This window comes from Peribacillus sp. V2I11 (assembly GCF_030817135.1).
Lineage (GTDB): Bacteria > Bacillota > Bacilli > Bacillales > DSM-1321 > Peribacillus > Peribacillus simplex.
Genome location: NZ_JAUSYW010000001.1, coordinates 3,869,630 through 4,100,315, shown reverse-complemented (window position 1 = coordinate 4,100,315; position 230,686 = coordinate 3,869,630). Strand labels below are relative to the sequence as shown.

Annotated in this window: 210 protein-coding genes, 2 tRNA genes, 1 other RNA gene, 4 pseudogenes, 2 riboswitches and 5 other annotated features (2 of these 224 cut by a window edge); of the genes and pseudogenes, 33 read left to right on the top strand and 184 right to left on the bottom strand. The window is 40.7% G+C overall.

Annotation, left to right across the window (positions count from 1 at the left end; all coding sequences use genetic code 11):
• From alaS to cymR, 11 genes are all read right to left on the bottom strand, one after another.
• Positions 1-1,026 carry the start of an alanine--tRNA ligase gene (gene alaS, locus QFZ73_RS19995; protein WP_307269834.1) on the bottom strand. The gene continues 1,611 nt to the left of window position 1, outside the view, so only the first 1,026 of its 2,637 coding nucleotides appear in the window; its start codon is at positions 1,024-1,026; its stop codon lies off the left edge, out of view.
• Positions 1,027-1,336: 310 nt separating this feature from the next.
• Positions 1,337-2,413, bottom strand: coding sequence for an AI-2E family transporter (locus QFZ73_RS19990; protein ID WP_307269831.1), 1,077 nt, complete (start codon positions 2,411-2,413; stop codon positions 1,337-1,339).
• 226 nt (positions 2,414-2,639) lie between these two features.
• On the bottom strand, positions 2,640-2,855 hold the full coding sequence (locus tag QFZ73_RS19985; RefSeq protein WP_207437191.1) for a hypothetical protein: 216 nt from the start codon (positions 2,853-2,855) through the stop codon (positions 2,640-2,642).
• Entirely contained in the window at positions 2,845-3,303 is a 459-nt protein-coding gene (locus tag QFZ73_RS19980) for a PRC-barrel domain-containing protein (RefSeq protein ID WP_063232958.1), read from the bottom strand. The genes QFZ73_RS19985 and QFZ73_RS19980 overlap by 11 nt, the downstream gene beginning before the upstream one ends.
• Positions 3,304-3,448: 145 nt before the next feature.
• The gene (locus QFZ73_RS19975) at positions 3,449-4,222 is read right to left on the bottom strand and encodes a TPM domain-containing protein (RefSeq protein WP_307269825.1); all 774 of its coding nucleotides are present in this window, start codon (positions 4,220-4,222) and stop codon (positions 3,449-3,451) included.
• Entirely contained in the window at positions 4,222-4,788 is a 567-nt protein-coding gene (locus QFZ73_RS19970) for a LemA family protein (protein WP_307269823.1), read from the bottom strand. Before QFZ73_RS19970 ends, QFZ73_RS19975 begins: the two co-directional genes overlap by 1 nt.
• A gap of 93 nt (positions 4,789-4,881) precedes the next feature.
• Positions 4,882-7,281 (bottom strand): SF1B family DNA helicase RecD2, encoded by a 2,400-nt coding sequence (gene recD2 / locus QFZ73_RS19965; protein ID WP_307269821.1) that lies wholly within the window; start codon positions 7,279-7,281, stop codon positions 4,882-4,884.
• A gap of 36 nt (positions 7,282-7,317) precedes the next feature.
• Positions 7,318-7,983 carry a tetratricopeptide repeat protein gene (locus QFZ73_RS19960; RefSeq protein WP_307269818.1) on the bottom strand — a complete coding sequence of 222 codons (666 nt, stop codon included), beginning with the start codon at positions 7,981-7,983 and terminating at the stop codon, positions 7,318-7,320.
• A gap of 122 nt (positions 7,984-8,105) precedes the next feature.
• Complete coding sequence (mnmA, locus tag QFZ73_RS19955; protein WP_251428817.1) at positions 8,106-9,221, bottom strand: tRNA 2-thiouridine(34) synthase MnmA; 1,116 nt, start codon at positions 9,219-9,221, stop codon at positions 8,106-8,108.
• A 29-nt stretch (positions 9,222-9,250) separates the two neighbouring features.
• Positions 9,251-10,396 (bottom strand): cysteine desulfurase family protein, encoded by a 1,146-nt coding sequence (locus QFZ73_RS19950; protein ID WP_307269813.1) that lies wholly within the window; start codon positions 10,394-10,396, stop codon positions 9,251-9,253.
• Between the two features lie 60 nt (positions 10,397-10,456).
• Complete coding sequence (gene cymR / locus QFZ73_RS19945) at positions 10,457-10,876, bottom strand: cysteine metabolism transcriptional regulator CymR (RefSeq protein WP_034308657.1); 420 nt, start codon at positions 10,874-10,876, stop codon at positions 10,457-10,459.
• Positions 10,877-11,232: 356 nt separating this feature from the next.
• Between cymR and QFZ73_RS19940 the strand changes: the two genes are divergently transcribed.
• A complete protein-coding gene (locus QFZ73_RS19940) occupies positions 11,233-12,504 on the top strand; it encodes a replication-associated recombination protein A (protein WP_307272932.1) in 1,272 nt (423 codons plus the stop codon).
• 29 nt (positions 12,505-12,533) lie between these two features.
• Here the strand turns inward: QFZ73_RS19940 and QFZ73_RS19935 are convergent, their stop codons facing one another.
• The 3 genes from QFZ73_RS19935 to QFZ73_RS19925 all read right to left on the bottom strand — a co-directional run bounded on the left by QFZ73_RS19935 (position 12,534) and on the right by QFZ73_RS19925 (position 14,205).
• Positions 12,534-12,710 carry a hypothetical protein gene (locus tag QFZ73_RS19935; RefSeq protein WP_307269810.1) on the bottom strand — a complete coding sequence of 59 codons (177 nt, stop codon included), beginning with the start codon at positions 12,708-12,710 and terminating at the stop codon, positions 12,534-12,536.
• A 519-nt stretch (positions 12,711-13,229) separates the two neighbouring features.
• Complete coding sequence (locus QFZ73_RS19930; RefSeq protein ID WP_307269807.1) at positions 13,230-13,601, bottom strand: hypothetical protein; 372 nt, start codon at positions 13,599-13,601, stop codon at positions 13,230-13,232.
• Between the two features lie 424 nt (positions 13,602-14,025).
• A complete protein-coding gene (locus QFZ73_RS19925) occupies positions 14,026-14,205 on the bottom strand; it encodes a hypothetical protein (protein ID WP_307269804.1) in 180 nt (59 codons plus the stop codon).
• Between the two features lie 229 nt (positions 14,206-14,434).
• Here QFZ73_RS19925 and tagU point away from each other — a divergent pair, with 229 nt between their 5' ends.
• The gene (gene tagU, locus QFZ73_RS19920) at positions 14,435-15,364 is read left to right on the top strand and encodes a polyisoprenyl-teichoic acid--peptidoglycan teichoic acid transferase TagU (RefSeq protein ID WP_307269801.1); all 930 of its coding nucleotides are present in this window, start codon (positions 14,435-14,437) and stop codon (positions 15,362-15,364) included.
• A gap of 459 nt (positions 15,365-15,823) precedes the next feature.
• Here tagU and QFZ73_RS19915 read toward each other — a convergent pair whose 3' ends face one another.
• The 4 genes from QFZ73_RS19915 to QFZ73_RS19900 all read right to left on the bottom strand — a co-directional run bounded on the left by QFZ73_RS19915 (position 15,824) and on the right by QFZ73_RS19900 (position 17,641).
• Positions 15,824-16,282 (bottom strand): hypothetical protein, encoded by a 459-nt coding sequence (locus QFZ73_RS19915; RefSeq protein WP_251428829.1) that lies wholly within the window; start codon positions 16,280-16,282, stop codon positions 15,824-15,826.
• Positions 16,283-16,480: 198 nt separating this feature from the next.
• The gene (locus tag QFZ73_RS19910) at positions 16,481-16,612 is read right to left on the bottom strand and encodes a YwzD family small protein (protein ID WP_307269796.1); all 132 of its coding nucleotides are present in this window, start codon (positions 16,610-16,612) and stop codon (positions 16,481-16,483) included.
• Positions 16,613-16,872: 260 nt separating this feature from the next.
• Positions 16,873-17,010 carry a hypothetical protein gene (locus QFZ73_RS19905; RefSeq protein ID WP_249598458.1) on the bottom strand — a complete coding sequence of 46 codons (138 nt, stop codon included), beginning with the start codon at positions 17,008-17,010 and terminating at the stop codon, positions 16,873-16,875.
• A 526-nt stretch (positions 17,011-17,536) separates the two neighbouring features.
• Positions 17,537-17,641, bottom strand: a complete 105-nt coding sequence (locus tag QFZ73_RS19900; RefSeq protein WP_082162823.1) for an anti-repressor SinI family protein — start codon at positions 17,639-17,641, stop codon at positions 17,537-17,539.
• Between the two features lie 18 nt (positions 17,642-17,659).
• Positions 17,660-17,743, bottom strand: a riboswitch (cyclic di-GMP riboswitch).
• Positions 17,744-18,360: 617 nt separating this feature from the next.
• On the opposite strand from QFZ73_RS19900, the gene purF reads away from it, so the two are divergent.
• On the top strand, positions 18,361-19,731 hold the full coding sequence (gene purF, locus QFZ73_RS19895; protein ID WP_251428832.1) for an amidophosphoribosyltransferase: 1,371 nt from the start codon (positions 18,361-18,363) through the stop codon (positions 19,729-19,731).
• A 1,323-nt stretch (positions 19,732-21,054) separates the two neighbouring features.
• Here the strand turns inward: purF and QFZ73_RS19890 are convergent.
• The 27 genes and pseudogenes from QFZ73_RS19890 to QFZ73_RS19760 form a co-directional block, all read right to left on the bottom strand.
• Positions 21,055-22,854 carry an ABC transporter ATP-binding protein gene (locus QFZ73_RS19890; RefSeq protein ID WP_307269789.1) on the bottom strand — a complete coding sequence of 600 codons (1,800 nt, stop codon included), beginning with the start codon at positions 22,852-22,854 and terminating at the stop codon, positions 21,055-21,057.
• 213 nt (positions 22,855-23,067) lie between these two features.
• Positions 23,068-23,550 (bottom strand): lasso peptide biosynthesis B2 protein, encoded by a 483-nt coding sequence (locus QFZ73_RS19885; protein WP_307269786.1) that lies wholly within the window; start codon positions 23,548-23,550, stop codon positions 23,068-23,070.
• 33 nt (positions 23,551-23,583) lie between these two features.
• Positions 23,584-23,868, bottom strand: a complete 285-nt coding sequence (locus tag QFZ73_RS19880; RefSeq protein ID WP_307269783.1) for a lasso peptide biosynthesis PqqD family chaperone — start codon at positions 23,866-23,868, stop codon at positions 23,584-23,586.
• Positions 23,858-24,799 carry an HPr kinase/phosphorylase gene (locus QFZ73_RS19875; protein ID WP_307269779.1) on the bottom strand — a complete coding sequence of 314 codons (942 nt, stop codon included), beginning with the start codon at positions 24,797-24,799 and terminating at the stop codon, positions 23,858-23,860. The genes QFZ73_RS19880 and QFZ73_RS19875 overlap by 11 nt, the downstream gene beginning before the upstream one ends.
• A gap of 125 nt (positions 24,800-24,924) precedes the next feature.
• Positions 24,925-25,056: a paeninodin family lasso peptide gene (locus QFZ73_RS19870; protein ID WP_251428845.1), complete on the bottom strand. Its 132-nt coding sequence runs from the start codon at positions 25,054-25,056 to the stop codon at positions 24,925-24,927.
• A 15-nt stretch (positions 25,057-25,071) separates the two neighbouring features.
• On the bottom strand, positions 25,072-27,012 hold the full coding sequence (locus tag QFZ73_RS19865) for a lasso peptide isopeptide bond-forming cyclase (RefSeq protein ID WP_307269772.1): 1,941 nt from the start codon (positions 27,010-27,012) through the stop codon (positions 25,072-25,074).
• An 872-nt stretch (positions 27,013-27,884) separates the two neighbouring features.
• Complete coding sequence (locus QFZ73_RS19860) at positions 27,885-29,114, bottom strand: nucleotidyltransferase domain-containing protein (protein WP_307269769.1); 1,230 nt, start codon at positions 29,112-29,114, stop codon at positions 27,885-27,887.
• Positions 29,115-30,042: 928 nt separating this feature from the next.
• Complete coding sequence (locus tag QFZ73_RS19855) at positions 30,043-31,074, bottom strand: GDP-mannose 4,6-dehydratase (protein ID WP_307269766.1); 1,032 nt, start codon at positions 31,072-31,074, stop codon at positions 30,043-30,045.
• Positions 31,049-32,425: a UDP-glucose dehydrogenase family protein gene (locus QFZ73_RS19850; protein ID WP_307269764.1), complete on the bottom strand. Its 1,377-nt coding sequence runs from the start codon at positions 32,423-32,425 to the stop codon at positions 31,049-31,051. Before QFZ73_RS19850 ends, QFZ73_RS19855 begins: the two co-directional genes overlap by 26 nt.
• 563 nt (positions 32,426-32,988) lie before the next feature.
• The gene (locus QFZ73_RS19845) at positions 32,989-34,467 is read right to left on the bottom strand and encodes a lipopolysaccharide biosynthesis protein (RefSeq protein WP_307269760.1); all 1,479 of its coding nucleotides are present in this window, start codon (positions 34,465-34,467) and stop codon (positions 32,989-32,991) included.
• A complete protein-coding gene (locus QFZ73_RS19840) occupies positions 34,464-35,651 on the bottom strand; it encodes an O-antigen ligase family protein (protein ID WP_307269756.1) in 1,188 nt (395 codons plus the stop codon). Before QFZ73_RS19840 ends, QFZ73_RS19845 begins: the two co-directional genes overlap by 4 nt.
• A gap of 6 nt (positions 35,652-35,657) precedes the next feature.
• Positions 35,658-36,737 (bottom strand): glycosyltransferase, encoded by a 1,080-nt coding sequence (locus QFZ73_RS19835; RefSeq protein WP_307269753.1) that lies wholly within the window; start codon positions 36,735-36,737, stop codon positions 35,658-35,660.
• The gene (locus tag QFZ73_RS19830; RefSeq protein WP_307269750.1) at positions 36,734-37,975 is read right to left on the bottom strand and encodes a glycosyltransferase; all 1,242 of its coding nucleotides are present in this window, start codon (positions 37,973-37,975) and stop codon (positions 36,734-36,736) included. The genes QFZ73_RS19835 and QFZ73_RS19830 overlap by 4 nt, the downstream gene beginning before the upstream one ends.
• Positions 37,976-38,823: 848 nt before the next feature.
• A complete protein-coding gene (gene wecB, locus QFZ73_RS19825; RefSeq protein ID WP_307269746.1) occupies positions 38,824-39,948 on the bottom strand; it encodes a non-hydrolyzing UDP-N-acetylglucosamine 2-epimerase in 1,125 nt (374 codons plus the stop codon).
• A 5-nt stretch (positions 39,949-39,953) separates the two neighbouring features.
• Positions 39,954-41,064, bottom strand: a pseudogene (locus tag QFZ73_RS19820) (capsular polysaccharide biosynthesis protein CapF).
• 97 nt (positions 41,065-41,161) lie between these two features.
• Positions 41,162-42,193 (bottom strand): polysaccharide biosynthesis protein, encoded by a 1,032-nt coding sequence (locus QFZ73_RS19815; protein ID WP_307269743.1) that lies wholly within the window; start codon positions 42,191-42,193, stop codon positions 41,162-41,164.
• Entirely contained in the window at positions 42,186-43,430 is a 1,245-nt protein-coding gene (locus QFZ73_RS19810; RefSeq protein ID WP_307269739.1) for a glycosyltransferase family 4 protein, read from the bottom strand. The genes QFZ73_RS19815 and QFZ73_RS19810 overlap by 8 nt, the downstream gene beginning before the upstream one ends.
• Before the next feature lie 26 nt (positions 43,431-43,456).
• Complete coding sequence (locus QFZ73_RS19805; protein WP_307269736.1) at positions 43,457-44,080, bottom strand: sugar transferase; 624 nt, start codon at positions 44,078-44,080, stop codon at positions 43,457-43,459.
• 18 nt (positions 44,081-44,098) lie between these two features.
• Positions 44,099-45,304: an ATP-grasp domain-containing protein gene (locus tag QFZ73_RS19800; RefSeq protein WP_307269733.1), complete on the bottom strand. Its 1,206-nt coding sequence runs from the start codon at positions 45,302-45,304 to the stop codon at positions 44,099-44,101.
• Between the two features lie 34 nt (positions 45,305-45,338).
• Positions 45,339-45,872, bottom strand: coding sequence for a GNAT family N-acetyltransferase (locus tag QFZ73_RS19795; RefSeq protein WP_307269731.1), 534 nt, complete (start codon positions 45,870-45,872; stop codon positions 45,339-45,341).
• A 6-nt stretch (positions 45,873-45,878) separates the two neighbouring features.
• Positions 45,879-47,141: a DegT/DnrJ/EryC1/StrS family aminotransferase gene (locus QFZ73_RS19790; RefSeq protein ID WP_307269728.1), complete on the bottom strand. Its 1,263-nt coding sequence runs from the start codon at positions 47,139-47,141 to the stop codon at positions 45,879-45,881.
• Between the two features lie 125 nt (positions 47,142-47,266).
• Entirely contained in the window at positions 47,267-48,160 is an 894-nt protein-coding gene (gene galU, locus QFZ73_RS19785; RefSeq protein WP_307269726.1) for a UTP--glucose-1-phosphate uridylyltransferase GalU, read from the bottom strand.
• Between the two features lie 22 nt (positions 48,161-48,182).
• A complete protein-coding gene (locus tag QFZ73_RS19780) occupies positions 48,183-50,003 on the bottom strand; it encodes a polysaccharide biosynthesis protein (protein WP_307269723.1) in 1,821 nt (606 codons plus the stop codon).
• Between the two features lie 52 nt (positions 50,004-50,055).
• Positions 50,056-50,205, bottom strand: coding sequence for a hypothetical protein (locus tag QFZ73_RS19775; protein WP_307269720.1), 150 nt, complete (start codon positions 50,203-50,205; stop codon positions 50,056-50,058).
• A 119-nt stretch (positions 50,206-50,324) separates the two neighbouring features.
• Positions 50,325-51,089, bottom strand: coding sequence for a tyrosine-protein phosphatase (locus QFZ73_RS19770; RefSeq protein WP_307269717.1), 765 nt, complete (start codon positions 51,087-51,089; stop codon positions 50,325-50,327).
• Positions 51,090-51,227: 138 nt separating this feature from the next.
• A complete protein-coding gene (locus QFZ73_RS19765; protein ID WP_289325870.1) occupies positions 51,228-51,905 on the bottom strand; it encodes a CpsD/CapB family tyrosine-protein kinase in 678 nt (225 codons plus the stop codon).
• Positions 51,906-51,943: 38 nt separating this feature from the next.
• On the bottom strand, positions 51,944-52,624 hold the full coding sequence (locus tag QFZ73_RS19760; RefSeq protein ID WP_307269711.1) for a YveK family protein: 681 nt from the start codon (positions 52,622-52,624) through the stop codon (positions 51,944-51,946).
• A gap of 473 nt (positions 52,625-53,097) precedes the next feature.
• Between QFZ73_RS19760 and QFZ73_RS19755 the strand changes: the two genes are divergently transcribed.
• Positions 53,098-53,397: a helix-turn-helix domain-containing protein gene (locus tag QFZ73_RS19755; protein WP_307269708.1), complete on the top strand. Its 300-nt coding sequence runs from the start codon at positions 53,098-53,100 to the stop codon at positions 53,395-53,397.
• Between the two features lie 115 nt (positions 53,398-53,512).
• Here QFZ73_RS19755 and QFZ73_RS19750 read toward each other — a convergent pair whose 3' ends face one another.
• Complete coding sequence (locus QFZ73_RS19750) at positions 53,513-54,352, bottom strand: SGNH/GDSL hydrolase family protein (protein WP_307269706.1); 840 nt, start codon at positions 54,350-54,352, stop codon at positions 53,513-53,515.
• 970 nt (positions 54,353-55,322) lie between these two features.
• Here QFZ73_RS19750 and QFZ73_RS19745 point away from each other — a divergent pair.
• A pseudogene (locus QFZ73_RS19745) lies at positions 55,323-56,380 on the top strand (IS3 family transposase).
• Between the two features lie 607 nt (positions 56,381-56,987).
• On the opposite strand, the gene QFZ73_RS19740 reads toward QFZ73_RS19745, so the two are convergent.
• Positions 56,988-59,048, bottom strand: coding sequence for a BppU family phage baseplate upper protein (locus QFZ73_RS19740; RefSeq protein WP_307269703.1), 2,061 nt, complete (start codon positions 59,046-59,048; stop codon positions 56,988-56,990).
• 1,689 nt (positions 59,049-60,737) lie between these two features.
• On the opposite strand from QFZ73_RS19740, the gene QFZ73_RS19735 reads away from it, so the two are divergent.
• The 7 genes from QFZ73_RS19735 to QFZ73_RS19705 all read left to right on the top strand — a co-directional run bounded on the left by QFZ73_RS19735 (position 60,738) and on the right by QFZ73_RS19705 (position 64,684).
• Complete coding sequence (locus tag QFZ73_RS19735; protein ID WP_307269691.1) at positions 60,738-60,929, top strand: hypothetical protein; 192 nt, start codon at positions 60,738-60,740, stop codon at positions 60,927-60,929.
• A 128-nt stretch (positions 60,930-61,057) separates the two neighbouring features.
• Entirely contained in the window at positions 61,058-61,186 is a 129-nt protein-coding gene (locus tag QFZ73_RS19730) for a VOC family protein (protein ID WP_307269700.1), read from the top strand.
• Entirely contained in the window at positions 61,183-61,446 is a 264-nt protein-coding gene (locus QFZ73_RS19725; protein ID WP_307269697.1) for a VOC family protein, read from the top strand. Before QFZ73_RS19730 ends, QFZ73_RS19725 begins: the two co-directional genes overlap by 4 nt.
• 1,063 nt (positions 61,447-62,509) lie before the next feature.
• Positions 62,510-63,688 carry an MFS transporter gene (locus QFZ73_RS19720; protein ID WP_307269694.1) on the top strand — a complete coding sequence of 393 codons (1,179 nt, stop codon included), beginning with the start codon at positions 62,510-62,512 and terminating at the stop codon, positions 63,686-63,688.
• A gap of 207 nt (positions 63,689-63,895) precedes the next feature.
• Positions 63,896-64,087 carry a hypothetical protein gene (locus QFZ73_RS19715; protein ID WP_307269691.1) on the top strand — a complete coding sequence of 64 codons (192 nt, stop codon included), beginning with the start codon at positions 63,896-63,898 and terminating at the stop codon, positions 64,085-64,087.
• A complete protein-coding gene (locus QFZ73_RS19710) occupies positions 64,077-64,349 on the top strand; it encodes a VOC family protein (protein ID WP_307269687.1) in 273 nt (90 codons plus the stop codon). The genes QFZ73_RS19715 and QFZ73_RS19710 overlap by 11 nt, the downstream gene beginning before the upstream one ends.
• Positions 64,346-64,684 (top strand): VOC family protein, encoded by a 339-nt coding sequence (locus QFZ73_RS19705; protein ID WP_307269683.1) that lies wholly within the window; start codon positions 64,346-64,348, stop codon positions 64,682-64,684. Before QFZ73_RS19710 ends, QFZ73_RS19705 begins: the two co-directional genes overlap by 4 nt.
• 44 nt (positions 64,685-64,728) lie before the next feature.
• Here the strand turns inward: QFZ73_RS19705 and QFZ73_RS19700 are convergent, their stop codons facing one another.
• The 13 genes from QFZ73_RS19700 to QFZ73_RS19640 form a co-directional block, all read right to left on the bottom strand.
• Positions 64,729-66,612, bottom strand: coding sequence for a S8 family serine peptidase (locus QFZ73_RS19700; protein ID WP_307269681.1), 1,884 nt, complete (start codon positions 66,610-66,612; stop codon positions 64,729-64,731).
• 406 nt (positions 66,613-67,018) lie between these two features.
• Positions 67,019-67,726, bottom strand: a complete 708-nt coding sequence (locus QFZ73_RS19695) for an ABC transporter ATP-binding protein (protein WP_063232914.1) — start codon at positions 67,724-67,726, stop codon at positions 67,019-67,021.
• Positions 67,726-68,508, bottom strand: coding sequence for an ABC transporter ATP-binding protein (locus tag QFZ73_RS19690; RefSeq protein ID WP_034308746.1), 783 nt, complete (start codon positions 68,506-68,508; stop codon positions 67,726-67,728). The genes QFZ73_RS19695 and QFZ73_RS19690 overlap by 1 nt, the downstream gene beginning before the upstream one ends.
• Positions 68,480-69,445, bottom strand: a complete 966-nt coding sequence (locus QFZ73_RS19685; RefSeq protein WP_251428924.1) for a branched-chain amino acid ABC transporter permease — start codon at positions 69,443-69,445, stop codon at positions 68,480-68,482. Before QFZ73_RS19685 ends, QFZ73_RS19690 begins: the two co-directional genes overlap by 29 nt.
• Before the next feature lie 13 nt (positions 69,446-69,458).
• Positions 69,459-70,337, bottom strand: coding sequence for a branched-chain amino acid ABC transporter permease (locus tag QFZ73_RS19680; protein ID WP_251428927.1), 879 nt, complete (start codon positions 70,335-70,337; stop codon positions 69,459-69,461).
• Between the two features lie 164 nt (positions 70,338-70,501).
• Positions 70,502-71,680: an ABC transporter substrate-binding protein gene (locus tag QFZ73_RS19675; protein ID WP_251428930.1), complete on the bottom strand. Its 1,179-nt coding sequence runs from the start codon at positions 71,678-71,680 to the stop codon at positions 70,502-70,504.
• A 548-nt stretch (positions 71,681-72,228) separates the two neighbouring features.
• Entirely contained in the window at positions 72,229-72,936 is a 708-nt protein-coding gene (locus tag QFZ73_RS19670) for an ABC transporter ATP-binding protein (RefSeq protein WP_144479499.1), read from the bottom strand.
• Positions 72,936-73,715, bottom strand: coding sequence for an ABC transporter ATP-binding protein (locus QFZ73_RS19665; RefSeq protein WP_307269676.1), 780 nt, complete (start codon positions 73,713-73,715; stop codon positions 72,936-72,938). The genes QFZ73_RS19670 and QFZ73_RS19665 overlap by 1 nt, the downstream gene beginning before the upstream one ends.
• Positions 73,690-74,661: a branched-chain amino acid ABC transporter permease gene (locus QFZ73_RS19660; protein WP_307269674.1), complete on the bottom strand. Its 972-nt coding sequence runs from the start codon at positions 74,659-74,661 to the stop codon at positions 73,690-73,692. The genes QFZ73_RS19665 and QFZ73_RS19660 overlap by 26 nt, the downstream gene beginning before the upstream one ends.
• 13 nt (positions 74,662-74,674) lie before the next feature.
• A complete protein-coding gene (locus tag QFZ73_RS19655; protein WP_098369668.1) occupies positions 74,675-75,553 on the bottom strand; it encodes a branched-chain amino acid ABC transporter permease in 879 nt (292 codons plus the stop codon).
• A 76-nt stretch (positions 75,554-75,629) separates the two neighbouring features.
• Positions 75,630-76,817 carry an ABC transporter substrate-binding protein gene (locus tag QFZ73_RS19650; RefSeq protein WP_307269670.1) on the bottom strand — a complete coding sequence of 396 codons (1,188 nt, stop codon included), beginning with the start codon at positions 76,815-76,817 and terminating at the stop codon, positions 75,630-75,632.
• A gap of 186 nt (positions 76,818-77,003) precedes the next feature.
• A complete protein-coding gene (locus QFZ73_RS19645) occupies positions 77,004-77,765 on the bottom strand; it encodes a tRNA threonylcarbamoyladenosine dehydratase (protein ID WP_307269668.1) in 762 nt (253 codons plus the stop codon).
• Between the two features lie 111 nt (positions 77,766-77,876).
• Positions 77,877-78,983, bottom strand: a complete 1,107-nt coding sequence (locus tag QFZ73_RS19640; protein ID WP_307269665.1) for a M20 family metallopeptidase — start codon at positions 78,981-78,983, stop codon at positions 77,877-77,879.
• A gap of 116 nt (positions 78,984-79,099) precedes the next feature.
• Here QFZ73_RS19640 and QFZ73_RS19635 point away from each other — a divergent pair, with 116 nt between their 5' ends.
• A complete protein-coding gene (locus QFZ73_RS19635) occupies positions 79,100-79,255 on the top strand; it encodes a hypothetical protein (RefSeq protein ID WP_307269664.1) in 156 nt (51 codons plus the stop codon).
• Between the two features lie 95 nt (positions 79,256-79,350).
• Here QFZ73_RS19635 and QFZ73_RS19630 read toward each other — a convergent pair whose 3' ends face one another.
• The 5 genes from QFZ73_RS19630 to QFZ73_RS19610 form a co-directional block, all read right to left on the bottom strand.
• Entirely contained in the window at positions 79,351-80,322 is a 972-nt protein-coding gene (locus tag QFZ73_RS19630) for an NERD domain-containing protein (RefSeq protein ID WP_307269662.1), read from the bottom strand.
• Positions 80,323-81,019: 697 nt separating this feature from the next.
• Positions 81,020-81,205: non-coding RNA, 6S RNA (ssrS, locus tag QFZ73_RS19625), on the bottom strand.
• An 86-nt stretch (positions 81,206-81,291) separates the two neighbouring features.
• Positions 81,292-83,061: an aspartate--tRNA ligase gene (aspS, locus tag QFZ73_RS19620; RefSeq protein WP_307269660.1), complete on the bottom strand. Its 1,770-nt coding sequence runs from the start codon at positions 83,059-83,061 to the stop codon at positions 81,292-81,294.
• A 12-nt stretch (positions 83,062-83,073) separates the two neighbouring features.
• Complete coding sequence (gene hisS / locus QFZ73_RS19615; protein ID WP_307269657.1) at positions 83,074-84,345, bottom strand: histidine--tRNA ligase; 1,272 nt, start codon at positions 84,343-84,345, stop codon at positions 83,074-83,076.
• A 97-nt stretch (positions 84,346-84,442) separates the two neighbouring features.
• Positions 84,443-84,679, bottom strand: a binding site (T-box leader).
• A 78-nt stretch (positions 84,680-84,757) separates the two neighbouring features.
• Positions 84,758-84,931, bottom strand: coding sequence for a hypothetical protein (locus tag QFZ73_RS19610; RefSeq protein WP_251428958.1), 174 nt, complete (start codon positions 84,929-84,931; stop codon positions 84,758-84,760).
• Between the two features lie 129 nt (positions 84,932-85,060).
• Here QFZ73_RS19610 and QFZ73_RS19605 point away from each other — a divergent pair, with 129 nt between their 5' ends.
• The gene (locus QFZ73_RS19605) at positions 85,061-86,836 is read left to right on the top strand and encodes an N-acetylmuramoyl-L-alanine amidase family protein (protein WP_307269655.1); all 1,776 of its coding nucleotides are present in this window, start codon (positions 85,061-85,063) and stop codon (positions 86,834-86,836) included.
• 75 nt (positions 86,837-86,911) lie between these two features.
• On the opposite strand, the gene dtd is transcribed toward QFZ73_RS19605, so the two are convergent.
• The 6 genes from dtd to QFZ73_RS19575 all read right to left on the bottom strand — a co-directional run bounded on the left by dtd (position 86,912) and on the right by QFZ73_RS19575 (position 95,674).
• Positions 86,912-87,355 (bottom strand): D-aminoacyl-tRNA deacylase, encoded by a 444-nt coding sequence (gene dtd / locus QFZ73_RS19600; RefSeq protein WP_241593340.1) that lies wholly within the window; start codon positions 87,353-87,355, stop codon positions 86,912-86,914.
• Positions 87,356-87,370: 15 nt separating this feature from the next.
• A complete protein-coding gene (locus tag QFZ73_RS19595) occupies positions 87,371-89,569 on the bottom strand; it encodes a RelA/SpoT family protein (RefSeq protein ID WP_251428964.1) in 2,199 nt (732 codons plus the stop codon).
• Between the two features lie 318 nt (positions 89,570-89,887).
• Complete coding sequence (locus tag QFZ73_RS19590) at positions 89,888-90,400, bottom strand: adenine phosphoribosyltransferase (RefSeq protein WP_061464220.1); 513 nt, start codon at positions 90,398-90,400, stop codon at positions 89,888-89,890.
• Positions 90,391-92,766 (bottom strand): single-stranded-DNA-specific exonuclease RecJ, encoded by a 2,376-nt coding sequence (gene recJ / locus QFZ73_RS19585; RefSeq protein ID WP_307269649.1) that lies wholly within the window; start codon positions 92,764-92,766, stop codon positions 90,391-90,393. The genes QFZ73_RS19590 and recJ overlap by 10 nt, the downstream gene beginning before the upstream one ends.
• Before the next feature lie 144 nt (positions 92,767-92,910).
• On the bottom strand, positions 92,911-95,172 hold the full coding sequence (secDF, locus tag QFZ73_RS19580; RefSeq protein WP_251428970.1) for a protein translocase subunit SecDF: 2,262 nt from the start codon (positions 95,170-95,172) through the stop codon (positions 92,911-92,913).
• Between the two features lie 196 nt (positions 95,173-95,368).
• Positions 95,369-95,674 carry a post-transcriptional regulator gene (locus tag QFZ73_RS19575; RefSeq protein ID WP_063232895.1) on the bottom strand — a complete coding sequence of 102 codons (306 nt, stop codon included), beginning with the start codon at positions 95,672-95,674 and terminating at the stop codon, positions 95,369-95,371.
• Between the two features lie 170 nt (positions 95,675-95,844).
• On the opposite strand from QFZ73_RS19575, the gene spoVB reads away from it, so the two are divergent.
• The gene (gene spoVB / locus QFZ73_RS19570) at positions 95,845-97,407 is read left to right on the top strand and encodes a stage V sporulation protein B (protein WP_251428971.1); all 1,563 of its coding nucleotides are present in this window, start codon (positions 95,845-95,847) and stop codon (positions 97,405-97,407) included.
• Between the two features lie 28 nt (positions 97,408-97,435).
• On the opposite strand, the gene QFZ73_RS19565 is transcribed toward spoVB, so the two are convergent.
• On the bottom strand, positions 97,436-98,116 hold the full coding sequence (locus QFZ73_RS19565) for a DUF421 domain-containing protein (protein WP_307269641.1): 681 nt from the start codon (positions 98,114-98,116) through the stop codon (positions 97,436-97,438).
• A 168-nt stretch (positions 98,117-98,284) separates the two neighbouring features.
• Here QFZ73_RS19565 and QFZ73_RS19560 point away from each other — a divergent pair, with 168 nt between their 5' ends.
• A complete protein-coding gene (locus QFZ73_RS19560; protein ID WP_174524159.1) occupies positions 98,285-98,656 on the top strand; it encodes a TIGR04086 family membrane protein in 372 nt (123 codons plus the stop codon).
• Between the two features lie 45 nt (positions 98,657-98,701).
• On the opposite strand, the gene yajC is transcribed toward QFZ73_RS19560, so the two are convergent.
• The 10 genes from yajC to safA form a co-directional block, all read right to left on the bottom strand.
• Positions 98,702-98,986 carry a preprotein translocase subunit YajC gene (gene yajC / locus QFZ73_RS19555; RefSeq protein ID WP_251428973.1) on the bottom strand — a complete coding sequence of 95 codons (285 nt, stop codon included), beginning with the start codon at positions 98,984-98,986 and terminating at the stop codon, positions 98,702-98,704.
• Positions 98,987-99,028: 42 nt separating this feature from the next.
• Positions 99,029-100,168: a tRNA guanosine(34) transglycosylase Tgt gene (tgt, locus tag QFZ73_RS19550; RefSeq protein ID WP_251428974.1), complete on the bottom strand. Its 1,140-nt coding sequence runs from the start codon at positions 100,166-100,168 to the stop codon at positions 99,029-99,031.
• A gap of 36 nt (positions 100,169-100,204) precedes the next feature.
• Complete coding sequence (queA, locus tag QFZ73_RS19545) at positions 100,205-101,233, bottom strand: tRNA preQ1(34) S-adenosylmethionine ribosyltransferase-isomerase QueA (RefSeq protein ID WP_251428975.1); 1,029 nt, start codon at positions 101,231-101,233, stop codon at positions 100,205-100,207.
• 38 nt (positions 101,234-101,271) lie between these two features.
• A complete protein-coding gene (locus tag QFZ73_RS19540; RefSeq protein ID WP_034308809.1) occupies positions 101,272-101,478 on the bottom strand; it encodes a DUF2905 domain-containing protein in 207 nt (68 codons plus the stop codon).
• Positions 101,475-102,473 carry a Holliday junction branch migration DNA helicase RuvB gene (gene ruvB, locus QFZ73_RS19535; protein WP_307269631.1) on the bottom strand — a complete coding sequence of 333 codons (999 nt, stop codon included), beginning with the start codon at positions 102,471-102,473 and terminating at the stop codon, positions 101,475-101,477. The genes QFZ73_RS19540 and ruvB overlap by 4 nt, the downstream gene beginning before the upstream one ends.
• A gap of 11 nt (positions 102,474-102,484) precedes the next feature.
• Positions 102,485-103,099, bottom strand: a complete 615-nt coding sequence (gene ruvA / locus QFZ73_RS19530) for a Holliday junction branch migration protein RuvA (RefSeq protein ID WP_251428979.1) — start codon at positions 103,097-103,099, stop codon at positions 102,485-102,487.
• A 332-nt stretch (positions 103,100-103,431) separates the two neighbouring features.
• Positions 103,432-103,932, bottom strand: a complete 501-nt coding sequence (locus tag QFZ73_RS19525) for an intercompartmental signaling factor BofC (RefSeq protein ID WP_307269626.1) — start codon at positions 103,930-103,932, stop codon at positions 103,432-103,434.
• Between the two features lie 110 nt (positions 103,933-104,042).
• Entirely contained in the window at positions 104,043-104,642 is a 600-nt protein-coding gene (locus QFZ73_RS19520; protein WP_251428986.1) for a YhcN/YlaJ family sporulation lipoprotein, read from the bottom strand.
• Positions 104,643-104,744: 102 nt separating this feature from the next.
• Positions 104,745-105,707, bottom strand: coding sequence for a phosphotransferase (locus tag QFZ73_RS19515; RefSeq protein WP_251428988.1), 963 nt, complete (start codon positions 105,705-105,707; stop codon positions 104,745-104,747).
• Complete coding sequence (safA, locus tag QFZ73_RS19510; protein WP_307269619.1) at positions 105,682-108,531, bottom strand: SafA/ExsA family spore coat assembly protein; 2,850 nt, start codon at positions 108,529-108,531, stop codon at positions 105,682-105,684. Before safA ends, QFZ73_RS19515 begins: the two co-directional genes overlap by 26 nt.
• Before the next feature lie 371 nt (positions 108,532-108,902).
• Here safA and ypfJ point away from each other — a divergent pair, with 371 nt between their 5' ends.
• Positions 108,903-109,748 (top strand): KPN_02809 family neutral zinc metallopeptidase, encoded by an 846-nt coding sequence (gene ypfJ, locus QFZ73_RS19505; RefSeq protein WP_307269616.1) that lies wholly within the window; start codon positions 108,903-108,905, stop codon positions 109,746-109,748.
• 321 nt (positions 109,749-110,069) lie between these two features.
• Here the strand turns inward: ypfJ and nadA are convergent, their stop codons facing one another.
• Genes nadA through nadB form a run of 3 tightly spaced genes read right to left on the bottom strand, consistent with a single transcriptional unit; the run spans position 110,070 to position 113,588 of the window.
• Positions 110,070-111,176 (bottom strand): quinolinate synthase NadA, encoded by a 1,107-nt coding sequence (gene nadA / locus QFZ73_RS19500; protein WP_251428997.1) that lies wholly within the window; start codon positions 111,174-111,176, stop codon positions 110,070-110,072.
• On the bottom strand, positions 111,173-112,024 hold the full coding sequence (gene nadC / locus QFZ73_RS19495) for a carboxylating nicotinate-nucleotide diphosphorylase (RefSeq protein ID WP_251429000.1): 852 nt from the start codon (positions 112,022-112,024) through the stop codon (positions 111,173-111,175). Before nadC ends, nadA begins: the two co-directional genes overlap by 4 nt.
• Complete coding sequence (gene nadB, locus QFZ73_RS19490) at positions 112,005-113,588, bottom strand: L-aspartate oxidase (protein ID WP_307269610.1); 1,584 nt, start codon at positions 113,586-113,588, stop codon at positions 112,005-112,007. Before nadB ends, nadC begins: the two co-directional genes overlap by 20 nt.
• 103 nt (positions 113,589-113,691) lie before the next feature.
• Between nadB and QFZ73_RS19485 the strand changes: the two genes are divergently transcribed.
• Positions 113,692-114,819, top strand: a complete 1,128-nt coding sequence (locus tag QFZ73_RS19485) for an IscS subfamily cysteine desulfurase (RefSeq protein ID WP_251429006.1) — start codon at positions 113,692-113,694, stop codon at positions 114,817-114,819.
• 49 nt (positions 114,820-114,868) lie between these two features.
• Positions 114,869-115,399 carry a transcription repressor NadR gene (locus tag QFZ73_RS19480; RefSeq protein WP_101222780.1) on the top strand — a complete coding sequence of 177 codons (531 nt, stop codon included), beginning with the start codon at positions 114,869-114,871 and terminating at the stop codon, positions 115,397-115,399.
• A 52-nt stretch (positions 115,400-115,451) separates the two neighbouring features.
• Here the strand turns inward: QFZ73_RS19480 and QFZ73_RS19475 are convergent, their stop codons facing one another.
• The 11 genes from QFZ73_RS19475 to QFZ73_RS19425 all read right to left on the bottom strand — a co-directional run bounded on the left by QFZ73_RS19475 (position 115,452) and on the right by QFZ73_RS19425 (position 124,700).
• Complete coding sequence (locus QFZ73_RS19475; protein ID WP_307269605.1) at positions 115,452-116,150, bottom strand: DUF6944 family repetitive protein; 699 nt, start codon at positions 116,148-116,150, stop codon at positions 115,452-115,454.
• 404 nt (positions 116,151-116,554) lie between these two features.
• The gene (gene pheA, locus QFZ73_RS19470; RefSeq protein WP_251429016.1) at positions 116,555-117,430 is read right to left on the bottom strand and encodes a prephenate dehydratase; all 876 of its coding nucleotides are present in this window, start codon (positions 117,428-117,430) and stop codon (positions 116,555-116,557) included.
• Between the two features lie 130 nt (positions 117,431-117,560).
• Positions 117,561-118,010, bottom strand: a complete 450-nt coding sequence (locus QFZ73_RS19465) for an ACT domain-containing protein (protein ID WP_053347150.1) — start codon at positions 118,008-118,010, stop codon at positions 117,561-117,563.
• A 20-nt stretch (positions 118,011-118,030) separates the two neighbouring features.
• Entirely contained in the window at positions 118,031-119,320 is a 1,290-nt protein-coding gene (obgE, locus tag QFZ73_RS19460) for a GTPase ObgE (protein WP_101222782.1), read from the bottom strand.
• A gap of 48 nt (positions 119,321-119,368) precedes the next feature.
• The gene (locus QFZ73_RS19455) at positions 119,369-119,908 is read right to left on the bottom strand and encodes a Spo0B domain-containing protein (RefSeq protein WP_251429020.1); all 540 of its coding nucleotides are present in this window, start codon (positions 119,906-119,908) and stop codon (positions 119,369-119,371) included.
• A 538-nt stretch (positions 119,909-120,446) separates the two neighbouring features.
• On the bottom strand, positions 120,447-120,737 hold the full coding sequence (gene rpmA / locus QFZ73_RS19450; RefSeq protein ID WP_061143474.1) for a 50S ribosomal protein L27: 291 nt from the start codon (positions 120,735-120,737) through the stop codon (positions 120,447-120,449).
• A 12-nt stretch (positions 120,738-120,749) separates the two neighbouring features.
• On the bottom strand, positions 120,750-121,082 hold the full coding sequence (locus QFZ73_RS19445; RefSeq protein ID WP_307269594.1) for a ribosomal-processing cysteine protease Prp: 333 nt from the start codon (positions 121,080-121,082) through the stop codon (positions 120,750-120,752).
• 13 nt (positions 121,083-121,095) lie between these two features.
• Entirely contained in the window at positions 121,096-121,404 is a 309-nt protein-coding gene (gene rplU, locus QFZ73_RS19440; RefSeq protein ID WP_034308849.1) for a 50S ribosomal protein L21, read from the bottom strand.
• Positions 121,405-121,417: 13 nt separating this feature from the next.
• Positions 121,418-121,501 (bottom strand) — a sequence feature (ribosomal protein L21 leader region).
• A gap of 75 nt (positions 121,502-121,576) precedes the next feature.
• Entirely contained in the window at positions 121,577-123,049 is a 1,473-nt protein-coding gene (locus tag QFZ73_RS19435) for an Rne/Rng family ribonuclease (RefSeq protein WP_307272928.1), read from the bottom strand.
• Positions 123,050-123,091: 42 nt separating this feature from the next.
• Positions 123,092-123,958, bottom strand: a complete 867-nt coding sequence (locus QFZ73_RS19430; RefSeq protein WP_251429022.1) for a M50 family metallopeptidase — start codon at positions 123,956-123,958, stop codon at positions 123,092-123,094.
• The gene (locus tag QFZ73_RS19425) at positions 123,951-124,700 is read right to left on the bottom strand and encodes a M23 family metallopeptidase (RefSeq protein ID WP_251429024.1); all 750 of its coding nucleotides are present in this window, start codon (positions 124,698-124,700) and stop codon (positions 123,951-123,953) included. The genes QFZ73_RS19430 and QFZ73_RS19425 overlap by 8 nt, the downstream gene beginning before the upstream one ends.
• 259 nt (positions 124,701-124,959) lie before the next feature.
• Here QFZ73_RS19425 and QFZ73_RS19420 point away from each other — a divergent pair, with 259 nt between their 5' ends.
• Positions 124,960-125,403 (top strand): S1 domain-containing RNA-binding protein, encoded by a 444-nt coding sequence (locus tag QFZ73_RS19420; RefSeq protein WP_034308861.1) that lies wholly within the window; start codon positions 124,960-124,962, stop codon positions 125,401-125,403.
• A gap of 129 nt (positions 125,404-125,532) precedes the next feature.
• Here the strand turns inward: QFZ73_RS19420 and minD are convergent, their stop codons facing one another.
• From minD to QFZ73_RS19370, 10 genes are all read right to left on the bottom strand, one after another.
• Positions 125,533-126,336: a septum site-determining protein MinD gene (gene minD, locus QFZ73_RS19415; RefSeq protein WP_251429026.1), complete on the bottom strand. Its 804-nt coding sequence runs from the start codon at positions 126,334-126,336 to the stop codon at positions 125,533-125,535.
• Between the two features lie 2 nt (positions 126,337-126,338).
• Positions 126,339-127,022, bottom strand: a complete 684-nt coding sequence (gene minC / locus QFZ73_RS19410; protein WP_251429028.1) for a septum site-determining protein MinC — start codon at positions 127,020-127,022, stop codon at positions 126,339-126,341.
• A gap of 116 nt (positions 127,023-127,138) precedes the next feature.
• Positions 127,139-127,657, bottom strand: coding sequence for a rod shape-determining protein MreD (mreD, locus tag QFZ73_RS19405; protein ID WP_251429030.1), 519 nt, complete (start codon positions 127,655-127,657; stop codon positions 127,139-127,141).
• Entirely contained in the window at positions 127,654-128,526 is an 873-nt protein-coding gene (mreC, locus tag QFZ73_RS19400) for a rod shape-determining protein MreC (protein WP_251429032.1), read from the bottom strand. Before mreC ends, mreD begins: the two co-directional genes overlap by 4 nt.
• 137 nt (positions 128,527-128,663) lie before the next feature.
• Positions 128,664-129,683 (bottom strand): rod shape-determining protein, encoded by a 1,020-nt coding sequence (locus tag QFZ73_RS19395; RefSeq protein ID WP_034308871.1) that lies wholly within the window; start codon positions 129,681-129,683, stop codon positions 128,664-128,666.
• Positions 129,684-129,832: 149 nt separating this feature from the next.
• Positions 129,833-130,507 carry a RadC family protein gene (radC, locus tag QFZ73_RS19390; RefSeq protein WP_307272925.1) on the bottom strand — a complete coding sequence of 225 codons (675 nt, stop codon included), beginning with the start codon at positions 130,505-130,507 and terminating at the stop codon, positions 129,833-129,835.
• A 59-nt stretch (positions 130,508-130,566) separates the two neighbouring features.
• Positions 130,567-131,136 carry a Maf family protein gene (locus tag QFZ73_RS19385; RefSeq protein ID WP_307269581.1) on the bottom strand — a complete coding sequence of 190 codons (570 nt, stop codon included), beginning with the start codon at positions 131,134-131,136 and terminating at the stop codon, positions 130,567-130,569.
• Positions 131,137-131,329: 193 nt separating this feature from the next.
• Positions 131,330-132,298, bottom strand: a complete 969-nt coding sequence (locus tag QFZ73_RS19380) for a hypothetical protein (protein WP_307269577.1) — start codon at positions 132,296-132,298, stop codon at positions 131,330-131,332.
• 307 nt (positions 132,299-132,605) lie between these two features.
• Positions 132,606-133,358: a prepilin peptidase gene (locus QFZ73_RS19375; protein ID WP_307269574.1), complete on the bottom strand. Its 753-nt coding sequence runs from the start codon at positions 133,356-133,358 to the stop codon at positions 132,606-132,608.
• Positions 133,359-133,736: 378 nt separating this feature from the next.
• Positions 133,737-135,026, bottom strand: coding sequence for a bifunctional folylpolyglutamate synthase/dihydrofolate synthase (locus tag QFZ73_RS19370; RefSeq protein WP_307269570.1), 1,290 nt, complete (start codon positions 135,024-135,026; stop codon positions 133,737-133,739).
• Positions 135,027-135,124: 98 nt separating this feature from the next.
• Here QFZ73_RS19370 and QFZ73_RS19365 point away from each other — a divergent pair, with 98 nt between their 5' ends.
• The gene (locus QFZ73_RS19365; protein WP_307269567.1) at positions 135,125-136,066 is read left to right on the top strand and encodes an ATP-grasp domain-containing protein; all 942 of its coding nucleotides are present in this window, start codon (positions 135,125-135,127) and stop codon (positions 136,064-136,066) included.
• Entirely contained in the window at positions 136,035-136,877 is an 843-nt protein-coding gene (locus QFZ73_RS19360; RefSeq protein WP_307269565.1) for an ATP-grasp domain-containing protein, read from the top strand. Before QFZ73_RS19365 ends, QFZ73_RS19360 begins: the two co-directional genes overlap by 32 nt.
• A gap of 73 nt (positions 136,878-136,950) precedes the next feature.
• On the opposite strand, the gene QFZ73_RS19355 is transcribed toward QFZ73_RS19360, so the two are convergent.
• Positions 136,951-139,602 carry a valine--tRNA ligase gene (locus tag QFZ73_RS19355; RefSeq protein WP_251429041.1) on the bottom strand — a complete coding sequence of 884 codons (2,652 nt, stop codon included), beginning with the start codon at positions 139,600-139,602 and terminating at the stop codon, positions 136,951-136,953.
• Between the two features lie 42 nt (positions 139,603-139,644).
• Positions 139,645-139,873, bottom strand: a binding site (T-box leader).
• Between the two features lie 226 nt (positions 139,874-140,099).
• Here QFZ73_RS19355 and QFZ73_RS19350 point away from each other — a divergent pair.
• Entirely contained in the window at positions 140,100-140,294 is a 195-nt protein-coding gene (locus tag QFZ73_RS19350) for a hypothetical protein (RefSeq protein WP_251429042.1), read from the top strand.
• Positions 140,295-140,351: 57 nt separating this feature from the next.
• On the opposite strand, the gene ysxE is transcribed toward QFZ73_RS19350, so the two are convergent.
• The 8 genes from ysxE to hemA form a co-directional block, all read right to left on the bottom strand.
• Positions 140,352-141,422, bottom strand: coding sequence for a spore coat protein YsxE (ysxE, locus tag QFZ73_RS19345; RefSeq protein ID WP_307269559.1), 1,071 nt, complete (start codon positions 141,420-141,422; stop codon positions 140,352-140,354).
• 95 nt (positions 141,423-141,517) lie between these two features.
• The gene (gene spoVID / locus QFZ73_RS19340) at positions 141,518-142,945 is read right to left on the bottom strand and encodes a stage VI sporulation protein D (protein WP_307269556.1); all 1,428 of its coding nucleotides are present in this window, start codon (positions 142,943-142,945) and stop codon (positions 141,518-141,520) included.
• Positions 142,946-143,383: 438 nt separating this feature from the next.
• Positions 143,384-144,673 carry a glutamate-1-semialdehyde 2,1-aminomutase gene (hemL, locus tag QFZ73_RS19335; RefSeq protein ID WP_251429048.1) on the bottom strand — a complete coding sequence of 430 codons (1,290 nt, stop codon included), beginning with the start codon at positions 144,671-144,673 and terminating at the stop codon, positions 143,384-143,386.
• A 42-nt stretch (positions 144,674-144,715) separates the two neighbouring features.
• Positions 144,716-145,708: a porphobilinogen synthase gene (gene hemB, locus QFZ73_RS19330; protein ID WP_307269551.1), complete on the bottom strand. Its 993-nt coding sequence runs from the start codon at positions 145,706-145,708 to the stop codon at positions 144,716-144,718.
• Positions 145,705-146,502, bottom strand: coding sequence for a uroporphyrinogen-III synthase (locus QFZ73_RS19325; RefSeq protein ID WP_307269548.1), 798 nt, complete (start codon positions 146,500-146,502; stop codon positions 145,705-145,707). The genes hemB and QFZ73_RS19325 overlap by 4 nt, the downstream gene beginning before the upstream one ends.
• Positions 146,502-147,434 carry a hydroxymethylbilane synthase gene (gene hemC / locus QFZ73_RS19320; protein ID WP_251429055.1) on the bottom strand — a complete coding sequence of 311 codons (933 nt, stop codon included), beginning with the start codon at positions 147,432-147,434 and terminating at the stop codon, positions 146,502-146,504. Before hemC ends, QFZ73_RS19325 begins: the two co-directional genes overlap by 1 nt.
• Before the next feature lie 9 nt (positions 147,435-147,443).
• Positions 147,444-148,274: a cytochrome C assembly family protein gene (locus QFZ73_RS19315; RefSeq protein WP_251429058.1), complete on the bottom strand. Its 831-nt coding sequence runs from the start codon at positions 148,272-148,274 to the stop codon at positions 147,444-147,446.
• Between the two features lie 10 nt (positions 148,275-148,284).
• Entirely contained in the window at positions 148,285-149,631 is a 1,347-nt protein-coding gene (gene hemA / locus QFZ73_RS19310; RefSeq protein WP_251429061.1) for a glutamyl-tRNA reductase, read from the bottom strand.
• Between the two features lie 253 nt (positions 149,632-149,884).
• On the opposite strand from hemA, the gene QFZ73_RS19305 reads away from it, so the two are divergent.
• Positions 149,885-150,367, top strand: a complete 483-nt coding sequence (locus QFZ73_RS19305; RefSeq protein ID WP_307269541.1) for a LiaI-LiaF-like domain-containing protein — start codon at positions 149,885-149,887, stop codon at positions 150,365-150,367.
• Positions 150,368-150,443: 76 nt separating this feature from the next.
• On the opposite strand, the gene yihA is transcribed toward QFZ73_RS19305, so the two are convergent.
• The 25 genes and pseudogenes from yihA to QFZ73_RS19180 all read right to left on the bottom strand — a co-directional run bounded on the left by yihA (position 150,444) and on the right by QFZ73_RS19180 (position 178,293).
• Positions 150,444-151,025, bottom strand: a complete 582-nt coding sequence (gene yihA / locus QFZ73_RS19300) for a ribosome biogenesis GTP-binding protein YihA/YsxC (protein WP_063232814.1) — start codon at positions 151,023-151,025, stop codon at positions 150,444-150,446.
• Entirely contained in the window at positions 151,022-153,343 is a 2,322-nt protein-coding gene (gene lon, locus QFZ73_RS19295) for an endopeptidase La (RefSeq protein WP_251429067.1), read from the bottom strand. Before lon ends, yihA begins: the two co-directional genes overlap by 4 nt.
• A gap of 254 nt (positions 153,344-153,597) precedes the next feature.
• The gene (gene lonB, locus QFZ73_RS19290) at positions 153,598-155,268 is read right to left on the bottom strand and encodes an ATP-dependent protease LonB (protein WP_307269535.1); all 1,671 of its coding nucleotides are present in this window, start codon (positions 155,266-155,268) and stop codon (positions 153,598-153,600) included.
• Positions 155,269-155,451: 183 nt separating this feature from the next.
• Positions 155,452-156,720: an ATP-dependent protease ATP-binding subunit ClpX gene (gene clpX / locus QFZ73_RS19285; RefSeq protein WP_134782382.1), complete on the bottom strand. Its 1,269-nt coding sequence runs from the start codon at positions 156,718-156,720 to the stop codon at positions 155,452-155,454.
• Between the two features lie 429 nt (positions 156,721-157,149).
• Positions 157,150-158,442, bottom strand: a complete 1,293-nt coding sequence (tig, locus tag QFZ73_RS19280) for a trigger factor (RefSeq protein WP_251437641.1) — start codon at positions 158,440-158,442, stop codon at positions 157,150-157,152.
• 186 nt (positions 158,443-158,628) lie between these two features.
• Complete coding sequence (locus QFZ73_RS19275) at positions 158,629-159,663, bottom strand: tetratricopeptide repeat protein (RefSeq protein ID WP_251437607.1); 1,035 nt, start codon at positions 159,661-159,663, stop codon at positions 158,629-158,631.
• A gap of 166 nt (positions 159,664-159,829) precedes the next feature.
• The gene (leuD, locus tag QFZ73_RS19270) at positions 159,830-160,429 is read right to left on the bottom strand and encodes a 3-isopropylmalate dehydratase small subunit (protein WP_307269525.1); all 600 of its coding nucleotides are present in this window, start codon (positions 160,427-160,429) and stop codon (positions 159,830-159,832) included.
• Positions 160,430-160,457: 28 nt separating this feature from the next.
• Positions 160,458-161,867 carry a 3-isopropylmalate dehydratase large subunit gene (gene leuC / locus QFZ73_RS19265; protein WP_251437610.1) on the bottom strand — a complete coding sequence of 470 codons (1,410 nt, stop codon included), beginning with the start codon at positions 161,865-161,867 and terminating at the stop codon, positions 160,458-160,460.
• A 70-nt stretch (positions 161,868-161,937) separates the two neighbouring features.
• Positions 161,938-163,050, bottom strand: coding sequence for a 3-isopropylmalate dehydrogenase (gene leuB, locus QFZ73_RS19260; protein ID WP_251437612.1), 1,113 nt, complete (start codon positions 163,048-163,050; stop codon positions 161,938-161,940).
• A 15-nt stretch (positions 163,051-163,065) separates the two neighbouring features.
• Positions 163,066-164,601 carry a 2-isopropylmalate synthase gene (locus QFZ73_RS19255; protein WP_251437614.1) on the bottom strand — a complete coding sequence of 512 codons (1,536 nt, stop codon included), beginning with the start codon at positions 164,599-164,601 and terminating at the stop codon, positions 163,066-163,068.
• Entirely contained in the window at positions 164,588-165,616 is a 1,029-nt protein-coding gene (gene ilvC / locus QFZ73_RS19250; protein WP_063232805.1) for a ketol-acid reductoisomerase, read from the bottom strand. The genes QFZ73_RS19255 and ilvC overlap by 14 nt, the downstream gene beginning before the upstream one ends.
• Positions 165,617-165,716: 100 nt before the next feature.
• The gene (gene ilvN / locus QFZ73_RS19245; RefSeq protein ID WP_101222819.1) at positions 165,717-166,229 is read right to left on the bottom strand and encodes an acetolactate synthase small subunit; all 513 of its coding nucleotides are present in this window, start codon (positions 166,227-166,229) and stop codon (positions 165,717-165,719) included.
• Positions 166,230-166,232: 3 nt separating this feature from the next.
• Positions 166,233-167,948, bottom strand: coding sequence for an acetolactate synthase large subunit (gene ilvB, locus QFZ73_RS19240; protein ID WP_251437615.1), 1,716 nt, complete (start codon positions 167,946-167,948; stop codon positions 166,233-166,235).
• A gap of 115 nt (positions 167,949-168,063) precedes the next feature.
• Positions 168,064-168,322 (bottom strand) — a binding site (T-box leader).
• Between the two features lie 320 nt (positions 168,323-168,642).
• Positions 168,643-169,146 carry a M15 family metallopeptidase gene (locus QFZ73_RS19235; RefSeq protein WP_307269516.1) on the bottom strand — a complete coding sequence of 168 codons (504 nt, stop codon included), beginning with the start codon at positions 169,144-169,146 and terminating at the stop codon, positions 168,643-168,645.
• A gap of 156 nt (positions 169,147-169,302) precedes the next feature.
• A complete protein-coding gene (locus QFZ73_RS19230) occupies positions 169,303-169,578 on the bottom strand; it encodes a GNAT family N-acetyltransferase (RefSeq protein WP_251437617.1) in 276 nt (91 codons plus the stop codon).
• A 451-nt stretch (positions 169,579-170,029) separates the two neighbouring features.
• Positions 170,030-170,389 carry a YidH family protein gene (locus tag QFZ73_RS19225; RefSeq protein WP_251437618.1) on the bottom strand — a complete coding sequence of 120 codons (360 nt, stop codon included), beginning with the start codon at positions 170,387-170,389 and terminating at the stop codon, positions 170,030-170,032.
• Positions 170,390-170,429: 40 nt separating this feature from the next.
• Entirely contained in the window at positions 170,430-170,603 is a 174-nt protein-coding gene (locus QFZ73_RS19220) for a hypothetical protein (RefSeq protein WP_251437619.1), read from the bottom strand.
• Positions 170,604-170,773: 170 nt separating this feature from the next.
• Positions 170,774-171,130, bottom strand: a complete 357-nt coding sequence (locus QFZ73_RS19215) for a GIY-YIG nuclease family protein (protein WP_251437621.1) — start codon at positions 171,128-171,130, stop codon at positions 170,774-170,776.
• 18 nt (positions 171,131-171,148) lie between these two features.
• The gene (locus QFZ73_RS19210) at positions 171,149-171,904 is read right to left on the bottom strand and encodes a DUF2087 domain-containing protein (protein ID WP_307269506.1); all 756 of its coding nucleotides are present in this window, start codon (positions 171,902-171,904) and stop codon (positions 171,149-171,151) included.
• Between the two features lie 831 nt (positions 171,905-172,735).
• The gene (locus tag QFZ73_RS19205) at positions 172,736-172,936 is read right to left on the bottom strand and encodes a hypothetical protein (protein ID WP_063232797.1); all 201 of its coding nucleotides are present in this window, start codon (positions 172,934-172,936) and stop codon (positions 172,736-172,738) included.
• Between the two features lie 197 nt (positions 172,937-173,133).
• Positions 173,134-173,207 (bottom strand) — tRNA-Arg (locus QFZ73_RS19200).
• A 584-nt stretch (positions 173,208-173,791) separates the two neighbouring features.
• Entirely contained in the window at positions 173,792-174,865 is a 1,074-nt protein-coding gene (locus QFZ73_RS19195) for a PDDEXK family nuclease (protein WP_307269501.1), read from the bottom strand.
• A gap of 707 nt (positions 174,866-175,572) precedes the next feature.
• Positions 175,573-176,973: a reverse transcriptase domain-containing protein gene (locus tag QFZ73_RS19190; RefSeq protein WP_307269498.1), complete on the bottom strand. Its 1,401-nt coding sequence runs from the start codon at positions 176,971-176,973 to the stop codon at positions 175,573-175,575.
• Positions 176,974-177,340: 367 nt separating this feature from the next.
• Positions 177,341-177,543, bottom strand: a pseudogene (locus tag QFZ73_RS19185) (recombinase family protein); the annotation flags it as partial.
• 69 nt (positions 177,544-177,612) lie between these two features.
• A complete protein-coding gene (locus QFZ73_RS19180) occupies positions 177,613-178,293 on the bottom strand; it encodes a hypothetical protein (protein WP_307269492.1) in 681 nt (226 codons plus the stop codon).
• 592 nt (positions 178,294-178,885) lie between these two features.
• On the opposite strand from QFZ73_RS19180, the gene QFZ73_RS19175 reads away from it, so the two are divergent.
• The gene (locus tag QFZ73_RS19175; protein WP_307269488.1) at positions 178,886-179,110 is read left to right on the top strand and encodes an AbrB/MazE/SpoVT family DNA-binding domain-containing protein; all 225 of its coding nucleotides are present in this window, start codon (positions 178,886-178,888) and stop codon (positions 179,108-179,110) included.
• A 393-nt stretch (positions 179,111-179,503) separates the two neighbouring features.
• Here QFZ73_RS19175 and QFZ73_RS19170 read toward each other — a convergent pair whose 3' ends face one another.
• On the bottom strand, positions 179,504-180,067 hold the full coding sequence (locus tag QFZ73_RS19170) for a recombinase family protein (protein WP_307269485.1): 564 nt from the start codon (positions 180,065-180,067) through the stop codon (positions 179,504-179,506).
• A 697-nt stretch (positions 180,068-180,764) separates the two neighbouring features.
• Here QFZ73_RS19170 and QFZ73_RS19165 point away from each other — a divergent pair.
• Together QFZ73_RS19165 and QFZ73_RS19160 are read left to right on the top strand one after the other, a co-directional pair.
• Positions 180,765-181,751, top strand: a complete 987-nt coding sequence (locus tag QFZ73_RS19165) for a DUF4747 family protein (RefSeq protein ID WP_176474810.1) — start codon at positions 180,765-180,767, stop codon at positions 181,749-181,751.
• A 10-nt stretch (positions 181,752-181,761) separates the two neighbouring features.
• The gene (locus QFZ73_RS19160; RefSeq protein WP_307269480.1) at positions 181,762-182,544 is read left to right on the top strand and encodes a hypothetical protein; all 783 of its coding nucleotides are present in this window, start codon (positions 181,762-181,764) and stop codon (positions 182,542-182,544) included.
• Positions 182,545-183,011: 467 nt separating this feature from the next.
• Here QFZ73_RS19160 and QFZ73_RS19155 read toward each other — a convergent pair whose 3' ends face one another.
• Together QFZ73_RS19155 and QFZ73_RS19150 are read right to left on the bottom strand one after the other, a co-directional pair.
• Positions 183,012-183,620: a GNAT family N-acetyltransferase gene (locus QFZ73_RS19155; protein ID WP_141236062.1), complete on the bottom strand. Its 609-nt coding sequence runs from the start codon at positions 183,618-183,620 to the stop codon at positions 183,012-183,014.
• On the bottom strand, positions 183,562-183,900 hold the full coding sequence (locus tag QFZ73_RS19150; protein WP_095390729.1) for a hypothetical protein: 339 nt from the start codon (positions 183,898-183,900) through the stop codon (positions 183,562-183,564). Before QFZ73_RS19150 ends, QFZ73_RS19155 begins: the two co-directional genes overlap by 59 nt.
• 528 nt (positions 183,901-184,428) lie before the next feature.
• On the opposite strand from QFZ73_RS19150, the gene QFZ73_RS19145 reads away from it, so the two are divergent.
• Complete coding sequence (locus QFZ73_RS19145; protein WP_307269470.1) at positions 184,429-185,883, top strand: HNH endonuclease; 1,455 nt, start codon at positions 184,429-184,431, stop codon at positions 185,881-185,883.
• A gap of 231 nt (positions 185,884-186,114) precedes the next feature.
• Here the strand turns inward: QFZ73_RS19145 and QFZ73_RS19140 are convergent, their stop codons facing one another.
• The 3 genes and pseudogenes from QFZ73_RS19140 to QFZ73_RS28980 form a co-directional block, all read right to left on the bottom strand.
• Complete coding sequence (locus QFZ73_RS19140) at positions 186,115-187,278, bottom strand: hypothetical protein (RefSeq protein ID WP_307269467.1); 1,164 nt, start codon at positions 187,276-187,278, stop codon at positions 186,115-186,117.
• An 804-nt stretch (positions 187,279-188,082) separates the two neighbouring features.
• Complete coding sequence (locus tag QFZ73_RS19135) at positions 188,083-189,264, bottom strand: hypothetical protein (protein ID WP_307269463.1); 1,182 nt, start codon at positions 189,262-189,264, stop codon at positions 188,083-188,085.
• 787 nt (positions 189,265-190,051) lie between these two features.
• Positions 190,052-190,138, bottom strand: a pseudogene (locus tag QFZ73_RS28980) (tyrosine-type recombinase/integrase); the annotation flags it as partial.
• A 101-nt stretch (positions 190,139-190,239) separates the two neighbouring features.
• On the opposite strand from QFZ73_RS28980, the gene QFZ73_RS19130 reads away from it, so the two are divergent.
• The gene (locus QFZ73_RS19130) at positions 190,240-190,638 is read left to right on the top strand and encodes a 3'-5' exonuclease (protein ID WP_307269461.1); all 399 of its coding nucleotides are present in this window, start codon (positions 190,240-190,242) and stop codon (positions 190,636-190,638) included.
• Between the two features lie 42 nt (positions 190,639-190,680).
• Positions 190,681-190,803 (top strand): hypothetical protein, encoded by a 123-nt coding sequence (locus QFZ73_RS19125; RefSeq protein ID WP_307269459.1) that lies wholly within the window; start codon positions 190,681-190,683, stop codon positions 190,801-190,803.
• Between the two features lie 889 nt (positions 190,804-191,692).
• On the opposite strand, the gene QFZ73_RS19120 is transcribed toward QFZ73_RS19125, so the two are convergent.
• The 18 genes from QFZ73_RS19120 to QFZ73_RS19035 form a co-directional block, all read right to left on the bottom strand.
• Complete coding sequence (locus tag QFZ73_RS19120) at positions 191,693-192,700, bottom strand: tyrosine-type recombinase/integrase (protein ID WP_307269456.1); 1,008 nt, start codon at positions 192,698-192,700, stop codon at positions 191,693-191,695.
• A 132-nt stretch (positions 192,701-192,832) separates the two neighbouring features.
• Positions 192,833-192,906, bottom strand: a tRNA-Arg gene (locus QFZ73_RS19115).
• A gap of 174 nt (positions 192,907-193,080) precedes the next feature.
• Positions 193,081-193,593: a metallophosphoesterase gene (locus QFZ73_RS19110; protein ID WP_307269454.1), complete on the bottom strand. Its 513-nt coding sequence runs from the start codon at positions 193,591-193,593 to the stop codon at positions 193,081-193,083.
• A gap of 2 nt (positions 193,594-193,595) precedes the next feature.
• Positions 193,596-194,207 carry an XTP/dITP diphosphatase gene (locus QFZ73_RS19105; protein ID WP_251437627.1) on the bottom strand — a complete coding sequence of 204 codons (612 nt, stop codon included), beginning with the start codon at positions 194,205-194,207 and terminating at the stop codon, positions 193,596-193,598.
• Between the two features lie 49 nt (positions 194,208-194,256).
• Positions 194,257-194,388, bottom strand: a complete 132-nt coding sequence (locus QFZ73_RS19100) for a hypothetical protein (protein WP_285847443.1) — start codon at positions 194,386-194,388, stop codon at positions 194,257-194,259.
• A gap of 35 nt (positions 194,389-194,423) precedes the next feature.
• Complete coding sequence (locus QFZ73_RS19095) at positions 194,424-195,545, bottom strand: Ger(x)C family spore germination protein (protein WP_307269449.1); 1,122 nt, start codon at positions 195,543-195,545, stop codon at positions 194,424-194,426.
• A complete protein-coding gene (locus tag QFZ73_RS19090; RefSeq protein ID WP_307269446.1) occupies positions 195,542-197,017 on the bottom strand; it encodes a spore germination protein in 1,476 nt (491 codons plus the stop codon). The genes QFZ73_RS19095 and QFZ73_RS19090 overlap by 4 nt, the downstream gene beginning before the upstream one ends.
• Entirely contained in the window at positions 197,014-198,096 is a 1,083-nt protein-coding gene (locus tag QFZ73_RS19085; RefSeq protein WP_307269444.1) for a GerAB/ArcD/ProY family transporter, read from the bottom strand. The genes QFZ73_RS19090 and QFZ73_RS19085 overlap by 4 nt, the downstream gene beginning before the upstream one ends.
• 212 nt (positions 198,097-198,308) lie before the next feature.
• Positions 198,309-199,388 carry a GerMN domain-containing protein gene (locus QFZ73_RS19080; protein WP_251437635.1) on the bottom strand — a complete coding sequence of 360 codons (1,080 nt, stop codon included), beginning with the start codon at positions 199,386-199,388 and terminating at the stop codon, positions 198,309-198,311.
• Between the two features lie 77 nt (positions 199,389-199,465).
• Positions 199,466-199,627, bottom strand: coding sequence for a dihydrofolate reductase family protein (locus QFZ73_RS19075; RefSeq protein ID WP_251437636.1), 162 nt, complete (start codon positions 199,625-199,627; stop codon positions 199,466-199,468).
• Entirely contained in the window at positions 199,627-199,971 is a 345-nt protein-coding gene (locus tag QFZ73_RS19070; RefSeq protein ID WP_307269438.1) for a dihydrofolate reductase family protein, read from the bottom strand. Before QFZ73_RS19070 ends, QFZ73_RS19075 begins: the two co-directional genes overlap by 1 nt.
• Positions 199,972-200,010: 39 nt before the next feature.
• Positions 200,011-200,814 carry a glutamate racemase gene (racE, locus tag QFZ73_RS19065; RefSeq protein ID WP_307269436.1) on the bottom strand — a complete coding sequence of 268 codons (804 nt, stop codon included), beginning with the start codon at positions 200,812-200,814 and terminating at the stop codon, positions 200,011-200,013.
• A gap of 10 nt (positions 200,815-200,824) precedes the next feature.
• The gene (locus tag QFZ73_RS19060; RefSeq protein ID WP_251437639.1) at positions 200,825-201,268 is read right to left on the bottom strand and encodes a MarR family winged helix-turn-helix transcriptional regulator; all 444 of its coding nucleotides are present in this window, start codon (positions 201,266-201,268) and stop codon (positions 200,825-200,827) included.
• Positions 201,269-201,490: 222 nt separating this feature from the next.
• A complete protein-coding gene (locus tag QFZ73_RS19055) occupies positions 201,491-201,715 on the bottom strand; it encodes a helix-turn-helix domain-containing protein (RefSeq protein WP_028392149.1) in 225 nt (74 codons plus the stop codon).
• Positions 201,716-201,837: 122 nt separating this feature from the next.
• Entirely contained in the window at positions 201,838-202,302 is a 465-nt protein-coding gene (locus QFZ73_RS19050; RefSeq protein ID WP_251437640.1) for an acyl-CoA thioesterase, read from the bottom strand.
• Between the two features lie 262 nt (positions 202,303-202,564).
• Positions 202,565-203,338, bottom strand: coding sequence for a succinate dehydrogenase iron-sulfur subunit (gene sdhB / locus QFZ73_RS19045; RefSeq protein WP_048689018.1), 774 nt, complete (start codon positions 203,336-203,338; stop codon positions 202,565-202,567).
• A gap of 17 nt (positions 203,339-203,355) precedes the next feature.
• Positions 203,356-205,107: a succinate dehydrogenase flavoprotein subunit gene (sdhA, locus tag QFZ73_RS19040; RefSeq protein WP_307272919.1), complete on the bottom strand. Its 1,752-nt coding sequence runs from the start codon at positions 205,105-205,107 to the stop codon at positions 203,356-203,358.
• Positions 205,108-205,177: 70 nt separating this feature from the next.
• Positions 205,178-205,786 (bottom strand): succinate dehydrogenase cytochrome b558 subunit, encoded by a 609-nt coding sequence (locus QFZ73_RS19035; RefSeq protein ID WP_251429127.1) that lies wholly within the window; start codon positions 205,784-205,786, stop codon positions 205,178-205,180.
• Positions 205,787-206,171: 385 nt separating this feature from the next.
• Here QFZ73_RS19035 and QFZ73_RS19030 point away from each other — a divergent pair, with 385 nt between their 5' ends.
• Positions 206,172-206,642, top strand: a complete 471-nt coding sequence (locus tag QFZ73_RS19030; protein ID WP_307269425.1) for a YslB family protein — start codon at positions 206,172-206,174, stop codon at positions 206,640-206,642.
• A gap of 63 nt (positions 206,643-206,705) precedes the next feature.
• Here QFZ73_RS19030 and QFZ73_RS19025 read toward each other — a convergent pair whose 3' ends face one another.
• From QFZ73_RS19025 to zapA, 14 genes are all read right to left on the bottom strand, one after another.
• Positions 206,706-207,938, bottom strand: coding sequence for an aspartate kinase (locus tag QFZ73_RS19025; protein ID WP_251429134.1), 1,233 nt, complete (start codon positions 207,936-207,938; stop codon positions 206,706-206,708).
• A gap of 88 nt (positions 207,939-208,026) precedes the next feature.
• Positions 208,027-208,203: riboswitch (Lysine riboswitch) on the bottom strand.
• 61 nt (positions 208,204-208,264) lie between these two features.
• Complete coding sequence (gene uvrC, locus QFZ73_RS19020) at positions 208,265-210,037, bottom strand: excinuclease ABC subunit UvrC (protein WP_307269422.1); 1,773 nt, start codon at positions 210,035-210,037, stop codon at positions 208,265-208,267.
• A 107-nt stretch (positions 210,038-210,144) separates the two neighbouring features.
• Positions 210,145-210,459 carry a thioredoxin gene (gene trxA / locus QFZ73_RS19015; protein WP_034308995.1) on the bottom strand — a complete coding sequence of 105 codons (315 nt, stop codon included), beginning with the start codon at positions 210,457-210,459 and terminating at the stop codon, positions 210,145-210,147.
• 206 nt (positions 210,460-210,665) lie between these two features.
• Entirely contained in the window at positions 210,666-211,643 is a 978-nt protein-coding gene (locus tag QFZ73_RS19010) for an electron transfer flavoprotein subunit alpha/FixB family protein (RefSeq protein ID WP_098370029.1), read from the bottom strand.
• Between the two features lie 69 nt (positions 211,644-211,712).
• A complete protein-coding gene (locus QFZ73_RS19005; RefSeq protein WP_063232775.1) occupies positions 211,713-212,486 on the bottom strand; it encodes an electron transfer flavoprotein subunit beta/FixA family protein in 774 nt (257 codons plus the stop codon).
• Between the two features lie 122 nt (positions 212,487-212,608).
• Positions 212,609-213,382, bottom strand: a complete 774-nt coding sequence (locus QFZ73_RS19000; protein ID WP_307269415.1) for an enoyl-CoA hydratase — start codon at positions 213,380-213,382, stop codon at positions 212,609-212,611.
• A 125-nt stretch (positions 213,383-213,507) separates the two neighbouring features.
• Positions 213,508-214,095 carry a fatty acid metabolism transcriptional regulator FadR gene (locus QFZ73_RS18995; protein WP_144480474.1) on the bottom strand — a complete coding sequence of 196 codons (588 nt, stop codon included), beginning with the start codon at positions 214,093-214,095 and terminating at the stop codon, positions 213,508-213,510.
• Between the two features lie 200 nt (positions 214,096-214,295).
• Complete coding sequence (locus QFZ73_RS18990) at positions 214,296-215,993, bottom strand: long-chain-fatty-acid--CoA ligase (RefSeq protein WP_251429143.1); 1,698 nt, start codon at positions 215,991-215,993, stop codon at positions 214,296-214,298.
• A gap of 256 nt (positions 215,994-216,249) precedes the next feature.
• Complete coding sequence (locus QFZ73_RS18985) at positions 216,250-217,008, bottom strand: GNAT family N-acetyltransferase (protein ID WP_251429146.1); 759 nt, start codon at positions 217,006-217,008, stop codon at positions 216,250-216,252.
• Positions 217,009-217,226: 218 nt separating this feature from the next.
• The gene (locus QFZ73_RS18980; protein ID WP_251429148.1) at positions 217,227-217,634 is read right to left on the bottom strand and encodes a DUF350 domain-containing protein; all 408 of its coding nucleotides are present in this window, start codon (positions 217,632-217,634) and stop codon (positions 217,227-217,229) included.
• A gap of 65 nt (positions 217,635-217,699) precedes the next feature.
• Entirely contained in the window at positions 217,700-220,054 is a 2,355-nt protein-coding gene (locus QFZ73_RS18975) for an endonuclease MutS2 (RefSeq protein WP_307269405.1), read from the bottom strand.
• A gap of 35 nt (positions 220,055-220,089) precedes the next feature.
• Entirely contained in the window at positions 220,090-221,808 is a 1,719-nt protein-coding gene (gene polX / locus QFZ73_RS18970) for a DNA polymerase/3'-5' exonuclease PolX (RefSeq protein WP_307269402.1), read from the bottom strand.
• Between the two features lie 210 nt (positions 221,809-222,018).
• A complete protein-coding gene (locus QFZ73_RS18965) occupies positions 222,019-222,564 on the bottom strand; it encodes a CvpA family protein (RefSeq protein WP_144480482.1) in 546 nt (181 codons plus the stop codon).
• A gap of 4 nt (positions 222,565-222,568) precedes the next feature.
• Positions 222,569-222,829 carry a cell division protein ZapA gene (gene zapA, locus QFZ73_RS18960; protein ID WP_230301753.1) on the bottom strand — a complete coding sequence of 87 codons (261 nt, stop codon included), beginning with the start codon at positions 222,827-222,829 and terminating at the stop codon, positions 222,569-222,571.
• Positions 222,830-223,001: 172 nt separating this feature from the next.
• Between zapA and rnhC the strand changes: the two genes are divergently transcribed.
• Positions 223,002-223,961, top strand: coding sequence for a ribonuclease HIII (gene rnhC / locus QFZ73_RS18955; RefSeq protein WP_307269391.1), 960 nt, complete (start codon positions 223,002-223,004; stop codon positions 223,959-223,961).
• Positions 223,962-224,104: 143 nt separating this feature from the next.
• Here the strand turns inward: rnhC and QFZ73_RS28975 are convergent, their stop codons facing one another.
• The 4 genes from QFZ73_RS28975 to QFZ73_RS18940 all read right to left on the bottom strand — a co-directional run bounded on the left by QFZ73_RS28975 (position 224,105) and on the right by QFZ73_RS18940 (position 228,996).
• Positions 224,105-224,377 carry an alanine-zipper protein gene (locus QFZ73_RS28975; RefSeq protein WP_373459017.1) on the bottom strand — a complete coding sequence of 91 codons (273 nt, stop codon included), beginning with the start codon at positions 224,375-224,377 and terminating at the stop codon, positions 224,105-224,107.
• A gap of 32 nt (positions 224,378-224,409) precedes the next feature.
• Positions 224,410-226,824, bottom strand: coding sequence for a phenylalanine--tRNA ligase subunit beta (gene pheT / locus QFZ73_RS18950; RefSeq protein ID WP_307269388.1), 2,415 nt, complete (start codon positions 226,822-226,824; stop codon positions 224,410-224,412).
• A gap of 28 nt (positions 226,825-226,852) precedes the next feature.
• Entirely contained in the window at positions 226,853-227,893 is a 1,041-nt protein-coding gene (gene pheS / locus QFZ73_RS18945; protein ID WP_098370018.1) for a phenylalanine--tRNA ligase subunit alpha, read from the bottom strand.
• A gap of 58 nt (positions 227,894-227,951) precedes the next feature.
• Positions 227,952-228,193, bottom strand: a binding site (T-box leader).
• Between the two features lie 44 nt (positions 228,194-228,237).
• Positions 228,238-228,996, bottom strand: a complete 759-nt coding sequence (locus QFZ73_RS18940; RefSeq protein ID WP_307269382.1) for a TrmH family RNA methyltransferase — start codon at positions 228,994-228,996, stop codon at positions 228,238-228,240.
• Between the two features lie 122 nt (positions 228,997-229,118).
• On the opposite strand from QFZ73_RS18940, the gene sspI reads away from it, so the two are divergent.
• Complete coding sequence (sspI, locus tag QFZ73_RS18935) at positions 229,119-229,328, top strand: small acid-soluble spore protein SspI (RefSeq protein ID WP_061464325.1); 210 nt, start codon at positions 229,119-229,121, stop codon at positions 229,326-229,328.
• Positions 229,329-229,344: 16 nt separating this feature from the next.
• On the opposite strand, the gene QFZ73_RS18930 is transcribed toward sspI, so the two are convergent.
• A complete protein-coding gene (locus QFZ73_RS18930) occupies positions 229,345-229,728 on the bottom strand; it encodes a general stress protein (protein ID WP_307269373.1) in 384 nt (127 codons plus the stop codon).
• 349 nt (positions 229,729-230,077) lie between these two features.
• Positions 230,078-230,686 carry the 3' portion of a YflT domain-containing protein gene (locus tag QFZ73_RS18925; RefSeq protein WP_307269370.1) on the bottom strand. 210 nt of this gene lie beyond the right edge of the window, so 609 of the gene's 819 nt are visible here — the last part of the coding sequence; the start codon falls outside the window, past its right edge; the stop codon is at positions 230,078-230,080.

The window sequence follows — 230,686 nt, the reverse complement described above, 5'->3', positions numbered from 1 at the left end:
TTCAGGGTAGAAGTCTTTCATGATTTCACCGACGACCGTCACAAGCTCGAACATGAATGGTCGATTGATGTTGATTTGCTTAGCATATCTAACCGCTCTGCGGAGTAAACGGCGCAATACATAACCGCGGCCTTCGTTGGATGGAAGAGCCCCGTCACCTACTGCAAAGGCTACCGTACGAATATGGTCGGCAATGACCTTGAATGCAACATCTTTTTCTGAATCAACACCATACTTCACATCGGAAATCTCTTCGACTGCCCGGATGATCGGCATGAATAAATCCGTATCATAGTTCGTCGCCACATCTTGAACGACGGAAGCCATACGTTCAAGGCCCATGCCTGTATCGATATTTTTCTTTGGAAGCGGTGTGTAAGAACCGTCAGGATTATGGTTGAATTGGGAAAACACAAGATTCCAGACTTCCAGATGCCGTTCATTTTCCCCGCCTGGATATAGTTCCGGATCACTCGGATCATCGCCATATGCTGGTCCGCGGTCATAGAAAATCTCTGTATTCGGGCCGCTTGGACCCTCACCGATATCCCAGAAGTTTTCTTCCAGGCGAATGATCCTTTCAGCAGGAACACCGATTTTCTTATTCCAGAGTTCGAATGCTTCATCATCTTCAGGATGGATCGTCACAGCCAATTTCTCTTTGTCGAACCCAATCCATTTTTCATCCGTCAAAAATTCCCATGCCCATGTAATGGCTTCTTCTTTGAAATATTCACCAATGGAGAAGTTTCCGAGCATTTCGAAAAACGTATGATGACGTGCCGTTTTCCCCACGTTTTCAATATCGTTTGTACGGATGGCCTTTTGAGCATTTGTAATCCTTGGATTTTCAGGAATCACACGTCCATCAAAATATTTCTTTAACGTCGCCACCCCGGAATTGATCCATAGCAATGATGGATCTTCATGAGGAACCAATGACGCACTTGGTTCGATGTTATGGCCTTTTTCACTAAAAAAATCTAAATACATTTGGCGGATTTCAGCACCAGTTAAATACTTCATATATATATCCTCCTTTTGAAATTATGTAATTTTGAGCACACAAAAAACCCCCATCCCAAAAACAGGGACGAGAGTTGACTCGCGGTACCACCCTGATTATGGACGCAGGAATTCATCCCAGGCCCATCACCTTCATAAAAGCCTTAACGCGGCATGACGGCAGGTATTAGCTGCTCTCAGGACTAGCTTTCTGCTGCTCTTCACCTGGCGGTCCCTTTCAGCCTGGGGGACCCCTCTCTTTTAGATGGACTTCAGCATACTTCATCCTTCAACGAATTATCTTATGTAATGGATTATATTCACAAGACTTTTATTTGTCAATAAGGGGCGGCTTCTTTCTAAAGTGAACGCGGGCATGAAGTACAAAAACTTTCAACACAGCCAAGATGGGGATCGAAAGGACCATGCCCGTGATACCGCCTATTTCACCTCCGGTCAATAATGCGAGCATGATGAAAAGCGGATGCATATGGAGGCTTTTTCCGACTATGAGCGGCGACAGGATATTTCCCTCAAGAAATTGAAGGACAAGAACGATTACGGCGATGATCAACACCATTTTAACTGACATTGTCGCGGCGATGATCACAGCTGGAATGGCTCCAATAATCGGTCCGAAATACGGAATGACATTCGTTATTCCGATTATCGCCCCCAATAGAAGCGGATATTGCATCCCGACTATCCAGAAGAGCAATGAGGAAATCAAACCGATCACGACACAGACGATGATTTGCCCGCGGATATAGCCGCCAAGCGACGCATCCACATCACGAACGAATGCCCGTCCCTGCTTGCGCAAATTCTTCGGGGTCATATACCATGCCATTTTTTTTAAAACAGTGAAATCTTTCAGGATATAAAAAGCAATGAATGGAATCAACGCAATCAGGACGATGAAATCAAGCATCTTCATAGCATACTCCATCGCCTTTTCAGGTATACGCTTCAGCCAGCCTTCGAAAAGGGTGACACCTTCTTCGAATCTTTCATGGATTCCGAACGGCCAGGCCGCCGTCTGATGGTTGAGTTTATCAATCCTGCCCCGGTACTGTTCAACCAATTCCGGTACGCTTTCCGACAGCTCGCGAACCTGGCTGACCATCACTGGAATACCTTTATACACAGCAAAGCCAACCCCTCCGAAAAACAGCAAATAGATGATCGTAATCGAAAGCCAGCGACGCATCCCTTTCTCATTTAAATATTCCACTACAGGGTGCAGCAAGTAACTGATGAACGCACCAATCAAAAAAGGCAGCAGCACTGTCACGCATACAGTAACGGCAGGTCCCCACATGGGCTTAAGTTTCATAAAAATATAGATAACGAAAAATAAGAGCAATAAAAAACCCAGGCGATAAAACCACTTTAGACGAATACTCACTATAAACACCTCCCGCACATTTATTCTTCGAAAGGCGGAAGGTTTTCATACATAAAAAAGAGTGCCCTCATTATCAGGACACCCATTCCCGCTATAATAACGACTTTAATCTTTTGCGTATTTTCTTCATGTTCCGCTTGATCATCTTCGAGTTCATCAAGTCCGAACCCATATTCATTAGAGTATTCCGTGAACGTCTAGCCATTGCAAACACCTCTTCCGTTATTTACATACTGAAGCGGCGGTCATTTTCCTCAAACAAATCGTCCAATGAGCTTAAACTTCCATCTTCCTCGACTTGGTGCGTATTAATGAACCCTTCGGATAAGGTCATTTCAATAAAGCAATTCCAACAATAATATTGATTCACGCCAATCTTCCCAACATCTTTACTGCGGCAATTCGGACATTTAATTTCCAAAATGGACACCTCACTGTTCATAAACTGAAACAATGATGGTATCCTTCCCTAATGCAGGCGGCTGTTTTGATTCTATCACTGTCGACTCCGAGAAAAACCCATCCGTTGTTTCATACGCTATAATCGTGCCCATTTTTTCCTTGAAATATACATCCTGCAGTAAACCCAGTTCTTCGCCCATTTCTGAAAAAAGCATGCGTCCCAATAATTCGTCCTTCGATAGGCATATGGAATCCGCAGGCACTTTCCTTAAACTTGAATCCTGTTGCATGATGACGATCCCATCTGGACCGAATGAAGAAATATCGTCAAGTTTCAAATGGAAAGCTCTTTTGAACAATGCTTGCTGATGAACGACCAAGCCTGTTACCTGACCCATTTCAGAAATTGATAAATCGTGGACCGTGCCGACTCTTTCTCCTTTGATTGTAAAAACCGGCATCCCTTTCAATAATGAAAACGTCCGCAAGGTCATCCCGCCTTTCCGAACATTTTTATTATCTCTTTACTGCTGAAAATAGATGTGCTGAAAGGTTTTCCATTGTTGCTCGATCTTCCGGAAATACAGGGATCAGGCAAAAAAAAGACCGGTTTCCCGGTCTGATCCACCTGCTTTACCATCCCCTGCTGGCACCTCCGCCGCCGGAACTTCCTCCGCCGCCGCCCCGTGGACCGCCGCTGCCGCCTCCACGGCCACCGCCGCCTCCGCGACTGATGATTATCAAAAGGATATTGATTAACATTTGAAGGAAAAACCCTTTAAAGAACTTGGCATCGAGGATGAATACGATGATGACTACGATGATAATGAGGAAAATCTGTAAACCAGATGGCTGAAAGGTTTCAGACTCAGGCTGAACGGAGAGATCTTGATAAAACTCGTCACCCAGGTTGTATTCTTTCGTGACATCGTTATATACGGCCTTATAGGTTTCCGTCAGGGCAACACCATATTTACCCTCTTTCAGCGCAGGGATAGCCACACTGTCCAAAATCTGTCCAGATTTTATATCGGTAATGGCCCCTTCCAAACCGTAGCCCACTTCAATACGGATTTTCTGTTCTTGCATGGCCAGAACAATGAGGACTCCATTGTTCAGCTCCGCATCACCAAGCTTGAATGATCTTAAGGCCTCGACCGAGTATTCCTCGATCTCGGATCCTTCCATCGAATCAACCGTCAAAACGGAAATTTGTGCTTTTGTGGCATCATCCAATCGTTTCCCAAGTTCGATGAGTTCGGATTTTTCCTGATCATCCAGGACTCCGGCGAAGTCCTGAACATATATATCCCCAACTGGTTCAGGGATGTTAGGTTGTGCTGCGACCACGTTTGCTAAACTGCACGTGAGAATGAAGAATAGCGCAAACACAGCGAGTCTTTTCATTATTTATCGCTCCCGAAATCAACCTTTGGCGTTTCTTTTTCTTGATCGGTCACTTCAAAGTATGGTTTGGCATCGAAACCGAACGCTCCTGCCATCATATTCTTCGGAAATCGTTTAATCATTTTATTATAGTTGGTAACTTCATCATTATAGTCTTTTCGAGCTACCGTCAGCCGATTTTCCGTTCCTTCCAAACTATCCATGAGACCCTTAAAGTTGTCATTGGCCTTTAAATCCGGATAGTTCTCGACAACCACCAAAAGACGGCTCAAGGCCCCACTCAATTCTTGATCGGCTTCAATCGCATTTTCAGTCGAATTGGCACCGGCCAGCTTTGAGCGTGCATCACTCACCGCTTTAATGGCTTCCGTTTCATGCGAAGCATAACCCTTCACCGTTTCGACAAGATTCGGTATCAAATCCGCTCTTCGTTTTAATTGGTTATCCACCTGTGACCATTTATTGTCGACGTCTTCATTGGCACTTACAAGGCCGTTGTACGAAGATGCCCCATAAATGACCAGTAAAACGACAACGACCATTCCTATTATCCAACTTTTTTTCATCATATCCCCCCTACTCTTTCACGTTTAAGTTATATCCTATATTAGTTCCACCAAAACCTTGAATTTTAAACAAAATCCATCAAAAAGAACCTGCTACATAAAATCATATGGCGTGACATTCTCCATCCCGATCATCGGGTCAGCATGCATGAGGATATCAAGATAACTTGATTTCTGATGTACCTCTCCCTCCGGCATTTCTTCTTCACTCAAAATCTCCCGCAGCTTTTCACGCAAAGTCGTTTTCCGGCGCATCTCATCATTTCGCTCGATCCCTAGACGGAATGCATCTTCTTCACCACAAAGGATCAAGAAATTTTTACTTCGGGTAATCGCCGTATACAATAAATTACGGCGGAGCATCCGATAATAACTTTTCACTACAGGTAAAATGACAATGGGGAATTCGCTTCCCTGCGACTTATGGATGGAGCAGCAATATGCATGTGTAATCTGGTTCAAGTCCTGTTTCGTGTAAGTCACTTCGATGCCTTCGAACGATATGATCACTTTATCGACATGATCGGTATTTTCTTTAGCGAACAATATGGATACGATTTCACCCATATCGCCATTAAAGACACCCTCCTCTGGCTGGTTCACCAGCTGAAGAACCTTATCTCCCGTTCTATATATCACGTCTCCGAATTTAATTTCACGCCGCTTTTCCTCTGCATTGCTATTGAACACTTCCTGAAGCATTTTATTCAGTGCATCAATCCCTGCAGGACCTCTATACATGGGAGCCAGCACCTGTATATCCTTGGCCGTGAACCCCTTTGTCCTGGCATTGGCAACCACTTTCTCGATTACTTGGGGGATTTGACCTGTTTGGCAGCGAATGAACGATCGATCTTCCTGCTGCTTCGTGACATCATCCGGAAGCCTTCCTTTTTTGATTTCATGGGCCAATTCAATGATCGATGAACCATCAGCTTGACGATAAATATGTTCCAGACTGACAGTCGGTACACAATTCGATGCAAGCAAATCCTTTAAAACCTGACCAGGGCCAACAGATGGCAGCTGGTCTTCATCCCCAACCAATATCACTTGGACATTTTCCGGCAGAGCTTTAAACAATTGATGGGCCAGCCACGTATCCACCATGGAAACCTCATCGATGATTACGATTCGGCCATCCAGCTGATTATCCTCATCATGGGAAAAGCCTTCACTCCCGTTCCACCCAAGCAAACGGTGGATCGTAACAGCCGGGAGCCCAGTCGACTCGGCCATGCGTTTCGCTGCACGGCCAGTAGGAGCCGCAAGTACGAATGGAAATGGATCGCTTCCTTCTTTTTTATAATCGTTAATGTCCATGGATACACCATGCAGCTCTGCATATAGCTCAACGATGCCTTTGATGACTGTCGTCTTACCGGTTCCCGGTCCGCCCGTCAAGATTAACATGGGTGATTGCAGGGCTGTTTGGATCGCTTCCTTTTGGGCCGGGGCATAGGAAACATCCAGCCGCTCTTCCAGCTCCCCAAGTGCCAGCAAGAACTCCGATTCCGGGAACTGGTCCTCATACTCGGTTTGAGCAAGCAGCCGCTTGATGTTCATTACGATTCCTTTTTCCGAATAGAATAGCGAAGGCGGATAAATTCGTTGATCCTCGACAACTATTTTCCCCTCTTGAGTCAATTCGATTATTTCCGAGGAAATGTTCGTGAACTCAATGCGATCCCGTTTATTTTCCTCCAGCAGCCGTTTGACCGCTTCCAATAGCTGCTCGGCTTCTATGTAGATATTCCCGTCCTGGAGGCATTGTGATTCAAGCGTATACAAGCACGCAGCCTTGATTCGGTCGGGATGGCTGCCGGAAATGCCCAGCTGATGCCCGAGTTCATCCGCCCGTCCAAAACCAATCCCTTCAATATCCTCTACGAGCTTATACGGATTTCCCTGAACCACCGTGATCGTATCCTGTTTATACATTTGATATATCTTCATCGACAGCTGCGGACCGAAGCCATATTGATTCAGGGCGATCATCACCTGCTCCAGACCTTGATGCTCGACCAATGTATCATAGAGGCCCTTTGCCTTTTCCCCGGATAGCTTCGGGATATCATCAAGTAGCGAAGGCTGAGCCAGAATTTTTGAAATGGCCTTTTCACCCAGTGTCTCAACAATGCTTTCGGCTGTTTTTTTCCCTATGCCCTTAAAAAGGTCACCTGATAAATAACTGACGATGCCTTCCTTGGATTGAGGCAGATCCTTGCGAAAATGCTCTACATGATATTGAAGGCCAAAACGCGGATGTTCTTTCATGGCCCCATAAAAAATATAGATCTCATCCTCATGCATCCTTGGAAAATACCCTGTTACGACCGCTTCCTTCTCTTCATAATTCAGATTCGTTTCATGCACGCGAATTCTTACAACCGAGTACATATTTTCTTCATTATGAAAGATCGTCACTAAATGACTTCCTTTCATGAACATTTTCTCTTCTGAAAACAAATCCAACGAATCTTGCTGGCTCAACGCTTCTCCCCACCTTTCCATGCATATGCCGTTTATTTACTCAGCATTCATTTCTTCCAACAGTTTCTTACCATGCGCAGCAAGCATATGGTCAGGCTGTGCTTCCAAAGCCTTATCAAAATAAACCATCGCTGCTTTTGCATCCTCACGATGGCCTGCAAACGCAACGCCTAAATTATAATAAGCATCGGCATGGCCCGGATCCCGCTCCACAACCAAATTCAGTTGATTGATCAATTCATCATATAATTCCGCATTAGCAAGACATAGCGCATATTGGAATCTCGCATCAACGTCCTCAGGGCTCAGCTCCACCGTTCTCTGTAAATAAGGCATCGCCAATTTCGGTTGATCCAACGCCATCAATGTCAATCCAAGCATGAAGAAAGCATCGCTGTTATCCAGTCCCAAACGGATTGCCTTTTCAAACATATCCTTTGCTTCGATTAGTTTAGAATCGGATTCATAATATAAGTTTCCTAATGAATAGTAAGCCGCTGCTGCATTTTCATCCAGCTCGATCGCCTTTTTGTAAAACTTGACCGCTTTATCCGTTTCACCCACGGCAGTCAATACATTCCCAAAGTTTATGTAGGCAACAGGCTCATTCGGATTTTCCTCGATCGCCTCATTAAAAACTTTCGCCGCTTCTTCGTATTTCCCTTGCTGCATAAATTCAATTCCTTGTTGATTCTTATCCATATCCATTCACACTCCATTTTTATATTAAAAAGTATAGCATAAGCCAGTGGTCGAATTCAGGCGGTACACCCGCAATCCAAAAGAAGTCCCCAACCGCAAACACAGCTGGGGACATGCTTATTTTACCCTACGTAAGTCAGTTTTTCACCTTTTTTAAATACTTCATCAATCGTACCGCCGCCAAGGCACACTTCACCATCATAGAATACGACTGCTTGTCCTGGTGTGATCGCGCGGACTGGCCCGTCAAAGATGACTTCGACATCACCATTTTCCAAGACCTTCACCTTAACACCGCTATCCTCTTGACGGTACCTGAACTTTGCCGTACATGCAAATTCACCAGCCGGTATATGTTCCGCTACCCAGCTGACATTCACTGCACGAAGGGAATTGGAATACAGCACATCATTATCGAAGCCTTGACACACGTATAAAACATTACGTTTCAAGTCTTTTCCCGCAACAAACCAAGGTTCGCCGCTGCCGCCAATCCCTAGACCGTGACGCTGACCGATGGTGTAATACATCAATCCGTCATGCTTGCCCATTACCTTGCCATCCATCGTGACCATATCACCGGGCTGAGCTGGGAGGTAATTGCTTAAAAACTCTTTGAAATTGCGTTCACCGATAAAACAGATCCCTGTAGAATCTTTTTTCGTTGCCGTGGCAAGACCCGCTTCTTTCGCAATTTCACGGACTTCCTTCTTATCAATGTGTCCAAGCGGAAACATGACTTTTTCCAACTGTTCTTGAGTAAGCTGGTTCAGGAAGTACGTTTGATCTTTATTATTATCGACACCGCGAAGCATTTTGTATTCGCCATCCCGGTATTCAACCTGTGCGTAATGACCTGTAGCCACATAATCGGCACCAAGGCTTACGGCATGTTCAAGAAATGCCTTGAACTTGATTTCCTTATTGCACATTACATCCGGATTCGGGGTACGGCCCGCTTTATACTCATCCAAGAAATAAGTGAAAACTTTATCCCAATACTGCTTTTCGAAATTGACCGCATAATAAGGGATGCCGATTTGATTACAAACGGCAATTACATCATTGTAATCTTCCGTTGCCGTACAGACTCCGTTTTCATCTGTATCATCCCAGTTCTTCATGAAAATCCCGACCACATCATAGCCTTGATTCTTCAATAGCAGGGCTGACACAGAAGAATCCACGCCTCCTGACATACCCACGACGACGCGGGTGTCCTGTGGTGCTTTTCTCATTCTGTCACCTCATTTATTTAAAGCAGGAATTATCTTCCCACTAATCTATTAACGATTTTAACGGTGGTTTCGGCCGCCTGCCTTACTTCCTCTTCCGTGTTGTTCAGACCGAAGCTGAAACGAATCGAATTCTTCGTCCGCTCCGAATCTTTCCCGAACATCGCCACAAGCACATGCGACGGATCGATTGACCCAGCAGTACAAGCGGATCCGCTCGATACCGCAACACCTACCAAGTCCATATTAACGAGCATCGATTCCACATTCGTACCCGGAAAACTGACATTCAGCAAATGCGGTAGTGACTGTTCCATAGATCCGTTAATTTCATATTGTACATCCGCCTCATCGAAGACGGCAAGCAATACGTCTTTAAATCGCTTGTATTGCTCCCTTTTCTTTTCCATCGTGCTTTGTGCAATTAAAACAGCTTCTGAAAAACCGGCAATTGCCGGCACGCTCTCCGTACCTGCACGGCGTTTGCGTTCTTGTTCCCCGCCATATAAATGCGGATTCAGCTTCAAGCCTTCACGAATATAAAGAAAGCCGATTCCCTTGGGGCCGTTGATTTTATGCGCGGATACACTCAGCAAATCCACACCCAGCTCACGGACGTCGATGGAGACCAAACCATATGCCTGAACCGCATCCGTATGGAAAATGGCTTGATGCCCCTTGATCAGCTGTCCGATTTCAGCAATCGGCTGGATCGAACCAACCTCATTATTGCCGAACATGACCGAAACCAAAATCGTGTCGTCCCGCAATGCCGCCTTTAAATCGGCAATTGAAATAAGCCCCGCTTCATTCACAGGTAAATATGTGACCTCAAAGCCAGACTTCTCAAGGTATTGGCATGTATGCAAAACCGCATGATGCTCAATCTCCGTCGTAATGATGTGCTTCCCTTGTTCTTTATAAGCATTCGCAATACCAATGATCGCCGTATTATCAGCCTCGGTTCCACCGCTCGTGAAAATGATTTCATTCCGCCCCGCACCGATGCTCGCTGCAATGCTCGAACGCGCCTCATCCAAAACATGGCGCGCCTCCCGCCCGAAAGCATGAATGCTCGACGGATTCCCGAAGTCATGGTTCATGACTGTCATCATCCTATCGATCACATTCGGATGCATCGGTGAAGTCGCAGCATGATCTAAATATATTCTGTCCACTTTTTTGTCGCCTCCATTAAAAAACGCAAGCGCCTACATAATAGGCGCATTGCTAATCACTTAAATATAGTACATATAAGAATCGATTTCACCCGTATCCTTGTAGCTCGCCAAATCCATAAGCGTCGTATTATCCAAAACATCCTTCACAGCATCGCGAATCCGGATCCAAAGCTGGCGCTTCACCGGCTCCTCATCCTCAATTCCTTCAACAGGGGTAATCGGCCCTTCCAATACACGAATGACATCACCCGAAGTAATCTCCTGAGGATCTTTAGACAGGACATACCCGCCATACGCACCGCGGACACTCTTCACCAACCCAGCATTACGAAGCGGCGCAATCAACTGCTCCAAATAATGCTCCGACAGATTATGCGTCTGGGCAATCGACTTCAAACTCTTCGGGCCTTCTCCATAATGTTTAGCAAGCTCGATCATGATCGTCAAACCATAACGGCCTTTAGTAGATATCTTCATACATATACACCTCAAATTATTTATCCGTTTCTAAATTCTTTTGAAATTATAGCATATTCCCTCCGGAAATGCATTCACCCGCCCTTCATTTGTCAAATTATCCTAATTGGAAAGGTAGGAAAAATGAAAATGAAGAATGGAATGCAACTGATTAGATGACGAATTTTTACGGGTGTGGGTGGATTATTAGGTTAGTACGGTCGATTTTTCGCGTTGGACGGGCGGATAATCAACCTTACAGCACAAATTACATCCCCAAACGGACCCCCATCATACGAATTCGCCTTCTTTTACAGCATAATCAGCGCATTTCCCCCATCAGTTGTGATACCTTATATAAAAAGGAGAGGTGCGCAATGAATATAAAACCGCTTGCTTTCCGGATGCGGCCTCGATCGATTGATGAGATCATCGGGCAGGAGCATCTGGTCGGTGAAGGGAAAATTATCGCAAGGATGGTGAAAGCCAAACAGCTTTCATCCATGATCCTGTATGGTCCGCCGGGAATTGGCAAGACATCGATTGCAAGTGCGATTGCCGGGAGCACGAAGTTTGCTTTCCGGACGCTGAACGCGGTGACCAATAATAAAAAGGATATGGAAATCGTGGCAGCCGAGGCGAAGATGTCCGGGAAAGTGATTCTGCTGCTTGATGAGGTTCATCGACTAGATAAGGCGAAGCAGGATTTCCTATTGCCTTATCTTGAAAACGGGATGATCACCTTGATCGGTGCAACGACCAGCAATCCCTACCATGCAATCAATCCGGCCATCCGGAGCAGGTGCCAGATTTTCGAGCTCAAATCATTGGAAACCAATGATATAACCAAAGCTCTGGAACGGGCACTTCATGATGAAGACCGGGGGCTTGGTGCGTATAAATCGGATGTCAGCTTCGATGCCCTTACCCATTTCGCGACTGCTTCGAACGGGGATGTCCGCAGTGCCCTTAACGCTCTTGAACTCGCCGTCATTTCCACCGAACCCGATGAGTCCGGAACGATTCATATAGATCTGCAAATTGCCGAGGAATGCATGCAGAAAAAAAGCTTCTCGCATGACAAGGATGGAGATGCCCATTATGATGTTCTGTCCGCTTTCCAAAAATCAATTCGCGGCAGTGATGTGAATGCAGCCCTTCATTATTTGGGGCGCTTGGTCGAAGCCGGCGATCTTGTCAGCATTGCCCGACGCATGGTGGTCATTGCCTACGAAGACATAGGTCTTGCCAATCCGCAGGCTGGTCCCAGGGCACTCGCTGCAGTCGAAGCCGCTGAACGGCTCGGTTTTCCTGAAGCCCGGATTCCACTTGCCAACTCGGTGATCGAGTTATGCCTTTCACCTAAATCGAACACGGCCATTGTCGCAATCGATGCAGCGCTTTCCGACATTCGCAGCGGCCATAGTGGAGATGTACCGGATCACCTTAAGGATGCCCATTACAAAGGGGCCACCGAACTTGGACGCGGCATCGGCTACCTTTATCCGCATGACTACGAGAATGGCTGGGTGAAACAGCAATACTTACCGGACAAACTGCGCAGCAAAAAATATTACAAACCGAAAAAGAGCGGGAAATTTGAACAAGCCCTTGCCTCGGTCTATGAAAATATCGAGAAAAAGAAATAACTCCGGATCACTTCTGACCCGGAGTTTCTTTAATGTGGAAAATGAAAACTTTTAACATGCCTCATATTGACAAAAATCGAATCCCCTTGAGCATTCATCAACCGTACTGCTCCTTCCAATATTCGCGGATGCATAGCTAAAAAGAGCATGACCAGCTTATTGGTTTGTATACGGGAAAAGTGTACAGCTACATTCCATTTCGGCACATTAAAGATATCTCCTTTCCGAACTGAATTTCCAAACTTACTTCTATTAATATATATGAATGTTTCCAGAGAGTCCTAGTTCAATATACTGACCAATATATTTAGATATCATTTGGTGACCGCCATTCTGTAAAAAACAACTTAAATCCCACCAGTAAGCCATTGTGTCCAAAGAAATCCACAGGGAGTATGTACAACCGTCAGCCAAACGCTCCGGCTAGGCCTTTCTTCGTTAGAAACCCGAAAGCTTAGGCTAAAATCCCTTTGATCGCCTTGCTTGGACAATTTCCCCCGGAAATCAGTCCGTAATCTGTTAGGGTTTCATCAAGGGCAGAAATAACATTTCAATAGATTCTAGCTCGATAACTTTTACAGCATTTACATGTAGATTATTGCAGACTGCATTCCGCATACTTTTAGCTGAAGAAAAATTAGAGGATATGTCAATTACGGATGCTCTCGGCATGTCCACTTTTCATAAGAAGGCACAACAACTTTTTAGTTGCTGTACCTGTATGGTCAGTCTCCTTCTTTATAAATACCCTTCGATGCTTTAATCATATTATCCAGCCACATTTTCTTAAATACATTCACACGACGAGGACTGCCATTCTCTTCACCCTCAGTTGAATCCTCAGTTTCTTCTGCAGTCCCGGAAAAGATTGCATTTGAATTCCCTTCATCCGAAGAGCTTTCCGTTGAGCTGCTTTCATCTGATGAGCTTTCTGTTGAGCTGCTTTCATCTGATGAGCTTTCCGTTGAGCTGCTTTCATCTGATGAGCTTTCCGTTGAGCTGCCTTCGTACGATGAGCTTTCCGTTGAGCTACTTTCGGTTGATGAGCTTTCCGTTGAACTACTTTCGTACGGTGAACTTTCCGTTGAATATTCCATTTACTCTTTAGCCTCCAATATTTATTTATTCTTTAGGGATATCCGTTGAGCTGCTCTCGTACGATGACCTTTCCGTTGAATATTCCATTTATTCTTTAGCCTCCAATATTTATTATTCTTTAGGGATATCCGTACTGCATATATATGCGCCTTCTTTCTAATAGGGACTTTGCTTATCACCCATTTTAAAGTAAAACCTCATTCACTTGGAAATATTTAGAAAACCTATTTCACCTGGCCAAATTCATTAGATTCAAAGGCTTTTCTCCTTGCAAACAAAAAAATAACCTCGGAATCATTTCCGAAGCTACTTTATTATTTTTCCTATTAGCTATGATGTCCCATTAGCAACCGACCACCGATTTCCCACTACTTTCACATAGGTCCCCGACATTTTCCTTGGAGATGATCTCGCCATCCTTAATCAGCATGACTTCATCTCGATTTCATAAGTAGCCATGATAACCATTTGCAATTCAAAATTGATATAAGACGGCAAGCTCCGTACGATCCACTCCCGGACCATAACGTCCAAGCCTGCGGCAATGCTGGCTGTAAATTCATGATTACCCATGTACACATATAAAAAATCTGCAACTTCCAAATATCCGGATGCTAAACACTAGGCCAAATTACACAGCCAATAACCAGAGAAGTGTGGATTTTCCGATCAGTCACTCCTTCCGCATTAAACCTTTAAATGAAGAATTGTTCTAATTAAATTACACCAAAATATGCCAAAGGTATTATAAAATAACATAATATACTATTCTTTTATATTGAAATTAAATATAATAGATGAAGTGGTTACAAAAAGAGGAAGGAAGTAAAATATGAGACATGAAAAAAAGAAGAAAAAGAAACGGACATGGCTGAAGGTAGTCGGGATAATTGTCCTACTTTTTATATTGGCAGGCGGAGCCTTTGCCTACTCCGTATGGAATTCACTGACAAAAACCGTTGACACGATGCATACACCAATAGACCGTACCACGGATAAACGAACGAAAGATCTTGCACTATCAGATCAGGAGCCCTTCTCGATGCTCATGCTCGGTGTCGATGAACGTGATGGTGACAAAGGCCGTTCGGATACAATGATCGTCCTGACAGTCAATCCACAAAAGAAATCGGTCAAAATGCTAAGCATTCCGCGTGATACACGGACCGAGATCATCGGTCATGGTACACAGGATAAAATCAACCATGCATTTGCCTTCGGCGGCGCGAAAATGTCCATGGATACCATTGAAAACTTCCTTGATATCCCAATCGACTATTATATGAAGATCAATATGGAAGGCTTTAAGGATATCGTCGACGCAGTCGGCGGAGTGACCGTGCAAAACGATTTGGACTTCACATCGGATGGCATTCATTTTGCAAAAGGTACGCATACCCTTAACGGGAAAGAAGCCCTTGCCTATTCAAGAATGAGACATGATGATCCGAGTGGTGATTTCGGCCGTCAATCCAGACAGCGTGCCATCATCGAAGCAGTCATCAAGGAAGGCGCAAGTCTTTCCTCTCTGACGAAATACGATGAAGTCTTCGATGCACTCGGTAATAATATCCAGACGAATTTGACGTTTGATGACATGATGGACATCCAAAAGAACTACAGGGACGCAAGCAAAAGCATTACCCAATCGTCCATAAATGGCAACGGAACGAAAATCGACGGAATCTACTATTATATTGTGTCGGATGAAGAAAAAGAAAAGGTCCAATCCGAATTAAAAGAACAATTATCCATCAAATAAGAAAAAATGAAAGAGCTGTCCGGACCCGCATCCTGACAGCCTTTTCATTTTCCCCGTCCAATATTCTGACAAAAAACGAACACCAATTGTAGAGATTTGTTGGAATTTTTGTTGTTTATTAGGCATAAAAAGACGGTATAATCTAATATGAGCTGACAAATCCATCTTCCCCTTGCCCCTGTAAATCACTTGACACTATTATTCTTTGGACCCGGAATTCCATCAACCACCATTCATCAACTATAATAAATAATCCTAAACAAAAGGAGTGGATTTAAATGAAAATCAAAGCAGGCAGCTGGGCTATGCTAAGCACACAGGACAAAATGTTTATTTTGAAAGCCATCAGTGATCGTTCAAGAATGAAATATGTTTCATGAGAAGTAAATCTATTCGGCATTATATGAGAGCATCACCTCTCCCTTTTCTACGAACTTGGGCCTGAAAAAGGAGAGGAATCTATTCAAACCGATAATCCCATAACAAACGCCATTCGCCCTTTTCTTTGACGACATAGCAATTTTGTTCCAATGTAAACACCCCAAAGCGAGAATTGAAGACCTGTGTAACTGGAATTTCATAGGCCGTTTTATGCAGCCTTCCAACCTTATCCAGCCTCCAGTTCTTCACTTTCTTAGAACGGCCTACATCATACTGAAAAGTCTCCACATCCATATGCTGTAAAAATACATGCGACCGATTTTGCACATAATCCGCACGATTCGGAAACCGCTGCTTCATTTCAGAACTTAACAAATCCCAGGACTTCCCGAACTCCGCCTCACTTTCATATTCATAAAAATCTTCAACCACACTTTTTGAACCGCTCGGAAAAAGAAGAATGATACAAGCTCCTGCAGCGAACACCAAAAGAATAGCCCTCAATACCCCTATTGGAATCTTACTTTGTCTCCTCACCCTCATCACCCTCACAGGTTATCATTATTTATATATATAAGGGAAAACCATAAAAAAGAAGCATGTTGTTAGACATGCTCCTTAAGTAATGTATCTGATATGATTTCTTGGATTCATTGACGCCTTCTCCATCGATACCAGAAAAGGAGATGAGCATTGCCCATGAAACGGGCAAAATGGGGCATATGTATCTACGGATCATATTCTTTCAGGTTGTTCAATGATCCCGCTTAATTTCTCCTTAATATCCTCCATAAGTTCATTCACAGTAACATCTTGTCCAGACTCACCCTTGGCAAAAGTGTCTTTTAAAATATCAAAAAAATCCATTAGAAATTTCCACTCCACTATATAATTGAGCCACCATTTCATACTGTTGTCCTAATCCTTTTTTTAAAAATAAGGAATATAGCTCATTTATTTGATAATCCCATAAATAGTAGGAATTGGCAAGCGGAAACTACTATATTATCAGAAAATTACTAAAAATTAACATTCCCTTAATATTCAAGGGAAGGAATACTACCAGTCAATATGTATGGATAAAAAACAAAAAAGGACCAATTCCTCAGCCCCTTCGATACCCCATATTATGATTTTCCCATAAAATAAGTCATTAATGAAATTAAAACTAATGTAATGGTAATATAGGTTCCAATAAAAATTTTCTTGCTTCTTTGTTTCTTTTCATAAACTTCCTCGAACGTAATGAATTTGTTTTTTGTCATCAAATAGTCTCCTTATGCTTTGATGGCAGCTATCTGACATCGCCTTAAGCGAAGTCCCTTTGCTTGATCTCCATAGTGTAGTATCGGCACACAACTAAAAAATATTTAAGTATTATTAACTATTTCTTTATAGGTTATAGTTCTTAAATCTGCAGAAAGTTACGACTAAAGCATTAGGTTCATTAACTGAATTCTATGATCATCATGATTAATCCTGCCTAGATATCATTTTAATAATCTGAAATTATTAAGCGCTTAGTTTATAAAATTCATGATTATTTTTATCCAACCGAAAAATGACAGCCATAACGGTACACTGAATAAAGTTCCCCATATTAATCCCTTTATAAAAGCCTTAAGTCCATCCATAATAAAATCCCTCTCAATTAGGTTGTATTTTTATTGTCCCCAGGTTCTTTATTCCAGATACCTTTTACGGTCATTTCCAATAATGAAAATAAAAAAAAGAAGACTGTATAACAGCCTTCCCTAACGTAATATTTATCCCCTGATTTGCTTTTCCAGTTCATTTTCCCTTGATGAACTCCCGCACATCTTCAATAGATAATCCTAGATTTTTAGCCTCTAAAATTAGATAAACCCATTCTTCCCGTTCATTGTTAGCTTCCATGATAAATCCCACCCAACTTGTGGTAACACAGCCGTCTTAGCATTTAGCCTTAGACCTGTAATTTTGCGTCCCTACTTTTCAATAGGTTTGCCTTTCTCAAGAATATTTCACATTAATTACTAACCAAGATTAATAAATCTCTTGAATCCATGTTAAATAAACCATCATGCCCTCAAAGAATTTACCCTTAATTAAAACTATATTAATGTTAATTATACTTAAAAACGTAAAAATAGCTCTTAATACTATTCGTTTTTTTCTGTCATTTTTCTACATCATTCATCAAAAAGTGACATCACCATGCAAAAACACTGTTATAGTGCGCTTTCTTTACAACTCAATTATTAAAAATAGATTTATAATAGCATATATAAGCTTGAATTTGCTATTCCACAAAAATAATAAGTGTGCTAAGTGATTCAGTTTTAATTTATTTTCCCTAAGAAAAAAAGCCAGCATGCCAACCATAATATGGATGTAACCTGACTTTTCGTGAACTCTAGTAACTATTTAATTCAAAATATTCCGTTATATCCAAAAGTCTTTTATACCAAGATATTCACTCAATAATGCTAAGCAATTATCCCTGTTCCATAGAACTGTTTTATGGCTGCAACTTGTTTAATCCCATATCCATTTACCGATTAGTAAATAAGAAGGATAGAAATTCACCTTTTGCCAAAAATAACAAAAAGGATATCAACGGGAGGAAGAGAAAAATGGATTCAGAAATGCAGGAGAAATGCGGGGTATTTGGAGTGTTTAATCACCCCAAAGCAGCCGAATTAACTTATTACGGACTTCATGCACTTCAACACCGTGGTCAGGAGAGTGCAGGAATTGTGGCTAGTGATGGGAAATCATTCAGGAATCACAGGGGAATGGGCTTAGTTACCCAAGTATTTTCACGGGACATCCTTGATGGATTAAGCGGAAATATGGCCATTGGTCATGTACGATATTCAACTTCTGGTGAAAGTTTACTGCAAAACGCACAACCCCTCGTTTTTAAATATAGTGAGGGGGACCTGGCTGTTGCTCATAATGGCAACCTCGTAAATGCAAGGATAGAACGGGATGTGTTACAACAGCAGGGAAGCATATTTCAAACAACGACCGATACTGAAATTATCGCTCACTTAATAGCTCGTTCAAGTAAAAAGCATTTCGCGGAAAGCGCACCTGATATGCTTAAACGTATCGACGGTTCATTTGCCTTGATTATAATGACTGAAAAGCAAATGCTAATTGCCCTGGACCGTCATGGGTTACGTCCGCTTAGCCTTGGAAAAATTGGTGAATCAATCATCGCTTCCTCAGAAACATGCGCTCTAAATGCGGTTGATGCTAAGTTCTGGCGGGATGTTGAACCGGGTGAATGGCTTCTTATAGATGAAAATGGAATTCAAACTGGAAGATTTGCAGAAAAAGGTAAGGTTTCCCTTTGTTCCTTTGAGTTTGTCTATTTTGCCCGTCCGGATAGCGTTATTCAAGGAAGAAGTGTCTTAACAATCCGGAAGGAATTAGGTAAAATTCTGTCAAAAGAACATCCGACACAAGCTGATGTTGTCGTTGCAGTTCCTGAATCAAGCGTTCCTGCCGCCATTGGTTTTTCCCAACAATCAGGAATTCCATATGAAATGGGGATTATTAAAAACCCTTATGCTGGTCGTTCATTTATTGAGCCCACCCAAGAATTGCGCGACTTAGCTGTTCGACTGAAATTAAGCGCCGTGCAAGAAATTTTGGAAGGAAAAAGGGTGGTATTAGTCGATGACTCGATTGTTAGAGGAACCACAAGCAAGCGCATTGTCCAATTGATTCGGCAAGCAGGGGCCAAGGAAGTCCATGTAAGAATTAGTTCACCCATGGTTAAAAACCCTTGTTTTTATGGAGTGGACATGCCAACTAAGGAAGAACTATTTGCCAACAAACACGAACACGAACGAGCTATGGGACAGGTTATCGGGGCAGATTCCTTAGCCTTTTTAAGCACCGATGGGTTATTAGAGGCAGTAGATGTGGATCTTGCAGAAACTAGCAGTCGCTGTATAGCCTGTTTTAGCGGTGCATACCCAACTAGTATTTGAAGTGATACAGCTTAAGCAGGATTAAAATGGCAGGCACCACACAATAACAACTGTCTTTGTGTGATGCCTGCCATTTTCCTACTATTAAACCTTGGATTTTTCACTGTTTTCTAATTGCTCGGGCAAGTACAAGACGCTGTCTTTCTGCTCCTGACAGTCGAAGTCCTCGATCACCAATTATTGTATAATCCGAGTCTTTAATTTCTTAACTTATATAATTCATTATAATTTTGATCCAACCGAAAAATGACAACCACAATGGTAAACTGAATAATGTTCCCCACTATATGATTTTTTATTGTGACCTTGTTCTTGTTTTAAAACACCAATTAATTCCATTTTAATAAAAGGAATTGAAACAGTTTGTGGTTGATTAGTAAACAGTTCATAAAAAAAGAAGGCTGAAACAGACTTCCCCATGTACACATATTCTTATATTTCCCATTGATATGATGACTTTTCAAGTTCTGTTCTCTCCTAATGAAGTCACGAACGATAATCCTGAATTTTTTCCCTTTATACATACCATTCTTTTACTCTGTAACTATCACCTCATACAAAATACCTTTCCTTTAATGATGTGAAGTCTGTATTTTTATGACAGGTGATTTCACCGATTTTCTTCATACCCATATGTCCCTGTAGACACCTTTTATCATAATGTTACTTCGCTTACACATATCATGATGGATCTTTAAAACCACGCAAACTAAGGAGCCTAAAACTTTTTTATTTTAGGCTCTCAAAAAACAAACTAATGACTTTTATTCAACACGCTAGATGCTATGCTAAAGTGGTTCTCCTAACACTTTGGAGGTACATTTAGGTTAATACTCATTATATCAAAACATATTACTTTAACCTTCTTCGATGTTGGTTAAAAACCTTTATGAAAATACTATTATCATCGGATTTAAAAAACTTAACTCCAACTAACTTTAAGGGTGTCCATATTTCTTTCATTTGGTATAAAGGCATTTTAAAAAAATTCATCCTTTCTTAATTAACCCAGTCAATAGAGCAACCGCTCTCTAGATATGAATCATAGCTTTGAATAGTTTCTCTTTCTCTAATTTTCTTTAATAATACCCAATATTTGATTGATTAATCCACAAAATAGCATTGTAATGTCATATAACCCTGATGTTAGACCTATTCATAAGAAATAAGCTTGTTCATAACATTCAACGGACCTTTCATTCTTTATTACAATTAAAAATGCTGGATAAACCATTTATTTATTGTAATGTAATTAATCTCATTTTCATATAGTATCTACTCAATGTTAAAAGAAAGTTCAGCAAATCGGCTTTAATTAGAGAATCACACACTTGATTCCATTTGGATACCTAGTAAATTACTAAACATCCCTCTTTTTTCACTCGCTAGTTGGTTATATTCACCGACCTGAATGATTTCTCCCTGATCCATGACCAACACTTGATCGGCATTGCGAATCGTCGATAATCGATGAGCTATGACGATGATCGTCATTTTTCCCTTTAATCTTTCAATAGCGGATTGAATCTTCGCTTCGTTCTCTGTATCCAATGCACTCGTCGCTTCATCCAAAACGAGGATGGCCGGTTTGCGTAAAATCGCTCTGGCTAACACTAGACGCTGCCTTTCTCCTCCTGATAGTCGCACTCCTCGATCGCCGATGAGTGTATCCAAACCCTGTGGAAGCTTATTGACAAAGTCAGCAGCTGCAGCGAACTCCAAAGACTCCCATATGGACTCATCACTTGCCTCAGGGTCAATGATCAGCAGATTTTCCCGTATGGTTGCATTAAAGAGAAATGGATCTTGCGGGATATAACTTATGGACCTCCGCAGCGATAACAAGCGGTCATTGGTAAGGGGAATATCATCCATTCTGACTTCGCCCCTATTAGGATGATTCAACCCCATTAATATATCTATTAAGGTGCTTTTTCCGGCACCCGATCGGCCGACAATAGCCGTCATGCGGTTAGAGGGGATTTGTATGCTTATATTTTTAAGGGCATAAGTGCTTTCATTTTGATCATAACTAAAATAAACATTACGGCAATCTAACCCTCTTTTAATTTCAATGGGCATGATATTTTTATAATCGGATTCATATAACTCTCTTGCTTCTCTACATTCGTTTTGTAAATCCGACAAGGCTTTAAAAGATGGAAGCGTAGATCCTATTTGCTCTAAATTGGATTGAATGCTAGTGAACCTTGGCCATAACCTTGAAAAAATGACCATGATCAGCATTAATTGTGCTGGCTGGGCCATGAACATCTTTATCGAAAAAAACACAAAAATGGCAATTAAGACTGAAGATACAATTTTGAAGATCATCTGGGACGTCGTATTTAAAGTCGTTAACTTGATTCTATTTTTTTCCATTCTCTCACTTAAAGAAAGAAACCAATTCAAATGAGATTCCTCTAGTGAATTACTTTTGATATCTTTCATTCCGTTAAGGTGATCAGTCATACCCGCTAAATAGGTTTGTGTTAGCTGAAAGGTTTCCTTTCCAATAGACTGAGACTTTTTCACGAATTTTCGGGACGAAAAAATAAGAATGATCCCAAAGGCTATTATAAAACTCGTCATTGGAACAGATAAATAAAAAGCTATTCCGATTTGAATGAAAGTAAATATAAGGGAAGATATAAACTGTAAAAATAAATTAATACCTGCACTTACATTGAAGGTTTCATTGGTCATGATGTTGATAATATCGGTTTTCCTCTTTTTTAAGTAAAATCCCCAATTGACCTGCAGCAGACTGCCATACGCCTCATCCCTTAACTTTCTAACAAAACCTTGTTGGATTTTAACTCCCAAGATTGTTTGATTCCGCTTAAATACACTTTGTCCAACCATTAATATCACATAAACACCAAGTATTAATGAAAGACTGAGCGTTTCCGGAATTCCTGTGAATAAACCATTAACCCAGCTTAAGAAAGGAACGTCATCCGTTTTTATATCCATTACACCGGTCAATCCAATCAATGGAATCAATAAGAAAATTCCTACGCCTTCTAAAAAGCCTATTATTATCATACAAATAAGATTGATATATAATATTTTCCCCGAATAATCATGTATTTGTTTCGTAAAAAGTAAAAGATGCTTCATAACCATATCCTCCATTTGCAGGCCATATTTGATCATTTTCCTCCATGTTACTGGTGATGAAGCGCGAAAATGGAAGGAAAGGTTTTGGGTATCACTTTTCTAAAATTATTATTCAATGAAGATATAAAAGAGTATATGTGGGGTTGGTGATGCGTGGACTCCTGGATGAATCTTTGAGGGTTTATTTGGTTACAATAGTATGTTTTAAGATTGTTAACTAGATTCTTGTTCTTTCAGGCCCTTAATTACGTTCTCTTTAGAGAACTTAGAAACAACAGTGAACCTATCCATCACTTCAGCTCCCGTTATATAAAAAGGTCCACTGCGCAACCAAGCATGTGCAATGAGCCCTCCATTCTCATCTTTGGCTGTACCTAAATAAAGAGTGCTATCAATCTTTCGCTTTTCCAGCATCTTCATAGCCGCCATTGCCTTTACAAGACACTGGCTTTCCCATATGGTGTAGCGGCTCATGATTTTTATAGCCCGCGATACATTTGCTAAAATCTCTTTATCAGCTGCATTCAATTCGTATGATGACTCTTTCATCTGTTCACCAAGTGTTGGGGCAACTTTTGAAAAGGAAATGCTTTTAAGATAACGGGCCCTGCCTAAATGTAAAAAGGCTTCGATATATAGCAGCTTTGTCTTGAAATTTAAACGAAGAAAAGTCTGAGCTTTCTTTACGATATTCATTGTTTTAGCCTCCTAGACTAAAGATTCATGATACTAGGAATGGATGCTAACTAAGCCTTGTTCTAGCAATTGACTTAAAAAGTCAGTGACATGTGTCTGACAATCGGTTTGATCGACATTGTATTGAGACTGTAATATTGCAACTAACTCTTGAATCGTGATGGGCTCCTTCATTAACTCCCATATTTCCCCGCCCAGTTCACCTAAATTATAATATTTACCGTTAGAAACGCTTAACATCACTTTTTCCCCATCCATGTCACTTACTATGTTACCTGGACTTTGGCTATATTTCGTATCAAGTTGATTAATAATCATGAACTCTTTCCTCCCTTTTTAATACGTTTAAAATTATTTCCAATAAGTCCGGCGCGGTGAACCGATTCGTTGGCCTACGTAATTGGAAAAACTCGATTTTCTTAATCATTTTGGCAGAAGTATTAAAATGCCAGTCCATCAATCCAGATCTTTGGATAAAAAAATTACGGTATGTATGATGATACAATTTATAAAATCTTTGAAGAGATTGTATAGGCTTAATATCTATCTCGTCATTTTCTCCCTTGATCAATTCAAATACACCAGCAAGCGGGAGTTGTTCGGTAATAAACTGATCTTGGACCGGAACAGCGAATTTATCTTCTCTAACAATGAGTGGCTGATAGTTATTTGAATCCATTTCAAAATGATTTAAGCTTTCCATCCATAATTTTTGTTGTGGATATGAAGGTGTTACAATTGGTATATTTTCATTATTTAGCGTTACGGGTATGACATCATCACTCATGAGCTTATAGCCCCTTTTTAAAAAAGCTGAAGCAAGAGTGGATTTCCCTGCACCAGAATCACCAACGATGGCATATGCCTTTCCATCTATGGCTACCGCACTTCCGTGTATAGGAAGGATTTTTCTTTGCATCAAAATGGCACCCATGCATGTTCCGAGGATATAAAGACGAATCTCATCCTCTTGTGCCGCATCAATTGGACAAAATTCTATTCTATTTCCGCTTTGAATCAAGAAAATGGCCGTCTTGGAAACATGGAACATGATCCAGTCTTTCTTAATGACAAAATCATCATCAGGAACTGAATGCTCAGACCATAATGTATGGAGATCCGCTTTTTCGATAATGATTTCCGTTTTATCATCCTCTACATTAATAGGAAGCAATTCGGGCAAAGCTATATCACTTGTAACGGTTAAACCATACGCTTCATATACAGTCTTTGTTTTGATACCGAACATAATAAATACCCCCGCACATAAATAACGTCTCTTAATTAGACTAGCTTAATGTATAAGTCATACCCCTATTAACTGGATAAATAGGGGCTTAGGGGAATCCTAACAGACTTGGTAGCGTAAAAAAATCAACTGAAAGTTATGTCACCTTTAGGTGTATGTGATGGGAAAGCAGCATCTGTATATTCCCCTTCAGTTCCAAGCATTGTTTGATTGACATCAAGAATTTCCAATTCAGGTTTTTTCCATTCCTTTTTCATAGTATTCACCTCCTTTTAATTGAATCGTTTTAAAAATCGATACACGATTAAACTCCGCATTAGGAATTTATGGTCAGGATTTGTAGCAAGTTCTGGTCCAGTTCCTTTTTTAACCGTTACTAAGGCATTCTTTATCGCTTGACCATCCAGGAATTCCAAAGCTTTATCATCCGTGCTCAGCTGCTCAATGTCCTCTATGAATTCACTCCATTTAGGAAGCATACGGTGAATCCAATCTGCTCCTTGCACACCCCTGTACCGTTGGTTTAGCCGTACCTTATCGGGCAAGAAATTCACTGTAGCATTTCTAATCAGGGCACGATCCATCCCATTCTGTACATATTGACTTTCCGGAAGTGATAAACAAAAGCGAATAACACGGATATCATTCGTCGGATCTCGCTTCCACAACTTATATCTTAATGAGAGCTTTGTGGAAAGCGTATTCCCTGCATTCCATTGAAAGATATCTTCAAAGTGCTTTTTTCTTTCATTAAAAATATCAGAATTCGAATACCAGCCTGTTTCATCCATGCCGAATTCCTTAAATCTGTCATATACGCCTATTCCATCTGCAAAACTTGGATTGATTAAGGAAGGAATTTTATATGGAGCGCCTTCCGGAAAGATCCGATCAATGATAGGAAAGCCGATTCTAGCAATAGCTTTCACCTTTCGTAACCTAGAACCGCCAACATTTCTCCTATAATGGTCCAACTCTTGATAAAGCCGAACCCACTTTAATCTTTTTAATAGGAGTGAGTAATACTCTAAGGGGAATCCCCAGGAAATTGAAAAGTTCCCTCTATCTCCATTAAGCAAAACACCTATGTCGTCCTCATTCGCTTTTTCAAACATCCCTTTCAACCAGAAAGAATTTTCAAAAAACTTATATGGCATCTCCATGATGTCGAGGAAGTCTTCCATTTCAGAATAGGAGTCTTTCCCCTTAAAGTCACAATAATGATCAATAATGCCACCAACATGACCTACCGTAGATTTGATGAAGGGCCGCTCATCCGCCAAAAAATATCTAGGAGTAAAATCTTTAAAATCTTCGGGAGGAATATAACTATATGTATGCAGTGCATTGCTTTCCCGCTGCAATTGATTCACCGCAAAGCCAACAACAGCCCCGGAATCCAATCCACCACTCAACTGGGCGCCAACCTTCCGATGTGTCCTTAATCTGGATGTTACAGCTTCCTGAAAGACACTTTGGAATGCTTCTATGTAATCTTCATTAGATTTAAGTTTTAACTTATCCCCTTGAGTTAAATAGGAATATCTTTTTAAAGACACACTATTATTCTCTATTGTTAAACTATGGGATGGTGGTATCTGATTTATGGTTGTATACGGCGTTAATGATGAATCAACCGCATCAATCATTCCCGATACGGCCAAATACTCAGCAAGCCACTGCTCATTCAACTTTTTTTCAATAAAAGGTAATGATAAAAGTGGATCCATAGTCGTGCAAAAGGCAAATTTCTGATAGTTTTGGTGATAATAAAGGGTTCTGCTTCCTGAAAAATCCCTTGCCCCAAACAACTTCCGTTTCTTTTCGTCCCAAATGACAAAAACAAAATCCCCTACTAAGTATTTGGGTGCATCCTCACCCCACTTATAGTAGGAAAGTAGAATCAGTTCACTATCCTTCATGCCCTTTTGATCGGATGGCCTAACCTGTAACCTTTGGAATAACTCATCACGATTATCAATAATAGCATCAGCAGAAATGGTACATTGCCTTTCAAAATCATAAAGCGGGAGCTGCTCTCCAACAGATTCAGGCGTGATCCATTGAGCATGACAACCTAGAAAAATCTTTTCTGAATTCCACATTTGGATTGAATCAGCAGGGTACTTTTGTAAAGCCGTCATCAAATTATGGCATTGTTGAAGATTTATAGGTTCTTCATTAAAATGATAAATTCCGGCTATAGCACTCATGTTTTCCCCCTGGTTGTTTTGTTATGTAAGATTGTGAATACTAATCTTTGCAAATCCAATATATATATGCACAATTTAGGGAGACTATTAAAATTTTAGCTTTCTCCTGAGTTGATTCATTACTTTGATGAAAATACTTCTATCATCAGACTTAAAAAATTTCACCCCAACTAATTTTAAAGGAGTCCATATTTCTTTCATTTGTAATAGAGGCATTTATATTCAACCTTTCTTAATAAACCATGTATTATCTGTATCTTCCTTTAAAAGATTCCATTTTTATATCCACGATTTAAAAAAACTAAAGAATCAAATATTAACACTAGTTACTTTTATACTTATTAATTGTTTTTGTATTCATATTTCCCCTGATTCGTCCTTTTTAAGAAATACATCTGTCATTTTATCTGTTTTTACGAACATTTTGTTCTTTATAGCGAATTACATAAGCTAAAATTACCATCTATTTAAGCCTATGTCAATAATATTTTTCCATATTCAATCTATAAATGTACGTAATAAGTAGGACTAACACTTTCTAACTTAATAAGGATTTTCCGGTCCTATTCCGAATAATATTCTCATAATAATTGATGAGTATACCTATAAACCAAAAGGAAACCGGTGTTGATAGCATTAATCTACTATTCCAACTTTCAAACACTACTACATCATATTTTTGAAATCCCTCTTTTTTCTCAAACACTTTTTTTATGATCATGCATTAATTAGGACAAAATTTTATAATAACCTTATCCCCCCCAAACCTCAGCCAACAGCAGCCCGTATAAATGTCTAGAAAAAATAACCCCATAATGCTAGAAAGCAGAATTCTTACCTTTTTGCCATCTACCACTATCGAGTTATCTTAATCAGGACTTCCTTGTTTTTCTCCAGAATATTAAAAAGGGACGCAACGGAAAATATAAAAAATAAAGGGATTTAGGTAACCTCAAGGTTTTTACATCCCCAGAGGTTGGATTTAATAATTTTAAAATAAAAATCAGTTTGTGAATATTAGTCTTTACAGAATATTGATAAAGGTTAACAATGAACGACTTCTTGAGACTCGACTTTATTGAAAACGGGTGATGCTTATTGTAATTAGCTAAAGCTTCTTTTGACGACTGGTTAATATACATATGACCCATTTCAACAAAATAAAATCCGGCCAATTTTGCTAGTTTTCTTGAACGTTTTTCTTTTGTTAACGGTAAAATCTCATCATGAATTGGAGTTTCAAATAGTTGAGCAGATAATATAAGTGCTTGTCCTATTAAGTAAGAGTGTTGGTATTTTTTTAGTAATGGGTAATCTCCTTTTGTAATATTTCTTTTTCTAATGATTTGATCAATATCTGCTAACCACCGAAGACGAAACCACCCATGTTTGGCACCATGAGTAACAAGATATAAAAACAAATCATCCTCTCCAAAGAGATAAACGGGATAACTTGTGAGTAAACTAATCCTTTTCCGATTCCAAAATTCTTCAAAGCTTGGCTCTTTTGCAGGGGGACGATAGAGTCTCCAATGAATTTCAATCTGGATTTTCTTTTGAGAATGATAGTATGATACGTGGTGACTACCCCATTTCCTTATTGTTAAAATGGGTGAAACTCCCTCTTTTTCATATCCACAATTAAATAAAAGTTCTTCAGCTTTTTTTAAATCAGTTATAGGAATTAGAATATCTAAATCTTTGGAAGTTCTTAGGGAAATATCCCCATAAATATCAGCAGCAATTGCCGGACCTTTCAAAAACAGAAGACGAATATTATTTTCATTAAATAATTTACTTACACGTTCCATTTCCCCACTTAAGTGAAGCATTTGAAACGTATTTTCTTTGTACTCTTGATACAAGGTTTGAATAACATATAAAGGAATTAACTCTACATCTATCTTATTTAACTTTGAATAAACTAGTGGATATATTCGATGGTGCATTGCCAACTGCAAGAATAACTCCCAATCAATATCTATAAAATATTTATTATTTATTTGCTCTGTACCTTCTTTATTTTCCATATTAATAATTTGAAGTAATAACCTTAATTCCTTTGGCATATAAGACAGGTCAATATTTTGAATTTCCCCCATAACCCCATCCTCCTTAGTTGTACCATCTTAAACATAGTATCTAAAAAAACTGCTGCATAGCTTATATAAAGAACAACTTATTCTTTGTTTTTAAGATTGTCAAGAAATCCCTTGGCACAAAAAATAATCTGTCCTATATAATAGAGAATAATGAAAACAATGAATTATCAAAAAATAAAATCGGTATTAGAGTTAGTGGTTTCCCAGTTAAGGATAGGATTTGAAGCGTTAGAGTTTCAATGAGTTGAATAATTTACTAATAGTGTATAAAGCAATTTTGAATGGACGATATATATACTTTTTTTAAAGATATAGATATAATAACCTATTTGGTCAATGGATAAAGTACACTGATTTTAGGGTATGACTAGAGATTTACAGCAAATTATTAAGCTTCAGGGTTCTGTACAAAAATAAAAAAAAAGAAATTTCTAAATGAATTATAACTTCACTCTGCAATGATTATCGCCCTTCTTCAAAACCCATTTAGCGAATTCAATGAGGGAAGTTTATATAATCTAAACAGCTATAAAGATTTTCTAAACTGTTTTTTTCCATTTTAAAACATATTATACACTTTTAGAATTATTATTGCACTAATAAATTAGGTAAATAGTAATGTTTTTGATAATCTAAATTTGCATCACTTTTAAGTGGTTTGATCATAGAATTCTCCTGTATGGCTTCAGATTCTCTCAAAACAAGAGTGTTTTAAAAATATCCCCTTTCTACAGTAAAAATACCTTACTTCACAATTAACAACGAACACTCATATCCAGTTAAACAAGGCTTCATAGCCAAATTCAAAAAAGACAAAGAGCTTTTAAAGACTCTCTGTCTCTATTAATCTTTATTGAAATTTTTAGTGTTGATAGGCATCATAAATTCAAAAATGTTTTCATCACCATTTAGCTGGTTTATGTTGTTGTTACTTTTTATTATAGTATTCCACATACCAATTTACGAACATTTGCAAACCCTCTTCTATCGAAGTTTCCGGCTTAAATCCGACAGCCTTCTGCAGCAAATCAGTAGATGCATACGTGGCAGGTACATCTCCAGGTTTGATTGGTTCGAAAACCTTATTAAATTCAACCTCTTTACCTAATGCATTACTTAAACATTTCTCCAAAGTTTCAATGAAAACCATCAACTTTTCAGGATTATTGTTTCCAATGTTAAATACTTTGTGAGGAACAGTATTTTCTTCAACTGAAGGATTGGAAAGAAGACGTTCTATTCCCTCGACAATATCGTCAATGAAGGTGAAGTCTCTATATAAGTCATTTTCAAAATCACCATTATTAAAGATCTTAATTGGTTCTCCAGCAAAATACTTATCAGTAAATCCAAAGTAGGCCATATCCGGTCGTCCCATAGGTCCATAAACCGTAAAGAAACGGAGTCCAGTTGCAGGAATCTTATATAGATGACTGTAAGTATGGGCCATCAATTCATTGGATTTCTTAGTCGATGCATAAAGTGATACAGGATTGTCCACATAATCCGTTTCTTCAAATGGAACCTTTTTGTTAGCTCCATAAACTGAACTCGATGATGCGTATACAAGATGATCCACAGGATTATGCCTGCAGGCTTCAAGAATATTGTAAAAACCGATGATATTACTTTGAATGTACACATCTGGATTTTCTATCGAGTATCGTACTCCTGCTTGGGCAGCAAGATTTACTACAATATTAGGTTTATACTCTTCAAAGATATTGGAGATCATCGCTTTGTCAGAGATATCACCTTTGATAAAGGTAAACTTCTCAAAGTGCTCCAGTTTTTCCAAACGATCATATTTAAGCTTCACATCATAGTAATCATTTATATTATCAACACCGATTACATTACAGCCCTGTTCTAATAACTTCCTTGATAAGAAAAATCCGATGAAGCCTGCTGCTCCAGTGATTAGATATATTTTACTAAGATCTAGGGATTTGTAATTCAACGTGCTTCGACTCCTTTATGCCTTTTCTAGTAGCAGGTTTTCTACCAATCGAGTGATACTCAACCCCTGTTTCCTGCATCTCTTCAACACTATAGATATTTCTTCCGTCATATACTAAAGGAGTCCTCATCAACGTTTTATATGTTTTAGGCGTTAATGCTTTCACTTCTCCCCATTCAGTAAAAATAAAACAGACATTTGCACTTTCTAAGGCATGTTCTATATTCGCAACATACGTGATACTGCCTTTGCCATTCTTACCTTCTGGATACACTTTAGCAAAATTCTCTGCTCCAACAGGATCAAAAGCATAGATATCAGCACCCTGCTCTAATAATAAAGGCACATTTTCGAGAGATGCAGCTTCTCTTAAATCGTCAGTACCAGGCTTAAAAGTTAATCCTAATACAGCTACCTTAAGACCATTAAAAGTAATTAGTCTTTTACTAGCTTTTTTATATAGCATCGTCTTTTGGTCCTTATTAACATCGATTGCAGCTTTAACGGTTTTAATCTCGTAACCGTTTTGTCTTGCCAGATACTCCAAAGCTTTAGTATCCTTTGGAAAACATGAACCACCATAACCAATACCCGCATTTAAAAACTTGCTTCCAATACGGTTATCGAAGCTCATACCTCTTGCTACATCCTGAACATCCGCGCCAACTAGTTCACAAAGATTGGCGATATCATTCATATAAGAGATTTTAAGGGCCAGAAAATCATTGGAGGCATACTTGATCATTTCTGCGGATCTTCTATTGACTGAAACAACAGGTAAATGAAACGGCTCATAGATATTCTGCATGAGTTCTTCAGCCCATTTACTTTCCGTTCCGATAATGATCCGTTCGGCATGCAGTGTATCATGCACAGCAGAACCTTGTGCCAAGAATTCCGGGTTCGATACAACCTCCACTTTTACATCATTAACTAAAAAGTCTTGGATAAACTGCTCGACTTTATCATTCGTTCCAACCGGGACCGTTGATTTCACAACTACTAAACAGTCATTTTCCACCGATTCAGCAATTTGCCTTGCAACGGTTGCAATATAAGAAAGATTGGCAGAACCATCTGATTGCTCTGGAGTACCGACACCGATAAAGATCGCATCAGCATCCTTATAGGCTGATTTATAATCAGTTGTATAATCAATCCTTCCAGCAGCATAATTCTTCTGCATTAAGTCTTCTAAATCAGCCTCATAAATAGGCGAAATCCCTGACTTCATTACGCTTACTTTATTTTCATCTATATCAACACAGGTTACTTGATGACCAACTTCGGCAAAACATACACCTGCCACTAAGCCCACGTAGCCTGTTCCTGCTACTGCTATTTTATACATATTCACGCTTCCTTTATTTTGTTATTTGTAAAAATGAATCACTATAGTTATTGTTCTACTTCCTATCTTGTATTTGGCAATCAACTCAAGCATTAAGGTTATGTTTATCCCAAAATTCAAAAAATGCCGAATCATTATCCCTTAAAAGAATACAAACTGGGGCACTTAATATACAAGTGAAGATTTTCAAAATCAATTAAAAAAAGTATGGAATGAATATGTCATTTATTTCGTAATGGTTGCACTTATGATAATGCTTGTATTGAAACAGCTAACTTAAAAAAGAATAAGTTTCCAAAAATGTTATTTGAACTTTAAAACAGCAAAAATAGCTGTCTTTCAATATTTTGAAAACAGATACAATCGCGAGCCAATACACGAAGTAATTATTTATTTAACACCAGATAAAGTAGAAAGGTTCTGCAAAGCGGATTGACTTAACCTTTAGTGTCCAATAAAATTGACATAACTCCAATAACATGGACTCCTTCAAATTTTATTCTTTATGTCTTATTTTTATTATTTTTCAACTTAAAATCGAACTTACAAATAAAAAAAATGTCTCAATCTATATCTTTTTCAGTAGAAGAAGCTTTTTTTTTGTTATATTTCAATATTAAAACAAGTTCATTCCGAACATCACGGAACAATCCAATCACTCCGAAATATAACACTATACATACTAAAATAGAAATTATGTTCCATAAAAATCCATCGTAAAATCGCTGTAATACAATTGCAACGAAAGCCATAATTATTGAAGCTACTATACATGGCATTACATTTCTTATCATTTTCCATGGAGAAATTTTAAAGACATAATAAATAATTAAAAAGTGTACGAGGAATCCTTCGATACGGATTAATGACCTTGAATAAATTAATGTAGTAAAACTATAGTTTGCACTAATGTATATTACTGGAATTAAAACAATTAATTGCAGAATTTGGGCCCAAAAAGAGACTTTAGGTCTTCCCTTACTGATATAAACAATTCCACAGTAAGTTGAAAAGGGAATTGCAATTGCACTTATTAATCCCCATATACCAACAAACAAACTTGCCTCTTCCCATTGCCCCCCCAACAAAATACTAGTTATGAAGTCACTATAAATAAACATTCCTACCCCAAGCGGAAACACAAATACCCCAACTAACCGTTGGAACTTAAAAAACATCCTTTGATATTCTTGTTCATCATCTTGTAACCGCGATAATGTAGCAAGCAATATTGGTACTGTTGCACTTGTTATGAGAGCAATTATTGAGTTTACCGTATTCATTGAGGTTTTATATAAACCTAAGTAATACGAGTTTAAAAGGGTCCCAATAATAAAAACATCTCCCCACGATATAAGCCATACAGTAATGGATTCTAATAAAGACCATATACTAAAAGAAATCATGCTTTTCAGTATTGATAATCTATAGAAAGCTTTCGGTTTCCATTTTGATTTTAAAGTCAAAATAACAGCATTTGTTAAGTTTCCACATAAAGTACCAATAATAAGTGCCCAGTAACTATTCCATAACAATGTTAATGGTATGGTAACAACAAATGGAACGCATATACTTATCATTCTTGTTAGAAAAAGGGGTTTATAGTCAAAACTGCGTCGATACAAAGCCATTTGTATACTCGAAAAGGAAGTTAATGGCAATGAAATACAAGAAATAATTATAACAGCTTCTAATCCCGGACTTCCAATAAGATTAGTAAGGGGGGTAGCAAATATTACGATAATCATCCAAATAAAAATTGATAATAATAAATTGGTCCAAAAAGCAACAGCAGTATGATCATACAATGCCTTTTCTGTTTTAAATTTATGCTGTATTAAATACTTCTGAAACCCTGCGTCTGTAAACATATCGGCGAAACTAACAATCATGGTAACAGTAGCTACAACACCAAAAGCTTCTGGTACTAATAACCTTGCAAGAATAATATTACTAACCGGCATTACCAATTTAGCAAGAATTTCTGTAATCGTTGACCATTTAGTAGCATTACCAATTTTTTTGTATAAACTATTTCTCATTTAATATCTTCAAACTCCTTTCTTCTTTTTATAGAAGCGCAAGAAGCTGCCAATGTGAGAAACATCATCGGAATTTTATACAAATAAGTTACTTGATACCATTCTATAACTAGTAATGCTAGAATGCTTGAAACAAAGTAAATAAATAATTCTTTAGGTATTGCTATTTTTCTCAATTTGATTAAAGGGTATATATATATTGAATAATAAACTATAAAACCAATTATACCTAGTGATGTTAATATTTCGATAAAGTTATTGTGTGCGTAATTACCAAGTTCCCTTGCAACTCCCCCAAGTCCAACACCAAAAATATTATTTGAAAATAATTGGAAACCACCTAGAATAAGACTACTTCGAATTGCATCCGAATTGGCATAAAGTGAAGCTTTATTACCTGATCCAAATATATCAATTTTATGTCCAATGTAAAAATACAACACTTCAATGTTTATTACACATATATAAATTGCTACGACTACAATAGTTGCCCAAATAAATTTCCTTTTACTCTTAAAAAACGTTTGAAGTAAGAATACTATTAAGCAATATATCAAGACCTTTCTACTACCCGTAAATATCATTGCCGTAAAAATTAGGCTGATAATTAATAGAAAAATAAGCTGTTTATAGAAACTTCTATTTTCTTTATATAGGTAGTAGATTCCACCACTAAAGGCAATACAAAGATTCAAAGCAGTAATATTAACATTTCCACCACTAATATCTGCTCCAATTCTTAGGTTAGATGCATATTTCAAATCATATTCAATCCCACTTAATGAAAAGTATTCAAAAAAAACAAAGACTGAAGTTACTAATCCTCCAATCAACATGAACAAAATAGTTTTATTGATTTTTTCTTCAGAAGTCAAATACTGTGTTAAAAAAGCAAGTTTTATTATGTTTCCAGTATAGATATAAAGTTCAGAACTAATCGTGCCTGAAGAAGATGAAGCTACCATCTCAATAACTAGTGCTATAATCAAAAGTCCCATCTGTAAAATCAAAAAAGTATTGGATACTATTCTCCTTCGAATTATTACAACAAAAATGGTAGCCAGTATGAATGTAATTTGAACCATAGAAAAAATCAGTGAATATGTTTGATTTTCAAATGAAAACATAGATACTATATAAAGCATTACAATAAAATCATATAAACTTAGACTTTTATTTTTCATTCATTTTCATCCTTTTATGTTAGAAAAATAGGCTAACCATTTCTCAACAATATCATCCATATTTAAAAACTGATTTATTTTATTGGCTTCTTTTCCAAGTCGATCTCGTAAACCATCATTATTAGCAAGTAATACAACTGCCTCTTGAAACGCTTTATAATCATTCCTAGCAACAAGTATTCCGTTTTCCATATTATTAATAAGAGCTTTTGCTCCACCGCCTCCACAATCTGTTGATATACACGGTAAGCCCACAGACATTGCTTCAATAAGGGCATTAGGCATACCTTCAAAAGTTGATGTGAGCACAAAAATCTCTGCCTCTTTCAATGTTTTAATAACATCGTTCGTTGATCCGCAAAGAAAGATCCGATTATCCATGTTTAAATCATAAATCAATGATTGATACTTTTCTTTATCTGGTCCGTTCCCATATATATATAAATCGTATTCCAAAATTTCATTAGCAATAGACGAAAATGATTTAATAAGCATAGTTTGATTCTTTTGGTAATCTTCTAATCTTGCTATAGTAATAATTTTCCCTCTTGCATCATTTCTTTTTGAACATTTTACTTCTTTAATTGGTTCAATAACTGGATTTGGTATAACGGTACTATTTTTTTGTATAGATTTAGAAAAATAGCTCTTTATTTTTTCTGTCTGGAAAACATAACCGTTTGCAAAATTATATAAAACTTCCCTCTTTATCTTTCCAAAACTACTTATAGGATCATATTGAGGGTCATTTCTTTCACATAAAACCAACGGTATCTTGTTAAATAACATAGCAGTAACACTATTAATGTTGCATACATATCCAAAAGAAATAACTAAATCAGGAGCAATACTCCTAACATTTTTTCTTATTAACCTGAGCCTATTGAACACACGAGTTACCCTATTACCTTTTGAATAGGCTCCATAAAGATAAATACCTTTTTGATATTCTCGTTTTCCTGACTTTTCCTGCAATAAAATGATGTGTATTTCATGTCCTTGCTTCGCCATTCTACTAACCAAAGCAGATAAGACCTTCTCCGCACCACTAAACGACATAGAGCCTATAACAAAGCAGATTCTCATACCTTCTCAACTCCATTAAGCATTTGTATTATCTTTGCAGCTTGCTCTCTTTGATTTTTATAAGTTAATACAAACTCTTTAGCTCGAAAACCTTTCTTGTCTAATTCATCTTTCGACTTAGATAATACTTCATTGAGTGTTTTATAAAAACCATCATCATCTACTTTAATTGGAAAAAAATAATCACTGTATTCACTTGGCATTCCATCTAACTTATACCCAACCATCGGGACACCAGAAGATAGATATTCCATTATTTTTGACGGGAAACTATACTTCGTATATTCTTCATTATTAGGTCTCGGGTTAACCAATATTGTAGATGATTTTTGTAATTTTAATACTTCTTCCCGCGGTAATAGTCCCTTAAATATAATTCGACTATCTTTTTTACCCGCCTCAATAACATCATATTCAGCTTCGCCTGACCCACAAATAATTAATCTATAATTCTCGTTTGATAGCCTTCCAAAAGCATTTAATAACTCAATGATACCGTATTTCTTTGCTAATCCACCGCTATATAAAACTGTTTTTATTCCTTTTTCCTTTGATATACTTTCAACGTGTTTAAAAACATCTGTAGCGATTCCCTCAATAACAACAGTTGGTTTACTGATATTTAAATTTAAAGCATCACGCATATATTTCGTCAAAAGAACATAGCTGTCAATATAATTCATATCTTTTGAAATTTGTTTAATCTCTAGTTTTTTTAAACTATCATACAGCTTATTTCTTTTACTAGATAAATTCATATATTGAGGCAAATCAGGCACTATTAAACATGTTATTATGTTATTATTTATTTTTTTTGCATAGTTTAATAGATATGTAAAAGTCGGAGTCATTGCATACGCTATAATGACCTTTTTTTTATCCGTCTCTTTTTCCGCCCATTTTTTTACGTAAGGCTTTAATGTTAAGAACCTACTAAAATTCTTTATTCCTGTTAGATTTAAAAAACCAACATTAATATCTTCATTAGCACCTTGTGTATGCGAAAAGGGATAAGTATCTATACATAATTTTTTATACCGCTTTGGAAAAGAACCTATATATAAAGAGTTTAAAATCTTTATTGGTTTATTTAGATTAGCATCTAAACCTAATGCTATTCCCCATTGCAGATTGTTTGCAGCATTTTGTATACTTCCTCTTGAATAATTTAAAATGTCATTTTCTTTTTCTTTAGGAAACAACCCCCCTAAAAAAAGAACGTCTAGATTCTTATCCAACCTATTTTCCCCCAAATATCCGTATTAATTTATACAATAATATTATTCAAGTTACTATTACTGATACATTTGGTAAATTTGAAACTTAATTTAATAGTAAAACACATACAACCAAGGCACTTCTGCCCATTATAGTAATATTGTGCGAACTGTTTTATTAAATAAAAGTGCCTTCAATACCCTTTTATAATTTTTTAAACCACGTACCTAATAAAAAAACACCTCAATACATCTACCCATACAATGAATATCTTCAAAGAAAATTGCACTTTGTTAAAATAAAAAGAACTTAAATGGCAGCCAGAACTGAAGTAGTTGAATAGCCAAATCGTCTAAATAAACAAGGACAAGTTTGGCTATTCAAAAAGTACCAACTAGAGCTGTCGCTTTATTACGAATGGAGGTTAAAAGCAGATCCTAATTCAATGGCGTATATCTTTAACACAATTACGTATCGTCGAAGATATAAGTATTGGTAGAGTTAATTCAATTTAGGTCGTGTCAACGAAAGTAGTTAGGTACCATCTATCTGACAAATCTTAAGTCTGTTGGGTGTTGCGCCAATTACTCACAAATTTAAATACTCAAAAACTGTGGCTATTTAAATAATAATGGACATCTCTAAAGAAAATCGACTTATCTCTTTTTGTATCTTAACTATATTTTTACATCCCAGCCAATATAGATACGTAAGTGGTCTATTAACATTCCTTAGATTGTTTACCTATTCCCTACTGCAAGAATTTTCGTAGCAAATTGTATACTTTCTCCTTGACTTCATAACATTCTTCCTTTGTCTAAAGAAAAATACCTCTTAAAAAATAAGAATACACTATATATATCCAAATTTATTTACTCCAAACAACCCTATTTACATAATCCGTATAGGACAAAATTATTCTAAGCACCTTATCTGATACATTGGGCATGCTATAATCTCCAACATGCCTTAATGTGCTTTTTTCTTGTGTTTCTAATATTTCCAACCCTTGTAAGATTCTTTCATTCTTTAAACCTACCATCATAACCGATGCTTCTTCCATTGCTTCAGGTCTCTCATGAGCTTGTCTTATATTCAGTGCTTTAAATCCAAGAATAGAAGATTCCTCACTAATTGTTCCGCTATCACTTAGAACAGCTTTTGCCTTTATTTGAAGTTTGACATAATCGTTAAATCCTAAAGGTTTCATCGTTATAACTAAAGGGTTAAACTTAATCCCTTTTGCATTAATCATATTTCTAGTTCTAGGATGGGTACTTACAATTACAGGCATATTGTATTTTTCTGCAACGGCATTTAAACTATCTACTAAATTCAAGAAATTTGTTTCTGAATTAATATTTTCTTCCCTATGAGCTGACACTAGAAAATAATTTCCCTCATCAAGCTTTAATCGCTCTAATACATCTGATTCTTCAATGTCACCTTTTCTTGAATTGAGGACTTCAAACATTGGACTTCCAGTTTTTATTATTCTATCTGCAGGTAGTCCCTCCCTTAACAAATATTCTCTTGCAATGTCACTATAAGTTAAATTAATATCAGCTGTATGATCTACAATTTTTCTATTAGTTTCTTCTGGTACTCTTTGATCAAAGCATCTGTTGCCTGCTTCCATATGGAATATTGGAATATGTCTTCTCTTAGCTGCAATAGCACATAAGCAGCTATTAGTATCACCAAGTACCAAAATTGCATCTGGTTTTACTTCTTCCATAATAGGATCAATTCTAATCAAAATATTCCCAATAGTTTCTACTGCAGTTCCATTTGCAGCATCTAGGAAATAATCAGGTTTTTTTAAATTAAAATCTTTAAAAAACACTTCATTTAATTCATAATCATAATTTTGCCCTGTATGAACAAGTATATGTTCTACAGCATTTGACTCTTCCAATTTATTAATAACAGCAGATAACCTTATAATCTCAGGCCTAGTGCCAACGACTGTCATGACTTTTAATCTCTTCATTAAAATTATACCTCCACGAAATAAGTATCTGGTTTTTCTGGATCAAAACATTCATTAACCCACATTACGGTTACTAGATCACTTTCTCCCACATTTACAATGGAATGTGTATACCCAGTAGGTATATCTACAACTTGTAATTTTTCACCGCTTACTCTATATTCAATAATTTCATCAGAATCTATCTTTCTAAATCTAATAAGTCCTTCTCCACTTACTACTAAAAACTTTTCATTTTTAGTATGATGCCAATGGTTACCTTTGGTAATGCCGGGTTTTGATACATTGACTGACACTTGCCCTCTTTCAGGAGTTCTAATAAACTCTGTAAAAGAACCTCTGTTATCACAATTCATTTTTAAATCATAGGAAAAGTTGTCTTCTGGTAAAAAGCTTAAATATGTACTGTAAAGCTTCTTTGTTAGGGCATCTTCCATATTAGGAATGCTTAACTCTACTCTACTTTCTTTAAAGCTTTTTATACGTTCAGCTAAATCCCCTAATTTAATAGTATGTGTTGTTTTCACAAAGCAATATTGATCCTTTTTAGTCGGATTTCCTTCTAAAGCGTTTATAAACTCTTCTAGAATATCATCAATATAACAGAGCATTAATTCTGCATCTCGATTGTTTATTTGAATATCTATATTTCTAGAGATATTATAACAATATGTTGCTACAACCGTATTGTAGTTAGGTTTACTCCACTTTCCAAATACATTAGAAAGTCTATATACAAATGCTTCTGCTCCTGTTTGATGACTATATTCAAACAGTACGTCTTCACCGGCTTTTTTACTTTTACCATATGGATTATCTTTTTCTGCCTGTATTGACGAGGTAATAAGGACAGGTGACTTATTATTATGTTTTTTTAATAGTTCTAGTAATTCAAGCGTAAAATGGAAGTTACCTTCCATAAATTCTTTTTCATCATCAGGACGGTTTACTCCCGCCAAATGAAAAATAAAATCACATTCTTTTGTATAAGTTTCTAATAATAATTGCTCTGTTTCCCTGGTAACCTTAAGAATATTTTTATATCCTTTATTTTTTAATTCTGCAATTAAATTTTTTTCCAATAAACCCATTTGCGCCTGTAACGAGTATATTCACTATATTAACCAACCTTTCTACTTACTAAAGAAGGAAATATTACCGATGAAGCAAATGCCTGAATACTGTTATTTGAACTAATTACTTCAATTAATTATTATTTTGAAGAAAGTACCTTCATATTCTTTAATTCATTTTGAACATACTCTAATTCAAGTAGTTTTTCTTTTATCTGTTCAATATTTAAGATTTGGGTATTATGAGAGTTATATTCATCTTCTGTGGATAGCTTTTTATCACCCTCTGCAAAATATTTATCATAATTCAAATCTCTTTTATCTGCTGGAACCCGGAAGAAACCACCTAAGTCCTCTGCAACTACATACTCTTCTCTTGTTAAAAGTGTTTCGTATAATTTTTCTCCGTGTCTTGTACCAATAACCTTAATTTCATTATCTGCCTTAAATAATTCTTTAATGGCTTGAGCTAAATCTCCAATGTAACTTGCAGGTGCTTTTTGTACCATAATGTCCCCAGCTACTGCATTTTGGAACGCAAATATAACTAGCTCAACTGCTTCTTCAAGACTCATGAGATACCTAGTCATATTAGGGTCGGTAATTGTAAGTGGCTGACCACTTTTGATTTGTTCAATAAATAACGGGATGACAGATCCACGCGAGGCCATTACATTACCATACCTAGTTCCACAAATAAGTGTTCTTTCTGGATCGACAGTTTTTGCTTTAGCAACAAAAACTTTTTCCATCATGGCTTTTGAAATCCCCATGGCATTAATTGGATAGGCTGCTTTATCAGTCGAAAGACAAATTACCTTTTTGACTTCATAATCTATAGCTGCTGTCAACACATTATCTGTCCCTAAAATATTAGTTTTTACAGCTTCTAGTGGAAAAAATTCACAAGAAGGAACTTGTTTAAGAGCAGCAGCATGAAAAACATAATCTACTCCGTGCATTGCATTTTTTACACTTGCAAGATCTCTAACGTCACCAATATAAAACTTCAATTTTTCATTTCTATATAACTTACGCATATCATCTTGCTTTTTTTCGTCCCGTGAAAAGATTCGAATTTCTTTAATATCACTATCCAAGAACCTCTCCATAACTGCATTTCCAAATGAACCAGTTCCACCGGTAATTAATAGTACTTTGTCTTTAAACATTAATATCTCCTCCAACATTTCTAATTATATTACTATATTTCCGTGTACCAATTTCTCTTGTTAAATTATTAATAATAAAATCTCGGCCATTTTTACCCATAAAATCACATAAATCTCTCTCATTAAATAATTTTAATATAGCTTTCTTTAAATCTTCAACGTCACCCGCACTAGTAAATATCCCAACATCATTTTCTTCAATAATATGTTGCAAATCGGTATTTTTATCAAAATTAGCAACAACCGCAGTAGCTGCTGACATTATACTCCATGTTTTACTAGGCATTGCACTTTTTCCTAAACCCTTTTTACATGAAACAATTGATACATCTCCGAGACTATATACATAAGAAACTAACGAATAAGGAAGCAAAGGGTAAAATCTAATATTTTTCAATCCCATTGAATTAGCCATATCTTTATAATAATTTTCCTGTTTACCACCACCAAAGAAAATAAATTTAATATCTTCATTATCGAGTAACTCTTGGGCAGCTTTTAATATTACTTCAATGTTTTGCGCATGTCCTAAATTCCCGGCATAAACAACATAAAATTTATTTCTACTAAGGTTTAACTTGTCGAATAGGATATTATCCTTTCTTTCTATTGGGACAACAGCATTTTCGTCAACCCAATTATAAATAACTTCAATTTTTTCTTCTGGCACGCCTTTAGCCTTTAAATTCTGTTTGAAGTCTTCCGATATAACTATTATTTTATCAGCATTTTTATAAGTGTAATTTTCAATCACACGACCAATTTTCCAAAAAAGTGAATTTCTTTTAGCTAAACCTGTGCTTTCGAGAGAATCAGGAAAAATGTCTTGTAAGGAATAGACTAGTGGTACTCTTTTGATTTTTTTGATGATAGTTGCAACCACACCCATAGTAGGAGGCGTGCTTCCGACATGTATTACATCAATACCATTAGAAAATATACCCTTATAAAGATAGATTACATTAGAAATTAAATATCTTATAACCCTTAAAACAGTGGAGTGGTACTCTTTGAACAAAGAAAAACGATAAATTTTTATCTTACCATCATATAGTTCTTCAATTTTCCTTTGTTTATATTCTTCACGTACCTCGTCTGAAATTCCACGCGTCGGCATAGGTACATACAACTCTACAACAAACCCATAATCTGCCAAATCCTCAATTAAATTCGTTGTTAAATATAAACTTGCTGCTTTTTCCGGTTCATAATAAGCTTTAAATGTCAATACTTTCATATATTCTCTTCCCAGCAGTTATAATTTTATTTTTGTTTTTCTTTCAACATTTTTATTTGAGCTGGACTAGTATATATTCCATCACGTCTTATCACGGTAACTATTGTCTTGAAAAAAATCTTTATATCCAAAACGAAACTAATATTATTTGCATACCAAGCATCCTTTAGTCGTTTTTCTCTATTAGTTAACCCGTTTCGATAATAAGCTTGTGTATAACCTGTAATACCCGGTCTTACTTTCATCTTATCAATTTCATCTTCTTGATATGTGTCAAGTACACTTGCTAAACTAGCTCGTGGTCCAATTATACTCATCTCACCTTTAAGCACATTCAATATTTGAGGCGTTTCATCAATACTAGTTTCCCTAATTAACTTTCCAATTTTCGTTACTCTTGAGTCATCTTTTGAGTTATAAGTACTACCATCCGGATTAAGCAAAGTTGGTGCATTGGTTCTCATTGAACGAAATTTATACATTTTGTAAGTTTTGCTATCTTTCCCAATACGGTCAGCTTTATAAAATATCGGTCCCCTATCTTCAATCTTTATTAACAAGCCAAAAACACAACATAGTATCAGAAATACTGGAAAACCAATAATACAAATTAAAATATCCAGAATTCTTTTGAAAAAATTGTTATACATTACTTCACTCCTAAATGCTTAAATAGACTGCATCCAATTATCTCTAATGATACCAATATCAATTAGTTTCTTAGCCTCTTCAGCCTGTCTAACAGCTACTCGTATGTCGTTTGATACTGAAACCACATACCCATATCCATCTAAATTATTCTGGTATTCTCTAATCACACTTCCTACTTTCAGTTGGTGGTAAATCTCCACATGGCAATTCTTACCAATTTCATCAAAATTTGGCAAATTCATTACTTTTCCCGGCTCCAATGCCAGAAGTCTAGTTACCACACTTCCACCTAGACTTTGAGTTTTTAACTCAATTGAATCACCTACAGCTACACGAATTAGACTTCCTATATAATCAATACCAGTTCCAATTGGAATGATATGTGAACCTATTAAATTCCCACCCATTCTAGCTCCTACATCAACAATACAAACACGGTTATCCTTCGTAACTAAAACATCCATGTTCACTGCACCGAAATTTATACCTAAAGCATTAATAGCATTTCTTACTACTTCCTTTACCTTTTCTTCAATTCCTAATTGACTCGGTATGCTATGCCCTAACTCTGCATAGTTAGGTGGGTTAGTCATATATTTCCCCATAACCCCAAGCACATGAACCTCATTGTTATAAACAATAGATTCCACTCCATATTCTTTTCCTTCAATAAAATCTTCTATTAATGCCTTCCCAATTAAAGAAGCTTTTATTGCTTCTTCACAGGCACTTTCTAATTCTAAAGCTGAATTTACCCTCTTTGCAGCTTTACTCCCTGAACCATCACATGGTTTTACCATTACAGGGAAATGAATTCCTGCGCTTATATCATCAAGTGCTTCTATATTACTAACCTCATAATATTGAGCTACATCATCCACTTTGTTTTCAAACAAAGTTCGTCGTACCATATATTTATTTTTTACAATCTTGGCTACTTCGTAATCAAGCCCCGGTAATTTCATTTTCTGTGCAATATATGCTGTTGAAAGGACACCATAATCCGTGGCAGCAGTTAATACACCATCGATATTCTTAGATATTGCATACTTTAAACAAGTTTCTTGATCAACAATATCAATTTCTTCAAACTCATGAGCATAATTAAATCCGATTGAGTTTGGATTTTTATCTATTGTAATGGTGTAATATCCCATCTCTTTCGCTTTTCTAATAACAAAAGCTTGTAAAAAACCAGCACCGATTATAAGAATTTTCTTCAATGCAATCAATCCTCTTCTTATACTGACTATTAAATCATACTTTCCTAAGTTGTTTTTCCATTAAATATACTGAAAAATGTCTTGTTGGCTTAGATCCAGTAATAATAAACCCTCTTTTTTTATAAAACTGAATGGCATGCTTACTCTTGTCATAAACATCCAAACTAATTTTTGACACACCTTTATCACGGCAGTATTCTTCAATGTAATCCATACTCATTTTCCCTATTCCTTTACCTGCAACATTAGGAATTGTAGCAAATTTATTAATAATTACTTCATATACTTCATTTGTATTACTGTAATTACTGTTAAGTAAGGTTTTCGAGAAATCGCTAATAAATTCTAATTGGAATGTATGCACGTATATGTTTGTTTCTATGTCTTTAACTAAAAATACATCTCTTTCTTCACAATTTTTTTGAATAGCATTTATCGGGTAAGGAGTTCTCCAGTGAACTAATCCTTGTTCCTTATACATATGCTCTCCACTAATCTTGATTATGTCGTATATCTTAGATACCTTTTTATCTTCATTTGACGAAACTTGTTCAAAAGTCAATTCCATCCTAATTTATCCCTTCTCCAATATAGTTAATATATTGATAGGCTCACACTTTCCTTTTTCTTCTAAAATCCCCTTCAAACTTTCAATCACATACTCCACATCCTCATCACTCAATAAAGTATGTAGAGGCAATGTAATCTCATTCTTATACATATCAAAGGCATTGGGATAATCCTTAATATCAAATCCTAAATTTTTATAAGCAGTAAACATAGGTAATGGCTTATAGTGGACATTACATGCAACACCCGCCTCAGCCATTTTTACGATTAATTCATTTCTCTCAACTTCTCCTATACCAGATATCCGCACTAGATATAGATGACCTGAAGAAGCAAAGTCCTCGCCATAATGTTCCAAGCTTTGAATACCTAATGGCAAAAGTGCTTTATCATACATCTCAATAATCTCTTTACGTCTTTTCATCAGTCCTTCATATCTATTTAACTGTATCAAACCGAACCCAGCCATAATATCGGTCATATTGCACTTGTAAGCGGGATATACAATGTCATATTCCCATGCGCCTTTTTGTGTTTTCGAAAATGCATCTTTAGATTGACCATGAAGACTATAAAGCATAAATTGCTTATAAAGCCACTCATCATCTAATCCAAGTTTATTGCTCCAAACAACAGCACCACCTTCAGCAGTTGTTAAATTCTTTACTGCATGGAAAGAGTAGCAAGTAAAATCAGCAACTTGGCCACATTTCATTCCATTCCTCTCAGCTCCAAAAGCATGGGCAGCATCAGTCAGTACAATTACTCTGTTAAATAACCCTTGAAGTTCATTATTTGCCTTAAACAATTCTTTTTTACTCTCAACTATTTTGTATATGGAATCGTAATCACACATCTTGCCCGCTATATCAACAGGAATAATTGCTTTTGTGTTCTCAGTAATCGCATTAGCAAGTTTTGAATAATCCATTTCAAAGGAATCTGGCGCTGTATCAACCAGCACAATTTTTGCTCCAACATGATCTATAATAGAAGCAGATGCAGTATAAGTATATGCAGAGGTAATGACCTCATCTCCAGGGCCAATTCCTAAAATACGAAGAGTAAGCTCCATAGCTGCTGTTGCGGAATTTAAACAAACAGCTTTATTTGTCCCAACATATTCAGCTATTCTTTTTTCAAACTCTTTTGTTCTAGGTCCAGTTGTAATCCAACCAGACTTCATTGCTTTTATAACTTCTTCAATCTCGGCATCAGTAATATCTGGTGGAGAAAAAGGTATGTTTCTTACTTGTATATCAACCACTTTGGTTTCCTCGCTTTTTTTCAAGTTTAGGTTTTATTATTTGAAATTATTATTTGGATTTTTCTTAATTAGCCCAACCAGGAAGGTAAAAAAACAATACTGAGTCAAAATGACTTATTATATTCCTATGCATTAATCTTTTCTGATGAAATATCCTTAACCGTTTGTATTAAATACTCTACTAAATCATCCTTGATTTCTTCATTCTGCAGGGCAAACTCTAACGTTGTTTTCACAAACCCTAACTTCTCCCCAACATCATATCGTTTTCCTTTAAAATCATAAGCAAAAACTTGCTGGATCTGGTTTAACTGTTGAATCGCATCAGTTAACTGAATTTCCCCACCGGCTCCTGCCTCCTGCTTATCAAGAAACCTGAAAATTTCAGGAGTAAGAATATAGCGTCCCATTATTGCTAAATTGGAAGGGGCAGTTCCTAAAGCTGGTTTTTCTACAAAGTTTTCAACTTGATAAAGTCGTCCATCTTGAAAAGCTGGATCTATTATCCCATAGCGATTTGTTTCTTCCTTAGGTACAGTTTGAACTCCGATAATTGAATTGTTAGTTTCCTCAAACTGATTAATTAACTGCTTTAAGCAAGGAGTTTCACTCTGGACAATATCATCACCTAAAAGTACTGCAAATGGCTCGTCCCCAATGAATTTACGTGCACACCATACAGCGTGACCTAACCCTTTTGGTTCCTTCTGTCTAATGTAATGGATATTAGCAAGGTTAGTGGAATATTGTACCTTATTGAGCAACTCTACTTTTCCTTTTTCAAAAAGATTTTGTTCAAGCTCTGGAGCGTAATCAAAATGATCCTCAATTGCACGTTTACCTTTTCCAGTTACTATTATTATATCTTCTATTCCTGATGCAACGGCTTCCTCAACTATGTACTGAATAGTAGGTTTATCAACAATTGGCAGCATCTCTTTTGGCATAGCTTTTGTAGCTGGCAAAAACCGAGTCCCCAAACCAGCAGCAGGAATGATTGCTTTTGTGATTTTCTTCACTTATTAGTCCTCCTACTTATGGCTATTTCATTACCGAGAAAGCATTGTTCTTTCTTCGATTTGCTAAATTTATAACGAATTCTTTAAGTTCGGTAATGGAAAAATCGTCATAAGAGTTTAAAAGATACTGTATTTCCTCTTCTTGTTCCAATACCGCTTTTCCTATAAAAATTTTAGGGAACACAGCTTCACTATGAATCTCTTTCTCCCCTAGTAGCTCTTCATACATTTTCTCACCAGGACGGATTCCTGAAAATTCAATTCCAATTTCGTCAATGGAATATCCTGATAACTGGATAAGGTTTGACGCTAATTCCACTATCTTAACTGGTTCACCCATATCAAGAACAAAGATTTCTCCACCTCTAGCCAAAGAACTTGCCTGAATGACTAATCTGGATGCTTCAGGAATAGTCATAAAATACCTGGTCATGTCTGGATGTGTCACCGTTACTGGTCCACCTGCCTGTATTTGCTTTTTAAATAAGGGTATGACACTCCCTCTGCTGCCTAAAACATTTCCGAAACGAACGGCAACAAACTTTGTTGTGTTATTTTTAGCTAACTGTTGGATGATCATTTCAGCAATCCGCTTGGTCGATCCCATTACATTTGTTGGATTAACGGCCTTATCAGAAGAAATCATTACAAATGCACCTACACCAAAAGTATCGGCAGCTTCTGCAACATTCTTTGTTCCAAAAACGTTATTCTTAACTGCTTCACGAGGATTGTATTCCATTAGTGGAACATGTTTGTGTGCAGCCGCATGGTAAACAACATCAGGTCGGTAGGTTTCCATCACTTCAAAAATTCTATCTCGATCTTGAATATCTGCGATGACAGGGATGATTTCAATTTGATTTGCATATAGCTTTTTCAGTTCCATGTCAATTTGATAAATGCTATTTTCTCCATGTCCTAGAAGAATAAGTTTACCAGGGGAGAATCTGCATATTTGACGGCAAATCTCTGAACCAATTGAGCCCCCAGCCCCAGTAACCAGGATCGTCTTGCCCGTTACATATTCAGAAATACTGGTTATATCCAATTCAACAGGTTCTCTTCCTAAAAGATCTTCCACTTCCACTTCTTTAAACTGATTAACGGCTACTTTACCTAACATAATATCTTCAAGCATCGGCATAATTTGTGTTTTTGCATTCGTTTTCACACATTCATCAAAAATGACCTTCAATTCTTTTTTACTTAATGAAGGAATCGCAATGACAATATTATCTATATGATATCTTTCAACCATTTCAGGGATATGTGTAGAATTACCCACAACGGGTATACCTAAAATGTCCAACTTATCTTTTTTCGGATCATCATCTATGAATGCAACTGGTTTAAGTTCCGTATCATGATTATTAAGAAGTTGACGTACAACCATGGTTCCAGCAGATCCCGCCCCGATTACTAATGTGTTTCTGGTTTCCTTTTGGTTATTTATCAATCGGTCACGCAGCATTCTCCACGAAAAACGGGAACCGCCAATAAGGATTACATGCATCATCCACGTCAATGCCATGGCTCGTACATAAACATCTTGAAAAACCATTAACTGAATGGCGATAACAGTAATTACCGATAGGCTTACTGCTTTTACAATGGACAGTAACTCTCCAATACTTGCATACTCCCAGGCCTTCTTATACAGTTTATAAATAGAAGCAAAAAAATGATGGCTAATTAACAGAGTGACTGATGTAACTAAAAGCGTTGGTAATTTAAATATTTCCAAATAGGGATACAAAAATAAATAACTTACATAAATGGCCGATAATACTATTAATGAGTCTAATAGGGCTAGAAGTGTTAATCGTTTTCGGTAGGCCAACCACATTTCCCCCTTTAATAAATTATTATGGATGCTCACTTTTAAATGACTCTCATAGTTTTCCTTCTTTTGTTTCTTTTCTTTTCTTGATAGACTTTATGATGCTCGTCTCTAATTGATTTAATAAGACTAAGGAAGCGTCTTGTTGTATGTAACGCAGTGCTTTCTTTATAGATTTCGGATAATCATCAAAGCTTTTCAAACGAATCTATCTCCTTATTTAATTCCTTTAACACTGAATTCCATATGACCCCCAAAAAACTTTAAACAATAACGAATATTATTTACAATTATGTAAGCGTTTCTTGATTAACTATAATTCTAAAAGATTCCTAAGATTTTCTTTTTAAACGGTGCAGGTTTTACAATAGAAGGACTTTGTCCCTTTATAAGCTTTTCAGCATTTTCTTTGAAATAAAATGCACGTTCGATTCCATATGTTTTTGTAATGGTTTCATAAGCCTCTTGTAAAGTAAATCCCCTAGAGTTCATATTATGGGCATCAGTTGCAATAAAATGAGCCAAATTATGTTCAATAATTTTTTTTGAAAATGACTTAATATTTTTACCAAAGAGACCGATAATACTGCCAGAGGTAAGTTGAGTTAACGCGCCCTCCTGAACCAATTCAAATAAAAGTTTATGATTTTCGATCAATTCCTTATTTCTTTCCGGATGTACGATAATCGGTGTGATTCCTTTCAGCAGCAGCTCATAAATCACTTCTTGTGTATATGTAGGAACCCTTCCAGATGGGAGCTCTAGCAGTAAATATGTACCATTATCGTCTAACGTTAGGATTTCTCCCTTTTCAAGTGAAGTAAATATGTCCCGGTGAATTCTTACTTCTTGTCCGAGATGAATCGTAAGAGGAATATAGTTTTGTTGTAAACTCTCATTTAACCTCACTACGCGGTCAAATATGTCAATCTTAACATTTACATATTTCTCATTTAAGTGATGTGGCGTGGCAAATAAATGGGTGATTCCTGCTTCTACCGCCTTCTTTGCCATATGCAAGCTTTCCTTCATGTCCGCAGATCCATCATCAACTCCTGGGAGAATGTGACAATGTATGTCGATCAAATTTCATACACTTCCTTTATAAAATAAATAGGAAAAAAGACCTAACTTATCGAAATAGGAATTAATACCCTGACTAATAGTAGCATATAAAACTGCCATTAAACAGGGTGTTATTTTGTCGAAAATTGTTTAATTTCGTTAAGATTGATAGTAATAATAATTGCTGTTATCCGTTTCAACGCCATTCAAAACGACTCCAAGCAAGGATGTATTAGCTTTCACTAAAAGCTCCTTTGCTTTCACTGCACTTTGTTTGTTTGTCTTGCCGCTCGCCACTACCATTATCACGCCATCACATTTATTGGAAACAATCTGGGAATCCGGCACTACCAGAACTGGCGGTGTATCAAAAATGATATAATCATACATTCCTTTTAGTTCATCAATCGCAGTTTCTATCGCTTTGGAATTTAATAACTCTGAAGGATTAGGTGGTATCGGCCCACTTGTTAAAATGTCTAAATTTGAAACGTTTGAATTCAAGATAGTTTTTCTTAAGTCCATTTTCTTTGTCAATACGCTAGTAAGTCCATGTATATTACTAAGGTTAAAAGCATAATGAACCGATGGTTTCCTTAAGTCCGCATCCACAAGTAATACTTTTTTCTCTTCTTGAGCAAGCACAATCGCTAGGTTGGCAGCTGTAGTCGATTTCCCATCATTAGGCTCCGATGAAGTAACCACAATCGTTTTGATTTCTTTATCTACTGAAGAGAATTGTATGTTTGTCCTAATTAATCGATATTGTTCAGTAATAGGCGATTTAGGATTAGTCTGCGCAATTAAATTCACTTGTTTTTCATCTTTACTTCTCAAAAATCCCACTTCCTTTCTTATTGTCACTGAATGGTTCTTTATTTATGTTGCGATATTTTTTGAATAGATCCAAGTAATGGCAAGTCAAGGAGTCTCTCTATATCATCCTCGTCCTTAATCGTATTGTCCAAATACTCTAGTAGGAATGCCAAGCCTATTCCAGCCATCAATCCCACCACAACTGCAATAGCAATATTCAATAATGGATTAGGTTTTACAGGAGTAGGATTTTCCTTTATTTCTGCCTTAGCAAGTATGCTAACATTGTCGACTTTCATAATATCTTTGATTTCCTTTTGAAAAATTGAAGAAACCGTGTTGGCAATCTCTACTGCCTTGGCCGGATTTCTATCTTGAACCGTTAATGAGAAGACTTGCGAATTTTCTTGACTGTTAATCGTAATTTTTTGACTAAGTTGATCTACGCTTTGGTCTAGTTCAAGCTCATCAATGACCTTCTCCAAAATGGCAGGGCTTTTTATAATCACACTGTATGTATTGATCATGTCGATATTAGATCGGATTTGTGTAGAGTCCAATTGGTTTTCCGATTGTTTCTGATTAACCAGAATCTGTGTTGAAGATTGGTAAACGGGTGTTAATAAGAAATAAGAAATTGATCCACTAATCAACGCGGCAATTAATGTCAGCAGCATGATTAGCTTCCAACGCTTCTTTAATGTTTTAAAAATATCTTTAATACTAATAGTTTCTTCCATTTTATCCTCCTGATATGTTAAAAATGACCTATTGTATTATACCATAATATTACCTATATTTATGTATTTTCAAGGAAATTTACATGAAACTTACAAACTACCTTTCAAATGCCAAAGTAATTTTACAAAAAAGAAAATGGCAATTCAAAGGAAAAAATTTCTATTTTTTTAAATATTGCATTAATCACATATATATCACGCATTTCCCAGAATATTTTTGACTTAAATTTTATTAAACCTAAGTATACTTTAAATCCAAATTTTTCTTAGTTGATTTATCAGTTTTAATAAAATTTCTTGAATTAGACCTAACTAAATGCCTATCAAAACAGGAAAATCCGTTTATACATATAATTGTGTCAAGTATTTTAGTGCCTAGTTATCATTAAAAAGGGAGAAAAAAATGTGTAAACTGAAAGTAATAGTTTAAAAATCATTTATAACTTTCATTTTAATGGTTAGGTGTGGTCAAAATGATAGGTTACCGAGTTAAGTCGCTTAGGGAAGAAAGGAAAATGTCAATTAGTGAACTCTCCGCAAAATCCGGTGTTGCCAAGTCCTATATAAGCTCACTGGAAAGAAACCTTCAAACAAACCCTACTATTTTAGTTTTGGAAAAAATCGCCAGAATCCTATGTATTAAGGTCGATGCTCTGTTGAATGAACAAGCAGACAAGGGCATGGATGAAGAGTGGATGGAAATCATGCAGGTTGTTATGGGGTCAGGAATATCGAAAGAGGAAATGCGCGAATTTATTCAAGATAGAAAGTGATGTCTTTAAGGATTGAGAAACTATGATACGGCTTTCTTTCGGAGTTTAAGGTGCAAAGCTTAAAATTATAAAAGGGGGAAAAGTGGATATAGCCACTTTTCCCCCTTTACATATACTACTTTAACTTAAAATATTCCTGCATCACCTCGAACCATATGTAATGCCCTTGATCATTGGGATGGATATTATCATTCGTCAGTATATCAGCCAATCTCATATTCTTTTTCCTTAGCTTCTTCTCTATTTCTTCTTTGCTATTTATATAAGTCCATGTATTCGTTTTGATGACCTGCTCGGAAGCGTGAATATAATCCAAATAATTCAACCCTAAACTATTCTCCGTTTTACCATTTGCAACTGGGTTTGGCGAAAGTATTAGAATTTTTGCATTCGGCAGCTCTTTTTGTAACATTGTCATGATGCTTTCCAAATCTTTTTTCGTCTGTTCCAAGCTTAATGATTGATAATGATTATTTATCAGCGAATTTTCAAAAATAATTAGATCGGGATCATCTTGTATGACCTCTTCGATTTTCTTACCTTCCAGCAAATCCTCTGTTGAATACCCCTCATGTCCATGATTAATGAAACGTAGTATTTCTAACTCATCACGATCAGCGCGAAGACTCTTCTCGAGGCGTCCTGCCCAACTATTGGAAGAATTACTTGCACCGGTTCCTGAAGTACCATTACTTCCCACTAAGGATACAATAACCCTATCTTGCGTTAGCGACTTATAATGCAGGTAATCTATTAGTGGCTGCTGTTTATTATTTTCCGGTTTTAAACTTTGTATCAATGCTTCCCTTTCCTCTTTTTCTTTTTCTTTTTCTTTTTCTTCAGCTTCTCTAGCCTCTATCCCTGCTGCCTGGCTTATGTTTTTCCAATGCAGATGGCCAAAAATCAATACTGCTAAGCAAATTCCAGCGATAATGATTAAACCATATTTCTTCATCTTTACCTCCCATATTTGAACTTTAATGACTGACATGGAAGTCTTATAGAATAGGTAAACTCTATTTGAGTACCGCTACCTAAAATCTATTTCACTTTTTTTCAGCTATTTTTCTCTCATTAATTATAACCATCAATTTTTCAGCGATAAAGAATCTTCTTCCAATTTATTTCGACATCACTCGACATATATAACACCAAATTTCATGTATCTTCTTACTATTTACGCTTAAAAAAATCCAGCATTTCTGCTGGATAATCCAAAGTACCAATCACTTAACCAAATGCAATACTTCTAGAAGTCTACCATCTGAATTATAGTTAAGAGTGACCGTCTAAGCAAAAAAACTCTCCATATTTAGAAAAATTTGGATAAAATTATCTAGTTGTTCAGAATTTAGTTTAACTTTCATAGGTTTCTTCCTACTATTTAGAGAATCTTCTTCCTTCTCCATTAAAGTCTCTGTAAAACTCCCCATAATTAACTCCTTTATTCCCTCATTTCCCCAATATAATATACCTTTTATAACGGTAAATAAAAGGTAATTAAATTTCTTAATAATGATATGATCCCTAACAACTCTCCCAGATACCCTACATTTTTCTTTTCTATAATTACTAATATTACCAATGACCTTTGTACTACGCGGTAAAAATATTTTACAACTAAGTTTGTTTCAAGCAAAGGTAGCTCCACTCTACAGAAGGTTTCAGCTCTAAATCTCGTTAAGATAAAATATAACATTTTTATTAATCTTCACAATTTTATTTTGTATTTCTGAATATAAAGTGACCTCCATCCTAGTTTTTTGTTTCTATTATAATTTTACGGACTAACTATTATTCAATACTACTTAGATTCATAGTCACTCACTAATTCGTAATTCTATTTTTGGAACGGCTACACTTATCTAGACAGAAAATTTAAGGTCAAGTAGACTACAAATACTACTAGTTTAGGAGATTCTACAATGACTAAAAAAGAGCGAAGAACATTTACTGATGAGTTTAAAAGCCAAATGGTACAGCTGTATGTGAATGGTAAACCAAGAAGGGATATTATTCGTGAGTATGAACTGACGCCCTCCTCTCTGGATAAGTGGATTTCTCAACACAAAACCTCCGGTTCTTTCAAAGAAGCAGATAACCGAACACCAGAAGAAACAGAACTAGTAAAGCTTCTTAAGGAACTGAAACAGTTACAGATGGAGAACGATATTTTAAAGCAAGCTGCGCTGATACTAGGACGAAAGTAAATGTAATCCGGAATAACCAGCACAAATACTCGATATCAGCAAGGTGTGAAGTCCTTCAATTGCCAAGAAGCACCTATTATTATGAAGTAAAAGAAAGGTCATCAGTAGATGAAGTAAACTCCGATATCATCGAAACCTTTCAGAACAGCCGGCAAAACTATGGTACGCGAAAGACTAAAGTGGAATTAAAAAAGCGTGGATTAGTTGTCTCAAGGCGACGGATTGGGCGGACTATAAAAGAACAGGGCCTCGTCTCTACCTACACAGTAGCTCAAATTAAGCCACATTCAAAAACTTAAAATGAGTCTAAACAGGTTAACGAATTGGACCGTGGGTTTAATCAGGAAAAAGAGTTGCACGCAATTGTAAGCGACTTGACGTACGTAAGGGTAAATCAAAAATGGTGTTACGTATGTGTATTTGTTGATCTCTTTAATCGGGAAATTATCGGCTATAGCGTCGGGCCAAAAAAAGATGCTTTACTGGTCTACCGGGCATTTTCATCGATTAAGGTAGACCTGAGTAAGATTCAGCTATTTCATACGGACCGAGGAAGCGAATTTAAGAATAAGCTAATAGATGATGCTTTAGAGACATTTAACATTCAACGTTCGCTAAGCATGAAGGGCTGCCCGTACGACAATGCCGTAGCTGAAGCTACGTTCAAAATCATCAAAACGGAGTTCGTTAAGGGTCGTCATTTCGAAACGCTAATCGATCTAACAAGAGAACTACAGGACTATATTCATTGGTTTAATCATATTCGTATTTAAGTCCGATTGAGTATAAACTTGAACACCTTAAGAAAGTTGTCTAGTTAAGTGTTGACAATCCATTTCTTATAGATTATCCTCTAAAACTATAGTTAAGCGAGAATGATAATTATTATTATTATTATTAATAGGGAATAACTATTATGGGCGTACCCTTATTAAAATAAAATAAGAACTTCGGGTTGCTAATATAATTTGGTCGGGTGATTTTATACGCTGGGACAACCTTATCGATCTTTTTTAAAAAATTCCTTAGCGCTGTTTGTCCTTGTTATTGTCATAAAGATAACAAAATCACTAATAATAAAAATAAGTTAACACCTAGATTCCCATAATTTAATTCTATTCTAGGTATTAAGACTTTTTGTGCCCAAATAATTCTTTTACCTAGTTGTGTAATGAGATATAACAACAAAAAGTGCGGCTATTCCTCCTTAATGAGTCTAATTCTTCCAAACTCCCTATAGTCTTCATCAGTAATATAGTATTCTAGAATACAAATTCATTTATATTACTGTGAGTATTTAGGAAAATCTATGTTTTTACAATAAAAATTAGAATAATTTTCTATTAGCCAGTGACTACATGCCTATCCTTCTGTTAAAAACTATAATTTTGTCGCGACTATATTACCGTCATTATCTACGCCAATCCGGTACTTATTTAAGCCATCAGGTGTTTTCACAATAATACCTTTTCCTGTAGAAAGAACAATGTCACCATAAACGTCTCCACCTGTTTTTGCTAGATAATAATTGCCCATTCTACCTCTGCTGTATAGAAATATACTTCCAATGGAGATTTCTCTATTAGGGTTAAGTGTAGAGTTGATTAAACCATCGTATAGAGTGAATTTTAGTTTACCTATACCCCTTCCGTGTGAAGAAGTAAAAACAGAGATATTGTTTTTAAAATTATCTGTAACATCCCTAGAGGTAATATAGCTACCTGCGATAGTTGTTGCGTACTCTATTTTCACCCCGCGAGCATGTTTCCCACTTCTAAATGTAATACCAAACTGAGGAACATAATCAATTACCGAGTCAAAAATTATTTCAATAACTATTGGAGAAGCGCTTGTGGTGTTTGCAAGTGTGAGACCGTCACCTTTAAATAAGGAGTCCACGCTTCCACTTATAATGGATGAAGCTCCTAAGCGCAGATTAACTGTGCCGATTTTATCCATAAAGTTCAGGACATTAGAGTAAGATCCGTAAAAGTCAGCCCAGTTATCATTTAGGTAATTACCATTATTGTCATATATATATCCACCAGTTACCTGAGGAATACTGTTTTTATACCCAATGAGTATATTATCTGCTCCTAAATCTAGCACATGTTGCTGTACTATGTTGGGGGTCAGTTGTTTACCTACGATAAAATTACTTTTGGATTCAGGTGACAAGTATATGATTCTTTGCAGATCTTTAGCATCCCAAATCATACCTATAAAAGTATTCTCCCTACCTCCACAATAAATAGCTTCTTCCCCTAGTTTCGTACACTGGTGGGAGAAAATGAAACGGTTACCACTACCTGTATTGTAAATGCCCCTTGTACAGTTTTGAGTAAATACGTTGTCAAAGAAAATACCATTAGCCCACCCATCAGTAGAATTATCCTCATTTCCAATAACCTTTACACCTACAGCACAGTTCATAATCGTTGTATTGTAGCAAGAAAAATTCGAGATATTGTACCCAACCTTCGCTTCTAATAATATACCTGTAGCAGTAAGAGTGCTTGCGTCGCCCCTTATAAAAACATCCCTAATATAATGCATATAAGCAGTGGAATTCCATTGAGTATAATCATTGTCCTTTAAAACGATGCCCACTCCCGTATAGCTGGTAGGAAGCATGAGTTTTAGTTTCTCAATAGAAGCATAGGGTTTTATAAAAATGAAATCACTAGTTAAGCTAGATATAAAAAACCTAGTGGCACTTTTCCCGATCAATCTATTTGAAGCAGTAACCGTTATCGTATTATTAAAATAGTAGTCTTTGCTCAAAAACAAAATATCTGTTTTCGTATTAGTTGCTAAATAGGTATTTAATAATGTAGTGTTCTGACTTGCCTTTGAGCTATCATTTGCTATGAGGCCTATTTTCTTTGCACTAATTACTATGTCGTCTATATCTTCTTTTGTCGCTAGATCCGCCAACTGTAAGGCTTGGCCCTCCAAAGCATATCTTGCTTGAGCATCAATTCCTTTTCCGTTATCCCTTAAATCAACGACAATACCTTCAACGTCCGTAATAGTTTGGTTATTGGTTTGAAATTCATTAGTACTTTCTAATACTCCTACCTCGAGAATCCCTTTGTTAACCGTATATGAAAACTTCCCCGTAACAGATATCTTATCTGCTGAATAATAAATCATTACTTCAACAAGATAAAGCCCTGGGACGCTATATGCTTGCTTCTCCAAGATAATTTCACATTTTCCGTTTCCTCCATCAAGAATTGTGCAATCTTGACATACCGTTTTTTCATCCGGCTTTTTAATCGCTAAACGAACAGTAGAGTCTGTTAAATAGACAGGTTCCCCTAATTGGGTGACGGATATAGAAAATTTAATAGTCTGTAAATCATTAGTGTTTATAGTGATTGCCTGATTCCTGACTTCTTTTGTTGTATCCACCGTGATATCAAAGTTCTTAAACATTCCGTACCTCCTTTTTAATAAGCTTGTTTAGGGCTTCTAATTGTGCGACTTTTTTATTCTATTTCAGCGATTCCACTTGTTAATGATTCCGTTATTGTTATTGTTAAATATCTACTATTACGACAGTCCTGAGTAGTTTTAACTAAATAACCCAGCATTTTATATACATTTATCACTTTATTGTTCTGGAATCCAATTGTTTCCTAGTTTGAAAATAAGATTAATCCACGAACAGATTAATCAAAAATTTGACCAAAGAGTTCGATGACTTCTGAGCCATGATATTCAGCATTAGAGCTTTCGTCGTCATAACAACGTAGGTAAGTAAGTGGGGTTCCGAAATCAGCGTAATAAAGTCGGTTATCTCCCCCTGAATACTTAGCCTTAAAATAGACATCTTCCATACGGTAAGAAAAACTTGGGTATTTGATCGTCCAAACCGCGTTCCGATATATTGTCTTCGCGATTCAGATACCCACCTGTTTTTTTGTATAATCAATTGGGTAATTTCGGAAATAAGGTTGTTCTCTCGGATTTCAACACCTTCAAGTAAGATATATCGCAATGTACCCACTTTTGTTACATCAACCACGACATCTGAACCGGTTATCAACGTTGAGATTGTCTGCCCAGCATCCGTTGAAATTTCTAATCATGCAGAGTTAAAAAGTACAAGATGATTAGGGTTAACTTTACTTACAGGGACCGTCATATTCTAGTACATACCAATTCTTGTACAAAATTCAAAAATCTCCACTATCCTTGTATCGCCCTTTAACTTGAACTAACCAATAAGATGATTGTTTCTCCTTAATCTGGATGATTCTAGTTATAACCGGATGCCAAAGGTCTGAGAGTGTTAAGTTAATCTCATTTTTAAAGTGCTATCAACTGCTACTCCGACACTACCTATTATATTCTCAGCAATAGTAAAACGTTCATACGATTAGCTCTTTAAGCGCAGTGAGACAATCAAAATCGTGGCTTTTTTATTGTCAGGACTAAAAATTAGAGCAAACAATACCTGTACCAAAAGAGACACAAAAAACTGTTTAATAAAAAATGCCACCCATTTATTGAGGTATGAGGTAGTTTTTTACTTTCTCTACAGAATATGGTTTTGGTTCTTATGCATGTTATAAAATAAGCTCAATACCAACGATACGCTGATAGTTCATTTCTGAAATCTAATGACCTTTCCAAATTAACAGATAACATTTGTAGAGAACAATTTGAAGAAATTACATGAAAAAGTTATGGGATAACGCTATTATGAAACCCTTTTTAAGGAATGTTTAAATGAATGTAATGTGAATTTTAAAGAAAATAAGCTTACCATAAACTTAAAACTGGTTGAATTAAATTTTGCAGGCAGACAAATTACCTTGTAGTTTATTAAAAAGGTAAAATTAGGCCGTTTTATCATGCAATAAATAGAGAGAGTTAAATTAGAGAGTAAGAATCCAAAATAACAGGAAAAAGCATAGATCAAAATGTACGGAAATGAAAAATTAAATAAGTAACCACCATTCATAAAATGTCTTTAAAGGAACTATGTATATATCAGTTTAATTTTTTTAACCCCACGTAAACTATGTAATGGTTTTATTTGTTTTAAGTAATGTTATTGTAATCCCTGTTTCCTTCACACTTTTTCGTTATATGATAGAAAAAAAAGGAGTTTTGGGAATGATTATTCTGCAGTATATTGGAAAAGTTTTTTCATTCATGCATAAGGATATACCGGAAACTCATGTTAAATGCCATGTTTGTGCAGGTACAGGTGCCTACGATATTTATACAGATTGTCTTACCTGTAATGCAAAAGGATTAATCAGTAAAGTTGAGTATACTAGGAGGCTTGAAGAGGGTGAAATTTAAAGAATTTCATGAAGTCGATATATGTAATCAAAGAAGCAGTATTGACTATTGCTTCTTTTTTTTGTTCCAAAATCGGTACCGTTTGTCCCTCACCGTAAAAGGGTATTTTATTATCAGGGGTGATACATATGACAGCAATTACTCATGTTGGTTTGGCTGTACCTGATTTGGATGCGGCGATTAAGTGGTATGAGCAGGTGTTGGGATTCAGGTTATTGGTTCGTTTGATGCAAGTATGGAGAATGAACATAATATGACGAATGATCTTCTTGGTGATACTGTTAAAAAGATGCGTGATGCTCATTTGATGGCGGATAATTCAGTGGGGATTGAGCTTTTTGAGTTTTTAGAGTCGAGAATGCCTAAAGGTGTGAGTCGCGGTTATGAGGGCTTTTTTCATATTTGCTTGATAGCGGATGATATAAGCGGAAAAAGGCGAAGCGATATATGGAATACCTGGGAGTCGGTTGCATTTATGAAATTGACTTTACCGGCCTTTTGTTTTTCATCATCGTAACAGTTTGCTTACCTGAGCTATTGAACTTTGCTTTGCCGAACGCGGTGTTACCATTTTGACAATAACGGCAGATCCTGATTCCGCTTTGTCATTTACTTTTGTCTTATTGTCACCGCCTCCATTTCCTGTCGGTTTCACAGGCGCTGTTCTATCTTCTATGTCATTCGACTTTGATACGCACTAAATCCCATTAAGATTATTTAAGTTCAAAAAATCCAGCATTTCTGCTGGATACTCCAAATTAGCAATCACTTAACCAAATTCAATACTTCTAGAAGTCTGCCATCTGAATTATAGTTAAAAGTAATCGTCTTATCATCATTAATGTGATAGCTTAAACCAAAAAACTCCCCTTCATCAGCGAATTTTTGTATAAAATCCATCAAGTTGTTCGGAATTTAGTTTAACAACCATAGGTTTCTTCCTACTATGTAGAGAATCTTCTACCCTCTCCATTACAGTCTCTGTAAATCCACCCATAATTAACTCCTTTAATCTCTCATTTCCCAAATATAATATACCTTATAAATGGTAAATAAAAGGTCCTTAATCAAAATTTCATATTAATGATACGCTTTCTTAACAACTCTCCTAAATATCCGACAGCTTTACCATAATCCCCTAGTGGATTAATTAATTTCCATTGGAACAGCACGGTTGTTTCATGCTAGGTTACTTCCACTCTACAGAAGGGTTCTGTAGAGACAGGAACATGATCTAATGGCAGTTAGATGATAAAATCCGCTATCAGACCCTGTGTCTTATGTTTTCTCATTCACTAAAAGGTTCACCTAAGATTCCACTTTTAACACTTCCTTATGTTCAGTCACTCTTTAAAAATTTCCTTTTCGTATTTTCAAAGAGACCATTTCTATGAGGAGAGGCATTCTTATGAGACAGCAGCCTTCTCCATGGCTATCTCAGATTACTAAAGAAATTATATGGGCTAACTATTAGTCAATATTACTCAGATTTATTGTGATCACTTTTTTTTATGGATTGTTCTCTATAACTTTAGTAAAATGAGAATGATAATTACTATCAATTAAGGAGAATGACTATTATGGGTGTACCCTTGTTAAAAGAAGAACTTCCGGTTGCTAATAAAATCTGGACGCGTGATTTTATAATGATTTTCTTGGCTAATTTCTTTGTTTTTTTATCCTTTCAGATGACTTCCCCGACCCTTCCGCTTTTTGTAAAAGAGCTTGGCGGAAATGAACGGTATATTGGGTTAGTTGCTGGCATGTTTTTATTTTCCGCCCTGATTGTCCGCCCCTTTGCTGGGCAGGCCTTGGAAACAAAAGGCAGACGTTTTGTTTTCCTGTTCGGTCTAGCCATATTGGCTGTAGCGATTGGTTCGTTTGGATTTATGATGAGTATTTTCCTTCTTTGCGCTATCAGGATTGTGCAAGGGATTGGCTGGGGATATGCGACCACGGCATCAGGTACGATTGCCTCCGACCTTATCCCAGCCAAGCGTCGGGGTGAGGGAATGGGATACTTCACTTTATCGGGTAATTTGGCGATGGCTTTTGGTCCTTCATTTGGGCTTTTCTTAGCGGATGTTTTAACCTTTCAACATTTGTTTTTATTTTGCGGAGTATTATGCCTGGCAGCTTGGATTATGGCTTCAACAATTACTTATAAAAAAGTGGAACATGCTTCTGCCCCAGTTAAAACTAATAGGTTTGACATTTATGAAAAAAGCGCTGTTGCTCCGTCCGTTCTTGTTTTTTTCATTACGGTAACTTTTGGCGGGACTGCTACCTTCTTACCTCTTTATACAATCGAAAAAGGTCTGACAGGTATTCAAGGATACTTTTTTCTTTACGCTTTAGCTCTTATTTTCACACGTATGTTCGCTGGAAAGATCTATGATCAAAAAGGGCATCAAGCTGTCTTCATTCCATCTACTCTTTTTATCGTAGGGGCGATGCTGTTGCTAGCCTGGATGCCAAGTAACATGATTCTGTATATGGCAGCTATTTTTTATGGGATTGGATTCGGTGCTGTCCAACCGGCTCTTCAAGCGTGGTCTCTTGAACACGCTGCCCGAAATCGAAAAGGCATGGCCAATGCCACTTTCTATTCCTTCTTTGATCTTGGAATCGGTTTCGGTGCCATCCTCTTCGGTCAAATTGGCTATCTGTTTGGGTATATAAGCATTTACATAATGGCAGCAGTCTCTGTGGGGATTTCAATAGTGGCTTACCTTTGGATTTTGCGAAAAATGAAGTAATTACATATTAAAGGACATCTTTGTGGATGTTCTTTTTTTCTTAAAACAGAAGTGATTTTGTAGAACAGTTTATCGCATTTGCATCAGTACATTTTTTAACCCCATGTAAAGTATGTAATGGTTTTATTTGTTTTAAGTAATGTTATTGTATTTCCTGTTTCCTTCCTTCTTTTTCGTTGTATGATAGAAAAAAAAGGAGTTTTGGGAATGATTATTCTGCAGTATATTGGAAAAGTTTTTTCATTCATGCATAAGGATATACCGGAAACTCATGTTAAATGCCATGTTTGTGCAGGTACAGGTGCTTACGATATTTATACAGATTGTCTTACCTGTAATGCAAAGGGATTAATCAGTAAAGTTGAGTATACTAGGAGGCTTGAAGAGGGTGAGATTTAAAGAATTTCATGAGGTCGATATATGTAAACCAGAAGCAATATTGGCTATTGCTTCTTTTTTTTGTCCAAAACGGTGCCGTTTGCCCCTAACATTAATAGGGTATTTTATTATCAGGGGGGATACATATGAAGCAATTACTCATTTTGGTTTGGCTGTACCTGATTTGGATGCGGCGATTAAGTGGTATGAGCAGGTGTTGGAATTCAGATTATTGGCGGGTCCCTATTCATTTGATGCAAGTGAGGGAATGAGCATAATATGACGAATGATCTTCTTCGTGATACTGTTAAAAAGATGCGTGATGCTCATTTGATGGCGGATAATGGAGTGGGGATTGAGCTTTTTGAGTTTGAGGAGCCAAGGATGCCTAAAGGTGAGAGTCGCGGTTATGAGGGCTTTTTTCATATTTGCTTAATATCGGATGATATTGAAAGGCTTGATGATGATATTACTGCTTTTGGCGGAAAAAGGCGTAGCGATATATGGAATACACGGGTGAATAAGCCCTATTATTTAATTTATTGCGAAGATCCTTTCGGCAATATCATAGAGCTTTACAGCCGAAGCACGGAATGGATGTATGGAAATAGAGATTGATACAAGGACAGCCCCCGAATTGAGTATCGGGGGCTCTTCTTATATCACTTTTTAACTGTGACTTTTCTTGATTCACTTACGTTTTTCGCTTTGTCTTTGGCAAAGGTATATAGATTCTTCCCGGCTTTTTGCTTGGGGATTTTAACCGAGAATGTGCCTTTGGTGGTTGCTGTGGCAGAGCCGATCACTTTTCCTGATGCTTTGATGGATACTGTGGAGTTGGCTTCTGCTTTGCCGGTTACTTTTGTCGTTTTTGTGGTTACGGTGTTGACCGTCGGTTTACTTGGTGCTGTTTTGTCTGCGACGGTCACGGTTTTGATCGAGCTTATATTTCCTGCTTTATCGGTTGCTGTAACGGATAGGACTTTTCCGGCTTTTTGTTTTTTTGACATCGTTACGGTGAAATTCCCTGCGCTGTTGGAATTTGCTTTGCCGAGAACCGTACTGCCGGTTTTGACGGTAACGGAAGAGCCCGCTTCCGCTTTGCCGGTTACTTTTACGCTATTGTCACCTACCGTATTTACGGACGGTCTTGCAGGAGCCGTTTTATCTGCCACTTTAAATGAAACGGGTATACTTTTATTTCCCGAGTTATCGATGAGCCTAGTAGAAATGGTCGTGCCGGCAGTTTGTTTTGCGATAGTCGCTGTAAACGTTTTTTCGCCGTTGATCTTCACTGTGGCGAGTTGTTTTTTAACGGTATAAATGGAGACGGTCCCCGTATTGAAATCGGCCGGGATTTTCCCATTGATCTTGGTGTCCTTATCGGATATCGCGGTCACGGCCGGTTTGGTCAGCGTCTTCATCTCCAGTGCTTTTTTGGCATTGACCCTACCGTTACCATAGTATATGTCTTTCCCTTTTGTACCTAGGTCCACGGCTGAATCATAGAGGCGGTATTCGACCTCCTTTTTGTTAAGTTTTGGCTCATTGGACCAAATCAGTGCCGCTACACCCGACACCATCGGCGTGGCCATCGATGTTCCGCTCATCCAGCCGTATTTACCATATGGCAAGGTTGATAGGATATCATCACCAGGGGCTGCAATATCGACTGTTGAATGGTAGTTGGAATAACTGGGACGCTTGTCCCTTGAGTCAGTGGCAGCAACGGAAATGACGTGGCTGAATGCCGCTGGGTACACACGCTGTACATTTTTCCCCATATCCCCTTCATTCCCGGCAGCCGCGACGATCAGTACGCCTTTTTTATAGGCTTCCTGGACGGCCTTGTTCAAGGCTTCCGAATAACTGGTGTCTCCTAAACTCATATTGATGATGTTTGCCTTTTGCTGAACGGCATAATGGATCGCCTCAATGATATCGGCCGTATCGGCATACTCCCCATCAAAGACGTTGATCGGCAGTAGTTTAACATTCGGAGCAACACCCGTTCCGCCTATGCCGTTGTTCGCAGAACCGGCAATGATGCCGGCGATATGCGTTCCGTGCGCCCCTTTTGGGATGATATGCTTCCGATTGCGTATCGTATCATAGGCATTGACGATTTTCCCTTTTAAATCTTCGTGGTTGCGATCGATGCCGTCGTCAATGATGGCCACGATCAATTCCTTCGATCCCATTGATTTTGTCCACGCTGCACTCGTACCAAGCTTTTTATGATGCCACTGGTCTATGTAGGCTGGATCGTTCGGGCTTTCCATCTTCTTGAAAAGATAGTTTGGTTCTGCATATTCCACATTCTTCCGTTCTTCAAGTTCCTCGATCAGGTTGTCGGTCGTTTCCCCTTTAGGAACCTTCACCTTTTCTATCAACTCGTTGATCGGCTCATCGTTCGACTCTTTATACTTGACGATGACACCATCAGATTGCGGTGTAGCTTCTGCAGAAGCAGAATCCTGCTGGTAGATTGGCAGAATCATAAACAGCAATAATACCGGCATAAAAACCTGAATAAGCTTGTGCATACAATCACTCCAAAAAATATGATTAAGAATAGCTATCGATGAGTTTTGATCATGAACCCATTCTACTATTATCCTTAACTAGATTGTATACCGTGTTATTTGGTTTTACTAACCTTTTTATCTAGTAAAATTAACTTTCTTACAAAACAAAAAAACTGCGATAAAGCGCTCTCAGTTTGTCGACAATTTTAAAACAAAGTTGATTGGAACAAAAGGCGCGAGACTCCTGCGGGAAAAGCGAGTCCAAGGGAGACCCCGCAGGCGCAAGCCGAGGAGGCTCCCGGACCGCCCGCGGAAAGCGAGTGCCTGGAGTGGAAATCAACGTTCGAATTTTACAAACAAAAAAACTGCAGGCAAACTCGCTTTTCCTCGAGTTTGTCTGCAGTCTGAAACGCTTTAAAGAGGTTTAATGTCCCCCTAAATAGGCATTTTTGATTTCTTCGCTTGCGGTCAGTTCCTCTGATTTGCCTGATAGGACGATTCGGCCGGTTTCGACAACATAGGCTCTGTCCGCGATGGATAGTGCTAAGTTGGCATTTTGTTCGACCAGCAGGATCGTTGTACCCGTTTTGTTGATTTCTTCGATGATATGAAAGATTTGCTTCACCAATAATGGAGCAAGTCCCATGGATGGCTCGTCTAATAACAGAAGCCGTGGCTTGGCCATGAGTGCCCTGCCCATTGCGAGCATTTGCTGTTCCCCGCCGGAAAGGGTTCCGGATTGCTGTTTCAGGCGCTCTAGCAAACGCGGGAATAATTCATAGACTTTCTCCATATCCTGCTTGATGCCTGCCTTATCCTTACGTAAATAAGCACCAAGCTGAAGGTTTTCTTCAACGGTCATGTTAGCAAAGACCCGCCGGCCTTCAGGGACATGGGAAATGCCCATTTTCACGATGGATTGTGCTGCCTTTCCGCCGATGGATTGCCCTTCGTATATGATTTTCCCTTGTTTTGGTTTTAAAAGGCCTGAAATGGTCTTCAGCATCGTGCTTTTCCCGGCTCCGTTCGCCCCGATCAGGGTTACGATTTCGCCTTCGTTAATAGAAAGCGAGATCCCTTTCAAGGCTTGAATGTTTCCGTAGTAGACGTTGATGTCCTCGATTTTTAACATTATGAAACCTCCTCGCCCAGATAGGCCTCGATGACTTTTGGATTGTTACGGATTTCCTCAGGCTTTCCTTGAGCGATCAATTGTCCGTGATCGAGTACGTATATGCGTTCGCAAACACCCATGACGAGCGGCATATCATGTTCTATCAATAATACGGTCAAGTCAAATTTCTCACGGATGAGGGCAATCAGGTTCATGAGCTCGTGCGTTTCCTGAGGGTTCATCCCCGCAGCCGGTTCATCCAGCAAAAGCAGTTTCGGGTTGGCTGCAAGTGCACGGGCGATTTCCAAACGTCTTTGTTTACCATAGGGCAGGTTCTTCGCCTTTTCATCCTTATATTGATCAAGGTTGAAGATCTTCAGGAACTCAATCGCCTTTTCATCCATTTCCTTTTCGCCTTTAAAATGGATCGGCATGCGGAAGATCGAACTTAAAATGCCATGCTTCGAAAGCGAATGATAGGCAACTTTTACATTATCGATCACGGATAGTTCACTGAACAAGCGAATGTTCTGGAATGTCCGGCTGATCCCTTTTTGCGTGATTTTATATGGAGGCAGTTTTCTTAAGTTCTCACCTTCCAAAGAAATCGTGCCCTCCGTCGGGACGTAAACTCCTGTCAGCAAGTTAAAGAAAGTTGTTTTTCCAGCTCCGTTCGGCCCGATCAAGCCAATTAGTTCTCCTGGATATAATTCGACGTTAACATCAGAAACGGCTTTAAGCCCTCCGAACTGGATGCCGACCGAATCGACTTTAAGCAGCGGTGTTTTTATTTTTTTCATGGCTGCTTCCTCCTTTACGTTTGAACATGGATGTTATTTCCTTTGTTCCCATTAAACCTTGCGGACGGTAGAGCATCATCACGATAAGCACAAGGCTGTAGATGATCATTCGTGTTTCCGGATAATCCTGCAGGAAAGTCGTGACGACCGTCAATAATATCGCGGCCAATACGGCACCGGAGAGACTTCCAAGACCGCCAAGTACGACTAGGATCAAAATATCGAATGATTTCAGGAATCCGAAGTTCGATGGCTGGATGATATAGAAGTTATGAGCGTAAAGCCCTCCAGCAATACCGGCAAAAAAAGCACCGATCGCAAACGCGACAACTTTGTAATAGGTCGTATTGATTCCCATCGAATCGGCAGCCGTCTCGTCCTCGCGGATCGATATGCAGGCCCTGCCATGGGTCGAGCTAGTAAAGTTTCGGATGACGATGATCGTAACGATGACGGAAGCGAATACCCACGGCCAAGTGGTCAAATGGGAAACCTGCATGCCGCTCGCCCCGCCGACATAATCGATATTCAAAAGCATGATCCGGACGATTTCCCCAAAACCCAGGGTCGCAATCGCCAGGTAGTCACCTTTTAAGCGCAAGCTTGGAATTCCGATGATCAATCCTGCCACCGCTGACGCCAAACCGCCAACTATCAATGCCGCATAAAATGGCATTTCCAGCTTCATCGTCATGACGGCTGAAGCATAGGCACCGACTGCCAGGAATCCGGCATGTCCGATCGAGAACTGCCCGGTTATCCCGATGATCAAGTGCAGACTCGCTGCCAGAATGATATTGATCCCGATGAACATGAGCGTATTTTGATAAAAAGGATTTAGCGATCCGCCGCCGATTAACACTTGAACTACGGCGAAAAAGATCAATGATAGTGAAATCGAGAGCCAAAAACCTTTTGCTCGCTTAATTGTAGTCATTGCTTTGTCTCCCCTATACTTTTTCTTTTTTGTTTTTACCGAATAAGCCTTGTGGCATGAAAATCAAGATAAGAATCAGTACGACGAAGGCTACAGCATCACGCCATAATGAGTAACCGGCGGCACTGACCAAAGCTTCGATGACACCTAGCAATAGTCCGCCGACCATCGCGCCCGGTATGATCCCGATCCCTCCAAGTACGGCGGCAACGAATGCCTTCAATCCCGGAAGCACACCCATGAGCGGCTCGATCTTAATATAATAAATACCGAAAATGACGCCCGCTGCCCCAGCCAAAGCGGAACCGATTGCAAAGGTGGCAGAAATCGTGTTATCGACATTTATCCCCATCAGCTTGGCTGCATCCGCGTCGAAGGAAACGGCACGCATCGCTTTTCCTATTTTTGATTTATGAACGATGATTTGAAGGATGATCATCAGGACTACAGCCACTCCAAAAATCAAAACCGATTGACTATTGATGGAAACTCCAAAAATATTGAACTTGTCTGTCGGCAATACATCATTCGGATAAGCTTCCGGCTGTGCACCGCGGACGTAGATGAATCCGTATTCGATCAAAAGGGAAACACCGATGGCAGTGATAAGTGCCGCAATACGTGTTGCGTTACGCAATGGCTTGTACGCGATACGCTCAATCAATACCCCAAACAGCGCACAGACCGTCATCGAGATTAATAGGGCGGGCAAGAATGACAGATCCAGAACCGTTATCGAGTAAAAACCAACGAATGAGCCGACCATGAATACATCGCCATGTGCGAAGTTTATCAATTTGACAATCCCGTAAACCATCGTATATCCGAGAGCGATAAGGGCATAAATACTTCCTAGTGAAACCCCGTTTATTAACTGTTGTATCAATTCCATGTTCGACTCTCCTTGAAAATCTAAATTTTATAAGTGATAAGTCCAGGCCCTTTGCATTCCTCTTAGGGGATGTTCAGCGAGCTGGTATGCTTGAAAAATGAGAATTCGCCAGCACCTTCTTATTAATGAAGGGCCGGCGAAAGGGTTGGAGTTGTTCTCCGAAATTAAGGATTGATTTTTGTGTTGAATACTTGTTTTCCTTCTTTAAATTCAAGGATCGTAGCAGATTTGATTGGATTATGTTTTTCATCCAATGTGAATGTACCCGTTACAAGCTCAAGGTCAGCCGTTTTTTCCAGCGCTTCCTTGATTTTTTCTGAATCCGCTGAACCGGCACGTTTAATCGCGTCTGCAAGGAAGTATCCTGTGTCATATCCTAGAGCGTTAAATGCATCCGGGGATTTATCTTTGTACTTCGCTTTAAATGCTGACACAAAATTCTGAATTTTCTCATCAGGGTCACCTGAAGAATAATGGTTCGTGATGAACGTGTTATTTAGAGCTTTTGCACCGGCAATTTCAATTAGCTTAGGAGAATCCCAGCCGTCGCCGCCCATGAATGGAACGTCAAGTCCAGTTTCGCGTGCCTGCTTCACGATCAGACCAGCTTCCTCATAGTAACCAGGAAGGAAAATGAAATCAGGTTTTGCCGATTTCAAACGAGTCAATGTGGAACGGAAATCAGTATCCTTCGCAATGTAAGCTTCCTCAGCCACGATCTTTCCGCCATTTTTTTCGAATTGTTCTTTAAAGGCTGCGGCTAACCCTTTTGAATAATCACTTGCGCTGTCAATATAGATGGCTGCACTTTTCGCTTTGATTTCTTTAGTGGCGAAATTCGCAGCTACCGTCCCTTGGAACGGATCGATGAAGCTTGTCCTGAAAATGTAATCGTTCAATTTATCCTTGCTGAAAGTGATTTCAGGGCTTGTACCAGATGGTGAGATGACCGGCACTTTATTATCTTGGGCAATCTGTACTTGTGCAATCGAGTTCGTGCTTGTCGCTGCGCCTACGATCGCTGCAACCTGATCTTGTGATGTCAGCTTGATCGCTCCGCTTGTCGCTTCGGACGCTTCAGATTTATTATCGACTTTAATTAGTTTGATTTTTTTACCGTCAATGCCTTCTTTATTGATTTCTGCAGTCGCAAGCTCCAGGCCTTCTGCAATCGATTGTCCATATGAAGCGACACCGCCTGATAATTCAAGGTTGACACCGATCTTGATCGTATCTCCATCTCCGCTTGATTTTTCAGATGAACCAGAGCCGGAACAACCCGCTAGCACTCCTGCAGCAAGTGTTAGAGAAAGGAATGCACTTGCTAATTTTTTCTTTTTCATAAATAATCCCCCCATTTTGTAATCAAGCTCTGATGCATGAATATTTATTCATGATGCTTCAGAAAAAAATTGATTAGATGAAATGTTTCAAATTAAATTAATATTTCGAAAAATAGTTTACCGCATAATTTTCATTCCGTCTATACAATAATTACGAGAAGATTTTGCTAAATAGGATATTTTTCACAGGGAGCACTGCATCATTTTTATCTTTATATATTTTAAATATTGAGAAAATAGGCATTATAATCAGAAAAAACTGATAATGGAATTATATTGATATTGCAAATTCCTTATTTACTGAACAAAAAATTTTATTCATTCTCTTATTTTTTTCATCCTATTACTTACATTTTTACCAAAATACAAGTATAACGATAGGGAATTAAACCCAGTTTTTTCACGCTTTTTTAGCCTTAATTCCTATATCAAAATTGAATAATACTATATTGGATGTATAAAATCATGCATGAAGCTCCTGATCTCTTTTATCTTCCTGTATATTTTGCATATCCCCATATCAAATAAAAAAACCGCCAAACGGCGGTTCAGTGGCCTCCTAAATAAGCCATTTTAATTTCTTCACTCGATGTTAGTTCCTCGGCATTGCCCGACAGGACGATTCGGCCCGTTTCAACTACATAGGCCCGGTCTGCAATGGATAAAGCGAGGTTTGCGTTTTGCTCGACCAAAAGGATTGTTGTGCCGGACTCACTGATTTCCTGGATGATGTTGAATATTTGCTTCACCAGAAGCGGTGCAAGGCCCATCGAAGGTTCATCGAGCAGTAATAAACGTGGTTTCGCCATTAAAGCCCGGCCCATTGCAAGCATCTGCTGTTCACCGCCGGATAGGGTGCCGGCCTGCTGTTTGATTCTCTCCAGCAGCCTCGGAAATAACTCATGGACCTTTTCCATATCTTTATTGATGCCCTCTTTGTCTTTTCGCAAATAAGCCCCCAGTTCCAGGTTTTCGGCAACCGTCATGTTGGCGAAGACACGCCGCCCTTCAGGTACATGGGAGATGCCCATTTTCACGATGGACTGTGCAGCTTTTCCTCCAATCGGATCTCCTTCGAACAGGACTTTTCCTTGCTTTGGTTTTAACAGACCGGAAATCGTTTTGAGCAGTGTGCTTTTTCCCGCTCCGTTCGCCCCGATCAAAGTCACGATCTCCCCTTCGTTTATCTCCATGGAAACCCCTTTTAACGCTTGGATATTGCCATAATAAACATTGATGTCCTCTATTTTCAGCATCAGGAAACCTCCTCCCCTAGATATGCCTCGATAACCTTTGGATCGTTGCGGATTTCTTCCGGCTTTCCGTGAGCGATAAGCTGTCCATGATCAAGGACATAAATCCTTTCGCATACCCCCATGACCAGTGACATATCATGTTCGATGAGCAAAACGGTAAGGTTGAATTCCCTCCGGATAAAAGCGATGAGGTTCATCAATTCTTTCGTTTCATGCGGGTTCATCCCGGCTGCGGGTTCGTCAAGTAAAAGAAGTTTCGGATTGGCGGCAAGGGCACGGGCGATTTCCAGCCGCCTTTGCTGTCCGTATGGAAGATTCTTCGCTTTTTCATCCTTAAAATGGTCAAGATTGAAAATCCTCAAGAATTCCAGCGCCTTTTCATCCATTTCCTTTTCCCCGGAAAAATGTCCCGGCACCCGGAATATGGAGCTTGCAATTCCATGCTTGGCAAGCGAGTGGTAAGCAACCTTCACGTTATCGATCACGGATAACTCACTGAAGAGGCGAATATTTTGAAAGGTCCTCGAGATCCCTTTTCGGGTAATTTTATAAGGCGGCTGCTTATTTAGATTTTCCCCGTTCAAGGCAATCGTTCCTTCTGTAGGGACATACACACCCGTCAATAAATTGAAGAAGGTCGTTTTCCCAGCTCCGTTCGGTCCGATCAGGCCGACAAGTTCCCCTGGAAATAATTCCACGTTCACATCGGACACCGCTTTCAATCCGCCAAAACGGATACCCACGGAATCTACTTTAAGCAACGGTATTGTGGCTTCCATCCTTTGGGCCCCCTTTCGTTTTTTTATTTGTGAACAATGATGTGATTTCTCTTGTGCCCATTAAACCCTGTGGGCGGAAGATCATCATCAAGATCAGGACAAGACTGTAGATGATCATCCTCGTTTCCGGATAATCCTGAAGGAATGTCGTCACGATCGTCAGTAAAATGGCAGCCAAAACCGAACCTGAAAGACTTCCAAGACCGCCAAGTACGACGAAAATCAGTATATCGAAGGATTTCAGGAAACCGAAATTCGATGGCTGGATAATATAAAAATTATGGGCATAAAGCGATCCGGCAATTCCGGCAAAAAAAGCTCCGATGACAAAAGCCGCCACTTTATAATAGGTCGTATTGATTCCCATCGCATCAGCCGCCGTTTCATCTTCCCTTACGGATATGCATGCACGTCCGTGAGTTGAATTGGTGAAATTCCTGATGACTAATACCGTTATCATGACACAGGCAAAAACCCATGGCCAAGTAGTCAGGTGGGATACCTGCATCCCGCTTGCCCCGCCTACATAATCAATATTCAAAAGGACGATCCGGACAATTTCCCCAAATCCAAGGGTGGCTATCGCCAGGTAGTCCCCCTTCAGGCGCAAGCTGGGTATCCCGATCACCATACCCGCAACAGCGGCTATTACGCCCCCAGCCAATACAGCCATGATGAAAGGAAGTTCCAGCTTCATTGTCATGACTGCTGAAGCATAGGCACCGACCGCTAAAAAACCTGCATGCCCGATCGAGAACTGCCCGGTTATTCCAATGATTAAATGAAGGCTCGTCGCCAGCATGATATTGATGCCGATGAACATGAGCGTGTTGATATAAAATGGATTGAGCATACCGTTTGAAATGGTGTACTGCATGATTCCGAAAAAAATAAGTGCGAGCACGATCGAGAGCCAAAAACCCTTTGAATTCTTTAAAGTAGTCATCGCCATGTCTCCCCTATACTTTTTCTCTTTTATTTTTACCGAACAGTCCCTGCGGCAAGAAAATCAAAATCAAGATAAGTACGACGAAAGCCACACCATCGCGCCATAATGAGTAACCGGCTGCACTGACCAAAGCCTCGATCACTCCAAGCAGAAGTCCGCCGACCATCGCTCCCGGAATGATGCCGATGCCGCCCAGGACGGCTGCAACAAATGCTTTAAGGCCAGGAAGGACACCCATCAACGGCTCGATTTTAATATAGTAGATTCCAAAAATGACACCAGCCGCCCCTGCCAGGGCCGAACCTATGGCGAATGTAGCTGAAATCGTATTATTCACATTGATTCCCATCAGCTTAGCGGCTTCGGAATCGAATGAAACGGCACGCATCGCTTTGCCGATTTTGGTTTTATGGACAACGAATTGCAGGATGATCATTAAAATGATGGATACAGATAAGATCAATATCGATTGACTGCTGATGGAAACTCCCAATATATCGAGTTTATCCATCGGAAGGACATTATTTGGATAGGCTTCCGGCTGGGCACCCCGGATGTAAATCAGCCCATTTTCTATCAGGAGGGAAACACCGATGGCCGTTATCAAGGCCGCAATCCGTGTTGCATTACGAAGGGGTTTATAAGCAATCCGTTCAATTAAAACGCCAAAGATGGCACATGTGACCATCGAAATCAATAAAGCCGGTATGAAGGATAAGTCCATGACGGTAATGGCGTAAAACCCTACAAATGAACCGACCATGAATACGTCGCCATGGGCGAAGTTTATGAGCTTGACGATTCCATATACCATCGTATAACCAAGCGCGATCAAAGCATAAATGCTTCCGAGTGAAATGCCATTTACCAATTGCTGAATCAGTTCCATATTGCACTCTCCCCGTTAAGGTGTTTTTTAAGTGAATATAGAATAGGGGGGACTTGCCCCCTATCCACGTAAGGTATTATGGATTGATTTTTGTCTTGAATGTTTGTTTGCCATCCACATATTCCAAGATGGTCGCCGATTTGATCGGATCATGATTTTCATCAAGGTTCAGCGTTCCGGAAACTAGTTTAAGATCTTTGACATCTTCCAACGCTTGTCTGATTTTTTCGGGGGAAGCATCTCCAGATCTCTTGATGGCATCAGCCAGGTAGTACCCAGTGTCATAGCCAAGTGCGGCAAAGGCATCCGGTGTTTTATCGTATTCCTTTTCGAAGGCTGCAACGAAATCCTGGATTTTTGCATCTTCATCTTCCGGTGAATAGTGATTCGTGATATAAGTATTTTTTAAAGCCTCCGCTCCGGCAATTTCAACGACCTTCGGGGAATCCCAGCCGTCCCCACCCATGAATGGAAGGTCTATGCCGTCTTCACGCGCCTGTTTTAAGATCAATCCGACTTCTTCATAATAACCAGGAAGGAATACGAACTCTGGTTTTGCGGATTTGATACGTGTCAATGTAGAGCGGAAATCAGTATCTTTCGTTACATAAGCTTCTTCCGCCACGATTTTACCGCCCTTGGCAGTGAACGCTTCTTTAAAAGCTGCGGCCAATCCTTTAGAATAATCACTTGCGCTATCCACATAGATCGCAGCCGTCTTCGCCCCTATTTCGTCAGATGCGAAATTGGCAGCCACCGTACCTTGGAATGGATCGATGAAGCAAGTTCTGAACACATAATCATTTAATTTTCCAGCTTTGTTGGTGATGTCGGGATTTGTTGCAGTTGGTGTGAGTAGAGGAACTTGATTATCCTGTGCGACCTGAACCTGCGCCAATGTATTCGTGCTTGTCGCAGATCCGACTACAGCCACAACTTTGTCCTGGCTGACTAACTTGATCGAACCGCTTGTAGCTTCGGCTGCATCTGATTTATTATCAACCTTGACAATTTCCAGTTTTTTACCATCGATGCCTTCTTTATTAATTTCATCGATGGCCAGTTTCAAACCATCGGCAGCCGATTGGCCGAATGATGCCGTACCTCCGGACAATTCAAGGTTGGCCCCAATTTTAATCGTGTCACCCGATTTTGATGAGCCCCCGCCTGAACTGCTAGTTTTCGAGTCGCCGCTACAACCTGCCAGCGCCCCTGCAACCAATGAAAGTGATAGAAACACTCCTGCTAGCTTTTTCTTCTTCATTTGAAACCCCCTTGTTTTGTATGTACTTTTAAACAAATAGAATATCAGAATAAAAATAATATTCTGAAAACAGTGTATCTCATTCTTTCGACCCCGTCTATATGATATGGATAAAAAAGTTATTAAAAGGAATATCTTCTATTTGACAAAAAAAAACTGACCCTTTATAGAGTCAGTTACTTTTTATCAATCGTTCACACGGCGAACTTCAATGTCTTTTAAAATATCATTGATCACCCAGCTTGCTGCAATTAAGCCAGCTACGGACGGTACGAAAGCATTCGAAGACGGAGGCATTTGGGCTTTGCGGATTTTAGCCTCATCATTGCCGACTTCTTTTCTGACATCCTCACGAATGACAATAGGGCTCTCGTCGGAGAAAACAACGGGAATTCCCTTTGTTATGCCCTCTTTACGCAATCTAGTACGAATGACCTTGGCAAGCGGATCGGTATGCGTTTTGGAGATATCGGCAATTTGAAAACGTGTCGGGTCCATCTTATTAGCGGCCCCCATGCTTGAAATCACCTTGATATTCCGTTTCAGGCATTCCTTCATCACATGAATCTTATAAATGACCGTATCTGATGCATCAATTACATAGTCCAGGCCATAACTGAAGAATTCCTCAAACGTCTCTTCTGTATAGAACATTTTAAGAGCGATCACTTCGCAGTCGGGATTGATGTCCTGAATGCGATTTTTCATCAATTCCGCTTTCGGTTGACCGACCGTTGATAATAGAGCATGGATCTGCCTGTTTACATTTGTGATGTCGACATCGTCTTTATCCACAAGAATAATACGGCCTATTCCCGTACGTGCCAATGCCTCGGCTGAAAAAGAACCAACGCCTCCCACACCCAGGACAGCAACGGTCGTGTTTTTCAGAATATCGATTCCTTCCTTGCCAATTGCCAATTCATTTCGTGAAAACTGATGCAGCATATATATTCAACTCCAATAAATTCTGTTCTTATTTAGCTTCCCAATTAACAATATATCATAAACATCATTTATGACAAGCGAAATATGAGCAGTCTAATCGGAATTAGTGTGCTAGGTCATTTTTGATAATTTTTGAATGACGGTTGCCAAAAGGAGAGTCCTTTCCGCCAGGCTTGGTATTTCCAAATACTCCTCTTCACTATGTGCATTCCCTCCAATGGGCCCGAGTCCATCCACTGTCGCGATTCCCAAATCAGAAGTGATGGAAGCATCCGAACCCCCACCCGTGGCCGTATCCGTGATTTCGATGCCGATTTCCTTCCCAGCCTGACGGATCGTCTCTAAAAGCAAGTTCGTTTTCTCATTCTTTTCCATGGGAGACCGGTCCATTTTCCCGCTTAATGTCGTTTTCGTCCCTGGAATATATGTTTCAGCACAGATTTTTTTCAGTTGCTTGAGGATGATGCCTTCCTGCTTTTTTTCCGAAATCCGCACATCCACAAAAGCAGCCGCATGGGAAGCGATCATATTGACAGCGGAACCTCCTTCAATAATACCGACATTAACGCTGATTCCTGTCTTTTGATCATTCAATCGGTGTAAGGCGATGATCTTATGGGCCAATTCTTCAATTGCACTTCGTCCCTTTTCCGGTTCGATCCCTGAATGGGCGGCCACCCCGACGATATCCACTTTAAACTGACCGCAGCCCCTTCTTGCCGTGACAAGCGAACCGTCCGTCCTTGCCGGTTCAAGAATTAACGCGAACTTCTTATTGGCCGCTTTTTCCGATATGAGTGAAGCGGAGGACGGAGACCCGATCTCCTCATCACTATTAAGGATGATTTGTATATGCTTATAGCCTGTCTGCCCCGTCTGTTTCAAGCAAAGGATCGCATAAAAAAGCTCCACCAAACTAGCCTTCATATCCGCTACACCAGGACCGTATGCCCGATTTCCCTTCACTTTAAAAGGACGTTTTTGCGCTGTCCCTTCTGGAAAAACCGTATCCATATGGGCGACGACCAGAATATGCGGCTGAAGCGCCTCACGATGCTGGATGACCAGCTGATTGCCATAATTCTGCTGCTCAACGGTATTTACAATAAAATCCAGGCTTTCAAATTTCGTTTTTAAAATCGAACCAATTTCATCAATACCCTTTTTCGTATGAGAACCACTATCTATATTCACTAGCCGCTCCACTAATTGAAGCATTTCCATCCTCTTTGCATACAATAAATCTTTCAAAGCCCTCACTACTTTCTATCCTTGGCTGACTATTGCTCAACCTTACTATAATTTACGAATCTATAATGCGGAATGTTACTTAAATGGGGATATTTGAAGATAGTTTTACTCGTGCGTTTGCACCATTTACTCGTGAATTTGCGCCTTTTACTCGTGAATTTGCGCCGTTTACTCGTGAGTTTATGCAGTTTACTCGTGAGTTTGTGCCGTTTACTCGTGAATTCACTATTTACTCGTGAATTTGGCTCATTTACTCGTGAATTTACGCCTTTTACTCGTGAGTTTGCGCCATTTACTCGTGAGTTTCCGCCTTTTACTCGTGAATTCACAATATTTACCCGTGAATTAATCCATCAAGTCTATAAGCTCTATTTTTAAATTGCCCCGAATAAGGCAATTCCATTGCAGATAGCATCCGTTGCATGATATCAATTGAATCTATTTGTAAGAAGAGCCTTGCTTGTTTATTTGTTATATTGGGTTTTATGAGGAGAGAGAAATCACGAAGAGTTTGAATGTGGGCATCTTTGGAAGTGTAAGAACATTGACCGCATGACCATTTGCCCCAGTGATATTGCATATGGAGAGTAGAGCATTCAGGACATTGAACACTTTTAAGCAGATCTTGCTCATCGATTTGATACAATTCCAGTATATCAGGATTATACGGAGTGTTTTTTTGCAGAATCGTGTTCGAAAGTCTATTGCTTTGCCTTTGGGTTAATTGCTCAGAAGGATACTTTTCTTCAAGGGTGAGAATTTTGGAGATCAGGGTTTCTTTTCCCGTTATTTTATTAAAAATGGGGGTAAAACCTGGGGTAGTCCTGATGATGGTATTCGAGTTTGCATTGGCAATGAGTGTTTCAATCGGCAGCGAGGGGAATTTGTTAAAAGTAAGCCACTCATTTAATCGTGTTTTTTGCACCTCTACCTGGATTAGCGGATCTAGATATGCCTGTTCCTGGCCATCTTTTGTCCGAATCAATTGGGGATAGTTGCGGTCAAAATAGAGCATTCCCGCAAAGTTTTTCACTTCAATGATGATACAGTAATTCCGGGTGATTATTAGGAAATCCATTTGAAAATAACGGCTCCCTTTATAGCTTAACCTCAAATCATGTAACACTCGATATTCCTTTGGAAGATCCTTCAACTCTTTTCCGATACTCCGCTCCCCATTAAATCCAGTACGGATTTTCCGGAAATCGTTCCTTATTCTTTCCTGTTTTGGATGATTTGCTGATAGCCTCCTGCTTAATGCCTCCAGTTTAAGCATTTTCATAGGCCTTTCACACGGTTTTAGCATCCATACATCAACTCCTTCTCCTTTAGCTTCTTTGTTAATGCCCTTTTTTCCTGCTAGGATCTGAAATCAGACGTTTTACCGTGAGTTTGCTCTGTTTTATTCTTGAGATTTGTAGCTAACTCGTGAGTTTGCGTTTTACTCGTGAATTTCCGCAGTTTACTCGTGAGTTTCCGCCATTTACTCGTGAATTTGCACCATTTACTCGTGAATTCTCGCCTTTTACTCGTGAATTTGCAGTTTACTCGTGAGATTCCGCCATTTACTCGTGAATTTATGCAGTTTACTCGTGAATTTGCACCATTTACTCGTGAGTTCTCGCCTTTTACTCGTGAATTTGCGTTTTACTCGTGAGTTTGGCTCGTTTACTCGTGAGTTTCCGCCTTCTACTCGTGAATTCACTATTTACTCGTGAATTTATGCAGTTTACTCGTGAATTTGCACCATTTACTCGTGAGTTCTCGCCTTTTACTCGTGGATTTGCAGTTTACTCGTGAATTCACTATTTACTCGTGAATTTGCACCATTTACTCGTGAGTTCTCGCCATTTACTCGTGAATTCACTATTTACTCGTGAATTTGCACCATTTACTCGTGAATTCACTATTTACTCGTGAGTTTCCGCCATTTACTCGTAAGTTCACTATTTTCACGCACAAAAAAACCCATGTTATTTAACATGAGTTGCTTTGTAAGGTGTAAGAGTCCCAATTGTGCCGTTTACGCCTTTGTTTTGAACCCGCTCTCCGCAGGTGGGTGCTCGGTTCCTCGCGTTTGTAAGTCCTCTTCGAGGGAGGCTTTTACGCGGCCAAGAAACTAGTGCTCCCGGTAACTATAAGTGTTCGGTCAAAACTTATAGGTTAAAGAACGAACACATCAGGACTCTTACTTATTGAAGATATCATATCATAATGCTTTACTCTGTTTCAAGAGAAAGCACCTAGGTATATTTTCATATTTTTCCCAAATGAATTATTTTTTAAGTGCAGCAAGCCTTAGGTTAAGTTCGGCCAATTGCTTGTCACTTACAGTACTCGGTGCGTCAACGAGCAGGTCGCTTGCGCTTGCTGTTTTCGGGAACGCGATGGTGTCGCGAAGGTTCGTGCGGCCTGCAAGCAGCATGACCATGCGGTCCAGTCCAAGGGCGATTCCGCCGTGTGGAGGCGTTCCGTATTCGAATGCATCCATTAGGAAGCCGAATTGTTCTTTTGCTTCTTCTTCGGAGAATCCAAGTACTTTGAACATTTTTTCCTGAACGTCGCGTTCGAATATCCGCAGTGATCCACCGCCAAGTTCGTAGCCGTTCAAGACAAGGTCATATGCTTGGGCACGGACGCTTGCTGGGTCTGATTCCAATTTGTCCATGTCTTCACGGAATGGCATTGTGAAAGGATGATGTGCTGCATAGTAGCGTCCTTCTTCTTCGTCATATTCAAGTAATGGCCAGTCCGTCACCCATAGGAAGTTGAATTTGCTTTGATCGATCAAGCCTCTTTCTTTACCAAGCTTGTTGCGAAGTGCTCCAAGTGCATCAGCGACTATGCCTTTCTTATCCGCCACGAATAAGATTAGATCGCCTACTTCAGCTTCCAATACAGATACTAATTGTTCTTGGTCTTCTGCGAAGAATTTGGCGATCGGCCCTTTTACGCCGTCTTCTTCAACTTTCAGCCATGCAAGGCCTTTTGCACCGTAAATCGCTGCAAATTCAGCCAATCCATCAATATCTTTACGGGAATAATCCGCATTTCCGTCCTTAACGACGATCGCCTTAACTTGTCCGCCGTTTGCAACAGCGCCGGTGAACACTTTGAAATCACTGTCTTTGACGATTTCGGAAACGTCTTTAAGTTCCATTCCGAAGCGTGTATCCGGTTTGTCGGAACCGTAACGGCTCATTGCTTCATTGTATGTCATTCTAGGGAATGGAAGTGCTACGTCCAGTCCTTTAACGTCTTTCATCACTTTAGCCATCATGTTTTCTGCGGTGTTAATGATATCTTCTTGGCTCATGAAGCTTGTTTCGATATCGATTTGCGTGAATTCAGGCTGTCTGTCAGCACGTAAGTCTTCATCACGGAAACAGCGGGCAATTTGATAATAACGTTCGAAACCGGATACCATCAATAGCTGCTTGAAGATTTGCGGCGACTGCGGAAGTGCATAGAACTCCCCTTCGTGTACACGGCTAGGCACTAAATAATCACGTGCTCCTTCAGGTGTACTTTTTGTTAAGATAGGTGTTTCGATATCAAGGAAGCCTTCACCATCCAAGTAATCACGGATCGATTTTGTTGTTTGGTTACGCATTTTCAACGTTTCGAACATCGCTGGACGACGCAGGTCCAAATAACGATATTTCAAGCGGATGTCTTCTGATACATCCGTTCTTTCATCAATGATGAAAGGAGGGGTTTTAGCTTCGTTTAAAATTGTGACGCTTTCGGCTTGAACTTCGACGGTCCCTGTTGTTACGTTCGGATTGAAGTTGGCTTCATCACGTTTGATGACTGTCCCTTGGATATCAAGGACGTATTCATTACGGATTTTTTCGGCTGTTGCCAGCGCGTCCGCCGAAATGTCCGGATTGAAAACGACTTGGACGACTCCGCTTCTGTCACGTAGGTCGATGAAGATGACCCCGCCCAAATCCCGGCGTTTTTGTACCCATCCTTTTAATGTTACTTTTTCACCAATAGCTGCTTCTGTCACTTCACCATTGAAGTATGTTCTGCCAAACATGGTATTTCCCCCTTAAGCCTGTAGCTTTTTGAATTGTTCAACGAATGTAGCAAGTTCCATTTGGACTTGTTCACCGGTTTCCATGAACTTCACATTGATTTTATTATTTGCCAATTCATCATCCCCGAGTGTCGCCACATATCTTGCTTCGAGACGGTCGGCTGATTTGAATTGTGCTTTCACTTTACGGTCTTGATAGTCTTTTTCGACGGTAAAACCGGCAATCCGCAATTGATGGGCAAGTTTGACGGTATAATCCTTGGCTGTTTCGCCTAATGAGACAAGATAGCAGTCAATTCCCTTTTTGATCGGAAGCTCGATGTTTTCTGCTTGGAGGGCAGCGATCAGGCGTTCAATGCTAAGTGCAAAGCCGATTCCGGGCGTTTCCGGTCCGCCAAGTTCTTCAGCCAGCCCGTTATAACGGCCGCCTCCGCAAAGGGTGGTGATGGCGCCAAAGCCTTCTGCATCACTCATGATTTCAAAGGCGGTATGATTATAATAATCCAAGCCCCGCACTAGGGTCGGATCTTCGACGAAATCGATTTCCAAATCGGTTAAGTGCTGTTTCACCTTTTCGAAATAAATGCGGGATTCATCATTTAAATATTCAATGATGGACGGAGCCGTGTTCATCAATTCGTGATCGTGATCCTTTTTGCAATCCAGGATACGCAAAGGATTTTTTTCCAGACGGTTTTGACAATCGCCGCAAAACTCGCCGATGCGGGGTTCGAAATGTTTGATTAACGCATTGCGATGCGCTGTCCGGCTTTCCTTATCACCAAGGCTGTTGATCACAAGTTTCAGCTTTTTCAAACCAAGTTCCTTGTACAGGTTCATCGCAAGTGACAGAACCTCTGCATCGATTCCGGGATCCTTACTTCCTAAAGCTTCGATGCCGAATTGAACGAACTGGCGGAACCGACCTGCTTGCGGACGTTCGTAACGGAACATCGGCCCGATATAATAAAGCTTGACCGGTTGATTGGCCCACCCGAACATTTTGTTCTCGATATATGACCGTACAACCGATGCAGTGCCTTCCGGACGAAGGGTTAAGTTCCTTTCGCCGCGATCTTGAAATGTATACATCTCTTTTTGAACGATATCGGTTGTATCCCCTACGCCACGTAAAAATAATTCCGTGTGCTCAAAAATCGGAGTGCGGATTTCCTTATATTGGTAACGGTGACAAATCTCACGCGCTGTGTTTTCGATATACTGCCAAATTTCCGTTTGGCCAGGCAGTAAATCCTGGGTACCTCTAGGAATCTGAATAGACATGTATGTTTCCTCCTTTAAAGCAAGGCGCCCTTTCTGATACGGCGCTATACTGATTTTTTCCAAACAAAAAACTCCCGCCCCTTGTAACTTATATGTTACAAGGGACGAGAGTTTGGATATCCCGTGGTGCCACCCTAGTTGAAGCACAAAAAAAGTGCCCCCGCTCAAAAACAGTTAACGCCTGTTTTACGTCCATCTCCTATTAAGTAAATCCGTTCGGAGTGAAGCCTACGGAGGGTTCTTTCATTAAGTCATCATGTGGAATGCTTTCAGCCTCGGCATTTCCTCTCTTTTCATGTGTTTCTTAATTACTCTTCTCCATCATTGGTTATTGCAGTAATAAGTCTGATACTTTATAATCATACGGACGTTAACATCAAATGTCAAGGCAGACTGAGGATTTTGTCGCATTTTATTGGTTCAAATGTTTTTTCAGATTTTTGATCGTACGGACATTGACTCCGAATTCGGATGCCATTTCAACAAGGTTTGCGCTTTGTTCCTTTTGGATGAAATCGTGAAAATCGACACCCAATACCTGATTGCCTCCGCTTAAGCTCGTTTGATCTTTTTCGCTGAATTTCATGTGGTTTCCCTCCTAGAGTTATATAAACTTTATTCTTTCCTAAAAACCAATGTTTTTTGCACAGGGAAAGAGGGAAATTTTCATTGAACGAGAATACATACATATAGACATAAAAGGGAGAGACAACTTATGAAGAAGAAATCGGGTTTATTCGGCCTGACACTAATGCTGATATTATCAGCGATTTTCCCCGTCAATCACGCTTTTGGAAAAGATGAAGGGGAAAATATCGTGACGACCCAAGTGGTCAATGTCCGTGAAGGTGCAGGTCTCAGTTTCCCAATCGTAAAAAAACTTTCAAAAGGGGAATCATATCCCATTCTGAATGAAAATGGCGACTGGATCGAAATCCGGATTGGCGCCGGCAAAACGGGATGGGTTGCCAATTGGTTAGTGGAGAGACAAACGGGGTCCGATACCAATCAGGTCAAAAAGGAATCCGGACAAGGCATGATAACAGGCAGCTCGGTCCGCGTCCGTACAGGTCCCGGCACTACATTTCAAACGGTTGGGTCCTTGAGTAAAGGAACGGCTGTTGACATCATTGAAAAGAATGAAAATTGGATAAAGGTCAAAATGGCGGATATCGAAGGCTGGGTCTCTTCTGACTACCTTAATCTTCCCGCTGCATCTGAAAATGCATCGAAGAAAGATTCCACTAAGGAAAAAGAAACGGATCGATCCGTAAAAACCGGAGTTACTTTGGTGGACCGGCTCAATGTCCGTTCGGAACCATCGACAAGCAGTGCCACGCTCGGAAAGCTGAATAAAAATACGTCAGTGACCGTTTACAGGGTTGAAAATGAATGGGCTGAAATTGATTTCCAAGGAGTCCGCGGTTGGGTAGCTGAAACTTACATACAAGTAAGCGAAGATAAAGATAAAGATGATATGAAAAATGATCCGGCAGGCGCCACTGCAAGGGTGACCGCTACGGGTTTAAATGTCAGGAAAGAAGCCTCTCTCTCAAGCAAGGTCATCGGTTCGGTGAACAAGGATGAGACTTACGCCGTGCTGCAAACAAAGGGAAATATGACACAGATAAAGCTCTCTGGTTCAAAAAAGGGCTGGGTCGTGAGCTGGTACCTGGAAAAAGAGAATGTTAAACAAGCGGCGAAGGTAAAAAAGGTTGATGTAAAGGGAAACAAGATTACCATCATTCATGATGGTACGATCCTTAGAAGTGAGCCTGATGGCAACTCGGAGATTGTAGAGCAGGCCAATGCAGGTGAAACGTTCTCTGCTTCAGGCATGGAAGGCGACTGGTATTCCATTAAACTAAAGAGCGGAAAAACAGCTTATGTGGCCGGATGGATCGTGACGATCGAAGGGAATTCCGAGCAGATCCAACGACCAGGCGTTGAGAAATACTTAAAGGATAAAACCATTGTGATCGATCCCGGCCATGGCGGCAGGGATAGCGGTACGATCGGCGTCGGTGGAACACTTGAGAAAAACCTGACGATGCGGACGGCAGAATTGCTGCGGGACAAACTTCAGGCGGCAGGAGCTAAAGTGATCCTGACCAGAAGCGGAAATACCTATGTTCCACTCCCTTCCCGGGTCAGCACTTCACATATACATAACGCGGATGCTTTCATCAGCCTCCATTATGATAGCACCAAGGACCAGATCACCAGCGGGATAACCACATACTACTATCATGACTACCAGCGTGCATTGGCGGCTACACTGGCCAATTCGCTCGGTTCCACCATGCAGGTGCCCAATCGCGGATCACGATACGGGAATTTTCATGTTACCCGTGAAAATAAACGGGTAGCTACACTTATTGAACTAGGTTATTTAAGTAATCCAGTGGAAGAATTAACGTTAACATCGAATGAGTATCAAGAAAAAATCACATCGGCCATCTATAATGGATTGGCGCGGTATTTTAAATAAGAAGGAGGAAAGCCAGCTTCGGGATCGAAGCTGGCTTTTCTCTTTACCCAAACAAAAATGGCCTGCCGCAGCAGGTCATTTTTTGCTTTCGAGTATTAATGTAACGGGACCGTCATTAGTAAGCTGAACATCCATCATGGCACCAAATTGACCTGTTTCCGTATGGACGCCTTTCTTGCGGAGTTCCTCGTTAAATGCTTCATATATTTCATTCGCCTCTTCAGGACGGGCGGCGTCCATGAAGTTCGGTCGACGGCCTTTACGGCTATCGCCGTATAAGGTGAATTGTGAAACTGATAAAATCGAACCTCCTACATCCAATAGTGAGTGGTTCATCTTTTCATTTTCATCTTCAAATATTCTGAGATTGACAATCTTATCGGCCAAATAGGCGGCGTCATCGATGGTATCCCCATGGGTGACACCAACCAACAGGACGAGGCCGCTGTCGATTTGCCCGATTATTTGGTCTGCGACAACTACTTTTGCCGCTTTGGAACGCTGTAAAACAACACGCATCGCAATAAAAACTCCTTAGTTCATGATCCTTCTGACGGAATAAACATCTGAAATTTGTTTTATACGGTCGACGACCTTTTGTAAATGGGCAATGTTATGAATATAAATCGACATGTGGATGGTCGCCACTTTATTCCTGTCGGATTTACCCGAGACCGCTGAAATGTTGGTCTTGGTTTCATTGACGGCTTGCAGCACTTCGTTTAATAAGCCGCGACGGTCATAGCCGCTTATTTCAATTTCAACGATGTATTCCTTGCGTTCGTTAATCGTACTTTCCCATTCAACAGGTACAAGGCGATGATCCGCATCCCCGCTATCCAGGTTCGGGCAGTCTTGTCTATGAACTGAAACTCCCCGGCCTTTGGTTATATAACCGACGATTTCGTCCCCTGGTACTGGGTTGCAACAGCGTGATAAACGGATAAGCAGGTTATCAATCCCCGGTACCTGTACACCCGAGTCACGTTTTTTCGATGTATTGGAGAAGGTTTTCAGATCGGCTACAGCTTCAGAAATATCCGCTTCTTGCTCGACCATTTTCTGCTTACGCCATTTTTCGGTAAGGCGGTTAGCTACCTGAAGGGCCGTTATTCCGTTATATCCGACTGCTGCATACATATCCTCTTCATTCAGGAAGTTGAATTTATCTGCAACACGCCTGATATTCTCGGCAGTCAGGATTTCCTTCAGGTCGAACTCCATATCCTTGATTTCCTTTTCAACAAGCTCTTTGCCTTTTTCGATATTTTCTTCCCGGCGCTGTTTCTTGAAAAATTGGCGGATCTTATTTTTCGCCTGAGACGTTTGCGTTAGTTTAAGCCAATCCTGACTTGGACCATATGAATGCTTCGAAGTTAAGATTTCTATGATGTCGCCAGTTTTCAGTTTATAATCCAGCGGTACCATTTTCCCGTTAACTTTGGCACCAATCGTCTTGTTCCCGATTTCCGAATGAATCCGGTAAGCGAAATCAATCGGATTGGATCCTGATGGCAGTTCGATGACATCGCCTTTTGGTGTGAAAATGAATACCATATCAGAAAAAAGATCTATTTTAAGGGATTCCATGAATTCCTCTGCATTGGTCGCATCATCCTGGAATTCAAGAATTTCCCGGAACCAAGTCAATTTTTCTTCAAGTGAAGGCTGTTCACCGACATCTTTTCCCTCTTTATAAGCCCAGTGCGCGGCAACCCCGAACTCGGCAATGCGATGCATATCGGAAGTACGGATCTGCACTTCCAGCGGATCGCCTTTCGGTCCGATCACCGTCGTATGGAGCGATTGATACATATTCGGCTTCGGCATCGCGATATAGTCTTTGAATCGGCCAGGCATCGGCTTCCAGCATGTATGGATGATCCCTAAAACGGCATAGCAATCCTTTATGCTATTGACGACGATCCGAACTGCAAGCAAATCATAAATTTCGCTGAACTGCTTATTCTGCAAAGCCATTTTGCGATAAATGCTGTATATATGTTTCGGTCTGCCGGAAAGGTCAGCCTTAATGTTGACTTCCTCAACGTTTTTACGCACTTCATCAATGACTTCTTCCAGATACTGTTCACGTTCTGCACGCTTTTTCTTCATCAGGTTGACGATTCGGTAATATTGCTGAGGATTCAGATACCTTAGTGCAGTATCCTCAAGTTCCCATTTAATCGTGCTGATACCAAGACGATGAGCAAGCGGTGCAAAGATTTCCAACGTCTCGTTCGATATCCTTCTCTGCTTTTCCTGCGGCAGATGCTTCAAGGTCCGCATATTATGCAGTCTGTCCGCAAGCTTGATCAAGATGACCCGTATATCCTGAGCCATCGCCACGAACATTTTCCTGTGGTTTTCCGCCTGTTGCTCCTGCTGTGATTTATACTTGATTTTCCCTAACTTGGTCACGCCATCCACAAGCATGGCGACTTCAGGACTGAAATTTTCTTCAATATCCTTCAGAGTGATCTCCGTGTCTTCAACAACATCATGTAAAAAACCTGCCGCAATGGTTGCAGGGTCCATTTCAAGATCAGCCAGAATGCCCGCCACTTGAATCGGATGAATAATATACGGCTCTCCCGATTTACGAAATTGTTCTCGGTGAGCATACTCTGCATACTTAAACGCTCTATGAATAAATTCAGCTTCTTCCGGCTGAAGATATAAGCTGGCCCGTTCTACAACCTGCTCGGCAGTCAATATTTGATCATTAGCCATTTAATCACCTTAACCCCACTTTAACCGCCACCGGATATCATCCGGATTGAGTATGATTGGTAGCACTTCCCTTTATTCTGCAAAACGTGACAATTTTTGCGAAAAAAAATAAATCCGCTTAAACGGATACAAGTGCAAATAAACTTATTAGCAGAAAAACTCTTTATTATTACTATTATCGAAAAAAAAGACAAGGATGTAAAGAGTTAAACGTTTATTTTATTAAGAATAGTGCATTTTTTCACTGGAAATTCGACAAAATCCAGCTAAAACGAGTAAAACAGAAAGAGAGCACCCCGGTCAGAGTGCTCTCCTTTATTAAAAGCTCATTAATGTCAAGACATCATAGCCGTCCAATTTATCTTTACCATCCAAGTCAGTCAATTCAATAAGGAATGCAATCCCGGCTACAATTCCGCCAAGCTGTTCGACCAATTTGATCGTCGCTTCGATTGTTCCCCCGGTAGCAAGCAAATCATCCGTAATCAGGATACGCTGTCCCGGTTTAATGGCATCTTTATGGATGGTCAATACATCCTTGCCATATTCTAATCCATATTCTACTTTTATCGTTTCACGTGGAAGTTTTCCTTCTTTTCTCACTGGCGCAAAGCCCACTTCCAATGAGTATGCGACTGGACATCCGATAATGAATCCGCGTGCTTCCGGCCCGACCACCAAGTCGATATTTTTATCGCGAGCGTACTCGACGATTTGATCTGTTGCGTATTTATAGGCTGCGCCGTTATCCATTAATGTTGTAATATCTTTGAAGACAATACCCGGTTTTGGCCAGTCTTGCACAATTGTTACATATTGCTTTAAATCCATTGCTTTGTTTCCTCCTCAAGGTCTATTGCCTCATGAACTAAATAATGATTGAACCAATCGAATAATTGCTGATAGGAAGAATAAACAAGCTCTTGTTCAAGCTCAAATTGCTCTTTCTTTCTTGTATACGATCCAGATTCACTGAGATCGCGTTTTTTCGCATTGGTTGTGAGCATAATTAACCCATTCTCTATTGTAACAAAATCAAGCTCAAAAAACACCTTAGAAATGAAATCCACGGTATCTCTTGACCAGCCGCGATATTTGGCCAGGTCATCACCATATCTTTTCACGTCGAGCGGACCCTTTTTGGCAAGGAAGGCATAAAACCATTTAAAATGATCCCTTGTTGGCATCGTACTTAAGAAATGATCCTGTTCATGGGAAAGGTGAGCGTAGATGCGCGAAGGGTTCTTATTGGCAATCACCCGTTTCAAATATTCCCTGGACGGCGGCATGTCCATAAATACCAAATGACCTTCGAAGCAGTCGAGCTGCCCTGCATCCCGTTCATTCTTGATATGAACGAGATCTGGATGGTTTTGCAAAAATGGATATCTGCCATAAATACCTTCCGAGAAAATGACGATCTTCCGGTTTTGTACAGGAATGTCGGCAAGCCACTTCTCTGCCTGGCCCTTGCCGCGGTAATCGAATAACTGCCAATGGTTTACCGAGACATCCTGGACAAAGATCTGGGGCTTTTTCATATTATTCCACTCATTGATGGAAAGCTCACCAATAACCGAGACTTCAGCGTGCGGAGCTATTTCATCGACAAAATGACCGAGACCGAAGCCCACACCGTCAAGTTTGTGATTTTCACCATCTTCCAGCTGGACCTTCAAGTGATTTTGGTTGGCACCAATTTTGCGGACACTTGAAAGCTGGACAGAATCTATCAAAATCTTCGGCTTAGGATTCGTAACCCCAAATGGCGCCAGCAAGCTCATTTCCTGAATCGTTTGAATGGAAACTTCAGCTAAAGTCGTTGCTCCGTCCAAGTTTGTAATGGGTTTAAAGTCCTCTTCGTTCAGTTGTTCCTTCGCAATCAAGTTCATGCGGTCCCTAAGCTCCTGAACATCTTCAATTTTCAATGTCATTCCAGCAGCCATCGGATGTCCACCGAAATGAGGCAGCATTTCACGGCAGGCGGAAAGACTTTGAAAAAGATCGAAACCGGCGATGCTCCGAGCAGAACCTTTAGCTAATCCCTTTTCCTGGTCATAGCTCAATACAATCGTGGGCCGGTAAAAGCGTTCAACAAGTTTAGAGGCCACAATCCCCACAACTCCGGCGTTCCAGCCTTCCCTGCCGATGATGAGCACGCCATTGGACTCTGGCGGGAAGTTTTCCTCGACTTCAGCAATCGCCTCTTCAGCCATAGCTGCAACCATTTCCTGCCGCTCTTTATTGATATCATTGATTTCATTGGCAAGTTCCATCGCTTCTTCCAGGCTTGCGGACATCAATAAATCCACAGCGGGATCGGCATCGCCAAGGCGCCCGACAGCATTGATCCGCGGTGCCATCGCAAAGCCGATCGATTCTTCATTCAATGCTTCCTGCTGAACATTCGCCACTTTCATTAAGGCAACAAGTCCCGGGCGGCGAGTCAAACGTAACTGCTCGATGCCTTTCGCAGCAATGACGCGGTTTTCCCCTTGTAAAGGCACTAAATCCGCTATCGTGCCGATTGCCGCTATTTCAAGCAAATCCTCAGGCAATTCCCCAAGCAAGGCGTGTGCCAGCTTAAAGGCGACCCCTACTCCGGCAAGTTCTTTAAATGGATAGGAACTGTCCTCGAGTTTAGGATGGATGATTGCCAATGCCTCAGGCAGTTCCGGTCCCGGTTCATGGTGGTCGGTCAAAATATAATCCATGCCAAGCTCGCCGGCAAGTTTCGCTTCATCGACTGCAGAAATTCCGGTATCGACGGTTATTAATACCTTCACCCCTTGCTCAGCTGCAAGGCGGAATGCCATTGGATTCGGTCCATACCCCTCTGTAAACCGATTCGGGATATAAAAATCCACATCGGCCCCCAATCTCGTCAGCGCCGTCATCATCACTGTGGTCGATGTCACGCCATCCGCGTCATAATCACCGAATATACGTATTTTTTCTCCATTTTGAATGGCTTCTCTTATTCTATATACTGCTTTATCCATATCTTTCAATAAAAATGGATCATGAAAAGTTTGATTTTTTACAAATAAAAATGATCGGGCACTTTCAATCGTATCCAGGCCTCGATTCACAAGCAATGCTGCAACCAAAGGTGTGATGTGGAGCTCTTCAGCTAGTGCAGCAACTTTGTTTTCATCGGCAGTTCGCAGGTTCCACCGGGTTTTTGGCTTTAACATTAATTCACCCCTCAACTTACTCATTATACAAAACGGCAATAACGGTTTCAATTTATTTTAAACTCAAAAATGGCTGTAATCCCCAATTCAACAAGTTAGTCTCACAAAAAGAAGGCTGGCACCATGCCAGCCCCCTCTCTCCTATTAAACTTGTCCTTCAAGACTTTGTTTCTTTTCTTTTGCGGTATTCAGCGGACCTTTCTTCTTCAATTCCCTGATTTTCAAATCAAGCCAGAATTGGGAAGCGATCAATAGCGATGAATACACGCCGCATATTAAACCGATAAACAGGGCAATGGAGAAGTTGCGGATAGCTTCACTGCCGAAGATCATCAACGCGATAACCGTAATGAGAACGGTCAGAACCGTGTTAATGGATCTCGTCAAAGTTTGCCTGATACTGATGTTCACAATGTTCTCAAGTTCTTCGACGGTTTTGATTTTACGGCTGAAGCGTAGGTTTTCACGAATGCGGTCAAAGGTTACGATCGTATCATTGATCGAATAACCGACGATCGTCAGAACCGCTGCAATGAAGGTGATATCCACTTCGAGCCGGAGTAAGCTAAAAATCGTGATGATGAAGAATGCATCATGTATAAGCGCGACCACGGCAGGGACAGCCATTCGCCATTCAAATCGTATCGATACATACAAAATGATTCCGATTGATGCAATCGCTAACGCAAACATGGCATTTTTCGCAAGTTCTTTTCCGACTGTCGGCGAAACGGTGCTGACATTCGGTTCTGCTCCGTAATCTTCCTTGAAATGGTCCTTCAATTCAGCGATTTCCTGTTTATCGAGGACACCGACTGTCCGAACGACAGCATTTTTATTGTCTTTTCCAGCGAGCCTGACATCCTTGATATCATCAGCGTCGATACCGACCTTGTCCATTTCGGTTTTGACTTGCTGAGTCGTCAAGACATCTTTGGACGCAATCTCGATTCTGGTGCCGCTCGTGAAATCAATCCCAAGATTCAATCTGAAGACGAGCAGGAAAATGATCCCGATAATGGTGACACCGATTGAAATGCCATAAAAGACTTTCCGATGTTTGACGAAATCGATTTTATCAAAGCGTGTTGGCAATGACATTAAATCAATTTTCTCGGATAAATCGTGAATGTATTTCTTCTTCACGCCAAACCATGTTGTACGTTTGTCCAGGAACCCGCTATTCACCCACAGGCTCATGAAAAGACGTGTACCATAGACCGCTGTTATGAAACTCATTAAAATCGAAATGATCAAAGTGGTGGCAAACCCTTTAACCGAGCTAGTTCCATAATAGAACAGAACGGCCGCAGCCAGCAAGGTCGTTAAGTTCGCATCCGTAATTGTAGAAAGTGAATTTTTCGTACCTTCTTTATAAGCCGCTTTAACAGATCTGCCGAGTTTCAATTCATCCCTGATTCGCTCGTAGGTTATGATATTGGCGTCGACAGCCATCCCGACCCCGAGTACCAATGCCGCGATACCAGGCAGCGTAAGGACCGCATTCATCCAATCAAACACTAATAGCGTCAAGAAAATGTATATGCTTAAAGTGACGACTGCAATGAATCCCGGGAAGCGGTAATACACAAGCATGAAGATGAAAACAAGTGCAATTCCGATGATTCCCGCAAAAATAGTATCATTCAATGCACCTGCACCGAACTGGGCACCTACTGAAGTGGAATACTTTTCTTTCAAATCCACAGGCAGGGCACCTGCATTCAGAAGGGCTGCAAGCTCTTTCGCTTCTTCCACCGTGAATTGACCGGTAATATACACTTTCTTCGTATTGAAAACTTCACTGACAGCTGGAGCTGAAATCATATTGTCCTGTGAAGCTGTATCCTTAATGGAATCTTTTCCTTCTTCGAAATCCAGCCAGATTGCAAGGACATTAGTCGGACTTTCCATCGAGGAAATTTTTTGGGTGATATCCTTAAATTTATTCACATCTTTCAATGTGACTTCGACAACCGGTTTATTATCTTGGAACGTTTGTTTCGCGCCGCCTTCTTTCAGGTCGGCACCGGTCATCATTTCCTTATCGTTATAATCACGGAAGGATAATTTAGCTTGTGTCGAAAGGATTTCCCGAGCGTTGTTTTGGTCTTTGACTCCAGCCAATTGAACGCGGATCCGGTCTTTCCCTTCGATTTGAATGTTAGGTTCGCTAACGCCCAAAACATTGACACGCCGCTCAAGCGAGCTTACTGTAGCCCGTAAAACATCCGGGGTGATCTTTTCCCCAGACAGCGGTTTTACTTCATACAACACTTCAAAACCGCCTTGAAGATCAAGACCCAGCTTGATATCCTTTAGGATTCCTTTTGAAGTCGTCCCCATCGCTGCGAAAATCAATAGTGCGATTAGAAAAAACGCAACGATCCTGCTTCTTTTTACCATTATGTAGTAGGCCCCTTTCTATAATACGCCTGTTCCTGAAGTTAAAAAAACTGTCATTTTTAGTTTATATGATTACTGCATACCCTTTTCTTCTTGAGAAAAAAGACACAGCTTCCCATGCTTTTTCCAAAAAAAGCATAACCATATCTATTATGAGTGATATACAAACAGCTGTCAATTTTAGTATATCTTTGCGTTATTCTTTCAAAAGTTCCTTCAGTTCCTCTTCAGAAAGCGGCTCAAATAGGTTTGGTGATTTATAAGCTTCGACCATTTGGAAGGTCATGAACTGGTTGCTCGAAAATGTCACGATATCTGCGACAAGTTCATGAAGGTGAATGTTTTCCTGCGGACGCTTCCATTTATTTTTGGTTAAGGTTCCCCATATGTCTTCCTCTGTTACGGCATTCAATCCGATCATTTGAAATTCCTCACGCTTGCTCTTCAAAAATGGACGTACCTTTAGATAATACCTTTGATAGGGATGATTCTTTTTTACCATCACTTTGCCTCCAGTAAAAATGATTCTCAAATGAATGCGCATTTTCTTAGAAGGATTTCGATCATTTGTAAGAACGCAAACAAACACTTTTGTCATGCTTTGTCCAAGTACAAGCATATAGATAATTGTATAGCATAACCGCTTTTTTGAGAAGGCAGGGAGGGAGTTCAATGTCCAAATTTTTAAAAGGGACGCTGATTTTATTAATCGCAAGCCTGATTACAAGGGTTCTTGGTTTCATTAACCGCATTGTCATCGCCCGCTTCATCGGCGAAGAAGGCGTTGGTTTATATATGATGGCTTTACCGACCCTCTTTCTTGTCGTGAACATAACCCAGTTAGGCCTGCCAATCGCCATTTCGAAATACGTGGCTGAGGCCAATGCAAGAGGTGATGAGCGGAAAATCAAGAAAATCCTTGTCGTCTCTTTGGCATGCACCTTTACTCTATCGATGATTTTCACTCCTGCCATGCTGCTTTTCGCACCGGTTCTCTCAGAATACCTATTCACTGACGAACGGACGAAATGGCCTCTAATGGCGATTGCCCCTATCGTACCGATCATCGCCATTTCATCCGTACTGCGAGGTTATTTCCAAGGCAAGCAAAATATGAAGCCCTTCGCTTTCTCACAAGTTATTGAACAGGTGGCCCGAATCACTTTCATAGCCGTCCTGACGAAGGCCTTTTTGCCATATGGAATCGAATATGCTGCAGCCGGGGCGATGTTCGCATCGATTATCGGTGAGCTTGTATCTCTCATCTACTTATTGACCAGCTTTAAATTAAAGAAACATTTTAAGTTCAGAAAGGGTTTCTTCAAGAATGTCAAATCTGGAAAAGGAACGTTCACCGAATTGATGGGGATTGCCCTTCCTTCCACCGGAAGCAGGATGATTGGATCGATTTCGTGGTTTTTCGAACCGATAGTGGTCGCCCAGAGTTTGGCACTTGCCGGAGTCACCGCGGCCGCAGCCACAAGTCAATACGGGGAGTTAACAGGGTATGCCCTGCCTTTACTCATGCTTCCTTCCTTCGTTACATCATCATTGGCGACGGCACTTGTCCCGGCAGTGAGTGAAGCCCGTACGACCGGAAACTTTTTACTCGTTGAACACAGGCTTCAGCAGGCCCTGAAAATCACCTTTATCACAGGCTGTTTAGCTATCGTCATTCTGTTCATCTTTGCCGAACCGATTTTACAAGTCATGTATGGCTCTTCGCATGCTGCTGTTTTCATTAAATTCCTGGCACCTTTTTTCATCCTTTATTACTTTCAATACCCGCTGCAATCCATGCTGCAAGCTCTGGATCTTGCAAAGGCCGCAATGTTCAACAGCCTGGCTGGGAACATCCTTAAAATCGGTGTGATCTGGCTGCTGGCGTCAAAGGAGAGTTTCGGAATCATGGGAGCCGCAATCGGGATAGCTGTCGGTACGATGCTCGTTACCTTCCTGCATTTTTCAACCGTACTGAAGGTTGTCCCTTTCACGCTTCATTTTCGCAGCTATATGTCAGCTTTGGTCCTTGCTTTAATTTCCGGATGGGGCGGTTATTATCTTTATCAATTCCCGCTCTCCTCACAGCCTCTTGGCACAAGGCTTTTGCTTTCCGTGACGGTCGTTATCCTGCTGTTCACCTTTTTCCTGCTCATGACCGGCAGCATAAAAAAGGCGGACCTGATCAGGATTCCTGTAGTGGGCGGCTTTTTATCAAAATTCGCTTGGAAATAAAATGAACCGAAGCATTAAAAGGCTTCGGTCATTTCTTCATTTCATTTTTATCAATGTAAAATTGGCCATCTATGTACCCGCAAATTGATATCTCTTGAACCTTCGATTCTCCATGTTCTTTTAACTGATTCAGAAGCCAAAAATGGTTTTTCCCAATTTTATCAAGATTTTCTTCCTGTATCGCTCCGTCGACAATTAGCGGAAATGGCACCTGACTTTCAGACCTTTCTTCGTCACATTTTTTAATCACCGAGAGCCTTCCTGAAGTTTCAAGGATGGCAAATTGAACTTCGTTAATATCAATAATTCCTTGTTCACGAAGCTGGGTCAATAAGTCATCAAAATTATATCGTTGTCTGCGCATCGCTTTTTCATCTATTTTCCCCTGATTAATGATGATCTGCGGCTTTCCGTCCATGAAATAGCGAAATTTGACACTTTTCAATGAGGCAAATGCCAATGTAATTTGGAGGATCGCGAGGACAAACATTGGGATTGTCTGTCGGATAAACGGTCTTTCCAAATCTTCAAAGGATAGCACAGCAATGTCCCCTATCATGATGGATACCACTAAATCAAGAACGCTCAGTTCCCCAACTTCCCGCTTACCCATCATTCGAAAAAGGAACCAGATGACTAGATAGATTACCGTCGTTCGAAAAATAATCCCTAGATAGATATCCACTTCAATAACACTTCCTTCATCCATAGCATGGCTTTGAAAATGAAAAATTACTCTATATTCTTTATCAAATTTTATAGAACTTTTTAAACCAGGTCTAAAGGTTCCAATTGAAGAATATGCTTGTACAAACACATAAACAGGCTATACGTATCAGCCTTTTAAAAAGGAGGAATACCCATCGAAACCAAAAAAATGAGTGTCGCCGTAATTTATGGCGTTGGCTCCATCTTTGCCATAGCGATGATTGCTAGTTTAATCGTTTCCATCCTTCTTCGTTTTACTTCACTGACGGAATCATCCCTGACATACGTGATCATGATCGTGTCCTTTTTATCGCTGTTCATTGGTGGATTCATTTCAGGAGGCAAGGGGAAAAAGCAAGGACTATTCTTGGGCGGAAGCACTGGGCTGCTTTATCTGTTGGTCGTGTTCCTCTTTCAATATTTAGGTCACGATGCACTTTTCACGATCAAGCAATGGATATACTATGGCTGTTTTGTGATTACGGCCATGATGGGTGGCGTACTTGGGGTCAACATGAGTTCCGACTCCCGCACCGATTAAAAAACACAGCAAAAAACCGGGCACATGGCCCGGTTTTCGTTTGTCTTATAGAGATGCTTCCTTATTCGGTGCGCTTTCCGTAATTTCACGGATTGCTGAACGGTCAAAAGTTAGTTTTGTACCGTCTGGTGATTTAATGACGATCTGCAGTTCATCGATTGCATCGATTGTTCCGTGCATGCCGCCGATAGTAGCAACTTTATCACCTTTTTTCAAACTGCTTTGCATGCTTTGCGTAGCCTTTTGGCGTTTTTGCTGAGGGCGGATCAATAAGAAATAGAACAATACGAACATTAAAATCAACGGAAGTATTTGTGTCAAAGAACCCATTTTGTATATTCACTCCTTTCGTTCATTAAAATATTTATGGAATTAGAAGTTTCTCGCATTTGGTTCATTGAAACCATACTGCTCAAAAAACTCTTCCCTAAAGTCACCAAGACGATCTTCTCGAATAGCTTGTCTGACCTGTTCCATCAAGTTTAACAGAAAATGAAGATTATGGTAAGTAGTAAGACGAATCCCAAAGGTTTCTTCACATTTAATCAAATGGCGGATATATGCCCTGCTATAATTCTTGCAAACATGGCAATCGCAATTTTCATCGATTGGACCGAAATCGCGTGCATACTTCGCATTTTTCACAACCAGCCGCCCATTGCTCGTCATGAGCGTACCATTACGCGCAATTCGCGTCGGCAGTACACAGTCAAACATATCGACACCGCGGAGTGCACCGTCGATCAATGAGTCCGGTGAACCGACTCCCATCAGGTAACGCGGTTTGTCAGTTGGCAGAAGCGGACTTGTAAACTCAAGGACCCGGTTCATGATATCCTTCGGTTCCCCTACGGATAGTCCTCCAATAGCATAACCCGGGAAGTCAAGGGAGACAAGGTCTTTTGCACTTTGTTTGCGAAGATTTTCAAACTCCCCGCCTTGAACGATCCCGAACAGCCCTTGGTCATTTGGACGCTCATGTGCATTCAAACAGCGTTCCGCCCAGCGCGATGTCCGTTCAACCGACTTCTTCATATACTCTTCAGTCGCCGGAAATGGCGGACATTCATCAAATGCCATCATAATATCGGAGCCAAGCGCATTTTGTATTTCCATCGCTTTTTCCGGAGATAAAAATAATTTATCGCCATTCAGATGGTTCCTGAAATGTACGCCCTCTTCTTCAATTTTGCGGAACTCGCTTAAACTGAAGACTTGAAAGCCGCCTGAGTCGGTCAAAATCGCACGATCCCAGTTCATGAACTTATGCAATCCGCCAGCTTCCTTGATGATTTCATGCCCCGGACGCAGCCATAGGTGGTACGTATTGCTCAGGATGATGCCTGCCCCCATTTGTTTCAAATCTTCCGGGGACATCGTTTTGACAGTAGCCATCGTTCCAACCGGCATAAATGCCGGCGTTTCAAAAGAACCATGCGGCGTATGGACCCGGCCTAGCCGTGCCCCTGTCTGTTTACATGTTTTGATTAACTCATATCGTATTGCAGTCAACGCAATAACTCCCTTCAAGAGCTTCTCACTCTTATATTACTTAATTAACATTGCATCTCCAAAACTAAAGAACCTGTATTTTTCTTCCACTGCCGTTTCATAGGCATGAAGGACATTCTCCCTGCCTGCAAGTGCAGAAATAAGCATGATTAAAGTCGATTTAGGCAAATGGAAGTTCGTTATCATCGCATCGATCCCTTTGAACTCATATCCAGGATAAATGAAGATGCTCGTCCAGCCATTCTCTTCCTTGAAAACCCCATCATTGCGGGACGCAATCGTTTCCAATGTCCTTGTGGACGTAGTCCCGACCGTAATGATTTTCCCGCCTTTTTCTTTCACATCATTCAGTAATCTGGCTGTGCCTTCCGTCATTTGATAAAATTCCGAATGCATTTCGTGGCTGTCAATATCGTCGACACTTACAGGACGGAATGTACCAAGCCCAACATGCAGCGTGATGAAAGCAATGTGGACACCCATCCCTTTAAGTTTCTCGAGCAAATCCTCCGTAAAATGCAGGCCAGCGGTAGGTGCCGCTGCAGATCCCCGTTCACGCGCATAAACCGTTTGATAGCGGTCCTGGTCGTCGAGTTGTTCCTTGATATATGGAGGTAATGGCATTTCGCCAAGCTTCTCTAGTATTTCATAAAATATGCCTTCATATTTAAATTCAAGAATCCGGCCGCCATGCTCGAGTTCACCTGTACAGACGGCACTCAGCTTACCATCGCCAAAAACGATTGTCGAGCCTTCTTTAATCCGTTTGGCCGGCTTCACAAGCGTTTCCCATACATCTTCATGCTCTTGCTTAAGCAGCAATACTTCGATTTTTGCACCCGTTCCTTCTTTACTGCCGTATAGTCGGGCCGGAAGCACCTTCGTATCATTCAACACCAGGCAATCTCCCGGTTTGATATATTCCGTGATATGGCTGAATACATCATGCTGGAGCTTACCGGTTTCTTTGTCCAGCACCATCAACCTACTTGCTTCCCTATCCTCCAAAGGAACTTGGGCAATCAGTTCCTCCGGTAAATGAAAATCAAACATATCCAATTTCATCTGTTCCACTTCCTTACGTGTCTATCAAGCTGTACTCATTATTTAAAACGGCCGATCAAATAAAAAATCGCGGACAACACAACACTGACGATGATTGATGTAACGATAGGAAAGTAAAACGTCGTATTCCCCTTTTTCAGAAAAATATCTCCCGGCAGCCTGCCGAGATGGATATATTTCATCGCAAAACCAATCACGAATATAATCACACCCAGAATCATGACCATTTTTGGTATATTCATCATTCAGGCACCTCCATGCCGAAATGCTCATAAACAAGCTGTGTTGCCATCCGGCCTCTTGGGGTCCGCTGAAGAAAACCGACTTGTAACAGATACGGTTCATACACATCTTCGATCGTATGTGCCTCTTCGCCAATCGTTGCAGCAATCGTTTCCAGACCCACGGGCCCGCCACGGAATTTTTCAATGATCCCTTTAAGTAATTTATGGTCAATATGATCGAGTCCTAAACGGTCGACCTGCATTAATTCAAGCGCATAATCGGCAAGTTCGGCCGTTATCGTTCCATCACCGCGTACCTGGGCGAAATCCCTGACCCTCCGTAAAAGCCGATTAGCAATTCTTGGGGTGCCCCTTGACCTTCTTGCAAGCTCTGCCGCTGCTTGATCATCCATTTCCGTATCCATGATTCTTGCTGTACGGATGATGATATCGGTCAAATGGTTTTCCGTATAATATTCAAGACGGCTCAAGACGCCAAAACGGTCCCTGAGCGGTGCAGACAGCGAGCCTGCACGTGTCGTGGCACCTACGAGCGTGAACGGCGGCAAGTCGATCCTGATCGAACGGGCTTCCGGTCCCTTACCGACTACAATATCCAGACAGAAGTCCTCCATAGCCGGATATAGCACTTCTTCAACGACACGAGGAAGACGGTGAATCTCATCAATGAACAATACATCACCTGGTTCAAGTGCACTCAAAATGGCCGCCAGATCTCCCGGCCGCTCAATGGCGGGACCGGAAGTCGTGCGGATATTCACACCCATTTCATTGGCGATGATGACGGCAAGCGTCGTTTTCCCAAGACCAGGCGGTCCATATAGAAGTACATGATCGAGCGTTTCTTCACGCATCCTTGCCGCTTCGATGTATACACTCAAATTCGCTTTCACTTTATCCTGTCCGATATATTGCTTTAAGTTTTGCGGCCGCAGGCTTTGTTCAAAGGACAGTTCGTTCAAATCGGCTTCCTGATTGAATATTCTCTCCTCCATTGCGCCACTCCTTATCTTAACATCATTTGCAATGCTTTCTTAATATATTGCTCGGTCGTCATATCTTCAGCCTGCAATTTCTTCGCAACCTTTTGGACTTCCTTTTCAGAATAACCAAGAGCCTTCAAGGCAAGAATGGCTTCATCCAATTCCTCCGTATAACCATTTGGACTGAGTGCAGCCGTGACGCCTTCGTTAAACAAGCTTGGAAACGCATCCGGAATAATGTTCTCAAGTTTCCCTTTTAAATCGAGAATCATCTGCCGTGCCGTTTTCTTTCCGACTCCCGGGAATTTCACCAAAAACGATTCATCTTCATTTTCGATTGCCTGCACCACCTGATCAACCTGGCCTGATGCCAATATGGCTAGAGCACCCTTCGGCCCGATTCCGGTTACATTCAATAATTTTGTGAATAATGCCTTTTCTTGACGGGTCTGAAATCCGTATAATGCGGCCATATCCTCACGAACATAATGATACAAGAAAACTTGGATTTCTTTCTGGTATTGAGCGGAAAAAATAAAAGGATTCGGCGTCATCACTTGATATCCGATCCCCCCATTTTCCACAACTATGTATTCAGGCCCAATATAATCGACCTTGCCTTTTATATAATCATACAAATTAATTCTCTCCCTGATTTTGCTGTACCTCTCATTTTATCATAAAAAGGGGGTGTTGTTCATTAAAAGTTATTTCATGATCGGCAAAGTCTCAGGGCTTCCGGGTGTTACTATCATCCTTAAAACAAAAGTTGATTGAAACGGAAGGCGCGAGACTCCTGCGGCAAATACGCGTCCAAGGGAGACCCGTAAAAGCGCCGAGGGCGGACCGCCCGCGGAAAGCGAGTGCCTGCAGTGGAAATCAACGGTCAAATTGTAAATACTAAAAAAACTGTAGACAAACTCCATTATCGAGTTTGTCTACAGTCTGAAGGATGAGATATCATCCCATCCTAGTTTACCGAATATGGCTCATATTCTTTAATAAGCTGTTTATATTGGTCTTTATTCATGATCGGAATCCCTTTTTGCAGTTCCTCCTGTTTGTATGCTTCAAGTTTACCAACGTCTATTTGGTAGAAAGTATGAATGATCTTGGCGTGCTCAGGCCTTCCGATAAAAATGGATAACGTACCATCTTCCCTCATCCCAAGGTAACCATTGGCTTTTAAAAGCGGAGATATGTCATTTTCAATTTTCTTCATGACAATCCGCTCTTCATTTTGATCGACTACTTTCCATCCTTCATATTTTGACCAAAAGTCCTCCATCGACCAAATCGTTTCTGTCAATTTCTCTTCACTTAACTCGCCATCCAGATACATACGCTGAAGAATGACCTTCCTTTCTATTGAAGCATTTTCCTTTTGAACGGTTTCTTCGGCAAAAACGGTTAAGCAAAATGGCAATATGAAAAGTGTCATGAAAAATTGGATTCTAAGTTGATTAATCAATATACTCACCTCTTAAGGCGTTTACTTTTTATGTAGTTTGACCCCAAATAAGGATTATTAACCAGGAAAAAATCAAAAAGAGCTGACTCCTTACCGGGTCAGCCCACTAATTATTTCAAGTGATTTTCGTGAATGTTAAGGTTATCGAACATATCATTGGCATCCAAAATGACCAATTCCCTCGTATCGCCATCCCGAAGATTGTTATCAAGTGTCATCGTCCTGAAATAGACACCTTCATCGGTGGTGACATATAGGGTACGGCCATTGGTAAGCGGTCCGATTTCCTTCTTGATTCTTTCTTTAACATCTTTTGCTTGGCTGTAGTCATCAAGCAGCAAGGCTACCAGCATTTCGTCTTTCATGATGATTGTCCTGGCATCGATAACCGGCTCGACTGTATTGGCGGCACCATTGACTTTGTCGGCTAAAGCGCCTTCATAAGAATTATAATAAGATGATCGTGCCTTAAGCGGTTTACTTTCATGTCCATGGTAGTTACGGTCACTCTTACTGTACGAACCATCTTTATCGTATAGACCTTGCACCATATTCTCATAATTGATGTTGCGTACCAATGCATCTTTTCCATGGTACCCTGTATCATTCGTGATATTTTCATTTTCCGCTGTATCATTATTAGCACATCCAACCAAACTGACGGCGGCCAATACCGTACAAAGCGGCTTTGCCCATTTTATTTTCTGCACCAATAACCCTCCCATTGCAATAGAATGAGCTATATTCCGCTCATAAATAGCATGGGTGTCGAACGGAAAATGTACTCTGTAAGATACGGCCAAAAGCCCGTTTTAATTCCTATTAAGGGAAGAAATCCTTTTCGCCAATTTTTCATTCATCTCCATCCGCTCCGAAAAACCTTCCACGGACATTCTCCAGACCGAATGCAGCTGGGAAGAACTTTTATTAAGACGATTCCATTCACGGAAAATATCGGTAGGATAAGTTAAAGCATATAAAAAGGCCAGGTCTGACTGATACCTTTGCAATTGCGGCAATTCCCACAGCTCGGTGGCCGCATCTTCCAAATGATGCGAAATTCGATTTGCATACTGTAAATAATCAATGCACCTCGGTGCATTTGCCATTAAGTCAAAATCGATTAAAGTCAAAGTGCCGTCCGCTCTCCGCAAGAAATTATGGTGGGCACAATCACCATGAATGATGACCTTCTTTTCCTTATTCCATAAAGACTCATTTTTATCAAACCCCTCTAGCGACCATTCACCCCATCTAATCCATTCCTTGATAATATCTTCGGAAACATATTGGCGAACATAAGAAAAGTTCTTTTTAAATAGTGATAAGCGTTCTTTCCACTTTTTTGATTGATTGAACGCAGGCGCGTTAATGGAGAGTTGTTCCGACACATCATGGAAGCTTTCCAGTAACTGAATGCCCTCTAGGCGGTCCTTATGATTGGAAAATCTAAATTTTTTCTTATTCGGCGGAAAATAGTCCATACTGCCATACCATTTCCCTTTAAATTGAAAGGGCATTAAATTCTGATGAATATAATACGTTTGATGAAATCCCTTTTGTTTTAACAAAGAAGTCAATTCTCTTTGCCGATCCCATTTTTCAAAACTGTCGAATCCTTTAAGGATCATTGGATGACCCTTTTCAAAAGTTATTAAATAGACACTGCTTTGAATATGGTGGACTTTCTTAGGCTTACGATTTAAATAAGAGAGGAGACGAGTGTTAAAAACACTGTCTCCTTGATAATTAGTAGTCATCGCTTTCATCTGCATATGTCGGTATCCCAAATGTTTCAGGCGCACGTACGCCCCCGAATTGGCCTGGCTGGCCTCCCATTTGTCCTGGTAACATAGCTTCCGGCTGACCACCAATCTGTCCCAGCATCATGCCCGGCTGACCACCAATCTGTCCCGGCATCATGCCCCGCTGACCACCAAACTGTTCCGGCATCATGCCCGGCTGACTTCCGTTTTGACCGCCCATCATGCCTAGAGGACCTCCTATTTGACTCTCCTTTATGCCTGGTAGGCCTCCGTTTTGACCGCCCATCATCATGCCTGGAGGACCTCCGTTTTGACCGCCCATCATCATACCTGGAGGACCTCCGTTTTGGCTGCCCATCATCATACCTGGAGGACCCCCGTTTTGGCTGCCCATCATCATACCTGGCTGGCCTCCGTTTTGGCCGCCCATCATCATACCTGGAGGACCTCCGTTTTGGCCGCCCATCATCATACCTGGAGGACCTCCGTTTTGGCTGCCCATCATCATGCCTGGAGGACCCCCGCTTTGGCTGCCCATCATACCTGGCTGGCCTCCGTTTTGACCGCCCATCATACCTGGAGGACCTCCGTTTTGACCGCCCATCATCATGCCTGGCTGGCCTCCGTTTTGGCTGCCCATCATCATACCTGGAGGACCCCCGTTTTGGCTGCCCATCATCATACCTGGCTGGCCTCCGTTCTGGCCGCCCATCATCATACCTGGCTGGCCTCCGTTTTGACCGCCCATCATACCTGGAGGACCTCCGTTTTGGCTGCCCATCATCATGCCTGGAGGACCCCCGTTTTGGCTGCCCATCACCATGCCTGGAGGACCCCCGTTTTGGCTGCCCATCATCATGCCTGGCTGGCCTCCGTTTTGGCCGCCCATCATACCTGGCTGGCCTCCGTTCTGACCGCCCATCATACCTGGCTGACCCTCGTTTTGGCCGCCCATCATCATGCCTGGAGGACCTCCGTTTTGGCTGCCCATCATCATGCCTGGCTGGCCTCCGTTCTGACCGCCCATCATACCTGGCTGGCCTCCGTTCTGACCGCCCATCATACCTGGCTGACCCTCGTTTTGGCCGCCCATCATCATGCCTGGAGGACCTCCGTTTTGACCGCCCATCATCATGCCCGGCTGGCCTCCGTTTTGACCGCCCATCATCATACCTGGCTGGCCTCCATTTTGACCGCCCATCATCATACCTGGAGGACCCCCGTCTTGGCTGCCCATCATCATACCTGGAGGACCCCCGTTTTGGCTGCCCATCATCATGCCCGGCTGGCCTCCGTTTTGGCCGCCCATCATCATGCCCGGCTGGCCTCCGTTTTGGCCGCCCATCATCATGCCAGGTAGGTCTCCGTTTTGGCCGCCCATCATCATACCTGGCTGGCCTCCGTTTTGACCGCCCATCATCATACCTGGCTGGCCTCCGTTTTGACCGCCCATCATCATACCTGGCTGGCCTCCGTTTTGACCGCCCATCATCATGAATCCATCATATGATTCTACGGACTCTTCTTCATATTGATATTGCATCTCTTTACCCATCTGAGACTCTTTAGGTGAAATCCCTGGGTATGAGGCCTGTTGTTGCTGCTGTGATTGTACGGGTTGATATTGGTTATAATCTGGATGGTGATGTGCATTGGAATCCATTTCTTGGTTTCCTTGATACTGCCCCTTCACTTCCGGCCCATATGTTCCAAGTAATCCCTTATTACAGCCGCAATCTTCTTCTTCTTCACCGGCAGCCTGGTTATACTGCTGAGGGAAGTTATAGTTATTGTTATTGTATGAAGATGGTGATTCGTCTGATGACTCATAATCTTGTGGCATATATGAACCTGCCACTTGAGCTTGTTGATTCATCCCTCCATAATAATGGTGCGGAACCGGTGCGGAGGATTGATATGGATAATGTTGCTGGCTTGGTGTATTCATGCTCGCCCCTTGGACGAATCCTTGATCCATCATTTGCATGTCAGGAGATTCTCCCCAAACACCGGAGCTCTCTTCCATCATTTGATAACCATGTGTTTCCGGAGCCGCCTGATACCCTTGAGCGCCTTGATATGGAGCTTGCATGTGCATATGCGCCCACGGTGGCGGCTGAATACAATAACCGCTTCCGGGTAAAATTGGCGTTACTGGAATACAATCATCCACCGGCTCAATATCTTCCTGAGCTGGCTGTACAGCTGGCTTTTTCTTCTTCTTTTTAGTGACTGCAGGCTCTTCTTTTTTCTTTGGTAAAGGTGGTGGTGCAGGAGGCTTTTGCACACTCATATTGGTCATGTTGACCATATAATAATTATTGATATCGATTTCCGGTATCACTGGCATGGGCACGGGCACTTCTTTTGGAACGATTATTTGCTTTTCTTTAATGATTGGCTTCGGCTGAACGATCTGCTGCTCCTTCTTAGGCTGTTGAACGATCTGTTGCTCTTTGACTGGTTGCTGAACCATTGGTTTTTCTTTTACCGGCTGTTGAAATTTCGGCTGTTCTTTTACCGGCTGTTGAAATTTCGGCTGTTCTTTAATGGCTGGTTTTTGCATAACTTGCTGCTCTTTCATAGGTGCAGGCTGAGCCTGGTACGGTTGAATTTGGGATTCTTTCATTCCCGGCTGAATATTCACGTTTGGTTTACCCGTTTCTTTTATTACAGCTCCGGATGTCCCTGGTATTTTAATTTTCATTCCGGGCATCATCATGTCCGGGTTGCTCAATTGCGTGTTAACTTTTTTAAGTTCTTCAAAACTGACGCCGTATTTTTTGGCGAGTTTCCAAAGTGTATCGCCTTTTTGGACTATATGAATTTTCACGCTGTTAACCCCTCCTGTGCATATGTCCATATATTCTATGAAGCAGTGGGTGAATTGCTATTATTTTTATCATGAAAACTTATGCGTGAAAAATGACTTTTATGATTGGATCAATGATTTAGGAAAATGGAAAGTACTTTTTTGGAGAGGAAATAAATGATTTGACATCTCCCTAATAAGGAAATCCATCATAACTAAAACCCTTGCATTCACCCTAAGAAAAAGAAGCAATGGTTTTTAGGTTAGGAAGCCATCATGTATGACGCTTCTTTCATGCTCCTGTCTAAACCCAGGGAAATCCGGGTATAAGAAAGAAAATGACCTAAGGCTTTGTCTTCAGGTACTTATCTTATATCCTGGGAGGAATAATGATGAAATGGAAAGGTAGACAGGGCAGCTCGAACGTCGAGGACAAAAGAGGCATAAGCGGTAAAGGCATGGCCGGAATCGGCGGAGGGGCCGGATTGGTAATCGTATTGATCGTGATGCTCCTTGGCGGTAATCCAAGCGAATTGCTAGGCAGCTTGAATTCTACTGAATCTAACAATGGCAGCACTTATGTCGAAACTGATGAAGAGAAGGAACTTGCGCAGTTCGTATCTGTCGTCCTTGCAGAAACGGAGCAGGTCTGGACAGAAGAATTCCGTAAAAATGGCCTGGAATATAAGGAACCGACCCTTGTCCTGTACTCAGGTAGTGTCGAATCGGCTTGTGGAATGGCAGCTTCTTCGGTAGGGCCATTTTATTGTCCGGGTGACATGAAACTATATATTGATCTCAGCTTTTATCAAGAGTTGAAGCAAGAATTCCAGGCACCCGGGGATTTCGCCATGGCCTATGTCATTGCCCACGAAGTCGGACATCACGTTCAGACACTTTTAGGGACAACGGAAAAGGAAATGCCCGATCGTTCAAAGGTCAGCGAGACCGAATATAATAGATACTCTGTCCGTCTTGAATTACAGGCCGATTATTTGGCTGGAGTTTGGGCACATCATGTCCAAGGAGAGAATTTGCTTGAAGAAGGCGATCTTGAGGAGGCCTTGAATGCAGCAAGTGCTGTGGGAGATGACCGTATCCAAGAAAAGGCACAGGGGTACGTGGTGCCAGACAGCTTCACGCACGGTACATCCGAACAGAGGAAACGGTGGTTCAATAAAGGGTTTAAATCCGGTGATATGAATGAAGGCAATACTTTTAAGGCGAATAACCTTTAAAAGTTCTTACCTGTTTCGATTACATAAGAAAAAGGGGGTCTTGCCCCCTCTTTCAGACCGTAGACAAATTCGAAGAAAAGCGAGTTTGCTTGCAGTTTTCCATTTTAAAAGTTCCAGTTGATTTCAGCTATATAAAACCGTAAAAATATATGAGGGTAATTAGGTCTTGTTTTAAAATCATGGAAATAATCCCCTTGATGAAATCATGAAAGGGATTTGGGATGAGACCATTCCATTCCCCGTTAGATCGACAAACTCAAAGGGGGGCTTCCCCCCTTTTTTTGTATGATCCAAAGTCTTTTTAAGATGGAAAGCACTGACTCAAACGCGTTCCAGCATTCTGTTTAAAGCTAGGATGGCATTATCCGCAATGCTCTTCTCCACTTTTATCGGATTGATGATTATACCTTCTTCAATGGATTCAAGCGCCCACAGCAGGTGAGGCAGATCAATCCTGTTCATTGTAAGACATGGACACATATTCGGATTTAACGAGATGATGTTCTTGTCAGGATTATTGGCGATAAGTCGCTTGACAAGGTTCATTTCCGTGCCGATTGCCCAAGAACTACCCGGTTCGGCTCTTTCGATCATATTTATGATGTACGATGTCGAACCCGCATAATCTGACAGGGCGACCACCTCACGGCGACATTCGGGATGAACGATGATATTCATTTCAGGCTGCTCCGCTCTAAGCGTTTCAATATTCGCCGTAGTGAAATTTTCATGGACTGAACAATGTCCTTTCCAAAGAAGTACTTTCAGATCTTCGAGTTCCCCTTCATAGATCAATTCATCCTTATGCGGATCCCAGACAGCCATTTCATTCAATGGGATTCCAAGGTCAAAGGCTGTATTCCTCCCAAGATGCTGATCGGGAAGAAAAAGGATCCTTTCTTTTTGCGAGAGGGCCCACGAGACCATCCCTTGTGCATTCGAAGAAGTCACCGTCGCCCCGCCATTTTTCCCTACAAAAGCTTTGATGGCCGCAGTCGAATTAACATAAGTTAGCGGAAGGATCGTATCGCCAAATAAATCCTGAAGCTTTGTCCACGCCCGTTCCGTTTGTTCAATATCCGCCATATCTGCCATTGAACAGCCTGCACGCATGTCAGGAAGGATAACCGTTTGCCCTTCTTCCGTCAGAATATCGGCTGTTTCAGCCATGAAATGCACCCCACAAAACACGATATAATCCGCTTCGCGATTTTGTGCGGAAAGCTGGGCCAATTGAAGTGAATCCCCCGTTGAATCCGAAAATTGAATGACTTCCTCCCGTTGATAATGATGACCTGGGATATAAAGACGGTTCCCCAGTCGTTTCTTAATGCCATGGACCCGATTCTCCATCTCTTCCTTTGTCATCGTTTTATACTTTTCAGGCAATGAATTTCCTGCTGTTTTAGCCATCTCCAATATGTTCATTTCAATATCCCCTCCTGTTCTTTGACCTTTGCGCTAATATCAAGTGCCCTGACACTGTGCGTCAAGCTGCCCAACGAAATATAATCTACCCCTGTTTCCCGATATGAGGCTAGATTTCCTAAATGGATCCCTCCAGAAGCTTCAGTGATGATGTGGGCGGGAACCAATTTGATCAGTTGCTTGATTTCTTCGGGGCTCCGGTTATCGAACATGATGATATCTGCACCGGCTTCCACTGCTTCAAGCACCTGCTGTGGTGATTCCGTTTCCACTTCCACTTTAGTGGTATGTCCCAGTTTGGATTTTACCGTTTGAACCGCTTTCGTTATGGACCCAGCGAAAGAAATGTGGTTGTCCTTTATCATGACTGCATCATACAGACCATATCGGTGATTGAATGCCCCGCCGGAACGGACCGCATATTTTTCAAGCATCCGCAGGCCTGGTGTGGTTTTCCTCGTATCACAAGCTCTCGTCTTCGTCCCCGCTAAAATCATGGCAGCTTTATGAGCCTGTGTCGCAATGCCGGACATACGCTGCACTAAATTCAAAACGACCCGTTCCCCTTTTAAAAGGGAGGCCATATCGCCGGTCATTTTTGCAAGCTGCTGTCCTTCTGCAAAAACTTCGCCATCTTGAACAAAAAGGAAAACCTCGATTTGCTCATCCAACAATGCAAATCCCGTCTTGATGACGTCCCCTCCGCTAAAGACCCCGCCTTCTTTTGCGATGAATGTCAAAGTTCCTTGTTCACCTTGATCAAAAATCGTATCACTCGTTACATCGCATTCCCCTATATCTTCCATTAAAAATTGTTGCAGCATCTGCTTAAGCTTCAATATATTCATATAGTCGTCTCCCTTTCACTCGGTTTTTCACATCCGTGCAAGCAAGGATAACCGAATTTTCAAGCCATTGGGTGTCATCTTCGCTTGGATGGTCACTTCGGAAATGACCGCCCCTGCTTTCCGTTCTGGTCAATGCGGATTCGGCAATCAGCCACGCCACGATTATGGCATTTATTTTCGTTATTTCTTGTATCGATAATGTAGTTACTTCCATATGGAGCAATTTTTCGATATTAAATGTCTCAAGATAATCCTTCAGTCGAGTTAAACCACTTTCATTTCGAACGATTCCCGCTTCGTTCATTAATTTTTCCTGCAATGTCATGAGTTCAGGTAAAAAGGAAAATTGACTGGAACTCTTGAACTGCTCTTTTTCTTCCGGTATCGACCGTGCCGGCACTTTAGCAAGGAAACGGCCAAGCGTATTTCCAAAAACCAGCCCTTCGAGAAGGGAGTTGCTTGCCAATCTGTTTGCACCATGTACACCCGTGCATGCCACTTCACCAACTGCATACAAAGAAGGGACAGAGGTTTGCCCCGATTCATCCACTTCAATCCCTCCCATTAGAAAATGGTTTCCAGGCGCAACGGGGATTTTTCCCAATTGAAGGTCCAGCCCGCTTTTTTCACATAATGAGCTCACTGTCGGAAAACGATTTTTAAAATCCTTAATCATCGAAATATCCAAAAATACCTTTTCACCGCGCTGCAAATAAGAATAAATCGTCTGTGCGACAATATGCCTTGGTGCTAGATCTTTCAAGCTATGGACATCCTCCATGATCGGCCTTCCCATTTCCGTCACTAATCTCGCACCATCCCCGCGAACCGCTTCTGAGACCAGCCCTTTCGCTTTGCCATTTACAAAAAGCAGGGTCGGATGGAACTGTATGAATTCCATGTCACGAACTTTTGCACCGGCCTTGAATGCAAGTGCGATCCCGTCACCTGAAACCGTTTGTGAATTTGAAGTGAAATGGTATAGGGAACCACAGCCGCCTGTTGCCAAAACCGTCTGTTCAGCATGATAGGTAACAAGTTTTCCTGCCTTATCAAGCGTGTTGACGCCTATGCAGGAATCATCTTTCCCGATGATCAGCTCCACTGCAGCAACATTCTCCATCACAGTAATCGATGATTTTTTCAAGCACCCTATAAGATGTTCCATGATGTACTTTCCTGTAGCATCCCCGTGACTATGGAGGATTCTTCGTTCACTGTGAGCGCCCTCCATACCAAGTAATAGAGTTCCGTCATGATCATGGTCAAATCGCATACCCGATTCAATAAGTTCAGCTATAACGGAAGGTGCCTCTTCGACGAGTTTTTCCACTGCCTTCAAATTGTTATATCGCTGTCCAGCCGTCAGAGTATCTTTTTTATGTAAAGATACTCTGTCACGATCAGATATTGCAGCAGCAATGCCGCCCTGAGCTAAATAAGAATTACTATGACGGATATTTGATTTTGTGATGAGTATCACATGCTTATGTTCACTTGCTTCCAATGCCGTTTTCAAGGCAGCAATCCCGCTGCCTATCACGATGATTTCCGCTTTTACCATTATTTCATTCCTCCTGTTTGTGACAGGTGTCTTGACAACTATATTTACATATTATTAAACTATTATCAAGAGTTTTTTAAGTTTAAAGGATGGAAGTGATTTCTTGATTTATTTGGATTACGCCGCTACAACTCCGATTGATGAGGAGGCTCTCGACGTATTCAGCCAAGCATCCCGGAAGTTTTTCGGGAATGCGAGCAGTTTGCATGATATTGGCTCTGAAGCGGCACGTTTATTGGATATGTCACGGCAGCAACTAGCAGAAATGCTGAACATAAAAAAGGAAGGAATCATCTTTACGAGCGGCGGATCAGAAAGCAACATGCTTGCCATAGAAACATTCATCGCTTCGAAACCATCCTGGCAGAACCACTTGATTGTAAGCCGAACCGAACATGCATCACTTGCCAATTTCGTGGCAAAGCTTGAACAAGAAGGATTTGAGGTTACTTATTTACGGCATTTGGAAGATGGCCGGGTTGATATTGAACATCTGAAGGAATGTATGTCGGAGAAAACATGCTTGGTCATTGTCCAACATGTGAATTCGGAAATCGGGGTCATTCAACCCATTGAGCAAATAAGTGATATCGTTCGAAAACACCAGGCTTTTTTTCATGTGGATTGTGTCCAATCATTTGCTAAATTACCGCTTGGGAAAATAGCTGCCTCATGTGACGGACTATCCGTTTCCAGTCATAAAGTTTATGGTCCAAAAGGGACTGGGGCCGTCATTTTCCCGGCCATCCATCAGTTGAAGCCTTCGGTACCGAATATCACTCATGAATATGGTTACCGACCAGGAACAGTGGACGTACCCGGAATAGCTTCCTTCGTAACCGCTGCTAAGAAATTGGGGGATATCATGGAAGATGAACGAAAACGGATTTCCACCCTTAGGATGCAATTGATCCAGCGGCTAACGGAAAGGAAAATCGATTTTCAAATCATCGAAGCAAAAAACGAGCAATTGCCTCACATTCTGGCGCTGACCTTCGCTGGATTGCAAGGACAGTACATCATGCTGGAATTAAACCAGAAAGGATTCGCTGTTTCGACGGGAAGCGCCTGTCAAATCGGTAAACAGGATCCTTCAAAAACGATGATGGCCATTGGGAAAAGCGAAGATGAAGCTCATCAATTCGTCCGCTTTTCCTTTGGCAAAAACACGACGGCCGACGACATTCACAAGTTGGCAGACTGCATCGAAGGAATAGCGGCCATTCGATAAAACCCTCCATTCTGTGTTAGAATGTTTGTAATTAAAGAGGTGAATGTTTATGGAAAGAAAGAAATTACTCGGGGAAGAAAGACGGACGAAACTCTTACATTTATTGCAAACAAGCGCGGAGCCAGTAACAGGCAGCGAGCTTTCGCAGATAACGAATGTAAGCCGGCAGGTTATCGTTGGTGACATAACACTCCTGAAAGCGCGGAATGAACCTATCATTGCCACCAGCCAAGGCTATCTGTACTTACAAACGGGGAGCACTCAAAAGCCGGAAAGGATCATTGCTTGCCAACACGATCCTTCCCGGACCCAAGAAGAGCTATATTTACTCGTGGATATCGGCATCACGGTGAAGGATGTCAAAATCGAGCACCCCGTATACGGCGACCTAACTGCTTCCATCATGGTCAGCAGCCGTAAAGAAGTCCAGCAATTCCTTTCAAGGGTGACGGCTACGAACGCATCTTTTTTATCGGAACTAACGAGCGGCATCCATCTCCATACACTGAGCGCATCATCTGAAGAACTTCTCGATGAAGCGGAGTGTGCTTTGAGGGATGCCGGCATTTTAGTCGATTGAATTAATGAAAAATCCTCAAAAGCCATATCTTTTGAGGATTTTTTTATTGGCCTTATGCCCAATCATCATTGGGATTGCTACCATTTGAGCTGTCATCCCCGGAGTTTTCTTCGTTACTTCTCAACTGCCCTATAAGACTGATGACGGAGCCGACTGCCTGAATCCAGCCTCCCATCACTTGAATCAATTCAGCATCAGATGGCTTTTCTTCCAAATCAGGATATTGATATTTTTGCAGTTCCTGCTCCTCCTTATCTTGTTCTTCTTGCTCTTGATCCTTTTCTTGGTCTTTATCTTGAACACTACTTTTAAGTTCGGCAATTCCGCCTATCGCTTGCATCGAATTCCCAATCGCCTGCAACAAATTTCCCGTAACATTGAAGGCCTGCTCCGGTTCATCCGGATTTTCGTATGCCCCCGCCAAAGCGGTACCTCCGCCCAACGCTTGAATCAGATTGCCTTTAATGATCAATTCCTGTTTGGTTACTTCATCGAAATCAATGACTAATCCTAAGATGACCGTCGAATTCCCGATCGCCTGTAATACATTACCGAATTTATCCAGTGACCAGGTTTCTTCTGCATCCGCCAATAGGGCATTTCCTGTTGCTTGAAGTTCATTTCCAATCAAATCCAACTTTTCACGAAATTCTTCGTCCAAGACTTTGGATGGTGTACCCGCAACAGCAGAAATGACAGTTCCTATCGCTTGAGTCCAAGAACCGAAAGTTTCTTTGAATTGATTATCCATCTCTGCTGACCACCACCCTCTCTCTGCATTTTTGATTAAAAAAAGGTGCATCCACTGATTTAGTCATCAACTATGTATTCCTGTTCCTATTTCCACAGGTGGCCTACCGGGATTTACTTATTGTATTTGCGTTCATTACAATCGGTGTTTGTTTTTCATCCAGAATCATAGGCTCTTTTTATAATGAAAAACTTTCGCCCATCATCCTCAAAATTAAAAAATGAATGCCTTCCTTCCTGCCCTTTACCTGCCTATTTCTATATTCATAAAATGACAGCCAAAACGTTTTAGGAACTAGCACACAAGGTAAATATAAACCATCACAAAAAAATGCCCCGGAAATACTCCCGGGGCACCCTTCTTATTCATTGTATACAACTCAGCCGAAGTTCAAAAATGATAACTCATCGTTGCGGTACTCCAGTTTGGACTTTAAAGCATGAATAGCTTCCCATGATCGAAACCGTACATCCTAAGGCCTCAAGCTCAGAGATCGCTCCTGGGATGAGAACATCGTCAAGGGACATTTCAATGTCGATGATGAAAAAGTAATTGCCTAATCCTGTTTTCATGGGTCTTGATTCAATCTTGGAAAGATTAAGTTTCCTCCAGGAAAACGCGGAAAGGACTTGGTGCAGCTGCCCTGAGTGGTCGGCAGGCAGCTGAATCATCAAGGTCGTTTTCTTGTCCCCTTCAACGGTCAAATGCCCTTCATAGTCGACTTCACTGTTGGATACGACGATAAACTTGGTGTGATTATGTTCGTAATCGTGAATATTTTGTTTTACAATCGTCAAACCGTACTCCTCTGCAGCCATATCATTTGCAATCGCAGCAATATTGATATCGGGATTCTCCATCACCATCTTCGCAGCGGCTGCAGTGGAAGTGACATACTCATAAGGAATGCCCCTTAGCTCAGTATGTAGAAATTTGCGGCATTGAGCGATGGCATGGGAATGCGAATAAACCATGTCAGGTTTGAAACCAGGATATGCATGATCCGGATGCACCATATAATGCTGTTGGATTGGAATCGTCACTTCGCCTTTCATCGGTAATGTGACTTCATGAACTAAGTAATCCATCGTTATATTTACCGAACCCTCCAAAGCATTCTCGATCGGCACGAGCGCGTGGTTCACTTCCCCGTCCCGAACAGCATCAAGGCAGTCCGGAATCGTGTTCATCGGTATTTTTATATCATTAGGAAATAGTCGCGATACAGCTAAATCCGTGAACGTTGCTTTTGGTCCAAGAAATGCAATTTTTGATGTCATATTATAAACTCCTTTTCACGGAAAATCTACTGTTTATGTTATGCCATTTTCTGATTTTTTACAATAGTTAATCGTTAATTTCCTCTTACAAATGAAAACAGCCTGTACATATGAAATGTACAGGCTGTTTTCATGCGCCGTTACCAATGATTTCGACTTTTTCGACGAACTCCATTTTACGCAGTTTAGTAAGCAGATCATTAATATCCATCGTCATCCCACCCGTATTCAAGGATAGGGTGACATTTGCACGTCCCTGCAAAGGAATCGTTTGGTGGATGGTCATGATGTTGCATCCGGATGAGGCGACGAGCCGTAAGAGCTCCGATAGAGTACCAGAACGATCTTCGAGATAGAAGAACAGTGTAATCAGCTTTTCCTTTACAACTGTATGAAACGGAAAAACCGTATCACGGTATTTGTAAAAAGCACTCCTGCTTAGGTCCACTCGCTGTACCGCTTCCCAAACTGATTCTGCTTTTCCCCGTTCAATCATTTCTTTTGCATCCAGCGTTTTTTTCATCGCTTCGGGAAGGACATCCTCTCGAACGAGGAAAAACTTCTGATCGGCCTTATTCAAACTCCGTACGCCTCCTTCAATCAATCAACAAATTCAAATTCATATTCAAGGATACGGACGATATCGCCATTTGTCGCACCTTTTTGGCGAAGGCCTTCGTCGACTCCGAATGAACGAAGCTGTCTGGCGAAACGACGTATTGACTCTTCACGGGTGAAGTCAGTCATTTTGAATAGACGCTCGATCTTGAATCCTGATACGGCAAAGCTGCCATCGGGTTCGCGTTCAATGTTAAATTCATCAGACTGTGATGTATGTTTATACAGAACCCGGTGGATTCCAGTATTCTCTTCTTCATGTTCAAGAGGGAACTCAGGCGTCTCTTCGATTTTATCGGCAATTGCATAAAGAAGCTCACGGATCCCTTCACGCGTCACGGCAGAAATAGGGAAGACAGGATAGTCTTCTTCCAGCTTTTCTTTGAATGCCGCTAAGTTATCTTCTGAGTCCGGCATATCCATTTTACTTGCTACAATGATTTGCGGACGTTCAGTCAAGCGCAGGTTATACTCTTCCAACTCTTTATTGATTGTTTGATAGTCTTCATATGGATCCCGGCCTTCAAGACCCGACATATCGATTACATGGACGATTACCCTCGTTCTTTCAATATGGCGCAGGAATTGATGTCCAAGGCCCACACCTTCAGAAGCGCCTTCGATCAGACCAGGTAAATCGGCCATGACGAAGCTGCGGTGATCTTCCGTTTCCACCATTCCCAGGTTCGGTACGATCGTTGTAAAATGGTATTCGGCAATTTTAGGCCTTGCTGCGGATACGACAGAAAGCAACGTGGATTTCCCTACACTCGGGAAACCAACCAAACCGACATCAGCCAATAGTTTCAATTCCATGACTATATCGCGTTCTTGGCCCGGTTCGCCGTTCTCCGCGATTTCAGGTGCAGGATTGGCAGGTGTGGCAAAACGGGAATTTCCCCGGCCTCCGCGGCCACCTTTGGCGATAATGGCGCGTTGCCCGTGCTCAACTAAATCAGCAATGACTTCCTTCGTTTTATCATCAATGACAACCGTGCCAGGTGGAACCTTGATGACCATATCCTTTGCGGCCGCACCATGCATGTTTTTGGACATGCCATGTTCTCCACGAGGTGCCTTAAAGTGACGTTGATAACGGAAATCCATTAATGTACGCAAGCCCTCTTCCACTTCAAAAACGACATTGGCCCCATTACCGCCATCTCCGCCGGCAGGTCCGCCTTTAGGTATGAATTTCTCACGACGATAAGCAACTATCCCGTTACCACCGTCTCCGCCTTTTACATAGACTTTCGTTTGATCGACAAACATGCTATCACTTCCTTGTTTTCTGCAAGTCATTTCTTGCTGTATACTTCTCTAAAAGTTAATATCCATCTTAAAAAATATTTCATCCTCATTACTTTCAAGAATTTCAATTGATTGCTCGGCCGTTAATGAACTTTCCAAAAACTCGATCACTGGGGATTGATCAATGAACCTGCCTTGCATATGAAATGAACAGTGCATATCGCTCACTTCTTTTTTACACATGGAAACAGCCAGTATATTTTCAAAAAACGGGTCCAGATTCTTATCCAGAATTTTGAAGAAATCGTTTGTCCAGCGATACATCAGCCTGTCCATTTCAGTTGAGCCTTCAAAAACATCAATGATTTCATATTCGCAATAAAATGATCCATTATTCCAATTCGACGTCAACAACATCTCGGTGAACTTAGGTAAATTCAAACTGGAGAGGCGTGCTTCATTCTGGGTTTCAACAATGATTTCATCAATGATGCCCTTGACACGATCGATCCTGTTCAACTCCAGATTGCCTTTGATGATTTGAATTTTATTCAGCCAGTCATGCCTGGTTTGACGCAGAGTTTCAATAGTCGTCCAATTTTTATCCATTATTAACACCTTCAATTATGATAAAGAAACTTTTTTTCAGCTCTATCATGTTGAATACTTCCATTTGTACAGTATATCAAAAAAATAACAAACAGGAAATGAAGCTCGATTCACATGCCTTCACATGAAAGCCCCCGTCCAAAAAATACAGCCGCACACCCTGAGTTCTTTGGACGATGGTAGAGCCATTTGAACTAAAAAAGAGAATGGGCCTTATTTATGCACCAATTGGAGATATTATAGTTGATTGGAGTGTCTATTTGGTTTAACCAAATCGGATGGATGAGTAATCTTGGATTTCCCCCCTGAAAGTTTAAGAAAGCCCGCCGATTGGCGAGCCTTTTGTAAGTCAGAGGTTGTTTTCCTTATACTAATGACTAAAGTCTCCTGCAAACTGCCGGTTTGTTCCTATAGTATAAATAAAGGGCCGGACCCCTTCACCACTATATAGCATACCATTATTAAAAATGACGCGGTATATAGTGTCTTGTAGAAGGAATCAGACCCTTTTGAGTCAGCCTCTGTTCAAAGATGCCAATTATGCTTCTTGTGCAACTGGATATACGCTTACTTTTTTACGGTCACGTCCGAAACGTTCGAATTTAACAACACCGTCTACTTTAGCGTATAGAGTATCGTCTCCACCACGGCCTACGTTCTCACCTGGATAGATTTTTGTTCCGCGTTGACGGTAAAGGATAGAACCACCAGATACGAATTGACCATCTGCACGTTTAGCGCCAAGACGCTTGGAGATTGAGTCACGTCCGTTCTTTGTAGAACCTACTCCTTTTTTCGAAGCGAAGAACTGAAGATTTAATCTTAACATTTGTTCCACCTCCTATTGGTTGAGGATAATTTTCATGTATTTACCATAATCACGTTCGATGGTTTGCAGCGATATGAGCATGCCGTTCAAAAGCAGCTGAACCTTCTCTTCCGATTCCGGCGAAAGATTCCCCGGAATGACGCAGCGAAGATAGCCGCCTTCTCTCCCTTGCTCAATCTCAGGCTCTACGTCCGTTAAGGACATGATCGCATTGACTGCCCCAAAGGAAATAGCCGATACTCCTGCACAAACGATATCAGAACCTTTTTTAGCAAAATTAGCATGTCCGCTTAAGGTGAACGAAGCGATCCGTTCCTGCGGAGCATCAAATACAACTTTAATCATCTAGAATCAGCCCTTACGCGTTGATTGCTTCGATAACAACTTTAGTGTATGGTTGACGATGACCTTGTTTTTTACGATTGTTCTTTTTCGCTTTGTATTTGAAAACAGTGATTTTCTTTTGCTTACCTTGTTTTTCGACAGTACCTGTTACAGTAGCGCCTTCAACTAGTGGAGCACCGACTTTCACGTCTTCGCCACCTACGAATAAAACTTTGTCAAATGTAACAGTTTCGCCTGCTTCTGCGTTTAATTTTTCAATGTAAACCGCTTCGCCAGCTGCTACTTTAATTTGTTTACCGCCAGTTTCGATAATTGCGTACATACTTGCACCTCCTTAAATGTCTCAGACTCGCCAATCACAGGCGTTTTACCAAAAAGGCAAAAGCTTAAAACCCGTTGTTGAGCGGTTGTAGCACGGGTGCTACAAACATAACATTAAAATCCTAACATGAAACAGGAAAGGCTGTCAATATATTTATAAGAATTCCCGCTCTTCACCCGAAAGCCCGCCCGATTTCCTGAATGCTCCCGAAGCGCTTGATGGAATAGGCATTCCTCGAACCTGGGATAAAAGATAGGAATATCTTTTTAGCGATCAATTCCTCCAGTGTCGGCCGATATGATTCCTTTTCACCCAGCAGCACGTCCGCCACCGCTTCACTGACCTCCACCCAGACCGCTTCTTCATCCGTCTTCCTGTGTTCCAGCAGTTCCCGTTCCAACCGGAAGGCCACCGTTTCCGGGCTCTCGATTTTACCGCTTCCACTGCACACGGGGCAAGACACCGACATCATTTCACTTAAAGACGGGGAGGTTCGCTTTCTCGTCATTTGTAAAATGCCCAATTCCGTAAAGCCGATGACCTGGATTCGCTTTTCATCATTCACCGCTTCCTTTTTGACGATTTCGATGATTTCCTGCTTATGCCGTGAATTCTCCATATTTATGAAATCTATCAAGATGATTCCGCTGATATTCCTCAATCTCAGTTGACGGGCGACCTCTTTCGCCGCAGCCTGATTAACGGCAAACAATGTTGCTTCCTTCGCCACCTTGCCCGTGAACTTACCTGAATTGACATCGATTACGGTGAAAGCTTCCGTTTCTTCAAAAATTAAATATCCGCCATTCTCAAGCCAAACGATTTTCTTGGCCATTTTCTCAACTTGCGCTTCCACATTCCATTCGGAAAAAATATTCTTGGTACCCGATACATGGGATATTTCCCACTCCTTACGGTTTTCCTGTATCCACTTTTTCAACTCCCGATAGGCCTCGAAGTCATCGATGGCAAGTTCCCCGGTCACCGTTCCCGACATTTCGGAAATGATCATGTCAAGGTATGCGTCCCTCTCATAGAGAATGGACGGCGCCTTGAGGGACGCAGCCTTACCTTCAAGCCCTTTAAAGAGCTCCCGCAATCCAGTTAACCTGTCAAGGAAGACCGATTCACTTTCGTTCTCCATCGAGGTGCGGACAATCAATCCCTCATCAGGATTTTTATACTGCAAGGCCGTTTCCCGCCATTGCTTCTGAAGATCTTCGTTTTTGAATTTCTTTGAAACACCAACATAATCTATTCCATGTATGTATACGAGGGAATCTGTTGAAAACTCGATCAACCCAGTCAATTTAGCTCCTTTGGTGCCCGTTTCATCCCGAGTCACCTGAACTAGCAGCTTTTCTCCCTGACGGACAAATTGACCAATGGATGCTTTCCCTACACTTTTTTTTGTCAGCTGGAAAGAGGGAATCTCGTCACGGTGTAAAAAACCATTCTTCTCTGCACCATAATCTATGAAGACGGCATCCATTCCCGGTAACACCTTCGTCACCTTCCCAAGATAAATATTACCGACCGTACTGCGCTTTTGAGGCGGCATGATTTCAAGTTTACGTAAAACACCATTCTCAAGTACGGCCACTCTTTTTTCGCGTGAAGCTAGGTTCGCGATCATTTTTTTCATCAAAAAAAATCCTCTCCTCAATTTGAAGAAAGGATAACATATTTAATAAGAATATAATAGGTCGCCGATTTTCCCGTTTGTCATTTTCTCTGAAAAATAAGCATGAAGGATTTCCGTTTCATCCAAAGAGCCGCTCTCTTTCCCGTTTTTCATGATGATGACGGGGTGTTTACAACCGCGTTGAAACAGTTCCAGCACCTTATAAATCGGTTCTTGTGAATCCACCGAGATCGGCTTCAGTTTCGCCAAATCATTCGTATGCCCGTAATGGCGCTGCAAAAGAAAGCGGATGAACGCATAATACCTCTGCCGCCATTCCATGACGAGTGAGAGACTTATGAAAAAGATGATGAGCCAGATGTTCAAATTGAGCGGATCCAGAATGAGCCAGGTCAAAAAAGCCAGGACAGCGAATACTGCTGAAAAGTGAAGTGTATGTTTCTGCGCTTCCAGAAAGGTGCAGTATAGGGATACACCGATGAATAGCAGCCGGCCCCCGTCCAAGGGCCAAATTGGCAGCAGATTAAAAATCAGCAGCATAAGATTCATATACAAAAAGGGCTGATACAGCTCATATGGGATAATAGTAAAGAAATAGAGCAAAAAAGCTGCACCAATGAGCCAAACATGTTGAAGCGGACCGGCAAGCACCACCGCCAAATCCTCTTTCAAACTCTTATTTCCATATTCCTCAGTCTCGACAGCCCCACCAAAAGGAAGCAGCTGGATCGACTTTATCCGCCATTTGAAGTGCTGAGCACAGACCGCATGCCCCATCTCATGAATGAAGACGATGAGCAACAGCATCATCACTTCAACGAAATGGGCAGTGAGGATGGCGATGCCAATTACAAACCACAATGTCGGGTGCACCCTGATTTTAAACAGTAATTTCCCATATTCACTCAAAGGAAATCACCTTTTTAGGATCGACGAAAGCATCATTTTCTTTTATCGCCAAATAAAATCTGCCCTTGGATCCATCTTCACTTAGTGTAACCTGTCCGACTTCATTGCCCTTTTTAACGAACTCATACAATTTCACATCAATTCCTTCCAGCTGCCCATACCAAGATTCACTTTTGTTGGCATGCTGAATGACGACAGTCTTTCCAATCCCCTCCTTTTCACCGGCAAAAATGACTACCCCTTCATTGACGGCCTCGACCTTTGAGCCTTTGCTCGTTTCCAATATGATACCCTCACCGTTCGTCTCGAAGGTTTGGGTAATCTTCGCAGAAGCTGGCATTGCATATTCTTCATTCGAATCAACAGATTCCTTATCGGCTTCATTCGGTAAAAAAGCGATCGGTTTACCAAACGCACTTTCATACCAGTTGGAAATTGAAGCGAACTGAAATTCCTTGTTCATGTTCTCCGTGACAAAACTTCTGGCAGGGTCCAGCCGCACAGAAGGGTGTTTGAACATCACAGCGATAATCAGGAACAGGCATACACTGGCAAGGATTTTAAAGAAAAAATATTCTTTCTTGAAGAGCGGATGATCTTTCTCGGAATACCCGTTATATGAATCAATCCCATATGGTTCCTCATTGTTGATCTCCGTCCAACTACTGCTTCCTGCCGGTTTATCATTAAACTTACGTCTCTTGGCGATACGATTGCGGATATCTTTCCTGCGATCATCCATTCCAGATTTCCCCCCTGCTCATGTCAAAGCGCTATATTACAAAGTATGAGCAACTTGTCCAGACTATGACGGAGAAAATATTTTCTTTCTACACATCCCAGAAAAAAATTTTTCCCAATGAAAAATCACCCGGAAACTTATGAATTTCCAAGGAGATTCGGGCATCGATTCAGAAAATCGAATAATTGAGATTGATATTGTTCCCCTAAATTTGTTATAATAAAGTGGTTTTAACATTACTGAGGGGGAACATTTTTTTATGTCAATCGAAATAGGCAGCAAAGTACAAGGTAAAGTAACAGGTATCACTAATTTTGGAGCATTCGTAGAATTACCAGGAGGCTCAACAGGTCTTGTGCATATCAGTGAGGTAGCAGATAGCTATGTAAAAGACGTTAATGACCATCTTAAAGTAGGCGACCAAATTGAAGTAAAAGTGATTAGTGAGAAAGACGGAAAAACTGCCTTGTCCATCAAAAAGGCTATAGATAGACCCGAAGGGCAAACCTCTTCTTATACCAAACGCCCACCACGCCAAGGGGATAGCCGTTCTAAAGATTTTCGTTCAAAAGGTAACTTCCAACCAAAGGAAAATTTCGAAGATAAAATGGTTCGCTTTTTAAAGACTAGTGAAGAAAATTTATCGACTCTTAAACGCAGCACTGAATCAAAACGCGGCGGCAGAGGCGGAAGACGCGGATAACCCGCTGGATTTTAGCATATTGAACAGGCAAGCCAGATATGGCTTGCCTTTTTTATTTACATGAAGTTCCGTGCAGCAAAAAAAGCGAGGGCATCGAATGCTCCCCGCTTCTTGATATGGAATATAGATTTACCGCACGCTAAAGAATTTTTTCAATTTGGACATGAAGCCCTTTGGTTCGCTGCCAATTGGAGTCAAGGGCACAGATTCACCAAGGATCCTTCTGGCAATGTTCCGATAGGCAAGCGAAACTCTATTGTCCGGATTATAGGCAATGGGTTCCTTTTTATTCGCTGCCACTATGACTTGGTCATCATCAGGAATGACGCCGATCAAATCAATCTTAAGAAAATCGGCAACTCCATCGATATCCATTTCTTCATCCTCATGAAGCAAATGGCCGCGTATTCGGTTGATGATCAATTGAGGCGGTTCAATATGCTCCTCTTTTTCAAGCAGGCCAATAATACGGTCAGCATCCCTTACAGCCGGTCTCTCTGCAGTCGTAACGATGATCGCCTTGTCTGCCCCAGCTATGGCATTCCTGAAGCCCTGTTCAATGCCTGCAGGGCAATCAATGATGACATAATCATAGTCAGGCTTCATATCGCTTATGAGTTTCCTCATCTGCTCTTCATTCACGACTGATTTATCACTATTTTGCGGAGCTGGAAGCAGATAAAGCAAATCTTCGAAATGTTTATCTTTAATAAGCGCTTGATGTATCTTACAGCGCCCTTCGACCACATCGACCAAATCATAGATGATGCGATTCTCCAATCCCATGATCACATCCAAATTCCGAAGACCAATATCCGTATCAATCAAGCAAACCTTTTTGCCTAGAAGAGCTAAAGATGTTCCTAAATTGGCGGAGGTGGTCGTTTTCCCGACACCACCCTTACCGGATGTTATAACTATTGCCTCTCCCACGATTAGAGACCCCCTTCTAATCTATTTAAATTAGGTCTATATTTCTTTAAGACTTGCAGTTTTTCTATAATGATATTTTCGTCTTCATCCATGAAGGCACATTCCAAGTCATGTCCCCATTTCGTATATTGGTCAGGAGATAAATTCACTTGTCCGGCAATGCGCAGCTGGGCGGGCTTCATGACGGAGGCAGCTATAATGGCTTCATTATTCCCTTTATATCCGGCATGGGCTATTCCCTTGAGCTGTCCCATGATATATATGTTGCCACCCGCACGAACCGTTCCGTCGGGATTGACATCCCCAATTAGAAGTAAGTCTCCGGGAACTTCAAAAACCTGTCCCGACCTTATCACCTTGGTCACGGTCGTCACTTGGTTCTCATCTTTCCATCGTTTCGCTTCATCCTTCGTCAGGACATTCGAAATCATCTCATCTACGAAAAGCTTCTTCTTTTTATGGATGACCTCTTTAATCTTTTCTTCTTGTTGTTCATCAAGATAGCGGTTCCCTGTATGTACTTTTACGGAAATGGACGGGTCATTTTCTTGAAACTGATAGTTTGCCGAAAGCTTCACTTCTAACTCTTTCAATAATTCGGAAAATGAGCAAGAATCATCGAGATGAAGCATGAACCCGTCTTTTGTTCCCTTAATCATGACATTTTGCTGAATTCTTTTATTCATGACGTTTGTTTCACCTCAATGAAATATAATTCGACATAGGAAAACAAATTTCCTTTTTCTACGTACACGGAAAAGAGAAAATACATTTCCCACCTGCTACTTAAGACACAGGAACGTTATTCCGTTTCACCTTGCAAATCAAGCTTTTCAATCATTCTCTTTAAAGGATAGCAGCTGATAATAATGAATGCGAGATTCAATAATAATGTCGGAATCAATCTCCGTTCCGCAAATTCGCCAAATCCCATATCTGCAAATGAGAGGATGATATTCATCTGAAAGATGACAATCTCTAAAATTGCCGTGAATAAAAGCGCAGTAAGGCAGGCAATCAATATATTATTTTGCATGATTTTCATGCTTTTCGATATCAGATAGGCAAGAAAAGGCAGCAGGAACATGTAAATCCCAAGGATTTCCGTATATACAACATCATAAGTCAACCCAAGAATCGCCCCGTAAAGCATACCCATTTTCCTGGACCCGTACATGGTCAGGAAAAAAACGAAAATCATCATGAAATGGGGCACGAGGATTTTATCGGCCCCGAATGCATCGCCAGCGAACATCTGGGCGAAGATGCTTTCAAAAACAAAAAAAACCAAGGCTATAAAAGAAAGGATGAAATATCTCACTCAGATTCATCCTCCCCTTCACTTTCTTTCGGTGCACCGTCCACTTCGCGCTGAACGACCATAACATTATTAATATCGTAAAAATCCGTCGAAGGTTCAATATATGCGGTCTGGTTCAATCCATATTGATCCACTTTGACATCGACAACTTTCCCGATCAGCAGACCTTTCGGAAAGATCCCTCCATAACCGGATGTGATGACCAATGAATTTTTCTTGATCTTTTTATCATATGGAATCCGTTTCATCAGCAAAAGGTTCTTCTTATCATCGAATCCTTCAATCAAGCCATACGCTTTATCATCACCTTGAACGATGGCAGAGACACGGTTGGCTTTATCGATCGAACTTAAAAGTTGAACCGAGGCCGTGAAATCCGTCGCTGATTTCACCTTACCGACTAACCCATTGGACGTGATGACAGCCATGTTTTTTTCTACCCCATTACGCTTCCCTTTATTAATCGTCAGCATTTCATGCCAGCGGTCGGGATTGCGTCCAATGACCGTCGCCTGAGTGGGCGAATACTTCCGCAGGTCATCTTCTTTTTTGAGGTTATCGCGAAGTTCTTCATTTTCTTCCTTTAAATCCTGGACTTGGGTTTTCAATAATACATATTCATCCAAGCGGGCTTTCAATTTTTTGTTTTCATCGTATGTATGTTGAAGGTCTTTTAAGCCCCCTACAAAACCTGTTATACCCGATACTGGCTTATTAAACACATTTCCGACCCAGCCTGTCGTATCTTTCAGGAATTGCTCCGGCCAAGTCAACTCTTCTCTCTCCCTTAATGAAAAACCGATCAATGCCACGAGAACGATAATACTAACGAGCAAGAGAAGGAGCTTTTTATTAAAAAACTGTGGCATGGTGATTACACCTCTATCTAAAAATTTACTCTATGGTCTTAAAATTACACTATGGATTTAATTAAACGGCAAAACATAAGAAAAACCGGCTCAAAATTGCACCTTTTGTTGAGCCGGCCCTATTTGAGAAGTGATGCTTATCGCGAATCTCTTGATTTAGTCTTGAATAAATGAATGTGGTCCAGCGCTTTTCCCGTTCCGATTGCAACACAATCCAGTGGATTTTCAGCGATGATCACCGGCATTTGCGTTTCTTCACTGATGACTTTATCCAAATTGCGCAGCAAAGCACCCCCGCCTGTCAGCACAATGCCTCTGTCCATGATGTCAGCAGCTAATTCAGGTGGTGTTTTCTCTAAAGTGTTTTTCACGGAATCCACAATTGCAGAAACTGTGTCGCTTAATGCTTTGGATATTTCCTCAGCTGTAATTTCGATCGTTTTCGGTAATCCAGTCAATAGGTCACGGCCGCGAATTTCCATGTTTTCTACGCCTTCCGTGTCTCCAGCAGAACCAATTTCCATTTTGATCGCTTCAGCAGTACGCTCACCGATCATCAAATTGTAGTTCTTACGGATGTAAACGATAATGGCATCATCCATTTCGTCACCGGCAATGCGGATCGATTGGCTTGTAACGATTCCGCCAAGGGAAATGATTGCCACTTCCGTCGTTCCTCCGCCGATATCAACGACCATGCTGCCTGTAGGCTCCCAAACAGGAAGGTCCGCACCGATCGCTGCTGCAAACGGTTCTTCGATAGGATATGCGTCACGGGCTCCAGCTTGTCTAGCTGCATCGATGACTGCACGCTGCTCAACTGCCGTAATTCCAGAAGGCACACAAATCATGACATATGGCTTGTTGCCGAATACGCCCTTCTTTTGAGCTTCCTTCATATAGTACTTCATCATGGTAGCCGTCGTTTCATAATCGGCTATAACTCCATCCTTCATCGGGCGAAGGGCAACCACGTTACCAGGTGTACGGCCGATCATGTTTTTCGCATCGTTTCCGACTGCAACGATTTGCTTTGTATCTGTTTGCACAGCTACAACCGATGGTTCACGTACTGCGATACCTTTTCCTTTCACATAGACAAGCGTATTCGCCGTTCCTAAATCAATCCCTATATCTCTAGCGCCAATTCCAAACATTATGGTATCTCCCTTTCGTAAACAAAAATGCCTTTTTTATAAGTTCAAATAATAATTTGTCGTTTTTTGACAATAAGAGTTTTGAAAAAGTTTCCTCTTTTAAAAATCATAAACAATATTATATCGTATCGTCAAAAATTTTGATAGTGTCATAAATAACCTTTTTCCTTCAAACTAACATATTTATGCTCCCCGATGATGATATGGTCCAATACTTCAATCCCGATTATTTTACCACATTCGACTAACCTTTTCGTCACTTCAATATCTTCTCTGCTGGGAGAGGGGTCTCCGGAGGGGTGGTTATGAAGACAGATGATAGAGGCGGCGGACCTTTTGAAAGCCTCTTTAAAGACCTCGCGCGGATGCACGATCGAGGCATTGAGGCTGCCGATGAATACCGTAGTTTTTTGAAGCACTTGATTTTTCGTATTTAAATAGAGACAGACGAAATGTTCCTGTGATAAAAACCGCATTTCTTCCATGCAATAATTGGCTCCATCTTCAGGAGATCGAATCACATAACGGTCTTGATCATTCAAATTGCTGATTCTCCTGCCAAGTTCGACAGAGGCCAGGATTTGAATCGCTTTTGCTTCACCAATCCCTTTAATCATGGTCAGTTCTTCCACAGAGGCTTCTTTTAACAGGCGCAGGCCCTTGAAGGAATTGATGAGCCTGCTGGATAGTTGCAGGACTGATTCTTCCCTAGATCCCGTCCTCAATAGCAGAGCGAGCAATTCCTGATTGGAGAGACTTTGCGGTCCGTCTTGCAGAAACCTTTCGCGCGGCCTCTCTTCTTTCGGGTAATCCCGTATTAACATTTTTTCGCTCAAAAGATCAACCCTTCCTTAGAAAAGGGAAGATGCCAGAGGAAATCAGATTATCCTAACTCTACCTGCATCGCTTTAAGTTCCCGGGCCAGTCTTGAGACCGGAAGCCCGACGACTGAGAAATAGTCCCCTTTGATTTGTTCGACAAGAAGAGATCCGTATCCTTGAATCCCATAGCCGCCAGCTTTGTCAAAAGGTTCCCCGCTATCCAGATAACGTTCGATTTCAGCTTCTGGCAGCTCCCAAAATGTCACTTCCGTTTTTTCTGCGAATACTCTGCGATGCCTGCCGAATAGGATGGAGACACCTGTGTATACTTCATGTGTCCGTCCTGATAACATTTCCAGCATTCTTTTTCCATCCGCCCGGCTTGTCGGCTTACCCAATATCTCACCATCAAGGACAACAACGGTATCCGAGCCGATTACCCAGCTTTCCTGAAATTTTGCTGCGATGGCTTCCGCTTTACGGGAGGCCAGTTCTTTCACCGCTGCATCAGGACACATGTTTTCATCAATACTTTCATCGACATTGGAATTCATGCATTCAAAGGGGATTTGAAGAAATTGTAGAAGTTCTTTACGACGTGGTGATGAAGAAGCTAAAATCAATGGCTGCATAATATAAAAGTCACCTTTCTTTACATAGGGAGATACATATCTATCCTATCAAATTATGGTGCAATCCACAATTATTGATTACTAGGAATCGACAAATGCCTGTAAGTATTTCCCGGAAAATAAAAAAGGTGTCACAGATGGTTTCATATTGGGGAGCTTGTCCCATTAGGCAGCCCCCCTTTTTTCTCTCTAATTAACTCGATATATTTTGGAAATTCAATAAAAAATCAAGAAGACTTTCTTGAGCCTGGAATAGCTTTTCTTCATTTTTGGAAGTCTCATAATCGTCAATCGACTTTGCGGCAGCAGTCAGGTCATCGTTCATATTCGAAAACTCCGGCGATAATTTCCCCGCCTTCAGTTCATCCATGTTTATTTTCAGGGTTTCTTCGTTTACCGTCCCTTCCTTTCCACGAAGCTTTGTTGCGGATGATTCTGCCAACGAAGCATATACTGCCTTCATCTTCTCGAGGGTTTTCTCATCCTCTTGGCTTGTCCCAGAAGCTTCAAAATCGATTTCCTTCCAGTATACGTCCACATCATAGGACTTTAAGAACAAGGCCAGCTCCTTACTTGCAGCTAGACTCTCTGCCGATCCCAAGAATAGATAATAGCTGTCTTCCAATTTGAAAATTTCAGCAGGAACCTGCTTTTCAATGATTTTCTTTTGTATTTGCCTTGCCGCATCCTCGCTGCTGAATACTCCTCCCTGTACAAGGAATGTCTTCAGCTGGTTTCCTGGTTCAGTCACTGCCGCTTTTTTATCCTCAACAGTGGCTTCCGTTGGAATCGAGGTCTCGACCGAAGATACTTCGGCTTTTTCCTTTGTTATCGTTTTAACGGCGATCAAGCCAAGAATCGACCCAAAAAAAACAGCACAAATGACAGCGATCATGAATGTCTTGATCGGTCTTTTATCCAAACTTTTCAGCGAACTGGTACCAAAACTGATGAGCTTAGGCATTTTCTTCTTTGGCGGTGTGGGAACCAATACGATTTTGTTTTCGTTTGAATCCTCAGGGAGTATCCATTCGAAACTCTCATCTGTTTGTTCCTGCTCCTTACTCGCCGCCTCTTGACTTTCAATCTTTTTATCGGCAAATACTTTTTCTTCCCCATTTATTTTAATCGTTACACCTTTGCTTTGTTCCGGCTTGCCCAATTTTTTTCCTCCCCTCCAGATCATTTTTTTCATCCTAACATAGAGGTAAAAAAAAATAACAAGACTTTTGTCGTCTTGCCATTAATAGGTTTCGTCAAATTTCCCTATTCATATATGGGTAGCCAAAAGGGAATTCCAGCTACTGGTACTTCTGCTTCATGAACCATTCAATATCGCCTCTCACCAATTACATGCATTCCTCTTTCATGTCATCTTCTCTTCCGGCCAATTGGGGATGGTTCCCTCCTGCGCTATTGTTCAGGTGAATTTTGACAAATTCCTTTTGGATCAGGATGATCCTTTAAGCTCATCTTAAAAAAGTTACATACCAATGTAAAAGGGAATCGCCCCAAAAATAAGCAGTCAATGTCCCAAAAACGATATACGGTCCAAAAGGAATAAGGGTTTTCTTTTTTAGGAATCCGGTCAGCAGCCCGATGATGCCAAGGAATGCCCCATAAAAGCACGCAAAAAGAAACGATAACAGCACCATCTTCATTCCCAGTACAAAGCCAATCACTGCAAATAGCTTGATATCACCGCCGCCCATGCCACCCTCACTCACGACAGCGATTAATAATAGCAGGCTAAAGCCAACCGCTGCCCCGAAAATTGAATCCCACCAGGGCGACAGGGGAAATGAGACTCTTAGAACGATAAAAATCACCGTAAAGAAAAGCAGGATTTTATCTGGTATGAGCATATAGGCGACATCTGTCACGAAGATGATCATAAATAATGAAATCAATGTCCAGCCAATCAAGAGTTCGTTCGACCAGCCAAGGAATATGGGAGCAGAGGCAAACAAAACACCGGTCAGCATTTCCACTACCGGATAAAGGGGGGAAATCCTTGTTTTACAGCCCCGGCATTTTCCATCTTGCAACATATAAGAAATAACGGGTATCAACTCGAAGAATGTCAATGTACGCCCGCAAGAAGGGCAGGCGGAGCGGCGATTCGCAAATGAATGATTGGCTGGAACACTTAAACCGACAACGTTAAAGAATGAGCCTAAAATTAAGCCCAAGACGAAGAGATAGATATGGATAACCATCATTTATACAAAGTGCATGAGGATTCGATTGCCCTTCTTTGAAACCCTAATATAAAAGTCCCTTCCGCTATGTAATGAACACTTGGGTTCTTCATGATCATTCATTCCTCCCGTCTTTTCATTAAGTAGATCCTACTATTCATCCGTCATATAGAATCAATATATAAACATATTTTAACAAATATACTTGGTGATTTGTTATCAATCTCTCTTTTAGAGTTTTTCTTTTCAAGAGACTCTGTTAACAAGAGAAAAGGACCTTGAAAAGATCCTTTTTCAGGTTACTCATTAAGTTGATCATTCACTGGTTCTCTCTGCATAATAGAAGGAAAGATAATCGATCCACAAGTAAGGCACATCCCTCACCACCCTAGAAAAACGTCAAACATTTCCCCTGGTCAGGAATTCCCTCACAAGTGAAAGGAAATGAAGGGACCCTGTGATGACAAGAATCTCTTGTTCCCCCGTTTTCCTTCTGCCTTCCGTTATCGCCGCCTGCCAATCCTTGTTTATACTTTTATTTGGATGACTGCATTTTTCATATAGCGTTTTCGCATCCGCCGCCCGTTCATGCTCGAATTCGGTAATGATGATTTCCATCGCTTCCGTTTCCAGTCCATGAAGCATCTCCGAATAATTTTTATCTTTAAATGAACTGAATACGAATCGGTACTTATAGTCGGGGTAATGCACTTTTAGCGTTTCCTTCAGCACGTCGATGCCGGCAGGATTATGGGCACCATCAATGATCACCAACGGCTCATCCGATATTTTTTCAAAGCGGCCATCCCATTTCGCTTCCCCTATTCCTTTAAGTATGTTTTTTTCATCGATATTTTCCATACCTAGTGTGACAGCAGCAATGGCCAGTGCCGCATTCTCCATTTGATGACGGCCTAACATCCGCATTTCCACATTTTTGATGGATCTGTCGGCAAGCGAAAATGAGAAACTTTGCCCCCGTTCACTTTGCTTTATATTGCCTACATGAAAGTCTTTACCTAATTGGTAATACGGTACGCCTAATGATGATGCTTTTTCTTCAATTACTTTTGATGGTTCCCCGGCTTTGACTCCGCTGATGATCGGCGCCCCGCTTTTAATGATGCCCGCCTTCTCAAAAGCAATTTCCCCAAGCGTGTTACCCAGGATGTTCGTATGTTCCAAAGAAATCGAGGTAATGATCGAAAGAAACGGCTGGATGACATTCGTTGTATCAAGCCTGCCCCCCAAACCGGTTTCCATCAAAACCAAATCCACTTCCTTTTTGCTAAAATAAGAAAATGCCATCGCAGTCAAAATTTCGAACTGAGTGGGACCATTCCCCTTACTATCCATCTCTTGGATGATCGGCCAAAGCTTCCGGAAGACAGCGATAAAATCCTTATCACTGATTTCATCCTCATTTATCTTCAGCTGTTCATTCATCCGTATTAAATAAGGCGAAGTGAAGGACGCGACCCGAATCCCTTGGGCAAGTAAGATTTCTTTAATATATTGCAGTGTTGAACCCTTCCCGTTGGATCCCGCAATGTGAATATACTTTAGCGCCTTGTGCGGGTCACCTAATTCAGTTAACAATGCTTCCATCCGTGATAGGCCAAAATTCATGCCCAATTGAACTTGGCGCCGTTCAAAAAAATGATTGATTTCTTTCATGGTTGTTACCATTATCGTTGAGCCTCCCCTTTCTTTATACCGCTCTTATGCGTTAAGATTATTTTATCAATATATGAACGATTAACCTAGATGAAAGGTAGTGTTTTACCATGAAACCTTCAGATTTCCACTGTTGGATTGTCGTTAACGGCTATTTACAGCATGATAAGTTTTCCAGTTTAGCTTTATTCATTAAAGAGGCGGCCGAAAGGAAAGATATCATGGCAACCCTTATCCGTAATTCAGATCTCATTCCCATAATCGAAAAAGGAGTGCCACTTCTTAAAGGAGCCTTTGATAAGCTGCCTGATTTTGTTCTGTTCATGGATAAAGACATTCATTTGGCACGCCATTTGGAATTGCTCGGCATCCCCGTATATAACAGCAGTACAGCGATCGATATTTGCGACAGCAAAGCAAAAACACATCAAGCATTAACCGGGCATGGCATACCGATGCCGAAAACCTTATTTCCCCCTTTTACGTACGAAGGGATTGAAAGGGTCAATATGGATGCTTTTATACACATCGGCAATGAACTTGGGTATCCTCTTATCGTTAAGGAAGCATACGGTTCTTTTGGGGAACAAGTATATTTAATCCAAACAGAGGATGAATTACTAAAGACGATCCGTAACCTTGGCCACAAACCATTTATCATCCAGGAATTCATCGAGCACAGTAAAGGTCGGGATATTCGTGTGAATGTCGTGGGCAATCAAGTCATAGCAGCGATGCAACGCCATTCCGAACAAGACTTCCGAGCTAATATGACTGCCGGGGGGCAGGCTGAACCATATATACCCACCAGTGAAGAAGCACAACTTGCCATCCGATGTGCGCAAATTCTCGGTGCCGACTTCGCTGGCGTCGATTTGTTGTTCGGTGAAGAAGGTCCGCTTTTGTGCGAAGTGAATTCGAATTCGCATTTACTGAATATTTATGAATGTACAGGCATCAACATCGCTGATAGCATGTTCGATTATATTTTGAAAGAATTAGGAAAAGGAAGTGCATCTGATGAAAAAACTAGCAGGCTGGTTGATTTATAACCGTGAGGATGCCCTGAAAAATAAGGGATACATAGATTGGATGCTTGACGAAGCCAGTAAGCTTGATCTTGATTTACACTTTCACTTTCGGGAAGACCTTAGAATCGGTCATCATTTCAACGAGTTGTACGTGGAACATGGGACGCAGCCAATTTCATTGCCGGACTTTGCTATCGTCCGGACAATTGACCCTTTTTTCACAAAGCAACTGGAGCAATTGGGGATTGCTTGCTTTAACTCCTCCTTCGTATCGGAAATCGCGAATGACAAAGCAAAGACGCATCAATATTTGTCCTCACTGGGGATTCCAATGGCCGATACGGTATATTGTAACGGAAGGCCGAGTGCCGATGACATGGAGTTCCCATTCATTGCTAAAGAAACTCGTGGCCGCGGCGGGAAACAAGTATATCTAATCGAGCATGCCGAAGATCTTGCCGATCTGAATGATGGAAATTGGATAGTCCAAAAACCTGGCTTATTCGGAAGGGATATCCGCGTCTTTGTGGTTGGTAAAAAAGTGAAGGCTGCTGTACTTAGGGAGTCCGCTTCCAGTTTCAAGGCTAATTATACGCTGGGCGGATCGGCTTCTCTATATGAGCTGACTGCATCCGAATTAGCCCTTGTTGAAAGAGTAATGGGGTCGTTTGATTTTGGCCTGGTCGGTATCGATTTCATATTTGCCGAAGATGGCAGCCTCATGCTCAACGAAATCGAGGATGTCGTCGGCAGCCGGACATTAAGTGCACTAAGTGATATGAATATCGTATGGGAGTACCTTGCATTCATAAAAGAAAGAATATCTTCCTAACTTAATATTTTTCTTAAATAGCGTTTAAACACAAAAAGGATGAACCGGCATAAAGCTGGTTCATCCTTTTGTTTTACAGTTGTTTCAGTTCGCTGATCCTGTGGATTACAGAGTCGCGTTTTTCGCTATAGTCTTTTTCCTTGGCACGCTCTTCTTCGATGACGCTTGCCGGCGCCTTTTTAACGAAGCCCTCGTTGCCTAATTTTTTCTGTACGCGCTCTACTTCTTTATTAAGTTTGTCGAGTTCTTTTTCAAGACGTTTCACTTCTTCGTCAATATTGATCAGTCCTGTAAGCGGAAGGATTAATTCTACGCCAGTTACGACAGCTGTCATGGCTTGAGCAGGTTCTTCGACTTCGATTCCGATCGTCAATTGTTCAGGATTACAGAAACGCTCGATATAGCTGCTGTTTTTCTGTAATGTCCCTAAGATTGACTCATCTTTCGCTTTTAAAATCAAATTGATTTTTTTGCTTAGCGGTGTGTTCACCTCAGCACGGATATTACGGACGGAGCGGATGATTTCAACAAGCAGCTTCATTTCCTCGGCTGCAGCTGTATCTGTCAACCCTTCATTCACTTCCGGCCAAGCGGCAACAGTGATGGACTCACCTTGATGCGGTAGGTTCTGCCAGATTTCTTCGGTAATGAAAGGCATGAACGGGTGTAATAATCTCATCGTGTTATCCAGTACATAGGCCAAGATCGAGCGCGTCGTTTTCTTAGCTGCTTCGTCTTCGCCATATAGCGGAAGCTTCGCCATTTCAATATACCAGTCACAGAAATCATCCCAAATGAAGTTGTAAAGCACACGGCCAACTTCACCAAACTCATAACGGTCCGCAAGTCTGGTTACGTTGGAAATCGTTTCATTCAAACGCGTCAAGATCCATTTATCGGCTACAGACTTCTCACCGCTTAAATCGATTTCGTCATAAGTCATGCCATTCATGTTCATCAAAGCAAAACGGGAGGCGTTCCAAATCTTATTGGAGAAGTTCCAAACCGCTTCCACTTTTTCCGTACTATAACGAAGGTCCTGGCCTGGCGAGCTGCCCGTAGATAAGAAGTAACGCAGGGAATCGGCACCGTATTGATCGATGACATCCATCGGATCGACACCATTGCCAAGCGATTTACTCATCTTGCGCCCCTGTTCGTCACGAACCAGGCCATGGATCAGCACATTTTCAAATGGTCGTTCACCTGTGAACTCAAGAGCTTGGAAAATCATCCGCGATACCCAGAAGAAAATGATATCATAACCTGTTACAAGTGCCCCGGTTGGATAGTAACGTTGGAAATCGACACTGTCCTTGTCAGGCCAGCCCATAGTCGAGAACGGCCATAATGCCGAGCTGAACCATGTATCCAGAACATCTGTATCTTGTTCCCAGTTTTCAGCGTCCGCAGGCTCTTCGTGACCTACATACACTTCACCTGTTTCTTTATGGTACCAGGCTGGAATGCGGTGACCCCACCAAAGCTGACGGGAAATGCACCAGTCGCGAATATTTTCCATCCAATGCAGGTACGTTTTTTCGAAACGGTCCGGTACGAAATGAACCTTTTCCTCATCGGTTCCTTTTTGAAGCTCAACGGATGCATCAGCCAGCGGCTGCATCTTAACGAACCATTGAGTCGAAAGATATGGTTCAACAACAGCACCGCTTCTCTCTGAATGGCCAACTGAGTGAAGGTGATCTTCGATTTTGAAGAGTACTCCTTCTTCCTGAAGGTCCTTGACGATTTGTTTACGGCATTCAAAACGGTCCATGCCTTCATATTTACCGGCCTTTTCATTCATCGAGCCATCTTCATGCATGACAAGGATGCGCTCCAAATCGTGACGGTTCCCGATTTCGAAGTCATTCGGATCATGAGCAGGAGTAATTTTGACCGCGCCTGAACCGAATTCCATATCGACATAATCATCACCGACAATCGGGATTTCCCGGCCTGTAATTGGCAAGCGGACCATTTTGCCGATCAAGTGTTTATAACGGTCATCTTCAGGGTGTACAGCAACAGCAGTATCGCCAAGCATCGTTTCTGGACGGGTGGTGGCAATTTCAATTTCACCTGATCCGTCAACCAACGGATATTTCATATGGTAAAATGCGCCCTGCACATCTTTGTAAATAACCTCGATATCGGATAACGCCGTTTTCGTTGATGGATCCCAGTTGATGATGTATTCGCCGCGATAAATCAAGCCCTTGTTATAAAGCGAAACGAACACTTCGCGTACAGCTTTTGAAAGCCCTTCATCAAGAGTGAAGCGTTCACGTGTATAATCAAGTCCAAGACCCAGCTTTGACCATTGTTCACGGATATGGCTCGCATATTCCTCTTTCCATTTCCATGTCTCTTCTACGAATTTTTCACGTCCAAGGTCATAACGGCTCACGCCTTCCGCACGAAGTTTCTGTTCTACTTTCGCTTGAGTGGCGATACCGGCATGGTCCATGCCTGGTAACCATAAAACATCATAGCCTTGCATCCTTTTCATGCGTGTCAATATATCTTGAAGTGTCGTATCCCAAGCGTGGCCAAGATGAAGCTTACCTGTCACGTTAGGCGGCGGGATGACAATCGTATATGGTTCTTTTTTATCGTCACCCGTCGTTTCGAAAAACTTTCCATCAAGCCACCATTTGTAGCGGCCTTTCTCTATCGTCTGCGGATCATATTTAGTCGGCATAGAAATTTGGTTCTCTTCCATATCATTTCCTCCTTTTTGGGCATAAAAAAACTTCCATCATCACAAAAGGACGAAGGAAGTTGTTCGCGGTGCCACCTTTTTTCCGAAAAAGAAAAAAATCTCTTTCGGCTCTCAAATCGGATAACGGCTCTTCACCGGCCTTCGCTACTAAGATGTTCACGGAGACTGCTCGCGGACGACTTCGGATGCTGCTGCCTGGAAACCTCGCACCAATTTGGTTTCCTCTCTGAAAAGTGCACTTCATCTTACTATTTCCGGTCTTTGCATTGATTTATATTCATATGTAAAATCATTGAAAGCATATAGTATATAGTACAAAAAATATGGGGCTCCAGTCAATCATCTTTTCGCTTACTTTCCCAGGAACCATCCCATTTCATACATTCAAGGTCATTTTCTTTATTTTATCCACCTAGAACAATGAATGTGACGGCTTTTTCACCTTTTCCACTACCCACCCATAGAATATAAGAAGTCCTGTAAAGGAAGGTATTAATATGAAAAAGCGAAGATATTCTCCCTACACTTTACCGCCTTGGATGAAGAAATTCCGCGGGGTCTGCCAGCAGTTCATCGTACCCTTTATCGTATTCCAAGGAATTCGTACGCTGATTTTCCCGACTTTCTTCGATATGCTCCTGTTAATCGCATTTATTTTCCTGGCCATGTCTTTATATTTCGAATGGATTTAATTATTCCCTTACAGCCAAAAAAATATACATGACTGGAGATGATCCAATCATGTATATTTAGCTTGGGGGTGATTGTTCTTCTTTGGCAGCCTCGGCAGCCGCCTTTTTCTGCTGTTCGATTTCTTCGATTTTCATCACCATATATTCAATATTTTTCAGCAGCCAAAATTGCCGCTGCAGTTGAGTGACATTATCAAGCTCTGAACGATGGCCCCTGCCATCGGAATAACCCTTCACTAATTCCAATGCTGATCCAGGGAATGCCAGATAACTTTGCATGAGCAGCAATTCATCTTCTTTCAACGGAAAATAACGAAAATAGTTATAGAGCCAGTCAACGCAGTCATCGCATTGGACAGGATAGGTCCTGGCCGATTTAACGAGAAATGGCAGTAAATCGAAATGCGGCGGTGCCGTATTCGAATTCTCAAAATTGATGAAGTAGCCATATCCCCGCTCATCATAAACGAAATGCTTCAAAGAAAACTTTCCGTGCGTGACCACGGTTCGAACCTTTTCACTTTCCTTCGTCTTTTCATACCAAGTTTCAAACTTCTTGATCGAGTATTTCAGCGCCTGTGAAATATCATTGTAGAAAGAACAAACCGTCAGTTCGAATGGAGACATATACCACTTCTTTTCACAGCTGACAATATACTCATCCATAAATTCCTTCTCGTTATTCCAGGCATCAAGCGTCCGCTCATAATGGGCTTCCCGTTCCTCAATATCCACTTGTATTTCCTTAACGGAAAGTGTATGCATCCGAGCAAGCTCCCTGAACATTTGCTTATGTTTTTCATCACGCTCCCCGTCCCTTTCATCATTGAGCCAGGGCATCAGGTAATACAAACGTCCATTATGAAGAACGGTGTAACGCTGATCCATCGTTTGATAAATCGGAACGATCCGATTATAGCCGCGATGGTACAGTTTTTGAACATTTTTGATAAAATCCATGCCGTTCTGCGGTAGCATGGATTTCAGGGCAAATGTACCGCGATCACTGTATACTTTTTTTACACGCCCGAAGTCCTCAATATATTGTACATACATGGCATATTCCTTCAATACGGTCTCTGTGTCCTGATCCCGATTCGCAGGCTGTTGATTCTCGTTTTCCCTCACGAGACTCACTCACTTTCTCTAAAAAAACTAAACAATCCAATTCCCCTAGCACCTAAAAAACAGGAGCAGACCATATGCTCTGCTCTCTGTCCTGGTCAATTCTTATATGCAACCGCCTTCGGTATATAGATGACTTGCCCTTCATGGACGTTCTGATTCGATTCCAATTCATTGCTGAAAAGTATCGATTGAACCGTAACATCATATCGTTGAGCAAGGTCATCAAGCGTTTCCCCTTGCTGAACAATGCAAACCTTCATCCTTACCAGTTCTTCTTCTTGTTTCCGTCCGAATAAATCCATGATCGAAGTCTGCTTTTCATCATGATCGGCCGTTTCTTTATCATCACGTTCCGCGGCTTGTTTCCTGCCTTTAAAATTCTTACCCTCCTTCTTACCCTCCTTAGCCGGAGGCGCAGGTCTTTCCCTCTTTTTGAATAGATCGCTTATGGACGAATTGGATTCCTCTTCCTGCTCCACCTTCACATTCTCATTAAGGATAGGACCCGCTGTGACTTCAGCTTCTTCCTGCCAGTTGACATCCTCGGTTTCTAAATTTGAAACTGGGCTATTTTGATGATTGGTTGCATGACTTGGCACTTCTACTACTTCTTCTCTCAATGTCACTTTAGGAATCTCCATCTTCTCCATGGAATCCTGCCTGCTTGGTTCTTCCTCCAGTATCGCCTCACCCATGGAAGGTACCTTTTCCGTGGAGTCAGGCGGATCACCCATTACTTCTTCCTCTACAGCTTCAGCTTCTTCCTGTCTATGCACTTCCGTTTCCCACTCCTCCTCTTCAGGATATGGTGAAACGGGAATTTCAAAAACTGGGGCATTATGCTGATCGCTTAAATAAATCGGTTCCTCTTCTTCTTCTTCTTCTTCGTTTGCTTCAGAAACTCGTTTTGCCTCTGCAGAAAAAGGCGTGTATAACTCTTCTTCCTCCTCATCACGGAAAACAGGCTGAAAATCCGGGATTGGCGGCACTGCAGCTGCATAAGGAATATATGACTCATTTTCCCCATCCGTTTCTTCCTGTTCCTCTGTTTCCCCAACTTCCTGCTCAGTATCGAACCGTTCTTCCACATATGAATCATTATAGATTCCGGTTATCAAAAGGTCCGCCTGCAATTTCAAACAGTTATGCTCCGGCAGGGCATAATCAAAGCTTTGAATCGAGACATCGACCTCATCCAATGAGGCAATCCGATTATTGGGAATCGTTATATCAACCGGAAAACGGTGTGTGAACTCATTAAGTCCATTGGGATGCCTCTCGACCTTTTGAACCGCTTTTGGCAAAAAGGTCTGCGAAAACTCCTCATCTTCACCATTTTGCGAATCTTTGTATTCACCGCTTAAATCTAACGAGCCTCGTATAAAAACATATTGATCACTTTCTTGAATCGACACATTTGGATCAAGGGAAATGGAATATAGCTCAGCCACTTCCTGTCCCTTCTGGAACCAAACGGATTCCTCTAAAGAAAATCGTAAATACGATTCATTTTCTTGCGACAAGACAACTCCTCCTTTCAGCTTCAGGAAACGGTACCTATACCAATATCAATCTATGAGGGAAGGAAGCTGATTATTCCTTAATTTCATTTGCAACACTCCAGACCTTATATTTCCTGAACCTTTTAATAAGAAGGAGAGTAAATTCTTTCAGGCTAAAATTAATGCTGGATTGTATCAATCGGCCTGAAAAATTCGGCATGATACCATTTATTTGGCCTACTGTCTTATTAATTCGACCTAGCTCCATATTAATTCGCCATACCTCCATTTATTTCTATCTACCGCCATATTAATTCGGCCTTCACCGTTTGATTCGGTTCTTCCACGTACTGGTTGAATTCAAAAAAACTGGCTACCTTTCTCCAAAAATTTTGGAAAAATGGTAGCCAGTTCAAATTTATTATTATCGAATATAGCAGTAGTTCTTGAAGCCTTGCATCATTTTTTTAATTTTGCAAAAGCCTGTTCTGCCGCTGCAATGGTCTTTTCGATATCTTCATCACTATGTACAGTGGAAAGGAATAAACCTTCGAACTGCGATGGCGGCAAGTAGATGCCTTGATTCGCCATTTCCCTATAGTAAGAAGCAAAAAACTCTAAATCGGATGTTTTTGCTGTTTCATAGTTTACGACTTCTTCATTGGTAAAGAAAAGTCCAATCATGGAACCGGCACGGTTGAATGTATGGGGAACTCCGTACTTTTCCGCTGCTTCTCCTATTCCTTTTTCGAGCATATCCCCTTTTCGGGTGAACTCATCATAAGATTCTGGAGTCAATTGGCTCAGCGTTTCAAGGCCGGCCGTCATGGCAAGAGGGTTACCAGACAATGTTCCCGCTTGATAGATTGTCCCACTCGGAGCAATTTGTTCCATGAATTCGCGCTTGCCTCCGAATGCCCCGACAGGCAAGCCGCCGCCAATTACTTTCCCAAGGCAAGTCAGGTCCGGTACGATGCCAAAATAGCCTTGTGCACAATTATAGCCGACACGGAACCCTGTCATAACTTCGTCAAAGATCAAAAGCGCTCCGTATTGGGTCGTCACTTCACGTAAGCCTTCGAGGAAACCAGGTTGCGGCGGAACCACGCCCATGTTCCCTGCAACAGGTTCTACGATGATACAGGCGATGTCTTCGCCAAATTGTTCAAACGCATATTTGGTTGCAGCAAGATCATTATATGCTACGGTAATCGTATTTTTCGCAATGCCTTCCGGTACTCCCGGGCTATCCGGTAAACCTAATGTTGCAACGCCGGAACCCGCTTTGATTAGCAATGAATCGCCATGGCCATGATAGGAACCTTCGAATTTCAGGATTTTATCACGGCCTGTAATGCCTCGTGCCAGCCTTAGTGCACTCATCGTCGCCTCGGTTCCTGAAGATACCATCCGGATCATCTCAATCGAAGGCACCCGTTCAATGACCAGCTTAGCCAGTTCATTCTCAATCAGCGTAGAGGTACCAAAGCTTGTACCTGATTCCGCTACCTTTTTCAAAGATTCCACGACACGGTCATTCGTGTGACCCAGGATTAGCGGTCCCCATGAAAGAACATAGTCGATATATTCATTTCCATCGATATCATACATTTTTGAGCCTTTTCCGCGCTCCATGAAAATGGGATCCATGTCCACAGATTTGAATGCACGTACTGGGCTGTTCACGCCGCCTGGCATCAAATTTTTTGCTTCGGCAAACGCTTTTTTCGATTTTTCATATGACCGCATGATTCAATCCCCTTTTTCCATAACAGGTTATATTTTTTATCATCATTGATTATCTTCGTTTATCCAGCGTGCAACCTCTTTTGAAAAATACGTAATGATCAAGTCGGAACCTGCGCGTTTCAAGCCTGTCAGCATTTCCATCACTATCGCTTTTTCATCAATCCAGCCATTTTGGGCAGCCGCCTTTACCATTGAATATTCACCGCTGACATTATAGGAAACAACCGGAAGATTAAAGTTATTCTTAACGTCCCTGATGATGTCCATGTAGGAAAGGGCTGGTTTCACGATTAGGAAGTCCGCACCTTCAGCAACATCGGATTCAGCTTCACGAAACGCTTCAAGGCGATTGGCGGGATCCATTTGGTAAGTTTTCCTGTCGCCAAATTGTGGCGCACCATTCGCAGCATCACGGAATGGGCCGTAAAAAGCCGAAGCATATTTCACCGCATAGGACATGATCGGAATATCTTCATAACCCGCTTCATCCAGACCTGCACGGATGGCCGCAACGAAACCGTCCATCATATTGGAAGGGGCAATGATATCGGCACCGGCCTCTGCCTGGCTGATTGCCGTTTTGGCAAGAAGGTCAAGAGAGGCGTCATTGAGGATTCTTTCCCCTTCAACGACCCCGCAATGGCCATGGCTTGTATACTCACAAAGGCAGGTATCCGCAATGACAATGACTTCAGGATATTGTTTTTTAATAAAACGGGTAGCCTCTTGCACAAGTCCGTTGTGATGAAATGCCCCTGTGCCCTGTTCGTCTTTATCATGACCAAAGGGAACACCGAATAAAATGACTGACTTAATGCCCAGACTCACGACTTCATCCATTTCGGCACCCAGATTATCCATGGATAACTGATAGATGCCTGGCATAGAGTTGATTTCATTTTTCACATTTTCCCCGTCGATGACGAAGATCGGATAGATCAAATCCTCTTTATGCAATTGTGTTTCACGGACTAAAGCCCTCATGCCAGCACTTGCACGCAAGCGACGGTGGCGATTGAATGGAATGTTTTTCATTTTAAAGTTCCTCCCTTTTTACTTCTTTTCAAAATAAAGCGTATTAACTCCGAAACCATGGCATCCGTCGTATAAACATCTGGACAGACATCGACGGATAGCCCATGTTTTTCAGCCGTTTTAGCGGCAATCGGCCCGATGCATGCGATGATGATCCGGTCTATGTATGTATCCAATTCATGACGTTTCATGATCTGTAAAAAATGATTGACCGTCGATGAACTCGTAAAGGTTATGATGTCGATATCATGGTTCTTTATAAGCTGCACCATTTTTTTTTCACTGCTTCTTGGAAGCGCGGTATGATAGATAATCACTTCATCACAGGATGAACCAGCTTCATTGATAGCCTCCGCAATAACCGCCCTCGCGAGATTTCCTTTTGCCAGCAACACGCGGGACCCCGGATCAAGCAGGGTATTGAACTCCGCAACGAACCCTTCGGCAACAAACTGAGCTGGAACGAAATCCGCCTTATATCCATGGCGTTTCAGGGCCGCTTCTGTTTTGGAGCCGATTACGGCTATTTTCGGAAGCTTTAAAGGCTGTTTACCAAGAAGCTTAAAGAAGAAATCCACCCCATTTTGACTGGTCAGAATGATCCAGTCATATGTAAGCAACTCATCCAACCGCTGTTTTACATCTTCCATATGATCAGGAAGAGTGAACTCAAGCAATGGCACAAGAAGCGGCGTTCCGCCATTTTTCTCGATCGACTCTTTTAAACCATCTGCCTGTCCTTTCCCTCTGGTGATTAAAACCTGATAACCCTTAAGAGGTTGAACGGGATTCATTACTGATCAAGCTCTTCTTTTACGCGATCGATCAATTCTTTACCGCCCATTTCGCTAATCTGTTTGGCGGCAGCATGCCCGACCGCTTCGGGATCAGCTCCCTCAACCATTTCTTTATAAATCACCTTTCCATCCGGGGCAGCGACCAAAGCCGTCAAGGAAACGGATCCATTATCCTTCGCCACCGCAAATCCGGCAATCGGCACCTGGCATCCGCCTTCCATTTTATCCAAAAAGGCACGTTCCGCTTCAACTGTTCTTTTCGTTTTTTCACAGGTCAATTTCGCAAGTTCCGCCAACAGATCTTTGTCTTCTTCACGGCATTCAATGGAAAGTGCTCCCTGTCCAACTGCGGGAATGCAAATATCTTCATCTAAAAATTCCGTTACGATTTCCTTCTCCCATCCCATTCTTGATAGTCCGGCCGCTGCTAAAATGATAGCATCATAATCTTCCGTTTTCAGCTTATTCAGACGGGTATCGATATTACCGCGAATCCATTTAATTTCAAGGTCCGGCCTTCTAGCCAAAATTTGAGCACCACGGCGCAAGCTGCTTGTACCTATGATGGAACCGGACTTCAGTTCGGAAAGGGTTTCATGGTTCTTTGAAATCAAGGCATCCCGATGGTCCTCCCTCGGTGGTATGCAGCCAATCGTCAAGCCTTGAGGCAGCACTGCAGGCATATCTTTCATACTATGTACTGCCATATCAATTTCTTTATCCAGCATCGCCTGTTCGATTTCTTTAACGAATAAGCCCTTTCCGCCTACCTTGGAAAGTGTTACATCAAGGATTTGGTCACCCTTTGTGACAATTTCCTTGACCTCGAACTCGTAAGGGACCCCAAGTTCTTTAAGTTGATCGATTACCCAGTTCGTTTGGGTGATCGCTAATTTACTACGTCTAGAACCGACAATTATTTTTCTCATAGTTTCCTCCTATGTATTCCAAAAGTGGAATGTTGAAAGGCTTCCGAAAAGGAAAAAGTTAATTAACACAATCATGAAAGATCCAATATTCAGAAAGGCTAGCGTCCTTCCATACATCTGTTTCCGAATTTTCAAGTATAAAAACACACTGTATCCGACAAGCAAAATGAATGAGCCGATGATCTTCATGTCCAGCCAGGAAACCCCGGGCACTTTTATATAAGCCCATTGAATCCCCAGGATGAGGGAGACCACTAATAATGGTACGCCTATTACTGCAAGGACATAAGACATATGCTCAAGCTTTGTTAAATCGCCGAGTCGAAGGAGGCGTTTTCCCCACTTCTTCCGTTTCAATAAATCATATTGAATTAAGTATAAAAGTGAAAAAACGAAAGAAAGCGTGAATGCCCCATAAGATAGGATGGCAAAAGTGATATGTATGAGCAATAACTCTGAAACCAGGCGCTGTGCAAGCACTTGGGATTCTATTTGAACAGGTGCAAATGTATGGATGGCCATGACCATGAAACCTAATACATTCGTAAAAAAGACCGTAAAATCGACTCTTAGCAATCGGTTAATGATTAAAGATAACGATATGAGGACCCATGCATAAAAATATAAGCCTTCAAAAATCGTCAATACCGGGAACCTTCCCGTTTTCAACACATACAGAAACAAAAAAATTGTTTGCAGTACCCAAACAATAGAAAGCAACCAGAAGGCGACCCTGTTCGCCTTCTGGTTATTATTAAGGAAATCAATAAAATATAAAAGCATACTGATGGCATACAACAACACAGTGGCTTCATGCAATCTTGTCATTAGTAATTCCATATCTACCTCATTACTGGACAGGAACTGGATTCAATAGGGATGACTTGGAGCTGTTCCGTTCTTTTTCATCCGCAACCAGCTGGCCTTCAATCAATTCCTCTAAATGGAAGATTTTCACGAAATTATTTAATTGCTCTTTAGCATTCGGTTCATCTGCCAGCTCTTTTGCATAAAGAATCGGATCTTTCAGCATTTGGTTGATGATGCTTTTCGTATGCTTGTTCAGAACTTTTTTGTCACGTTCGCTTAAATGCGGAAGCTTTCTTTCGATGCTTTCCATCGTTTCCTTTTGTATCGATAGGGATTTTTCCCGTAAGGAAGAAATGACGGGAACCACACCAAGCAAATTAATCCATTGATTGAAGTCCACAATTTCAGATTCGATCATCAATTCTATTTTCCCGGCAGCTTTTTTACGTTCTTCGATATTGGCTTGCACGATCCCTTCAAGATCGTCAATGTCATACAAGAAGACATTTTCCAGCTCTGCCAAAGTTGGATCGAGGTCACGCGGCACTGCGATATCGACCATGAAAATAGGACGGCCTTTACGAAGCTTATTGACGAATGACATCATTTCTTTTGTTACAAGAAGATCTTTTGATCCCGTGGAAGTAATCAGGATATCAGCTTCCACTAAAGCGCATTGCAGCTCTTGAAGCTGTTTCGCCGTACCATTGAATCTCTCAGCCAGGTCGACCGCTTTCTGAAAGGTGCGGTTAATGACTGTAATGCTGTCAGCTCCATTGCTATGCAGATTTTGAATGGCTAGCTCACCCATCTTACCGGCCCCAAGAATCAAGACATTCTTGCCGTTCAGGCCTCCAAAGATTTTTTTTGCAAGCTCGACTGCCGCATAGCTGACGGAAACGGCATTGGTATTGATTTCGGTTTCCGAATGAGCTTTTTTAGCTAATGTAAGGGCTTGCTTGAAGAGATGGTTAAAAACGGTACCGATCGTATCTTCCTTCTGCCCTAACAGATAGCTTGAACGTACTTGTCCCAAAATCTGAGTTTCTCCCAGTATCATGGAATTCAAGCCGCAGGTAACTGAAAATAAATGCTCGACAGCCCCATCGCCTTCATAAATGAATAGATATTTAGAAAATTCTTCTTTATCGATATTAAACCATTCCGAAAGAAATTCCTTTATATAATACCTGCTTGTATGAAGCTGGTCACCGACCGCATATATTTCCGTTCTGTTACATGTTGAAATAATAATATTTTCCAAGATGCTTTTTTTATTTTTAAGAGCTTTCATCGCCTCGGCAAGTTCGGCTTCGTTAAACGATAGTTTTTCCCGAATTTCTACAGGGGCAGTTTTGTAATTTATACCAACCGCTAGAATATGCATCCTTTTGTTTTGCACCCCCAAAATTTTTCATGTAAATTTATTATACCATGTACTAAAATGGTTTCACGCAAATAATATGAACAGTTTATGAAAACGTATGCTACCATGAAAAGACAGCCAAAACGCCTGAATGGATACAAAAGGTGCCTGAGCGGGATTTCTAAGTTACATACATATTTCGACATTGTGTACAAAAGTACCATATCAAAAATGGCAAAAAACTTCAAGTAATCGAATTGCATAGGAGGATAAAATGAAAACGCAGCGTATTTTCCCAGGAATCGTTTTAATCGGTTTCGGACTCTATTTTTTTCTTGAACGTTCCCAAATCGAAATCTTTCCAGGCTTTTTCAGCTGGCCCACTTTATTATGTATAGTTGGTGCCGCCTTCCTGATTCAGGCATATAGCGGTAATGAATATGAGTCCATCCTGCCAGGCGTCATCTTACTGGGGTTCGGGGCTCATTTCCACATCGTCGAGAATCTGGATATTTGGCCGGATAATATAGGTATCTTTATTTTAATCATATCCCTTGGATTTATTCTCCGGGCACGTAAAACAAATTCTGGAATGTTTCACGGAATGGTCATACTCATCATCTCGATCCTTTTCTTGTTCTATGATAAAATCACAACGTCTTTCGGGATCGTTGAAACAAGCACAGCGAACATCGAAAGGTTTTGGCCATTTGCCTTGATGGCAATCGGCATTTATTTTTTGGTTCAAAAAAAATGAAAATTGCCCCATTCGCCAATGTTTTACGAATCACATAATGAAAAAGGGTATTCCAGATGCGGAATACCCTTTTCTTTTACATATATTTCTTAAGGACGCCCCATGCTTGTTCCTTACCTTCGCCTGTTTCACCAGAGAATAGAAGCAATTCATCTTCTTTTTCCATATTTAACGTTTGGCGTGTGATTTTCAAATGTTTCTGCCATTTGCCTTTTGGAATTTTATCCGCTTTGGTGGCAATAACGATCCGTGGCAGATCATAATGCTTCAGGAATTCATACATTGCGATGTCATCCTTTGTCGGCGGATGACGCAAGTCGACGATCAGAAGCGCAGCGCGGAGCTGGTCACGGGAAGTGAAGTACGTTTCGATCATTCTTCCCCAGGCATCGCGCTCCGTCTTAGATACTTTTGCATAACCATAACCCGGTACATCCACAAAATGGAGTGCTTCATTTATGATATAAAAATTCAAGGTCTGCGTCTTACCCGGTTTAGAGGATGTACGCGCCAAGTTTTTTCGATTGATCATTTTGTTGATGAAACTGGATTTCCCAACGTTGGAACGGCCTGCCAAGGCAAATTCCGGTATTGGAGTATTGGGATATTGTTCAGGCTTCACAGCACTGATGACAATATCTGAACTCGTCACTTTCATTCGTTCACACCTACCAATGCATGCTCAAGGACTTCATCGACGTGTGAAACTGGAACAAATGTTAATGCTTTACGGACACTTTCCGGGATATCATCAATATCCTTTTCGTTATTTTGCGGGATGATGATTTTCGTAAGTCCTGCGCGATGGGCCGCTAAAGATTTTTCTTTAAGCCCGCCGATCGGAAGGACCCGTCCGCGTAATGTAATTTCGCCTGTCATGCCTACCTCTTTTCTGATCGGCCTATTTGTAAGGGCCGATATTAACGCTGTTGCAATCGTGATGCCTGCGGAAGGGCCATCTTTTGGGACCGCACCTTCGGGGACATGAATATGAATATCATATTTTTCATGGAAGTTCGCATCAATCTGAAGTTTCTCGGTTTTTGAACGGACATAACTGAAAGCAGCCTGGGCTGACTCTTTCATTACATCGCCAAGCTTTCCTGTCAGGAGCAGCTTGCCTTTACCTGGTGATAAGGAAACCTCGATTTGCAGCGTATCGCCGCCTACCGACGTGTATGCTAAACCATTAGCTACTCCGACTTGGTTCTCGACTTCCGCCTGTCCATAATGGAACATGGTTTTCCCTAAAAACTCCTCGACATTCTTTTCGGATATGACGACCCGCTTTTTATCTCCGGACACGATGATTTTTGCAGTCTTCCGACAGATGCTTGCAAGCTGTCGCTCCAGACTCCGAACACCGGCTTCCCGAGTATAGTAACGGATGATTTTGGTTAGAGCTTCCTCACGGATTTGCAGTTGTGTCTTCAATAGACCATGGTTTTCCAGCTGTCTAGGCAGCAAGTGATCCTTGGCTATATGAAGTTTCTCTATCTCAGTATAACCTGCAATCGAAATGATTTCCATACGATCACGAAGCGGACCGGGAATCGATCCCAAATTATTCGCCGTCGCCACGAACATGACCTTGGAAAGATTGTAGGTTTCTTCAATATAATGATCACTGAAATTATGATTTTGCTCTGGATCGAGCACCTCCAGCATCGCTGCAGATGGATCTCCCCTAAAGTCATTGGACATCTTATCCACTTCGTCCAGTAAAAAGACTGGATTGATCGTTCCGGCTTTTTTCATGCCTTGAATGATCCGTCCCGGCATCGCCCCTACATATGTGCGGCGATGTCCGCGGATTTCTGATTCATCGCGCACCCCACCTAAAGATATACGGACGAAATTCCTATTCAGGGATGATGCGATCGATTTAGCCAAGCTGGTTTTCCCGACCCCTGGTGGTCCCACCAAGCAAAGGATCGGTCCCTTCAATGAATTTGTCAATTGCTGAACGGCCAAATACTCAAGCACCCGTTCCTTCACCTTTTCCAATCCATGATGATCCCGGTTCAGGATTTTTTCGGCTTTATGAATATTCAAGTCATCTTTGGTCGCTTTGGTCCAAGGAAGCGAAATCAACCATTCGATATAATTGCGGATGACAGAACTCTCGGCCGAGCTGGAAGGAACTTTTTCATAACGGTCCAATTCCTTTAACGCCGTTTCTTTGATGTGCTCAGGCATATCCGCTTCTTCTATCTTTTCGTTAAGTACCTCAATTTCCCCTGTTTTTCCTTCTTTATCGCCCAATTCCTTTTGGATCGCTTTCATTTGTTCTCGTAAATAATATTCCTTTTGAGTCCGTTCCATCGAACGCTTAACACGCTGGCCGATCTTTTTCTCGAGAAAAAGAACTTCTTTCTCGTTATTGATGATCTCGATTACACGGCTTAAACGCTCTTTCATATCAATGGTCTCAAGCACTTCTTGCTTCTCCTTCAATTTCAAAGGCAAATGGGAAGCGATTATATCCGCTAATCGCCCAGGCTCTTCAATATCCGAAGTGGACGAAAACGTTTCACCGGTTATTTTCTTGGACATTTTTATGTATTGTTCAAAATAATCCAGTAGGGTACGCATTAATGCTTGATGTTCAGCATCCTTTTCATCACTGTCTTCATATATTTTAATCTTGGCACCATAATGTGTCTCATAATCGTAAAATTCAATGACCTCTGCGCGGTTCAACCCTTCCACCAACACCCGGATTGTACCATTCGGAAGCTTCAACATCTGTTTTACCTTTGTTAAAGTTCCCATTGTAAATAAATCTTCTTCACCTGGTTCGTCCAACGAAACATCTTGTTGTGTCGTCAAAAATATAAGATGGTCTTCCACCATTGCTTTCTCAAGGGCTTGTACCGATTTATCTCGGCCTACATCTAAATGAAGCACCATCGTTGGATATACAAGCAGTCCTCTAAGCGGCAGGAGGGGGACGATGATTTCTTTATCAGTCATTTCCTGACACCTCCATCTAATTAGTATCGTCGTTGTAAACTATTTACCCATGTTCTCAACCTTTTAACAATTCTATCCTATTTATATAGAAGTGTCTATTCGTTTACCTTAACACGTTTCGACTGCTATTATTATCTCCAATATTAGATAAAAAAGCACGTCTGAATGCGTGTTTATTTTTACTTTAGATTTATCGGGAACGCCAATATGCTCCTTAAAATGCCCCGGTTCTATTTTTAGCCGGGGCAATTCCTTTATACACTTTCTTTTTTTGATAGGTCCAAGGTTGTGAGGATTTGTTCCGACATCAATTCTTTTTTCAGTGCCTGATCCAGCACTTCTTTCACATTCGAAACGGGAATGATTTCTATATCCTTGATTTCAGATAGAAGCGGCTGCATGTTTTCGGCTGGGATGATCACTTTCCTTGCCCCGGCAAGTTTAGCCGCCTTGATTTTCGGAATGACACCGCCGATCGGTTTAACGCCGCCATGAATGCTTATTTCTCCAGTCATCGCGACGGTGTGATCAACAGGGATTTTATATATGGCCGAGTATATGCCTGTGGCCATTGCAATTCCTGCAGAAGGGCCATCTACTGGACTTCCGCCTGGAAAGTTCACATGGATATCGAATTGACCGGCAGGCACTCCCATCGACCGTAAAACCGTAATGACATTTTCAATCGAACCTTTTGCCATGCTCTTGCGGCGAACCGATTTGCCACCCCCGCCGCCGATACTTTCTTCTTCAACGATGCCGGTAATGTTTATCGAACCTTTTTCATCAGGGGCGGCCATGACCGTAACCTCGATTTCCAGTAATGCCCCGCTGTTGGGACCATAGACTGCAAGACCGTTGACTAGGCCTATTTTAGAATTCGATTCTATTTTCCTGTCCATTCTTTGGGTCAGCTGGCTGCTATGGGCCATCCAATCTATATCTTCTTCTCTGATAAAAGTCCTGTTTTCATTAATGGATATTCCAGCAAGAGTCTGAATCAAGTTGACAGCTTCCCTGCCATTTCGGGCATAATCCGAAATCGACTGCAAGCCTTTTTCACTGATGGTGATCCCCACTTTATCTGAGGCATTCTTAGCGACGGTGATTATTTCTTCCCGGTCAAGTTCACGGAAAAACACTTCTATGCATCTTGAGCGTATCGCAGGCGCGATTTCATTTGGCGTTCTAGTCGTGGCTCCAATCAATCGAAAGTCAGCCGGTAGTCCATTTTTGAAAATATCATGGATGTGAGTGGGAATATTTTGATTTTCCTCTTGATAATAAGCACTTTCCAGAAAGACCTTACGATCCTCCAATACCTTTAACAGTTTATTCATCTGTATTGGATGAAGCTCCCCTATTTCATCTATGAACAGTACGCCTCCATGAGCATTGCTGACTGCACCCTGCTTTGGCTGCGGAATGCCAGCCTGTCCCATTGCCCCTGCTCCTTGGTAGATTGGATCGTGCACAGAACCAATGAGCGGATCGGCAATCCCTCGTTCATCGAACCTGGCTGTGGTGGCGTCCAATTCAACGAAAACGGCCGAGTTCTTAAAGGGGGACTTGCCATTTTTCTTCGCCTCTTCCAAAACAAGTCTGGCCGCTGCCGTTTTCCCTACCCCTGGAGGTCCGTAAATTATCACATGCTGGGGATTCGGCCCACATAAAGCAGCTTTTAAAGATTTAATCCCATCTTCTTGACCAATGATTTCATTAAATGTGCTTGGTCTAACCTTTTCTGCCAATGGCTCCGTCAACGAAATCGATCTCATCTTCCGTAATTGGTCCATCTCCTTACGTGAATCACGGTCAATGGAAACTTTTTGTGTTCGCTGGCCTTTCAGTAAGTTCAAAAAATACAATCCAATAATAATCCCAAAAAACAGCTGGATAAACAACGCCAATCCTGTCCAATTCATCGTATTCCCTCCTGCACTCTCCTAGTTTGTCATTTCTGTTAGTATCTCCTTTGGAAGGGCGAAATTATCCAAGAAATTCGTGTTGAAAATTTTGGCGTTTTTATCCTAAATAACAACAATTTTAAAAAAAGACAAAGAAAAAGACTGCCAAGATGAACTGGCAGTCTCGCTTTTCCTTATAAATCAAGCAGATGTTTTCTTTTCTTGTCCTTTGATGGTAGTACCGTCTTTAAGGACAAGCTTTGGAGATTCATTTTTCGAAATCGTGCTGCCTGTGATTACACATTTTGCAACATCATCACGTGAAGGCAGATCGAACATCACTTCAAGAATGATGCCTTCGATGATGGATCGCAGACCACGTGCACCAGTTTTACGTTCAATTGCCTTTTTAGCAATTTCACTTAGCGCTTCCTGTTCGAATTCCAATTCCACATCGTCAAGTTCAAGCAATTTTTGATATTGTTTAACAAGGGCATTTTTCGGCTTTGTAAGGATTTCAATCAAAGCAGCTTCATCCAATTGCTCAAGAGTCGCAATTACCGGAAGACGTCCGATGAATTCCGGAATTAATCCGAAACGAAGCAAGTCTTCAGGAAGGACTTTGGAAAGCAATTCTTTTTCTGCAATATCATCCTTTTTCACGTCAGAGCCAAAGCCAATGACTTTTTGACCAAGACGGCGTTTGATGATCGGTTCGATTCCATCAAAGGCACCGCCGCAGATGAACAAAATATTGGTCGTATCGATTTGGATGAATTCCTGATGTGGATGTTTACGTCCACCCTGAGGCGGAACGCTTGCAACCGTTCCTTCAAGAATTTTCAATAAAGCTTGTTGCACACCTTCACCAGACACGTCACGTGTAATAGAAGGGTTTTCCGATTTACGGGCAACTTTATCGATTTCATCAATATAAATGATGCCTTTTTCCGCTTTTTCCACATCATAATCAGCTGCTTGGATCAATTTTAGAAGGATGTTTTCGACATCTTCCCCAACATATCCAGCTTCCGTCAATGAAGTGGCATCAGCAATGGCAAAAGGAACATTCAGTAATCGCGCCAATGTTTGCGCAAGAAGGGTTTTCCCGCTTCCCGTCGGTCCGATTAGGGCGATGTTACTTTTAGAAAGCTCCACATCGTCGACTTTGCTATTGGAATTGATACGTTTATAATGGTTGTAAACAGCGACAGCCAAAGATTTCTTTGCCTGTTCTTGTCCAATCACATATTCGTCAAGAATTTCACGGATTTCCATAGGTTTAGGAACATCTCTGAATTCCACTTCTTCATCAGTGCCCAGCTCTTCTTCGACGATCTCCGTACAAAGTTCTATACACTCGTCACAAATATAGACACCTGGACCAGCAACCAGTTTACGGACTTGTTCTTGTGTTTTACCGCAAAAAGAACATTTTAACTGTCCTTTTTCATCATTAAATTTAAACATGTACGTTCACCCCTTTAAATACTCTTCCAACTCTATTACATAGCGGTACCCAATCGTAATGAAAAAAACTAGGCACACATCTACTTAAACATTCCAAAATCCCTAGTATGTTTTGCATTTTATCATGTTCTTGGAAGTTTAGTAACAAAAATGCTCACGGTCCGAGTTGTTAAATAAGTACAATAATCAACCAATATGTATTTGCCCTTTACCAGCATGCCCAAAACTTTGGATTTTTAAAAGCAGGATTTGCTGTATAAATATGTATATGCGGTATTAGAACTAATCTACACCGAAATCAAAAAAAAATCAATCAGGAAATAACCGATATTTGAAATTTACCTAATTCTCAATATGTATAAAACAAGGCACGATTACTCGCGCCTTGTTTTTTTAAAGGAAATATTTAAATCTACTTATTTATAAAAATTATTTTGCGTCAACTGTTTTGCTGTTTTCTACCAAGAAGTCAATTGCTTTCTTAATTTTAAGATCGCCTTTGATTCCTTCTAAGTTTCCAAGAGCTTGTTTGATCGCGTCAACTTCCATATTGTACATAGTAGCCATTTGTGCAAGTTCAGCTTCTACATCTTCGTCAGTCGCTTCAAGTTTTTCAACTTCAGCGATCGCTTCAAGAGTTAGGCTCGTACGAACTTGTCCTTCAGCTTCTTCTTTCATTTGCGCTTTTAAAGCTTCTTCGTCTTGACCTGAGAATTGGTAGTAAAGTTCCAAATTAAGTCCTTGAGATTGAATGCGTTGAGAGAACTCATTCATCATGCGGTCAACTTCGTTTGAAATCATTGCTTCAGGAACATCCATTTCTGCACCTTCAACAGCTTTACCAATTACAGTGTTTTGAATGAAGTTTTCTTCTTCATGTTTTTTGTCATGCTCTAATTTATGTTTTGTTTTTTCTTTAAGTTCAGCCAAAGTTTCCACTTCGTCGTCGACATCTTTCGCGAACTCATCATCCAACTCAGGAAGTTGTTTTGTTTTGATTTCGTGAATTTTCACTTTGAATACTGCTGGTTTACCTGCAAGTTCAGCAGCATGGTATTCTTCAGGGAATGTAACTTCGATATCTTTTTCAGCGCCAGTTTCAAGACCGACAAGTTGCTCTTCAAATCCTGGAATGAAAGAGTTTGAACCGATTTCCAATGAATGGTTTTCTGAAGCTCCGCCTTCGAATGCTTCACCATCAACGAATCCTTCAAAGTCAAGAACGACTGTATCGCCTTCAGCAACTTGCCCTTCTTCTTTAACGACAAGCTCAGCTTGACGCTCTTGCAAAGTTTTCAATTCTTTTTCAACATCTTCGTCAGTTACTTCAGTATTGAATTTTTCAACTTCAACACCTTTGTAATCTCCCAATTTAACTTCAGGCTTAACTGTTACAGTTGCAGTGAAGATCAGGTTTTCGCCTTTTTCCATTTTCTCGATGTCGATTTCTGGACGGTCTACAGGCTGAATTCCAGCTTCTTCGACAGCATTTGCATAAGCATCCGGAAGAATGATATCAAGCGCATCTTGGTAAAGCGATTCTACGCCGAATTTTTTTTCGAACATTTGACGTGGCATTTTACCTTTACGGAAGCCAGGTACATTTACTTGTTTAACTACTTTTTTGAAAGCTGCATCTAAACCTTCGTTTACTTTTGCAGCGTCAACTTCAATTGTTAGTACGCCTTGATTACCTTCTTGTTTTTCCCATTTTACAGACATGTGTTTCCCTCCAAAAAATCTATATACTTCAATAATAAGCATTGGATGAATATGCTTTGCAAGTGTTAACAAGTCATCCTTCAAATATACCCAAAAAAAATATTGGGGAAATCGTCAAAATTAGACGATTATACATTACAACCACTACATTATACCACAGGTTTAATCTGTTACAACAGCTATAGCTTAAATAATGGGATAAGAAATTTCTTCAATTTCTTTTATATAGGAAAGAATATCAGTCACGCTTTCCACATCTGCCTGGTAAAGTTCGGCTAAGTCCCTATCGAAAACTTCCCCGGTCATGTATTCTTCCGCCAAGGCATGGTAGGCAGCTGCCCATGCAGGCAAGCTTTCAGGTCCGGGTTCAAAAGGAAACAATAAAAAAGAATGGCGTTCAATCAAACTATGGACCATTTCAAATAAGCTCGGGTTATCCTGACTGATTTCCTCTTCGGTCAGCCCGGTTACCTTCTTATAGAAGTCCGTCTCCTTCAAACTTTTCAATTCCCTTGGTATGACCGACTTCGATTGATCGAATTTCCTCAGAGTCAATTCCCCGTCATATTCCTGGTCGATAAGGATGTTAAGGAGCATCGTTTTAAAGAAAGGGTGTCCCTCATCTTTTTGTAGAAATTGTTCGATTTGAGGGATAAATGGTCGAATATTGATATTCGTAAGTTTTGAAATGACCAAAAGCATTTCATTATCCGTTTTCCCTTCAAAAAGTTCATCCTCCTGCAATTCCTCTGAGAGCTGCTGATTTTGCCTTTCCTTCTCCTCTTTTTTATCCTCAAGGGCCCTTTTACTGAACTGAAGCATCTTTTCGAAATGTTCCTCTTTATCAAAGGGAATTTGGCTTTCTTCAAATAGCAGTTCGATCGTCGTGACCATTTCCTGATGCTCGCCTAATTGCAGGAGTACCATCAAATAAATATTGATCAGTTGAAAATAGTCGCCGATGCCTTTATTCAGCATCTCTATACACAACTCTTTTGACTCCTCATAATACTCAAGTTCGACTAGTGAGACCACTAGCCCCATGCAAACTTCATCATTTTCGGGCTCATACTCCCTGGCTTGGCTGAAAAGCTGTGCAGCCGCTTTAAAGTTTCTGTTTCCAAGCTCATCCAGTCCTTTTACAATCAGCCTTTCACCGAGATTTGGAAAGGCGATTATCTTGGTTTCTCCGGCCTTCTTTTGGTTTTTCTCATCATCCATCCTATTTTCCGCCTCACCGTTCGCTTTTTGAGAAACAGTTTAGCATGTAATAGCAGGAAACACAAAAATTTAAATAGGCGGATGAACGCCTTTCCTTCTTTCACCCATAAAAAAAATCCCGCATCCTTTCAAATAAAAAAGGAGAACGGGAAATGACCTTCTTCTATTAAATATTCGATACAGCCTTTTTTTGAGATTCATAGGCAGAAATCTCTTTATCATATTGAAGCGTTATCGAAATTTCATCCCAGCCTTTGATGAGCATTTCCTTCCAATACGGATGAATTTCAAAGTTTGTTTCAAACCCTTGACCATCTTTCAATGTCTGATTGGGAAGGTCGATCGTCAACTCATAATCAGGTGCCGACACTCTATCCATTAAATAGTTTACTTCAGTCTGGGTTAAAGCGATGGGGACCATGCCATTTTTCATGCAATTACTTTTAAAGATATCAGCATAAGACGGAGCGATGATGATATCGAATCCGTAGTCTTTCAATGACCAGGGAGCATGCTCACGCGAAGAACCGCAGCCAAAATTTTCACCTGCTATTAAAATGGACGTGTTTTGATTATGTGGCTGATTCAATTCAAAATCAGGACGTTTCTTTCCATTTTCATCAAAACGCCAGTTATAGAATAAAAATTCACCAAATCCACTTCGCTCAATCCGTTTTAAAAATTGCTTTGGAATGATCTGGTCCGTATCCACGTTTTTACGGTCAAGTGCCGCCGCTCTTCCTTTATATATAGTAATGGGTTCCATTTTCTGCACCTCCGGTTAATTCGTATTCTTAATGGACTTGTTCAGTACTTTTCAAATTCCTAATATCGACAAATTTCCCATGAATGGCGGCCGCGGCAGCCATAGCCGGACTAACCAGGTGTGTTCTTGCTCCAGCTCCTTGCCTGCCTTCAAAGTTCCGATTACTTGTGGAGGCACAATGCTCACCGGCCGGAACCACATCAGGGTTCATGCTCAGGCACATGCTGCAACCCGATTCGCGCCATTCGAAGCCCGCAGATTTGAAAATCTCATCCAACCCTTCATCTTCCGCTTGCCTTTTGACGCTTTGTGAACCGGGAACGACCATCGCCCGAACCCCTTTTTGAACAGTTTGACCTTCGATCATTTCTGCGGCTTGCCGTAAGTCCTCAATGCGTGAATTAGTACACGATCCTATGAATACATGCTGTACGGGAATTTCCGTGATCGGCATGCCTTCCTCAAGACCCATATACTCAATGGCTCGATTCAGCTCCTTAGGATCCATGATATCTTCTGCGAAGGTAGGTACTTTTCCATCCACTCCACTAGCCATTCCAGGATTTGTCCCCCAGCTGACCATTGGTGAAATCAGACTGCCGTCAAGAATGATTTCTTGGTCATATACAGCATCCTCATCACTGGAAAGCGACTTCCAGTCCTGAACACATCGATCGAACTCTTCTCCTTTCGGCAAATATTTACGACCTTTCAAATAAGAGAACGTTGTTTCATCGGGAGCTACCAGCCCCGCTCTTGCCCCGCCTTCGATCGACATATTGCAAACCGTCATTCTCTCTTCCATTGACATATCCCGGAAAACTTCCCCACAATACTCAATGATATGTCCCGTACCGAAATCGACGCCGAATTTAGAAATCACATATAAAATGACATCTTTCGCCATCACGCCATGACCAAGCTTGCCATTAACCTCAAGCTTCAATGTTTTGGGTTTTGTTTGCCATAGGGTTTGTGTGGCCAAAACATGCTCGACCTCACTCGTACCGATTCCAAACGCAATCGAGCCAAACGCACCATGTGTGGAAGTATGACTGTCTCCGCAGACAATCGTCATCCCTGGCTGTGTAAGCCCTAATTCCGGCCCGATAACGTGAACGATACCTTGTTCCGGGCTGTCTAAATCAGCAAGGCGGATACCGAACTCCTTACAGTTTTGCTCAAGCGCCTCTAATTGTTTCCTAGCAATATCATCCTCGATGAAATAGCGATTAACGGTTGGCACATTATGATCCATTGTCGCGAAAGTACGGTCGGGTCTCCTGACTTTGCGTCCTTTTAATCTCAATCCTTCAAATGCTTGCGGAGAGGTCACTTCATGAATATATTGAAGGTCTATATAAATCAAATCCGGTTTATTCTCCTCTTCATTTACAATATGACGATCCCATATTTTCTCTATTATCGACTTTCCCATCTTTATCCCACCTCGATCAATCTTGTATTTTTTTAAAAAACACGGCCTAATGTTAGGCCGTGAAAGAAGTTTATGCGTAAGCTCCCATGATGTTGGAAATGGCTTCCTGGTCTAAAAGACTTGCTTTTATTTCTGCAATCATCTCTGAAGTAGACGTAATATTTGGTTGGCCATTGGCGATATCGCCTGTTCTCAAGCCATATTCAAGGACCGTTTCCACCGCCTGCTCAACGGCTTGCGCCTCATCTTCCAAACCAAAGGATAGACGCAGCATGGAAGCTGCTGATAAAATCGTCCCAATCGGATTAGCCAGGTTTTTGCCCGCAATATCCGGGGCAGAGCCATGAATCGGTTCATATAGATTAGGCCCTTTTGTTGATATGGAGGCGGAAGGAAGCATTCCAAGCGAGCCAGTCAATACCGACGCTTCATCGCTTAAAATATCACCGAACATATTCTCCGTCACGATAATATCAAATTGTTTCGGGTTTTTGATCAATTGCATGGCTGCATTATCAACAAGCATATGTTCAAGAATTACATCCGGATAGTCCTTGGCAATTTCTTCAGCCGTCTCACGCCACATCCTGCTGGATTCAAGAACATTCGCTTTATCCACGGATGTTACTTTTTTCTTGCGATCCGATGCTAATGCAAAAGCAAGTTCAATGATGCGCTTCATTTCGCTTTTCTGATAGAAAAGTGTATCGACGACCGCCTCTTTCCCTTCTCTTTCAACGCGCTCACTTGGCTTTCCGAAATAAAGGCCGCCAGTTAGTTCCCTGACAATCACGAAATCCACATCTTCAATGAATTCCTTTTTAAGAGGAGAAGATTCCGACAAACTGGAATAATAGCTGATTGGACGGATGTTAGCATAAAGATTCAAATCTTTTCGGATTTTCAACAAACCTCGTTCCGGTCTTAGGTGCGCAGGCTGATCATCCCACTTAGGTCCTCCAACGGCCCCTAATAATACCGCATCGCTGTTTTTACAAATCTCCACTGTTTCATCCGGCAGGGGCGAACCTGTGTTATCGATGGCCCCGCCTCCAATCTCACCATATTGAAATTCAAAATCGTGTCCATATCTTTGGGCAACGGCTTCGAGGATTTCTACAGCGCCTCTTGTTACTTCTTTCCCGATGCCATCTCCTTGAAGCACCGCAATATTCCTTTTCATCGAAATCTCCCCTTCCTATAGTAATACTGCTTTTTCTTCCAGTTCCTTCATGATGATCACACGGTTCACAGCATTCAAATATGCTTTGGCGGATGCTTCCAAGACGTCCTGATCAAGACCGCGGCCGCTGGTTTCCACACCGTTATAATTAATTTTCACAAAGACCTGGGCAAGGGCATCCATTCCGCCACCTACCGATTGAATTCGATAATCCAGTAAGTTGATCTCGCTGCCCAAACATCTTTCAAGCGTGTTATATAGGGCTTCAACACTACCTGCACCTGTTGCCGCTTCCTGAATCTCTTCATTATCGCCTTTTTTCAGTGTAACCGTCGCGGTCGCCGTTTGATGTGTACCGTGGGAAATCTGTAACGAAATCATTTCATAAAAACTGATATCCGTCGCTTTCTCTTCAAGCACCAGCGCAACGATATCTTCATCAGTCATGGTCTTTTTATTATCTGCCAATTCCTTGAATTGGACGAATAATGAGTTCATTTCCTCATCCGTTACCGTAAAATTCAACTCTTGTAATCTTTCTTTGAAAGCATGCCGTCCTGAATGTTTCCCTAAAACGAGTGAATTGGACGAAACCCCGACGAGTTCAGGTGATATGATTTCGTATGTCGTTTTTTCTTTTAACACGCCATCCTGGTGAATGCCAGATTCATGTGCGTATGCATTGGCACCAATTATGGCTTTATTAGCAGGAACTTGCATTCCAGTAAGGCGGCTGACCAAATCACTGGTCCTTTTAATTTCATTCAATACAAGATCCGTTCCCGCTTGATAGAAATCTTTACGGATGTAGAGAGCCATAGCCACTTCTTCAAGCGCCACATTTCCGGCACGTTCACCAATTCCGTTGATTGTGCCTTCGACTTGCGTAGCCCCGCCTTCGATGGCAGCCAATGAATTGGCCGTTGCCATTCCAAGATCGTCATGGCAATGTGCAGATAAACTGACTTTATCAATAGAAGGAACATGTTCACGAAGGTATCTGAAAATGTTTCCGTATTCGATTGGAGCTGCATACCCTACTGTATCAGGAATATTAATGACCTTGGCACCAGCTTGAATGACCGCTTCAACGATTTCTGCCAAGTAGTCAAGCTCTGTACGGCTTGCATCTTCTGCAGACCATTGTACGATCGGAAAACGCGCTGCCCCGTACTTGACCATTTCAACCGACTTTTCAATCACTTGCTGCTTCGACATTTTCAACTTATATTCACGATGAATGGGCGAAGTGGCGATGAACGTATGCAATCTTGGTTCTGCGCCGCCCCTTAATGAATCCCAAGCTGCATCAATATCTCCTTTTACAGCACGCGCCAGCCCTGTGACAGAGCTGTTTTTAATTTTGCGCGCGATTTCCTGTACGGAGTTGAAATCCCCTTTGGAAGCTGCCGGAAAACCGGCTTCGATAATATCAACACCCAATCTTTCAAGCTGATAAGCAATTTCAAGTTTTTCGGTAAAATTCAAATTTACACCGGCTGATTGCTCCCCATCTCGAAGTGTAGTTTCAAATATATTAATTTTTCGCAACGGCTACCACTTCTTTCTCTTTTTGTTGAGGTTTTACGAATGGCATCATTTTTCTTAATTCACGGCCAACCACTTCGATTTGATGTTGGTTTTCACGATTATTGATAGCATTGAAGACTGGACGATTCGCTTGGTTCTCCAAGATCCATCCTTTTGCGAACTCACCGTCTTGGATGTCTTTCAAGATCGCTTTCATGGCCTCTTTCGTAGTTTCCGTCACAACGCGTGGTCCCGAAACGAAATCTCCCCATTGAGCTGTGTCAGAAATGGAATAGCGCATGTTTTCCATACCGCCTTCATACATAAGGTCGATGATTAATTTAAGTTCATGTAAACACTCGAAATATGCTACTTCCGGTTGATATCCAGCTTCTGTCAAGGTTTCGAATCCAGCTTTCACAAGGGCAGTCAATCCGCCGCAAAGTACGGCCTGCTCTCCAAATAGATCCGTTTCCGTTTCTTCCTGGAAAGTAGTTTCCAAACCGCCAGCTCTTAAAGAACCGATTCCCCGAGCGTACGCAAGGGCCAATTCTCTTGCTTCACCCGTAACATTTTGATGGATGGCGAACAATGCCGGCACCCCTGCACCTTGTTCATATGTACGGCGAACAAGATGTCCCGGACCTTTTGGAGCGACTAATAATACATCTACGTCTGCCGGAGGAACGATTTGATTGAAATGGACGTTGAATCCGTGTGCGAACATTAACGCTTGGCCTGCACGCAATACCGGTTTGATTTCTTCTTGGTATACTTTCGGCTGAGTTTCATCCGGTAATAGGTTCATGATCACGTCTGCCTGTTCAGCGGCTTCTTTCACTGTGTAAACATTAAAGCCGTCTTCCACCGCTTTATCGAAGGATTTACCTTTCCTGATTCCGATGATTACATCTACACCGCTGTCACGTAGGTTTTGTGCGTGTGCGTGTCCTTGTGAACCATATCCGATGACCGCTACCTTTTTATTGTTGAAAAAATTCTCGTTTGCTTCTGCGTTATAATATACTTTTGCCATAATAATTACATCTCCCTTTTCATCATTGTTTTGGTTTTTTGTTTTGGTTTTTTGTTTTGGTTTTTTGTTTTGGTTTTTTGTTTTGGTTTTTTGTTTTGTTTTATACGATTGTCGCACTCTTAGCGTGTGCAATTTGCATTCCACGCGGGATGGCGGCTGTCCCTGTCCTTGCCAATTCCTTGATGCCATATGGCTTGATCAGTTCAATGAAGGCTTCGATTTTATCCGATTCCCCTGTGATTTGAACTGTCAGGCTATCTTTACTGACATCAATAACTGAAGCTCGGAAGGGTTCGATGACTGAATAAATCTCGGCTCGGGTCTGTGTGGTCACCAATATTTTAATGAGTGCAAGTTCCCTCGCCACAATCGATTGATTCGTAATATCATATACTTTCAAAACATCGATCTGCTTATTCAATTGCTTGGTGATCTGTTCAATGACAGCTTCGTCATCAACATCGACCACAAAGGTCATCCTTGAAATGCCATCCTGTTCGGAAGGTCCGACAGTCATGCCTTCAATGTTATAATTTCTTTTCGTGAACAGGTTCGTAATCCGATTCAGGACGCCTGGCCGGTTGTTCACGGTGAGGCTAAGAATTCCCTTCATTGATTAAACTCCTTCCATTTCATCAAGCCCTTTTCCTTGTGCTACCATCGGAAAGACATTTTCGTTTTGTTTTACCCGGAAATCAATCAACACCGGACCATCAGTCTTTAACGCTACATCCAGGCAGTTGCTCGCTTCTTCCTCCGTCGTCACTTTGTATCCCGGAATTCCATATGCATCGGCCAATTTCACGAAATCCGGATGCGATTGAAAAATGCTGTGTGAGAAACGTTTATCATGAAAGAGTTCCTGCCACTGCCTTACCATCCCTAGTGCCCCGTTGTTGACGATGATGATTTTGATTGGCAGATTCATTTCGGCAATGACTGAAAGTTCCTGCAGGCACATCTGGAATCCACCATCCCCCGATATGGAAAGCACCGTCGCTTTCGGATTCGCCAGTTGCGCTCCGAGAGCCGAAGGTAAGCCAAAGCCCATCGTCCCCAATCCACCGGAAGTGACCCAAGAATTCGGTTTGTTCAACGGATAGTATTGCGCTGCCCACATTTGATGCTGTCCGACATCCGTCGTAACAATGGCCTCCCCATTCGTTTTTTCATGAAGCATCTGGATGACCCGCTGAGGTTTCAGTACGCCTTCTTCATGTGTATAACGCAATGGGAACTCTTCATTCCATGCAGTCAGCTGTGTTGTCCATTCATCAATTTCAGGTTTCTTGCCATTTTGCGCAATCAACTCCGCCAGTGCTTCCCTGGCACTTCCAACGACCGGAATTTTTGTCGGCACATTTTTACCGATTTCCGCTGGATCAATATCGATATGGGCCACCGTTGCATGCGGTGCGAATTTCGCTAGATTCCCAGTCAATCGATCATCGAACCTGGCACCGATATTGATTAATAGATCACATTTCGATAACGCCATGTTTGCTGCATAGCAGCCATGCATACCACCCATTCCGATAAAGAGAGGATGTTCCGCCGGAAAGCCGCCAAGACCCAATAAAGTATGGACGACGGGAATGCCTTGCTGCTCGACATATTCCTTTAATAGATGGGAGGCCTTTGCATGCAGGACACCCGCCCCTGCAAGGATGACCGGTCTTTTCGCCCCGCTTACGGCTTCAACAAGCTTTCTGATCTGTAAGTAATTCGGCTTGGTCGTCGGCTGATAGCCAGGGAGATCCATTTCTGGCTCCTTATCCGGCGATACACCTTCTATAATGGCCATATCCTTAGGTATATCGATTAATACTGGACCGGGCCGGCCGCTGGAAGCGATATAAAAAGCTTCTTTTATAATGCGCGGAAGGTCTTCCGGCTTCCTTACCTGATAGTTATGTTTTGTGATCGGGGTAGTAATCCCCAGTACATCAGCTTCCTGGAAAGCATCCGAACCAATTACACTGGTAGCTACCTGACCCGAAATTACCACAAGCGGTAAAGAGTCAATCATCGCATCGGCCAAACCGGTGACAATGTTCGTTGCCCCTGGACCGGATGTGACTATGACCACCCCCGGCTTGCCGGTAATCCTGGCGTATCCTTCCGCTGCATGAATCGCACCTTGTTCGTGCCTTGTCAATATATGAAAAAGTTCTGAACTGTAAAGCTTGTCATAAATCGGCAATACAGAACCACCCGGATAACCAAAGATGACTTCAACATTTTCCTTTTTCAATGCATCCAGCAGAAATTCGGCACCGCTATAATGTGTCTTTCCACTTTTCCGATCAGCAACAACTGACTTTTGTGTCATTTCGTAAAAACCTCCTTCGCTTTTCCATTAAATGTTTTCTTAACATTCAGAATTTTCAGCTTTTTACGCATACAAAAAAGCCTTTTCACCCCAAATGTACTTGCACTCGGCAAGTTAAAGGGGTGAAAAGGCTTGATGAGCCACTCCACGGTACCACCCTTTTTCGCATGAAACTCCATGCGCACTTTGAATAGCCTACACTATTCTCTGTTTTGGTAACGGGTACTGGTACGCACCCGTTCAGCCCTACTAGTCTGACGTTCAAGCTGAAACTCCAAGGTGAGTTCATCTTTCGGGACAATACCGGCTCTCAGCTACCCGGCTCTCTGTGACTGCCTTTTTAAAAGACTACTTATCCTCTTCAATGCTTTTCGCATTATTCATATTTTTCGAAACGCTTATGTTTGATGTCTTGTATTTGTGATTATCTTACGTGTATTTCAGGTAGTAGTCAACAGGTTTTTTTAAATTTTTTGATAATTCTAAATTGAAAGATTTGTTGTATACGCTTACATACCTATCATGACCACATTCTATAAAAAAAGTTTTTTCAATTTTTAATTTTTAAAAACGTCAGATTTCCCATTAAAATCATTAAAGTGATAACAAACTTCTCCACTGAAGAAAAATCCTCGCGCTACCCACATGATGCCAGTCACTAGTAATGGTTTTCTCAAATAACGGATCATCCATTTTACCTTTCAGCTTCATTTTCACTGTTCACTGACGCCACTCTTGATACAAGATTCGGCCTCAATCCCTTTTGAAGATCTCTCGTGGTTAAACCGCCTGTCATTCCAAGATGCGGAAAATCACGGAACAATTCAAAATCCCCTCCCCAAACAAATCCCAGGGATTTTGCTATGGCTGCTACCCTCGTCCACTTTTCGCCCTCTGTCCACAATGCCCGCTTGCCGTCATCACTAACAATGACAAAATCTGCAGCAAGTCCATAGTTATGCAAGGATTGGCCCCCTCTGGCATAAGTCACGATTGGCTTTGATTTATTCGTTCTGCCTCGTTCATACAATTCATTTTGTTCTGGGAAACTTCGATAACCAGCCGTTATTTGAACAAATATCCCCGCTTCATAAGCTAATTTAACCACTTCGAGTATCGACTCGTTCACGACCGGGTTCATACCGCTTCCCATATTCTCCTTTGCGCGATTCAATAGGGTTTGTAATTTGATGGCCATCCTAGCACCTCCCCTATATTAAATGCGAACAACACTGTAGGCGGAAAGGCGTTTAATATTATTTTCTTGGAGAATTGAAGGGGTGAAGATTATCTAAAAAATGACAAAGGGCTGAACACAGGTGATATTAATCATCCCCTGATCCAGCCCTCTGGTTCATTTAGCCAATACATCCTCGTATTCTGCATTTTTTTCAAATTGTTTTTGAACGAACGAACATACCGGAACAATTTTCAGTTTTTCTTCCCTTGCGAACCCTATTACCTTTTCAACAAGGGCATTTCCTACCTTTTGCCCGCGTAGCTCGTCAGAAACAACGGTATGATCGACCGTGATTTCATCATCACCTGATTTAAAGAATGTGATTTCCGCTAGTTTCTCACCAGATTCTTCAACAAAAAAAGAACTTTCACCTTTTTTGATATCCACCATCCTGATGACCTCCTTTTAGTTCCTCTTTATCATATCTCACAAAATGGAAATTAAACAAATATTTAAAACGTGATTGAAATTGAATGAAGGAAAGTACTTCCAAAAGTTTTTTAAGCTAGAATTACCCATGTTAAGTTTACTTACAAACTGAAGAAGGCTGATGAAAAATTTTTAAAGGAAGGCGAAAGAAAAACTTTTCGATCTTTTCCTAGCCGCTGATATACCCTTCCGGTAAAGCCTAAGTTTCACTAATGCTGACGTGGACAATACTGAATGAAATGTTTTAAAAGGTTTTCATTACTCTTTCATAACCAAAATGAAATTCAGTGTTTTTCAAGCTTTCGTTTTTTGATTGAATTTAATTAATGGGAGAAATCTTTCCGTAACGATGTTAGAATAAGTATATTATAGTAGAAACTAAAAAAACTGCCCTATATTGGTTAGGACAGTTTTAAACTTTTATGAAAACAAAATATAAAATGATCATCGATAATAATATGACCATGAAAACAGCGATTAGAATGACGTGCGCACTTGAGGGCTGGAACGTCCCTTCATTGATTTGCCGCTTCTTCTGAAGAAAACCTAACGTCGCCAGCACTGTAATCACAAGGCCCAACACACACGTAAACATCCCCAGCACGATACTGATCAAGTCAATCCGGGCATCCCGATGCACACCAATCGTAAAATGCAGGCTTGTCGCAAGAAAACCAACCCCCACTATCGCAATCACCGTTCTTATCCACGCTAAGAAGGTGCGTTCATTAGCCAGATGCTGCTGGGCATATTTCAATTGGTTTTTCTCCATGATATCACCTTAATCGAACGTTTTTGATCAACCTCTAGAATCATCTTTTCAGGAGCGAAAAGGCCCTGGACATAGACCCGATGAACATTAGCCCAGCACCGCCAAGCAATAAATATATACATAGTGTTTTATCAATAACATTCAAAGGATAAAGCAAGGCCCCCAGCGCAATGATTGCTCCTATCCCCGTTATGGCCCATCCTATTTTTTTCATTTGCAACTCCCAAAATTAATTATTTATTGAAGGTCCTCCACGGGTCCCCCCTATTTTACAAACAGGTCCCTCATTACTAGCTTAAACCATTTAAAAACTAACAACAAGTCCGATCCCTGAGTAAATCCGGAGCTGGGAATCTCGGAGAATCTCTAAAGGCTACGTACAAGTCAGTTGGTTCTCATTCTATTGTATCCCCGTTCTTCATATGGCTGTATTTTTTCCATCCACTCTTCTTCAAGTTTTTTCAATTCCCGTTTAACATCAAAAAATCCTGTTTCTTTCGGCTTCAATACCTCCAGTACCTCAAAAGAAAAAGCATCTTTTCCATATTGGTTCCACTCACCTTGCAGCACTTTATTGGTGTTTGTTCCCATTTCCAATTCAAATTGTTTCCCCTTCAACGTCTTTAAATTCCTGGTGCTTCCGATAAAGACTTTATTATTTACCGTATTTTTGATTTGGTAAACACCTGCTTCAACTTTCGTTTCTTTATATAATTGCTTCAATTCTTTTTTACGATCCATCTTCCTCGCCTCCAGTCATCATTTCTTCAGCCAATATTGGCTCCCATCAGGCTTTCTATCCAAGAATCCATATTCTATTAAATATCTTCTCAAAAGAACATGATCATGATAAACGGCACCCAATATTTGATTGATTTCTTTTTCTTCGTATTTCCGCTCATTTTCAAAACGGTTCATAATTTCTTGGAGAATGATCAGCCTTTGTTTTTCCTTTGGCGGGAAAGACTTTAAAGCATCCTGACTGCCTTTAGGGAAGTATTTTTTCAATACAGTCACCTTTTCATCCTCGGTAACGTTATAACGATCATCGACCATCCTTGCTTTTTGATGAAGCGGGATAAATGCCGGCGCATGTTCATCTTTATCTTTCAAAAGTTCCATCAGGGCTAAAAACAACTTAGCCTGACGCTCTTTCTCTTTCAACACAAAGCGATGGTTCCGAATGGTGGAAGGACTGCCAATTCCCATTTCCTCCTGAACTTCAGCATCATTCTTCCCTTGGTAAAAAAGGCGAAGAAGGCGATTTTGATGGTCCGTGAGACCTGTAAGTTTTTTATCGAGATCAATCAAGTATTCAAAAACAGAGCGGTGTGCATGTTCAATATGAATTCGCATATATCTCTTCGCTTCATAAAGAACCCCATCTTTCTGGTATACTATCCCCTTTTCAATTGCATTTCCGCACAACAAACAAACATATTGATTCTCACCTTCGATATACCCTTGTTTAAGCTCATCCTGAGATGCACTCCAAAACATTTCAGCGTTCTTCATAAAACAAACACTTCCCTATAAAGTCTATAATATACTAAACATAATATTAATTTGTTTGTGATATGTCAATGTTTTTTCTGATTTATTTACAACTCCCGCAAAGTATCCAAAAATGAGCTTGATAGCCAGAGGGGCTTCATATCATGCGATATAGTATATTGAATAACAAGCTTAATTTCCCATGTCGAAATATAGCCTTCTTTGTATAATTATCATCTCTCAATAATTTGCTAAATAAGCGTGAAAAAGCTTTAAAGGAGGATATTGAAAGATGAAAACGATGCGATTGTTCCTTCAATCCATAACACCGATTTACACAAGGCATTACATCATTTATCTGAACAATACGAGGTATCACTGCCAGAATAACGCGATACGATCGAAATACTTATACAAAACAAATCAAGCGCGATGATGCAACTTAGTGAAGATGATGATAAAAGTCCACCCGTCGAAGATTTGAAGACTGCAATAATCAAAAACCCTGAAATCATTTAAAAAAATCTCCAAACATTAAATAGAATTTGATATAGAAAAAAGGCATCCGATTATGGATGCCTGAATTTGTAGACAAAAGGAGTTCTACCTAAATTTTAAACAATATTGATCGGAACGGAAGGTGCGAGACTCCTGAGGGAAAAGCGCGTCCTAGGGAGACTCCGCAGGCGCAAAGAGCGCCGAGGAGACTCCCGGACCGCCCTCGGAAAGCGAGTACCTGGAAGCAACGTTCGAGTTTTATAAACCCTCAAAAAAACAGCAGGCATCCAATCATGGATGCCTTTTTTCTTTGGGGCATACTAATATAAATCCTTCGTTAGGGCCCATTAAGTATTAGCTAGGCACAAACTTAAGTATTCCTTCCAGATAAACACCTTGTTCTTTTCGTGTGCATTCCCTCAACTTGATTCTTCCTTCTTTTTCTAACTCCTTGGCCAATTGGACCACTTCAGTTCCATCTTCGGATATTTCGACTGAGAAGAAATTACCCCGAGTGGAAGTTTGAATGAACTTGAATAATCTATCTTTATTCATTTAAACATCTCCTTATTTATAACAAGTTCGACATAAAAGGTCATCCACCTGCGATAAATATCAAATAAAAAACTTCTTATCGTCATATGAAGATTAATGGTTAAAAAGATGCAAATCGAAATTACCCTCGTTAACTTAAACAGCTTAAATAAGTAAAAAAGCCAAAACCTTAGAAGGTTTTGGCTTTTTTTAGTTAGTGTCCCAGGAGAGATTCGAACTCCCGACCGACGCCTTAGAAGGGCGTTGCTCTATCCAGCTGAGCTACTGAGACATATCGCTGTTTTTCTTCAGTTCAGTATAACGGTCACTTTTCGAACTTAGACCGTAATCGTGATTTTTATTATAACTTAGTATAATACTCATTACAATACTAGTAATATTATATTTTGAGGTGGGTTAGAATTACGACTAACAAATACTCAAACCTTTTGGCAAGCATTCCTATGAAACACCTATATAGGCTCAATGACATCATTGTTAGCCTGGCTAGTATATTACATCATTCAAGTATTAATCCAATACAATGACACTCGCACTCCTACTTTAGAAACAACTTTCTCTATTGATACAATAAAAAAACATCCACTATTTAGATGGATGCCTTCTTACAATTATTTAGCTTGTTCTGTAGCAATTCTTTTAAAATTTCAATAGCATATTCTTCACTTGGGTCATTTGTTCCAAGTTCTCCTTGGAAAGCTTTAGACAAAATAGATGGTTCAAGAAGTTCTAACTTCGATGTTATCTTAACAAATCCACTGCACGGGACAAAAAAGGTGAAGAACGTGTCTCTCGTGATGACTTAACATTTGAGCCATCAAATAAACAGTTAAATTTCACCAACTACCATTTATTTCAAGAATGACGAACTTTGGCTTTTAAGAACTGTTGATACTTCACAAAAGTGTTTGTATACTGACTGACACATTCATCAAAGGACTGATGCTCAGAGAAGGTCAACTTAGCAACTAACTTATAAAGATCTGTGTTTTTTGAGCCTCTAATTAATTCCACTTCGCATCCTAATAACACTCTTAATTCTTCAAGGTGATTTGAAGCAATGGATCGAATTAAGTCTGTTCCTTCTTTTTTATAAGACTCAATAAATACGGAGGCTGTTCGGTCTTTCTTATAAACAAAAACAAACTTCCAAGGAATGTTCAAAAACTGATGTCCGACAAAGTAATCTCTTTTGCCACCATAGCGAGCCGTATATTCCGTTTTCGTATTTACGAAGTTTGAAATTTCCTGCAAAAAGGTTGATACATCTTGATCTATGCTAATTTTTCGTTCTTTAGCTGTAGTCTTCTTATTAATATAATAGTCCTCAAGCTTATATGGTGGAATAATTTGATTTGTGTCTAAGATGATCTGATCCTCCAACTTATAAGGTTTAATCGTTACACATTTTATATCAATGCTATTCTCATACAACCATGTGCAAACGGAAAGAATTCTCTTATCAATATCTTTTCCAACTATGATAATCCGTTGGCTGTTGTTAAGGATATTGTTTAATTCCTCTTCGATCTCCACTTCTAAAAATTCCATCAGTTCATCCTTAGCATTAGTTACTGCAGAATTCACCTTTACATATTCTTCGTAAGTCTCCAGAATATCATTTGGACTTAGTCTTGCACAATATGAAGCATATTTCAGAGCTTGGAAGTCGACATTGCTACCCGTTGCGTCTCTTTTCACTTCAATGATCACTAAATTACCTTCTTTATCGATCGCTAGAAGGTCTAGCCGTTCATTCACTTCAAATTTATCGTATTCATGGGCAATAATCAGTAAGTCTTCGCCTAATACATCTGGGCTTTTACGTATCCACTCTTCGATGTGTTGCCGCTCTTTCAAATCATTTTCGGAGAAAGTAGTTTCTTGGATTTCTTCTAATCTATTGTTGACTGCATCTAATCTATACACTCCTGTTTTCCTCCTATTGCTTAGTTGACATAAAGGTTATCATTGATTGTATTTATGAATGTATCAATTAGATCACCAAATTCTCGATGTAATAACTTATATCTACCTTAGCTACGAAACGGTTATTCGGTACAATCGCAGCTTCATTAATGTTGTATGAAGGTAATGAAATGCATTTTTCTCCGCTGTCTCTCCCAAGTTAGCAAGTACATCTCATTCCCTCGAAAAAATGAAAAGTTTCTATTCATCCATTTTCTGAAAGATCTTATATGTCCATTATACTATATACATACAAAAATCAAGGAATGTAAAGGGGGACTATCTTTTCCAACAAAATCATATAACCAAATAATTTTTGTTTTTGAAAAAGTTATTAAAGAAATTATTCCAAGCAAAAAACAGTCACTATTCTCAGGACTGTTTTGGCTAGTGCTTATTTCAATAAATAAAATCGATATTTCATTAAGCAAGTAAAGGAGCGTTCTAACAATAGGTATTGGATTTTGGAGTCAATATAAGTGCGGGTTTCTCGGGGATAACAATTATCTGTAATGTGTGGATTAATCCTATAGCTTTGTATCATAGAAGGTGGGTGCATAATATGGAAATATCCCCCACCTCTTGAATCGTCCATCCAATTCTAAGGATTTTCTCATATTTCGAAAAGTGTTAAATTACTCGAGTATTAGACATTTCTTTAAACGCTACTACCCTTTACGTAACTTACCTTGAATTTTACTCCAGTGCTTTCTCACCTGATTTTTAATTAAAACCCGAACTGGTAGTTCAATCATTTTCTCATGCGCTTCTTGGGCATACGATATGAAATTACCATATCCTTTATAATCATAGCCTAGATGAGTATAAAGCTTATATAACTTCCATCGGTAAGTTTTAATCCCCCTATCTTTGGTCCTTTTTCTAGATATCATTGCCTTTCTATATGCACGGCTATAGTATTTAAATACACTCTTCTCACGAATTTTTATCGTCTCACCATCTAATAAGAAACCAAGATAATCAATTTTGTCGAGCTTATTTTCCAGTGTCTTTATTCGTCCATTTTCATAGATGCGTATCTCGGTTTTCTCTTCTTGTACCTTTAAATCATCGTATTCTTTTATTATCTCATATACTTCGTCTACCAAGGCATTAACATTCGTTTTGTTGTCTTTTGCCAAAGGAATAACAATAATTAGGTCGTCACAGTATCTTCTATATAAAGCACTCTTACTTTCAGCCCATTTCTTTAGGCTCGAATCAAATTTAATAAGATGAACATTGGAACAAACAGCACTCATACCTGACCCTTGAGGAATTCCATAATTATCCTCATGCGTCTCAATACGGTATTTTTTGAACTCTCTAAACTCAGTAGGATTCATAATTCGTTTTAGAGTTCCTTGCTTTTTCAACTTCTTCAATTGCTTTTCCCCATATTTACTAATTAAGTATTCATCTATTGCTGCCTTATCGATGTAACTGAAATTAGTAATACTCTTAAACACTTTATAAAAATCCAAAGGTAACTTATCAACACCTAATACTGTTTTAATATTCTCTTTCAAAACCTTATGATTAATAGTATCGAAAAACTTTGTGAAATCTAGTGCTATAATTACAGCATTATCCTGTTGAAGGATAAACTTGAACACTTCTTTTGCAAAGTCGATATTATTTTCACCTGACTTATTATTCCTATATGCGATAGCAATTTCATCAATACCCTTCTGTTTTGCATATTCATTGTAGGCATCATTTAATCGCTCACCATAGTACTTGTATATATAACTATCTAAATGCGAAGCATAGTATATCATTCTTTCCTTAGGCTTTTTAAACTTGAAGAACTTCTGATCTTTACATAATCTCAGATCTTTTGAAGTGACATCTGGCTTTACCGTATACTTATTTAACTTAATCTTATAATGAATGAATGGCAAAAAAGCATGTCCCGCAACCCAGTTTTGATCCTGAATTTTTTGGTAAACATGCTCCATTTTTATTCTTTTATCAAAATGAAGATATCCTTTAGAGCGGTATCTCTTCATGTCTATTTGTGAAGAGCTGGGGAGATTATGTAATCGTAGCCTATTACTCTGATCCATCAGAAAACCTCCCTAGCATACACTTTCTCGCCTGAAAGATAATAAGGAGTTTAGGGTACTAGTATAATAATACCTTTCGCATCATAATCACCTGACAGTAAGGCTAACTTGTTTCCACTTATACGGTACAATCTAATTAAACAAATGATTGTCTATTTGATTGTGGAAGGATTGGATATTATGCTCATTGACTTACTGATCGACGTCTTGGCGACTCTAGTCGTAAAGCTAATTCTTAACATTGCCGAAGTTGACAATGCCAAACCTTCTCCTCTTATCACCAGTTAGATAAGACAATTAGATTATACCAAAATACTCCAATTAATTCAATTCAAAACTTTTAATATATTCAAAATTACACCTGAATCTAAGTTATAAGTTTATCTTGTTGCTCATTCTTCCTGCGAATGAACGTCTTTTAGTAATGACTGTCATTGCTTCTACTTCTTTGTATGTATGAGTCTCAAGCCATTTCAAGGCATGTTCTACCTGTTGCTTGGAGTGATTTCTTGGTCTACCTTCACGAAAGTCATCCCGCAGTTTAGCAAGTGCCTTGCCCTCCTGAGATAATAGCACCAGAACACTGTCTCATTAACTGCTCACCGCTTTCATCGTAGAGACATCACCCCAATGAGACTTTCAAAGCGTTTTAGGGGCGTCTGTCTCCATTTCTGTTTTCGCATAATCAACTAACATTGTCGATAACTCAATTTCATTTTCACTATAGTGTAAACTGCATTGTTTAAGCTTTTCATTCGTTTCTCTTACAATGAGTCTGACAATCCTGTTTATTAAATCCACCTCTTGAATTTGGAAATTTTCTAACTTCTCCGATTCAATCGTTTCGTCTGTATAGAATTTATGTACATATCTATAAGCTACTGCTAGCTTTAACAATTCCTGTGAAGCAAAAATACCCTTATCAATAATCATGTTTGATAGCTGTTCTTTATTGAATTCTGTTATAACATCAGAAAAATTAATTGTTTCTCTTTTTATTTGACCTCCAACTAAACCTAAAACAGTTTTTGTCTTGGTTTTTGCTACTTCAATAAAAGGAAACTCATCATATGGTTTATCATCAAAATGCTCAAATCTTCTTAAAAATTCCGATTGAGCCACGATCGCATATGATGGAATATAAAGCTCTTTTAATTGTTCAAACGAATAATCACGTTTAAAGGTCTTTACGCTACCAAACCAATCGAGCTTATTTTTCAAGTAATGAAATAATACATTAGCAAAGAAAGTTATAATGCCAGTTGCAAGAGCAGTGATAATCGCCATATAAATCAATTGTTCAAAACTTAGTTTTGCCATACTTCATCTCCAATTCTCTTTCATTACTTATTCTCCATTGATTAGTTTTTTCCTTTTTTCCTTTCGTGTGGATGCACCTACCTAGCACCCCTTCTGAAAACAGCACCTGTGATGAAGTGGTAATCACGCCCCCCTACACACACGCCTGTTATAGCTTCCTAATAGATTGCAAATATGAATATGAATTAGTTGCGATTCGACTCAGAACCGCAAAAATGACATTCCAAGCTAATTTAGATTCTATAAAAAGGAAAATCTATATGGACTGTCCTCTGTTGCATGGTTATAATTACTTCATCAAATTGAATTGAATGTTTTACCAATGTAACCTCTTTTATCGCACTGTTCAGCTGTTCTATGCTCTCCAGCCTCTATTCCATTTCCTGTATAGATAATTCGATAATGCATTTTCATGTGATTTACCTACCTTTGGGCGCTTGATATCACCAATCAACCTATACCGCTTGGATAGGGTATTAGGCATTAACACGCTTTCTTTGATCCGCTATCTCAATACGCCCTGTATATTCGTGCATTAACACAAGAGAGTAACCAACAACAATGTTATAATCCCAGTAGGTGGTGATTTTAATTGGAGAGAAAGATTGTGAAAGTAGGAAATTCATTGGGTGTAATTATTCCTGCTACATACCTTGAAGAGTTAGGTGTTACATACAAGGACACAGTAGACATGGAGTTTAACCACGATTTGCAGACACTGTTCATTAGAAACCAGAAAACGACACCTAATAACAACTACCTTGAGCAAGTGGTTAAGGGTATCGTTGATAAATACCTTAAGGAAAAAGGTTTATGAAAGAGAGTGAACGCATCTCTTTTTTAATCTGTCTCAACTTCTTAATATAACCTAATTACTACTTCTTCAATAATTATCGATACATACTTGAATTCACATTAACCGAACTATTTTTAGCTGTGATTGCCAATTCAGTTCCTGCTTTTCGCACTGCAATTTTTAATAGTAAATGTTGCCTTTGCAGAGCAATGAAATTGATAAATAAAAGTAAGAATAAAAGCCTCCTATTAAACTGGAGGCTTTTCAATACAATAGTATCTACTCGAATCGGGTCAATTCGTGACGTGTGGATACACCTACTATTGTACCTATCCTATAGATGCGGGGCTTATAACGTGGGAAATACCCTCCCCTACCCATAAAAAAGAAAGAGACTCCTTTCTGGACGTCCCTTTAAATAGTCACCTGTTGATGCTCTTTAATTAATTTGTCTAGTGTTGGTCTTGATACACCTAATTCCTTTGCAAGCTGAGACTTCGATAGTTCTCGAATGATATATCTTTGATATTGCTTGTCGAAGTCTTGAATCGATACTTCTTTTCGTCCTTTGTACTTTCCTGCTGCTTTAGCTATAGCAATACCTTCACGTTGTCTTTCAAGCATATTTTCACGTTCAAAATCATTAATTGCACTAATCATCTTTAACATCAATCTACCAGTTGCGGTCGAGGTATCAATATTCTCTTTAATGGATACTAATTGAACTCCTTTTGATTCTAATAGTTCAACTAGTTCTAACAAGTCTTTTGTAGATCGTGCTAATCTTGAAAAGTCTGCAACGTAGATTGTATCTCCTTCTCTTGCAAAATCTAACATCTCTTGTAGCTTAGGTCTATCTATATTCTTAGCTGAAACCTTTTCTTGATACACCTTATCTATGTTGTACTGCTTCATTGCTTGTACTTGTCTTGCTTCGTTCTGTTCAACTGTTGATACTCTAATATATGCTATGTTCAAGTTCATCGTTCCTCCATATGTATCCGATGAATCAAAGATAGCACACTGTAAAAATAGATTCAATGACTTATTTTACATTTTGTAAATTAAATCTAATTAATACTCTAAATTTACAATATTGTAATGCTTATTGATTGTAAACTTAAGGCACGCTCTAGATTAACATACTACTTTGAAAACAACATTAAAAAGTAGTGATACTATTCCTTTGAGTCACCTATTAGGATACATCTCTGTTTTCGATTATCCTTATCGAACTACATTAGTTTATAACTAAATGTATTAACACTTTTCTACAGTAAATCGTACCCAGTATATGAGTCGTGTCGGAAATATATCGAATGCTTGTTTGTGGATGTGCGTGGTTTTGTATCGCACCAACATGCATAAGAATCCCCCACCTAAGGCTTACGTAATGCCCATAGATTTAATCTAATGAAAAGTTTTATTGGGAAGAGGTAAGGGAAACAGTAAAAATGACATCACGTGCAAATCTCAGCGTTCAGGGGTTTATAGAGGATTGGTGTATAACAATATTCAGATCATTAGTGATGTACCTAGGCAGAGATTTCAACACCTTCGAAATCTTGTATCTTTTTGTTATTCTTAATGAAAATTGTTTGAATTCGAATTAATTTAAACCCTTTTATGGTAAGATTTTACTAAAATGAATCTTATAAGTGAAAAGGAGAAACGAATGGCTATCCTTTATTATTCCAAGGTTAACGTAAATTCAAATATATTTAGTGTTTATGAAGGGGATATATCAATTCCAGAAATTATGGATACCATATACAAAACTTTGGACGATAAAAAAGAGTATAAAGTAACGGATTTTCGTGAATTTTACGAAAAGGAAAGAGGAGAAACGAGGTCTGTTGAACTCACAGAAATCTATAATTTTTCCGAACTTAATAAGAGTCAAGGAAAAGGTAAGAAATTCATTACAGGGAAGTTAGTAAGACGTTATCCAGTTTTCAGTGAAAAGTTTGATGAAAAGGCAAGAGTATCCATACCAGTTGTTCATCAAGACAATTCAATAAGTACATCTTTTTATTTTGACTTAGAGTCTGAAATTATCTGTTTTTTCGTTCGAAATAAGTTTGGTTATAAACAATTCAATGATGCTTTTCAAAACTTGCTAGATACACACATAGAAAGTGTTGGATTTAAGGTTTTTTTACTACCAGACCCCTACAAGGCTCATGAACGCTTAAAAATGCTTCATAAGGTTAGAAAGATAAAGTCTACTATTATCCCTCCAAATGCCAATGAAGAGGCATTACAGGAGTTATTCGACCGTAATACCGAGCAATTAAAACAAGGGAATATCACAAGAAAAACAAGTATTTTTGAATCAAATAAGAAAAGTGAAAAAGGATTAAATGTACACTCCCAAGTAGTAAAAGAGACATTGGATGTAAGTGAAGTTTATATGCAAAAAGGTTATGGAAAACTTGAAGTAGAGGGAGAAAGCAAGGATGGCACTGCTTTCCGCTATGACTCAGAGAAGGACTCACCTTACAATACTTCTATTGCTGAAGATGATAAAGATAACTTAACTAAACTAATTAAATCTGCTCAACAGGGGATAAAGTTATTCTTGGCAAAGAAAGGAAGAACGATAGTAGACAAAATTTCTACCGCTATAGAAAATCTAGACGATTCTAATAAATTGGAGTAGTGGTCGCTATATGAACGAACTAATAAAAATGTACGATTACAGGTCGTTATACAATACCTTAGGAAAACCCAAATACATTTTTAACATTAAAAAATTTGAAGTTTACTTTTCTTTGGTATGTTCACTTTTGGTAACTTTAATCGTTAGTATTTTTGCATTGACCAACATGCAAGATGGTAAAACCGGAGTTATAGTAACCACAACCCAAGATATTCTTCTTAACGCAACCTTTGGTTTGTTAGGAATGCTTGGCTTTATTATTAGTGGTCTGGCAATTATATCAGGAACAATTGGTTATAAGGTTACACAGCAGATGGTTATAGAAGAAAAATTCAAATCCTTATTATCAATTCTTTTTAGTTTCTTTTACATAGGACGGTTTGTAGGAATATTAATTATTTTTTTTATCAGTTCATATTTTTCTTTAGGTATCAGGCTTCCTTTTAATTTATATTTTTACATAATTGTATGTTTAGTACTTTCTTTTAGCTTGTTTTTCGCAACTTTCTTTTCAGTATCACTATTAGGTACATGTATAAATATGTTCGTATTAAATTATCTATACACTACAGAAACCATTGCTCCTGAGCAAACTAACCAATCCGATGAACAGTTCTTAGATGCAAGAATAAATGCTATCACTTATATATTAAACACCAGATTTGGTGTTAGTAGGGAAGAGTTCACTGATACAGTATTGTACTGCATAAATAACGATTATCAAGGAGAAGAAAGGGAGGTTTTAATCAGGAAATTTAAAGAGTATTATTCAATTGAGAATCATGATAAGTGATACTAAGGATAATTTCACTCAGTTCCTACTAATACTTATTTGGCTTTTTATAGTCGCAGTGTAATAGCAGTGTTCTATACTCTTGCAAAGAGATTGATGAAAAAGCAAAGCAAAAAGCCTCCTATTACAGGAGACTTTTTGTTTTCGCCCAAGTAGTATCTGTTCGAATCGGGAAATATTCATAACGTGTCTCTACACCTACTATCTACTTATCACATTAATGTCGGGGCTAGAATTGTGGAAATCCCTCACATTTTCCAATATGAAAGATCGCTCTAATAGGTAAGAGGCGCAGTACACAGTTCGGAATAATTACTTTTTACCGTTAGGCATCGTAGCAATGACTTTTCCTTTCAAACTTTCTAATTGTTTTTGACTACATTATGAAATTTATTTAATAGGGGATTAAATGCTGCCAGTGTACAAAGAAAAAAGAGCTTTCAACTAGTAAGCTCTTTATATATGTATTATGCTAATAAATCGGCAACTTTAAAAATAAAATATGGGAGGTTTTTTCCATTTTTCTTTCTTAGAGTCTTAAAATCATAACTTTCGTAGAACCGAGTAGAATTGTCTGTTGCTTCTAATCCAATAAACATACAGCCTGATTTCTCAGCTACTTGTCTGACAGTCTCAAATACAAGTCCTATTAGATAATCGCTATATTTTTTTCCACCAAATTTTTTACCTTGGTATTCTTTATCAATAGCAAATTGATGCAGACGAACCGCAGGGTACACATCACTACCCATTGATTGATATAACACAATCCCCTTAAACTTAAAGCTTTTCTTCTGACCATTACTAATTGCAATTTCTTCATTATATAGAGAAAAGAACCCAATTACTTTGTCTTTTCTATCATTCAGAAGTAAATAGGTTCTAACAAGTTGATTAAAGTGGTGTGATAAAGCTTCCTCTTTTAGAAAAGAATCAATTTTCTCATGGTCAATACGAAGCTCTTTCTGATCTAATGTATATTTAGTAAATAAGCATGAGAAATTTTCAATAATCTCTTTATCCACGTCTGTTATTGCTAGTAATTGCATAAGCTCCATCCCTTTTTCTTTTTGCATGAGTTCTCCGTGATCTTCGTCTACTTAAGGAAGCCTTTATTACTGCGGGATTAGAGGAATGACCAGGACGGGAACTCCTTGACACTTCAATTTCCACTTCCCCTGTCAATTCACTTCTTTTTGAGTTTAATTCAATATTTCTTTGTGCTGAATGCATTGCATCTTTAGCCTTATTTATTCCCTTAGATGGCTGACTTTTCTCTAACGCCCAATTGAGGAATTTTTGTTTTTCGTCTTCTCCACCAAATTTAATGAGCGTTGGTTTTCTCTTCAGGCTCATATTTGCACCTCCAAAGGCTTAACATATACGATTATTTTACCATTATATTGTATTTTTTTCAAAAGAACACACACCTTCTTTGAATTATATAACATTCGTCTCGAAAACAGTAAAATAAATCCTATTCAATCGAATGAAGGTTAGACTTATTTCAATTCAGATAATTAGGCTCGAACTTAATTAGAATATTACTGACACTCTTTTATGGGTGTTCAGTATGTCAATTATTTGAGTCGTGTATAACAATAACAGAATGCGTGTGTGGATGAGAGTGGTTTCTGTATCACAACACACTAACCAAACAATCGACTCCACAGAAGGCTTACATATGACCTCAAACTCAACCCTAATCCATACTTAATAAAGACACTTTAAAAACCAACCACGAGCAATTCTGAGCATATATTGGTATGTGTGCTTTTCGGATTCATGCTTCCGTTTTTTTTATACAATATTTGTTAAAATTGCAATTTTCACATCAGATTTGTGGTAATATTTAACTATAATCGCTATTAAGGGTGTGATGTATTGAAAATTCAAGAGGTTTTTGAGTCTTATATTAATAGTGATAAAACGAAGTCCTCGTTAAAAGCCCACAAGGGTAAGGTTGATAAATATATTTCTTTTACTGGAAACCAAGATGTTGAAACAGCACTTGTTGAAAGTCTATTACGCAAGTACATATTCGAAGATAAAGAACTTAAACCGAAGGGAAAGTATGATGCGTTAAATAATTTTTATCATTTTTACTATGAAGAAATTCTAAAGGTATCTAAAAGAAACGTTCCCTTGTTTCCAATTGATACTAAAGAATTGGTATCATGGACAAATAAAGAAAAAAGAAGACCAGTTTATTTTCCAAAGGAATTTGATTTTAATTGTTTATTCGAGGATAGGTATTATGAACATCTAAACAATTATGGAGCAGCATTAGCAGTTAAGGCATCTTTATCATTAGCATTGTCAGCAGGTTACGATAGTGGAGAAATGTTTCCTACAAACGGAGAACATGAAAAAGCCATGAAGATGGATGATGTTATTATTGAAGGGGATTACGTTAAGGTTAGGAATTTTTCTAGTCAATCGACTGTTCCATTTATTTTAATGCGAGGGAAAAATGCTGAGTATATTAAGGAATATCATAAGTTAAGAATGTCCTTCCCAATAAAAAAGGCATGGCAAAAATCCCACTTCATAGCCAATACATGGAAAACTAATGAGTTAAGTTTTGATCCGAAAATTGCATCAAGAGTTTACATTCCACATGATTTAGTATCATACATGTTAAAGTATATTTCCTTAAAAGAAGGAGTGCCTACTCCTTTAATAACGGATTTAAGGGCTAATATGGTTTTACATTCTTTATACAACAGTAAGGGTTCTGCATTACAGGACATCATAGAATTGTACGGATTCCTTCCTTTTGTTAAACAAGCATTTGAGGAATACTGCATGACAACTAGCAGAGATAAAGAACCAATCTTCTCCGTACTCGCTTTAGAGATGGTTCAATCGGAAGAGGCTTTTAATGATGAAGAAGATGAAAAAAAAAAGATAGAATCCAGAATTAATGTCATTGATAGATTGGTAAGAGACAGTGTCAAGGTTAAAAAGTTAAAAAAAATATATGGTAACTCTTGTCAAATATGTAATGAACAAATTACATTTATTGATGGAATTTCTTATTCCGAAGTTCACCATATTCAGCCCTTTAATAAATTCCATCAAGGAATTGATGACAACTCAAACATGATTGTATTATGTCCTAACCATCATAAGATTTTTGATATGGGAATTATCGCCTTAGACCCAGAAAATCATCAAAGAATATTGCATGTTGATAGTAAAAACCATTTAAATCAGAAAATGCTAGTTGCGAGTAAACATCAGCTATCGTCAACTCATGTTAGGTATCACTATGAGAATATTTTTATGCCTTTGAGAGAAAGTCTATTAGAAACTAGAAAACAAGAAGTCCTTTAAGGACTTCTTGTTTTTTCTACTGTACTTTACAGTATGCGCTCCTAGAAGTTAACTCCCAAAATCGTAGCGCTGGACACTGTATATATCATTCTGTAAGCAGACTAGATAAAAGACGGGTTTTATTAACATGTGTAACTATCGATGAATTACTACCCCTTGTTCAATCGTCTGATCCAATATACAAAAAAGAGAGCCTCAATTATGAGACTCCTTCAAAGTGTTGTAATTGCTTTAGACTTTTAACTTATACAAATCGAACAACTGCCCCATCCGCTCCATATACAGATTCTTCAAGTGCAGCCTCTTAACACCTAGGTCATATCCTGCAATGATATCCTCAAGTTCTTGCTGTGTGTAAAAGTATCTAATTAGTTCTTCATCTTCTGCTGCGGAAAACCCAACCTTCATTTCCTTGTATTCCTTTAGCTTCTGTTTGTGGCGTTTCTCTGCCTTCTTCATGAAATTGGCTTTACGTTTAAGCACATAGTTAGCTTCATTATGATTAATGAATAGGTCTTTATTATTCACATAGGCTTCTAATGCTTCGGCACAATACGTTTCAAGATACCGCTGCACTGCTTTACTTGTACCCTTCAATATCACAGCGTATTCTTTCCAGTAATACTTAATGCCTAGGACATTGCCAAACTCATCTTTTACTTCTGCTAATGCTTGTTTCCATTCGAGCTTAAAGTTTTTAACCTTTTTAGCATTACGATGTGCAGTTAGATTGAATTCAACAACATCATGCTTCTTCATCAGACCCCGTCTAGTATTTTGAATTTCCTTCATTATCTCGGGATTTATACTGATCTTTCCTTCTTTACTATACCCAATCCAGTTCTCATAGAAAAAGATGATACCACATTTTTTCATATGCTCTAAGGTCTTAACCAATTGCCCATATATATCAAGGCAGTGAAGTGTAAACTCATCTAATAGCTTCGTTTGGTCTTCTTCAAGTAGACCTTTCTCAAAAGTCAAATCAATATGCTTTTGACGTAGAGTACTGCTATGTCTAGAACGTAATAAGTCAGATTCAAGTTCTGTAATTAGTCCGAATTCAACTGCCCATTTCCCTAAACTCATACTGGCTTGTTTCGTCATATCGTATTCTAAGTGAGTTGCAACAATTATGTCCATTGGGATTCTATGTTCAACTTGTTCTCTACCGCTTCTTACACGACCATCTTTCTTCATAACCTTTTCATCAAGCTTAGTACATACGTATATGTTACTCCTACCTTGCTTAACGATTTCTACTACATATTCCTGCTCAACTGTTTTAATAATAGATTCTCTAGTTCTTGACCCTAGTTTACCGTCCCTTTTGAACTTAGCCTTTTGCGCCTTCGTTCCAAATTTCATTACAAATTCTTCTGTTGTTAATGTCACTATATTTTCCTGCTTTCAATTAGAGGACTGCCTATGACAGCCATTTTTACTCCCTCCTTACATAAATTTGTTAGGTTTTTACAAATAAGTAGACCCTTTAGTATAGTGTGCAAGTTTTGTCGTAATATAAAACATAGTACCAGAATTATATTACGACAAAAGATGCACGCTTTTTATAACCTTAAAACCCTTGTTATTACTAGTGTTTAATGAGATTGAATACTTCATTTATAGGATTGAGCAAGATAGGGTCGTCACCTTTAGGTGGCGAAGTGACCGCAGGGAGCGTCCCAAACAACGACCGTAGGGAGGCGTAGCAGTAAGCGAAGCGAATGCCCTTTACTCTCTCACACTAATACCTCTACTGTTGAAACAACACACTAAATTACTTCTAACTCCACAGCAACAATGTTTGAGCTAGATTCCTTAGACTTATTTGTGATAATTAACATATTGTGTTTGTTAAAAATTCTTCAACACTTCACCAACAACTATTTATTAGTAATACATTTTTTCGCTGTTCTTAGAAACGTAAAAAAGGAGCGAATCTACACCCAACCTACAACCTACCTCGTTAGAAAGCACACTTATTCCTGTTGAGCATCAATTAGCCTATCCCTACGAATACTTCATAGACATACAGAATATATAAGTGTGCCTCCTTATGAGGCGGTTGCATGTAAATTCTCTCCCTTTATGGTTTATTTTTTTGATGATTTTCAATAAAACTATTCTATCAATCTATCAACGCAATAGATTGATTTAGATTACATATTTTCACCAACTTTGAATAGAATATCTAAATTAGAGATTAACCACTTCAATTAAATCATCAAATATCTTACGGCGTACACCGTTGTCTTTCTTTGCAAATTCTACATCTTCGTACCACTCCACCAAGAAATTTTCTTGGGCTTCGTTTAATTCAGCATTTTGTAAAACAACAAATGCACCCAATAAATAAGTTAAATAATCAATTCTCTTTGGTTCAGCTAATTGCTTTAATTCAATAAATGCTAAAGCTTTATCGAGAGCATCTAATGTCCATGAAAAGATAGTACGTAACTCTTCCGCTTTTAATTTACTCATTAAAGATGCTTTAACATCTGAAGGCATCGGACTGAAGTTAGCTGAATGAGACTTTTGCTTAATAATTTCATATGCTGGATTCAAAGCTGCTAATGGTATAGAAATTTCTGTAGCCTTTTGTACAAACAAGCCGTCAAACCCAGATTCTTTTAATTTCTCACCAAACTTCTCAGCATAGTCTTTGTAATAATCCACACCTTTAACTAACATTTCAGTTAAATGGATTTCAGTATCTGTAACTTTACTTCCCGCTAGATTTAAAACCTCAAACCACTCTCGCTGTTCCTCTTCAGATAAATCCTTAGCATAATTAACCGTATAGTAGTAGGCTAAGAACTTATTACGAATTCTAGTAAGTAGGCTTTGCACATCAAAAGTTTGCATTTCTGAATTATCCCGAACAAATTTTTCAAATACCTTAGGATCTTTATTATAAAGTTTTCCAACTGGAATTTGAGACTTTCGCATAGTACCACTATTCAACACAAACTTCCCAGTAGTAATGTCCAAGACCACATTACGAAATTCATCGTCATCGGTATATGCCTTGTAATTACAACTTAAACGTTGCTGACCATCATTAACAGAGTTCTTTCCAGTCATCTCTTCTTCTGGAACTAAATCTCTTGAAATGAACTTAACTTGCGGCACAGCAATAACTTTATTCTCAATAACATTGATTGAAATAGGAGCAACTGCAGCCTTTCCAGTCAATTGAAAATTTAACAACTCAACCGATTTCTCAACTTTCCATCGAATACCAGTTTGAAAGATAGGAAGGGTCAAGCGCCCTTCTTCAATATCCTTACATAAATTTCCTAAGGACATTGGTTTTGATTCTTTAGTAGGGTCAAAACTAGAAAAGTAATCTAGCTTTTTGTTTATTGTAATTGCCATTTTACACGCTCCTAATTAATTTATTAAGCTTAATCTAACACAAGCTATTTTTTTAGTCAAATGAAAATTCCGAATTTTTTTAGCTGCTAATTAATTAAAATTAATACAAAAGCAATAAAATGTTGATATTAACCTTTTTTAAACGAAATTATATTTAGCTGCTATTTTTAGCAGCCTAATAAAAAACATATAAACATCTAGAAAAGTTCTAGCTTAAAAATACATTCGCTACAGCCATTTTAAATGTAAGCATTTTTCCAAGCACAAAAAGAGGGAACTCCCTATCCTAATCAACTATAATATTGCAGCTCCCTAAGAACATTATGAAGAGGGTTTCCTTACATTGAACTATCACTCTGATCAATTTAACTCTACTTTCATTTGTGATTTCGCTTATTTCTTTTACAGTTATCTAGTTTACATACGATTGTTGTATATTTTTATTGCATGTTGAAAACCTGTAAGTTACTACTTCGTTTCATACTTTAAACATCTAGTGAATTTAATGGAATATACTTGTCATTTTTCTCCCTCAGTTCATTCCCCTACATAGCAACATATATCATTGTGACTGCTATATTTTGATGCCTCATTAGCTTCTTAATTGCAAAGCACTCATGCAAGACATTATAAGTCAATGGCAAATTGTATGGCGAAACGTGTGTGCAGATACTCGAATATCTATGAAATTCTTTTTTTTTGCTTTAGATATTTAAAAACTAATTTCAATGCGTTTTCAGTCAATTGTTTGTTATCGCTTTTTACAAAAACAAAATCTCCAAGTCGTTGCCCCATTGTCTAACAATGATTTAGCAAAACCTCGCCTTAAGGCATGAGGATTAATATTCTTCAAGCCATACATCTTAGCAGTCGTTTTATGCGCAACATAGTTAAACTGACTCGCTAATAAATGAAAGCACGATCACAGCCTCTTCTATTCCATAGAAATTAGATGCTGTAGAAAAGCTTTGTGAAATGGGAAGTAAGTTTCTAAACATCGTTACCTTCCTTGCTCACGTCAGCAAGATCGATGATAAGAAGAAGAAGTCTAAGGGCGAAGATGCTGTCAATATCGTTACAGCACACTCAAGCAAGGGCTTGGAATGGGATGTTTGTTTTGCCCCCAATGTGAATGAAGAGTTGTTTCCCCACAGGATGAATGTGGATTCCGAGGAAGAAAGGCGCTTATTTTATGTGGCATGTAGTCGTCCAAGAAAACAACTATTTATCAGCTTCTGGTTCTATGATGCCGACATGGCTAAAACAAACGAAGGGTTTTTCATTAAAGAATTGCTTGGCAAGGAAAAGGTACTTGAAATGAAGAAAGAATTATTCCGCGGAGCATCTGAAGTCCATGAATTTTATCCTAGTTAAAACAAATGTATTGCAATAAACAGAGATAATGGAGGAATTATGATGACAAATGAATTATTGGTAAACGGTAAATTAAGAAATGAACTGATCGAAAGAATTGAAGTATTAGACCACGTAAAAGGCTTACTATTGTTGCCCAATACAGCAGGTTGCAGATTTTTATAAAGTAAATATCCAAGCTATTCAAAAGTTAGTCACCAGAAACACTATTGAACTATCTTTAGATGGGTGCGATCTTTACAGTAAGGATGAAGTCATCAATCTTCTAAGTGGACATGATGTCCGTTTAGAAAAACTTAAAGGAAAAACCATAGCTAAATTGGATGACGGCAACGAAGTTCAAGTCCCAAACCGTGGATTACGCCTCTTCACTCGCAGAGCAATTCTCCGTATAGGACTGTTACTTCGTGACTCTGCTATTGCCTTAGAGGTTAGTAACCAGTTGCTTAATTCGAAGAAAAGACATCCATTAAAGTTAAGGTTGCTGACATTAAAGAAGAGCAAAGTCTTGCTCTGGAGATTGGCACGGCAATTACAAATGGTGTCTAGTTGCCCTATCAGAAGTTAATGCTAAAATAACGGCATTTAAAAACCACCATATTACTATTCTCTTGAGAGGGTTAGCATCGGATCGAAGAGCAAAAGCCAATGGTTACATATGCAGAGAAGATATCATACAAATCAGCCTCCACTAATAGTTAAGGAAGGCTGATACTAGGGGAAACATTATTAACTGTTTAGGTCAATTATAACTGTACTTTCTCTGGTCACGGTGGTCACATGATGTCACAAAAAAGCGTTTTTTCTAGCCATTATCCATTTTTATCCTTTTATTCAAAAATCACAAAACCCTTATAAATCAACGTTTCCAGCCCACATCGACGGCATCAAACAGGTCGGTACTTCAGAACCTGTCTTCCGTAATGGGGATTGGGCGGCAAAATAGAATACGAGCGGATCATGGCACATTAACTTCTGCAACCTTGAGCGATCACACGTATTAAATTGCAAGCTAAGGATGCTAAAAATCAGGAAGTATATGCTTCTTGTTACCTCATAAGTAGGATCGTAAGTTATTTACGACTTCATCAATATCTAAATGCAGATATTTGGTCGTAACTGATATATCACTATGACCCAACGCCTTAGAGATTACAGCAACATTTGCTCCTTTATTTAACAAGGTCTTAGCAAACCCCCTTCTTAACGCATGAGGATTAATATTCTTCAAACCGTACATTCGAGAATACTTATTTAACCGCTTCTGAATGTTATTATGCGTTGGTGAGGTTGATATGACATCTCCGTACTTAGTAATAAAAATCAAACTATTTTTCTTGCCATATTCTGTTCTAATTATTGCATTTTGTTTTATCAGTACCTCTAACAGCTTTTTTAGGAAGTCATCAAAAGGCAATTTAATTTGTTGATGATTTTTCATAATGCTACCTTCTAAATTTAGCACATTGTTATTAAGGTCTATATGCCGTTCCTCAAGTTGAACCAATGTATTTATTCGGATACCTGTTTTAAACATGACTAGGACGGCTACAGCGTCCCTTAAGTGGATGAAATTCCCCAAGTCTAGTAAAGAGAGCAGAACATTAACATCATGCTCCGCAGCACCTTCCTTCACCTTTTGGTCCACCTTAATGTTAATAGTTTTCCAAAACTTCATTTCGATCCAACGATTATCAAAGCATCTAGACAAAAAAGCCTTTAGACATTTTAAACGTGTTAATTTGGTTTGATTGCTTACATTCATGCTATCTAACCATTTATAAATGGTATTGGCTGTAATATCGGCAACATATTGAACATTTGTTACGCTTTGAAAATGCTCTACATGAAGTACATAATCACTTATAGTACGGCTTCTATTACCACTCACCTTCATTTGCCTTGTAATAACGTCTAGAGCGTTTGAAATCAAGATGGAGTCACTTAGAATAGCAGGTTGTTCAGTCCTAGCTTTTGAAGCGGCAGAATTGGAAACGGGTAATTCCTCTAATAACCCTCTTACGTCTACTTTAACATCTAATAATCCTTTTCTTTTGGTCATACGAAAAAACCCCCTATATCGTTAGTAATGTAAGTCGATAATCGGTGTAATTTCTTACATGACCGTTATACTGACCGTTTCACTAAACGATATAGAAGGTTTTCGTAGCGGGATTTATAACCGCTAAGTTAGTGTCCCAGGAGAGATTCGAACTCCCGACCGACGCCTTAGAAGGGCGTTGCTCTATCCAGCTGAGCTACTGAGACGTTTATGATATAAGTTGCGGTAAAACTTATGTATTACCTTAACTGTTCCCTTAGGACACTTCTTATTATAGTAGGATATCAAAAGAAAGTCAACGGGTTTTTAAAAAAAGTTTTTTTTCTTTTTTTATGAACCAGGAAGCGGGGAAAAACGCTTCCTGTTCATTATACATGAAGTCATTCCATTTGATAAGCATTTCTTAGTTCCTCAACGATTTTTCCTTCAAGGTCATAATAGATGATTTCAAGTTGGTCATTTCCGATATCCAAAATGGCATAGGTTTTCTCTTTTCGTCCACGTGGCTGACGTATGCTTCCCGGGTTGATGAAGAGTTTGCCGTCTATCAATTCTGAACCTGCAGCGTGGGAGTGACCAAAGCAAATGATATCCGCCCCTGTCTCTTCACTTTTATAAGATAGGTTCATCAGTGTCATATTTATGTTATAGAGGTGTCCATGAGTAAGGAAGAAACGTTTGCCTGCGATGCTCTCCACTATGTCATTCGGATATGCCGGATCATAGTCACAATTCCCACGAACGGCTAAGAATTGCGACATGTGGGGATCATTACTTTCCAACTCTGAATCACCGCAATGGATCATGGCAGAAACTTCTTGTTTATGACGGTCGGTAATCATGCTGATTTCATGAGTTAAGCCATGACTGTCACTCATTATTAGCACTTTCATCGTCACATTCCTTCTTCCCTTTTTAGAAATAGATCAAGTTTTTCATCCAGAGCCCTCAATGCGTTGGCACGGTGGCTGATTTTGTTTTTTTCCTCTTTTGTCAATTCGGCGTTTGTTTTGCCCTGTTCCTCAACAAAAAAGATGGGATCATAACCGAATCCATTCGTTCCTGAAGGCTGTTCTGTAATCAAGCCTTCCATCGTTCCCGATACCGTAATCGTTTCCTGGTTGGGTGACGCTAGTGCCAAGGCGCAATAAAATCTCGCCGTTCTATCCTCTTTTGGCACGCCTTCCAGTTCCCGGAGGACTTTTTCCGTGTTTGCTGCATCACTCTTGGACTCTCCAGCATAGCGTGCAGAATATACGCCTGGACGGCCCTCCAATGCATCTACAATCAATCCGGAATCATCAGCGATGACAAAGTGGCCTAACTGATGGGCAATGGCCTCTGCCTTCAGGATCGCATTTTCTTCAAACGTTGTGCCTGTTTCCTCAACATCCGGAGCATCCGGTACATCGAGAAGTGTTTTGACCTCATATCCTTTAGCAGAGAATAAGCTTTCGAACTCCTTAGCTTTCCCTTTATTTTTCGTTGCAATGATTACTGTCTTCATTTTTCATTTCACCCTTTTTTATTTTATCGGCATGAGAGCTCTTTTGGGGCTAAGAAAGAATTTGCTGTAATTCGTTATATGTAAAAGCCGCATCTTCTCCAGTGCCAAACAGACGAATCCAGCGCTGCCTTTCATGATCAACAACGGCCGCTGAATTTTCCATATAAGTTAAGTCTAACACAACCCACTCATCTGCAATAACCCGAAACTTGTAATCTAACGTTTGTAATTTTCACTCTGTTCAATATGGATATTAACTTTTATGTTATTTATTGAAGTCTTATCAAAGGAATCGATAATTTTATTATCCCACTTATTGACATGGTATCTGTATGCCTTTTCACTTATGTTAAAAAGGTCTGTATTGATTTTTTCCCCCGTCTCCAATGTCTTCAAAATATCTTCCTTAACTTTTATTTCTACCTTTTTTTCGATTTCTTCCATATCCAAGTTATCTATATTTTGTTTCAATATCCCATTTGCCCTAACCTCTAAATCATACAAAGGTTTCTTTTCTTGTTCCAAAACTATGATGTTTGTTTTGGGATTCATGATTTCAACACTTACCTTTTGTTTGTTCAGAGAAAAAAAGATCACTGTCGCCTTATTTTCAACCCATTTTAAACCGATCAATTCTTGTTTATTTACGAATCCTTTATACTGTTGTTTTGATAAAACATAGCCGCCATTCAACGTTGGTATCTTTTTTTCCTTCCCCTTCTCTGAGTAATGATGCTCATTTATGACCATAGAGGGAATTAAAATGGAACCAACCGGTTGATAGAATTCCGAAACCAGTTCACTGAATTTTAACGGGGAAATGATATAGTTCTCATTAATAACGGTTTCTGGCCTTTGAATGATCGTGAATAAGTTAGGAAGATTAAAGAAACTATCACTGTCAAACACCTTTTTAATATCCTCGTTTGTAACAAACAGCCATGAATTGTATCGCAATAAGGGCTCTTTCCCTACATATTCAATGAAATCCTTCATTTTCTTATTGATTACATTCTCACTTAAAATGAAGGAGTTAATATGCCCGGTATAAAGCGGTAATGCTGCATTTTGTTCTAATTCAGTATATGCTTCCTCGATACTTTCCCCTTTACCTTCCCCAATGACAACAGAAGATTTTTGTTGTAACGCAGCGGCCCCCTCTTGTTTTGCTATATCCGCAAAATTTAACGCTTGAAAGTATAAGACGAATTCACCCTCTTTATAATCGATCCCTAAAGCTGATCCATATGTTTGAGCTTGAATTTCCTTCATTCCCCAGCATCCTGTCGTCAGTAAAAGTTGACAGCCAATAACCATGACTGCAATTAGCTTTCTCATTTGTTCGACTCCTTTTGCGGTTCATTATCACTGGACTGTATAGCTTGATTCCGCTGCCTTAACATTCTATACGGAAGCTTAAATAAAACTTTTAACATATCCGATTTATTTGGTTTGGAAAGTGGATTCACAAAAGGCTGGCCGAAACTTTCCAAGGAAACCACAACAATCAAGATAAGGAATAATCCCATAAAGAATCCAAACAAGCCTAAAAATGCTGAACATGCAAATATGAATAACCTTATAAGAACGATATTCCCAGCAATATTCTGATTGATCAAGGTATAGCTCGAGAGAACTGTAACAGCTATTATTACGAGCATGGAGGGGGAAGTAAGCCCTGCCCGAATCGCTGCATCACCTATGATCAATCCACCCAACACAGAAACCGTAGGACCTACAGCTTTCGGCAGGCGAAGACCAGCCTCTTTAAATAGTTCAAACAATATGATCATCATGAATGCCTCCAAAGAAGCAGGTATGGGTAATCCCTGTCTAGTGATTGAAATCGTTGCAAGAAGCGAAAAGGGAATTTGATCGAATTGATAGGAAACTAACGCTATAAAAAAACCCGGTAACGTAACCGTTACGAATAAGGCGACTATACGAATGATGCGCATGAAACTAATGTAAAAAAAGCTTGCATGTGCGTCATCAGCAGAATACAGTAACTGATTAATGCTGGTTGGTGCGATTATGCATGTGGGATTCCCGTCTACCAGGATGGCAAAGCGCCCTTGATTCAAGGATTCAACAACATAGTCCGGCCGACCAATATAATCCATTAAGGGGAAGATGGAAAATTGATTATCATATAGGAGTTCTTCAACTTGGTAACTGCTGACTATGATATCAACCTTTAATGAATCCAATCGTTTTTTAATATCCGAAAGAATCGAGGGATTAATGATGTCATCTAGATAAAGTAGGAATATTTTAGTTTTACTTCTTTTCCCGATTGTATATTCTATACATTTAAGTGATGCCGTTTTTAACCTTTGGCGAATTAAAGACATATTATCCGATATATTCTCAACAAATCCATCTCTAGGTCCCCGAATGGAAGATTCTATATTGGATTCTTCCGGACTACGCTTAGGGGAATTAGCTAATGGGGTATAGTAAATTTCATTAGAAGATTCATTAATAATGATTAGGTCTCCTGAAAAAAGAATGCTTTCTACTCCCTCTTTTATATCGGAGCCCTTTTTAAGCGTACTGATCTCCATAATATTGCTTAATTGATCAATTGTTAATTCCCCATTTTCTTGAACCGCTTTTGATATTGTAGGCAGGATCACTTCATTGATAAATTGCATATCCACTAAGTTTGGCGCATATAAAAACCCCAACAAATAACGACCTTCATTATCAAAAGTTTTTGTTCTTAAAACAACATCAGAAGAATGTTCGAACCATTTTTGGATCTGGTCAATGCAAGAAGGAGTTCCATTCCATTTTCCCTTCTTCATAATGATTTACCTTTTCCTTTTCCCTTTTTTATAATAAGAAACAACAGTATAATTGCGGCACTTAAAAGAAACAGACTACTGATCGGAAAGAAATATTTGTATATAAAATAAAAAAATGAAGTAGCATCCCAATGGATTAGCGTCCCAAAAACAATTAAAAAATATAGGGAAAGCAGTATCCACTTCTGATGCTTTGAATTCGGGATTAATTTATATCCTATAAATAAACATAAACTTATTCGAATCAAGGCACCTGAAAGCCATTGGAAAATGGAAAGGAAATCGAGTCGAGTAATATAATAGCCAAACCTTAACAACTTCCACTGTTCATAAGCTGGATTCCTCATTTTCACTGCTTCCACAGAACCAAACTCTGCAATCGCTCCCATGAGGGGCCCTAACGTCAGCATGATTAAAATAATACCAACCAGTAAAAGCCACTTGGCTTTTAGCTTATTTTTCAGGTAAGGAGTCAAAAATAAAAAAACGATAATTTCTAAATATCCTGCACTCGTATACAGAATTCCATTTAGAGTATTGAGATAACCGCTTTCAAATATCGGGAACAATAATTCGTAATTCTTATTACTCGTATTCCCCAGCCCCACAAATATCCCGAAAAAAGTGACGAACGGAAGAAACAGGAGAGCCAAAGTACTTATGGTGCGTATTCCTTTATAAGTTGCAAAAATACAAATAAAAGTGAATAGGCTGACGACAACGATGTTTGGTATGTCATGAGTATAATTAGCTTTTGCCCAAATCACAGTAAATTTGACTGTAATGAAGGCGTTAATTATAAAGTACAATCCAAATGCTATAGTGAAAATATATGTAACAAAGGGTGTAGACCATCTTTTTAGAAAAGCGATTATATCTTCTTTATCTAGTTTTTTATAAATATAAAAAATAAATAGAGTCCAAACGATACAGGGAACAACACTTATTATGACACTTAACCATGCGTCGCGTTGAGATGCGGTTAAGATATTGGGAAGGAGAAGGACATGTACCATGAATCCAGTATTCATAATGATTAAAACATAGATGTGTAAAGCCTGAATTACCTTTTGATCCATAATATCCCCCCATTAATTACATTATTAAAAGTAATTTCCCCTTTTAAAAATTTATTTATGTAAACTTTCTCACGATACGAGAAATTGATTGGCGGGGGTATTAATTTTCACAGCAGCGTGGTAATTCATTAGGTTTTTGATTCATTGTATGGTGGAGGTAAAAAAATAAGAGGCAGCTGCAGGCTGCCTCATTGTGCTTTTTCTAAATATATTTAAAAACTACCTGTGTTGACCTTCTCTGGTCGGACCACTGGTTCGGATAATTTCTTACCTTCTTCATTAAGAACATCGGCGCTGCCCTGCACTTGTACTTCAACGCTTTCAATTCCTTTCTGTTCCGTTAAAGAAAGGACCAAGGCATCAAGGACTTCCTGTGACACTTTTTTCTCTTTAAAGCTTCCAAGGATATTTTCGTTAAAATTGAGGCTGACCTTACCTTCTGCCACTTTAGGCTCGTCAAGTAAAGCTACATCACTCATGAACCCTGTTTGCAGGTTAGAACCCGAAGGACTCTTCGTTAATTCCTGAATGGCTGCCGTTACATTATCAGACACCGTTTCGCTGATCCTGCGCGTCACCGGAACATAATAGGTGTACTCCTCGTCACCGCCTACATAATAAACCGTCAGTGCTTTGGTATTGGAAATGTCGACCACGTCACTCGTATCGATATTGATTCCTGACGACCTTGAGATATTCTCATCTATCGGTGTGCCATTGACCGGCATTTCGGAAATATCTTCCCCATTAATTCTCATTTGGATTTTATCGACCGAGTCGAATTGTGTCAGGGTCCATGTAATGGCTTGAAGGATTTTAAGTTCATCCTCTTTCTGATAGTTTTTGAACTCCGGCGAAAAGTCCGCCACAGCCACTCCATCTTTGATGTTCACGCTTATTTGGGTATCGGCAGGAATGACGGCCCTGAACCCATTTGGAAGTTTATCCGTGACTGGCCCATTATCGACAAGGTAATCAAGGGCCTGTTTTGCGACAGCTTCCGATTTAGGAAGTTCCATTGTCTGTGGAACCACATACCCGCTTTTATCAATTAAATATAACTCCGTCTTCACTGTTTTCGATTCAACAGCGCCTTCTTCTCCATCAGTCGCTGGCTTTTCTTCACCATTCGTTTCTGTTTCTTTTAATGAAGATTCATCCTCGACTAATGATACATCCTTTGGTGGATCTATTTCCTTTTTCTCTTCACCGCCAAATAATCCGCAGCCTGAAAGCCAAAAAGAAGATGCCAGAATGGTCACAACCATTGTTACTTTTGATTTATTGGACATAAAATCACTCCTAGGACAGTTTGTACTCCTATTTATACGAGCCCTAGGAGAAAATAGACCAATTATTTTTCTCTCCGTTAATGGAGCTGGGCAATTTGCCCGTACTGCTGCATCTTTGTCAGCCTCATTCGGATTTCGGGAATTCCTGACCGGAACAACCGAATCCCATCCCCCAGTATAATCGGAATGATGGACAGGATCATTTCATCCACCTGCGTTTCCCTCATGAAATCACTCACTAATTCTGCACCCCGGCAAGCCAGATCCTTGAATCTCCTGTCAGCCTTCCGATGAAATCACCCACATCTTCGTTCACAAACTCCACATATTCTTCTTTCCCTTTCGCACTTATTGAAAAGACATGGCAGGCTTTATATTGATAGGGAAATTCTTCTTCCAAAGTATGAATCTTTTGATATGTCTTATTCCCCATAATCACCGTATCGATACTATTATGGAAATCGCCGTACCACCCATTGTCCCCTTCCCCCTCTGTCCCCCCAGGACAATCTATGCTTCCATCTTCTCTAGCGATAGATACATCCAGGCTTGTAGCTATATACATAGCAATATGCTCTTTCATTTTTTGCCCTCCTAAAAAAAAGACTTCCAAATGGAAGCCTTATAAATGATCAATTTTAATTGTTTCGATTGTATTGACATGTATACCGAGCCAGCTCGACGCGATGGAACCAAACATATCTCTTGAACCGGTTGTATAAAAGCGATGAACTGGACGGAGCTTGCTTTTATTGATTAACTTATAGTAATCCAAAATGACACTTGCCTCACGTGCCGTCTCTTCCCCAGAGGAGATGACTTGTACTTCATCCCCCATATAGGAAGAGATTACAGGCCCCAGAAGTGGATAATGGGTACAGCCCAGGATCAATGTATCGATCTTCGTTTGCTTCAATGGGTTCAAGGTTTGTGCCACGACCCTATTGACGATACCCCCTTGAAACTCCCCGCTTTCAACGATAGGGACAAATTTCGGGCATGCTAAACTATCTACTTTCACATCGGAATTGATGGAGGCAAGTGCATCGTCATAAGCTTTGCTTTTTACCGTGCCTTCCGTACCAATAACGCCAATATGCAAGGAATCAGAAACTTTCAATGCCGCCCTTGCCCCTGGATGAATGACACCCAACACAGGAATCGGAAGTGTTGCCCTGATTTCATCCAGTACAGCTGCAGTCGCTGTATTGCAAGCGATGATCAGCATTTTTATTTCCTTCTTCATCAAAAACCTCGTCATTTGCCATGTGAAGGTTTGAACATCCTTTTTGGTCCTCGGCCCATAAGGGCATCTTGCTGTATCACCTAAGTAAATTATATTTTCATTTGGAAGCTGACGCATGACTTCTTTAGCTACTGTCAAGCCGCCTACCCCTGAATCAATGATGCCTATCGGTTGTTTCAAAAAACTCGCCTCATTTTTCTTTCATTTCTTGATGTAGTTTTGCTAGAATCCCTCTGAGGGACATGATGTCAGATTCGTTAAAATTGACTAACACACCATTCAAGTACTGCTGCCGTTTATTAATCACTTCTTCGATTATCCGTTCACCTTCTTCAAGAAGGTGAATTCGAACCACACGCCGGTCCTTTTCATCCCTGACCCGCTGAACAAGCTGATGTTTCTCCATGCGGTCAATCAGATCCGTCGTTGTACTGAAGGCGAGAAACATCTTCGTGGACAATTCGCCAATCGTCATGTCGCCCGATTCAAAAAGCCATTGCAAAGCCACGAATTGAGGAATGGTAATTTTATAATCATGGAGAATTTCTCTTCCCCTTTGCTTAAGCCATGTCGATACATAGCGCAATTCCTTCTCGATATCGGCTACATATGCCGTCTGCCTCTCTTCATCCATACACACAGCTCCCCACTTCATGAAACTTATCATACTACCATTTTGGATGAAAGTGAAATGATTTTCAAGATTGATTGTCTGGAATCATATTGAAACCCCCCTCATAAAAATAAGCAGCATCCAAAGAAGTCAAAACAACCAAATTGTTTTGCCCTTCCTTATATGCTGCCAATGAACGGGAGAGAAATTATTTATAAGGCTTACGTATTAAGAGTTAACACATTAAAGCTTAAGTTCTCCCATACGAAGGAGTTCTATGACTGCCTGCGAACGTCCTTTAACTCCAAGCTTCTGCATCGCATTCGAAATATGGTTTCGAACTGTTTTTTCGCTAATAAACAATTCACCTGCGATTTCTTTTGTTGTTTTGTCTTGTACTAGTAACTCAAATACTTCTTTTTCTCTTTTGGTGAGTAGTGGCTTATGAGTGAATTCGTTCTCCTTCAAGTAATGTTACCCTCCTTGCCTTCACCAGCATAAAACCCGGAGTGGGTGTCTATTTAGTCAAGATATAGTATGTCGGCTGGGGCAATGGAGTGACTCTTTTACTTGTCTAAATGGAAATATTTTCAGGTATGTTCCAGCTCAGCATGCCACATCGATCGCTTCATCTCTTCCGTCCAAGGTATCGGCTTTCCGGTGGCCTTGGAGACTTGTACAATCGTCCCCCTGCCCGTTAAACAAAGTGAACCATCTTGTTTGGTCCCCATATAATGTATGTCCACTGAAGAATTCCCGATATGATCAGCTTTCACATGGATCGTCAATCGATCATTGAAAAACACCTGCTTCAGGTAATCACACTGTAAATTGGCAACAACCGGCATCTCACCGCATTCAGCCGAGGTCCAATCCTTCATAAACCCCATACTGTTGAAATACTCAATCCGAGCTTCCTCAAAATAAGTAAAAGGAATCGTGTTATTCAAGTGCCCAAACATATCAGTTTCCGAAAAGCGGACCTTAATCTCCTGTTTAAATGAAAAATCATTGATCCACTCCGTTATATTATCGATATATGATATTCTGCCCAACTTGTGCACACCCTTTCTGAATTGAATGACTATTCACTCATTTTATAAGAAAACAACGATAATGAAAAGTATTTTCTATTGGAAGCAGATAAATTTGCTTATTGCTCACTTTATCAATCCAATCCACCAGCCTTTCCGGGTGCCGCAAGTCATTTACACTTCGCTCCTAGTTATCATGGATTCCCAACCAAGTCTGCGTATGTAAAACAATGTAAAAAAAAAGAACCCATATCATAAGATACAGGTTCTTTCATGTTCATTATTAAACTTCGTCGCTGCCGAAGAAATTACGGAATTGTTGGATCGTAGTATCACGGTTCAACGCTGCAATCGAAGTCGTTAATGGAATGCCTTTAGGGCAAGACTGCACACAGTTTTGTGAGTTACCGCAGTTTGCAAGTCCTCCATCACCCATGATTGTATTTAAACGTTCAGCTTTGTTCATTGCACCCGTTGGATGTGCGTTGAATAAACGAACTTGTGATAATGGCTGTGGCCCCATGAAGTCTGAATTGCTGTTTACGTTCGGACATGCTTCCAAACAAACACCGCAAGTCATACATTTAGATAACTCGTAAGCCCATTGACGTTTCTTTTCTGGCATACGCGGTCCTGGTCCAAGATTGTACGTTCCATCGATTGGAATCCAAGCTTTTACCTTTTTCAATGAGTCGAACATACGGCTGCGATCGACTTGTAGGTCACGAACAACAGGGAATGTACGCATTGGAGCTAGACGAACCGGCTGCTCCAATTGATCGATAAGAGCTGTACATGATTGTCTTGGTTTACCATTGATAACCATAGAACACGCACCACATACCTCTTCAAGGCAGTTCATGTCCCATGCGATTGCTGTAGTGTGCTTGCCTTGTACAGTTACTGGATTACGACGAATTTCCATTAGAGCGGAAATTACGTTCATATTCGGACGGTACGCTAATTCGAATTCCTCATCATAAGGAGCTGAATCCGGTGTATCTTGACGAGTGATTATAAAACGGACTGTTTTAGTCTCAGATTTAGTTTCAACCATTTTTTTGCTCCCCCTCTTTAGTGTTTCGTAGTGTAGTCACGTTTACGCGGTGCGATCAGTGATACATCAATTTCTTCATAATGGAATTCAGGTGCTTGATCCATGCCTTTGAATGTTGCCATAGTAGTTTTCATGAATTCCTCATCATTACGTTCCGGGAAATCAGGTTTGTAATGCGCTCCGCGGCTTTCGTCACGGTTTAACGCACCAATTGTGATTACACGAGCCAATTGCATCATGTTTTGCAGCTGTCTAGTGAATGCTGCTCCTTGGTTACTCCATTTTGCCGTGTCATTGATGTTAATTTTCTTGTAACGTTCCATCAGCTCAAGAATCTTGTTATCCGTTTCTTTCAGCTTGTCATTGTAACGGACTACAGTAACATGCTGTGTCATCCACTCACCAAGTTCTTTGTGAAGGACGTACGCATTTTCGTTACCATCAAGAGACATGACTTCATTCCATTTTTCCTGTTCTTGTTTCTCGTACCCTTCAAACAATGAAGATGGAATGGATTCTGAAGTTTTATCAAGGCCTTCAATATATTTAACGGCATTCGGTCCAGCTACTGAACCACCATAGATTGCAGAAAGAAGTGAGTTCGCACCAAGTCGGTTACCGCCATGTTGAGAGTAGTCACACTCACCTGCAGCGAATAAACCTTTGATGTTAGTCATTTGGTCATAATCCACCCAAAGTCCGCCCATAGAATAGTGAACGGCAGGGAAAATTTTCATTGGAACTTTACGAGGATCTTCACCCATGAATTTCTCGTAGATTTCAATGATTCCACCAAGTTTTATATCAAGTAATTTAGGATCTTTATGTGATAGATCCAGGTAAACCATGTTTTCTCCATTAATGCCAAGCTTCATGTTCATGCATACGTCGAAAATTTCACGAGTCGCGATATCACGAGGTACTAGATTACCATAAGCAGGGTATTTTTCTTCAAGGAAATACCAAGGTTTTCCGTCTTTATATGTCCAGATACGTCCACCTTCACCACGAGCGGATTCACTCATTAGACGAAGTTTGTCATCTCCAGGGATTGCTGTAGGATGAATTTGAATGAACTCACCATTTGCATAATTTACACCTTGTTGATAAACGATGGAAGCTGCTGATCCTGTATTGATCATTGAGTTGGTCGATTTACCGAAAATGATTCCAGGGCCGCCGCTCGCCATGATGACTGCGTCGCCAGGGAATGATTTGATTTCCATTGAAGTCAGGTTTTGAGCTACGATGCCGCGTGCTGTTTGCTCATCATCGATAACAGCTCCAAGGAATTCCCAGCCTTCATATTTCGTTACAAGGCCTTCAACTTCATAACGGCGAACCTGCTCGTCCAATGCGTAAAGTAATTGCTGACCAGTTGTTGCACCAGCGAATGCTGTACGGCTATGTTGAGTACCACCGAAACGACGGAAATCAAGAAGACCTTCCGGAGTACGGTTGAACATAACACCCATACGGTCAAACATGTGGATGATCGATGGTGCGGCTTCGCACATCGCTTTAACCGGCGGTTGGTTAGCCAAGAAATCTCCGCCATAAACTGTATCGTCGAAGTGGATGTATGGAGAATCCCCTTCACCTTTTGTATTTACTGCCCCATTGATTCCGCCTTGGGCGCAAACTGAGTGAGAGCGTTTAACAGGCACCAAAGAAAATAAATCAACCTGTTGTCCCAGCTCTGCTGCTTTGATCGTAGCCATTAATCCAGCTAGACCTCCACCAACGATAACTATTTTACCTTTACCCAATTCTGTCACTCCCTTATTTCCATTAGCCAAGCTATGTTTTTCCTAATACTTATAAATGAACTCTATCTTCTTATACGAAAGCGAAAATTGCGCTAATTCCGATATAAGAAAGAAGAACGAAAACGATCAATGTAAAGTAAGTCATGATTCTTTGCGATCTTGGTGAAACTGTCAGACCCCAGCTCACTGCAAATGACCATAATCCATTAGCAAAGTGGAAAATTGCTGAGATAATACCAACAATATAAAACGCAACCATAAATGGACTAGAGAAAATTTCCGCCATCATATCGAAATCAACTGTTGCCCCTAGAGCTGCTTGAACTCTTGTCTCCCAAATATGCCAAACAAGGAAAATCAACGTTATGATTCCAGTTACACGTTGAAGCATGAACATCCAGTTACGGAAGAATCCAAATCTCCCTAAATTGTTTTTTGCTGTAAAGGCAATATAAATTCCGTACACAGCATGGAAAAGGATTGGTAGATAGATGACGACCCATTCAACCAAAATCTTTACGGGCGTAAACTCAATTAAATGAACTGCCCCATTAAAAGTCTCTTCTCCTTTTGTTGCCATAAAGTTTACCGATAAATGAAAAATTAGGAATAGACCAATTGGAATTACTCCTAGAAGTGAATGAAGCCTGCGATTCCCAAACTCACGATTTTTTGCCACTAAGTGCCCCCCCTTAATTTGTGAAAAATCATGCAAAGATAAACTGGTGGCTACCTTTTATCTCCGCGTGAAAATACAGTATAGAGTCAAAAAAACTCCTCTATACTTCCTTTACAATTATGTGACATGTCCATTTTACTCCTGACTTCTATGTGCGTCAAGAAAACGGATACAAGAAATCTCTTTTTCAGAATAGATTTTTTTTGGATTAAATTGTCTATTTTTTATATGTCAAGTTGATATTTTGGAGAAATTACTAATTAATCTATTAATATCCCGATATAATTTCTCATTTTTTTCCAATTGGTATTTAAATAAATAAAAAACAGTATAATTTGCAAAAGAAAAACGTTTATAATAGATTTACAGAAAGAGGCGATAAACTATGAAAAAAAATATTGCTGCTGCGATAGAAGAAGAGATTCAAGCTGAAGAAATTCAAACTGAAGAATTCCAAGTTCCAGCTTTCGGATACGAATTAATCAGAGAAGTTCTATTGAACGATATTCTCGGAAAAGACTCTAATCAAATCCTCTATTGGGCAGGTAAACAATTAGCAAGAAAATTCCCATTGAAAGGCGATCAGGAAGTGATTGAATTTTTCCAGAGCGCTGGATGGGGCAATCTGGAAATCACGAAGTATACGAAACACGTGATGGAATTATCCCTGACGGGCGAAATAATCAGCCGCCGCCTGGATTTACACCCTGATTGTCACTTCCAACTTGAAGCCGGTTTCCTTGCCGAGCAGTTTACACTGCAAAAAAAATTCCTCAGCGAATCAACGGAAGAAATCAAACGCCGCGTAAAAAAAGTGATATTCACCATCCAATGGGATCCCAGAGATCCAATCTAATGAGCCCTTAAAACAGACTTACCCTTTTTACCGGAAGTCTGTTTTTTATTGGACTCCTTACACTTAAGCTAGCACTTTTGCATGCTGACCAAGTTTAAATGCTTCATGAAGAGATTCAACCGCCTTCACCATTTCCTTTTCATTGACGACAGTCGAAACTTTAATTTCCGATGTGCTGACCATTTTCACCTGGATGCCTGTATTGGCCATCACTTCAAACATCTCGGCAGCCACTCCTGGATTGGATACCATACCAGAACCGACGATCGACACTTTGGCCAGCCCGCTCTCCGTTTCGACTCGATCGAATCCCAATTGTTCTTTATTATTTTCCAGCACGATCAAGGCCGCTTCCGTATCTTCACTTTTTGTGGAAAAAGATAGATTGGTCGTATCCTCGGCAGTCATGCTTTGAATGATGATGTCCACATTAATCCGGTTTTTCGCAAGTGTCGTGAAAATTGTGGATAAGGCACCAAGTGATTGGGGCAAACCATATATTGTTACCCTCGTAATACTGTCTTCAAAAGCAATGCCGCGTACAATTAAGTTTTCTTCCATAGTTGCTTCCTCCTCAATGATCGTTCCTGATTCTCTCTCCATGCTTGAACGGACTTCAAGCGGAATTTGATAATTTTTTGCATATTCGACAGCCCTTGGATGAAGGACGCCCGCCCCCAGGTTGGCAAGTTCCAGCATTTCATCGTAAGAAATGGATTGGAGTTTTCGCGCGCCTTTTATGTAGCGTGGGTCCGTTGTGAAAACACCCGTTACATCCGTATATATATCGCATCTATCCGCATTCAGCGCTGCAGCGATGGCAACCGCCGTCGTATCGGAACCACCTCGCCCTAAGGTAGTGATTTCCCCATTTACATCGTTCCCCTGGAAACCGGCAACGACCACTATTTTCTTCTCCTGAAGCTGAGCTTGGATCCTTGAAGCATCGATGTTTAAAATCCGGGCATTCCCATGAACGGATTCCGTTTGCATGCCAGCCTGCCAGCCAGTATATGAAATGGCTTCATGTCCTTCTTCAATCAATGCCATCGTCAACAGGGAAATCGTTACCTGTTCCCCAGTAGTCAATAGCATATCCATTTCCCTCTTGCTCGGGGTTCCGGAAATATCCCGGGCCATGGAAACCAATTGGTCCGTTGTTTTCCCCATAGCTGAAACAACGACGACTACCTCATTTCCATTCTCCGCTTCCTCGATTACCCGATTGGCAACATTTTTGATTTTTTCTACGCTACCGACGGATGTTCCGCCAAATTTTTGAACGATTAATGCCATCCTCATGCACCCTCTCTAGTTTTTAGGCAATAAAAAAAGCAATGAGAAATATCTCATTGCTGTGATCACATATCTAATACTGTAAACACAGTGAGATAGCTCTCCAGGGTATAAACCCTGACAATCCGCCATTTATTAAATGTCGGACCAGGAAAACAAGGTATGAGTCTTGTCTTCCTTCGGCGTCATCCCCTTTCAAAACCTTTCATGGAAGCTCATACTTCTCCAGGTTTTTACTCTTGAATTCCGCACCTCTATCAGCACTTTTAAGTTGTCTAATTAAAAATTCCTTTTAATCATAGCATAGAGATTTATCGGTAGCAAGATTATTCTTGTAATTTTCTAACGATTCCCTCGGCTACCCCTTTTGGCATGCCAGCTTCCATGATTTCCTCGGCCGTTGCCTCTTTGATTTTCTTCAATGATCCAAAATGCCTTAATAATTGCTTCCTTCGTTTTTCCCCGACTCCTGGAATATCATCAAGCTGGGAGTGAACCGCATTTTTCCCGCGCAGCTGGCGATGAAACGTAATCGCGAACCGATGCACCTCATCCTGAATTCTTTGCAATAGGTAAAATTCCTGGCTCCGTGAATCAAGAGGTACGAGTTCAAGAGGATTTCCGATCATCAATTGCGATGTCCTATGCTTTTCATCCTTAATAAGGCCTGAAAGTGGTATATCAAGGCCCAATTCATTTTCCAAAATATCCCGAACGGCTTCCACATGTCCCTTTCCGCCATCAATGATGATTAAGTCCGGAAGCGGCAGTCCTTCTTTCAATACTCGTGAATACCTTCTTCTGACCACTTCACGCATCGATTCATAATCATCAGGCCCCTGAACCGTCTTGATCTTATATTTGCGGTACTCCCTTTTTTCCGGCTTCCCATCAATGAACACGACTAAAGCGGAAACAGGGTCACTTCCCTGGATATTGGAGTTATCGAAAGCTTCAATTCGATGCGGGGTGTAGATACCCAGTTGGTTCCCGAGGTTTTCCACCGCATTGATCGTTCTTTCTTCATCCCTTTCAATCAAAGAGAATTTTTCCTGAAGGGCGATGGAGGCATTTTTATTCGCCAATTTAAGCATGTCTTTTTTCGCTCCCCGTTTGGGGTGAATCGTTTTGACACCAAGCAGTCCTTCGGCCATTTCGGCATCCACTGACTCTGGCAGCAAGATTTCCTTTGGTTTAAAGTGGTTCGTAATCTCGTAAAACTGACCGAGGAATGTAAGAAGTTCCTGTTCGGGTTCATCGTAGACCGGAAAAAGTGAAACATCCCTTTCTATTAATTTACCCTGCCGGACAAAAAATACCTGAACGCACATCCAGCCTTTATCATAGGCAAAGCCAAATACATCCCTGTCGATGAAATCGGTCGTCATCATTTTCTGCTTCTCCATCGTAATATCGATGTGGGCAATCTTGTCACGGAACTCCTTCGCCCTCTCGAAATCGAGATTTTCTGATGCCTCTAGCATTTTTTCAGTCAGTTCTTTTTTTATTTCAGTATGCCCGCCGTTCAAGAACCGGTTGATATCATCCACCATTTTTTTATATTCCTGTTCTTCCACTTCATATACACATGGGGCCAGGCACTGGCCAAGGTGATAGTATAGGCAAACGCGATCCGGTAAAGTATTGCATTTTCTTAGGGGATAGATGCGGTCGAGCAATTTTTTCGTTTCGTTTGCTGCAAAAGCATTCGGATAAGGACCGAAATATTTCCCTTTGTCTTTTTTGACTTTTCGCGTAATGATAAGACGTGGGTGGCGTTCCGCAGTCAGCTTGATGAAAGGATACGTCTTATCATCCTTTAGCATGACATTATATTTTGGATCATGTTTTTTGATTAAGTTCAACTCTAAAATAAGAGCCTCGATATTGGAAGAGGTGACGATGTATTCGAAATCCTCAATCTCATTCACGAGCCGAAATGTTTTTCCATCATGTGATCCCGTAAAATAAGAACGGACACGATTTTTCAACACCTTCGCTTTGCCTACATATATGATCGTTCCCTGACGATCTTTCATTAAATAACATCCAGGCTGATCGGGAAGAAGGGCAAGTTTATTCTTTATTTGTTGATTCATGCATTCCGCCTCCTGTTCTCCCATTTTTACAATCATTATATATCAAGATAGCGAAAAAAGCTTCAAGTCCGCAGACTTGAAGCTTTTTTTAGCTATCTTACTATTTATTACGCGTGTTTTGCAATAAGTTCAGCAAGTGCTTCTTTAGGTTGGAAGCCTACAACCTTGTCAACCACTTCACCGTCTTTAAGGACGATTAATGTCGGGATGCTCATCACACCGAATTTTCCAGCTGTTTCTTGGTTTTCATCCACATCCACTTTTACGATTTTTGCTGTATCGCCAATTTCAGTATCAAGCTCTTGAAGAACAGGAGCGATCATTTTACAAGGTCCACACCATGGAGCCCAAAAATCTACAAGAACGACACCTTCGCTAGTATCTGTTGTGAAAGTTTGGTCAGTTGCATTTACAATAGCCATATATAATTCCTCCTCAAATTTACTCAAATAACTAAAGACAGTATACCATTGTTGTTAGAATCGATGCTAATATTTTGCTTCAGTGGTAGGATGTCCAAAAAAAGAGTAAATATGCAGGCCAAAACCCTTGCCTATTAGCCAAATAAAGGGGCAAGACATGTATCGGCTTATGCCGCATGTCTTGCCCCTCATCTGTATTATTTCTCTTACGCGTTAACTTTAAGTTTTTTGAATTCTTCCGTAAGTAATGGAACGACTTCGAAAAGATCTCCGACTATTCCATAATCAGCCACATTGAATATGTTAGCTTCCGGGTCTTTGTTGATGGCAACGATGACCTTGGAGTTGGACATCCCCGCTAAATGCTGGATAGCACCGGAAATTCCGCAGGCGATATAAAGGTCAGGCGTTACGACTTTACCCGTTTGCCCGATTTGCAATGAGTAATCGCAATAGTCCGCATCACATGCTCCGCGGGAAGCCCCTACCGCACCGCCAAGAACTTGTGCCAGTTCCTTTAATGGTTCAAAACCATCTTCACTTTTCACGCCGCGGCCACCCGCGATGATTACTTTCGCTTCTGAAAGGTCGACCCCTTCACTAGCTTTTCTAACAACATCTTTAATGATTGTGCGTAAATCCTTAATATCCACACTTAATGTAGAAACATCACCAGAGCGGGACTCATCTTTAGCTAATGGTTCGATATTGTTCGGACGGATTGTCGCGAATATCACGCCATCTGTAACAATTTTCTTTTCAAATGCTTTACCGGAATATATCGGACGGGTGAAAACGATGTTTCCGCCTTCTTCTTCAATGGATGTAACGTCTGAGATCAAACCTGATTCAAGCTTTCCAGCCAATTTAGGTGCAAGGTCTTTTCCTAGGGCCGTATGTCCAAAGAAAATCCCTTCTGGCTTTTCCTGCTCGATGACGGCAAGCAAGCTTTGCGCATATCCATCTGAAGTATATTGTTTCAATTGATCATTTTCGACTGCAACAACCCGGTCTGCGCCATACTGGATCAATTCATTTCCAAAATTTTGAACACTGTCACCAACTAAAACACCTACGATTTCCCCGCCATCTGCAGCAAGTTTAGCCGCACCGATAGCTTCAAATGATACATTTCTTAGTGAACCGTCACGAACTTCGCCCAATACAAGAAACTTTCTAGCCATTTATAAAAACCTCCTGTGCTCTATTTTTCTTTTTGTCGTGTGTTGTTGTTTTGAAAAGTACCGTTTCGATTAAATCACTTTTGCTTCACTGCGTAATAATTGAACAAGTTCGCTAACTTGATCACCGATTTCGCCGTCCAATACTTTCCCAGCTTCTTTTTTAGCAGGAAGGTATATTTCAATCGTTTTTGTTTTCGCCTCAACATCTTCTTCTTCCAGATCCAGGTCATCCAATTCCAATTCTTCAAGCGGTTTTTTCTTCGCTTTCATGATTCCTGGCAATGAAGGATAACGTGGCTCATTTAGCCCTTGTTGAGCTGTCACCAACAATGGAAGGGATGCTTCGATCGTTTCAGAGTCCCCTTCGACATCACGGATAACGCTTACATTTCCATTTGCGATGTCCAGTTTAGTAATGGTTGTAATATAAGGAATTTCTAAAATTTCGGCAACGCGTGGTCCCACTTGACCAGAACCGCCATCGATTGCAACGTTCCCGGCAATGATTAAATCGGCATTTTTACCTTTTAAGTATTCGCCTATAATTTTGGCAGTCGTGAATTGGTCGCCATTTTCTATGTCGTCTTCTATATTTATCAATACGGCCTTGTCAGCACCCATTGCCAGCGCTGTGCGTAATTGCTTTTCAGCCTCTTCGGTTCCGACAGAAATAACCGTTACTTCGCCGCCTTGTGCATCACGCACCTGGATTGCTTCTTCAACTGCATACTCATCGTATGGATTAATGATGAATTCTGCTCCATCCTCATTAATTTTCCCGTTGGATAGTGTAATTTTTTCTTCTGTATCAAATGTCCTTTTCAGCAGTACATAAATGTTCACGATAATACCTCCCGAATGATTTGAGTTTTGAAGATTATGAATTTTATTGATATATAGTATTGTTCTTCATGTTTCATCAAAATCCTGCATGATATATAAAAATAGTTATTTATACCGAATCATCATTTCCCTTTGAATACAGCTTCCCTTTTTTCAATGAAAGCGGCGATTCCTTCTTGTGCATCAGCGGTATCGAAAGCTTGGCCAAAGAGGGCGGCTTCCCTTTCCACACCTTTATGGTAGGAATCATGCTTGGTATAATTTAATAACTCAATGGCCGACTTTAAAGCCAGTGGGCTTTTCTTGGCAATTTTATTGGCTAGTTCCTTCGCTTTAGGAATCAGTTCTTCATCCGTGAAGGCATGATTCGCCAATCCGCATTGCACAGCTTGGGTTCCTGAAATCGGTTCACTTGTAAACAGCATTTCAGCTGCCATTGCCATGCCCACATAACGAGGAAGACGTTGGGTCCCAGCAAATCCAGGGATTAAGCCCAACTGCAGCTCAGGCAAACCCAGTTTAGCCCTTTCGGTCACCAAACGGATGTGACAGGCCATAGCCAGCTCCAATCCCCCACCAAGCGCCGCTCCATGGATGGCTGCAATGACCGGTTTTGGAAAAGATTCGATTTTCTCAAATACAGATTGCCCATTCTTGGTCAGCTTCTCGAAAGCTTTCCCGTTTTTCACTTCTGTAAATTCTTTAATGTCTGCTCCTGCAGAGAAGAATCTTCCTTCACCATGAAGAAGGACAACCCGTACGGCTTCGTCTTTCTCAATTTGATCGAAGGTCTGTGACAGCTCTCCGATGATAGCTGAAGAAAGCGCATTTGCAGGTGCATGATCAATCGTTATAAAAGCCACATGATTTTCGACAGAAAGCTTAAGGTATTCCATATCAATCCCTCCAGGCATGCTAGTCAAACTTTTTTGAAAATTCAATATGTATCACTTCCCGATAAAGCTGGAAGCAGGATTAACCGATTCTTTCGAGGATGGCTAGCCATCCTCTATTTAAATCGTTAACTTTTCAAGCCACAGCCGCCAATTAGAAGGCGGTGAACGTCTGGTGCAAGGTCCGGGAGCGAGTATTTTTGCTCATTCATGACCCAAGTCGTCACTGTTTCGTCAATCGTTCCGAAAATCATCTGCCTGGTAAGTAAATTATTTAAATCAGGCAGGAATTCGCCGTTCTCTTTTCCTTCTATAATGATCTGGTCGATTAAATTTAAATATCCTCTTAACACATCATTAATTCTTAGGCGCAATTCTTTATTCGACTGTCTTAATTCCAACTGGGTGACAATTGCTAAATTCACGTCTTCTGAAAGGTTTTGAAAATGTTTTTGGATAAGCACATGCAGTTTATCCGAAGCAGTTGTCTTTCCTTTTAGTTCTTCTTCGATCTGTTCCACAAAATAGCCCATCTTTTCATGGAATAATGATATTAAGATATCTTCTTTATTTTTAAAATAAAGATATATGGTGCCATCCGCTACGCCTGCCTGCTTGGCGATTTTGGATACTTGGGCTTGATAGTAACCGTTTTGGGCAATGACGATAACGGCCGCATCAATGATTTGATTATACTTTGGTCTGTTGCTTTTCACTGGATGTCCCCTTTCAGAATATGAATGAACCATCATTCATATTTCTATCATAAAATGACGCCCCTTTACTGTCAAGCAAAAACTTCAAAGAGTCCTGACATTCCACTTGTGTTCATTGTACAGCCCCCATCCATAAGTTGTCCAGTCGTCCTGCAAAACACGGAGCTCTCTTCCGCTGCTCCGTTAAAGGGGGGGCTTGTTTAAGCTTCTTTTCTTTCCTCGGATATTTTTTTCTTTTCTTCCTCGATAAGGACTCTTCTCAGGATCTTTCCTATCGTCGTTTTAGGAAGTTCATCCCTGAATTCATAGCTGCGCGGCACCTTATAGGAAGCCAGGTTCTTTCTGGCAAATTCATTCAATTCCTCTTCAGTGGCCCTGGCATTTTTTTTCAGTACGACATAGGCCTTGACGGTCTCACCCCGATAAGGGTCAGGGATACCTGCCACAACTACTTCCTGTATGGCCTCATGCTCGTATAGCACCTCTTCCACCTCACGTGGATATATATTGAAACCGCCTGCAATGATTGTATCCTTTTTCCTCTCGACCACATAAAAGAACCCCTGCTCATCCATGTAACCCAGATCTCCTGTAAGCAGCCAGCCATTTTTAAAGGTTTTTTCCGTTTCATCCGGACGGTTCCAATATCCTTGCATTACCTGTGGTCCTTTTATGGCAATTTCACCTATTTCATTCGGAGGAAGCTCTTCAAAGTTTTCCAGGGAAAGAATCACCGAGTCAGTGTCTGGCCAAGGCAGTCCAATGCTTCCTTTTATACGCGGCTGATCCCAAATGAAATTAGCATGGGTCACCGGTGAGGTTTCAGAAAGTCCATAGCCTTCAACAAGCTTCCCTCCGGTAATTTTCTCAAACTGCTCCTGGACCTCTAAGGGCAATGATGCAGAACCGCTTATACAGGCATTGATGGAAGAAAGGTCATATTTAGCGATATCCGGATGGTTCAAGAGGCCGATATACATCGTTGGCGCTCCTGGAAACATGGTCGGTTTCTGTTTTTGGATGGTTTTAAGCGTTGCTTCGACATCAAACTTTGGCATGATGATCATGGTATTCCCTTCCATGACGGAAAGGACCAAGACCGTAGTCAAACCGTACACATGGAAGAAAGGCAGAATCGCAAGGATCCTTTCTTCACCGCGCTTATTTTTATAAAGCCATGCATTGCACATTTTCGTATTAGCCAGCAAGTTCTTATGGGTAAGCATGACCCCTTTGGGAAAGCCTGTTGTCCCACCTGTATATTGCAAAAGTGCAAGGTCATTATCCACATCGACCGGCACCGTGACTACTTCAGTGACCCTTCGTTTCATGATTTCGGAAAATAAATGATGATTGCCTGCATGCTCCACATTGATGACAATGCCGTATTGCTTTTTTTGAATAAAAGGATAGATAAGGTTTTTCGGGAATGGCAAATATTCCTTGATAGCGGTTACAATTATATGTTCTATATCCGTTCTTGATGCGACTGCAGTGACACGGGGAAATAAAATATCCATCGCTAAAATTATTTTCGCTCCGGAATCTTTCATTTGATATTCTAATTCACGTTCAGTATAGGTTGGATTCGTTTGAACCACGACTCCGCCGGCCATCAATATCCCAAAAAAGCTTATTACACCTTGAGGGCAATTAGGAAGCATGACGGCAACGCGTTCACCTTTTTGAAGACCGATACTTTTTAAATAGGCTGCAAACTTTAAAGCAGATTCATGCACTTCCCGGAAAGATAATTCTTTTCCCTGGAAATGAATCGATACTTTATCAGGGAATTCTTCAGCTGATTCCTTCAAAAAAGAATAAAGAGGTTTATCTTCATACGACAATACAGCGGGTATCTGTTCCGGGTAAATAGCTTGCCATGGCTTATTGCTCATTTGCCCCCTCCTTCTGAATATTCTCAATACTCTTTATCATTATAATACAATCGGGATTTTCTTACAATTGCCGAATTTCAGAGTATAAAGACCTTATGATGAGAAGCAGGAGTGTCGCAAATTTCTTCAATCTAGAGCGGGTTTCATTCGTATAATCAAGTAAACACATAATGGATAATCAAGTTTTGGTTTTATAATCACGGTTCAGGGGAGAGCATTCCGAACCTCCTTTTGTCGTCTACTGAAAGGAGTGGTTCTACTCCTTAGTTTTAATTCTATACCAATATTTATATTTTTCTTCAAACCCCATTTTCCCGTACAAGTTTAGAGCAGGCGCGTTCGTTTCTATCACCTGAAGATAAGCATTTTTTGCCCCATTTTCTTTACCCCAATGCAATAGATTACGAATGAGTATTGCACCATTGCCTTGGTTTCGAAAGTTTTCATGGGTAATGATATTGTACAGGCCTATGTATTCGTCTTCCAAAACACCCAGTCCGCCTGCTGTCACGGTTCCCCCCTCATCAGTCAACAACATGAAGCATGTTTTTGGAATGATATTCCCTAACATCTTTTTCAGGATGGTTTGATCATGATCATTACTATTACTTAGTAGGCAAAAATCGTGAAACCAGTCATCATTTAAATGATCATACTTTATGACATTGGTTTCATTCGGTGATTCTGTTTCTGCCAAATTCAATACTTGGACACTTGTTGTTCCTTCAAGGACATACCCGGACTCTTCCAGTACACTATCCAAGTTGATAGGCTTTGCCTGTGGAGTCATTTTGTACACTGCCTTATCATTCCTTGCAAAATATAATTGTTCGCAATTCAATATTTTCTTTTTCACATTTTCATTCGATGAATAGATGGGGGTGATAGAATTCGCCCGTTTCGTATATCCATCCGCAAATCGGATTACCCATCCGTCATAGATTTGCGTTTGCATGGCCGGTAAAGCATTCAGCGATAATTCTTCAATCTTTTGTATCAATTTGGAGTGATCCATATTCCTCCTCCTTTTCCGAAAGGTCTATTTGACCATTACTATTATACAGGCCACCTCCCACTCTTTTAATAGAAACCAAATAAAAGAAGCGGCATGATGGCCGCTTCTCTCAAGTGAAGAATATCATATAAATGATTCCTAACAGAAAAAAGATTCCGCAACAAACAATTAAGACTTTTGCAAGTTTCTCCACAGCTTACTCCCTCTCATGAAGGGCATTAAGAAATTCCGGCGCCGATGACAAAAGATAATGCGATTGATATGATCATCGATAGGAATCCAACTGCCCGATTATCTTTTTGTATCTCTTCATCTATTTTAAATCGAGGAGTCATAAATTCAAAAATGAAATAACCGATCAACAGCAGGACAAATCCGTAAACGCCCCAGCCAATCATGGTAAGAAGCGAATTCTGATGGAGGATGGACTGTTGGAATACATAGGCGATTCCAAAAATTTTACCACCTGTTGCCAACGCGACAGAAAGGTTTCCTTTTTTGATTTCCTCCCAGTTCTTGTACTTTGTGACAAGTTCAAAAATGGATAAAAAAACAATAATGCACAGAATAACTACACTGTAACGAGCAGCTATATATACATATTCATTTTCCCACATGTTCTCCATGGTCCAACTCCCGAATGGTAACTAGCCACCCGGCTTGGCTGAATAGCCGGAGTGACCACTTTCCTTTATTTAAATTCCACCATCGTAACACCTGTTCCGCCTTCACCGGCTTCACCGAAGCGAATCCTTTTGACAGAGCGGTGATTTTTCAAGTATTCCTGGACCCCGGACCTAAGAGCGCCCGTTCCTTTACCATGAATGATGGAGACACTCGAATAACCGGCTAAAAGAGCATCATCAATATACTTTTCCACTCTTGATATTGCATTTTCAAAGCGTTCTCCACGGAGATCAAGTTCCACGCTAACGTGATAATCGCGGCCTTTGATCGTAGTCAGCGGCATTGTTTCCTTAACTTTTGTGGCCTTGATGAATTCCAGGTCAGACTCCTTCACCTTCATTTTCATGATGCCGATCTGAACCTGCCATTCATTATTCGAGACCTTTTCAATCAAGTGACCTTTTTGACCAAAGCTTACGACCTTTACTTCATCTCCAGGTTTCAAGCTTTTATCCAGCGGCCTCGCAGCTTTATTAGATGTTTTTTTCACTTTAGGCGCTGCTTCTTCAAGCCGCTTTTTGGCATCGATCAGTTCATGCTCTTTAACATCGGCATGCTTTTCGAGTCGCAATTTACGTAAGTCGGCAATAATCGCTTCCGCTTCCTTTTGTGCGTTTTCAACGATTGCCGCTGCCTCTTTTGCTGCCTTTTCGACCATCGCATCCCGTTCTTCATGGTATTCACCAATTTGCCTTTGAAGGTCTTTATGAAGAATTTCCGCCTGTTCCAGGTGATTCTTGGCTTCCAGCTCCTCTTCCTCGGCCTTCTTTCGGCTGTCTTCAAGAGATGCTATCATATTCTCAACTTTATTTGTATCCTCACCTATATGACTGCGGGCGTTGCTTATCACGCTTTCTTCCAAACCAAGGCGCTTGGAAATTTCAAACGCATTACTCCGCCCTGGTACACCGATCAAAAGTTTATAGGTGGGACTCAAGGTTTCCACATTAAATTCGACGCTTGCATTAATGACGCCTTCCCGATCATATCCATACGCTTTTAATTCCGGGTAATGTGTCGTTGCAATCACACGTGCTCCGCGCTTATACACTTCATCCAAAATGGAAATGGCCAAAGCGGCACCTTCCTGTGGGTCAGTTCCCGCTCCAAGCTCATCGAATAAAACAAGACTGTCATAATCGACATGCTTAAGGATATCGACAATATTGACCATATGCGATGAGAATGTACTTAAGCTTTGTTCAATCGACTGTTCATCCCCAATATCGGCATAAACAGAGGAAAACACAGCCGTTTCGGAACCATCCAGCGCAGGGATTTGCAGACCGGACTGAGCCATTAACGTACAGAGCCCAATCGTTTTCAGGGTAACCGTCTTACCACCTGTATTCGGACCGGTGATGACGATTGTCGTAAATTCATCTCCAAGAAAAATATCATTGGCAACGACAACATCACTCGGAATGAGCGGGTGTTTCGCTTTGAATAATTTCACGCGTCCTTCATTATTCAGAATCGGCTTGGATCCTTTTATCGCTTTTGCATACTTTGCCTTGGCGACAAGGAAATCGATTTGTGCAAGCACTTTGACATTATGAAGCAATTCAGGGGTGAACGCACCGACTTTTTCCGATAGTTCGACCAATATCCGTTCTATTTCCTGCGTTTCCTTCACTCGGGTTTCCTGCAGGACATTATTCAGCTGAACGATCGCTTGCGGTTCAATGAACAACGTCTGCCCTGATGAGGATTGATCATGAATGATCCCGCCATACACACTGCGGTATTCCTGTTTTACCGGGATGACGAATCGGTCATTCCGGATGGTGATGATAGCATCGGATAACATTGTTGATGCATTGGAAGAACGGATCATGCTTTCTAGTTTTTCCCTGACACGGCTTTCGTTCGTCCGAATCTGGTTTCTTAAGGTACGAAGCTTGTCGCTGGCAGAATCCATCACTTCGCCATGTTCGCTTACTGCATACGTAATTTCCTGTTGCAAATCAATTAATGGATGAAGGGAATCGATATATTCGGCTAAAAGCGGAACATCAATTTCCTGCTCTGCGAGTTCTTCGAAGAAACGGCTTAGGATCCTGCCGGCACGAATCGTACTCGCAAGTTCCATCAACTCCATCGGTGAGAGCATTCCGCCAATCTGTGCCCTTTTTGCATGTGGACGGATATCAAAAATCCCGCCCAATGGCAAGTTGCCTTTCAACCGGACTATTTTGGCTGACTCATCTGTTTCTTCCTGCCATCTCGACACTTCTTCAAAATCCGTGGAAGGCATCAATTGCTCTGCCTTCTCTTTTCCTATGGATGAGGATGCGTGTGAGATTAATTGTTCTTTTATTTTATGAAATTCCAATGTCTTTAAAGCTTTATTATGCATGGAGTTAAAGCTCCTCCTTATTTATGGGCAAATAGTTAATCATTTCTCTTTAAAAACGCTAATAATCCATCTGTATCCCTTGCATTAAGAACCGTTGATTCTTTAATCCAGCCCTTTTTGGCCGACGAGACCCCAACAGGCATATGTTCAAGCATGTCGATGCTGTGGGCATCCGTATTGATTACGATTGGAACGCCTGCTTCCTGTGCCTTGCGCAGATGGGGAGGTGCCAAATCCAATCGGTTCGGATTCGCATTCAATTCCAAGGCAGTATTCGTTTCACGAGCCAGCTCGATCAGCATCTCTATATCAACATCATATCCGGCTCGTCTGCCGATGATCCTTCCCGTTGGATGGGCAATGATATCGACATGCGGATTATTCAGAGCCGTTTTTAAGCGCTCCATGATCGTTTCCCGAGGCTGTGAAAAGCTTGAGTGAATCGATGCGATCACCAAATCCATCTCTGCAAGCAGCTCATCGTCATAATCAAGTGTCCCATCAGGAAGTATATCCATTTCAATCCCTGAAAGAACGGTAAAGTCAGCGTATTTTTCATTTAGTTCATGGATGATCCGTTTTTGTTCACGTAAACGTTCCACGGTCAAGCCGTTCGCCACTTTCAGATATTGCGAATGATCGGTGATGGCCATATATCGATACCCTTTTGCACGGCATGCTTCAATCATTTCTTCAATCGTATGAGCCCCGTCACTCCATGTCGTATGCATATGCAGATCACCTTTGATGGCCTCTAAAGATATGAGAGGTTCATTAGCATCATAATGCTCCACTTCCGTTCCGTCTTCACGCAGTTCTGGCGGAATGAAAGGAAGGCCAAAATGATTATAAAATCGTTCTTCCGTTTCAAACGTCAAGACATCACCGGTTTCAGTCACTTCCACCCCATATTCGCTGATTTTCTCTCCGCGATCTTTAGCCAGCTGGCGCATCCGCACATTGTGATCCTTCGAACCTGTAAAATGATGGAGCGTCGTGATGAATTCCTTATCCTTCACGATTCGGAAATCAACAGAAATATCATATTCATAATCAAGCACGACCGATACTTTTGTTTCACCGGCCGCAATCACCTGCTTTATCCCCGTTAATGCAAGCAGTTGATCCTTAACTTCTTCCGGATGATCTGTCGAGATGATGAAATCGAGGTCCTTGATGGTTTCCCTCATACGCCGGATGCTCCCGGCCCTGGAAGAACGGATTATGTATTCCATGTTAGCAAGGGCCGTTTCAATATCATCCGCAATCGGCCTCATGAAGGCAAGGGGCAGCCGATCGGGCCTGGAACCTGCCTCGGCAATAGCAGACAGGATCTTCTCTTCCGTTTTTTTGCCGAAACCGGCAAGCGCCGCGACCCTGCCTTCCTCACAGGCGATTTTAAGATCATTCACATCATTGACATGCAGCTCTTTATGAAGCTTGGCAATTTTCTTCCCGCCCAAACCTTGAAGCTGCAGAAGCGGAATCAACCCTTTTGGCACCTGCTCCTGCAGCTCTTCAAGTACAGTCGATTTCCCCTCATTTATATACTCTTCGATGACGGATGCCGTTCCTTTCCCGATTCCATTTAAAGCGGTAAAGTCCCCGATGGCCGACAGGCTCCGATCATCCGTTTCCAAGGCGCCCGCTGCCTTACGGAAAGCTGAAACCTTAAACGGGTTCTCTCCTTTTAATTCCATATATATTGCGATTTTTTCTAATAATTTAATGATATCTTTTTTATTAACTGTCATTTAATTCACCGCCGAAAAAATTAGTAGGGTGTCCCATGTTCACTTTCTTAAAGATACCTTTCTTGGAGGTAAAGTACAAGCAGTCAGATTCCTACCTTTCGAATCAAATAGGAGGAAGTCACATGCTGCTACATAAAAAGGGGCCTCCCCCGTTCAAAGTATAGGAATCCAGGACTTTGAGAAAGGGAGGCAGGCCCACTTATACTGACATTAAGATTGTTTTACATCATGAAACCAAAGCTCCTTCACTTGCTCGGAAAGGAACGGCGTATGTTTCACGATCGATTCTGCCAGAAATGATCCCGTTAATGGTTTTTGGATGGAATCCATTGGCAGCATGGCAGCTATATATAATATAATAAACATGATAAGATAGACTTCGAGAAAACCCAATATCCCTCCACCCCAGCGATTCAGCTGCTTTAATATCGGAAGATGGGTAATGAAGTTGAGCATGGACCCTATCATTTGCCAAAGAATCTTGGCAGCAAAGAAAATGATTGCAAAGGCAATAGCGTTGTAATAAGCCGTATCAAGCCCGACTGTATCGAAAAACATATTAAGGGTCGAGGAATCACCCATCGTTGGAAACGGAATCCACAATTTCAAATTTGGAGCAAGATCTCCGTAAAATACATAGGCGACGATGAATGCCACTATGAACCCTGTCATATGTACCAGTTGTAAAATGAAGCCACGCTTTAAACCGATTAATAAACCGATTAAAAGAATGGCCAGAATTGCTAAATCAAGCATGTACTCAGTCCTTCTCTCTCTTTAATTCCAGTTGAAGCTGGTCTAATTCATCTTTTAATTTAATATATTCGTGGACGGTATTCACAGCCGTCAGCACCGCTAGCTTACTTGTATCCAAGTATGGATTTTTCATCCTGATCTCTCTCATTTTTTCGTCAACCATTGAAGCGACCAGGCGCATATGACTTGCGCTTTCTGTGCCGACGATTGTATATGGTTGTCCGTATATATCAACTGTTGTTTTATTTCGTTTATCGTCTGACAAAATGATGCCCCCAATCTAAACAATCCTAATTCTATCATATCATGAAGTTTTTCGTCACGAAAGAGAGTACATCGTCATTTCTTGCATAAAAATTTCAATATTTTGTCAAACGAAAACGAATTTAGGAAGAAGATTACCTAATAAACAAAATGAAGTTAGGAGCTTACCCATTATGTCCCATGTTGTTTTACTTATCAGTCCTGAACAAATAAAGGCGATGAAGTCCCATTATTCTTCATCCTTGGCCGCCAAGCTTCCGCCGGGGAGCATCTTTTCCGCCAAACCGCCGCTATGTACGGTGACCGCCTATAAATCCGGAAAGGTACTTTTTCAGGGTAAGAATGCCGAACTAGAAGCGGTAAAGTGGCAAAAGGGCACCACTGCTGCGGCTCCGAAGAAAAAAAAGGCATCCTCTGCATCAGTCAACGTCCATCGATATTCGCCGCCTGCAAATATCGGAACCATGTCAGTGATTGGTTCCGATGAGGTCGGAACAGGAGACTATTTCGGCCCGATGACCGTCGTGGCCGTTTATGCAAAAAAGGAGCAGCTAGCCCTTTTGAAGGAGCTTGGTGTCCAGGATTCCAAAAATCTGAAAGATCCGCAGATCATCGAAATTGCCAAGCAGATTAAGGATGTAGTGCCATTCAGTCTGCTCACATGCGACAACCCGAAATATAATACGCTGCAGGCAAAGGGAATGTCACAAGGAAAAATGAAGGCACTTCTCCATAACCAAGCGATCAAGCATCTCATGGAAAAAATCCAGCCGGAACAAGCGGAAGCCGTCCTTATTGATCAATTCGCTCAACCAGAGGTATTTTTCAATTACCTAAAAGGCCAAGAACTATTTCAAGCTAATGCCACCTATCTATGCACAAAAGCGGAAGGCATTCACCTTGGAGTAGCAGCCGCATCCATCCTGGCCCGATATGCATTCGTCAAACGCTTTGACTCACTGAGTGAAAAAGCCGGATTCAAAATCCCAAAAGGTGCCGGATTTGCAGTAGATGAAGCCGCCGCAAGATTGATTCATGAAAAAGGAATCGATTCCTTATACGAATTCACGAAAACACACTTCGCCAACACAGAAAAAGCGAAGCGACTATATCAGCAGAAATATCATAAATAGAAGAAAGCGGCTGATCCTCCGGAACAGCCGCCTTTTTCTCGTGAGTTTGCGCTGTTCACTCGTGAGTTTGCTCCGTTTACTCTTGAGTTTACGCGGTTCACTCGTGAGTTTGCTCCGTTCACTCTTGAGTTTGCGCGGTTTACTCATGAGTTTACACCGTTCACTCGTGAGTTTGCGCTGTTCACTCGTGAGTTTGCGCTGTTTACTCGTGAGTTTACACCGTTCACTCGTGAGTTTGCGCTGTTTACTCGTGAGTTTACGCTGTTTACTCGTGAGTTTGCTCCGTTTACTCGTGAGTTTACGCTGTTTACTCGTGAGTTTACGCCGTTTACTCGTGAGTTCGTGCGGTTTACTCGTGAGTTTGCTCCATTTACTCGTGAGTTCGTGCGGCTTACTCGTAAATTCCAAAAAGACAGCTCCCCATGATTCAGGGAGCTGTCTTTTGGGTTTATCCTCTTAGCTCTGCGCCAGCTTTTTCTTTAACGGCTTCAAGAACTTTATCATGTGCTTTTGTAATGTCCTCGTCCGTTAGAGTACGTTCCGGATCGAAGTATTTCAGTGAGTAGGCAATGGATTTCTTGCCTTCCTCCATTCTTTCACCTTCGTATAAGTCGAAGATGCTTACTTCTTTCAGCAGTTTGCCACCGGCTTCTTCAATAATATCCTGAATGTCCCCGGCTTTCGTAGCTTTATCCAGCACGAGCGCGATATCGCGTGTTGTTGATGGATAGCGCGGAATGGTTTGGTACGCAATCGGCGCGACTTCGGCTTCGGCCAATGCTTTTAAGGAAAGTTCGAAAATGTATGTTTCTTTAATATCCAAGTCTTTTTGGACAGTTGGGTGCACTTGGCCGATAAAGCCAATTACTTCACCATTCAATAGTACTTCCGCTGTCCGTCCTGGATGCATGTCGTTTATTTCCGCTTGGCGATAACTGATTTGATCAGCTAATCCAAGTGTGTCGAATAATGCTTCGATCACGCCTTTGGCTACAAAGAAATCCACTTGTTTCTTTTCACCTTGCCATAGATGTGACTCCCATAGGCCGGTTATTGCTCCAGCAATATGTTCTTTTTCTTCAGGCAGTTCTTGTTCGTCACGCTTAAAGAATACCGAACCGATTTCATACAGTGCCAATGAATCAATTTGGCGGGCATTGTTATATTTCACGACTTCCAGCAATTGAGGCACGATGCTTAAACGCAGCTGGCTTCTTTCTTCACTCATTGGCATTGCCAATCGTATGGATTCTCTTGCTTCCAATGCGAATTGGGACGCTTTTTCCTGGCTTGTCAGGGAATAGGTCACCGCTTGATAAAGGCCTGCGCCTTCAAGTGTACGGCGTGCCTTCCGCCGTTTAATTTGATAGTCAGTCAATTGGCCTGGGGTAGCGGAACCGATCGGCAGTGTGGCGGGAATGTTATCATATCCAAATAAACGTGCAGCCTCTTCGACTAAATCAGCCTCAATCGTAATATCACCACGGCGCGTCGGGACTGTGATTGTGAACGTTTCATTGTCAAGTTCCACGCCGAATTGCAGACGTTTGAAGATCGATTCCACAACTGATACGGTCATGCTTGTTCCAAGAAGTGTGTTGATTTTTTCAAGAGTGATGCTAATGACCGCAGGTTCCATTGTCAATTCGTCAACTTCTGCTGCTCCTTGTAAGACTGTTCCGCCTGCATATTGTGCAATCAATTGTGCAGCACGTTCTCCAGCTTCACGAACACGGGCCGGGTCGACGCCTTTTTCAAAACGGGCACTAGCTTCACTGCGTAATCCATGGTCCTTTGAAGCTTTACGAACTACTGCACCTGCAAAATATGCACTTTCAATAATGATGTTCGTCGTATCATTTTTCACTTCTGAATCCGCTCCGCCCATCACACCAGCTATCGCAACAGGCTCGCAGCCATTTGTGATCACTAAATGGTCAGTTGTCAAAGAGCGTTCCGTTTCATCCAAAGTTACGATTTTTTCAGCATCCTTCGCTCTGCGGATGACGATTTCCTTTGAACCAAAGCGGTCATAATCAAAGGCATGAAGCGGTTGACCGTATTCAAGTAAAATGTAGTTCGTGATATCCACCACATTATTATGAGGACGGATACCTGCAGACATCAACCGAGTCTGCATCCAAAGCGGTGAGGGTCCTACCTTAACATCCTTGATGATTTTAGCAATGTATATCGGGTTATCTTCTTTCGCTTCCACTTTGACACTGATATAATCTGATGCTTTTTCAGCTGCCTCTACTTTCTCGACAACCGGCCATTTCACTTCCCGGCCTAGAATGGCTCCCACTTCATATGCAACACCAAGCATGCTCAATGCGTCGGAACGGTTTGGAGTCAGCCCAAGTTCCAGCACTTCATCACTTAAACCAAGTTCCTCCAAAGCATCTTTCCCCACTTCCACATCATTTGGGAAGACGAAGATACCTGTAGCATAATCCTTGGAAACGAGCTTGGATTCGAAGCCCAATTCTTGAAGCGAGCAAATCATCCCGTGCGATTCCTCTCCGCGAAGTTTCGCTTTCTTGATTTTGAAATTACCTGGAAGGACTGCGCCAACAGTAGCGACTGCGACTTTTTGGCCTTTATCGACATTCGGTGCTCCACAGATGATCTGAACGGGATTTTCGGCCCCGATATCAACTTGGCATTTATTTAATTTATCCGCATTTGGATGCTGTTCACGTTCAATGACATGCCCGATGACGACTCCTTTTAGCCCTTCACTTTTCTTTTCTACCCCTTCAACCTCAATGCCGCTTTTCGTGATTTTGTCAGCTAACTCCGTCGCATTGATGCCTGAAAGGTCAACATAATCTTGTAACCATTTATATGACACAAACATGGTAGGTCCTCCTTTTTAAAATAAAAATTTATGCTTCGTGATGGTTGAATTGTTTTAAGAATCGAACATCATTCGTATAGAAATGACGGATATCGTCCACACCGTATTTCAACATGGCAATCCGTTCCACGCCGATTCCAAATGCGAATCCAGAGTATTTCTTGGAATCGAAGCCAGCCATTTCAAGGACGTTCGGATGAACGATCCCGCCGCCAAGCACTTCAATCCAACCTGTTTGTTTACATACGCTGCAGCCTTTACCACCGCAGATTTTACAAGAAATATCCACTTCGACGGAAGGCTCCGTAAATGGGAAGAAACTTGGACGAAGTCGGATTTCACGGTCTTGCCCGAATACTTTTTTCGCAAATACGTCAAGCGTTCCTTTCAGGTCGCTCATGCTGATGTTCTCATCGATGACCAAGCCCTCAATTTGCTGGAATTGATGGGAGTGTGTTGCATCATCGTTATCACGGCGATATACTTTCCCTGGGCAAATGATTTTAACAGGACCTTGACCTTTATGTTTTTCCATCGTTCTGGCTTGAACAGGTGAAGTGTGCGTACGCATCAGGATTTCATCCGTGATGTAGAAGGAATCCTGCATATCACGTGCCGGATGGCTTTTTGGCAAGTTAAGTGCCTCGAAGTTGTAGTAGTCACTTTCGACTTCAGGACCTTCCGCAACGGTATAACCCATACCGATGAATAAGTCTTCGATTTCTTCCACGACACGTGTTAATGGGTGAAGGTTCCCCTTGTTAACCGGACGTCCTGGAAGTGTGACGTCAATCGTTTCAGTTGCTAGCTTTGCATTGACTGCCGCAGTTTCAAGTGCTTTTTGTTTCTCCTCGATCTTTGTTGCAATCGCTTCCCGTACATCATTGGCTAGTGCCCCGATTTTTGGGCGTTCTTCGGCAGATAATTTACCCATGCCGCGCAATACCTCAGTGATTGGCCCTTTTTTCCCTAAATAAGCAACACGGACTTCATTCAGTTCTTTTAATTCGGAAGCGGCGGCAACTTTTTGCAACGCTTCTTCCTGCAGTTCTAGTAATCGTTCCTGCATCATGTCTTCCTCCTTTATTTTCCTTTTGTAAAAATGAACACAAAAAAACCCCGATCCCTAAAGGGACGAGGTTTATGTATCGCGGTACCACCCTTATTAGTGCACAAACAAAAAAACTCATGCACTCACTTCATTAAAAATAACGGCTCTTCACCGGAACATTTTTCGGACATCCTGTCTTCCCAATGCCAACTCGAAAGGTGAATTCCCTTAAGCAGTGCCATAAAAATGCTTTCAGTCAAGGCATTTTTTCCCTGGATATGGTTAACTTAAGCTACTACTCTTTGTCATCGTTGTTTTCATTATAAAATTCTGTTTTATTATATTATAATTCTTCTGCCGTTTCAAATCGATTTTCGTAAATGGTACATTAAAATCCCGGCAGCAATCCCCACATTCAATGATTCGCTTTTTCCGTAGATGGGAATATAAAGGTTTTTAGTCGTTTTCCCCAGTAATTCCTTCGATACTCCTTGGCCTTCATTACCGACCAGCAGGGCAAATCGGGAAGACTTTTCCACTTCTTCAAATGGCGATGCGCCTTCTAATGCCGTGCCATAAACCGGTGTGCCGCTTTGCTTCAGCTCATCGATGATTTCGGAAAGGTTCCCTTTAATGACAGGCATATGGAAGAGGCTTCCTTGCGTCGAACGGACCACTTTGGGATTATACAAGTCAGCACACCCTTCGCCAAGAATGACCGCATCGATTCCAGCTGCATCCGCTGTCCTGATCATCGTTCCAATATTCCCCGGATCTTGGACAGCATCGATCAACAATAGTTTATCCGGATTGATGGACGCCATGCTCGTTGATTTCTGTTCACAAACCGCGGCAATTCCCTGCGGGGCTTCGGTATCGCAAATCGCCTTCATAATATCATTTTTCACATAAATGAGTTCTGTGCCTTCCACCTTAAAATGGGCAGGCATTTCAGTTTCTTCATTGATGATCACTTCCAAGACGATTTCTTCTTTTAAGGCTTCTTCAACTAGGTGAAAACCCTCGACTAAATATTTACCTGTTTTATCTCGTTCTTTTTTCGTCAAAAGTTTTTTCCATTGCTTAACTTGAGGGTTTTTTACGGATTCGATATATTTCAAGGGTAAACGCTCCTTTAACTTCACACTGATTTTCCTATTATAACGCAATTCACATACATATTGCATGCGAGTTTGTGAAATGCTATTAATGTCAATCATTATGTGTTAGAGGAGGAATGATTATGAATTTGAACTTACGTAATGCGATCATCCAAAATGTATCTGGAAATTCGCAAGATCAGCTGGAAGACACGATTGTCGATGCCATACAAAATGGCGAGGAAAAAATGCTTCCTGGATTGGGAGTATTGTTCGAGGTCATCTGGCAAAATTCATCTGAGCAGGAAAAACAGGAAATGATCACTGCCCTCGAAGCAGGATTAAAAAAATAACAGCCTTCAAAGGCTGTTATTTTTTTAATTTCGCTACGCCAGCCTTCAGTTCTTCGATGGAGACTTCTTCATCGAGCAGCAGGATGAATTTTTTTGCGCTCACTTCTTGAAGCATCGCTTTTGTCTCAGCAAAAGAGTAGCCGTATTTCGTGAAAAAGCTGCGTAAATCTCCAGATCCTTCATCTGTGAAGTAGTGGAAGATTTTTAAAAAAAGAGTGTCCTCCTTATCCTGATTGGCGATGATCAGTATATCCGTATGTTCATATCCAAGCTGCACATCTTTTTTTATATCAGCTGCCACTGTCATTTGGGTGCCAGACACGCCTTTAGCTTTTAAGTCTTGAATTGCAGCAAGTAGTTCCGGATTAGAGTCAAAAACACCATATACGTTTTTTTCCATGTTTCTCCCCCTCCTTGTTACTCTACTTAAAATAAAATTCCTTTGTCATTATACCTTGCGGCTTTATCAATAAACAAGCAAATAGTCTATTGAGATTTCCATACTAATGGACGAAGGAACCTTTTGCCTAAAGGGTTTCAGACTGTAGAGAAACTCGATGAAAATCATCTACAGTTTTTTAAGGGTTTGTACAGTTCGAACGTTGATTTTCTCTACAGGCACTCGCTTTCAGCGGGCGGTCCGGGAGTCTCGCACACCCGTTCCAATCCACTTTGTTTTAACTTTTAGATAGAAGCCCTTTTGTCTACAAACTGAAATAACAGCCTTGTGTAGGCTGTTATTTTGCGTATTACAGATTGTCGGTATTAATTCGATTTTTGATGTATTCATCTTTCAAGCCTTCCTCTTGCTGACCACTTAGAGCATTCGTGCTCACGGTCCGATCCAGTGATCCTTGAGCATCCAGGGCTTTGTCAGTATCAGAAGAAACTGGGTCTGCATGAGGGTCGCTTGCTAGTGTCCCTTCATAATCCCCTGGCTTTTGGTCCTTATATTTTTCGGTGGAGTTCCCCCTGATTTCCCTTTCGTGAGCTCGCTTCGTATCCGGCTCTTCATTTTCAAAGATGTTGGCAGAATTTCCGTGAAGTTCCTCGCTTCTTCCTGGTTGTGCTTCCACTTCCCTTGTTCGATAGGCATTCGCTGTTGTTTCAGGAAAAAGGTTCGGGTCCGGATTGTTCACCACCCCTGTTCTAAGCGGATTCTCTGCTGGTAGTTCGTCCGTATCCTGCGTGCGATTGGAAGTTACGCTTTCTCGTGCTGATACGGTTTCCGATTCATCTAAAAGAATCAGGAATTTTCCAGCCTCCACTTCATTTATATAAGCGGTGGCTTCACTATCGGCAAGCCCTAAGTCGCCTAGTCGGTTCCTTATATCTTCAGAACCCTCGTTCAGGAAAAA

Coding starts and splice junctions, on each gene's coding strand:
- QFZ73_RS19985 (WP_207437191.1), bottom strand. CDS start 2,855: ATGAACAGTGAGGTGTCCATTTTGGAAATTAAATGTCCGAATTGCCGC.
- QFZ73_RS19975 (WP_307269825.1), bottom strand. CDS start 4,222: ATGAAAAGACTCGCTGTGTTTGCGCTATTCTTCATTCTCACGTGCAGT.
- QFZ73_RS19970 (WP_307269823.1), bottom strand. CDS start 4,788: ATGAAAAAAAGTTGGATAATAGGAATGGTCGTTGTCGTTTTACTGGTC.
- QFZ73_RS19960 (WP_307269818.1), bottom strand. CDS start 7,983: ATGGATAAGAATCAACAAGGAATTGAATTTATGCAGCAAGGGAAATAC.
- mnmA (WP_251428817.1), bottom strand. CDS start 9,221: ATGAGAAAAGCACCACAGGACACCCGCGTCGTCGTGGGTATGTCAGGA.
- cymR (WP_034308657.1), bottom strand. CDS start 10,876: ATGAAGATATCTACTAAAGGCCGTTATGGTTTGACGATCATGATCGAG.
- QFZ73_RS19940 (WP_307272932.1), top strand. CDS start 11,233: ATGAATATAAAACCGCTTGCTTTCCGGATGCGGCCTCGATCGATTGAT.
- QFZ73_RS19930 (WP_307269807.1), bottom strand. CDS start 13,601: ATGGAATATTCAACGGAAAGTTCACCGTACGAAAGTAGTTCAACGGAA.
- tagU (WP_307269801.1), top strand. CDS start 14,435: ATGAGACATGAAAAAAAGAAGAAAAAGAAACGGACATGGCTGAAGGTA.
- QFZ73_RS19910 (WP_307269796.1), bottom strand. CDS start 16,612: ATGGATTTTTTTGATATTTTAAAAGACACTTTTGCCAAGGGTGAGTCT.
- QFZ73_RS19905 (WP_249598458.1), bottom strand. CDS start 17,010: ATGACAAAAAACAAATTCATTACGTTCGAGGAAGTTTATGAAAAGAAA.
- QFZ73_RS19900 (WP_082162823.1), bottom strand. CDS start 17,641: ATGGAAGCTAACAATGAACGGGAAGAATGGGTTTATCTAATTTTAGAG.
- purF (WP_251428832.1), top strand. CDS start 18,361: ATGGATTCAGAAATGCAGGAGAAATGCGGGGTATTTGGAGTGTTTAAT.
- QFZ73_RS19890 (WP_307269789.1), bottom strand. CDS start 22,854: ATGAAGCATCTTTTACTTTTTACGAAACAAATACATGATTATTCGGGG.
- QFZ73_RS19885 (WP_307269786.1), bottom strand. CDS start 23,550: ATGAATATCGTAAAGAAAGCTCAGACTTTTCTTCGTTTAAATTTCAAG.
- QFZ73_RS19880 (WP_307269783.1), bottom strand. CDS start 23,868: ATGATTATTAATCAACTTGATACGAAATATAGCCAAAGTCCAGGTAAC.
- QFZ73_RS19875 (WP_307269779.1), bottom strand. CDS start 24,799: ATGTTCGGTATCAAAACAAAGACTGTATATGAAGCGTATGGTTTAACC.
- QFZ73_RS19870 (WP_251428845.1), bottom strand. CDS start 25,056: ATGAAAAAGGAATGGAAAAAACCTGAATTGGAAATTCTTGATGTCAAT.
- QFZ73_RS19865 (WP_307269772.1), bottom strand. CDS start 27,012: ATGAGTGCTATAGCCGGAATTTATCATTTTAATGAAGAACCTATAAAT.
- QFZ73_RS19860 (WP_307269769.1), bottom strand. CDS start 29,114: ATGGGGGAAATTCAAAATATTGACCTGTCTTATATGCCAAAGGAATTA.
- QFZ73_RS19850 (WP_307269764.1), bottom strand. CDS start 32,425: ATGTATAAAATAGCAGTAGCAGGAACAGGCTACGTGGGCTTAGTGGCA.
- QFZ73_RS19845 (WP_307269760.1), bottom strand. CDS start 34,467: ATGAGAAATAGTTTATACAAAAAAATTGGTAATGCTACTAAATGGTCA.
- QFZ73_RS19840 (WP_307269756.1), bottom strand. CDS start 35,651: ATGAAAAATAAAAGTCTAAGTTTATATGATTTTATTGTAATGCTTTAT.
- QFZ73_RS19835 (WP_307269753.1), bottom strand. CDS start 36,737: ATGAGAATCTGCTTTGTTATAGGCTCTATGTCGTTTAGTGGTGCGGAG.
- wecB (WP_307269746.1), bottom strand. CDS start 39,948: ATGAAGAGATTAAAAGTCATGACAGTCGTTGGCACTAGGCCTGAGATT.
- QFZ73_RS19815 (WP_307269743.1), bottom strand. CDS start 42,193: ATGTTTAAAGACAAAGTACTATTAATTACCGGTGGAACTGGTTCATTT.
- QFZ73_RS19810 (WP_307269739.1), bottom strand. CDS start 43,430: ATGAAAGTATTGACATTTAAAGCTTATTATGAACCGGAAAAAGCAGCA.
- QFZ73_RS19805 (WP_307269736.1), bottom strand. CDS start 44,080: ATGTATAACAATTTTTTCAAAAGAATTCTGGATATTTTAATTTGTATT.
- QFZ73_RS19795 (WP_307269731.1), bottom strand. CDS start 45,872: ATGGAATTGACTTTTGAACAAGTTTCGTCAAATGAAGATAAAAAGGTA.
- QFZ73_RS19760 (WP_307269711.1), bottom strand. CDS start 52,624: ATGGAAGAAACTATTAGTATTAAAGATATTTTTAAAACATTAAAGAAG.
- QFZ73_RS19755 (WP_307269708.1), top strand. CDS start 53,098: ATGATAGGTTACCGAGTTAAGTCGCTTAGGGAAGAAAGGAAAATGTCA.
- QFZ73_RS19750 (WP_307269706.1), bottom strand. CDS start 54,352: ATGAAGAAATATGGTTTAATCATTATCGCTGGAATTTGCTTAGCAGTA.
- QFZ73_RS19740 (WP_307269703.1), bottom strand. CDS start 59,048: ATGTTTAAGAACTTTGATATCACGGTGGATACAACAAAAGAAGTCAGG.
- QFZ73_RS19735 (WP_307269691.1), top strand. CDS start 60,738: ATGATTATTCTGCAGTATATTGGAAAAGTTTTTTCATTCATGCATAAG.
- QFZ73_RS19730 (WP_307269700.1), top strand. CDS start 61,058: ATGACAGCAATTACTCATGTTGGTTTGGCTGTACCTGATTTGGATGCG.
- QFZ73_RS19725 (WP_307269697.1), top strand. CDS start 61,183: ATGACGAATGATCTTCTTGGTGATACTGTTAAAAAGATGCGTGATGCT.
- QFZ73_RS19720 (WP_307269694.1), top strand. CDS start 62,510: ATGGGTGTACCCTTGTTAAAAGAAGAACTTCCGGTTGCTAATAAAATC.
- QFZ73_RS19715 (WP_307269691.1), top strand. CDS start 63,896: ATGATTATTCTGCAGTATATTGGAAAAGTTTTTTCATTCATGCATAAG.
- QFZ73_RS19705 (WP_307269683.1), top strand. CDS start 64,346: ATGACGAATGATCTTCTTCGTGATACTGTTAAAAAGATGCGTGATGCT.
- QFZ73_RS19700 (WP_307269681.1), bottom strand. CDS start 66,612: ATGCACAAGCTTATTCAGGTTTTTATGCCGGTATTATTGCTGTTTATG.
- QFZ73_RS19695 (WP_063232914.1), bottom strand. CDS start 67,726: ATGTTAAAAATCGAGGACATCAACGTCTACTACGGAAACATTCAAGCC.
- QFZ73_RS19690 (WP_034308746.1), bottom strand. CDS start 68,508: ATGAAAAAAATAAAAACACCGCTGCTTAAAGTCGATTCGGTCGGCATC.
- QFZ73_RS19685 (WP_251428924.1), bottom strand. CDS start 69,445: ATGACTACAATTAAGCGAGCAAAAGGTTTTTGGCTCTCGATTTCACTA.
- QFZ73_RS19680 (WP_251428927.1), bottom strand. CDS start 70,337: ATGGAATTGATACAACAGTTAATAAACGGGGTTTCACTAGGAAGTATT.
- QFZ73_RS19675 (WP_251428930.1), bottom strand. CDS start 71,680: ATGAAAAAGAAAAAATTAGCAAGTGCATTCCTTTCTCTAACACTTGCT.
- QFZ73_RS19670 (WP_144479499.1), bottom strand. CDS start 72,936: ATGCTGAAAATAGAGGACATCAATGTTTATTATGGCAATATCCAAGCG.
- QFZ73_RS19665 (WP_307269676.1), bottom strand. CDS start 73,715: ATGGAAGCCACAATACCGTTGCTTAAAGTAGATTCCGTGGGTATCCGT.
- QFZ73_RS19660 (WP_307269674.1), bottom strand. CDS start 74,661: ATGACTACTTTAAAGAATTCAAAGGGTTTTTGGCTCTCGATCGTGCTC.
- QFZ73_RS19655 (WP_098369668.1), bottom strand. CDS start 75,553: ATGGAACTGATTCAGCAATTGGTAAATGGCATTTCACTCGGAAGCATT.
- QFZ73_RS19650 (WP_307269670.1), bottom strand. CDS start 76,817: ATGAAGAAGAAAAAGCTAGCAGGAGTGTTTCTATCACTTTCATTGGTT.
- QFZ73_RS19645 (WP_307269668.1), bottom strand. CDS start 77,765: ATGCTGCATCAGTTTTCACGAAATGAATTGGCAATTGGCAAGGAAGGA.
- QFZ73_RS19640 (WP_307269665.1), bottom strand. CDS start 78,983: ATGCTTCAATTAGTGGAGCGGCTAGTGAATATAGATAGTGGTTCTCAT.
- QFZ73_RS19635 (WP_307269664.1), top strand. CDS start 79,100: ATGGGGATATTTGAAGATAGTTTTACTCGTGCGTTTGCACCATTTACT.
- QFZ73_RS19630 (WP_307269662.1), bottom strand. CDS start 80,322: ATGCTAAAACCGTGTGAAAGGCCTATGAAAATGCTTAAACTGGAGGCA.
- aspS (WP_307269660.1), bottom strand. CDS start 83,061: ATGTTTGGCAGAACATACTTCAATGGTGAAGTGACAGAAGCAGCTATT.
- hisS (WP_307269657.1), bottom strand. CDS start 84,345: ATGTCTATTCAGATTCCTAGAGGTACCCAGGATTTACTGCCTGGCCAA.
- QFZ73_RS19610 (WP_251428958.1), bottom strand. CDS start 84,931: ATGAAATTCAGCGAAAAAGATCAAACGAGCTTAAGCGGAGGCAATCAG.
- QFZ73_RS19605 (WP_307269655.1), top strand. CDS start 85,061: ATGAAGAAGAAATCGGGTTTATTCGGCCTGACACTAATGCTGATATTA.
- dtd (WP_241593340.1), bottom strand. CDS start 87,355: ATGCGTGTTGTTTTACAGCGTTCCAAAGCGGCAAAAGTAGTTGTCGCA.
- QFZ73_RS19595 (WP_251428964.1), bottom strand. CDS start 89,569: ATGGCTAATGATCAAATATTGACTGCCGAGCAGGTTGTAGAACGGGCC.
- QFZ73_RS19590 (WP_061464220.1), bottom strand. CDS start 90,400: ATGGATTTAAAGCAATATGTAACAATTGTGCAAGACTGGCCAAAACCG.
- recJ (WP_307269649.1), bottom strand. CDS start 92,766: ATGTTAAAGCCAAAAACCCGGTGGAACCTGCGAACTGCCGATGAAAAC.
- secDF (WP_251428970.1), bottom strand. CDS start 95,172: ATGGTAAAAAGAAGCAGGATCGTTGCGTTTTTTCTAATCGCACTATTG.
- QFZ73_RS19575 (WP_063232895.1), bottom strand. CDS start 95,674: ATGGTAAAAAAGAATCATCCCTATCAAAGGTATTATCTAAAGGTACGT.
- spoVB (WP_251428971.1), top strand. CDS start 95,845: ATGTCCAAATTTTTAAAAGGGACGCTGATTTTATTAATCGCAAGCCTG.
- QFZ73_RS19565 (WP_307269641.1), bottom strand. CDS start 98,116: ATGGATGAAGGAAGTGTTATTGAAGTGGATATCTATCTAGGGATTATT.
- QFZ73_RS19560 (WP_174524159.1), top strand. CDS start 98,285: ATGAGTGTCGCCGTAATTTATGGCGTTGGCTCCATCTTTGCCATAGCG.
- yajC (WP_251428973.1), bottom strand. CDS start 98,986: ATGGGTTCTTTGACACAAATACTTCCGTTGATTTTAATGTTCGTATTG.
- queA (WP_251428975.1), bottom strand. CDS start 101,233: ATGAAATTGGATATGTTTGATTTTCATTTACCGGAGGAACTGATTGCC.
- QFZ73_RS19540 (WP_034308809.1), bottom strand. CDS start 101,478: ATGATGAATATACCAAAAATGGTCATGATTCTGGGTGTGATTATATTC.
- ruvB (WP_307269631.1), bottom strand. CDS start 102,473: ATGGAGGAGAGAATATTCAATCAGGAAGCCGATTTGAACGAACTGTCC.
- QFZ73_RS19515 (WP_251428988.1), bottom strand. CDS start 105,707: ATGCAGATGAAAGCGATGACTACTAATTATCAAGGAGACAGTGTTTTT.
- ypfJ (WP_307269616.1), top strand. CDS start 108,903: ATGAAATGGAAAGGTAGACAGGGCAGCTCGAACGTCGAGGACAAAAGA.
- nadA (WP_251428997.1), bottom strand. CDS start 111,176: ATGAACATATTGGAGATGGCTAAAACAGCAGGAAATTCATTGCCTGAA.
- nadC (WP_251429000.1), bottom strand. CDS start 112,024: ATGAATATATTGAAGCTTAAGCAGATGCTGCAACAATTTTTAATGGAA.
- nadB (WP_307269610.1), bottom strand. CDS start 113,588: ATGGTAAAAGCGGAAATCATCGTGATAGGCAGCGGGATTGCTGCCTTG.
- QFZ73_RS19480 (WP_101222780.1), top strand. CDS start 114,869: ATGGAAAGAAAGAAATTACTCGGGGAAGAAAGACGGACGAAACTCTTA.
- QFZ73_RS19475 (WP_307269605.1), bottom strand. CDS start 116,150: ATGGATAATCAATTCAAAGAAACTTTCGGTTCTTGGACTCAAGCGATA.
- pheA (WP_251429016.1), bottom strand. CDS start 117,430: ATGACATCAAAAATTGCATTTCTTGGACCAAAAGCAACGTTCACGGAT.
- obgE (WP_101222782.1), bottom strand. CDS start 119,320: ATGTTTGTCGATCAAACGAAAGTCTATGTAAAAGGCGGAGACGGTGGT.
- QFZ73_RS19455 (WP_251429020.1), bottom strand. CDS start 119,908: ATGGATAAAAATTGGACGACTATTGAAACTCTGCGTCAAACCAGGCAT.
- rpmA (WP_061143474.1), bottom strand. CDS start 120,737: ATGTTAAGATTAAATCTTCAGTTCTTCGCTTCGAAAAAAGGAGTAGGT.
- QFZ73_RS19445 (WP_307269594.1), bottom strand. CDS start 121,082: ATGATTAAAGTTGTATTTGATGCTCCGCAGGAACGGATCGCTTCGTTC.
- rplU (WP_034308849.1), bottom strand. CDS start 121,404: ATGTACGCAATTATCGAAACTGGCGGTAAACAAATTAAAGTAGCAGCT.
- QFZ73_RS19435 (WP_307272928.1), bottom strand. CDS start 123,049: ATGAAAAAAATGATCGCGAACCTAGCTTCACGCGAAAAAAGAGTGGCC.
- QFZ73_RS19425 (WP_251429024.1), bottom strand. CDS start 124,700: ATGGATGATCGCAGGAAAGATATCCGCAATCGTATCGCCAAGAGACGT.
- QFZ73_RS19420 (WP_034308861.1), top strand. CDS start 124,960: ATGTCAATCGAAATAGGCAGCAAAGTACAAGGTAAAGTAACAGGTATC.
- minC (WP_251429028.1), bottom strand. CDS start 127,022: ATGAATAAAAGAATTCAGCAAAATGTCATGATTAAGGGAACAAAAGAC.
- mreC (WP_251429032.1), bottom strand. CDS start 128,526: ATGCCACAGTTTTTTAATAAAAAGCTCCTTCTCTTGCTCGTTAGTATT.
- QFZ73_RS19395 (WP_034308871.1), bottom strand. CDS start 129,683: ATGTTTGGAATTGGCGCTAGAGATATAGGGATTGATTTAGGAACGGCG.
- radC (WP_307272925.1), bottom strand. CDS start 130,507: ATGTTAATACGGGATTACCCGAAAGAAGAGAGGCCGCGCGAAAGGTTT.
- QFZ73_RS19385 (WP_307269581.1), bottom strand. CDS start 131,136: ATGCAGCCATTGATTTTAGCTTCTTCATCACCACGTCGTAAAGAACTT.
- QFZ73_RS19375 (WP_307269574.1), bottom strand. CDS start 133,358: ATGATGGTTATCCATATCTATCTCTTCGTCTTGGGCTTAATTTTAGGC.
- QFZ73_RS19370 (WP_307269570.1), bottom strand. CDS start 135,026: ATGGTAACAACCATGAAAGAAATCAATCATTTTTTTGAACGGCGCCAA.
- QFZ73_RS19365 (WP_307269567.1), top strand. CDS start 135,125: ATGAAACCTTCAGATTTCCACTGTTGGATTGTCGTTAACGGCTATTTA.
- QFZ73_RS19360 (WP_307269565.1), top strand. CDS start 136,035: ATGAAAAAACTAGCAGGCTGGTTGATTTATAACCGTGAGGATGCCCTG.
- QFZ73_RS19355 (WP_251429041.1), bottom strand. CDS start 139,602: ATGGAAGAGAACCAAATTTCTATGCCGACTAAATATGATCCGCAGACG.
- QFZ73_RS19350 (WP_251429042.1), top strand. CDS start 140,100: ATGAAAAAGCGAAGATATTCTCCCTACACTTTACCGCCTTGGATGAAG.
- hemL (WP_251429048.1), bottom strand. CDS start 144,673: ATGCGGTCATATGAAAAATCGAAAAAAGCGTTTGCCGAAGCAAAAAAT.
- hemB (WP_307269551.1), bottom strand. CDS start 145,708: ATGAAAAACATTCCATTCAATCGCCACCGTCGCTTGCGTGCAAGTGCT.
- QFZ73_RS19325 (WP_307269548.1), bottom strand. CDS start 146,502: ATGAATCCCGTTCAACCTCTTAAGGGTTATCAGGTTTTAATCACCAGA.
- hemC (WP_251429055.1), bottom strand. CDS start 147,434: ATGAGAAAAATAATTGTCGGTTCTAGACGTAGTAAATTAGCGATCACC.
- QFZ73_RS19315 (WP_251429058.1), bottom strand. CDS start 148,274: ATGGAATTACTAATGACAAGATTGCATGAAGCCACTGTGTTGTTGTAT.
- hemA (WP_251429061.1), bottom strand. CDS start 149,631: ATGCATATTCTAGCGGTTGGTATAAATTACAAAACTGCCCCTGTAGAA.
- QFZ73_RS19305 (WP_307269541.1), top strand. CDS start 149,885: ATGAAAACGCAGCGTATTTTCCCAGGAATCGTTTTAATCGGTTTCGGA.
- yihA (WP_063232814.1), bottom strand. CDS start 151,025: ATGAAAGTGACGAGTTCAGATATTGTCATCAGTGCTGTGAAGCCTGAA.
- lon (WP_251429067.1), bottom strand. CDS start 153,343: ATGACTGATAAAGAAATCATCGTCCCCCTCCTGCCGCTTAGAGGACTG.
- lonB (WP_307269535.1), bottom strand. CDS start 155,268: ATGAATTGGACAGGATTGGCGTTGTTTATCCAGCTGTTTTTTGGGATT.
- clpX (WP_134782382.1), bottom strand. CDS start 156,720: ATGTTTAAATTTAATGATGAAAAAGGACAGTTAAAATGTTCTTTTTGC.
- tig (WP_251437641.1), bottom strand. CDS start 158,442: ATGTCTGTAAAATGGGAAAAACAAGAAGGTAATCAAGGCGTACTAACA.
- QFZ73_RS19275 (WP_251437607.1), bottom strand. CDS start 159,663: ATGGATGATGAGAAAAACCAAAAGAAGGCCGGAGAAACCAAGATAATC.
- leuD (WP_307269525.1), bottom strand. CDS start 160,429: ATGGAACCCATTACTATATATAAAGGAAGAGCGGCGGCACTTGACCGT.
- leuC (WP_251437610.1), bottom strand. CDS start 161,867: ATGGGAAAGTCGATAATAGAGAAAATATGGGATCGTCATATTGTAAAT.
- leuB (WP_251437612.1), bottom strand. CDS start 163,050: ATGAAAAGGAATATTGCGGTGCTTCAAGGAGATGGCATCGGGAAAGAA.
- ilvC (WP_063232805.1), bottom strand. CDS start 165,616: ATGGCAAAAGTATATTATAACGCAGAAGCAAACGAGAATTTTTTCAAC.
- ilvN (WP_101222819.1), bottom strand. CDS start 166,229: ATGAAGGGAATTCTTAGCCTCACCGTGAACAACCGGCCAGGCGTCCTG.
- ilvB (WP_251437615.1), bottom strand. CDS start 167,948: ATGACACAAAAGTCAGTTGTTGCTGATCGGAAAAGTGGAAAGACACAT.
- QFZ73_RS19235 (WP_307269516.1), bottom strand. CDS start 169,146: ATGGCCATCAAATTACAAACCCTATTGAATCGCGCAAAGGAGAATATG.
- QFZ73_RS19230 (WP_251437617.1), bottom strand. CDS start 169,578: ATGGTGGATATCAAAAAAGGTGAAAGTTCTTTTTTTGTTGAAGAATCT.
- QFZ73_RS19225 (WP_251437618.1), bottom strand. CDS start 170,389: ATGGAGAAAAACCAATTGAAATATGCCCAGCAGCATCTGGCTAATGAA.
- QFZ73_RS19220 (WP_251437619.1), bottom strand. CDS start 170,603: ATGAAAAAAATAGGATGGGCCATAACGGGGATAGGAGCAATCATTGCG.
- QFZ73_RS19215 (WP_251437621.1), bottom strand. CDS start 171,130: ATGGATCGTAAAAAAGAATTGAAGCAATTATATAAAGAAACGAAAGTT.
- QFZ73_RS19210 (WP_307269506.1), bottom strand. CDS start 171,904: ATGAAGAACGCTGAAATGTTTTGGAGTGCATCTCAGGATGAGCTTAAA.
- QFZ73_RS19205 (WP_063232797.1), bottom strand. CDS start 172,936: ATGAATAAAGATAGATTATTCAAGTTCATTCAAACTTCCACTCGGGGT.
- QFZ73_RS19190 (WP_307269498.1), bottom strand. CDS start 176,973: ATGGATCAGAGTAATAGGCTACGATTACATAATCTCCCCAGCTCTTCA.
- QFZ73_RS19180 (WP_307269492.1), bottom strand. CDS start 178,293: ATGGCAAAACTAAGTTTTGAACAATTGATTTATATGGCGATTATCACT.
- QFZ73_RS19165 (WP_176474810.1), top strand. CDS start 180,765: ATGGCTATCCTTTATTATTCCAAGGTTAACGTAAATTCAAATATATTT.
- QFZ73_RS19160 (WP_307269480.1), top strand. CDS start 181,762: ATGAACGAACTAATAAAAATGTACGATTACAGGTCGTTATACAATACC.
- QFZ73_RS19155 (WP_141236062.1), bottom strand. CDS start 183,620: ATGCAAAAAGAAAAAGGGATGGAGCTTATGCAATTACTAGCAATAACA.
- QFZ73_RS19150 (WP_095390729.1), bottom strand. CDS start 183,900: ATGAGCCTGAAGAGAAAACCAACGCTCATTAAATTTGGTGGAGAAGAC.
- QFZ73_RS19135 (WP_307269463.1), bottom strand. CDS start 189,264: ATGGCAATTACAATAAACAAAAAGCTAGATTACTTTTCTAGTTTTGAC.
- QFZ73_RS19130 (WP_307269461.1), top strand. CDS start 190,240: ATGGGAAGTAAGTTTCTAAACATCGTTACCTTCCTTGCTCACGTCAGC.
- QFZ73_RS19125 (WP_307269459.1), top strand. CDS start 190,681: ATGACAAATGAATTATTGGTAAACGGTAAATTAAGAAATGAACTGATC.
- QFZ73_RS19120 (WP_307269456.1), bottom strand. CDS start 192,700: ATGACCAAAAGAAAAGGATTATTAGATGTTAAAGTAGACGTAAGAGGG.
- QFZ73_RS19110 (WP_307269454.1), bottom strand. CDS start 193,593: ATGAAAGTGCTAATAATGAGTGACAGTCATGGCTTAACTCATGAAATC.
- QFZ73_RS19105 (WP_251437627.1), bottom strand. CDS start 194,207: ATGAAGACAGTAATCATTGCAACGAAAAATAAAGGGAAAGCTAAGGAG.
- QFZ73_RS19095 (WP_307269449.1), bottom strand. CDS start 195,545: ATGAGAAAGCTAATTGCAGTCATGGTTATTGGCTGTCAACTTTTACTG.
- QFZ73_RS19090 (WP_307269446.1), bottom strand. CDS start 197,017: ATGAAGAAGGGAAAATGGAATGGAACTCCTTCTTGCATTGACCAGATC.
- QFZ73_RS19085 (WP_307269444.1), bottom strand. CDS start 198,096: ATGGATCAAAAGGTAATTCAGGCTTTACACATCTATGTTTTAATCATT.
- QFZ73_RS19080 (WP_251437635.1), bottom strand. CDS start 199,388: ATGTCCAATAAATCAAAAGTAACAATGGTTGTGACCATTCTGGCATCT.
- QFZ73_RS19070 (WP_307269438.1), bottom strand. CDS start 199,971: ATGAAAGAGCATATTGCTATGTATATAGCTACAAGCCTGGATGTATCT.
- QFZ73_RS19060 (WP_251437639.1), bottom strand. CDS start 201,268: ATGGATGAAGAGAGGCAGACGGCATATGTAGCCGATATCGAGAAGGAA.
- sdhB (WP_048689018.1), bottom strand. CDS start 203,338: ATGGTTGAAACTAAATCTGAGACTAAAACAGTCCGTTTTATAATCACT.
- QFZ73_RS19030 (WP_307269425.1), top strand. CDS start 206,172: ATGAAAAAAAATATTGCTGCTGCGATAGAAGAAGAGATTCAAGCTGAA.
- QFZ73_RS19025 (WP_251429134.1), bottom strand. CDS start 207,938: ATGGCATTAATCGTTCAAAAATTTGGCGGAACATCCGTCGGTAGCGTA.
- uvrC (WP_307269422.1), bottom strand. CDS start 210,037: ATGAATCAACAAATAAAGAATAAACTTGCCCTTCTTCCCGATCAGCCT.
- trxA (WP_034308995.1), bottom strand. CDS start 210,459: ATGGCTATTGTAAATGCAACTGACCAAACTTTCACAACAGATACTAGC.
- QFZ73_RS19010 (WP_098370029.1), bottom strand. CDS start 211,643: ATGGCTAGAAAGTTTCTTGTATTGGGCGAAGTTCGTGACGGTTCACTA.
- QFZ73_RS19000 (WP_307269415.1), bottom strand. CDS start 213,382: ATGGAATACCTTAAGCTTTCTGTCGAAAATCATGTGGCTTTTATAACG.
- QFZ73_RS18990 (WP_251429143.1), bottom strand. CDS start 215,993: ATGAGCAATAAGCCATGGCAAGCTATTTACCCGGAACAGATACCCGCT.
- QFZ73_RS18985 (WP_251429146.1), bottom strand. CDS start 217,008: ATGGATCACTCCAAATTGATACAAAAGATTGAAGAATTATCGCTGAAT.
- QFZ73_RS18980 (WP_251429148.1), bottom strand. CDS start 217,634: ATGGAGAACATGTGGGAAAATGAATATGTATATATAGCTGCTCGTTAC.
- QFZ73_RS18975 (WP_307269405.1), bottom strand. CDS start 220,054: ATGCATAATAAAGCTTTAAAGACATTGGAATTTCATAAAATAAAAGAA.
- polX (WP_307269402.1), bottom strand. CDS start 221,808: ATGACAGTTAATAAAAAAGATATCATTAAATTATTAGAAAAAATCGCA.
- QFZ73_RS18965 (WP_144480482.1), bottom strand. CDS start 222,564: ATGCTTGATTTAGCAATTCTGGCCATTCTTTTAATCGGTTTATTAATC.
- rnhC (WP_307269391.1), top strand. CDS start 223,002: ATGTCCCATGTTGTTTTACTTATCAGTCCTGAACAAATAAAGGCGATG.
- pheT (WP_307269388.1), bottom strand. CDS start 226,824: ATGTTTGTGTCATATAAATGGTTACAAGATTATGTTGACCTTTCAGGC.
- pheS (WP_098370018.1), bottom strand. CDS start 227,893: ATGCAGGAACGATTACTAGAACTGCAGGAAGAAGCGTTGCAAAAAGTT.
- sspI (WP_061464325.1), top strand. CDS start 229,119: ATGAATTTGAACTTACGTAATGCGATCATCCAAAATGTATCTGGAAAT.
- QFZ73_RS18930 (WP_307269373.1), bottom strand. CDS start 229,728: ATGGAAAAAAACGTATATGGTGTTTTTGACTCTAATCCGGAACTACTT.